Below are 230,686 nucleotides of genomic sequence, written 5' to 3'. Positions count from 1 at the left end.
CACTTTCGTCTTGACAGTTTATCGGGGGCTTGCTAGTGATTGCCCTGCTTGTTCATTCCATCACAAGCGTCGAAAAAGACACTAATCCCCGGTGTTTGATGGGAAAGGCGAATGCCTCCCAGCTCGACAGATGGCAAGCTGCAAACGACCCACCGTAGCGTGTGGGCAGGCTCTCTGAGAACAGACAGCGTCACACAAGGACGCTCCAGTGCGCCGGTCATACCGAAAAAAAGCGGGGAGGCTCGGTGCTTCCCTGTTTTTCATTCTCCTCCGCTTACGGTGGGGATGTTTTAGGAATGGTTGTTGTTTCAACCCTAATTTGTTGGAGGATTCACTATGCCTACTTATGTCGATCCCTCAAAGTGCGATGGATGCAAAGGCGGCGAAAAGACCGCTTGCATGTACATCTGCCCCAACGACCTGATGATCCTCGACCCCGAGGAGATGAGGGCCTACAACCAGGAACCCGACGCTTGCTGGGAGTGCTACTCCTGCGTGAAGATCTGCCCCCAGGGCGCCATCACCGCACGCCCCTACGCCGACTTCGCTCCCATGGGCGGCACCTCCATTCCGCTGCGCTCCTCCGAGGACATCATGTGGACCGTCAAGTTCCGCAATGGTTCCGTGAAGCGCTTCAAGTTCCCCATCCGCACCACCCCTGAAGGCTCCATCAAGCCCTTCGACGGCAAGCCCGTGACCGGCGATCTGGACACCGAGTTCCTCTTCACCGAGACCGCTCTGACCGATCCTAAGGAAGCTCTCGGCAAGAAGTTCGACGTGACCGATGCCGACAAGACCTTCGTCGTCAAGGACGTCCTGTAATCAGGTTCAAGTGCGATACGCGCTGTCCTCACAAAGACAAAAAGCTTAAGGAGCACTACAATGCCTAAGATTCCCGTTAAAGAAGCCCCTCGTGGAATCGCTCTTGCCGAGCCGACCATTGAGGAACGTGACGTTGATATTCTCCTGATCGGTGGTGGCATGGGTAACTGCGGCGCTGCGTTCGAAGCCGTTGCCTGGGCCGACAAGTTCGCCCCCGAAGCCAAGATCCTGCTCCTCGACAAGGCCGCTCTCGAGCGTTCCGGCGCCGTTGCGCAGGGCCTGTCCGCCATCAATACCTACCTCGGTGACAACGATGCTGACGACTACGTCCGCATGGTCCGCACCGACCTCATGGGCCTGGTCCGCGAAGACCTGATCTACGACCTCGGCCGCCACGTCGACGACTCCGTCCATCTCTTTGAAGAGTGGGGCCTTCCCGTGTGGTGCAAGGACGACAACGAGAAGAACATGGACGGCGCCGCTGCCAAGGCCGCTGGCCGCTCCATCCGTTCCGGCTCCAAGCCCGTTCGTTCCGGCCGTTGGCAGATCATGATCAACGGTGAGTCCTACAAGTGCATCGTGGCCGAGGCTGCGAAGAATGCCCTTGGTGAGGAGCGCTACATGGAGCGCATCTTCGTCGTGAAGATGCTCCTCGACGCCAACCAGCCCAACCGCATCGCCGGCGCCGTTGCTCTGAACGCCCGCGAGAACAAGGTCCACATCTTCAAGTGCAACTGCGCCGTGGTTGCCTGCGGCGGCGCCGTTAACGTGTACCGCCCCCGCTCCACTGGTGAGGGCATGGGCCGCGCTTGGTACCCCGTTTGGAACGCCGGTTCCACCTACACCATGTGTGCTCAGGTTGGCGCCGAAATGACCATGATGGAAAACCGCTTCGTCCCCGCCCGCTTCAAGGACGGCTACGGCCCGGTTGGCGCATGGTTCCTGCTCTTCAAGGCCAAGGCTACCAACTACAAGGGTGAAGACTACTGCGCCACCAACCGCGCCATGCTCAAGCCCTACGAGGATCGTGGCTACGCCAAGGGCAACGTCATCCCGACCTGCCTGCGCAACCACATGATGCTCCGCGAAATGCGCGAAGGCCGCGGCCCCATCTTCATGGACACCAAGACCGCCCTTCAGACCTCCTTCGCCACCATGTCCCCCGCCGAGCAGAAGCACCTCGAGGCCGAAGCTTGGGAAGACTTCCTCGACATGTGTGTTGGCCAGGCCAACCTGTGGGCTGCCATGAACTGCGCTCCTGAAGAGCGCGGCTCCGAGATCATGCCCACCGAGCCTTACCTGCTCGGTTCCCACTCCGGCTGCTGCGGCATCTGGGTTTCCGGTCCGGACGAGGCTTGGGTGCCCGAGGACTACAAGGTCCGCGCCGACAACGGCAAGGTCTACAACCGCATGACCACCGTCAACGGCCTGTTCACCTGCGCTGATGGCGTTGGCGCCTCCGGCCACAAGTTCTCCTCCGGCTCCCACGCTGAAGGCCGTATCGTCGGCAAGCAGATGGTGCGCTGGTACGTGGATCACAAGGACTTCAAGCCCTCTCTCAAGGAGACCGCTGAAGACCTGAAGAAGGAGATCTACCGTCCTTACTACAACTACATGGCTGGCAAGGACGCCTCCACCGATCCCGTGGTGAACCCCGAGTACATCACCCCGAAGAACTTCATGATGCGCCTCGTTAAGTGCACCGATGAGTACGGCGGTGGCGTTGGCACCTACTACACCACCTCTCAGGCTCTTCTGGACACCGGCTTCTGGCTGCTCCAGATGATGGAAGAGGACTCCCTCAAGCTGGCCGCACGTGACCTGCACGAACTGCTCCGCTGCTGGGAGAACTACCACCGCCTGTGGACCGTGCGCCTGCACATGCAGCACATCCGGTTCCGCGAGGAGTCCCGCTACCCCGGCTTCTACTACCGCGGCGACTTCCTGGGCCTGGACGACACCAAGTGGAAGTGCTTCGTGAACTCCAAGTACGATCCCGAGAAGAAGGAGACCGTGCTGTTCAAGAAGCCCTACTACCAGATCATCCCCGACTAAACACTACTGAAACGGCGGCCGCGGGCATTGCCCGCGGCCGCTTGCTCAGAAAAATGGTCTAAGCCTGAGCAGCTGCGAATGGTTTCCTTGTTCAGGGTTAGGCCATTTTTCAAACTGGCCCGAACCTGATTTCGTAGGGAGGATTGAAATGCCAAACAACAGCGTGCTCGTTGTCGGTGGCGGGTTCAGCGGCATTACGGCCGCCCTTGAAGCCGCAGAAGTCGGCCACGAGGTTTTTCTTGTCGAGAAAACCCCGTTCCTCGGTGGAAGGGTCTCTCAGCTCAATAAATACTTTCCGAAGCTCTGCCCGCCTTCCTGCGGTCTCGAGATTCAGTTCCAGCGCATCAAGAAAAACCCCCTGGTCAAGATCTTCACCCTGGCGGAAGTGGTTTCCGTTTCCGGCTCCAAGGGCGACTACACGGTTACCGTGAAGATCAAGCCCCGTTACACCGCTCCCAACAGCGTGGACCTCAGCGAAGCCGCAGGCGAACTCACCGCCTCCACTCCCAGCGACTTCGAATTCGGCATTGGCAAGCGCAAGCCGCTGCATATGGATATGCCATTCGCATACCCGAGCCGCTACGTCCTCGAAAAGGGCGAATGTTCCAAGGCCGAGCTCGAAGAGCTGGCCGAAGTCGACGGCATCAACCTCGAGGATGAGGAAAGGACCGTGGATCTCTCCGTCGGTTCCATCGTCGTCGCAACCGGTTGGAAGCCCTACGACATGAGCAAGCTGACCAATCTCGGTGCCGGCCAGTTGGTCAACTGCGTCTCCAACATGCAGATGGAGCGCATGGCCTCCGCCAGTGGTCCCACCGGCGGCCAGATTGTTCGCCCCTCCGACGGCAAGGCACCCAAGCGCGTGGCATTCGTGCAGTGTGCCGGTTCCCGCGACGAGAATCACCTGAACTACTGCTCCTACATCTGCTGCATGGCCTCCCTCAAGCAGGCCACCTATGTCCGCGAGCAGCACCCCGACTGCCAGGTCACCATCTTCTACATCGACCTGCGCACCCCCGACCGCTACCAGAAGTTCCGCAACCGTGTGCTGGAAGACGAGAATATCCACACGGTCAAGGGCAAAGTCGCCGATGCGGTTCAGGGCGAGAACGGAAGCGTGATTCTCACCGTCGAGGATGCCGTGGCGGGTACCAAGTCCCACGAGACCTTCGACATGGTCGTCCTTGCCACCGGCATGCAGCCCACCCTGTCCGAAGAGCAGCTGCCCTTTGATGTTTCCGTGGACGAAGACGGCTTTGCCGCCGGCAACGAAGAGAAAGGCATCTTCGTGGCAGGTTGCGCCAAGAAGCCGCTTGACGTCATGAAATCTGCTCAGTCTGGCACTGGCGCCGCCATGAAGGCCATCCAGACCGTGAGAGGGAGGTAATTCACAATGGCCGAAAAAATTGGTGTCTATTTCGACGAATCAAGCATCGGCCAGTACTTCGACATCGAGGCGCTGGTCGAGTTCGTGAAGACCCGCTGGGCTACCGCATGCCCCGTGGTCACGTCCCACCCCGTACTGCCGGGTGAGGACGGTGTGAAGATGATCAAGGCGGACATCGAAGCCGGCACCATTGATGCCGTGCTCGTCTGCGGATCGTCTCCCCGCATCGACTGGGAGTTCTTCGACTTCGGAAAGAGCGTCCCCTCCGAGCGCGTGAACCTTCGCGAACAGTGTGCCCTGTGCTGCCCCGCCGAAGCTGGCGAGGAGACCAAGGTGCTCATGGCCAAGGACTACATCAACATGGGCGTGATCAAGCTCCAGAAGACGCGTGTCCCCGCGCCGGAGCAGATCGAGACCGTGAAGACCGTCCTCGTGGTCGGCGGCGGCTGGACCGGCCTGCATGCCGCGCTGCACGCGGCGCGCGCTGGCTACAACACCATTCTCATCGAGAAGGAAGCCGAGCTTGGCGGCCACGCCGCGAAGCTGCACAAGACCATCCCGCTCTGCCATCCCTACACCGAAGCGCACGAGACCGGCATCGAGAAGCTCATCGCCGATGTGCAGGCCGAGTCGCGCATCAAGGTGATGACCGGCACCACCATTGCCGCACTGGAAGGCGCTCCGGGTTCCTACACCGCCAAGTTCTCCAACGGCTCCGAGGACAAGATCGGTGCCGTGGTTCTGGCCACCGGCTGGGTGCCGCAGGATGCCTCCATCCTCGAACCCCTCGGATACGGACGCTTCAAGAACGTCGTCACCACTTGGGACGTCGAGGAAATGGCCAAGAACGGCCAGCTGCTGCGCCCCTCCGACGGCAAGCCCGCCAAGCGCGTCGCCTTCCTGCTCAATACTGAGAAGGCCGAGCCGAGCGACCTCTTCAAGCCCAAGGCTCCCGCCGCACCCGTCGAGGATGAGGCCAAGGAAGAAGGCGAGGACAAGAAGGCCCACAAGCACGTTGACCTCGAAAGCGCCCGCCACCTGCCCTACTCCAGCGCGGTCAACTCCGTGATCTCCCTCAAGGAGGCCGGATACGTCACCGAGCAGTACACGGACGGTCAGGCCTACATCATCTACAAGGATATGCTCGTTCAGGGCATCCACGAGAAGTACTACAAGGCCGCGCAGGACAACCCCGGCGTGATGCTGACCAAGGGTACCATCGTCTCCGTCGAGGAAGACACCGATGGCAGCCTGCTGGTCACCGTGGCCAACACCCTTCTCGGACAGGACTTCGAGCTGAAGGTCGACATGGTCGTCGTTCCCACCGGTATCGTGCCCACCACGGCAAAGAATCCGGTGATGAACTTCAAGTACCGTCAGGGCCCGGCCTTCCCGGACCTCGACCTCTTCGACGGCTTCTGCGACTCCAACTACATCTGCTTCCCCTACGAGACCCGCCGCACCGGCGTGTACGCAGCGGGTTGCGTGCGTCAGCCCATGTTCATGGACAACGCCGAGGATGACGCCGCTGGCGCCGCCCTCAAGGCGATCCAGTGCATTGAGTCCGCCAACCGCGGCGTGGCCGTGCATCCCCGCTCGGGCGACCTGACCTACCCGGTCTTCAACTTCGTGCGCTGCACCCAGTGCAAGCGCTGCACCGAGGAATGCCCCTTCGGCGCACTCGACGACGACGAGACCGGAACGCCGAAGCCCAACCCGACCCGTTGCCGTCGCTGCGGCACCTGCATGGGCGCCTGCCCGGAGCGCGTCATCAGCTTCGACAACTACAACGTCGACCAGATCGGCTCCATGATCAAAGCCATCAACGTTCCGGACGACATGGATGCCGGTGGTCCCCGCATCGTGGTTCTCGCCTGCGAGAACGACGCATACCCGGCCCTCGACATGGCCGCCATGCGCGGAAAGACTTGGAGCCCCTACGTCCGTATCCTCCCCGTGCGCTGCCTGGGTTCCGTCAACGCCATCTGGGTCGCCGACGCGATGTCCAAGGGCATTGACGGCGTGATGATGCTCGGCTGCAAGTACGGCGACGACTACCAGTGCCACTTCGTCAAGGGCTCCGAGATCTGCAACCGCCGCAAGGAAAACATCGCCGAAACCCTCGAACGCCTTGGTGTCGAGCCTGACCGCGTCGAACAGTACCAGGTCGCCATCGACGAATACGACAAGCTTCCTGCGATGATCGAAGAGTTCCAGAACATGATTCTGGAAAAGGGCCCCAACCCGTTCAAGGGCTACTAGGAGGAGATACGTCATGTCGAAAGCTGTACGGATTGAACCCGATGTGCAGTTCATCAAGGAGCTGCAGTCGGTGGGTGGCGACACCCTCAAAAAGTGCTATCAGTGCGCAACCTGCTCTGTGGCCTGCCCCCTGTCGCCGGCCGACGCCCCCTATCCTCGCAAGGAAATGATCTGGGCGCAGTGGGGCCTCAAGGACAAGCTGGTCAACGACATCGACATCTGGCTCTGCCACAACTGCGGAACCTGCTCGGACCTGTGTCCCCGTGGCGCCAAGCCCGGTGACCTGCTCTCCGCGCTGCGCAACATGGCATACAAGAACCTCGTCGAACCGAAGATCCTCGGCACGTGGATGAGCTCCTCCAAGTACCTGCCCATCCTCGTGGCCATCCCGGTCGCGCTGTGGCTGTTCGTGTGGTCCCTGACCACGGGCCTGACCATCCCCGAAGGCACCATCGTCTTCGGCAAGGTCTTCCCCGGCGACTACACCATCGACCCGATCATGTGCACGACCTTCTTCTTCATGGTCACCTCGTTCGTTCTCGGTTGCTCGAAGCTCATCAAGTCCTTCCAGTCCATCCCGGGAACCTACTACGTCGGCGCTCACGAAAAGCCCGGCATCATCGACTGCATCAAGGACGTCCTTTTCAACGAAATCGGTCGTCACACCAACTTCACCAGCTGCGGTGAAGAGACCGAGGCCGACAAGGACAAGTTCAAGGGTCACCTCCTGCTGTTCTACAGCTTCGTGGCTCTGGCCGTCGTCACCGGCATCATCGCTACCTGCCACTGGGGCGGCAAGGTCATCGAGTTCATCTCCCCGGCCGGCCACACCCCGCTGCCGCTGTGGGCTCCCCACAAGCTGGTCGCAAACGTTGGCGCCGTGATGATGATCATCGGCCTGACCCTGCTCACCCGCCGTCGCATGAATCAGGACGAGAAGAAGACCAAGTCCTCCTACTACGACTGGTTCCTCCTCGGCCTCATCTGGGCCATCGGCCTCACCGGCATCTTCAGCGAGCTGCTCCGTCTGGCCGACGTCGCCACCCTTGCCTACCCGATGTACTTCCTGCATCTGGTGGTCGTGTGGATGCTCTTCGCCTACCTCCCCTGGTCCAAGCTCGGTCACGTGGTCTACCGCACCGTGGCCCTGATCTACGCCAGGCGCATCGGGCGAGTGCCGCTGAGCTAGGTTCCAGACTTGACTGACTAAACCAAAGAAAGACGACTTTCCTTGACACATAAGGAGGCTATCATGGCTGAGAGCGTTGACCGCAAGGTTTTCCCCATGTCCACGTTCGCCGCGTACCTCACCGGCGAAGAGTATGATGCCAACCGTTCCGGTATCCGCGAGCTTCTGGGCTTCATGACCGGAATGTCCATCGACGCCACGTCCGAGCCCTTCGCCGCCGCAATGGCCAAGGCTTGGATCTACGAACAGAATCCCGAGCTGACCGGAATCAAGGGCCACGCCGACAAGTTCGGCTCCCACGTTTCCGTGCTGCCCCTGCCCGCCGACACCTGCGACATGCTCGCCAAGGTCGTGGCTCAGCTGCAGGACGTGCAGGCCAAGAACAAGGAGCAGGCCTCCAAGATCTCCGATCTTCAGAAGCAGCTCTCCGACACGCAGGCCAAGTTGAAGGAAGCCTCCGCCAAGGTCACCACCTACGAGGCCCAGCTCGGCGCTGGCGAGAAGAAACTCCAGGTCTCCGAAGGCCAGATCGACTCCTACGTCGGTAAGGTCGACAGCCTGCTCGCCAAGATCGAGGAAGTCATCAAGCACGGCGTGGTCACCACCGCCGCAGGTGCCGCAGGTGCCGCCGGTGAGGCCGCTGCCTCCGGCGCTGCCGACGCAGGTGCCGTCGACTCCCCCGGCGAAGTCTCCGCCGACTTCGGTTTCGGTACCGACGGCGGCGACGGCTTCGGCTTCTAATTCGCCACAGCCAATTCCGTTGCTTCAGGCCCGGATCGCTTTGCGATCCGGGCCTTTTTTCGTCTTCCGCCTCGTCGCTGTGCCTAGCTGTATCGTTCACTGCCCCATGCAAGACGTAGGCTCCGCCAGCCAAGGGGCCGCTGGCCCCCTGGACCCCCGATATGCGATATCCGTGGGTGCCCTTGGCAAGCCGGTCGGCTTTGCACGACGAAGCCCTAGTTGGGATTGTTAAGGGCCCACGGCCCTTGACCGGGGCCGGGGCAGAGCCACGGTCGCCGAAGGCCATGCCCCGCGCAGCGGTTTCCGCCTCGTCGCTGTGCCCAGCTGTATCGTTCACTGCCCCATGCAAGACGTAGGCTCCGCCAGCCAAGGGGCCGCTGGCCCCCTGGACCCCCGATATGCGATCTGCGTGGGTGCCCATGGCAAACCGTTCGGCTTTGCACGACAAAGCCCTAGTTGGGATTGTTAAGGGCCCACGGCCCTTGACCGGGTCCGGGGCAGCGCCCCGGTCGCCGAAGGCCATACCCCGCGCAGCACGTATCGCGGTTTCGCCGCGTCGTTTCGTCGCTGTGGCCGAGGCGTATCGTTCACCACCACATGCAAGACGTAGGCTCCGCCAGCCAAGGGGCCGCTGGCCCCCTGGACCCCCAATATGCGATATCCGTGGGTGCCCTTGGCAAGCCGGTCGGCTTTGCACGACAAAGCCCTAGTTGGGATTGTCAAGGGCCCACGGCCCTTGACCGGGTCCGGGGCAGCGCCCCGGTCGCCGAAGGCATCCTTTTGTCCCGCCGGTCGCCGAAGGCCATGCCCCGCGCAGCGGTTTCCGCCTCATCGCCATGTCCTGCCGTTTCACCAGCGACAGCGCACGAAAAAGCCCGCCCCTGCCGATATGGCGGGAGCGGGCCGTGAAGAATCGCTATGCGGTTGGCTAGATGTAGCTGGCCGTCACGATGAGCAGTCCAATCAGCGAGGCGAGGACGAGAGCGGGCGTTCCGCCGAAGACCTGATAGGTCTGCGGCTTTCCGTCGCGCCTGAGCTTCCACGCCATGGCGCAGGGCAGGAAGATGGCGAGGATGGCCAGCGCTGCGCCAGCGTGCGCCAGTGCCTGAATGAAGCGTCCGGGACAGACCAGAGCGGCACCGAGCGGCGGCGCGAAGACCAGCAGCATGGTGAAGAAGCGATGGAGCCGAGAGTTGCCCAATCCGAAGACCTCGGCCAGCAGATCGAACAGGGCGAGAGACACGCCGAGAAACGAGGTCAGAAGGGCCAGCGCGGCGAAGGTGGAAAGCACCGTGCCAAGCCACGCGGACCCACCAGCCAGCGTATTCACGAGCATCTCGACACTGCCGCCCATGCTGCTCAATTCGCCAGCCGATGTCCGCCCGAGGGACGCCATGACCCACAGCAGGTAACAGATGAAAGGCAGCACGCTCCCGAACACCGCCACCTTGCGCAACCGCGCTGCGGGTGCGTCCAGATAGCGGACAATGCTGGGAATGCTGGCGTGGAAGCCAAAAGAGGTGAACAGCACGGGCAGTGCAGCCAGAATCAGGCTCCAGCTGATGCCGCCGGAAACGCTGGCTCCAGCGAGATTGGCGGTCTGCACGCCGGGCACGAGACTCGCCAGCGCCGCGACCATGGCTCCGACCATCACGAAGAACAGGAGCTGGTTCACGCGAACGATCATGCCGGTTCCGAGAACGACGACCAGTCCGCCAAGCACCGCGAAATACAGCGTGCCATTCTGAGCGGCGATATCGAGACCAACGCTGCTGACCACGCGCGTGGCAAGCTCGCCAGCGCCGGTGAGATACGCGACCAGCAGCGCATAATGCAGAAAGACCATGCTGCCCGTGGCCACGATCTGACCGCCGCGCCCAAGGACCTTTCTGGCCATGTTGTTGAAATTTTCTCCTGCGCCGATCCTGAGGTTGACCTCAAGGAGCAAGAGCGCGGAATACACGGCAAGTCCCCAGACCAGCAGAAGCAGAAGCGCTCCCGTCGCAAACCCCATTTCGCCGATGACCATCGGCAGGCCAAGCATGCCCGCGCCGATGGCTGTCCCCGCCACAATGCATGCGGCTCCGATTTCTCTTGATGCTGACGTATTCATTGTTCCGAGTGGGTTGGTAAGGTGAGGCGCGGCTCGATCCTGCGCGTTTCGAGGCAAGCGCGAGGAAGCGGACCGCTCGCGAAGGAACGGCGATGCGGATGGGAAAATTTCGTCCGCACGATAAGACCGCTGGCAACATGGCACACACATTCCCCACGCATGCGCGAGGGGCACAGGTCTCTTGGCACCCCAAACGCACTGCGTCAAGGCCGGAATTCCTTGCCTGGCGGGCATTGTTTGCGCAACTACGGTTCATTGCGTCATAAGGCGACGCAATGCGGCTTCGTCCGATAGGCCGATCACGCATGACGCGTCATCGACATGCCGATTCATACGGTATCGACGCATCATCCGACATGAGAACGATGCGCAAGATGAATCCGTTCCCGCCAGTTGCATGTCATTCAACCACGTTTCGACGATTGCGCGCGGGGCACGCCCCTGCGACCAACGGTGGACCGCCGGAGCAAAACGACGGCCCGTTCCACGCCCTGCGATGCGAATTGCCATCCGAATGCCCCCCCTCGACTCGCCACCCGCCACCGCCGCGCATGTTGCGCCGCAGCGCGTGACAGGGTATGTCCCTGCCATGCGCCGCAACATCTCCGCATCAATGCAACTTCTGCCGTTCATGGCCTTCCTGTTCCACATATTCAGTGCAGGAGCGGGCGGAACGGATTGGCAGCTCGCCTTCGAATGGGGCGGCCTTGCCGCTGTGTCCGTCACCGCGGCATGCCTCGGACTCCGTCTGCCCGTGGACAGGCTACTTCTTGGCGTGAACCTCTATCTCGCCAGCGGAGCGGCCGCCTATGCCGTGCAATGGTTCCCCATGCTCGGGCTGTATGCCCGCCTGCAAGCGGCAGGCATTCTCGCATGGGTCGTTGCCGTGGGCGTGGCGGATTTCCTTCTACTTCTGCGTTCCAAGCATGCCGACACGTGCAGCCAGCGGCGCGCCCTGCGGCTGCTCCTTACCGAATTCGTGGCGCTGAACTGGGCCTTCCTGTTTCGCGACAGCCATATGCTGGCCCTCGTGCTCCCCTTCGCCACGCTGGCGATTATGCGCATGGTCCTGAACCGGCGGTTCGCCCCGGCCATGGCTTCCGGCTCCACAAACGAAACCGAGGCCGAGGCATGAGCGTCACCCACATCTTTCTGCCGCCGTTGCGCAAGCCCACCGGCGGGCTCGCCGTGCTGCATCAGGTGGCCGCACATCTGCACGCCGAAGGCTTCCCGGTCCGTCTCGTCCCGCGCGAGGCCGCGTACTGGGCACCCGCGCTCTCGGCTGCGGTCCCCGTCACGCCATGGGCCGATCTGCACCTTGCGCCGGACGACATCTGGCTCGTACCCGAGGGCTGGGTCAATGGTCTCGCCCCCGGCCTTTCCGCCGGGGCGCGTTGCGTCGTCTATGTGCAGAACTGGGCGTATCTCTTCTCAGCCCTGCCCGAAGGCGTCACGTGGGACCGGCTCCCGGTCTCCTTCATCGCCGTCTCCGATCCCGTGGCGTGGTTCATGCGCGAAACCATCGGCGTGGAAGCCCCGGTCCTGCGCCCCGGCATCGACCTCTCGCTCTTCACGCCACCGACTGAGCGGCCGGACTCGCCCGTGCGCATCGCCTTTATGCCGCGCAAGAACAAGGCGCTGGCCGCGCAGATCAGGGCCGGATTCGAAGCCAGAGCCGCCCGCCGTGCCATGCCGCCCGTGGAATGGGTCGCCATCGACGGCCTTCCGCCCGAAGGCGTGGCCCGCACCCTTCGCGAAAGCCACGTCTTCCTCGTCACCGGCTATCCCGAGGGCTGCCCGCTGCCGCCGCTGGAAGCCATGGCCTGCGGCGCGCTCTGCGTCGGCTTTGCCGGACTTGGCGGATTCGACTACATGCGAAACGCCGCCACGTTCCCCGGCGCGGCTGAGCCATGGTTCCCCCTGCGCCCCACGCCGTGGACTGGAAACGGCCTCTGGGTGGCCGACGCCGACGTCATGGCGGCCGTCAACGCCCTCGAAACCGCCGTTACCGCCGTGGCCTCGCATGATCCCCGCGTTACGAATTGTCTCGCCGCCGCGCTGGACACAGCCCACCACTACGGCATAGAAACCCAACGCCGAAGCGCCGCCGCCCTCTGGCAGCAGCTCTCCAGCTGACCATCTCCCCAAAAGCGACAGTTCACCGTTTTTTTCCGCCAATGCTTTCCGCATCGGCGTATGAACGGTTATATCCATCATAGGACGCGAGGCGGGCCGATCCGCACCGCATGGCCTGAACAGACGACAAGGACACGACAATGCGCTACAGGCTGCCCGAGAGCCACCGCCCCTATACGGACGCCTACTTTCTGCGTTCGCGCCACATTCTCGAACGCGAGGACCTCAATCCCCGCGTCACCATGCAAATTTTCCTCCGGCAGGGTCCGGGCCGCATCCACGGCATCGACGAGGCCGTCGGCATCATCGGCAGCTTCGCCGGAAACGGTGGGCGCAACCTCACCGTGCATGCCCTGCCCGAAGGGGCCGAATACGCCCCTCTCGAAACGCTCATGCTCATCGAAGGCCCAATTCAAGACTTCATCGAGCTTGAGACCCTCTATCTCGGCGTCATCGCCTCGGCTACCTCGGAGCGCAACGGCGATCCGCTCCCGGACCCTTCGGCCGTGGAACGCCGCGCCGCCGCCATCCGCGAGATGCTGCCCGACAAGCAGCTCATGTACTTCGGGTCCCGCCACTGGCACTGGACCTACGACGAGGAGATCACCCGCGCCGCCATTCGCGGCGGCTTCGACTCCTGCGCCACCGACGCTGGCGCGACGGCCTCCGGCCTGTCCGGCGGCGTGGGCACCATTCCGCACGCCCTTGTGCTCACCTTCGCCCACCGCGTGGGCATGGAGCGCGCCACCGCCGAAGCTACGCTGGCCTTCGATCGCCACATGGACCCGTCCATCGCCCGCATCGCGCTGGTGGACACCTTCAACCGCGAAGTGACCGATTCCATCGCCACCGCCGAGGCCCTTGGAAGCCGCCTATGGGGCGTGCGCCTCGACACCGCCGGCGAAAACCTCGGTCAGGGCGGAACGCCCTTCGACGGACGCACCCACTGGACCGGCAACGGCGTCACCGTGGAGCTCGTCCGCAACGTCCGCGAACAGCTCGACGCCGCAGGGCACAATGACGTGAACATCGTCCTGTCCAGCGGCTTCGGCGACCTCGAAAAGATCGCCGCCTTCAAGGAAGGCGAGGCGCGATACGGCCGCCTGTTCGAATCCATCGGCATCGGGAGCCTGTTCCCGGCGCGCTTCGCCACGGCGGATATCGTTCGCATCGAAGGCCGGGACATTGCGAAGGCGGGCCGCGGCCTGCATCCGAATCCCCGGCTCAGGCGCGTGCTCTAGGGCAGAAGGTGCCGTCATGAACAGGGCACTCGTCATCGTCGACATCACGGCGCGCACCCACGCCACAGTCGCCGAATCCGCCTGACCTCATCATGACGGGCCGTTCAGAGTCCGGGATTGTCTTGCGCGCCCCCCGATGGTACGACGCGCGCGGAGGAATGATTTCATGGCCAAGAAGAAGGAACGGGCGCTGCCCGAATCGCTGGGGCTGCCCGCAGGTGGCGTGGAGACGCACGCCCATCTCGACCACGAGGATTTCGCCGAGGACATCGAGACCGTCATCGCCCGCGCCCATGCCTGCGGCGTGAGCCGCATCGGCCACGTGTTTCTCGGCCCCGAGGACTACCGCGACGGACAGCCTCTGTTTGCCGCGCATCCCGAAGTGTTCTTCATCCTCGGTGTTCACCCGCAGGACGCCAAGGATCTCACCCCCGCACGCCTCAACGCCATGCGTGAAGCCATCGCCGCCGATCCGCGCGTCCGTGCCGTCGGCGAAATCGGGCTCGACTACCACTACGAATACTCCCCGCGAGACGTGCAGGACGCAGCGTTTCGCGCGCAGCTGGCCATGGCCCGCGAACTGGACCGCCCGGTGGTCATCCATTCCCGCGACTCCCACGAGGACGCCGTGCGCATCCTTCTCGACGAGGGCTTCCACGACCGCCCGCTCCTGTGGCACTGCTTCGGGAGCGACATCGCCTTTGCCCACGAACTCCTCTCCCACGGCTGGCATCTTTCCATCCCCGGTCCTGTGACCTACGCCCGCAACGAGGCCGTGCAGGACGCCGTGGCACAGATTCCCCTTGATCGTCTCGTGCTGGAGACCGACTGCCCCTATCTCGCCCCCGAACCGTGGCGCGGCAAGCGCAACGAACCCGCCTTCATCGGCTTCACCGCCGTCAAGGTCGCCAAACTGCGTGGCATGGACCCCGCAGAACTGTGGACCGCCTGCGGCGACAACGCCCGCCGCTTCTTCGGACTCGACAACTAGCCCGCCAACATTACGCTTTGCAACGCCACGCCTCGCCTCGCGCACATCCGCTGCGCGGGGCATGGCCTTCGGCGACCGGGGCGCTGCCCCGGACCCGGTCAAGGGAGTGACTCCCTTGACAATCCCCACTAGGGCTTTGTCGCGCAAAGCCGACCGGTTCACAAAGGGCACCCACGCAGATCGCATATAGGGGGTCCAGGGGGCCAGCGGCCCCTTGGCCGGCGGAGCCTACGGCTTGCATATCTCAATGAACGATCCGCCTCGCCACTGCGCCGCATTTGCCGCCAGCCTTTGACACATTTGCAACTTTTTTTCGCTTCAACATCGAAAAAACGCGTCACGCATTTCCGGTACTTGTCAATCCGGACCAAAGCATAGTAGTTGAATTCCTCCGGTTTACAGCAGGGACACAACAGGAAGTCGCGTCGCAACACTCCCGCCCTGCATTGTCCAATCACACGTCACAGGGGAACGCGGTGTCCGCCGCCGCCCCCGCACAATGGAGGTTTCGCATGTTGAAGAGATTCGTCATGGCTCTGTGCGCCGTTGCGCTCATGGCCGGTGCCGCGCAGGCCAGAACCATTCATTTCGCGTCCGACGCGACGTGGCCGCCCATGGAAATGCTGGACGCCGAAAAGAACGTCGTCGGCTTCTGCCCCGAGGTGGTTCGCGCCATGGCCAAGGCTGGCGGCTTCGAGGCCGACATCAAGAGCACCGCGTGGGACGGCATCTTTGCCGGACTGGCTGCGGGCAAGTACGACGTCATCGCCTCTTCGGTGTCCATCACCGAGGAGCGCAAGCGCGCCATGGATTTCTCCGATCCCTATTTTGAGGTGAAGCAGGGCGTGGTGGTCCGCGCCGGTTCCGACATCAAGTCCTTCGCGGACCTGTCCGGCAAGACCGTGGGCGCGCAGATCGGCACCTCCGGCTACTTCACCGCCAAGAAGGCCGAGGGCGCGACGCCCAAGTCCTATGACGAAGTGGGCCTCGCCATTGAGGACCTGTTCAATGGCCGTCTCGATGCCGTCATCTGTGACGACGCCGTGGCCGCCGACTTCGCGCTGACCAATCCCAACTACTCCGGCAAGCTTGCCCTCGCTTTCCTCATCGTTCCGGAAAAGCCCGAGTACCTCGGCTTTGCCGTGAAGAAGGGCAACCGTGAGGTCATCGAGATCCTCAACGCCTCGCTGAAGGCTGTCCGCGAAAGCGGGGAATACGACCGCATCTTCAAGAAGTGGTTCCCCACCAACTAGCAGGCCGCCCCATATCATGACAGAAGGCCGGAATCGCCCACGCGGTTCCGGCCGGCTTCAACATTTCGCAAGGCACCATCATGTCTCATCGCAAGCATGTCACCATTGACATTGGCGACGGCGCGGCCATACCCCGCAAGCGCGACATCGGGCTTTTCAGTGCCTGGTGGCTCGCCTTCATCGGCGCCATCGCCATTATCGTTTATCTCTGCTCCGTCAGCCCCGAGCCCTACCTGCGCATTCTGAAGTTCATCCCGGACGGCGTGCTCGTGACCTTCGAGGTCACCGTGCTGTCGATCCTGCTGTCGCTGGTGCTCGGACTCATCACCGGACTGGGCCGCCTCTCCAAGAACAGGGCTTTCAACCTCATCGCCTCGACCTACGTCGAGGTGGTGCGCGGCATCCCACTTCTGGTGCAGCTGTTCTACATCTACTACGCCCTCGGCAGGCTGGAGATATTCAGCAACCTGCCGCCGCTGGCCGCCGCGGTCATCGCCATGGGCATCTGCTACGGCGCATACATGGGCGAAGTGTTCCGCGCAGGCATCGAAGCCATCGACAAGGGGCAGACCGAAGCGGCCCGCTCGCTCGGTTTCGACAGCCGCCAGACCATGTTCCTCGTCATCCTGCCGCAGGCATGGCGCACCATCCTGCCTCCGGTGGGCAACGAATTCATCGCTCTGCTCAAGGACTCCTCGCTTGTGTCCATCCTCGCCGTGGCGGACCTGCTGCGCCGAGGCCGCGAATTCGCCAGCGAATCGTTCTACTACTTCGAGGCCTACACGATGGTCGCGCTGGTCTATCTGGTCATCACGCTTGTCCTGTCCAAGGCCGTAAGCCACATGGAAGCGAGGTTGCACTACTATGACCGCGACTGATCCCATCATCCGCATACAGGGCGTTCACAAGAATTATGGCGCACTGCGCGCCCTCGACAACGTCAGCCTCGACGTGGCGCGCGGCGAGAAGGTCGTCATCATCGGCCCCAGTGGATCGGGCAAGTCCACGCTGCTGCGCTCCATGAACCGCCTCGAAACCATTGACGGTGGCAGCATCATCGTTGACGGACTCGACGTGAACGACCGCTCCAACAACATCAACGCCATCCGTCAGGAACTGGGCATGGTCTTCCAGAGCTTCAACCTCTTCCCCCATAAGACCGTGCTCGAAAACCTCACCATGGCCCCCATGCGTCTCAAGCGCGTGCCCAAGCACGAAGCCGAGCAGACCGCCATGGAACTGCTGACCAAGGTCGGCATCCCCAACAAGGCGGGCGTGTATCCGGCCATGCTCTCCGGCGGTCAGCAGCAGCGCGTGGCTATCGCCCGTGCGCTGGCCATGAAGCCGAAGATCATGCTCTTCGACGAGCCGACCTCAGCCCTCGACCCCGAAATGATCGGCGAAGTGCTCGACGTCATGGTCACCCTCGCCCGCGAAGGCATGACCATGGTCGTGGTCACCCACGAAATGGGCTTCGCTCGCGAGGTCGCCGACCGCGTCGTGTTCATGGACGCAGGACGCATCCTCGAAATCGGCACGCCGGAACACTTCTTCCAGTCGCCGACCAACGAACGCGCCCAGCTGTTCATGAAGCAGATTCTGTAGCGCGTCCCCTTCTTGTGCATCAAAAGGGCCGGGCCTCCCCACGCGGGAGGCCCGGCCCTTGCGTTTTTGCCATCACCACGGCTGATGACCGCTACGCGGGGCATGGCCTTCGGCGACCTGGGCGCTGCCCCGGACCCGGTCAAGGGCCGTGGGCCCTTAACAATCCCAACTAGGGCTTCGTCGTGCAAAGCCGAATGGTCCGCCAAGGGCACCCACGTATAGCGCATATCGGGGTTCCAAGGGACCAGCGGCCCCTTGGCCGGCGGAGCCTACGTCTTGCATTGGGCAGTGAACGATACGCCCGGCCACAGCGCCATGCACATGTGCACAAACTTGCGCCTGCGGCGCTGCTGTTGTAGCCAAGCCCCCCTTCCGGCGGGCACGAACTTGAGCCGCCTACCGGACCCAACCGGAAACGGGAGTTTCATCATGGATATACGTCACCTCTCGAAAGCCATCATGCGTCCGTCACGCGTCAGGCTCGCCGTACAGTTCGGATGTGCGGCGCTGTGCCTGTACGCTGGCTGGCGCTTCTACCTTTTCACCAGCTGGGCCGCCGGACACACGACTGAAGCCGTCGCACGCCCGGCCTCAGTGGAAGCCTTCCTACCCCTCAGCGCCTTCATGGCTCTCAAGCGCCTGCTCGTGACGGGGCTTTGGGACGCGGTGCATCCTGCGGGGCTGACCATCCTCATCATGGCCATCGTAATGGCGCTGGTGGTGCGCAAGGGCTTCTGCGGGCACATCTGCCCGGTGGGGCTGGCCTCGCGCATGCTCGCCGCCGCAGGCCGCCGCCTCGGCATCAGCCATGAGCCGCCGCGCTGGATGCACAAGGGCTTGTTCGTCTTCAAATACATGCTGTTCGCGCCCTTCGCGCTAACCGTGCTGCGCATGGGCGTACCAGAGATCGAGAGCTTCCTGTTCTCGTCCTACAACATCTCGGCCGACGCGCACATGCTCGCGTTCTTCCTGTATCCCTCGACGGCGACGCTCATCGTCGTGACCACGCTCGCTCTGCTCGGACTGGTGGTGCCCTATTTCTGGTGCCGCTACATGTGTCCCTACGGCGCAATGCTCGGCCTGTTCTCGCTGGCCTCGCCACTGGCCATCACGCGCGACGCCTCGGCCTGCACGGGCTGCGGCCGCTGCTCGCGCGTGTGTCCCGGCGGCATCCGCGTACAGGAAAAGGTCCGCGTCAACTCGCCCGAATGCGTGGGCTGCATGCAGTGCGTGGAGGCCTGCCCGGCCAAGGGATGCCTCGCCCCGGCGCTGCCCGTAGTCGGTCGACTGAACCCACTCCTGCCCGCGCTGGCGGCGGCGCTTCTGCTGGCTGGCTTCCACGTCTGGGGCGTGAGCACGGGACACTGGGACAGCACCATGCCGCTGACCATGTTGCGCAGGTTCTACGCCATGGCGCTCTCCGGCATGCCAGCTTCGGGCTTTTAATGTCGACGCAGCCGGTGTAACTGTCCCGCCATGCATACCGCGATCAAACAGCCGTTGGTCCGCCTTGTCGACGTCAGTGTCCGCACAGGGCAGACCATGGCCCTCGAACATGTGGACTGGGCCCTCGCCCCGAACGAGCACTGGGCCATCGTAGGCCGCAACGGCGCGGGAAAGACCACCTTCATGCGTGTGGCGCGCGCGGAGCAACACCCCGCGCAGGGCATGGGCCATGTCGAGTGGGTGCTCGACGGCCAAGGGGGCGGGCCAGCCGAGGCGCGCCAGGCCATGCTCATCGTCTCCGCCGACGATCAGGACCAGTACACCCGCCTCGGACGCGAGCTCTGCGGCACGGAGGTGGTCGTCAGCGGGCTACGCGGAACGACGGACCTCTTCAGCCCCGCCACCCCCGAGGAACTCGCCACCGCCCGCGAACTGCTGGCGGAATTCGACGCCGCCCACCTCGCCGACACGAATCTGACCGCCATGTCGCGCGGTCAGGCGCGGCTTGTGCTCATCATCCGCGCCCTTGCCGCCCGCCCGCGCGTGCTACTCCTCGACGAGGCGCTGGACGGGCTGGACCGCCACTCGGCCAAACGCGTGAATGCGGCTGTGGAAACCGCCGCGACGCAGGGGATGCAGATCGTGTTCTGCACCCACCGCAAGGGCGAAATCCCCGACTTCATCACGCACGCGGGCATCATGGAATCCGGACGTCTGGTCCGGCAGGGACCGCGATCCGTGGTGCTCGACGAAGCTCGCCGCGCAGCCGAGGACGAAGAGGTTCCGCAATGGAACGGATGCTCTGCCACGGACCTCGCGCCACACGGCGAAACTCCGGAATTCCTCGTGCGCATGCGAAACGCTACCGTGCTTCGCGCCGGGCGGCATATCCTGTCCGGCGTGGACTGGACCATCCGCCCCGGAGAGCGTTGGGCCGTCCTAGGCCGCAACGGCGCGGGCAAAAGCACCCTCGTGCGGCTCATGACCGCCGAAATGCGCTGCATGGCAAATGGCCGGGTCGACTGGTTCGGGGCGTCCGGCCCTACGGACATCGCGGCCGTGCGCCAGCGGATAGGCCTCGTCTCGCCGGAATTGCAGGCCGCCTACCGCTACGACGTCCCCGCGCTGGAGCTTGTTCAAAGCGGCTTCTTCCACAGCATCGGCCTGTGGTGCGAACCTTCGCCGGAAGAAACCGCCCGCGCACGGAGCCTCATGAACCTCGTGGGCATGGCGGCCTTCGAAAATCGCCACATCCGCAGCCTGTCCTATGGCCAGCTCCGGCGGCTTCTCATTGCCCGCGCACTTGCCCCGCGCCCGGACCTGTTGCTCCTCGACGAACCGTGCACCGGGCTGGACGCCGTCTCCCGCGCGTCCTTCCTGCGCACGACGTCGTTGCTATGCGAAGCGGAAATGTCCATGGTCTTCATCTCCCACGCACCGGAGGAACTGCCAGACGGCATGACCCACGTCCTCGTCCTCGACGAAGGGCGCATCCACTGCTGCGGCCGCATCGACGACCTCGGCTCCCCAGCATCGCTTCTGCCCTGACAGGCTCTTCACGGACGGCGCAGGCTCTGATATACGAACGCAGGCCCCACAACCTGCAACAGGCGTGCGCCAATGCGTCCACTTCTCCTTCTCACGCTGGTCCTGCTTCTCGTTTCCGCCTGCGCCCCGGCCCTGCCGCATGCCGATCCGCAGGACATGACCGGACGTAGCGTCTCCACCGAACGCGCCTACCGCATCGGCCTGCGCTGTCTCGAATCCGGCCGCGACGACGCTGCAGCCGCGCACTTCGAGCGCGTTCTCGCCGACCGCCCAAACCATTTCATGGCGACGGTGTACCTCGGCCTCGCGCAGTGGTTCTCCGGTGCACCCGAAGCAACAAGAAGCCTGTGGCAGACCAGCGCGACGAACTTTCCCCCGCAGTTGGCGCGCGAGCTCGACTCCATGGGCCTCGCCCTCGAACTGCTCGCCCATCGCCTACGCGCGCGGCGCGCCGTGGCGGACGAAGCCCTCGGCACATATCCTCCCATCGAGCCCGACCGCATCCTCGTCGCGCGCTTCGACTGCCGCGCCAGCGCCGAGGACCACCCCAACGCGCCATGCGGCTCTATTGCCCGCGCCCTGCGCGAGCGGTCCATCCAAATCCTCGCCGACGCAGGCTTCGCCGTGATCCCGCGCGATCTGGCCCGCGCCTACGAGATGGAGTGCGGGGCGGACCTCCTGATTCCACAGCGCGAGCACGCCCTGCGCACCGCGCGGCTTCTCGGGGCGCGGTTCCTCGTCTACGGCAACATCTCCCCCGCTCCGGGCAACCCGGACGCCCTGCGCACAGTGGTCAGCGTCATGGACCTCGAACCAGAATCCACCCGCCGCGAGCGGCTGCGCTCCGCGCTCGACATAGCCCGGCGCGAACTTGACTCCACCCGGCTGTCCCTGCACACCGTCCTCTCGCGCCTCGACACCTGCGATCAGGCCCTTGAGCACGCCGCACAGCAGGACGTGCTGGATGTGCTCCTCACCCGCCGCGCCGCCGTGGCCGATGCCATAAGCGCCGCCAACCGCGAGGGACGCCTCGCCGACGCCGTGACGCTGGTGGCGCACCACGAGGTGCTCGGCAACGATATCGCCCGCCAACGCGCCAGAATCCGCGACTTCGAACGCACCACCATTGCCCTCGAACTGAACCTGTTTTTGTTGCGCGAAGACCAGCTGCGCGCCCAAACCAAGGCGTTGCGCCCAGAAGCCACCCGCCTGCGCAGGGCCATCCTCGCACTGGAGAGCCAATGCGCCTTCCTCACGCGCAGGCTCGCAGAACCGACCGTTCCCGTGCGAGACGCGGTCTTCACCGTAGCCAACGCAGGCATGAGCGCATGGCCCGCAAGACTCGCGGGTGCCGTGGCTCCCCTTCTCGGCGCGAATGGCTCCCAGCTTCTGGCGCTCCCTGCCGACTCGACGCCCATCTCGGCCGATCTTGCGCTACTCGATCAGGCCCTTGCCGCATGGGATGACGGCGAGTATACCCGCGCCTGCCGTCTCATGACGCAGGCCGATCCCGCCGCGCCCGCTCCGGTGCATCCCGGCGAGGGCTTCGACGCCATGGGGCTGGCCTCCCTCTCCCGCGAGGAAGTGGCCCACAGCCTGATGCACCGTGTGCGACAGGCCGCACAGGTGGCGGGGATTCGCTCCACCGACCTCTGACCCACGAAACAGGAACGCCCATGCCCCGCACGGACCTCGCCCCCATCTGCCCCCGCATTCAGATTGCGGGAATCATCGACCGCGAGGAGGCCGACCTGCTGGTCCGCCTCGGCGTGGACAGCCTCGGCTTTCCCCTGCGCCTCGCCGTGCATGCCCCGGACATCTCCGACGCCGACGCGGCCCACGTCATCGCCAGCCTGCCGCCCCATGTCGCGGCGGTCGTCATCACCTACCTCACGAATCCGGACGAGATCATCGCCCTGTGCGACGCGCTCGGCACCGCGCGCGTCCAGCTCCACGCCGACGTCCCGCCTGCGGTTCCGGCAGCCTTGCGGGCGCTCCGGCCGGATTTGCGCATCATCAAGAGCCTCGTCATTCCGCACGGCTGCGACGACGCGCTTCCGAATTCCATCGTTGAGCGCATCAACGCCTTCGCCCCGCACGTGGACGCCTTCCTCACCGATTCCACGGACCCTACGACCGGTGCAACGGGCGCCACGGGGCGCATCCACGACTGGCGGCTAGACCGCGCCATCGTCGAGGCCTCGCCCATCCCGGTCATCATCGCTGGCGGTCTCAATCCGACCAACGTCCGCGCCGCCATCCGCGCCGCGCGCCCGGCCGCCGTGGACGCGCACACCGGCGTCGAGGGGCCGGACGGACGCAAACGCGCCGATCTCGTCAAAACCTTCATTCGCGAAGCAGTATCCGGCTTTTCCGACATCGCCTGAACGAAACAGCTACGTATTTCACCACGACACAAGACATACGCAATTCCACTTCGCGCTAAAATGCGCACCAACCAAACGCATTATCAATCCACACCGCTCCATTGCTCTCCATACTGCGGCCACAGCATGCCACTACCCATCGCTTCATTTGGATGTTGCATATTTGTTTTGTTGAATTTATGATTGTCTGCACCCCTCGATAAAACCATTCTCCAGAATGGATCAGGAGCGAACATGTTCGACCGTCCCGACTGTCGGCCCCTCGCCAACACACTGCTCCACGATCTCGTCGATCACAGAAATCCTCGTGCCGTGCTAGGAGAAGTGCTGACCATCTTTTCCCTCATCCACGAGGACGCTGACACGCATTTCCTGCGCACGGCCCATGCGGACACCGTCGCCCTGTTTCACGGCGAATATCCCGGCTACAAATGCTGCAGCACACGCTACCACGATCTCCAGCACACCATGGAGGTCTTCCTGTGCGCTGCGCGTCTTCTGCATGGCCACACTCTTGCCGGACGCACCCTGTCCGTTCGCGACTGCACCCTCACGCTCATCGCCGCTCTGTTCCATGACGCGGGGCTGATCCAGAGCGATAGCGACAACGAGGGCACTGGTGCCAAGTACACGCGAGGACACGAGGAGCGAAGCGGAGCCTTCGTGCACGCCTACTTCGACACCACCGGACAGCCCAGGCGCGACGCCGACTACTGCGCCTCGGTCATCCTGACCACCTGCCTCGGCATCACGCCGGACGTCATCCCATTCACCAGCCCAGAGCACATGCTGGCCGGGCGCATCCTCGGCGCGGCGGACCTGCTGGCCCAGCTATCCGGGCGCGAGTACCTCGAAAAGCTGCTCTATTTGTATGGGGAATTCGCCGAGGCCGGATTCGCCTACGAGTCCATGTTCGATCTGCTCTCGCGGACCCACGGCTTCTACGCCATGGCCCGCGCCCGCATCGAAGGCCCACTTGGCGGCGTGGATGCTTCCATGTTACGCCATTTCAGGAACCGATGGGGACTCGATCGGGACATGTACAGCGAATCGACAAAGCGCAACATGAACTACCTGAACGAAGTCCTGCGCGTAGGTCCCGAGGCCTACCTGACCAAGCTCAATCGCGGGGGCATCGTCAGGTCGCTCACCCCCTCCGCATAGCCGCAGGCATCCATGCCCTCACCCGACAGCTCTCCGCGCGCTCCCATCAAGGGCGTCTTCTCCACCATGGAGGTCAAGAAGACCGGCTCCGGCGCCACCACCCAGAGGACCAAGGTCAAGCAGTACTGGCTGGTCAACGAAATCGAGGGCGGCAAGGCCGAAGTCCAGCCCATCAACGAAAATCTCATCCCCATCGGCAAGAAGCGCGTCGTCTCGCTGGACGACGTGCTGGAACGCTTTCAGCCGGAACCGGACTTCTTCGTCCACAAGTCCTTCGCCCCGCAGCCGCCCGAAGGCGAAATCGCGACGGACGAGGGTGCCGCTCCCGGTGCGCCGCCGCGCCAGCCCGAGACCATAGAGGGCTTCGAAATCTCCGGTTCGCCGGAGGAGATGGAGCGCAGCGCCCGCGCGAGCTTCGGCATCGGCCTCACCTACCTCAAGCGCGGCAACCTGCAACGCGCCGAGGACGTCTTCGAACGCCTCGCCGACATGCAGGCCGACTTTCAGCCCGAGCACAAGCACATGTTCAACGACTTCGGGGTGTCCCTGCGCAGGCAGAACCTCTTCGACACGGCCCTCAAGCACTACATGCGCGCGCTGGAACTGGCCCACGACGACGAAAACCTCCTGCACAACATCGCACGCGCCCACTACGAGAAGCGAGATATCAAAAGCGCCATCAAATATCTGGAAATGTCGCTGGCCATCAATCCGGATCACGAAATGTCCCGCAAATTCCTCGCATGGATCAAACGCAAACACCGTGACGCGGCAGGCCCGGTGGTGCTCGATTTCTGACCGAACGCGCCGCGTCGTCCGCTTCGCGACAGTACACCTGGACGCAATGAACCCGGCATGTTTGAACTCATCATTGCAGCGTGTTATGAAACACGGATACAAGCCAAGGAGCGAACATGGACAAGAAGCTTCAGGATATCGCCGATAGCCTCGTCGTAAACGGAATGGCGCTCTACCATGTCCGCAACCGCAACGAAAAGCGCGTGGCAGAATGCATGGAACGTCTACTCGCCGAGGTGCCCGATTTCGCGCCGACGACCATCGACATCGAGGACATCTACGCGCTGAGCCTCAACAACCTGCCCCCGCGCTATGTCCAGCGCGGCAGCATCGTACTGCGCGAACCCGTCCGCCCCGATCAGGTCGAACAGACCGTCCGGGAAGCCATCGAAACCGTCCGCACCCGTCCGAACTACGAAGCCTGAGTCCATCGCCCCGCAGGAGGCCGCCGATGCTCAAGGACTATACGCAAACCCTGGACAGGCTCCAGATGGGACTTGGCAGGGCCTACATGCGCTCCCCCTCCATTCTCGGCATTCCCGGCATGTCCATCGCCGTGAAGATCGACCCCAACTACTATCTTGCGGTCATGCCAGCGTTCATCCACCGCATGGCCGAATGGGGCGGCATGTTTCCCGACACGGCTGAGGATGCCCTCATGCGCACCGGCAACCTCATCACCAGCGGGCCAGACCGGGACTACCTGCTGGAACTCGGCGTGGTGTGGGGCATACCACCCGTGACCAAACGCATACGCTGCGCCCTCGTCCTCGCGGAATTCGTGGACCGCGCCCTGCGGCTGCATGGCAGACGTGCGGCACCGCTGCCCGTGGCCGATCTGCGCGTCATCGCTGCGGATAGAGAGCGCGTCGACAGCTTCCTCGATGACAAGACACCTCTTGACAAGACGGCCTTTAGCTCGCAAATCTGATCCCTCGCTTCAGTCACACGATGTGGATTCTCCACCAGACGAATCGAGGAACGGATAATGGCACCCATCAGACGACTGCTCCACATGCTCGTGGCGACCCTCATGCTGGCCGCCCTGTGCGCCGCGCCCGCGCTTGCCGCAGAAGGCCCGGCCACGCCCGACGCCCCCGCCGACGCCGCCACCGACAACGCCACAGCCACCGAGATTCCGGACAAGCCCACCCCGGCGGAAGCCCTGCGCGCAACGCCCGTTGCCATCGTCCACACGGACATCGACAACGTCGGCACCCGCCTCGTCTTCCACCTCAAGGAAGTTCTGAACAAGTCGTCGCTGTTTTCCCTTTCCGCCGCCGACGAGAAGAAGATCAAGCTCGTCGTACGCACTCGCGAGGAGTTTCCCGGCAGGCCCGGTCTCGGGTCCGTGTACAGTGTGACGTGGATTTTCTCCGCAAGCGAAAACGTGCTGAACCACTACCTCGCCTCCGAGGTAGGGGTCGTTTCCGCTGCCGACGTGGCAGCAACCGCAGAGGCCCTCGCAGGGCGTACCGATGCCGTGGCGGCACAGTACGCCTATCTGTTCGAGTAGCAGGCCCTGCCGACCATTTCCGGTTCTCCCTGCGACTCGGGCGGGGGAACCGGACCCCCTCCCCCCTCCGCTCCTTCGCAGGTTCGCCGCTTTACAGGGCGCACAAGCTCCCGTAACGTTGCGCGCAGCCCGGAAATGCCGGCGCATCGCGCCCCCTCAAAGGGCGCTGACAGTCATTCATCAAGGAGCATTTGTCGCATGAGCAACCAATTCCCACGCATGCACCGCCTTCCGCCCTATGTGTTCGCGGTGGTCAACCAGCTGAAGATGAAGCTTCGGCGGCAGAACGTGGACATCGTCGACCTTGGCATGGGCAATCCTGACACGCCCACGCCCCAGCACATCGTCGACAAGATGATCGAAGCGGCCCAGAAGCCGGTCAACCACCGCTATTCCGCATCCCGCGGCATCCCGAACCTGCGCGCCGCCATCTGCGACTGGTACGCCCGCCGCTACGGCGTGTATCTCGATCCGGAGCAGGAAACCGTGGCGACCATGGGCGCGAAGGAAGGCCTCTCGCACCTCGCGCTGGCCATGCTTCAGCCCGGCGATGTCGTCTTCACCCAGGACCCCACGTACCCCATCCACCCCTATTCGGCGGTGATCGCGGGTGCGGACGTCAGACGAATTCCCATGGGCGGCGGACGCGACTTCATCGCCGACCTCGAACTCGCCATGCGCCAGACCTGGCCCAAGCCCAAGCTTCTCATCTACTGCTACCCCCACAACCCCACCACGGAAGTCGTGGACCTCTCCTTCCACCAGAAGATCGTCGACTTCGCCAAGGAAAACGGCATCTACGTCATCCACGACCTCGCCTATGCCGACTTCGTGTTCGACGGATACGAGGCTCCGAGCTTCCTGCAGGCCGAGGGTGCGAAGGATGTGGGCGTCGAGTTCTTCTCCATGTCCAAGAGCTACTCCATGGCCGGATGGCGCATGGGCTTCTGCTCTGGCAACCGCGAAATGGTGCAGGCGCTGACCCGCATCAAGAGCTACCTCGACTACGGCATCTTCCAGCCCATCCAGATCGCCGCCACCGTGGCCCTCAACGGCCCGCAGGAGTGCGTGAAGGAAATCGTGAACGTGTACAAGGAACGCCGCGACGTGCTCTGCGAAGGTCTCAACCGCGTGGGTTGGGAGATCGAGCCGCCCAAGGCCACCATGTTCGCATGGGCCAAGATTCCCGAGCCGTTCCGCGAAATGGGTTCCGTGGAATTCTCCAAGATGCTCCTTCAGGAAGGCCATGTGGCCGTGTCTCCGGGTCTGGGCTTCGGCCACTACGGTGACGACCACGTCCGCTTCGCGCTCATAGAAAACAAGCAGCGCACCCAGCAGGCCATCCGAGGCATCAAGAAGGTTCTGGAAGGAGCCAGGAAGTGCTAGAGAACAAGGTCATCAACATCGGACTGGCCGGTTTCGGCACCGTCGGACATGGTCTGGCCGATGTTATCGAGGAAAGCCGCGACGTCATCCGCCGACGCACGGGGAGCGACATCCGCATCAAATCCGTGCTCATCCGCAGCGACCGCCGCAGGGCCGAAGTTGAGGCCATCGGTGCGACCCCGGTTACCGATTACCGGGCACTCATCGACGACCCCGACATCGACATCGTGGTGGAGCTGACCGGCGGCATCGAATTCCCTCGCACACTCATCACCGAGGCGCTCCAGGCCGGCAAGCATGCCGTGACCGCCAACAAGGCGCTCCTCGCCGAGGACGGCATGAGGCTTTTTGCCCTCGCCGCCGAAAAGGGTGTGCATCTGGGCTTCGAAGCCAGCGTCGCGGGGGGCATCCCCGTGGTCCGACCGCTCCGGGAATCCCTTGCGGGCAACAGCATCCGCAAGATTCTGGGCATTCTCAACGGCACGGCCAACTACATCCTCACCGAGATGACCGACAAAGGTCTCGACTTCGAGACCGCTCTCTCCGACGCGCAGGCCAAGGGCTACGCCGAGGCCGATCCCACCCTCGACATCGAGGGTATCGACACCGCGCACAAGCTCACCCTGCTCATTCGTCTGGCCTTCGGGTGCAACTACCCCTTCGCCAAGCTGCCCGTTACCGGCATCACCGTGGTCACCCCCATGGACATCCGGTTCGCGCAGGAATTCGGCTACCGTATCAAGCTGTTGGCACAGGCCCGGCTCGTGGACGGCAAGGTCGAGGCAGGCGTCTATCCGGCCCTCGTGCCCGAAGACAATCTGCTCGCTTCCGTCAACGGCCCCTTCAACGCGATCCGCCTTGAAGGCATTGCGGGCCCGGTGGTCCTCCACGGTCGGGGGGCCGGGGACAGACCTACCGGAAGCGCAGTGCTGGCCGACATCATGGCCATCGCCCGCCACGCCGCGCCCAACAATCTGGGCTTCGTGAATCCCGTGCTACCCGAGGCCGACATCCTCGACCTCGACGACGCGGTGTCCCTGCATTATCTGCGCTTCATCGTTCCGGACCGCGCGGGTGTCCTGCGCGACATCGCCGGAGTGATGGCAGACAGGAACATCAGCATCCAGCAGGTCACGCAGAAACCGGCAGTGGACGGCGGCGGCGTTCCGCTCGTCTTCCTGAGCCACGAGGCAAAGGCCGGAGATATCCACTCCGCGATGCGAGAGATCGAAAACATGGGATTGACGCTGGCCCGCACGATGCACTTCCGCATCCTGTAGTCCGCGCACACGTTCCGAGTACGCTTTGAAAGGCGGCCCGCTCCATCAGGACGGGCCGCCTTTTCGATGCATCATCGCCAATCTGTTGCAGCATCATCATTTGACTTGATTTTCTGCGGACACGACATGAAGATGCGTACCATCCATTCAGTGACGGATGGGCATGACAAAGGATGCACAACCATGGCCGACACGAAGATTCTCTTCCTCGTTGCCGACGGAATGGGCGATTGGCGCGTGGATGGACTAGGCGGCAGAACGCCGCTTGAAGCCGCGCCTACGCCCAACATGGACAGCTTGGCATCGCGCTGCATCGCCGGGACCATCTCCACGGTCCCCTCCGGCATGCCGCCGGGGTCCGACGTGGCGAACATGAGCCTCATCGGCTTCGACCCCGCCGCGCATCACACCGGGCGTGGTCCCATCGAGGCGGCCGCGCAGGGGCTGAAGTTGCGACCGGACGACCTCGTCTGGCGGCTCAATCTCGTCTCCCTCACCGCCCCCGACGCCATGGGAACCATGCTCGACTACTCCGCCGGGCACATCGACACCGCATCCTCGCTCCCGCTCGTGGAGGACCTTGAGCACCACCTCGGGGACGACACCTTCACCTTCGTGCCCGGCATCCAGTATCGGCATCTGCTCGTCCAGCGGGGAGGTGCCAACTCGCCGGAGGCAGCGTTCGCCGTCCGCCCACCCCACGACATCACCGGACAGTCCATCGCGCAGGACATGGCGACCTTGGCCACGAGCCCGCGGCTCCTCGCCCTGTTCCACGCCGCCGCAGAACGTCTGAATACGCCCGCAAACGCCACCCGCGCCACCGGCATCTGGCCGTGGGGACAGGGCCGCCCCCTCGCGCTGCCGGACTTTTCCGACGCCTACGGACTGCGTGGGGCGGTCATCTCCGCCGTGGACCTCGTAAAGGGACTGGGCAGGGCCTCGGGCATGGCGGTCATCGACGTGCCGGGGGCGACAGGACTTCTCGACACGAACTACGCGGGCAAGGTTGCGGCGGCTCTCGATTTCCTGAATACTGGCGGCCAGTTCGCCTTCGTGCATCTGGAGGGACCGGACGAATGCGGCCATAGCGGCATCGTCGCGGACAAGGTGGAAGCCGTGCGGCGCTTCGACGAGCGCATCGTGGGGCCGCTGACACAGGCGCTGGCGGGCACGGACACGGCCATCGTCGTGACCTGCGACCACTTCACCCCTCTCGCCTGCCGCACGCACACCACCGATCCCGTCCCCTTCCTGCTGCACCACGCCTCGGCCACCGCACACGGCCTGCCCGGCTTCAGCGAGGCCCACGCGGCCGCCACGGGATTCACCATCAGCCCCGGCCACGACATCGTACGCCGGATTCTGGAGATCATCCGCCCATGAACGCCATTCCCTCTCCCGAGGCGTGGTACGCGCACCGCGTCTCCTACGGCGAAACCGACGCCATGCAGGTGCTGTACTACGCCGAATACCTGCACCTCTTCGAGCGCGCCCGCAGCCACCTGATCCGCGAATACGGCATGAGCTACAGCACCGTGGAAGAACGCGGCCTGTACCTGCCCGTACGCGAAGCCTCGGCCCGCTACCGCCGCCCCATTCGCTTCGACGACCTCGTCAATGTCCACGTCACCGTGAGCGACTGGGGACGGGCCTCCATCACCTTTTCCTACGAGATACGAAGCGAGGACCGCAGCGTGCTGCATGCCACGGGCATGACCCAGCACGCCTGCGTCAATGCCGAAGGCCGCCCCGTGGGCGTGCCGGACTGGCTGCGCGACCTGTTCGCCCAAAAGGGCTGACGCGAAAGGGGGCCGGAACATCCGGCCCCCTTTTCGTTGTGGCTATGCGGAGACGGGAACTTCGCAGCGGCTCAAGGCATGAGCCACCAGCCGTGGCAGGCTCGACAGGTCAGGACAGATGGCGAACCCGGCCTTGGCCATGGCCATCAGCTTGTCCTCCACCCCGCGCCCGGATTCGAGGATGGCCCCGGCGTGACCGAGGCGCTTTCCGGGCGGGGCGGTCTGCCCGGCCACGAAGGCCACGATGGGCTTGGAAAATCCCGTCCGGCGGACGTGTTCGGCCAGTTCCTCCTCGGCGGTGCCGCCGATCTCTCCGAGGATGACCAGCGCCTTGGTATTTTCGTCCTCTTCGAGCGGACCGAGCATGTCGCTGAAGGACGTGCCGATGAACGGATCGCCGCCGATGCCCACGCACAGCGACTGCCCGATGCCCACGCGCGTGAGCCGAGTGGCGGCCTCGTAGGTCAGGGTTCCGCTGCGCGAAAGGATGGCCACGGGACCGGGCATGAACACGTGATCGGGCATGATGCCGATCTTGGTACGGCCCGGTGCGATGAGTCCGGGGCAGTTCGGCCCCACGAGGCGCGTTCCGCTGCCGCGCAACTGTTCGCGCACGCGCAGCATGTCCTGCTGCTTCAGGCCGTCAGTGATGCAGATCACCCACTCGATGCCGTTCTGCGCGGCTTCGAGGATGGCGTCCGGCGCGAAGGCCGCGGGCACGAAGATGATGCTGGCGCGGATGCTGTTGAGTTCCAGCGCCTCGGTGATGCTGTTGTAGACGGGAATGCCCTGCGCGTACTGCCCGCCCTTGAAGGGCGTGACCCCGGCGACGATGTTCGTGCCGTAGTCCAGCATGAGGCGGGTGTGGAACTGGGCGGTGCGCCCGGTGATGCCCTGCACGAGCACGGGCAGCCCCTTCTCGAAGGGCAAGCTGCGCGGAAACGCAGCGGGAACGGACGGCACGATCTCGTGCTGCACGGCCAGCTCCGGCGTCTCGCCAAGGCGCATGCCCTCGTTGCGCTTGAGCTGGGCGATGGCGTCGTGCATCTCGGAAACGATGAACATGTTGCGACAGCCGAGGGCTTCGAGAATCTCACGCCCGCGAGGCGACTGATTGCCGGACAGCCGCACCACCAGCGGCTTTCGAGGCTCGCGCCCGTCCAACGCCTCGGCCAGCGCCAGCGCGACTTTCTCGCAGGAGAGCACTCCACCGAAGATATTGATAAACACGCTCGTCACGGACTCGTCCTCGAAGAGGAGCGACATGGCCGTGCGCGTGCGGTCGAGGTCGGCCGCACCGCCAAGGTCCATGAAATTCGCCGCGGCAAGCCCCGACAGATTCAGAAGATCCATGGTGGCCATGGCCAGCCCGGCACCGTTGACCATAAGCCCGATGCGCCCGCCGAGGGAATGGTAGGACAGCCCCACCTCCCGCGCGCGGTTCTCCTCGCGCGAGGCATGCTCCGGCGTGTAGAACCGCTCGAAGTCCGAATGCTGGAGCAGGACGTTGTCGTCCATCTCCACCTTGCCATCCAGCGCCGTCCACACGCCGTCGGCATCGAGGACCAGCGGATTGATCTCGGCCAGCAGCAGGCCGTAGTCGATGACGGCGCGATGCATCCTGCGCACGAATTCGGAGAAGGTGGGCCAGTGCTCCTTGTCCACGTCGAGATGGAAGAACGCGGCCCGAATGTGGTAGTTCTCCAGCCCGCTGGTCATGGACACGCGCTGCACGAGGATGTTGTGCAGGTCCTGACTCTGACTCTCCACGTCGATGCCGCCCTTGCGCCCTACGGAAAAGGCGAGGCAGCCCAGTTCCCGCGAAACGGCGAACGAGCAGTAGAACTCGCGCTCGTACGCCTTCGAGCGCTCCAGCCGCAGAAGCGGCACGCTGCGCCCACGGATGGTCATGGCGAAAAGCTTTCGCGCGTAGGGCACCAGATCGTCGGGATCGTCGATGCGCAGAATGCCCCCGGCCTTGCCCCGCCCACCGGCCAGCACCTGCGCCTTGAGGAACCATGGCAGCGGCCACTTGGGCTTCACCGATTCGAGATTCGTAGCAGACACCGGCACGCCCTCGGGAACGGCAACGCCAGCCTCCGCAAACAGTCGCTTGCTTTGATGTTCGTTGAGCAGCATGTTCCAAGCCTTGCTTCTTGAGGGTTGGCACCACCGCCGCACAGCCCGGACCCCGCGCTCCGGGCACGGCGTTCAATCCTTCAAGGAATGCCGACAGTTACCACGAAAAAGGCCGGGAGGAAACAGCCCAAGGCATCAAGTTTCCTCACCGGCCACATTTTTTCCGCTCACGAATCCCGCGATCAGCACAATGACGCATACCATTAGTGCGTACGCATCATGCATACTTGATATGTCAGCACCACATCAATGCATGCGCGCGCCCTAACGCTCCGCTTCAATCCCCATGTCGCGCTCCGTCAGGAACTTGCATGCCGTGGCATCGAGAATGCCCAGCAATTCGCGCACATGTGTCAACCCAGCCGCACGAAGCTCCGCCCTGTATGCGGCGACCACCGCCTCCTGCCGCAGGTAACTGCGCACGGCCTCCACCAGCCCGCCGCGCGCTCCCACGCGCGACATCCAGCCAAGCCCCTCCGCGTACACGATGCGCGACGCCGCATAGGCGGCCACCAGCGCCCGCAGGTGCTCCTCCGGAATGCGCGTGAAGATGCGGTCCTCATAGCGCGCGGACAGAAGCGGCGGGCAGTATTCGAGAACCAACGCCCGCAGCAGCGGATCATTCGCAACAGCCCCGCCCTGCCCCAACTCGGCGGCGATGCCGTCGGCAAGCGCGTTGATCTCGCGCGAAAGCTCCGTGGTGATGGCCGTGAGCGGCCGCGCCGCGCCACAGCGGCGGTATTCGCGCAGCATGAGCCGCGCCTCGCTGCGCGCCCGAATCCGCAGGATGTCCAGCACCTCGGCCACGTATTCGTCCTTCACCGCGAGGAATTCCTCGTCGGAGAGCGTCAGCCCGGCCAGCACCTCGTAGGACGAGCAGATGACGCCCGTCTTGTTGGCGCTCGCCCCCTGCGCGATGAGCACGCCGTGCCGTTCGAGTTCCGTCCGTGCCTGTGGCGAGAAGAAGATGTTCGCCCCTTCCACTACGGCGCGGGCCGAGGGACTGCCGTCCGGCAACAGGAATTGCCGCCAGTTGCCGTCGTTTATGGTCTCCGGCCGCCCTCCCGCGGGAATGAACAGATCCGCCTCGGCCGTATTGTGCAGGGTGTCGCGCAGGCGCACACCCTCTGGAGTTCCAGCCCCGGCAACGGTCCCGCCCGCGCCAAGTCTTTCGGGATTGAACTCGGCGATGCCGCGCTCCTCGCGCACGAGGTGCTCCAGCTCGCCATGGTCGAGCCCCTGCGGGTCGAAGGCCGCACCGTGCCCGTCGGTGACGGCGACGATACGCGCGTTCGTCCCGTACTGGCGCATGAGCAGGAGCATGGCGTTTCCGGCCACGTCGCCGCGCGGTCCGCCGGTGAGCTTCACCCGGAATGCGTCGCGCTTCGGATCGATGCCGAGCATGCCGAGCATTTCCTCGGCGAAGACGATGACCCCGAGCGAGGTCACGCCATAGCGCTTGTGGTTTATGCCCGTGGACGGCTTGGAACTCATGAAGGCCGACGGCCAGCGGAAGCCCCGCCGCCGTGCCCGCTCCACGATCCACTCGATGTGCGACGGCGTGATGTGCTCGTCCGGGCCGAGGTAGATGACTTCCTCCCGTCCCAGATAGTCAACCACCTGCGGCAGACTCGGTCCGTCCTGTCCGGGCACGATGATGTCAAGCAGCGAATCCGCCACGGACTTCACGGCCCGGTCGATGTCGCCCTGCGGTCCCACGAGGATGACGGCCTTTGACCCGCCCTCGGGAATGTCCTTGTTCTTGTGCTGCTGGGTGCGGGCCAGCGCGGTGACCTCGGCAAAGAGCCTGTTCGATTCCATCTCGAAATTCTCGCGGCTCACCGTTGGCACCACGCGCACGCCGCCACGGGCCATCTCGCGATGGCGAACGTGGAATCCCCGGAAATGCGCGCCGTAGAAAAAGAAGAATCCGTAGGGCGGGTCGTCCTTCACCGTTCCCGGCGCAGGGGGAATGTGCGCGAGGATCGCCGGGTCCATCCGGAAGGACAGCCCGAAGCGGTCGGGCAGGAAGTAGTTGGTCCGCAGGGTGTTGGTGATGAAGAGTTCGATGACGCGAAAGGTCTGGCGCTCCACCTCGTCAGAAAGCTCGGCGACCTGCCCCCGGACGCGCCGCAGGACGTCGAGCTGCGCCCGGTCGCGCCCATGGCCGTCAGGGTCGAACCGCGCCTCGAAGGCCTCCACCAGCCCCCGCGAAATGGCGGGATGCGTCAGCATGGACTGCACGATGTTGTGCGCGGTGAAGGCATGCGGGTCCGCCCCGGCGAGGAACTGGTGAGCAAAGGCCGCAGCCGCCTGCATGAACATCACCTGCGACACGCTCATACCCTCGGCGTCCGCGAACCACTCCAGCGGATGCCCACCGGCATACCACTTAAGCCGCGCGAGTTGCGCCTCCAGCTTCTCCCACGATTCCCTGTTCCCAAGCGCCGGACTGTCGCACGCCGAGAGGTAGAAGCTACACACCCCGAAGCTTCCGCCGGGCGTGGCGTACACATCGCCATAGGCCCGGCGCACGGCGCATCCGCTGCGATGTAGCAGCTTGGCCATCTCCAGCATGAGGCCGCGTTCCGGCGGCGCGCTCATGGCGACCATGATCCGCGACTGACCGGGGTAGACCTCGTCCTCGCGCCGCACATGGACCCTGTCGTCATCGAGCACGTCCCGATACATGTGGTAATGCCGCACCGCCCGCTCCACCTCGAAGCGCGCGACACAGTCGCAGGTGCCGCAGGAAAGAAAATCGCCAAAGCCCTCGGTCTCGTCCGCACGCAACAGTCCGCTCAACTCGACACTGCGCACGGCGTCCACGAAAGATTGATCAGCCCGGTCCACTGCGCCCTGTGGCGCGAGGACGAAGGAATCCAGCCGCATGCGACCATCGAGCGTGGCATACAACCGGGCGTTGAGCACCTCATCCCCGGCCAGCGTACCAAGGGCGGCCACGAGTTCCGCCGTGCCGCCCCCCGGGGAAATCAGCGTGACCCGCGTTCCGCAGGGGCTTCGAATGGCCAATACATGCCTATCGCCCACCACCCCGGCGGAAACGATGGCCTGCAGATGCCGGACCTGCTCGTCCCTGTCGTGCGTGCGGAAATAATACTCGGGCATGTTCGCGTAGAACCATGGCACTGTCTCGCGCGTGCCGCGTACCAGCCCGCGGGCGACGATGGTCCCGACCTCCCGCGCATCACCGCCCAGTCCGCCACCGGAAGAAAGCTCGCTCACGTTGCGCCTCCCACTGTTGCCGTGTCGCGACCGCCGGGGTTCGCTGCGCACACCGCCCGTTCTGCGCTGCGCACACATCCCCATTACATAATTGCACAACAAAGCCGCGACCTCAACACCGACAAGGATTGACGCAACAAGTTAGCACCCTTACAATCGACCCACAACATTCGCACGGAGCCGTCTGCCATGTCCGATCACGATCAAGCACCAAAGTTCGACGCCATACAGTCGCTCGTCTCCTTCTTTCCCTCGCTGGACACCACCGCCATTCAGGCGGCCATCGACCTCATGGAGACAGCCTCAGCCATGGCCCGCTGCCTTGAGGAGCGCTTCTTTCGCAGCGTGGTCTCCGAGGGACGCTTCACCGTGCTTGCGCTCCTGTTCGACGCCCCCGAAGGCCGAATGACACCCTCCGAACTCGCCTGCGGAGCCGGAGTCACCCGCGCCACCATCACCGGACTCATCGACGGCCTCGAACGCGAAGGCCACGTGGAGCGGCAGAACTTCGATGGCGATCGGCGAAAGCTCGCCGTGAGCCTCACCGAACGCGGCCGCGAATTCCTCGTCGGCATCCTGCCCTCGTTCTACGAACTGCTGGAGGACATCGGCACGGCGCTGCCCATGTCCCGGCGCGACACACTCGCCTCGCTTTTGACGCGAATGCGCGAGGCGCTGGCGTGATCGCTGGCGTGGACGGAGCGCGGGGCGGATGGGTGGTAGCCCTCGCCGACGACTGGCCCTCCCCCACGCCGCCCACCCTGCACCTCGCCCCGGACTTCGCAGCGGTCGTCGCCCTCACGAAGCAGTGCGCCGCCGTCGCCCTCGACATGCCCATCGGCCTTCCTTGCGGGAGCGACGTCCGCGCATGCGATATGTGCGCACGCAGCGAACTTGCCAGACGAAGCCCACAGGACATCAAGGCGCCATCGCGCCTGTTCATGGTTCCCCCGCGCGAGGCCATATGCGCCAGCCATGGCGACCCGGCGGAATTCCAGAGGCTCCACCGCCTGCACAGGGGCGTCGGCGCGGGGTTGCCGGTCTGGGGCATCGTGCCGAAGATCATCGAGGTCGATGACGCCCTCGGCACTGATCCATCGCTTCAGGAACGCATCGTCGAATTCCATCCGGAGCTGGCCTTCGCCCACCTCGCGGGCGAGGTTCTGCCCTCCAAGCACACCGCCGCAGGAGCCATGCGCAGGCTGGCCACACTTTGCGACCACATCCCGGACGTCGCCCGTCTCGCCGTTCCGCCAAACTTCTCCCCCGTCATGCTCGATGACGTTCTGGACGCCCTCGTCGGCCTGTCCACCGCCGCCCACCTCGCAACGGTCGCCGACCGTTCCCACCCTCAATCGCGCAGGCTCCCGCACGACGCAGTTCCCACGGACTCGCGCGGGCTACGCATGGAGATCTGGTTCTGATGAATTTCCTCGACCTGCTCGCCAAGTTTCCCGTCAGGCGCTCCACCCTCGCCTTCATGCGCGAGGCAGAACGCATCCCCGGTTACTCGTGGCTGGAGAAACTCCACGGCTACGTCTACGGCCGCTGGTGCTACTTCTACATCGGCGTCGGCACGGGCCGCCACCCACTGGCCAGACTGGCCACCCCGCTCGTCTGGATCATGGACAGGCTCTATCCCCTGCACCCGGACAAGCAGGACACCCCGCGCTTCTCGTGGGCCGATTCCTACCACGGCAAGGCCGTGCCCCTCGACGACGCGGTGAAGCTCGTCCAGATCGGCCGGGACATCGAAATCCACGACCTCGAAAAGGTCATCCCCTACGCCAGGGCACGCGACATCGTTCTGCGCAACCCGGACCACATCGTCGCGCTGAACTGCCCCTGTCGCAGCATGGCCGAGAATCCCTGCCTGCCCCTCGACGTATGCCTTATCATCGGCGAGCCGTTCGCGAGTTTCATGCGCGAACACCACCCCGACACCTCGCGCTGGATCACGCCCGACGAGGCCGTGGACATCCTGCGCGCCGAGGACGAGCGCGGACACGTGCACCACGTGTTCTTCAAGGAAGCCATGCTGGAACGCTTCTACGCCATCTGCAACTGCTGCAGTTGCTGCTGCGGCGCGATGCAAGCGCAACGGAACGGCATCCAGATGCTGTGCTCGTCCGGATTCGTCGCCATCATCGACGAGGAACAATGTGTGGGGTGCGGACTGTGCGCCAAGAACTGCCAGTTCGACGCGCTCACGGTCGTCGGCAAGCGCGCACACGTGGACACGCAGGCCTGCATGGGTTGCGGCGTCTGCGAAGGGAAATGCCCGCGTGGGGCCATCAGGCTAGAACGGGCCGAGAACCGGCCCGAACCGCTCGAAATCGAAAAGCTCCTGAACGAGGCGGCCGCGTCTCGAAGCGCGACCACCCCGCCCAGCGAAACACGCTAGGACGCAGGTCCGGCCTGCGCTTCTCCCTGCTCCATGCTCTCCGCCGCGCCAGCAGACGCGACGGCATCCGGTGCCTGCTCTCGTCTGCTGGCCGCCGCCGCGGCCTCCACGGGGGCGGTGGCGTCCGCGATGCGCACGGCCTGAAGCTCTTCCGCCGAAAACACGGTGTCGATTTCGAGCAGCATGATGAACTGCTCGTCCTGCTTGGACATGCCGCTTATGAAGTTGGTGTCAATGGTGGTGCCCATGCGCGGCGGCGGCTTGATCTCGTCCGGGGTCAACTCGATGACCTCTCGCACGGAATCCGCCAATGCGCCGAGAATCAGCTCCTCGCCTTCGAGGTTCACCTCCACGATGATGATGCAGGTGTTGACCGTATACTCCGTGGCCGACATGCCGAACTTGCGGCGCATATCCACCACGGGCACCGCGCTGCCGCGTAGGTTGATGACCCCGCGCAGGAATTCCGGCGTGCGCGGAATGCGCGTGACCTCCTGCACCTCCAGCACTTCCCTCACCTTGGAGATGTCCAGCGCGTAGAGTTCGCCCGCCAGGACGAAGCTCAAATACTGACCGGACACGCCCTGTGTCTGCTGTGCCATGCGTCCCCCCTATCCGGACCGCGCTCCCCGGCCCGGTTCTGCCTCATTTCTTGCGCGCGCCGCTCCCGGTCACCGGCTCGGCCCCCCAGATTTCCCGGGCATACTGCGCGATGGTCCTGTCGCTCGAAAAATACCCCATACCCGCCGTGTTGAGGATAGACACCCGTGTCCATTCCTCGCGGTCCTGATACAGGTGCGCCGCCCGCTCCTGCGCCTCGACATAGGAGCGGTAATCCGCCATGACCATGTACTTGTCCCCGTCGTCCAGCCACGATTGACGAATCGGCTCGAAAAGCCCCGGCTCGCGCGGGGAGAAGTGTCCATTGGCGATCATGTCCACCGCCAGCCGCAACTCCCGGTCCGCGTCGTAGATCCGCCGGGGATCGTAGCCCCGCGCTTTGAGCGCCGCCACCTCCGGCGTATGCAGGCCGAAAATGAAGAAGTGCTCATCGCCAATCTCCTTCGCCATCTCCACGGTCGCCCCGTCCATGGTTCCGATGGTTAGTGCGCCATTCATGGCGAATTTCATGTTGCCGGTTCCGGATGCCTCGGTCCCCGCCGTGGAAATCTGCTCCGAAAGGTCCGTTCCGGGGATGATCTTCTCAGCGTTGGACACGCAATAGTTCGGCACGAAGGCCACGCGCAGATAGTTGCTGACGTGCGGATCGCCATTGACCACGCTGGCCACGGCATGGATGAGCCGGATGGTCAGCTTGGCCATGGCATAGGCAGGGGCGGCCTTGCCACCAAAAATCGCCACACGCGGCACGCAGGGCAACGGGCACTCTCCGGGCGGTGCGCCGCGCAGGCGATTGTAGAGCGTCACAACATGCAAAACGTTCAGCAGTTGGCGCTTGTACTCGTGAATGCGCTTCACATGCACATCGAACATGAATTCCGGCGGAGCCAGCACCCGCGCCCTCGGCAGCATGTAGGCCGACAGCCGCTTCTTGTTCTCGAACTTCACCTCGCGCCAGCGCTGGCGAAATTGCGCATCCTCCGCCAACGGCCGCAGGTCGCGCAGGCGGGCAAGGTCCGTCTCCCAACCGGGACCGATAGCCTCGGTAATGAGGTCCGACAGCAGCGGGTTGGCCTGCAACATCCACCGCCGTGGTGTGACGCCATTGGTCATGTTCACGAAACGGCGCGGATACATGTCGTGGAAATCCTGGAACACGCTCGAACGCAGCAGGTCGGTGTGCAGTGCGCTCACGCCGTTGACCATGTGACTGCCGACCAGCGCCAGATGCGCCATGCGCACCCTGCGTCCGTGGTCCTCGTCGATAATGGACAGCCGCGCGGCAAGGGCGTCGTCACCGGGATGAAGCCTACGCACAAGCTGCAGGAACCGCGCGTTGATCTCGTAGATGATCTCCATGTGCCGGGGCAGCACGCGCTGCATGGTCTCCACGGGCCAATGCTCCAGCGCCTCGGGCAGAATGGTGTGATTGGTGTAGGCGAAAGTACGCACGCAGATGCTCCATGCGTCATCCCAGTTCAATTCTTCCTCGTCGACCAACACGCGCATCAGTTCGGGAATGGCAATGGCCGGATGCGTGTCGTTGAGCTGCACCGCCACCCGGTCCGGCATACCCGCCAGCCCGCCAGACTGCTTGCGCGAACGGCGCACGATATCCTGAATGGTCGCTGCAACGAAGAAATACTGCTGCTTGAGGCGCAGCTCCTGCCCCTGCACCCGCGAGTCGTCCGGGTAGAGGACCTTGGAGATGTTCTCGCTCTTGGCCTTCTCCTCCACCGCGCCCACGTAGTCGCCGCGCTGGAAGTAGTCGAGGGCGAACTCGCGGCTGGCCTTGGCGTTCCACAGCCGCATGTTGATGACCTTGCCATTGCGGTAGCCCGGCACGAGCATGTCGCAGGCCACGGCCAGCACATGTTCGGAGCCGACCCATATGCGCCGCTCGTTGCCCTGCTCGTCGTGCAGGATGCGCACAGAGCCGCCGAACTGGACGGGATACAGGTGTCCCTGCCGTTCAAACTGCCACGGGCAGCCAAAACGCATCCAGTTGTCCGGACGCTCCGTCTGCGCCCCATTCTCAATGACCTGCCAGAATATGCCAAAATCATAGCGAATACCGTAGCCGTAGGCCGCGAAGCCCTGCGTCGCCAGCGAATCCATGAAGCACGAGGCCAGGCGACCAAGGCCGCCGTTGCCGAGACCGGCATCCCACTCCATCTCCTCGATGTCATCGAGTGAATGCCCGTACGACTCCACCACGGCCCGTGCATCGTCCTCCAGCCCAAGGCTCAGGATGTTGCTCATGAGCGAGCGCCCCACGAGGAATTCGAGGGACAGGTAGTAGATACGCTTCGCCCCGCTCTCGTAGTAGGCGCGCTGTGTCTCGATCCACTTCTCGGCCAGATATTCCCGTAGCGCAAAGGCCAACCCGCGATAGACATCGCGCACGCCAGCCCGGTCGGGGTCGCTTCCCGTGTAGCTCAGTATCTGGCGTCGAACGGCTTCCCGTAGCCCTTCCCGGCTCGGCGAATCGGCCATGCGCCCGGCGACGTCGTGGTTCTTCATGCAGCCTCCAGCCCGTGGTGCGGTGTTGTGGAACTCTGCCCCACTATCCTTTGTGCACCGCCGGACGCAGCATTGCAAGCCCAAAGCCCGGCCGAGAGCGTTCCTCGGGCCCGTGTTTTTCGGCCTGCCAGAGACACGCTCGGACTTTCGTCGTACAAACCCGGCAACCATTCTGGACACTTTCGCGATCGCCTCGGGGCGCTTTCGCGTCATAAAAAAGGGCCGCCGGTTTCCCGACGGCCCCAAAAGGAGAACACGTTGCGCCAGTCTATTGCAACCGGGCGCAAACGTCGCGCATGACGTTGGCATAGAGGTCGGACAGTCCGCTTTCGAGCATGGCGGATGCCTTCTCGCCCGTGGGCAGCTGAGTCGCCTCGAAGCTTCCGGTGTAGGTCTTGTCGAGCACGGTGCCCTCGCCCCGGCGCAACACGATGCGCACCTCGAAATCCAGCTTGTGCTCCATGCGGTTCACGGCCATGGACGCACGCAGAATCTCGCCGGACAGAACCGTATCCGCCGCAAAGGGCGAATCCGCTCCACCGTTGGTGACGGTCATGCCACGGGCCGCAAGCTCGGCGCGGAGGGCATCGGTCATCCACTCGGACACCTGCCGGTCCGTGGACTGCTCCACGCCGTCGCGCATGACGAGCCACGACTGGCCGCGTGCGTCGGCGAGGGGAACCACCGAGACCTCCGCAGGGCAGGCGGTCGCCCAGCGGTCCGGATCGTACCAGAGACTGACCATGCCGCGGGACGCGCATCCCGCGACGACAAACAGACAGAACGCGGCCACAGTTGCGGCCAGAAATTTCCATTTCATGTCGAATCTCCCGCAAAGGCGTTTTGGGGCACGCTACCCGAGTGCGCAGCGCTACGCAAGAACCCCGCCGGGGCGCGCCTTGACTTTGCCGCCACCGCGTGGGATTTCCCCATGCAACATTTCAACGGAGTTCGCCATGTCCGATCACGACGCCACACAACAGTTCCTCGAAAGCCTGCCCGAACTCGCCGCAGGCCAGAAATTCCGCTTCGCATGCCATCCCGGCGTTCCCTGCTTCAACGCCTGCTGCAGCGACCTGAACCTCATGCTCACCCCGTACGACGTTCTGCGTCTGCGCCGAGCGCTGGGCTACAGTAGCCGGGAATTCATCCAGAACCACGCCGTCGTCGGCATGGCCCCGGACACCGGCTTCCCGCTCTTCCGCCTGCGCATGTGCGACGACGCCCGCAAGCGCTGTCCCTTCGTGAGCGACAAGGGCTGCACCGTGTACCCCAACCGCCCCGCCGCCTGCCGCACTTACCCCCTCGGCCGCGCCACCCGCAAGGACGAGAACGGCAACGTGGCCGAACGCTTCTTCATCGTGCGCGAACCGCACTGCAAGGGCTTCGAGGAGCACAGCGACTGGGCCTCCGCAGAATGGCTGAACGATCAGGGCCTCGCCGCCTACAACGCCTGCAACGACCGCTACATGGGTCTTCTGGCCCGGCAGAAGGAACGCGGCTGCGCCATCGCCTCCGGGCAGACGAACATGGCCGCCCTCGCCCTGTACCAGTTGGACAACTTCCTCGACTTCATCAAGGGCACCGGCGTGCTGGACCGTCTTGAGATGCCCGAGGAGCGCAAGGCGGCAGTGCTCGCCGACGAGGAGGCACGTCTCGATTTCGCCATCGACTGGCTGGAGCTGGTGCTCTTCGGCTCCACGGACAGCATCACGGTGAAGGGACGATGAGCACCATTCTCGTTCCCGCCCGCGACAAGATGCTGCGCCGAGAGGATGCGGGAGCCCGCATAGCCGCCTGCCGGGGCGACCGGCGCGTGGTGTTCACCAACGGCTGCTTCGACATTCTCCATGCCGGGCATGCGGACCTGCTGGCCCGCGCCCGCGAGCGCGGAGACATGCTGGTGGTGGGAGTGAACTCCGACGCCTCCGTACGCCGTCTCAAGGGCGACACGCGCCCGCTCAACCCCGAGGACGAGCGCATGTTCGTGCTCGCCTCGCTGGCCTGCGTGGACTTCGTGACGCTCTTCGACGAGGACACGCCCTTCGAGCTCATCTCCGAAATCCGGCCCAACGTGCTCATCAAGGGCGGGGACTGGCCCGTCGAGGCCATCGTCGGCCGCGACATCGTGCAGGCCGACGGCGGCGAGGTGCTCTCCCTGCCGCTCAAGCCCGGCTTCTCCACCACGGGGCTTGTCCGAAAGATTCTCGCCACCTGCGGCTGCGAAGCCGAATAGCCGATCATTCACGAAGAGGAGGGTTCGCCCTCCTTTTTTTTTGCCCGGCCGAGCACATCGCGGACAAAAACGCACGTGTAGCCATCTCCGCCCCACCCACCTCGCACGCCCCATCAGCCCGAACGCCCCACCACACACCCGCGCCGAAAACAAGAAAGGCCCACCTGACGGCGGGCCTTTGGGAAGTCGCGTGGGGAGATCGCGGCTAGCTAAAAGCTCTTGATGCGTTCGATGACGTTGTCGAGCTGACGGCCAAGCGGCGTCTGGAGCGAAATCTCGCGTTCAACATTGGTGATGCCCTTGAGCACGGTGGAGTGGCGGCGATTGAACTGGTCGCCAATCTGCTTGAGGCCAAGGTCCGTGTACTTGCGGGCGAGGAAGAACGCCGTGTTGCGGGCCAGCACGATGTTGTGCTTGCGGCTCTTGGAAGACAGCTGCGCGTAGGTCAGCTCGAAGCTGGAACAGATGTACTTGACGATCTTCTGGAGACCGATGGCGCGGGCTTCGCTGCTGATGGTGTAATTCTGGAGAATCTCGGCGGCGAGGTCCATGGTGATGTGCTCACCCAGCAGGCGGGCCTTGAGCACGAGATTCTGGATGCAGCTTTCGATCTGGCGCACGTCGTCACGCAGGTTGTCCGCGAGGTACTCGGACACGTCGCCGGGCAGCACCACCTGATGCATGCGGGCCTTGGAGTCCAGAATGCGGCGGCGGGTGTCGAAGTCCGGCGCGTCGATGGTGGCGAGGAAACCGGCGCACAGGCGCGAAGCCAACTGCGAATCCACGTCCTTCAGCTCGCGCGGAAGGAAGGAGCTGGACATGACGACCTTGCAGCCCCGGTTTTCCAGAGCGTTCAGGGTGGCCAGCATCTCGTCCTGCGCCACCTGCTTGCCCTGCAGGAAGTGCACGTCCTCCAGCAGCAGCACATCGAGGCTGTCGCGGTACTGCGCCTTGAAGCGCTCCACTTCCTTGGCCTTGATGGCGTGGATGAGCTGACGATTGAATTCCTCGGCGGTGGCGTAGCCGACACGCACGCTGGAGCGATTGGAGTGCCCGGCGATCTGCGAGCCAATGGCGTGCAGCAGATGCGTCTTGCCAAGGCCCGGGGAGGAATTCAGGAAAAGCTGATGCGTCGCCAGCTGGTCGCGGCAGATGCCGTTGGCGGCCGCAAAGGCCAACTGGTTGCAGGGGCCGACAACGAAGTCATCGAACCGGAAGCGCCAATTGGTATAGGTAAAGGTCTTGGGCGCGGTCGGCATCAGGTTGGGCAGTCCGAACTGCTCGGCAGCGGCGGCGCGGCCGGTATGCACGGCCGGGGCCACGGGCTGCTGCGCGGGACGTGCCGCATGGGGCGCGCAATTGGCTGCCGCTGCGGCCATAGCGGAGACCACGGCGGCCACGGGCTCGGCGGCCTGCACAGGCTGCGCAGGCTCGCGCCGGGCGGGCGCGGGCGCGGTCATCGCGCCAAGGGACATCTGCTGCGGGCGAACCTTCTGACGCTCGCGCGGGCGCACCTTGATCTCGATGAGGGGACGTCTGCCGAGGACCTGCGTGGCGGCATCGGCGATATCGCTGGACAGCCGATCACTGACCCACGAGGCAACGAAGCTGTTGGGCGCCAGAAGCGTAAGACCGCGCTCGGACATTTCCGCATCAAGGGGCTTGATCCACACCTTGAAGGTACCGGGTCCGGTCGTTTTTGCGAGTATATCAGTTATTTGAGCCCAAGCTTCAGACATGAACATGTGTCCTAGTCAGGTTTCGAGAAAACGGCAACGAGGGATAATATCGCGTTCCCCTTGCGGGTCGTGCGACGTTCTCCCCACGCTAGATTATCTGAAACACACCGTTTTTATTGCACAAATATGGAATCCGCCATGGACTGCCGTTTTCGTGCCCCTGTTTCCGGATGGCGCGGAGCAAGGGACGATGGATGTCATGAAAAAATCATCAACATCTGTGTAAAAAGTTTTCCACAGGTCAAACTTCCATATCGTGCGTTTTCCTGAAGAATTAAATCTTTTTCTGTCACAACCCGGCGAAAATGTCGTCATCTTGGCCACTTGAAGTCTTGACACTGGAAATCCGTCCGTTGGTCAGGGCTTCCGGTCACTTGCCGTCGTGAACAGGCGGGCGAAGATACACACTCGACCGCATCAGCACAACCTGAAATCGCAGGCAAAACGGCGCCTAGGAGGCATTTGCACATGCCTCCTCCACGAACCCTTTGTGGGCAACGCTTCCCGGGCCACCACTCGGCGGCAACCGGCAAACTATGACGTCGGGGTGTCGGCGGGGTCAGGTCCGGACGGATGATCCCCCCGAAGCTCCTCGGGGTAGGGATCGTGGGAATTGCGCGACCAGACATCCTCGCTGGCCCGCAATTCGATGAGGGTGGCCGTGATCTTCTGACCTCCGGCCCACCAGCGGTACTTCTCGTCGCAGTCGCGGGGTATCACCAGCACCCCGGCCTCGTTGACGTAGGGCTTCGCACCCTCGTGTTCAGGCATGCGCCACCTGCTCCAACTCCGACGCCCGCTGCGCGAACGCGGCGATGTCCTCGGCGAAGCGCTCGCGCAGGTCGCCGAAGATGGCAGGAAGCCTGCGGGCGAACTCGTCCAGAAGCGGCAGCATGATCTCGCGGATCTGCGGATGGGCCGGGCCGTCGCAGCGCAGGCGGAACACGTGCCGCCACTCGCGCAGGTTGGCCGTCATGACGATCTCGGTCTTCAGGCTGTTGGGCAGCACGGAGCGCGCCTCCTGCGCCTTGGCACCGGCGTCGACCAGTTGCATGTACAGACGCTCGGCGTGCTCCATGGCCTCGTGCCACAGGCGGTATTCCCCGGTGCCTTCGGCCCAGAACAGCGGCCGGATGACCGTGATCTCGCGGCCGAACTTGTCGCGGGAATAGTTGGCGTAGCGCGTGCTCTCCTGCGAGTATGAGGCGAGGCGGTGGCGCACCAGCTCGTGCGTCACGCCACGGTCGCACACGAAGCGCACGGTGGCCGAGGCGTGCTCGATGACGCTCTCGTGGCCTCCGGCGATGATGCGGCGGATGAAGGCCTCCGCGGAGCCGTCAGTTATCTTGTCCTCGGACTTGTAGCAGACGCGCCCTGCGGCCTCGATGTGGCGCAGGACGTCCGCGCCGTCGGGCATGGCCATGATCTCGTAGGATGCCGGAACAATTCTCATTGCGAAGCTCTATCCCTATCTTTCGAAAAGTTTCATGTGGGCGTAGGCCTTGGCGGAGGCCACGCGGCCGCGCGGGGTCCGCTTCAGGAACCCGCACTGGATGAGGTACGGCTCGTAGATGTCCTCGATGGTCCGCACCTCTTCGGAGCACGCCACGGCCAGCGGCTTCACGCCGACCGGGCCACCGCCATAGTGATTGATGATGGTCGAGAGGATCTTGCGGTCCATGTAGTCCAGCCCCTGCTCGTCCACATCCATGCGCGCGAGCGCCTTCTCGGCCAGTTCCACGGTCACCACGCCCTCTCCGCCGACCATGGCGAAGTCGCGCACGCGGCGCAGCAGACGGTTGGCAATGCGCGGCGTACCGCGCGAGCGGCGGCCGATGATCAACGCGCCCTCCTCGGTGATGGCCACGTCGAGGATGCGGGCCGCGCGAGTGACGATGCGCGCCAACTCCTCCGGGGAGTAGTATTCGAGGCGATTGATAACCCCGAAACGATCGCGCAGCGGCGAAGTCAAAAGGCCGATGCGGGTGGTCGCCCCCACGAGGGTGAACGGTTCAAGGTCGATCTTCACCGTTCGCGCACCGGGCCCCTGTCCGATGACGAGGTCCAGCTTGAAGTCCTCCATGGCGGGATAGAGAATCTCCTCCACGGTGGGCGGCATGCGGTGGATCTCGTCGATGAACAAAATGTCGTAGCGCCCGAGGTTGGTCAGGATGGCGGCGAGATCGCCGCTACGCTCCAGCACCGGGCCGGAGGTCGACACGAGGTTGACCCCGAGCTCCGAGGCGATGATCTGGGCCAGCGTGGTCTTGCCGAGGCCGGGACTGCCGTAGAGCAGCGTGTGGTCCATCGCTTGCCCGCGCTCGCGGGCGGCGGCGACGAACACGCGCAGATTCGCGCGCAGATCATCCTGACCGATGAAGTCGTCGAGCGCGCGTGGGCGGATGCTGTCATCCGGACGGCAGAGTTCCTGATCCATCTAGTTCGCCTTGCCTCGGGAAATCCTCTTGAGCGCCTCGCGCAGCGCCATCGCCACGTCGAGACCGGGTTCATCGGCGAAGACCTTTTCAAGGACTTCGCGCGCTTCGGCATCGTCATACCCCAAATTGACGAGACCTGCCAGCGCATCACGAAAGACGGAAACCGCCCGGCCGTCGAGGTCCGGGAGGGTCTGCGCCATGCCGGACGCGGCTTCGAGCTTGTACTTCAGTTCCACGAAGATGCGCTGGGCGCTCTTCTTGCCGATGCCGGGGACCTGCACCAGCGGGGAATAGTCGTCCGACAGGACGATGCGCCGCAGGTCGTCCGGGGAGTACTGCGACAGAATGGCCAGCGCGAGCTTCGGCCCGACCTTGGTGATGGACAGAAGCGTCTCGAAGGTGGAGCGCTCGTCCCAGGTGGCGAAGCCGTACAGCTCCAGCGCGTCCTCACGCACGATGGTCATGACGAAGAATTCGGCTTCGCTGCCCGTGGGGCCAAGGGCCGCCACGGCGGGAAGCGTAAGTCCCACGAGATAGCCGACACCACCGGGGGTCAGCACCACGCAGGCGGATTCGGTCTTGGCGGCCACGATGCCCTTGACGAATGCGATCATTCTAGACTCCGGCAAGCCGCCGCATGCGGCGCATGTTGAGGTGACAGACCGCTATGCCCAGCGCGTCGCTGGCGTCCACCGCCCAATCCGGCTGTCGCACGCCGAGCACCTGCGCCACCATGAACGCCACCTGCGACTTCTCGGCGCGGCCGTTGCCCACGAGGGTCTGCTTGACCAGCGTGGGTTCGTATTCGCTCACCGGCAGCCCGGCCACGGCGCACGCGGCGATGGCCGCGCCCCGCGCCTGCCCCAGCTTGAGCGCGCTCATGACGTTCTTGGAGACGAACACGTTCTCGATGGCGGCCTCGTTTGGCTGGAAGCGCTCGATGAGTTCGGTCAGCCCGGTGTGGATGCGTCCCAGACGCACCCCAAGGTCCGCGATGGACCCGACGCGCAGCGTGCCAGCCTCCAGAAGCTGCAAGCAACCCGAGGCCTCGCGCACAAGGCCGTAGCCTGTCACGCGAGACCCCGGGTCGATTCCAAGCACGATCGTCTCGTTTGAGGATGCTCCGTGCATGATGCCTCGGGGCTAGCCTTCGTATTCCTCGAAGGCCTCGTCCGGGACATTGCCGTTGTGGTTGACCTTCTGGACGTCGTCGTTGTCGTCGAGCAGGTCGATGAGCTTGAGGAGCTTCAGGCCGGTGGCCTTGTCAACGTCGATGTTGTTCTGGGCGAGCATGCTCATCTCGACGCTCTCGGGGGTAAGGCCAGCAGCTTCGAAGGCCGCCTGCACCGCCGAAAAGTCCTCGGGAGCGGTGCGCACTTCCCAGGCATCGCCGTCGTCATTCACGTCCTCGGCACCGGCTTCGAGGCCTGCTTCCATGATCTGTTCCTCGTCGAACTGATCCTTGGGGAAGTAGATGGTGCCCTTCTTCTCGAACATCCAGGACACGCAGCCAGCCTCGCCCATGCTGCCGTTGTTGCGCGACAGGATGTGGCGGATTTCGGCGACGGTGCGGTTCTTGTTGTCGGTCGCGGCTTCCACGAGCAGGGCCACGCCGCCGGGACCGTAGCCCTCGTACACGACCTCGAACATATCGCCGCCGGCGAGTTCGCCTGTGCCTTTCTTAATGGCGTTGTCGATCTTGTCCTTGGGCAGGTTCACGGCCTTGGCGGCCTGGATGGCTGCACGCAGACGCGTGTTGCAATCGGGATCTCCACCGCTCTTGGCGGCAAGGATGATTTCCTTGGCGGCCTTGGTGAACATCTTGCCGCGCTTGGCGTCCTGGCGGCCCTTTCTGTGCTGAATATTATGCCATTTACTATGACCCGACATACGTGTCCTCCGGCTCTTTTCGATGTGTAGTGAGTCTTCGGGATTATGAATCGCAAAGACCGGCCGTGATGGCCGGTCCTCGTCCTAGGCGTCTTTGGGAATGCCCTTAAACTCCATGCCCACGAAGAAGATTTCCTTCGATTCGGCGCGGGAGCTCTTGGGCTTGAAGGTCTTGACCGACGCGAAATATGTGCGGAGCATATCCGTGTAGGCCTTGTCGTCCGGCCCCTGGAACACCTTGACCACGAAGTGCCCGCCCTTTACCAAGGTTTTGCAGGCGACCGCAAGGGCTTCCTCGGCCAGATTCATGGACCGGGCCTGATCGGTGAACTTGTGGCCCGTGGTCTTGGGTGCCATATCGGAAATGACCATGTCGAACGGTCCCACGGCCTGAATCTGCGCCTCGAACTCGGGAGAGCGCTCGAAAACGTCCTCCTGATGGAACGAAACGTTGGGCGGAAAGCTCGTTTCCGTGGTCTGGATATCCGCGGAGAGCACGAACCCCTTCTCGCCCACGCGCTCTGCGGCGTACAGCGTCCACGAACCCGGCGCAGCGCCAAGGTCCATGACCTTCTGCCCCTCGCGGAACAGATGGAAACGGTTGTTCAGCTCCTTGAGCTTGTAGACCGAACGCGCGGGATAATTCTCGCGCTTGGCCTTGAGGAAATAATGATCGCGGTACTTTTTCATGACTGTATCGCCTGAAGTGTGACATCTATTAACAGGGGAATCGCCCCCGCACAACCCGACGAAAATGGACCACCCACATGCCGCAACGACCACGGCGACTGCGCATAGAAACGGAACTAGGCAAATTGCAGACCCTGCCCGACGGCAAGCGCGAACTGGCGCACATGCCCGGGCCGGGAGACGTCCTCGTCCTCGGGATCGGTCCGGACCCGGCCTCTCTGGCTGGGCTTCTTCCGGCGGGAAAGGCGGTATACGTCATTGAGGCCCCTCTGTTCAAGTCACAGATGAGCGATGCGTGGCATGAATCCGTCCCCTCGCAATGGAATATCATTTCAGAAGACATGCTTGACGATGCCACAATCATGGATGCGGACATCGTGCTCTACCGGCCGGGACTGCGTTTCTTCCCGAGCTTCTGGGGGCCTCTCGTGGCCCGCTGCCGCTGGCTCAAGACGCTGGCCTCCGGCTCCGCAGAACCGCGCCGCTACGCCGTCATCCCCGGCACGGACGCGGACCTCCTCGTGCCCGAGGTCTGCGACGCACTGGAGCGCTGCGGCCTGCGCACCCGGCGCATCCACCCCCGGCAGGCCGTGGCCCTCATGCCGCACCTGCTCGTCAGCGAGCGCCCAGCGCTCTTCTTCAGCGTGAACTTTCAGGGGCTCGACGCCTATGGCGAGCTGTACCACCTGCTGCGCGCCGCCGGGGTGACCGTGGCCACGTGGTGCGTGGACAATCCCTTCCACCTGTTGAGCGGCCTACGCTCCCCCTACTGGCGCGAGATGCCCCTCTTCGTCACCGACGCGAGCTTCATCCCGCAGCTCGCCGAACACGGTGCGACGAACGTGCACCACCTGCCGCTGGCCGCATGGCCACAGCATTTCGCCGCCCGCGCCATGGACGCCACGGACCACGGCCTGTCCTCGCGCATGGTCTTCGTCGGCCGCTCGGGATTCCCGAATCGCGACAGCTTCTTCGCGGGCTGCGCCGTGCCGCCGCTTTTGAGCGCCAATGCAACGGACATGATCGCTCGCGGCGAACGCCCGGACTTCCGCTGGTGGCTCGAAGGGCTTGGCATCCAAAGCCTGTGGCCCGGAAACGAGGTGCGAAACGCCGGATTCGGCGCGGAGACGGCCAGCCTCGAACGGCGCGTGCACTGCCTCATGGAGGCTTCGCGCCTGCCGTTGACCGTCTATGGTGACGAGGACTGGAAAACCCTTCTGCCGCGCGCCGTGGAGGTGCGCCCCGTGGTGGACTACTACACGACGCTGCCGTCCATCTACCGGCAGGCGGCATGGACGCTCAACGTGACGAGCCTGCTCCTCCCGGCGGGCCTCACCCAACGCCATTTCGACGTCTGGGCCAGCGGCGGATTCCTCATCACGGACAACAGCCCCGGCCTGTCCATCTTTCCAAAGGAACTGACGCAGCATATCGCCTTCGACCGCCCGGAGGACATCGCCCGCATCGCAGCCGACATGCGCCCCGGCACCCCGCGCCGGGACGACCTGCGCCGTGCGTGGCAGCATCTGATTCTCACCGAACACACCTACGAGCACAGAATGCGCCACACCCTAGACATCCTCGCGCTGGCGTGAACACGCACCACGCCGGACCCAAAACGTTTTTTCGCCAAAACCAAACTTTTCCCCTTGCAAGTCTCTGGGGACAGGGGTAACTAGTTCTTCCCGTTCGACGGGAACACATGGGGATGTAGCTCAGTTGGGAGAGCGGCGCGTTCGCAACGCGTAGGTCGTGAGTTCAAGTCTCATCATCTCCACCACAGCACGCAAAAGGCGCAAACCGCAAGGTTTGCGCCTTTTTTCGTTGACACAGGCTTCCGCCCTTGTATTGGGTCAGCAGTCTAATAGACACTTTATAAAGAAAAACCACATAACAACCTTCAAATTTCGCACTCGAAATCAAAAAATATATTATACACGTTGATTTCCGAATGACTTCGGCATACTCGATAAAAAAATTGGAGGCCAAAGTGAGTCGCTTAAACAAATTGGAAATCGCTGTTCTAAATATAACCACTCACCCACATTCGCCAGAACGGTATCTAGAATTATTTAAGGATGCGTTCAACCTTAAGTTGCCAATAAAATATCGTGGACCTGAATATCTGCTTCTTGGCCGCCATTGGGATATTGAGAATGAACAACCTTTGACAGGTATCCACGGTGTGCTGTTCAAATACATCGACCTTGATTTGGCTGGCGCATGGCTCGACCTTACACTAATTGAGCCTATCAAATCGGAAGATGGAAGTCCGATCATCCCAATACCAGAAGACCTTAAACCTAATTGTCAAGCAACCCCTTTTGTCTTTTTACCTGATGGTCATAGACTCTTCTTCTTTACCTTTCATGAGCAGAAACGATTCTCACCTGCGTTAATAGCCAAATCGCTCAGCGCTCTTTTCAACAACAAAAGCCTTGTTGAAAAATACGGAGAAGTCTCCGTAACAGCTGAATCTTCGGACGAAACAATCACCCAAATTCTTAACATTCCAAACCTAACGAAACTAAGTATCTCAGTAACACTACCAAACAGTGATGACCTGTCAAAAAAAAAGGAAGCTGCTCTTGCCCGAATTAAAAGGCAAAATGCAAAACGCGCGATTCAAGAATACTCTGGGAATAAACATGATGGCCTAAGGCCTGACGATGAAACAAGGGCCCTAATGGAACTGGCCAAATCAAATGGATATATCAAAGCAGAGGGTTATCGTGAACAAATCAAAGTCACAGAGTCAACATCAAAGCATCCTGTACTCATTCTAGACAGATACGATCCCACACAGAACGCGCCTTTGACACGACTCATTTCAATAGCCAAAGCCCACATCCCTCGTTTTACAGGCAGACAATGAAAATACTTGATTACTTTCGGCAGTTCTTCTCTGGGCCACTAAGATCGCTAGGCATCTACTGGGAAGCGTATGGCGGTTTCCGAGAGCTCTGGAAATCCCCATACCTATTGCTCGCAATGTTGACTGCAATCCCTGCGACATACTTGCAACTAAAGCCTTCCCCTTGGGATTGGGCTGCCGAAGTAATCAACATTTTACCTGATATACTAGGCTTCTCTCTCGGCGGATATGCAATGCTTGTCGGCTTTGGAGACAAAGATTTCTTGGCGGCAATGAGAGGCCGAAACGAAGATGGAACGCCTTCTGTTTATATGGAAGTTAATGGTGCCTTTGTACACTTTATTGTTGTGCAAGCAACCGCACTGATATTCGCCACTGTTTCAACCGCGCTTGGGTTATCTCATTTCATTATAATTGCCTTTTGGGGAATTTTCCTTCTCTTCTATGCACTTGGCACGGTAATTTCGACGACCCTAGCAGTTCTCAACTTCGCCGACTGGTTCGACGAAGCCAAGAATCTTGAGGACGATTAGCCAAGCCACTCTCTCAACATCCCCCCCCCGCTCTATTCTGTCACACACCAACTATATTTCGGCAGCTTTTTATTAATTCTTAATTTTAGAATCATCCCTTCCCCTCTCCCCCTACGCATTCCCCCCAAACGGTCCATCGCGGATGTCATCGAAGGTGGACTCGATGAATTGGGCGTAGTCTTCGAGCCAGTAGCCGACGATGTAGCATTCGAGTCCCTTTCCCCTGATGATGAAGACCCGCCACTCTTCCTTGCGGCCGAAGAGTTTCGCATGGAGCAGCGCGCCCACGCGGTACAGGAAGAAGACGCGCATTTCAGACGGGTTGATTCTTCGGCTGCGGAACCACTGTCGCAGGACCACGCCATCATCGTCGACGCGTGCGCCGATGACGAAGGGCGACATGAGCGCCAGCATGAACACGAGTATTGCGACCATCACTGCGGCCACCCACCACGGGGCCGACAGGAACGCCATGCATGTCCCACCAAGCACCCCCAGCGCCACCACACCCGCCGCGCCGACTCGCAAGCGGCCATACCGGGTCAACCCATATTCCCGCATCGTCCCTCCTGTCCTCGGTTACGACTTCTCGACAGCGCCCATGGCGCACGCATGTCCGCACTCATCGCCCCCACACCATGCGCACACGCTCCACGATAGGCGATTACATCCATTTCATCAATCTACACATATAACAAACTCCAATGTTCTTGGGATGTTCACTCGCTCCCCCACACATCACAACAAAAAAGGGGCGGACCGCATGGCCCGCCCCTTTGATCGTTCGAAAGGAATGCTGGAAACGTCGAGACGCCGCTACATGCGGTCCCGGTATGCCTCGTACTGCTGGCACAAGCCGAGGTCGCAGGCCCGCTCCAGATCGCTCAGGCCGCGCTGGCGGTCGTCCATGGTCATGCGTAGCGCTCCGCGATTGGCGTAGGCCTCGGCGAAGTCCGACATGCGGGCGATGGCGCGGGTGTAGTCGTTGATGGCCAGCTCGAACTTGCAGTCGCGCTCCAGCGCCAGCGCACGGTTGAAGTAGTAGTGCGCGCGCTCGGGGCGCTTGCGGATGGCCTGCGTGAACAGGGCCACCGCCTTGCCGTAGTCCTTCGACTCCATGAACGTCACGCCCCGGTTGTTGAGGACATCCGCGTTGTTGGGGTCGAGCTTCAGGGCGCGGTCGAAGTCGCTTCCGGCTTCGCCGTACAGGCCCATCTGCAACCACTGGCCGCCCCGGTTGGCGTACGCCACCGCGAGGCGCGGGTCGATCTTCAGCGCGTGGGTGAAGTCCTCCACGGCGATGCCCGGCTCGTTCAGCCGCAGCCACGCCATGCCGCGATTGTTGGCCGCCATGCCCATCTTCGGATCAAGGCGCAGGGCTTCGTCGTTCTCGCGGATGCACTCGTCAAAGCGCTCCAGCGCGAAGAGCGCAAGCCCCATGTTGAAATGATGGGCCGCAACGTCCGGGGCTTCGGCGATGGCCGCGGCGAAGTCTTCCTGCGCGGCCTTGAAGTTCCCCGCCGCGAGGTTCGCGACGCCCCGGTTGTTCCTGTCCACCGCCGAGGCCACGCCTGCGGCGACGAGGCCGTCATAGGCGGCCAGCGCATCGGCGGCATTGCCCTTCTTCCAGTCGGCGACGGCCTTGGCGCGCATGGCCGCGACATCGGAATCGACGGGCGCCACATCGGGCGTCTTCCTCGCGGAGCACGCGGCAAGGCACGCCGCCAGCGCGACAAGAACCAGAATCCGCGCAACGCGCGCACTGCGCATCCGATGATCCGTCATGCTCATTCTCCCCTCCATCGGGTTCAATCCTTCAATGCTTGTGTAAGATCATATTCCGTGCGGTGAACCTCCAGCCGGGCATTGAACGGCTTGACCCGTAGCCAGAGGGAGCGCTCGCCGTCCTCGATGCAGACGACCGCAGGCGGCGTCAGTCCCATGGGACGAAACTCCAGCGTGACCAGTCCCTTGTGGAAACGCCCACGGGACTCGGCCTCGATCCACAGGAAACGCAGACCGTCCGGCAGGGCGTACCTGCGCACGTCGCTTCCGCGTTCGCTACCCTGCGCGAGCGGCTGAATCCAGTATCCGCTCTCCTCGATGTCGCAGGTCAGGCCCCATGGCTCGCCGGAGAGCATGGCTCGCGAACGTGCGCTGGACATCGCGCCCGAAAGGCGGCTGGCTGCGGCGTCGAGATCCGTACGGAACGTGTCCGGTGCCAGCCGTGGCGCAACCATGCCCATGCACAGCCCGATGACGGCCACCACGACCATCAATTCGAGCAGCGTGAAGCCCCGGCTACTGGAGCTGCCAGTTGCCCACGTCGGCATCGTTGCCCTGCCCGCCTTCCTCATTGTCGCCACCGTAGGAGATGATGTCGAACTTGCCGTGCTCTCCCGGAGAGAGGTAGATGTAATCGCCGCCCCACGGGTCCTTGGGAATCTTCGAAATGTAACCGCCGGAGGGGTACTCCCTCGGGATGCGGCCGACGGACGGCTTGCTCACCAGCGCCTGAAGCCCCTGCTCCGTGGACGGGTAGAATCCGTTGTCCAGATAGAACTTCTGCAAGGAGGTGGTCAGGCTCTCGATCTGCATCTTGGCCTTCACCACACGCGCCTTCTGCGGCTCGTCCATAAGCTGGGGCACCACCAGTCCGGCGAGCACGCCCAGAATGACGATGACCACCATCAGCTCGATGAGGGTGAAGCCCCGCTGCGCCCTGCGGCGCAGACTTTCCACGCTATTCGCTCTTTCCATAGGATCAAAACTCCTTGTTCCATGCATTCCCGGCCTGCTCCTCGTCCGTGCGCACGTCCAGACGGTAGACGCCGTCGCCATGACGCACCACGAGATGATCACGCCCAATACCTTCAATGCGCATCCCGTCGTCGAGCATGTCGCCCTCCACGAGGATGCGGTCGTCAACCACGGCCATCCTGTTGGACGGCACGGGATCCCAGACCAGCGCGCCGACGCGGTGCGCCGCCACGGCGGGATCGTCGGCAGCCGGGAGAAGGCCATCCCCCGCCTCTGCCTCGTCCGCCCTGCCAGCACCCATGCCGGACACGTCAACTTCCTTGAAATTCGCATCCTGCCCGGAACGCGTGCCGTCTGCCGCGTCCGGTGCGCCTTCGCCTGTCTCGGGTGCGGCCTGCGCGAGCGTCATGTCCGAGGCATCCTGCGTAAGCGAGGCATCCCGCCCAAGCGGGGCATCCTGCCCGTCCGACGAATCCGCCTGTGCGGAGCGCTCGTCGTCGCCATCAGCAGAGGCAGCGTCACCAGCATCGGCAGACGCCTCATCCGCACCCATGGCCCGGTCCTGATCGCCACCGAGAGCGCCCTCTCCTTCATCGAGGTCGTCGTCAGCGTCATCGACACCCACGCCCCCCTCGTCTGCGGATTCCGAAGAGGCATCGACTCCCGCCCAGTCCTGCGGAGCAAAATCCTCCGCTCGCGGGGCGAATGACGATGCGCCGTCCGCCATGGCGTCGTCCACGCTCTCCTGCGCCACGGCTGCGGAGTCCACCGCAGCGGCCACGCCGGAGAGGGCCTTGGTGGGCGAGGCGACGACCTGCGCCGGAACGGACGCCGCATCGCCCCTCATAAGCGCCGCGATGTCGCCCAGTTCGGGCCACGAGGAACCGCCGTCCGAAAACTCCCACGCCGCCGCGCCAAACGCCAGCACGCCGAGAATGGCCGCACAGGCCACGCCGGAACGCACCCTGCGCCGGGTCCGCGACCGGGCACCAAGCACGCCCGCGTACATGGCATCACGCTCCATCTCGCGCACCTGCGCAGGCGTGACGCGCCCCCGTCCGGAGAGCAGCGCGGCGTCCAGCGCATGCGCGCAGACATGATTGATGAGCCGCGGCAAACCGCCCGTCATGCGCCACACCTCGCGCAGCGCTGCGGACTGGAACACGTCGAGGTCGGGATACCCGGCCTCCTCCAGCCGATAGCGTACGTAGGCGGCACAATCGGCGCGGGACAGACCACGCAGGCCCTCGCGTACGCCCATGCGCTGATTGAGAGCCTCCAGCCCCGGCTGGCGCAAAAGATCAAGCATCTCCAACTGGCCGGCAAGGATGAGCTGCACCAAGGGCACGTCGCCCTCGCGCAGGTTCGACAGCACGAGCAACTGCCCAAGTAGCGCGCGGGACAGCAAATGCCCCTCGTCGATGAACAGCACCGGAATGCGCCCCGCGCGGTACAGCTCGCGCAGACGGTCCGTCAGCACATCCATGCACGCGGCGGCAGAGGAACCGACCGCAACGCCGACGCCAAGCCCCTTGCAGATGACGCCCAGTTGCTCCTCGGCCGTCAGAAAAGGGTTGCCGAGTTCGACGAACAGGCACTCCTCGGGAAGATTGCCCTTCACCCGGCGGCAAACCGTGGTCTTGCCGCTGCCGATCTCGCCGGTCAAGAGCATCAGCCCGCAACGGTTGGCGACCCCGCGGCAGATGCGGCGCATCGCTCCCTCGTGCAACGGGGAGTTAAAGAAGAATCCCGTCCCCGGAATGTTTCCGAAGGGATTCGAGAAGGCCGAAGCCTCGGACCGCGCGCCGACGCTCATCCGCTACGCACCCTCCACGGACACGAAGACCACGTCGACATCGAGCCGGTCGCGCACCTTGCGGACGTGCATCCTGCGAACGGCCGCGCGCCCCGTGCTGGTTTCGGCCTCGTAGAGAAAGCGGACGAGGTCGTCCATGAACAATCCGCCCAGACGCATCTCCACGCTCTGCTCCACGGCCCCGTTTTCGAGCTTGCGGGTCGCAGGCTTCATGAGTTCCACCCGCTCGCGCAGCTTCGTACGTGCGGCCACATTTTCGAGGTAGGCGAACAGCGTCTTGCCGCCGGTCTTCATGCCCTTGGTCCTGCGGGCCGCATCCGCGCGCACGGCGGCGAACTCGCCAGCCGCTTCGGCCACGCGCACGCATTCGCGCTCCGTGGCCTGTATCCTGTGGCTCAGATCCTTGCGGTACTCCACAAGGGGCAGCGCCACGAAGCGCACGGCCAGCACGAGGCCAAGCCCGGCACCGACGAGCACCAAAAGTCGTTTCCTCTGTTCCCGAGGCATATTCATGGTCTAGGACTCCCGCCGGATCACAAGTTCGAATCGCACGCCCTTGCCCTTGGCCTCGGCCTGCGCACTGCGGATGCTCACCTCGCGAAACGCACCCGAAGCTTCGAGGCGCTTCTTCACGTCCTCGACCGTGGCGAATCCGCCAGCCGTTCCGCTCAGGCTGATCTGCGTGTCGTCCATGGACAGGGCGGAAAGCGTGAAGGGCATCTTGTCCGGCACCACACGGGTCACGGCCAAGAGCACATCCAGCGCGCCGCCGCGAGCTCCTTCCCTGCCGTGTGATTCCAGCTCCGCCATGCGCGACTTGAGAATGCTGCGGTACTGGGTCACGCTGAAGTTCCCCTGCACGTCCGGCAGCACCTCGTGGAAAATCTGCCTGATGCGTTCGCGTCCGGCCTCCAACTGCGCGAGGTCGCGATGGACGCCCGCGCCCCACGACGCGCCAAGGCCAAGAAGCATCATCAGGATCAGCCCCCCGGCCCAGACGGCCATTTCGCGCCGCCTGCCGCGCGGATCGACATAGGCGAACTCGCCGGTGCGAAAGTCGAATCCGGCCACCTTGCGTGCGCCACGTAGCGCAAGCCCCCACGCGACGAGATAGTCGGGAAGCTCCGCGTTGCCCACGCCCGGAAAGGCCGCGAAGACATCGCTCGGCACCTCGGGCCGCCGCACGGGAAGCCCGAGCAGCTCGCCAAGGTGGGCATCGAGCCCGGCGACACGCACCCCCGGCCCGCACAGCACCACGCACGCAGGCTCAAGGCCGACGCTCTCGGCGGCAAGGGCCAGCGCGGCGCGAACGTCCCGCCCGAGGCGCTCCAGCGCCGCAGGCTCGACAGCCACATGCCCGTCGCCATCGACCATGGCGGACACCTCGGCGGTACCGCCGCGCAGGGCGTCCATGCCCGTCTCGATAGCCCGCAGGAAGACCGGCGTTGCGCCCGAGAGCACCATCACCCGCGAGGAGCGCTCCCCCACGTGGACGACCAGCGCCTCCGCAGGAAGGTCCGCATCCAGCACGGGCAACACGCCGCCAAGGGCGCAGGCGTCGATATCCACGACCTTCGGGGCAAGGCCCTGCGCCGTGAACGCCTCCACATGCGCGGCCAGCACCTCGCGGCGCAGCGCCGCGACCAGCACCCGGCATCCGTCGGCCACGCGGTCGCCCTCGATCCACGAGGGGACAAGCTCCTCCACGGCCACGGGGAAGCGCTGCTCCAATTCGAAGGGCAGGGCCTTGGCGATGCGCGCCGAGCCGGTGAAGGGAAAAGTCACGGTCCGCAGCAGTGCCTGCCCGGCGCCGAGTCCCAGCACGTACGCATCGCTCGCGAGCTTCTCGCGGGCCACGCAATCGGCCACTGCCCGCGCAATGTCCGCAGGCGTGGCCTCGTCGGGCAACTCCACAACGGCCCGCGCGCGGACGCTGCCGCGTCCGGAGCCTGCCAGTTGAACGAGAACGGCTCTGCCGTCCGCTATGTCCATTCCAAGAATGCTGCCAGCCATCGAATCTCCTTGATCTCCAAAACGGATGCCGCGCACTCGCGCTACGAGACCTGTTGCCACAGCACGGCGGGGGCTCCGTCGCGCCCACCGGTGCGGCTCACAAAGGCCGCCAGCCGTCGCACAGCCATGCCGGAATGCGCCTCGACGCGCACGAAATAGACTCTGGCCATCACACCCAGACAATCGGGCAGCATGGGCGCGTAGGCCACGTTGCCCATGTTGTCGCGCTCGCGGTACCATGTCCCGCCGAGGTCGTTGTCCGGATCGGCGCGGTATTCGAGGACCGCGTCGCGAAACGGCTCGCGCATTTTCTCGTCGGATACCAGCGCCATGAGCAGTGCCTTCGGCGCGGTATTGATATTGATCTTCCCGCCCGTGTCCTGCACGGTGAACAGGCGCGAAACAGCATCAAGTTCCAGCACGGATTTCAGTGCCAGACCGATCTTCTTCGGCATGGGGATGAGCAGCAACTCGTCCAGCGTGCGCATGGGCCGATTGGGCGGGGAATACTTCGGTGAAACGCCCGTGTAGTCCGCAGACTCCGGCCCCGTGCCCCCGGTTCCGCCAGCCGAACGTACCGTGTCGGCGTCGATCCAGTCCTTCACGCGCACCAGCACCTCGCGCCGCTCCTTGATGTCGAGCTGCAAGCCGCGCTCGCGCCCCAGCACGTCCAAAAGGCGCAGAAAAACACCGGCCACGCCCTTGCCCTGCTCAATGTCCTTGTCCGTGACCAGAGCCAGCGCGTTGATCGGAAATTTGCCCGTCTCGTCCTCGATGCTGCACTCCACGCTGCCGGTCCGAAAGGCATCGGAAAAGGCCTCGGACAGTTCGGAGAGCTTGTTCCAGTCCTCCCCGAAATGATCGGGAGTCCCCCCGTCGGCGCGGATTCTCGCGCAGGCCCACTCCAGCCCGCCCTCGGCGAGCCACCGGGCGTGGACCATATCGCGAAACCACACGGAACCCGCATGCTCCACCCGTACGCCGTAGGTCATCTCCATGACGAGAAACGCCGCGACGGCCAGAACGAAGAGCACCATGACGGCAACGACGCCACGCTCATCGTGGCGCGGGCACATCATTCCTGCTCCTTCTGCACGCGGGGCATGCGCACGTCCGTCTCGAACACACGCTCCACGTCGCCGAAGCCCGGCAGGCCCAGCCGAATGCGCACCAGCGCGGGGTAGCGCGACGCCTTGGGGTCGGCCTCCTGCCGCTTCACGCTGTCCCACCGCTCAAGCGGGTCGGAGTCGGCCATCTCAAGGAAGGTGATTTCCAGAAAGCGCACGTCGTCGAAAAGTTCTATGGCGTTCCAACCCCATTCGCCCACGACGCCCGCATGCGGGCGGGACGCCCTGAACAGACGCACCACGTCACGGTCGCCGCTATCGCGACGCAGGACATAGCGCACCTGCTGCAACCCGTGCGAGGGAAATCCGGCATCCCAGTCCAGACCGGCCGCCGTAGACAGTTCGAGGACGATGTCCTCGTCCTGAAGCTCTCCGGTGTAGCCGTGCCCGGCAAAGCGGTACATGTCCTTCAACGCGCTTGTCGTGCCGGACTTATAGTCCGTGGCCGAACGCAAATCGTTCACCATGACGCCGAAAATCTGCCGTGCGGCCTGCCGCGAGGCGCTCTCGCTCTCGTACTCGGCGGTGGAGGCCAAAAGCTCACGAAACGCACCGAGGAAGCCGGTGACCACCAGCGCGAGCACCGCCAGCGCGACCATGAGTTCGAGCAGTGTGAAACCAGCCTGCCCGCGCCGCACACCGCGCCTCATTTCGCCTTCCCCATCCGCGCCGTCTCCAGCACGTACTCCTGATCAGGCTCCTCGCCCCAGCTCACCCGAAGCCGCAGGACGCGCACGCCGTCGCTGCGGTCAATGACCTCGCCGTCCCACACGTAGGGCGCGTTCTCCACGCCGAAGTCGCCGCGTGGCGACGCGAGGGCGGGGTCCTCCTCGGCGGTCCATTCGGCCATGCGCCGCTCGGCCAGAAGGACCGCGCGGTCCCTGTGGACCATGGCGGCCGCCTCGGTCTGGTTGCTGATCGTGGCCTGAAAAACGGCGACAAGGCCGACGGCCATGATGCTCATGACCACCAGCAGCTCGAAGAACGTGAATCCGGCCGAAGGGTTCGGGAACGCCTTGCGCATGGTGACCAGCCTAGATGGTCCTCGTGGCGCGCATGATTTCCGTCACCGTCGTCTCTCCGGCGAGGATGTGCTGGCATCCGGCACCGTTCAGAGTCCGCATCCCGGCCTTGAGCGCAGCTTCGCGAATCCGGTTGGAATCAGTGGTCTGGACGATGAGCCGCTTCATGGCATCGTCCACGGTCAGGACTTCCATGATGGCCTTTCGACCGCGATAGCCCGTACCACGGCAGCGCTCGCAGCCCACTGCCCGATGGAAGGTCAGGGACGCGGGGTCGTCGAAGCGGTGATCCAGATCGGCCAGTTCGGCGGCGTCCGGCGTGTAGGGCTCACGGCAGACGGGGCACAACTGGCGCACGAGGCGCTGGGCGATGATGGCGCGCAGCACCGAGGACACGAGGAACGGCTCGATGCCGATGTCGATGAGTCGCGTCACGGCGCTGGCGGCGTCGTTGGTATGCAGGGTCGAAAACACGAGGTGGCCGGTCAGGGCGGCCTGCACGGCAATTTCGGCGGTTTCGCGGTCGCGGATTTCGCCGATGAGGATGACGTCCGGGTCCTGACGCACGATGGAGCGCAGGCCCTTGGCGAAGGTCAGGTCGATCTTCTCCTGCACCTGCATCTGGCCGATGCCGTCCAACTGATATTCCACCGGGTCCTCGATGGTGAGGATGTTCTTGTCCGGGGAATTGATGTGATTGAGGATGCCGTAGAGCGTGGTCGTCTTGCCGCTGCCCGTGGGACCGGTGATGAGGATGATGCCGTGGGAGATCGTGACCAGCCGCTTGAGCAGGGTCAGATCGTCGGGCAGCATTCCCAGCTCCTCCAGCCCAAGCACGCGGGAACTTTTCTCCAGAAGACGCATGACCACGCGCTCGCCGTAGGCGGTGGGCAGGCAGGACACGCGCAAGTCCACCTTGCGCCCACCAAGCGCCAGCGAAATGCGGCCGTCCTGCGGCAGACGGCGCTCCGCGATGTCGAGCCGCGCAAGAATCTTGATGCGCGAGACCACGGCGGCATGCATCCGGCGCGAGAACGTGTAGCGATCATACAGCACGCCATCAAGGCGGAAGCGGACCTTGAGCTCCTCCTGATACGGCTCAATGTGGATATCGCTCGCCCGCTCCTTGATGGCGCGGGCAAGGATGCCGTTCACCAGCCGGATGAAGGGGGCGTCGCTCGTCTCCTCCAGCAGGTCGCCGACGGATTCCTCGATGTCCTGCAAGCCCTCGGCGTCGTCGAGGCTCAGGCCCTCGAACTCCTCACCGTCCCCGGCCTCGCCATAGGCGCGGTTGAGGGCGGAAAGTATCTGCAAACGCGGCGCGAGCACCGGGTCCACGGGACCGCCCACCAGCGCGCGCAGATCGCCCACCACGTCCAGCGCGGACGGATCGCCCAGCGCGAGATGCAGGCGTCCCTCGGCGTCGCGGTAGGGGAAGGCCCGGTTCTGCTTCAGGTACTGAAACGGCAGGGCGCGGATGACGTCCTCGGCGGCGGTGGCAGGGTCCACGCTGGACACCAGCGGCAGCCCGTACTGCTCCGCGCGCACGTCGAGGAGTTCGTCCTCGGACAGCCGCTTGCGCCTGCACAGGTACTCGCCAAGCGCCTCGCCAGCCTCGTCGGCCGCAGCCACCAGCGAAGTGACCTCCTCGGCCTCGATGAGGCCACGCCGGAGCAGTATGTCCCTCAATCCAAGCGCGCTCATTTCTCGAACACCGGCGCACCGAGGGTTGCGGGGGCGATCCACGGCAGGCCGAGGCCCTCGTCGCTCACGCCCACCTTCTCCATGAAGCTACGCTTCTCGCGATACATCCGCCGCGCGTTGTCCACCGTGTCGATGATGCGCGGGGTAAGGAACAAGAGCAGGTTCGTGTCGCTAGTGGACGTGTTGCGCTGCTTGAAGAGCCAACCGAGGCCGGGCATGTCGCCGAGGCCGGGAATCTGGTTGCGGTCGCGGCTCTCGTCGCGGGCGAGCAGACCGGCGATGACGATGGTCTGGCCGTTTTCGACCTGCACGGTGGTCTCCACCTCACGCTTCTTGGTGGTGGGAGCAAGCAGCAGCGGTTCGGATTCGCTGACCTTGACGGTCTTGTTGACCACGCGGCTCACTTCCTGATGCAGCTTGAGGCGCAGGGAATTCTGCTTGCCGATCTGCGGGGTGACCGTGAGCTTCACGCCCACGTCCTTGTACTTGATGGTCTGGGACTCGTCGGTGTTCTCGGACTTGGTGGTCACCTTCTCCACGTAAGGGATGGTATCCACCACATCCACCTTGGCCTCCTCGTTGTCGAGGGTCAGAAGCTGCGGTGTGGCCAGAATTCGAAAGCCCGTGTCCACTTTGGACGCAGAGATGACGGATTCGACGGAGCCGAACAGCTTGTCACCGATCTTGAACGGGAACAGCACCAGTCCGGCGCTGAAGCCCGAAGGCATGTTGAACGCGTTGTTCTTCGTGTCGGCCACGCCCGGTGCACCGCCGGGGTTGGAGCCGCCGAACACGAAGCCGTCCGTGCCGCGAATGTGGGTCGATCCGCCAATGCCCCAGTTCACGCCGAAGGACAGGCCCTTGTCAGCGGAAACCTCCATGATGAGGGCCTCCACATAGACCTGACGGCGGGGGATATCCAGCTTGCGGATGGTCTCCTCCAGCAGGGAGAAATCGTCCGGGCGCGCAGAAATGGCCAGCGAGTTGGTCGCCTTGTCGGCTACGACCTTCACGTCCTTGGAAATGACCTTACGCTCCTTGGTATCGGCGACGGTGGTGGTGTCCTCCACCAGCGACTGGAGCACCTTGGCGGCGGATTCGGCGTCCGCGTTTTCGAGGTACACGAGGTGGATGTCGCCCTTGCCGCGCGGCGTCGGCTCGTCCATGGACTTCACGAGGTTCTTCACGATGCGCAGGTCGTCCGCGCCGCCGATGAAGATCACCGTGTTGATGCGCTCCGCGCCGACCACCGAGTGGGGCACGGAGTCGCCGCGCTTGGCGCGAATCTTGGAGCGGCTATCCAGCAGCTTGGTCACCATTTCGGCCGCGTCCTTGGCATTGCCGTTGACCATGGGGAACACGCCGATGCTGGCGTCCATGGACTTGCGGTCCGCCTCGCGGATGATGGTCAGGATGCGACGGATGTTGGAATGGTAGTCGTTGATGATGAGGATGTTGCCCGGTCCGTAGGACGTCAGCAGGCCCTCCTTGGACACCAGCGGCCCGAGGGTCTTGGCGAGGTCGGCGGAGCTGGCGAAATCAAGCGGGACGATCTGGGTGACGACCTTGTCGTCCGGGCCCTCGCCACCGGAAGGCGCGCTCAAGGTCGGCACGCTCATGTTGCGGGCGGCGACCATGGGCACGATCTTCGTCACCGCGCCCTGCGGCACGATGGTGAAGCCATGCACCTCAAGGACGGACTTGAAGACCTCGTAGGCCTCGTCGGTGGAGATGCGGCTCGGCGAGTAGACGGTCACCTTGCCCTTGACCCGACGGTCCACGATGAAATTGGTGCCCGTGAGCTGGCTTATGAACTTAATGAGCAGCTGGATGTCCGTATCCTGGAAATCCATACTGACCGTACGCTCCGCAGCGGCCCACGCGGGACCGGGTGCGGGGACGGCGACGGCCGAAAACACTATCGAGACAACGACTGCGGCAACTGCCGCAACTCTTCGCAGAGATGAAATGGCGTGTATCACTGTTCCGTCTTTCTCAGTTGATGTTCAGCACAAGCTGCTGCGGCTTACCGTTGCGCACCAGATCCACGACCAGACGTTCCTTGTCCAGCTGCCCCATGAGGCCCAGCGCGTCGGCTGGGCCAGTCACCGAGAGCCCGTTGACTCCGGTGATGAAATCCCCCTTGCGCAGGCCGAGCTTGGTGAACAGGCTTCCGTTCTTGACCCACGCGACGTCGATGCCCTTGTGACCATCCCGTGTGCCGGGGACCATGCGGGCCTGCGTCAGGAGCGTGTCCATCCGGGCGACGTTGTCCTGCACCTGCTGGCGGGTCATGCTATAGGCCATCCGCTCCGGCGCTGACTTTCCGGCGTCCTTGCGGTCCACGTCGTCGATGAACAGCGCCTCGTCCTTTCCGTTGCTGCGCAGAACCACGGCCCGCCGCCGTACCTCCACCAGTTCCGATCCGAAGACCTTCTGGCCGAGGCGGAAAAGCTGTTCGTTGCCACCCTTGGCGATCATGGCGAAGCACGACTTCGGCTCGTTGGAAACAACCGTTCCCAGAAGCCGCAGATTGCCCCGCGCCACAGGTAACTTGTCGATGGCGGCCACCTTGGTCTTGGGTGCCGGAGCCTTCTTCTTGGCGACGACGGGCGGCTTCACGCCGAACAGATCGCGCCCGACCACGGGCATGAACGTCTTCAATGCCGGGGGGCCGGAGGGCTTTGCCGCATGCGCGGCACCGATCTCGACCGCTGGCGGTTTCGGCGCATCGCCCGTCAGCACGAAGGCCGCGTCGGCGAAGAAGTACGCCGCGACGGTTATCGCTCCAAATGTTGCCATCCTGCGGATATTCATTCCCATTCCCGTTTCGTATCCTGCGCTGAATTCATACCGTGGACGACGCGCCCCGCTGGCGGAGCGCCCTAGAATCCCTTGACCAGCGGCCGCGAAACCGTTCCGCTCACCGTCAGGGGCACCTTCCGATGCCGGGCGAGATCGTTCATGACCTTCTTGCCGACGACATTCGCATTGACCGCCTTCGCGTCCGCCGTCCACGCGCCTTTGAGACGCACCGGGCTGACCTCGGGGCGCTTCGCATCAAGCCGCACGTCGCCGCCAAGCTCCGCGCTCAGGCCATTGAGGGCGAGCCGAATGTCGGCCAACGTGACGGTTTCGTCGCCGACCTTCCACGCGCCGGACAGGTTGCCGTCGCGAATGGTGCCGTCCTTCAGCACCGGCATGGGAAGAATGGCGCCGATCCCGGCCACGCGCAGGTCTCCGGCACCCGAAAGCCCGGAACCGTCGCGACGGCCGGACAGCGTGCCCTCGGAGGCGACGCTACCTGTCAGCTTCAAAAACGACGGCACGCCCGGAAACGCCGCGATATCGAGTCCATTCGCCTCATAGTTGAGCCGGAAGGCGTCGCAATCGAACCACGCGCCGGATGCGATGGTCGCGCCGACCTGCCCGCCGCACACGTCGCCGGAACAGGCAACGCCCAGTCGCCCGGAGAGAAGGCTCGTCGGGGCAAGCGAAACGCTGACATCCTCGATCCGCAGCCCCCCACCGGGGAACGCGACATCGGCGGCCTGTGCGTCCACGCCCGGCGGAAGGAGCCGGACCGAGGGCGACACAAGCGTGACCCGCACGCCGTTCGCCTCGAATCCCTCCGCAGCCACGCGCGCAAGCATCCGCCCGGAGGACTTCCAGCCGAAAACCAGCGCAAAAACTATGGCACCCCACAGGGTGCCCATGACAATCCCGCGAATCCGTTCCCGTTTCATTCAGTCCATCGTCCCGTCGGTCTGCAATCCCTGTTGTTTCCGCCCACGCCATGCGGCGCCGTGGCCGTTCACGCCCCTGTGTGCCGCGCCGCCCGCGCAAGTGCGCCAAGGGTGGCGTCGGCCGTCGCCTTCCATGAAAATTTCGCCGCGCGGGCAAGGCCCTTGCCGGAAAGCTCCTCCCGCAGTCGGGCGTCCGTCGCCACCTGACGCATCATCGCCGCGAGGCCTTCGGCATCGAGCGGATCGGCCATGACGAGGGCTGCGTCCCCCGCCACTTCGGGCAGGCTGGCGCAGGGAGAGACGAGCACCGGACAGCCGCAGGCCATGGCTTCGAGCACCGGCAACCCGAACCCCTCGTAGAGGCTCGGATACACCAGCGCACGCGCACCGGCATATAGGAGCGCAAGGTCGTCGTCGTCCACATAGCCAAGCGGCACTACGCCCGGCGTGGACGCTCCCCAGCCGGACCACCCGGCGCACACGAGCGGGACATCAAGCCCCATCACCCCGGCCGCGCGAGCCGCAGTCCGCACGTTCTTGCGTGGATCTCCGGTGCCCACGAAGAGGAAATACGCCTCCGGTAGGCCCAGACGTTCCCGCATCGCCGCGACCTCGTCCTGCGTCCGTTGCCGGAACAGACTCGGATCATGAGCGAGATGAGTCACGGTCACCCGCTCGGGCGCAACGCCATGCACCTCGGCCAATTCGGATCGAGTGAAACGCGAAACGCTCAGGTATTCGTCCACGTGGCGGCAGGAGCGTTCGAAATGACGCCGGAAATAGAGCACCCTCTCGCGCGGATGCCATTCCGGATGGCGATCGAGGGAGAGATCGTGCACCGTGAATACCGTACGCACCCCGGCCGGTGCGTCGAAAGGAAAGAACGCTGTCTCGTGGTAGACGTCGAAGCCTTGCGCGGCCGTCCGAAACGCCAGTTGACGCCGCATGTGCACGGCCAGACGCACCATGAGGGCCACGCGCGCGGGTAGCTTCCAGAACAGGTCGGCGACGAGCGACTTTCGCGCCACGTCGTCCGGGGGGGAAGGCATACGCTCCAGAACCCGCCGCCCGTTGAAATAGCCAACCTCAACGCCGGAACGCGTCTCTATCTCGGCATAGAGCTGACGGATATAGCGCCCGATGCCGGTATTGACGTTCATCAGCGGTATCGCGTTGACGATGATGCGCATGATCCCTCCGAGAGGTCCCTGTCCCGTTATTCACGGCCGCTGCCGTAGCCGTCGCGAGCTTGTCCGGACCCTGCCCGCGTCTTGCCCGCTGCGACGTCTCGCGCGTGCATGCGACGGGATGCAACCATCTTCCACACCCCTGTCACGAAACGACATTTGCCTATCGTTTCCTCGCTCGTCTACACGATTGACAGCACGGGCGCAACGTGGGCGTAGGCCCATTAGCGATGCAGAGATGCCGCAATACTCGTCGCTACAGGTCTGATTCGGACTGTAGTGTGACTTCTCAAGCAACACACCGCCCACCATCCATGCATCAGTCGTGACAAATCGCTCTCCATCCTCGCCGCATCAGCGGGCAGGCACGCCATTTGCGTCACGAATTCATGACGCACAAGAACGGATTGGGCGCTCACCACATTTCGGAGCCCAGCTCCATACACGCGTATGTGAAAATAAATATCACTATGCACGATGGGGAATCTTTCATCCAATTCCCCAAGGTCATTATGCACCGACTTGCGCACCTGCGGCCCCCGTATACCGCGAGGACCTCGCGCGAGGCGATGCGCATGCCCCGCTCCACACATCAGCGCCGCGCACCAGCGCCACGCACAACACTGGCGTACACGTTCGCGACGCCCCCGGCAGAGGCGTCGATACGAAACATCTGCGCGAACCGTCGCCGCCCAGCCTCGCCCATGCGCTCACGCAGGGCCGCGTCGTCGACAAGGCGCTGCAACGCGCCCCGTAGCGCCGCCGCATCACCCGGCACCACGCCAAGCCCGGTCTGCCCGTCCGCATTCACGAACCCCACGCCGGAGCCGGGAATATCGGAACAGACCAGCGGCCGTCCGTACTGCATGGCCTCAAGAAGCACGACCCCGAAGGCCTCGGTCCGCAGCAGCGAGGGCAGGCAGAACACGTCGCACGCCGCGAACAGGGCATGCAGATCCGCATCCGGCAACGCACCGGGCAGGAGCACCCGCCCGGTCAGCCCCAACTCGGCAACCCGTCGGGCAACGCCGTCCCGGTCCGGACCATCGCCGACGATGACGACCACGCAGTCGCGCAGCCCGGTAGCGGCCTCGACCAGCACATGAAATCCCTTGTAGTGGGCGAAACGGCCCACCGCGGCCACAAGGCACTGCCCCTCGCCCACGCCGTAGCGCTCGCGCACGGCGACTACGGTTTCGGCATCGACCCGCCGCATGCGGCCCTCGTCGAGCCCCAGCGGCACCACGTGGACCTTGTCCATGACCGGCGCAAGGGGACGGCTGGCCTCGGCGTATGCCGCCGACGTGGCGATGACCGCGTCCGCCCGCCGCAGGAGCGCGGCCTCGAAATGCCTGTACAGCGCGTAGGCCGGACGCAGGAGCCTGTCCGATGCGGCCGCGAGCACGTCCGAATGCCAGTGGACGACCATCGGCACCCGGCAGGGCCACAGCGCCCAGAAGGCCGAGGTGTCCGGCATGTGCAGGTGCAGCACGTCCGGCCGGAATTCGCGTATCGCCCGCCACATCTCGAATCCGAAACCCGGCGCGACAGGGGCATAGAGCAATTGGCCGAAGGTCCGCACCCGGCGCAGGCGCACCCCGCCGTCGACCACCTCGCTTCGCCCAGCACATCCGAAGCCCTCGACATGCGCAAGGACGAAAACCTCGTCGCCCCGCCGCCGCTGCGCCACGGCAAGATCGCGCAGATAGCTCTCCATCCCGCCTCGCGCGGGGGGATAATACTTGCCGACGTGCAGAATCCGCACGCCCTACCCCACGAGGTGGCTCATCTCGAAGATGGGCAGGATGATGGCCATGACGATGAACCCGACAACGCCGCCCATGAGCAAAATCATCACCGGCTCCATGAGCGATGTGGCGACGGCGAGCCGCGCGTCCACCTCGCTCTCGCACGAGCGGGCCACGGTCAGCAACATATCCACCAGCCGCCCGCTCTTCTCGCCCGCGTCCACCATCTGGAGGTCCGTGGGGTCGAATATTCCGCAGAACTCCATGGGCCCGACCATGTCGCGCCCTTCGAGCACCTGTGCCCGAATGCTGTCGATGGCCTGCTCCAGCACCACGTTGCCCGCGATGCTGCGCACGATGTCCAGCGACTGGATCATGGGCACGCCGTTCTTGAGCAGCATACCGAGCGTCCGGCAGAAGCGCCCGACGGCCATGCGCCGCACGACACTGCCCGCCAGTGGCACGCGCAGCACGAAGGCATGGACGCGTCGCCGCCCCTTGGACGTCGACGAATACCAGCGCAACCACCATGCGAAGGCGGGCACCAGTACCACCAGCGCGGGCCACCAGTTGCGTACCGCGTCGCTCACGGCGATGAGAATGGTGGTGGGCAGCGGCAGCGCGTGCCCGAGGTCGAAGAAAATCTGCGTCACCTTGGGAATGACGAAGGCCATCAGGAAAGCGATGACGCCCGTTCCCACGATGAGCATCAAGAGCGGATAGGCCAGTGTGCTCTGTACCTTGCGGCGCATCTCCAGTTGCCGCGCGGCGTGGTCGGCAAGGCGCGCCATGACCAGCGCGAGCGTCCCGGACGACTCACCGGCGCGGGTCATGCTCACGAACATCGAGGAGAACACACGCGGATGTTCCTCCAGCGCGGCGGCAAAACTGATGCCGCTACGCACGCGCTCGCGGATTTGCGCAAAGACGCGGTTCAGCTCCGTGCCCTTGCCGTGGCCGATCATCGCGGTGAGCGCGCTATCCAGCGGCAGCCCGGCATCGAGCAGCGTAGCCAACTGCTGCACCGCGCCAACGAACTCCGTACGCCGCACGCGCCGGAACATGCCCCGCAGACGGGCGAGCGACATGCGCCGCGCGCCATCCTTCGTCCGGGCCGTCCCGCGCTCGCTCCCCACGTCCTCAAGCCCGACGAGGAACAGCCCCTGCGTCTTGAGCTTGCGCCCGGCATCGCTGCGGCTTGCCGCGTCAATGATGTCCTTGCGGGTTCTTCCGTCCGCTCCCACGGCCTCATATCGATAAACGGGCATGCCAGTCCTCTTTCGTCACATAGCGCCATTGCGGCGCAATCACAGCACTTCCCACAGCCCGCCCAGGGACGGGTGGTAGACGATGCCCCGGAATCCGGGCACCGTGCCCGGCTTGTTGAACAGAAGCTGCGCAGCGAGCGAATCGTTCACTTCGCGCTCGATGACGTATAGCGGTCTATCGCCGTAATCGAGTGCCACATAGGGCGCACCGGGGCGCTTCTCCTTGACGTGCACACCAGCGCGGTCGAACCGCACAAGCCGCGTCAGCGCGAAAACCTTGTCCGAGACGACCACGGCGTCCCCGGTGGCGTTCAGTCCACCCGCGTTGCGATGGACGATGACCGTGGGCGGCGGCGTCGCCGGAGCGCCGGGTGCCCCCATGCTACCCAAGAGATACCACCACGAGCGAAAGATCATGTCCTGCGAGAGGTAGAGGTATGTCTTGCGCGGCTTCGCCGGGAACAGCCATTCCCGCCAGAAGGCCACATCACGAAACCCGTTCTCGCGCAGAATCTCGTCCGCACGGGTCGGCGCGGAAAAGACACGGCGCAGGAAGGCCACGCGATGATTCATATCCGGAATGCGCTTGCCGAGGCGGTTCATGCCCGCCCAGCCGCGCGTGGCAAAATAGTTGATCCAGTGACGGGCCAGCACGGGGTCCGGCGTGGCGAACGGCACGCACGACACGAGGTTTCGCCAATGGCCCTGACTGCCGCCGTCGATGAAGGTCGGCCTATCGGTCATGTACTGGATGAAGTAGCCCTGATCCCAGAAGCACCACACGACCTCGCCGCGATACGGCCGGGAACCGAGAACTGCGGCCAGCCGCACATCGCCCTGCGTGAACCTTGGCCGAGGAGACTTCTCGACGCACGCCCACGCCCCCGGGGCAACGAGCGCCACGACCAGAACCACGGCCCCGGCGGCACGCGCACAGCGCCCATCCGGGAGCCGTCGCGGCATGGGGGCATGAAGCGCACGATCAACCAGCCACGCCACGCCAAGGGCAAAGCCGGGCGTAAGGAACATGGCGAAGCGATTTGCGGCAAGGCCCATACCGCCAAGCGCGAGGGACGGCAGTACGAGAAACCACGCCACGACGGGCCGCCGCACGGCGAGCCACACCGCGCCGATGAGTCCCACCGCGAGGCAGACCCAGTGACCGGCGGCGGCACGTCCCAGTTCCCAAACGGTCAGAGGCTTGAGTTCGGAAATCTCGTTGCCGAGAACCTCGAACTGCGAAACGGTCCGGTTCAAGACGAGATCGACATGCCGGAGCACGGTTTGCCCGAAGGCCGCCGCCGCATGCGGGAGATACCGATGCAGGCCGAAGAGCAACCCTACCAGTCCCACAACGCCAAGCACACAGACCGCGACCTTGAGGGCCCGCTCCATCCGCGATGTCCGCAGGAACACGCTTGCGGCCCATGTAGCGACGGAAAGCGCCACAAAGGCCAGTGCGCCACGCTCCCACCACATCCACGACAGCGCGCAGAGGGTCGCCCACCCCGCCAACCACGCCAGACGCCGCCGACCGAAATCGGTGGAGAACCCGTGGCAGCACAGACAGCAGGCACAAAAGAAGAACAGGTTCAGACAGTCCGTGTCGAATCGGCCAAAGGCCGAGCGCGTCATGAAGGACACCCCGGCGCACAGGGCCAGCGCGGCGGCAAGCGCGGCACCCCGCGAGGCGAATGTCCGCGCCATGAAGGCAAAGGGAATGAGGGTCAGAATGGCAAGCGCGGGAGGAAGATAGAAGGCCACGGTTTCGAGCGGCAGGCCAAGCGCCTTGCGCAGTGTCGAGGCGAGGAGCGAAACGGGCGGCACACTCTGCGGCTGGTAGGCACCGCTGAATTCGAAGCGGTCCTGCCTGTCGAAGGTTCCCCTGCCATGGGCGAACGAATGGCGCAGATAGAAATAGCCGTCCGCAGTCGTCAGAAGCGGCACACCCTTCACATAGAAATCCGGCCTCTCCTTCCAGTCGTGCAGCGCGCCGAACTGGATGCCCAAGCACACGACAGCCACGCCCAGAAGCCCCAGCGCGAACAGAATTCGCGGTCGCAACAGCGACGACGCATTCGCGAGAAAAGGAATACGGATCATTCCTCTTCATCCTCCATGCAAGACGCGTCAAATCCGCACATACGCTCCAGCATTGCCACACGCTGTGTCAGCCGACGCAGGCGAATCTCCTGATTCGAGCGCTCGATGTCCATGGCAAGCATCTTGATAAATATGAACACGCAGGCAAGCAGCAGGATAAGTGCCGGCGGATAGGCGATGCCGAGCATTTTCGCCATCCAGTCCGACAGCCTCGGATACAGGCCCAGCACTGCGGAGCAGATGATGATAAACGTCCACCACAGCGTATATCGCGTGTACAGGAGGTTCTTTCGCACCAGCCGGAACACCACGGCGATGAGCGCGAAGCTCACGATTGTCGTCGTCACCTTCAGCGGTATCACGTTTTGCACCTATCGATTCTGGAAATATGTCGGTTCTTCCATACAGCGTGGAGGAAGCTGTAAACCATGTAATCCGCGACGGCAAACCAATTGTTGAAAATGCGGGAGTGGCCGGTCTTTCGCGGCCGCATCGGCACATGCATCTCCTGCATGCGCATGCCGTTCTCGGCCAGCAGAAACAGCACGCCGAGGTCCTGATAGTCCACCAGCGTGGCCTGCCGCGAGGCGAGACATTTCACCGCGCGCGGACCATAGGCGCGAAACCCGGAGGTCAGATCGCGCACCTTCAGATGCGACAGGGCGCGAAACAGCGTCCACGCCACGTGACGCAACGTGCTGCCGCGTTCGGTGCATGCGCCGATGACCACATCCGCCGAGCCGTCGCGCAGTGGCGCGAGCAGTTCTGGGATGGCGTCCACGGGGTGCTGGCCGTCGGCGTCGATACTCAGCACGCAGCCATACCCGGCCCGCCGCGCGAAGCGCAGTCCGGTCTGCGTGCCGCCCCACGCGCCAAGGCGCACAGCGTGGCGGATGACCATGGCCCCGGCCTCGGACGCCGCACGCGCGGTGTCGTCCTCGCTGGCGTCATCGACCACCAGCACATCCACGCCCTGCGCCAACACATCGCGCACCACACTCGCCACGGACGCGGCCTCGTTGAAGGCGGGCATCACGGCAAGCACGGCGCAGGTTTCCATTTCGCCGACGGAACCAGCCGCACTGTCGGGCATGGGCACACCATCGGGGGCGCAGGCCAAAGCTGTTTCACATTCTTGATTCATGTGCATCCATCGAAAGATAATTTTCTCTTACGGGAGCATGAAAAGGGGCCGGGCGGTGCCCGGCCCCCGTTCATCACGGTTCTTGGTCTGTCAGTGGCTGAGGAAGCAGGTTATTCTGTCTAGTCCTCGGACGAGGGCATCACCAGATCGAGGACGATGGACGTCTTCACCCGCGACGTGAATTCTCCGAACTCAACTGCCACGGTATCGGACTCGTTATCCTCGACAGATTTCCATGCGTCATCATTGGTCGGTGCCTTGTAGTCGAAGCGCAACAGGAACTTACCACCATCTTCGATGACGTCCCTGTACGTCGCCTCGCTACCCCTATCCTTGTGCTGAGTCTCCAGCTCTATACTCCCAAGTGCGGCCTCCACATCAGCGAGGAGGACTGGGTAGCCATCGTAGCGTGCCGCATTCACGGGCGCGCTAACGGTCTGGGACGTAGCGCCAACCACGTAGGTATCCGTCACTCTGCCGAACGTGATGGGCCTCAGCGCATCGCGATCCTTCCAGAGCTTGAAGGTTTTGGCGTGCTTCACACCGGGATTCGTTTCGTCGGCCAGGGTCATAGTAACGATCGTGTCATTCGCCCAGTTGCCGACAAAGCGGTACTCGAAGGACAGTTTCTTAGGCGCCGAATCAGGCCCCTCATACGCGACAACGTGAGAGGCGGCCCAGTTGTCCTCACCCACGCCCTCGCACCAGAACTGTCCCTTATCGACAGTCAACACGAGGTTGCGGGGCGGGGCGAAAATGATACCGGAGTCAGAGACGGTCGTAGCGCTGAGGGTCACGCTGGATTCCTCGAACACGGTGACACCGTCGGTCTCAAGAGCAGGCTCGATGCCGCCACTGAACCGGGACGAATACCACAAATCACCGACAAGAGAGACTCTCTTCAGCGCGGAGCCGTCGGACACGAGGACAATGCGGGAACTGGTCGTAAAGTCACGTCCATCCAGCTTGTAGCCCAAGGTTACCACGACTTCACCAGCCTGGAATCCCCCCTCGGGGGGGGTGATGACAAGCTCATAAATGCTAAATCGATCATCATAGCCGAGACTGAACGCAGCTTTCTGTACCCCGTCGAACGTGCAGGTTAGGGCACCTTCCTGGTCCACCGACTCATGCGTGCCATCGGCGTGCATCCGTTCAACAAAGAACGGATAACGTTGGACACCCGACGTCATACTATTGACGTCGATAACCAGCGGGAAGGCCTTGAGAGTGCAATCAATGCCGACAACAGGATTCAGATCAATCTCGGGTGCTTCGGCCGCGGCGGAGTCAGCAATGCTGTTCTTCTCTGCCTCGTCCAGCGTACGTCCGGACTCCTCCTCAAGCTCATCAAGGGCGTCCTTCACGATGCTCTTGAACGCTGCGGTACCGAGTTCGTCCATCTTGGTGCGGAAGGCAGTGCCCGTGGCGGCCTTGTCGGTCTCAGCCTTTCCAAGCTCGGTCGCGTCAAGCGCACCGGCGTCCTCAAGGGCCTTGCCATAGTCGCCGCCGATTGAGCCGTCCACATTGCCATCCGCAGCGTCAAAGCCGAGAACGGCTACGCGCTGGGTGAAGGCGGGTGACGCGGGGGCATAGCCCACGGCTGCCTCGAACTGCTTGATGGCAGCGCGGGTCTTGGCAACCTTGGTCAGATTGGCACTCGACGAATCGTCGCCAACGACGGGGCTGTCGTTCAGCACGTCGACGCCGGTTGCGCCCTTCACGTAGGCGAGAGCGTAGTTGACATCCTCGAGGTCGATGGCGTCCGCGCCCGCACGACCACGCGCAACCCAGTATGCGAACTGGGACAGCGGAGTGATCTGGCAAGGCGTGGTCGTGTTCACCTCGGGAACGATGGCGAAGATGGGCGTGGTGACGCGAGTACCAACACCGCTAACCACTTCTTCACCATCAGTCAGCTTCACGATGTACGGGCCGCCGAACGGCACACCAGACACGCTGAAGACACCCTTGTCAGACGTGGTGCCCGTTCCGATCGGCTTGTTGCTCTGAGCCGGATCGAGCACCGTCACTGTGGAGCCAGCGAAAATCGAACCGCCAGCACCACCGGAGATGGTGCCGCCAGACGAATCGCTGTCTCCGCTGCTTCCGCAGCCTGTCAACGCCATGGCGATGACAAGGCACAGAGTCAAAAGCAGAGTTTTCTTCATAATGATCATTTCCCTCTTTTTTTCCTCGTTTGTTGCCACAGACCAAGTATACCAGCTCAAAGATCGCAACTAACCATTTTGTCCAATCTCACCACTGGTATAAATTTCCATCGCAGACAATCAGCGCAAGTGCAACAAACGATCACACGCCACAATTGGGGAAATATCTCGAAATTCCTATCACGCCACAGAATTACGCCCGTTACACAAAAACACACGTGTTCCCATGCGCACAATAGTGTCACGAATTCGATACCACACCAGCCCGGCGCAGGCTCACTTTCCCGATTCATGAACATCAATAAAAATGAAATTCCCCCCCCGCGGGGGGCATGAAAAGGGGCCGGGCGGTGCCCGGCCCCCGTTCATCACGGTTCCTGGTCTGTCAGTGGCTGAGGAAGCAGGTTATTCTGTCTAGTCCTCGGACTACTTCACGTCGTCGACAAGATCGAGAATGATGTCCTTCGTTCTGAAGTTGCTCGCGGTGCCGTACTGGACGGTCACAGCATCAGCCTCGTTGTCGGTGACAGCAGCCCAATCAGTCTCGCTGGGAGCGGTGTAGTCGAAGGTGAGCAGCAGCTTGCCGTCAGCCTCGCCGAAGGCAGCATTCGCAGCAGTGCCATGCTTGGCATTCGCGGCAAGGAAGGGGCTCCAGCTCGCGGCCTGAGCCATGTCGAGCACGGTGCCGTCGCACAGCTTCGCCACAACCGAGACACTGAGGTGCTTCACTTCAGGATCGCCGACCTCGAAGGTCATGGAGTCCGTCTCTTTGCCAAACGTGACGGACTTCAGATCGGAGCGCCTCTCCCAGAGCTTGAAGGTTCTGACGTCCTTCACATCGGGATCCTTCGAGTCAGCCAAGGTCATGGTGACCGTGGTGTCCACAGCCCAGTTGCCTGCAATGCGGTACTCGAAACCCTTGTCACGGAAGGAAACACCATCGTACTCGACAATGTGAGACGTTGCCCAGTTGCCCTCGCCCTCGCCAGCGAAACGGAGCTCGCCCTTGTCAATGGTCAGCACGAGATTACGTTTTGCATCAGGGGAAATGCCCGTTCCAGAGACGGTCTGAGCCATGAAGTCCATGGTGAAGGGGTCAAACAGGTTGAAATCCCCCACCTTGGAACCGAACTCAAGGCCGCCCTTGAAGCTATCGCGCCACAGTTCGCCACCAAGCGCGATCTCCCGCAGCGCAGAGCCGTCGGACACGAAGGCAAAACGGAAGCTGGTCGTAAGGTCGCGTCCATCCACCGTGTAGCTCAGGGTCGCCATCACTTCGCCGACCTGGAAGCCTCCCTCGGGGGGGGTAATGGCGATCTCGTGCGCGAGCGCAGGCACAGCATAGCCGAAACTGAACGCGGCTTTCTGTGCGCCATCGAACGTGCAGGTAACGGCGGCATCCTGGGTCAGCGCCTCCAGCGTGCCGTCGGCGCGCTTCAAATAAACCAGGAACGTAAAGCTCCCAGTACCCGGCCACGTGTCATTGACGTCGAAAGTCAGCTTGGAGACAAAGTTGCTGGTGAGGCCGACGACGGGATTCTGGTCGATCACGGGGATCTCCTTGCCCGCATCATCGGCAATGGCCTGCTTCTCGTCGGCATTCAGCGCTCGTCCGGATTCGTTCACAACCTCATCAAGAACGTTCTTCACAATGTCCTTGAACGCGGGAGAACCGAGTTCGTCCATCTTGGTGCGGAAGGCAGTGCCCGTGGCGGCCATGTCGGTCTCAGCCTTTCCAAGCTCGGTCGCGTCAAGCGCACCGGCCTCCTCAAGCGCCTGGCCATAGTCGCCGCTGAAGGAACCATCAACGCTGCCATCCGCAGCGTCAAAGCCGAGAACGGCTACGCGCTGGGTGAAGGCGGGTGACGCGGGGGCATAGCCCACGGCTGCCTCGAACTGCTTGATGGCAGCGCGGGTCTTGGCAACCTTGGTCAGATTGGCGTTCGACGAATCGTCGCCAACGACGGGGCTGTCGTTCAGCACGTCGACGCCGGTTGCGCCCTTCACGTAGGCGAGAGCGTAGTTAACATCCTCGAGGTCGATGGCGTCCGCACCCGCATGACCACGTGCAACCCAGTATGCGAACTGGGACAGCGGAGTGATCTGGCAGGCCTCCTTGCCATTGACGTCAGGAACAATGGCAAAGATGGGTGTGGTGACGAGAGTACCAACACCGCTAACCACTTCTTCACCATCAGTCAGCTTCACGATGTACGGGCCGCCGAACGGCACGCCAGACACGCTGAAGACACCCTTGTCAGACGTAATGCCCGTTCCGATCGGCTTGTTGCTTTGAGCCGGATCGAGCACCGTCACTGTGGAGCCAGCGAAAATCGAACCGCCAGCACCACCGGAGATGGTGCCGCCAGACGAATCGCTGTCTCCGCTGCTTCCGCAGCCTGTCAACGCCATGGCGATGACAAGGCACAGAGTCAAAAGCAGAGTTTTCCTCATAATGATCATTTCCCTCTATCCTTCCTCGTTTGTTGCCACAGACCAAGCATACCAGCTTAAAGATCACGATCAACCTATCGTGCCAAATCTCACCACTGGTATAGCTACTCATCGCAGACAATCTCTGCAAGCGCAACAAACGATCACACGCCATAACTTGGGAAATATCTCGAAATATACATCTCGCAGCTGAATTGCGCCCATTGCGCGAAAACGCACTCATGTTGTGCCGACGCACAATGCGGTCATGACTTCGATACCACACCAGTCTGACGCAGACGCACATTTCCTATTCATGTGCATCCATCGAAAAAATTTTCTCTTTGCGGGGGCATGAAAAGGGGCCGGGCGGTGCCCGGCCCCCGTTCATCACGGTTCCTGGTCAGTCAGTGGCTGAGGAAGCAGGTTATTCTGTCTATTTCTTAGACGGCTTCACGTCGTCGACGAGATCGAGAACGATGTTCCTCGATTCGCAGTCGTTCACGGAATCACCGTACGTGACGGTCACGACATCGGTCTCGTTGTCGGTGACGTCAGCCCAACCAATCTCGCTGGGCGCCGTGTAGTTGAAGGTCAGCATGACCTTGCCATCCTCGGTGCCAAGATTACCCCTGGCATCAGCGAGGCTACCGTATCTGGCCTGCAGATTGATGTAGGGGCAGCTCGCCTCGATCTCATCCTTGTTGAGCACGGTACCGTCATGCAGCTTCGCAACGACCGAAACACTCAGGTCCTTCGGTGCAGTATCGCCGACCTCGAAGGTACCTGCCACCTTGCCAAACGTGACCGACTTCAGCGCGTCGCGATCCTCCCAAAGCTTGAAGGTCTTGGCAGTCTTCAGATCGGGATTCTTCGAATCGGACAGGGTCAAGGTGATGGTGGTGTCATTGGCCCAGTTGCCGACGAAGCGGTACTCGAACTCACGATCATCGATCTTCCTTCCAGCATACTCCACCGTGTGCAACGCGGCCCAATTGTCCTCGTCCTCGCCGGCGAAACGGAGTTCACCCTTGTCGACGGTCAGCACAAGATTGTAGGGCTCATCGGGAGTGGGCATACTTCCGGGAGAGAAGAACGCCATGATGTCCATCTTGAAAGACTCAAAGAACGAGCGATCCGTCGCGTCTTCACGCCGATCAAACTCGATACCGCCCTTCAAATCGCTCCAAAGTCCGCCGTCGAGCTCAATCCCCCTCAGAGCGGGCACCTCGGCAGCGAAGACGATACGCAAGTTCGTCGAGAAGGTGCGACCATTCGCCAACTTGTAGCTCATAGTCAGCACCACTTCGCCAGCCTGGAATCCTTCAGTGGGATAGGTGATGGTGACCCCGTGGCTGGATTCATCCCCGGCCTCGATCCACCCGAAACTGAATGCGGCTTTCTGGGCACCGGTAAACGTAGCGGTGACGACATCGTCCCTGTCCAACTCCTCCAGCGAGCCGTCGGCACGCTTCAGATCAAGGGGCACCCTACCGGTCAAGGGGTTCGGCATCAGACCAAGCTCAACCGGCAGAACCACCGCGTTCGGGGAGTTCTCCACCACAAGACCAACGACGGGGTTCAGGTCGATCTCGGGAGTCTCGGCGGCCGCGTCATCGACAAGGGCCTTCTGCTCCTCCTCGGTCAACGTACGACCAGACTCATCCGCGACCTCATCAAGGGCGTCCTTCACGATGCCCTTGAACGCCGGAGAACCGAGTTCGTCCATCTTGGCGTTGAAGGCAGTGCCCGTGGCGGCCTTGTCGGTCTCAGCCTTTCCAAGCTCGGTCGCGTCAAGCGCACCGGCGTCCTCAAGGGCCTTGCCATAGTCGCCGCCGATTGAGCCGTCCACATTGCCATCCGCGGCGTCAAAGCCGAGAAGGGCAACACGCTGGGTAAAGGCCGGATCGGAAGGGGCGATATAGGCGGGGTCAGTGGGCTTACCGCCAACCGCCTCTTCGAACTGCTTGATGGCAGCGCGAGTCCTGGCGACCTTGGTCAGCTTCTCGTCCGTCGGCTCGTCGTTGCCAACGACGGGGCTGTCCTTCAGCACGTCGACGCCGGTTGCGCCCTGCACGTAGCTGATGGCGTAGTTGACGTCCTCGAGGTCGATGGCGTCCGCACCAGCATGACCACGCGCAACCCAGTATGCGAACTGGGACAGCGGAGTGATCTGGCAGGCTTCATCGCCCTTGACCTCTGGAACGATGGCAAAGATGGGCGTGGTGACGTCCGTACGAGTGACACCAGCCACCTCTTCACCACCGGTCAGCTTCACGATATACGGACCGCCGAACGGCACTCCAGTGACGCTGAAGACACCCTTGACAGACGTAGTGCCCTTTCCGATCGCATCTGTTCCCTTTTGCGGATCAAACACTTCAACCGTGGAGTTCACGAAAATCGAACCGCCAGCGCCACCGGAGATGGTGCCGCCAGACGAATCGCTGTCTCCGCTGCTTCCGCAGCCTGTCAACGCCATGGCAATGACAAGGCACAGAGTCAAAAGCAGACTTTTCCTCATGATAATCATTTCCTCTATCCTTCCTCGTTTGTTGCCACAGACCAAGATGCAGGCCCATATATCGCAATTTGACTATCTTGACAAACCCTTCAATAGCTACAAACCACAACAATAACAATTATTCCAAGCACAACCAACACTGACAATCTATAATTTAAAAACACTATCGATATACCATCACACTTTCAAGGCATACCCTTGACGCAAAAAGCACACAACTCACCACTTCAATACTCCACCATATCGAATTCAACACGACGTGTATTCGCGAACCATCACATGCATGATTCACAACCACCAGCCGCAAAAAAAATTTCCTTGCGTGGAGCATAAAAAAGGGGCCGGACATAAGCCCGGCCCCACGTTCATCACGATTTCTGATCTGTCAGTGGCTGAGGAAACAGGTTATTCTGTCTAGTCCTCGGACGAGGGCATCACCAGATCGAGGACGATGGACTTCTTCTCCCGCGCCGTGGCTTCGCCGAATGTAACCGCCACGGTATCGGACTCGTTGTCCTCGACAGCTTCCCATGCGGCATCATTGGTCGGTGCCTTGTAGTTGAAGGTCAGCAGGAACTTGTAATCTTCCTTAATGACATCTACTCCGCTAGCCTCACTGCCGTACTCCGCGAGCCGAGTCTTCAGATCTATGGTAGCGGGATCAAGCTTTGCCCTCACGTCCTCGATGGAAGCCCACTGTCCATTGTAGCGTATCACATTCACAGGCACCTTCACGGTCGTAGCCGGAGCACCGACCTCGAAGGCCCTCGTCACCTTGCCAAACGTGATGGGCCTCAGCGCTTCGCCATCCTCAAAAATCTTGAATCTTTTGACGGTCTTGAGATCGGGATACTTCGTGTCGGACAGGGTCATGGAGACGGTGGTGTCCGTCGCCCAGTTGCCAGCGATGCGGTACTCGAAGCCCCACTCTTTGCTGGAATCACCATCATACTCGACAACGTGAGAGGAAGCCCAGTTGTCCTCGTCCTCACCTTTGAAACGGAGCTCGCCCTTGTCGATGGTCAGTGCAAGCCTGTAGGGAGCATCAGAGGAAGGCTCCGTTCCTGGGGCGAACTCTCCTTTGATACGAATTTCGAAGGGCGTGAAGTAGGCATACCCATTCTCTTCACGCTCGAACTCGATGCCGTCGTACGGCAATGTATTGAACAACCGCAGGCCGAACAGCGCTCTATTCTCGGCAGCGATGACGATACGTTCGCTGGTTGTGAATTCTCGTCCATCAGCCAGCTTGTGGCTCATGGTCACCATCACCTCGCCAGCCTGGAATCCACCATCGGGATAGGTAATGGTGAGGCCGTAGGAAGAGTCATCCTCGCGTTCGATCCACACAAAAGCAAACGCGTCCTTCTGGGCACCGATGATTGTGGTGGTAACGAGATCGTCTTCGTACAGATATTCCAACGAGCCATCCGCGTGCTTCAGTGCCAAGAAAAGCCAATCTGTATATGTCCCCTCGCCCCTCATATCCTGAGCCGGCAGAATCATTATGCCGTCACGGTTGCTGCACACAAGGGCGACGACCGGGTTCTGATCGATCTCGGGCGCAGTCCTGACAGCTTTCTTGACGATGTCGTCCTTCTGGTCGTCAGCAATGAGTTCGGGCGCTTCCTTGGCAAGATCGTCCAGAGCGGACTTCACGATAGCGCCGAATGCAGCGGACCCAAGATCACTCACGACATTCTGGAATCCGACACTCATCGAGGCACTGACCGCATCGAGCTTGCCCTCAAGCTCACCTTTCTTGGCGTCGTCAAACTTCAGTTCTTCTCGCAGGGCACCAACGACGTTGCCGCCAAGATTGCCGTTGACGGTACCGTCAGCGGCATCGAAGCCGAGCATCGCGACGTTCTCGATGAACGCAGCGTCAGAAGGCTTACCAACCGCGGCTTCAAAGCGCTTGATGGCAGCGCGGGTCTTGGCAACGGCAACGACAGCGTCCGTCGTCATGCCTGCCTCGACAATCGGCTTGTCATTGAGCACGTCGACGCCGGTTGCGCCCTTCACGTAGTTGATGGCGTAATTGACGTCCTCGAGCTCGATGGCGTCCGCACCAGCATGACCACGGGCAATCCAGTATGCGAACTGGGACAACGGAGTGATCTGGCAAGCCTTTTTGCCGCTGACCTCGTCAACGATGGCGAAGACGGGATTATCAATGGCGTTACGACTTCCATCGCCTTCGACCTCTTCACCACCGGTCAGCTTCACGATGTACGGGCCGCCAAACGGCACGTCAGTAACGCTGAAGACACCCTTGGCAGACGTGGTACCCGTTCCGATTGCATCCGATCCTTTTTGCGGATCGAAGACCTTTACCGTGGAGCCCACGAAGATCGATCCTCCAGCACCACCAGCAATAATGCCAGAGCTCGACGAATCGCTATCTCCGCTACTTCCGCATCCTGTCAGCGCCATAGCAATGACAAGGCACAGAGTAACAAGCAGATTTTTCTTCATAATGATCTTTTCCTCTATCATCCCTCATTTTATGCCACGAACAAAGCTTGCGCATCCGAGTATCGCAGTTCAATTATTATGTCCATTTTAACGTTAGATATACATAACTATGCATGCAACATACACAATCACAACAGGCTATCACTATTATTAATAAAAAGCATGCTCTGAACACCAATCGTGACACACGATCGTACTGCTAATAGCAAAGCACACTACCAAGTACACACACATACACAATTCCCAATCCAACGCTGTTCCTCTTTGACCCCATTGGGGGACAGCAAAGCATACAATTCCCCATACCGACCACCCCCACTCCCTTCCGCAAGCCAACACAACGCAGAACCCCACTCCCCCAAAAATCCCCACGTTGCCGGAAAATATCGACAGATTCTTCCTGTTCAAACGTAAGATTACTCAAAATGACAGCTTCACAGAATGGAGAACCCATTACATGCCCGCCAATCTCGCCACTTTCCACTGCTTCCGCCCCAAAACGTTTCCCCAACCATGCCGTTCCTCCTCCCGCGCCTTGCCAGCCGGGCATGCGGGGAGTACACCGCGCCTCATGCGGTGTTGCCCCCTCGCCACCGCAAACACGAACGTTCCGAAACCCGGAGGATTACAATGCACGGCACAGGATGCGCGGCTCGCGCACGCCACGCCACCATTCCCGACGACGCCCGAGTCGTCGTTTTCGACTGCGACGGAGTGCTCATCGATTCATGGGACTCCATCATCAGCATCTACAACTGCATTCTCGCGGACCTCGGCTTTGCGCCGCTCAAGCAGGAGATCCAGCGCACGTGCTTCATCGGTAGCTGGCGGGACGGCTTCGCGCTGGCCATGGACGGGGCCAACGTGGAGCGCGCCATGGAGCGCCTGCGCAGCTTCGACTACTCCCGCGTAAGCGGCCTGATCCACGTCATGCCCGGCATTGACGACCTACTCGCACGCCTTGCCGCCAGCGGCCGCAAACTCGCCGTGAACACCAACGGCGCGTCGGAGCAGCGGCAAATCCTCGCCCGCGTCGATCTGCTCAAGCACTTCGACATCGTCGTCACCGCCGACGACGTCACCCACCCGAAGCCCAACCCCTCCGGGGCGCTTTCCATCCTCGCCGCCTTCGAGGCCGAACCCGACGACGCCCTGTTCATCGGCGATTCGTCCAACGACCAGAAAGCCGCCGACAACGCGGGCATCCCGTTCTGGGCCTACAACAATCCCCGACTCTGCGCCGACGAGCACATCACGGACTTCGCGCTGGTCGAGGTCCCACCACTGGTCTAACCCCCACTTCGCGTCCGCCAGAAAAGCGGCAGGGCCTGCGACTCGCGTCGCAGGCCCTGCCATTTGCCTCATCTTCTAGCCGTGCGCCTTGCCGCAGCACGACCCGGGAACGCAGCCCTTCTCTGACGGACGACTGCCGCAGCAGCCGTGCCCGCCAGCATCAGGCATCCGCGCCCCCTGCCGTCCCGAAGCCGTCGAGCTGGGAGACAACACCCGCTCGGCCCCGGTGGCTCCGCAGAACTCGCAGGGCGGGACCGGTGCGTCCCCGATGATGATGGCCTCGAACACCTTTCCGCAGGACGTACACTTGTATTCAAGAATGGGCATGCGATTATCCTCCTTCATGCCTGTCGATATTGAAGAAATCTAGCGGGAGCGCATCCACTGAGCGAACTCCCGTCCCAAAACCAGCGGCAGCGGCACGAGGCCCGGCGCGTCCGGCTCCTCGGGCCGTGCCGCGTAGCGCTCCACGAAGACGACACGCCCCGGCGTCGCCAGCCGCGCCGCCTGCCGCGCCACACTCCGCCAATGGCGACGGGCATCCGCGCCGGACACCAACCACAACGACGAAACACGCAGCCCGGACGGCCCTGCCAGTTCAGCCAGCAGAGCAGACGGAACAGCGTCGCCCTCGCGTAGCGAACAGACGACGAACCCGGCCCCTCCGCCCCACGCCGCACGCAAAGCACACTCCACCCCCGCGCCGTCGCCCCACAGGCCAACGCGGTCATCGGGAAACCCGGTCACCTCACACGCATGGCGCAACGCGGCGCGGGCGTCGTCCACCCTCTCCCGCATGCCAAGCGGACCGGAAACAATGCCGGACTCGCCGCACCCACGTCCGTCATAAACCAGCACCACAACGCCGCGAAGCGAAAGCACCCGCGCCATGGACAGGGTCACCTCCCGCGCGACGCAGTCCCGGCAGGTCAATAGCACCACAGCCGAATGCGCCTCCACATCGGGGCGCCGCACCACAACGCCCGCCAGCCGCACCCCGTCGGACTCGAAGGTCACCGGACGCTCGTCGAAGTCGATGCGCGTGCCGTACTCCATAGGCGGATGTTCCGGCATCCACATAAGTTGCGCCGGTTTACGGATATACTCGTTGTGGTAGCGATCCTTCTTCGGAAGGATGGTGACGACGCCCTCCACAGGCTCCTCGGCCGCGAAGTGCGGCCCGTAGGCGAAGACCATTTCCGCATCCCGGCGCAGGGCGCGGAACAGGCCGGTCTTCGAATCGTAGAGCAGAAATTTGCCGAACCCCGCACGGCCGTCGATGATGCTGACGAAGCGTTCGCCGCCCATGCGGTAATGCCCGAAATAGTCCTCGGGCACGAAGGTATCCGCACCGCAACGTTCCAGCGCGAAGGTATCGGCAAAGCCTGCGAAGCCGCGAAGCCCACCGACATGCACGGTCCCTTCCTCGTCGCGAAACACACCCGGAAGCGGCTTGGCCTCCGCCTCGACTGCTGGTGGCGCGGCTGGCGGGGCTGGCGCGGCCACAGGCACGGCCGATTTCGGCACGGACGCGGGCGGCGGTGCGGAGACGTTCGGCTCCGGTCGCGATGCGGAAACAGACGGCGGGGAAGGAACCGGCTCGCGTGGGGCGGGTGACGGCGGTGTGGCGGGAGGAATGACGGGCGGTGCGGGCGGAGGCGTCGCGGCAACGACACGGCGCGGGGCGGGACGCGGCTCGCTCGGCGGCTCGGAGACGGCATCCACGTCCGCATCCATGTCTGGAGCAGGCCGTACAGGCGCAACGGTCACAAGATCCACCTCGTAGACCACCCCACGCAGAAGCGGCGGAGTCCATTCGTTGCCGATCACCCACAACGTGGCCGCAACGACCGCCACATGCAGCGCGAGCGACGAAAAGAGGCAGAAGAACGCCTTGACCATACGCATCCGAAAGCCCTCCGCGCGGCGGCCATGGCATCGCCTCCGCAGTCCGACTCTACACACTTTACCGCACGCGATAAAGGTTCGACACGCAACATCCCGGCACGGCAGGACAAGCGCCTTGACGTTTGCGCCCAAAAACGTCGATCATGACAGACACCCACAAAGAAGGAGAAGACCATGACCTCGGACAAACAGCGCACCGTCACCGAATTCTACGATTCCTTCGCGGAGCAGTTCTTCCGCGAAACCGCACACCTGGACATTTCCGCAGCATGGGAGCCTTTCCTCGCCGCCATGCCCGAGCACGCGAACATCCTCGACGCCGGATGTGGCTCCGGCCGCGACAGCCTGTACTTCGCGAAACTCGGGCACAAGGTCACGGCCTTCGACGCCTCGCAGGCCATGGTCGAGCGCGCCCGCGAGCACACCGGGCTGTGTGTGCATCAACTGCGCTTCGACGAAATGACATGGGATGGCGAATTCGACGGCGTATGGGCCAACGCCTCGCTGCTGCACCTCTCGGAGGACGAGCTGCTGACAGCACTTTCGCGCATCGCCACGGCCCTGCGCCCCGGCGGCACGGCCTACGCGTCCTTCAAGTACGGTCAGGGAACGCACGAGACCCGAGGCGGAGCGCTCTTCCACAACGCCTGCGACGAGGAGCGCCTTGCACGCCTCGTTGCGAACGTTCCGTCCCTGCGCACGGTTCAGACATGGGTCACGGGAGACAGACGCCCGGACCACGTGACGCAAAAATGGCTCAACGCCCTCATCTGCCGTCAGCAATGACGTTCCGGCACCGTACATCATGAATGCCACGCCACCCGCTACGCATAACATGACAAACGCTTTGACTCTTTTCAGCCAAACGGAGTAGAGTGGCCCCAAACTCATCCAACCATCCATCACGACTGGATTCTCAACGCAGCACAGGCGGTGCGCCATGAATGAGACCGACATGTCGGGCATCACGCGCAATGCGGACGAATTCGCGTCCTTCGACGCAGAGCCGAAGATGATCCTCACCATCGACGACGAAGCCGTCATCCGCGACAGCATCGAGGCCTACCTCGAAGATTGCGGATACGGCGTCCTGCAGGCGGAAAACGGACGTCGCGGGCTGGAGGTCTTCCGTTCGGAATCGCCAGACCTCGTTCTCGTGGACCTGCGCATGCCCGAAATCGACGGGCTGGACGTGCTGGCCAGCGTGACGCGGGAATCGCCGCTGACGCCGGTCATCGTCGTCAGCGGAACAGGCGTGCTGCACGACGCCATCGAGGCCTTGCGCCTTGGCGCGTGGGACTTCGTGACCAAGCCCATACAGGACATGGACGTGCTGCACCGCGCGGTGGGCAAGGCCCTCGAACGCGCGCAGCAACTGCACCGACGCGTCCGCTATCGCGAGGAACTGGAACGGGACGTGGAGCGCCGCACGCACGAGCTGCTCGAAGCCAACCACAGGCTCAACGAACAGATGCGCGAACGCGAACGCGCCGAGGCCCGCCTCGTGGAATCCCTGCGCGAAAAGGAAGTCCTGCTCAAGGAGATCCATCATCGCGTCAAGAACAACCTCCAGATCATCTCAAGCCTGCTCTATCTCCAGTCGCAACACATCCGCGACGAAGACGCGCTGGCCATCTTCACGGAAAGCCGAAGCCGGGTGAAATCCATGGCGCTGGTGCACGAAAAGCTCTACCAGTCGCAGGACCTCGCCCGCATCGACTACCGCGAGTACCTCGAAAACTTCGTCGGCTACCTCATGCAGACCTACCACGCGTCCACGCGCACCATCGCCCTGAACCTCGAAGTGGACGACGTGTACCTGCCCGTGGACTGCGCCATTCCCACCAGCCTCATCATCAACGAACTGGTCACCAACGCCCTCAAGTACGCGTGGGGCAACGCCGCCAGCGGCACGCTCTCCGTGGGCCTTGTCTCCAACGGTAGCAAGGTGGAACTGTGGGTTCGCGATGACGGTCAAGGGCTTCCGAAAGACTTCGACTGGGAGCAGAGCGAGACGCTCGGCATGCAGCTCGTGGTCAACCTCGTGCAGCAGTTGCGGGGCGATATGAACGTCTCATGCGACGGCGGGACGTCGTTCACCATCCGCTTCGGGTGCTAGCCCGCCCAAAACGATAGCCAATGGCACGAAAAGGGCCGGGGATTACTCCCCGGCCCTTTTTCGCGCGCCAATCGCCAACATCCCGGCACGGCACAATCAGCCGCGCGTACGTCCAATATGCGTCCGCACGCGAGAAACGGCACCGCAAGCCACGTAGGCGACCACGGCCACGGCGATGATGGCCGCACCGGTGGTGAGATCGAAATGATACGCAAGCATGAGCCCCGCCACGCAAAACGCCGTGGACAGTAGCGCGGAGCGCCACATCATCGACAGGAGCGACGGGGCGCGTCCCATGACCATGCCCGGCGGAATGGACAGAAGCGCGATGACGAGAATCAGGCCGACCACGCGGATGACCATGACCACCGACGCGCCGATCATGCCAAGCAGCACGAAATGCAGCACGCGGACCGGCACGCCGCGCACGGCGGCGAACTCCGCATCGTAGGACATGACCTCGAAGTCCTTGTAAAAATACAGGGCAGTCCCCACGATGAGCACATCAAGCCCGGCCATGAGCCACAAATCCGGCGTCGGCACGGCGAGGATACTGCCGAACAGGAAGCTCATGAGGTCCACATTGTAGCCGGGTGTGAAGTCGAGAAGGATGATGCCGAGCGCCATGCCGCCCGCCCACATCACGCCGATGACGGTATCCGCGCGGCGCATGTCGCGCGCGGTGACTGCGGCCATGGCCCCGCTGGCGGCAAGGGAGAAGCCCACCGTGCAGGGCAGCACGGGCCAGCCCATGAACGAGGCGAGCCCCAGCCCGCCGTAGGCCGCATGGGCCACCGCGCCGGACAGGAACACGATGCGGTTCACCACCACGAGGGAGCCAATGACGCCGCAGGCGATGCTGGCCAGCAGACCCGCCCACAGCGCGTTGCGCATGAATTCGAACTGGAGCGCGTCGATCATCGTTCCGCGCCCTCCTCAGCCTCGTCATGCACGTGGCAATGCTCGCAATGGGCGACCACCCGGTGCGGCACGTCGCCATGGGCGAAGACCTCGACGGGGCACGGCCCCTCGGGTTCGCCGCCATACATCATCATCAGCATGTCGCGGGTAATCTCCGGTCGATCATGGAAATGCAGGGTGCGGTTGACGCAGGCCACGCTGTGCGCGCCCGCAGCGACCACGCTCAAGTCGTGGCTGACGTGAACGATGGTCATCTCGCGGTTCAGCTCCGCCAACAGATCGAGCAGCGCGGTACGGCCGCCCGCGTCCACGCTGGCCGTCGGCTCGTCGAGCAGCAGCAGGTCCGGCCCGGAGACCAGCGCACGGGCAATGTACACCCGCTGACGCTGCCCGCCGGAAAGCCGGTCGATGCGGCGGTCGCGGTATTCGAGCATGCCCACGCGATCGAGCGCGGCCTCGGCGCGCTCCTTTTCCTCCCGCGAAAAAAGGAAGCCCCGGCTGGTAGCACCAATGAGTCCCATGAGCGTCACGCCCAACACGGAAACAGGAAACAGACGGGACGCGTCGTTGAGCTGCGGCATATATCCCACGCGCGACGCAACATGCGCGGCGTTGCGCCCGAAGACCTCGACACGTCCGGCCACGGGCTGGACCACGCCGAGAATCAGCTTGAGCAGCGTGCTCTTTCCGCCGCCGTTCGGCCCGAGCACGGCAAGATAGTCGCCCCGTTCCACAACGAGGTTCACATTATTCAGGATGCGCCCGCCGCCATCATAGGCAAAGGCCACGTCGCGCATTTCGATGACCGGTTCGCTCACGCTCTCCTCCAGTGGGTGGCGCGCCGCGCGATGACCGCGCGGACACGTCCGACGTACTGGCTTGTAATCCCTCGGGCAACCCTGTCAAGGTGCATGTTCACCGCCGGAAGGCTGCTGTAACACGGTCCGCAGCGACGCCGATCACGTCACCATGCCCATCCCGCGCCACCCCGGAACCGACGCGCCAGGCCCCATGTTGACCATGCTGCGCAAATCGGGCACTTATTCTATCAGGGGATTCTCATTGTCCGCGCATCCTCGCGGACGACATGTTCGCACCCGCCAAAGCGCGAGCGGACACACCGCAGGACGCACACGACATGGCCATCGACAGAAACCTGCACATCATCGTCGCCGACAGGTCGGAAACCATGCAAAAGCATATCCGGCACATCCTCCGCGCCCACGGCTACACGAACGTGACTCTCGCTTCGAACGGCATCGAGGTCGCTCGCCTCGTACATTCATCGACCGTCGAGTTCATCGTCAGTGCGTGGAATCTTCCGAAGATCAAGGGTATAGACATCCTGCGGCGCATCCGGTCCATGGAGGCCACGCGCGACATCCCCTTCCTCATGGTCACCTCGCGCGGAGACACCAGCTACGTCGATGCGGCCCGCCGCCACGGGGTGTCCGCCTATCTCGTCAAGCCCTTCACGCCCGACGCCTTCATGCGCGCCTTCACCGCCGCCCTCACCCGGCACGGCCTCATCGCGCAGGCTTGAGCACTACAGCCCCTACCCGCTCCATATCCAAATCGATGTAATCCGCCACCCCGCAACACGGGTTGGTGATGGCCTGCAAGCGCCAGAACCAGCGACCGTTGCGCACCGTGAACGCCATACGCCCCGTGCGCTCGCAGGGCAGACCGCCGTTGATGTGGGCCACGCGGGTGCGCACCGTCCCCTCGAAGGCGAAGCCGTCAGCCCGCACTTCCACGATGTGCCCTTCGATCTCTACGAAATTCCCGGCATGCTCCTGCCGCCCGGTCAACGAAAGCGCCCCGTCACGTTCCTCCACCACCGCCTCGCCGGGATCTCCCGCCGCGAGCCACTGCATGCGTAGCGTATGCCTGCCGGGTAGCGCAGCCCGCGTCGCCTCCACACCCTGCACCGTCTGCACGGATTCACGCCCATGCATGGCCGCGCCCTCGGGTGCCCTCCCACCGGAGACACGTTCCACAGGCACTGCCGCCACAGCCACGGACGCGCCACGCATCCTTCCGGCACGTTCGCGCCCCACCGCCAACAGTTCGGCGAGTTCCTCCGCACGCCTGCCGGTCAGTTCCCGCTGAACGGCCACCGCCGCACACAGGCCCTCGCGCCCGCCCTCCGCCCGCAAGCTCGACCACAGCGCGAAGCTCAAATCGCGCATGCGCATCCACGAGCGCTGGGCGTCGCGCAGCATCCTGCGTTCCTCATCGCCAAGCATGCCCATGAGTTCGCGGTAGACGCGGTTCAATTCGTCATCCGCGGCTTCAAGTCGGAGATTTTCGCAATGCAGACAATCGGATGCGGACGCGGACGGCTCGCACTCCGTCATAGACCGATAAGCGGCCTCCCCAGCGGCCCACGCCGCCGCATGTGGCAGAGCAAGCAAAACGACACAGGCCAGCGCGAGACAAAGCGCCCACCGCGCCATCCCATGCCATCCCCCGCCGTTCGCGCGAAGGCTTTCAGACCGGCACATCTGCGCCGTCATGACCGGAAACCGCCTCATCCATCACCGGCCCGTCTCCGCGAAGGGGGCCGAAAATCGTCCGCAACACTCCAGCAAGCTCGCTATCCTCGGCGGGCTTGGACAGAAAGGCGACTCCTCCGGCCCTGCGCGCACGGAGTTCCGTATCCCCGTCGGTGAACGCGGACATGAAGATCACCGGCACCTCGCGCACGCCGCGAATGGCCTCGGCAGCCTCTATGCCGTCGCGCCGTCCAGAAAGCATTACATCCATAAACACAAGCTCCACGCAGTGACGACGCATGCACTCCAGCGCATCCCGCGCGCAGGCGGCCACGGCCACGGTGTCAAGACCAAGCGCCCGCAGCTGATGCCTCAATCCCATCGCGATGATCGACTCGTCCTCGACGATCAACACCCTGTGCATTGCGTCCTCCATTCATCCGTCCGTACGTTGCGCGTGCCCGGCCGCTCCATCTATTTCGTGGTCATAACCCACACGCCATGCCAGTCCTCCGGCGGCGGCTCGGCCATGAAGTGCTTGCAGCGCACGGTGTACACCGCCGCAAGCCCGTCATTGGGATTCAGGATGAGGATGCTCTCGAACAGCCCGAGGCCGCGCTCGAACTCGCGCGCGCGGTAGGCGTCGAGCGCCTGCGCGTAAATGTCCAGCGCACGCGCCATGTCCGGATAGGTTTCGGACGTATGGTAGTCGAGGACCTCGAATACGGCCACCGGGCGGGTCTTGCCCTTGACCGTAATGAGGTCCACTTCGCGGATCATGTACTCGCCCCTGAGCCGCTCGCGCGTGAACTCCGAAACGAGCAGATTGGTCCGGTAGGTCTTGCAGGCGGATTCGAGACGCGCGGCGAGGTTCACGCCATCGCCGATGCAGGTGTAGTCCATGCGCCGCAGCGAGCCGATGTTGCCCACGACCACGGGGTTGGTGTTGATGCCGATGCCGATGTTGATGGGCGGTTTGCTCGATTCCGAGCGGCCGACATTGAAGGCGTGTAGCGCGCGCATCATGCCTATACCCGCGCGCACGGCGTTGTCCTCGTCCTCGCCGGTGGAGAACGGCGTGCCGAACACGGCCATGATCGCATCGCCGATGTACTTGTCGAGGATGCCGCCGTGCCCGAATATCTCGTCCACCATCAGTGTGAAATACTCGTTGAGCATGGACACGGTCTCCTCCGCGCCCAGTTGCTCGGACAGCGTGGTGAAGCTCCTGATGTCCGAAAAGAGGATGGTGGCCATCTGCATCTTGCCGCCGAGCACGTCCTCGCCGGCTTCGAGAAGCCTGTCGGCCACCTCCTTGGTCATGTAGCGCGCAAGCGTCCCCTTGAGGCGCTTCTCGCCGCTTATGTCCTCGAACACGAGCATGGTGCCGATGTGCACTCCCTTCGCGCTCTTGAGGGGGACCACCTGAAAGTTCACGGACAGCGTCGCGCCGTCGGCACGCGTCAGCGAGGCATCCACGGCAATGTCCGGCTCTGCGGTCTCGGCCACGCGTGCCACGGCCTCGGCCACCCACAGGTTGGCATCGACGAAGATGTCCCCGGCCACCCGCCCGACAAGCGCCTCCTCCTCGAAACCCAGAATGCGCTGCGCCGCGCGGTTGACTTTCTGCACCAGCCCCGCCGCGTCGAGGGTCAACACGCCATTGGACATGCTCTGGAGCATGCTTTCGGAGTAGTTGCGCATGTTGAGCACGTCCTCGAAAAGCGTGGCGTTCTCAATTGCGATGGCGGCCTGCGCGGAAAAGGACTTGAGGCGGCGTTCGTCGTAGGGGGTGAACGGCCCGGCCTTCTTGTTCAGGACCTGCGTCACGCCGATGATGTGGCCTTCCTTGTTGAGTACGGGAGCGCAAAGGATGGTGCGGGTGCGGTAGCCCGTCTTCTTGTCTACTGCGGGGTTGAAGCGGGGGTCGGCGTAGGCGTCGGGGATGTTGATGGTCGTCCCGCAGGTGAAGGCCTCGCCCGCTATGCCGAGGTGGCTGGGGAAGCGGATTTCGAGATTGTCCATGCCCTGCGCCACCTGCGACCACAACTCCCCGCTCTTCTCGTCGAAGAGGAACAGCGTGCTGCGGTCGGCCTCCAGAATCTTGGTGGTGGTCTCCATGATCTTCTGGAGCAGCGGCAGGAGATGCAGTTCCGAGGACAGGGCCTGCGTCAGCTCCTGAATGTAGGTTTCCTCCTCGCGGGCGCGCTCCACGGCCTCGAAAAGCTGGGCGTTCTGCAACGCGGCAGACGCCTGCGAGGCCAGCGCCTCCAGAAGCGAGAGGTCGGAATCCGAGAACTCCCCGTCCTGCTTGTTGAGCAGTTGGAGCACGCCAACCATCTCGCCGCGCTTGTTGCGGATGGGCGCGGTGATGATGTTGCGCGTACGGTAGCCGGTCTTCTTGTCCACCTCGGGATTGAAACGCGGATCGGCATAGGCATCGTGGATGACGATGGCCTCGCCGGTGGTGTAGACGCTGCCCGCTATGCCCAGATGATTCGGGAAGCGTATCTCGCGCATGGCCTCGCCGCCCATGGCCACACGGGCGAACAGCTCGCTCGTCTCAGGATCATTCAGAAAGATGGTGCCGCGATCGGCGTTGACAGCGGTGGTCGTGATTTCCACCAGCCGCTGGAAGAGCGTGTCGAGGGACAGGGAATCGGCAAGGCGGTTCGAGACGTCGAGCAACGCGTTCATCTTGCCCAGCACGTCCGCGAGCTTGGAGAGGAACATCTCGCGGTCCTCGGCGGACAGCACGCCGAGCAGACGCTTGATGTCGTCCTGTTCGAGACGATGCTCAAGAATCTGATTGAGGAGCGTCACATCCGTCTTCACTGCCATGGATAGCTCTCAACGCGCATGGGAGTTCAACGTAGCGGGACCACTCTTGCCGCCGCATTCTAGCAATTCAACGATGATAGACGTTTTTGTCTCGGCGTGACAAGGATTATTCAAAGAACAAGACACAGCGATAGCCCAGCATCACTCGCGGATTCCTTGCCACGGCCTTTCTGCCGGAATACAATGCGATACGTGTCTCCGGTCCAATCTAAAAAATGCAACACGGAGTTTGCGCAATGCACGCTGTGCCGTCCCTCAAGGAACGCGCTGCCGCAGCCTGCTGGGCCGCCTTCGCCGCAGATTCGCTGGCCCTGTCCGCCCACTGGGTCTACGACACCCGTGCCATCCGCCAGACGCTCGGCCGCCCGGACGCGCTGGCCGCACCCATGGACCCGCGCTACCACAAAAACCGCAGCGCGGGCGATCTCACCCACTACGGCGACCAGATGTTCGTGCTCCTCGAATCCGTCGCCGCCACCGGCGGCTTCGACCTCGACGACTTCTTCGGACGCTGGCGCAAGCTGTTCGACGGATACGACGGCTACATCGACAGCGCTACGCGCACCACGCTTGAGCGCATCGAGTTCGGCGAAGGCCCGCAGAGTTGCGGCTCCAACTCCAACGATCTCTCCGGCGCCTCCCGGCTGGCGGCCCTCGTGCCCGCCCTGCACGACGATCTCGACGCACTGGTCGCAGCCGCACGCGCACAGGCCAAAATGACGCACAACAATCCACTGGTTCTCGACGCCGCAGAATTCTTCGCGAGGGCCATCCACGCCGGGCTTGGCGGAGCGTCCGTCTCCGATGCCCTCGATACGGCCTCGCGCGAGCGCTACATCGCCGCGCCCATCGAGTCGTGGCTGGCGCAGGGTCGGGAATTCTCGGCAGGGGACACCGTGTCCGCCGTGGCGACCTTCGGTCAGAGCTGCCACATCGAGGGCGCGTTCCGTTCCACGGTGCAGATCGTCCTGCGCCACGCCGACGACCTGCGCGAGGCCCTCGTGGACAACGTCATGGCCGGCGGAGACTCGGCGGCGCGAGGCATGCTCGTCGGCGCGCTACTTGGCGCGGTGCACGGCCCCAAGGCGCTTCCGCCAGAATGGACCGGCGGCCTGACCCGGCGCGAGGCCATCGTCACCCTGCTGAACAGCCTACGCTGACGCTCTTCACGCAAGCGCGCGCACGGCACCTTTACCTGCGCGGCTTTCTGGTCTACGTCTCATGCAACGCCCCGCACGCGCTCACGCCCGCGACGGGGCGTTGCATGTCCACGAACCGCCAACCCCGTCGGAGACCATGATCAAGACCGCCCTCAACGCCGCAGGAACCATTTTCCGCGATGCCACGCATGCCAGTCTGGACCTCTTCAAGGTGATGATTCCCATCACCATTCTGGTCAAAATTCTTCAGGAACTGGACCTCATCCGCCATGTCGCCGTTCCGCTGGCCCCGATCATGGAGCTTGTGGGTCTGCCCGCGAGCATGGGCCTCGTGTGGGCCACGGGCCTGGTGGTCAACATCTACTCCGCGCTCATCGTCTACGTCTCCCTCGCGGCGGAAGCGCAATTGACCGTCGCGCAGGTCACCGTGCTGTCCACGATGCTGCTCATCGCGCACAGCCTGCCCGTGGAATGCAAGGTCGCCCAGAAATGCGGCCCATCCCTCACCGGCCAGATCGTCATCCGGCTGGTAGCGGCCTTCGCCTGCGGCATACTCCTGCACGCGGGATACGCGGCGACGGGCACCCTTCAGGACGCCGCGCGCATCTTCTGGTCCCCGGGCGAGCCGCCCGCGACCATCGCCGCATGGGCACTCGGACAGGGCCAGAACCTGCTGTCCATCTTCTGCATCATCCTCGTGCTCATGGCCGCCATGAAGCTGCTGCACAAGCTGCGCGTCATCGAAGGCATCAACCACCTGCTGCGGCCGGTCCTCACCCGCATCGGCATCGGCCCCGAGGCCTCCACGCTGACCGTGGTCGGTCTGACCCTCGGCCTGTCCTACGGCAGCGGGCTCATCATCCACGAGATCCGGGCCGGACGAATTCCCCGGCGCGACATATTCTCCTCGCTGACACTCATGGGCCTCTCCCACGCTCTCATTGAGGACACACTGCTCATGGCCATGATCGGCGCGCACTTCTCGGGCATCCTCTGGGGCAGGCTCCTCTTCTCCCTCGCATTCATGGCCCTGCTGGTCCGCGTCATCTCGCGCATGTCCGACGCGACCTTCGGCCGCACCTTCATGCGCAAGACCGCCGAAGCCCAAAACTAACGCACCAACTCCGCCACACGAAAAGCCCCCCGCCGACACCGTCGTCAGGGGGCTTTTCGTGTGGCGCGAATGCCAAGGCTCACCCGTGATTGCGCACAGGCACCAGTCCGGCACGTCGCACCCGGCGCACGAGGGACGGCACGAGGAGCGCCCCCGCAAGGCCGAAGGCCCCGCCCGCAAGCGACTTCACCAGCACATGTGGCAGGGCGACGTCCATCTCCATGCCCACCAGCCAATCCACCATCAGCACAGCCGGAAAACGGCAAAACGCCGCCACCCCGCCAACCAGACCGCACAGGGCGAGATTGCGCGTCGGGTCGCCGCACACGATGGCCGCGAAATCGATCAGCAGCCCCGGCAGCATGAAATTGATGATCACCAACGGCCCGCCCTTACCTGCGGCCAACGCCACAGCCAGAAGGCCCGCCAGAAGCGCCGTCACCGTCGCCGCGAAGCGACGGTCGATAAGCCCACGCGCCACGAGCAGAAAGAACATGACGAAGAACATGGAGTGACCCGGCACCTTGAGATGCATGCGGAACACCAGCTTGGAGACCACGATGAGCAGTGCGCACAGCCCGGCGAGAAGTCCCTCGCGCAGATCCAGTCCACCCCAAAAGCGGCCCTGCCGATATTCGTTCATGTGTCGTTCCCTGTCAGATGTCGTTGGTTGTGCGGACTTTCGTCATGGAGATGACTTTTGCACGCAATACGTTTACATTCCACATGTTTCCAGAAACGGCAAGCCCGGCACCCCCTCGCAAGGGTGGTCCAGAGGAGCGAGCGAATGCGCGTCTACGTGAGTTTCGACGATACGGACATCGCCGGTGCCCCCATCGGCACGGGGCGACTGGCCCGCATGTTCACGGAAAAAATGCCCGAAGAGTGCACGCTGTGGGGCGTATTGCGCCACCAGCAGCTCGTGGCGGAGGGTATCCCCTACACGTCCCAGAACAGTTCCGCCTGCGTGATCGTGGACGTGCCGGACGCCGACGTCACCGACATCCGTGCCCGACTCACCGAGCTCGCCGTGGCCCACGTGCTCGAATACATGAGCGACGGCAGCGATCCCGGCGTATGCGTGGCCGACGAGCGTGACGACCTTGCGGCCCTCATTCCCTTCGGCAAGCGCTGCACCGCAGAGCGCGTGACGCAGCAGGACGCCATGAAGGCCGCATCCGGCCTGTTCCTCGAAGGTCTTGGCGGCACCAACGACGGCATCATCGGCGCGACGGCCGCCATCGGCCTCACCGTCCACGGCTGGTGCGGACGCTTCATCGAATTCGGCAACCTGCGCGGCTTCCCGGACCCGGCCCCGGTGGGGCTTCTCGAAGCCTCCGGCATCCGCGTGCTGTCCACGGACCGCAACGCCACGGTCCCGGCAGCGAACGACACCGTCAGTCACAACGGCTGGGTCCGCCCACACCTGTGGGGTCACGGCCCGGTGCTGCCAGTCAAATCAATCGCTCCCGGCCAGTGGGCCACCGTTCACACAAAGAACAAGCACTAGTCGTGCGCGGGCCGTTCGTCGGACGGCCCGCCTTCGTCATCGCCCGCGTCCCGCGCCCCCATCCCACGCGACGCCGCCGCCACGGCCGCGTCCCGCGCCATGGCCAATACGCGGATGATGAGCGGCAGAATGAGACAATGCACGAGGTCCGGCCAATTGCGCGGATCGACGAGCTGTCGCGGGGCAATACGCGCGCCGCGCAGAATCTGGTGCAGATAGATGGACTTCGCCTCGCGCATGACCAGCGGGAGAAACCGCAGCGACGTGAAAAGCACAAAGGCCAGCCGCTGGGGAATCACCAGTCGTAGCCCGCGCATGAGTTGATCCGGGCGCGTGGTCCGCTGGAGCACCAGCGTCGGCAACAGCGCCAGCGCGATTTGCAGGCTGACGATGCCCGCGCGGTCCAACGCCGCCACCGGGTCGCTGCGCAGCAGATAAAGCGCCAGCACCAGCGGAAACTGGAGTAGCAGCGCCCGCACGTCGCGCCACAGGCACGCCACGCCAAGCCCCGCCAGCAGATACAGCCCCACATGGACACCCACGAGCGCCCCCACGCTCCACCAATCCCTCGCGAACAGCGCACCCATGGACAGCGAGAGCGCAGCCACGAACTTCACCCCCGCCGGGCAGCGGTGGACCATCGAAATTCCGGGCTGATGCTGCCCCGGATAGCCATCGGCGAGATCGAACATCCTCATCGTCCGCCCCCGACTTCATCAACGGCGCAGTCCGAAGCGAGGCACCCGTCCCGCAAAACCAGATCGACATCCGCCCAGCCGGGACAACGCGGATCGTGCGAAACCATAAGCACTCCGGCGCCCGTGGCCCGCGCATAGCCGTCCAGAATGGCCAGCACCGCATCGCGCACGCTGGCCGCAAGTCCGGTGAACGGCTCGTCCAGCAGCACCAGCCCCGGTCCCGGCGCAAGCATGGCCGCAAGCGCAACCAGATGCTTTTGACCGAAGCTCAAGGCCAGCGGCGGACGGTCCGCCAATTCCGCAAGCCCGAAGGCTTCGAGAATCGCACACGCCCGACGCACGGCGTCGCCCCGCGACAGCCCGCACCGGCACAGCGAAAAGGCAATCTCGTCCCGCACCGTATCCTCGAAGACCTGCGCCTCGGGATTCTGCCCCAGAAAGCCCACCTTCCCGAAAAGCGCCGCAGGATGCGTCACACGGGCACCGCACACGCGCACCTCGCCGTCCGACGGCGTCAGTGCCCCCACAACGGCCTTGAGCAGGGTAGACTTGCCCCCGCCGTTCGCGCCGCGCACTAGCACCTTCGCGCCGGAAGGCACACCAAGGTCCACGCCGCGCAAAATCGGCGGCATACCGCGATAGCCGCACGTCAGCCCACGCACGTCGAGTGGCGTCTCATAAGCGGGCCGCAGCCCGGCGAAGACATCCATGGCCGCATCCGGCGGCGAAAAGGCGTCGAGATGCGTCATGTCCACTCGTCGGGCATCAAGTCCATCCATAAATTCGGGAACGTGCTCGCTCACCACCACGGCTCCACCCCGCTCGCACACGCCACGCACCACGTCCGCCAGCATCGCGCGGCCCTGCGGGTCCAGCTGGGTGAATGGCTCGTCGAGGAGCAGCAAACGCGGCTCCATGGCCAGCGTCGCCGCCAGCGCGAGGCGGTGTTTCTGCCCCATGGACAGCGCCTCCACTGGCCGCTCGGCCACCGCCGCAAGGCCCATGACGCCAAGCGCCCGCTCGACGCGTTCGGCCACGGCCGTTTCGTCGAGGCCCATATTGCGCGGACCGAAGGCGGCTTCCTCGCGCACGGTGGCGCACAGCAGCTGCGTTTCCGGATTCTGGAGAACGATTCCCGTGCGGCCCGGAGCATCGCGCCGCCCCTCCGGAACGTGCGGAAAGCGCTCCACCCTGCCCGCAACGCGGCCGGGCTCCAGAAGCCCGGCCGCAGCGAGTAGGAAGGTCGTCTTTCCCGATCCCGACGGCCCGCACAGCAGCACGCACTCGCCGGGGAGCAGGTCCAGATCGGGCATGCTCCCGGCGAATCCGTCGCCATGCGGATGACGCAGCGCACAGCCGCGCACTAAGAGAATCGGATCGGACGACCGTTCCATGAATCCGCCTAGAAGTTCCAGGTTACGCCGCTGTAGAGGGAGCGGCCGGGGCGAGGCAGGGCGTAGCCTTCCTCGTAGTCGGCATCGAAGAGGTTGTCCGCGCCAGCGAAGATTTCCAGCGCGTCGTCCATGAAGCCCTTGGACACCCGCACGTTGACCACGCTGTAGCCGCCCTCGGGCGTCTTGTCGGTGCCTGCGGTGTTGAACGCCCAGTTGCGGCCGACATACATCCACGAGGCATGCGCCTTCACGGCGTAGGGCAGGCTGTACCAGCCCTCCAGCGTGAACTTGTGCTCGGGGCGGAACTGGAGTTCGTCCATGACCGCATCGTCCGAACGGTTCTCGGAATCGAGCCGCGTGTAGGCGGCGCGCAGGCGCAGATTCTCCACGCTGGTGTTCACCGCCGCGATCTCGAAGCCGGTGAAGCGATAGGTGTCGTTGTTGGTCGAAACGTTGTTGATCTTCTCGATGAAGTCGTCGGCGTCGATGCGGAACACGCTCAAGGACAGGTCCGTGTCGATGGCGGCGATGCCCTGATCCACGCCAAGCTCGTAATGCACGGTGCGCTCGGCGGTCAGCGTGCTGTCACCGCCATCGGCGTAGAGTTCCTTGAGCGAGGGGAAGCGTACCTTGCGTGCCAGCGAAGCGCGCAGGCGGGTCTGATCGAAGAGGTCGTAATGCACGCCCGCGATGCCGCTCCAATCCGTCTCGTCCTCGGCATCGTTGCGGTTGTGACCATGCCATCCAGCGCCAAGCACAATACCGAAGCGGTCGAAGGGCATGACCTCGTATTCGAGCCCGGCATTCCAGAAGCCCACGGCGTGGTCGTCGCTCGTCTCCACAGCCTTGCTCGACAGCGGAACGGTCGTGGTGGTGTTGTCCCACGCGGCCCGCTCGGCGGAAAGCGCCGCGGTCAGCACGCCGGGAGCGCCGAAATCGTAGGCCGCCTGCAACGCACCGCCCACCCGGGTGGTGGCGGTATCGGAGTCGTAGCTGCCCTTCTTGCTCTGTTCCTCATAGCCCGCGTTGTCGTAGGCCTTTTCAAGCTCGTCGAGCGTGTTGGCGTAGACCCAGCCGCGCACGGTCAGCGGGATGTCGAACCTGTGGCTCGCGCCAAGCTGCGCGGACAGGCCCTGCGAATCATCCATGCGCTCGAACTTGGCCTTCTTGACGTAGTCATCGCCGGTCCATGCGACGTTGGGCTTGCCGAAGGAACCCTGATGCACGCTCAGAGCAAGGCCGATGCTGGTGCCGTCCTCGGGTTCGAGCATGGCGTTCAGGAACATGTTGCGCCGGTCACGGTCGGAATTCGTCCGCGCTCCGCCATCCTCCAGCGCGTCGTCGCGGCTGTCGAAATCGTCGGAGGTGCGGTAGTTGTCCCGATCATACACGCTGCCCGAGGCGAACAGGCTCAAGCCGTCGCGACCGCCGCCGAAGGTGGCCTGTCCGCAGCGCTCGTTGCCGTCGCCAAGGCGCGCGGTCACGCTGCCATGCGCGCCCTCGCCGCCCTTCTTCGTGATGATGTTGATGACGCCAGCATTACCGCCGGAGCCGTAAAGCACGGAGCTTGCGCCCTGCGTCACCTTGATGCGTGCGATGTTCTCCACGGGGATGAATCCGGGATCGAACTGATCGTCGAAGGTGGAATTCATGGGCACACCGTTGAGCAGCAGGATGACGTTGCGCGTGCGCATACCGCGCATGTCGATGCGCGCGGTGCCGTCGGAACTGGTGCGGATGTGCACGCCGGGCACGAGGACAAGCGCCTCGTCCAGCGTTTTCGCGCCTGCCGCACGAATCTCGGCGGCGGTGACCTCGGTCACGTTGGAGACGCGCTCAACGCCACTCACACGCTCGCCGCCAACCACCACCTCGCCCAGTTCGAACACGGGTTCCTCGGTGGCAAAGGCCGCTGTGGAAAAGGCCAGCCACGCGCACACGCCTGCGCAGGCGACAGCAAATCTCGATCGCATTGTCCTTCTCTCCCTCTTCACATGTCCGGCCGACGAGTGGGGGCGGACAACGACGGCCCGACACACGTTCGCAACACCCGCTGCCCCCGAACAGGACCATGCATCATCCTGTCATTACAGGAAATCTGCTAACCAACCTTTGGTGTTTACGTCAATGTATTCCGTCTTGATGACCTATTTGCACCATTCTCGACCATTTCCAACCAATACCAACACCATGCGTCATGCGCCCTCGGCTCGCCTCCAGCGCTACCGCCGCCTGTTGAAATCACTGCCGATTGCGGTACAAGAGACGCACGACATCCACCACGCAACAAGCGAGACCATCATGAAGGGAACCGTACTTGTCACCGGCGCTACCGCCGGATTCGGCGCTGCCTGCGCGCGGCGCTTTGCCGCCGAGGGCTGGCGCGTCGTCATCACCGGACGCAGGCAGGAGCGGCTGGACGCGCTGGCCGCCGAACTTGCCCCGGCCCCGGTCCACGCCCTGCGCTTCGACGTGCGCGAGCGTGAAGCCATAGACGCCGCGCTGGCCACACTGCCCGAGGACTTCCGCGCCATCGACCTGCTCATCAACAACGCGGGCCTCGCCCTCGGTCTCGAATCCGCGCAGGAATGCGACCTGTGCGACTGGGAGACCATGGTCGACACCAACATCAAGGGCCTGCTGTACATGACCCGCGCCATCGTGCCGGGCATGATCGAGCGCGGCCGGGGCCACATCGTCAACCTCGGTTCCATCGCGGGCACCTACCCCTACCCCGGCGGCAACGTGTACGGAGCCACCAAGGCCTTCGTGAAGCAGTTCTCCCGCAACCTGCGCGCGGACCTGCTGGGCACGCCGGTGCGCGTCACCAACATCGAGCCGGGATTGGCCGAAAGCGAATTCTCCGTGGTCCGCTTCAAGGGCGACGCCGACAAGGCCGCCAAGGTCTACGAGAACGTCTCCCCGCTGACCCCCGAGGACATCGCGGACACCATCTTCTGGGCAGCCAGCCGCCCCGCCCACGTCAACATCAACGCCATAGAGCTAATGCCCGTGCAGCAGGCCTTCTCGCCGCTGGCTGTGCATCGCGGCAGCTAAATTCTCCACCGCACAAAAGTGAGACGGCCCGCAACGCCGATGCGTTGCGGGCCGTCTTGCATGATGGCCGAAAAATCTTCTACTCGTTCGCGCCAGTCCCACGGAAGGTCAGGCTACGGATGTCGCGTGCGGCAAGGCGCATGAGGCCCCACTTGACGCGCCCGTAAAACTGCGTGTCCGGATTCACGGTCACTTCGCGCTCATCACCGTCGCGAAAGCTCACGCTGGCCACGAGCTTCTTTCCGGAATGGATAAAGGCCACGCTACTGACGTTGGCGAAGTCGATGCTCGCCTCGGCCCGGCCGATGAACACGGGGACCATGGTCATGCCGTCCACCGAGAAATCCTCCACGACGTAGCTCACGTCCTCCACATCCACGACATAGACCGTAAACGACCTGTCCGGCTGCGGAATCCTCTTCACCATGTCCGTGCTCGTGGTGCCGCCCATGCCCATGCACAGCATGGCTACCAGCCCAGCCAGCACGACGAACAGACGCCTGCGTGCGATGATCGTCATTCTTCCCCTTCCTTGCGCAAGTCCGCAGGATCGATGATCGTGAATTCCACCTCTGCCCGCATGGACTCCAGAAATTCGCGGGCCTCGCGCTCCTGTCCAGGAGCATACACGAACTGCGCCACTGCGGAATAACGGTCCACAGTGCTCAAATAAGCCAAATTATCGTAGCCTTCAAGAATGAACTTGAGGTACGCCATGTCCTGCGGGGCAATGCGCAGATACAGCCGCCGCGAATGCGCCGGACGCACCGCCGCCTCCGCGTAGGCCCTACTGCGGGCCTTGCCTATTCTCTTCTTGCGTATCACAGGACCTCGCAGCCGTCATCGGTGACAAGCACCATGTGTTCCCAGCGGATGCCGCCCCATTCCGGATAATACAGGCCCGGCTCCACCGTGACCACCATCCCCGGACGGAACACGCCCTCGCTGCGCGAGGACACGCCGGGAAGCTCGTGGGTCTCAAGCCCCACGCCGTGGCCGAGGGAATGGGTGAAATGCGCCTCCTGCCCGTACTTGGCGAACACCGCCACAGCGGCGCCGTAGGCCGAGCGCAGCGGACGCCCCGGCGCGATGGCGGCGATGCCCGCGGCCTGCGCCTCGCGCGTGCGGTCCAACGCGCGGCGAAAGTGATCCGGCGGCGTGTCGCCCACCCAGAAGGTCCGCGTCTGGTCCGAGCAGTAGTCGTCCACGCGGCAGCCCTTGTCCACCAGCACGGGGCTATTGGCCGTGATGATCGCCTCGCCGGGCACGGCATGCGGCAGCGCGCCATTGGGACCGACGGCGGCGATGGTGGCGAAGGCCAGCTCGCTCGCGCCTTGCTCGCGGTAGAGCTTCTCGATCTCCCACGCCAGTTCCCGTTCGCTCACGCCGGGGACGAGGCAGGCCTCAAGCTGCGCAAAGACCTTGTGGTTCAACGCGCAGGAGCGACGCATGGCGGCAATCTCGTCCGCGTCCTTGATGACGCGCAGCGACTCCACCACGCCGCTCACCGGCAGCAGTTCCACCCCGGCCGACATATCCTTCCAGAAGCGATAGCTGAAGCTCTGCTCCTCGAAGGCCACAGGCCCGACGCCGAGGTCCTTCAGAAAGGCCGCGATGCTCTGATGGCGCGGAGCGCCGTAGATGAACACCCGATCCTCGTCCCAGATGCGGCGCACCGCGTCGCGATAGCGGGAATCCGTGAGCAGCCAGTCGCCACAGGAACGGGTGACCAGCACCATGCCCGAAGACTCGTTGCATTGCGGATCGTGCAGCTCGAAGCCGCTCAAGTAGAACCTGTTGGCCGGGGAGGACACCAGCATGGCATCCAGCCCACGCTCGGCGAGCTTTTCCCGCACGCGCTCTCGGCGTGCCGCGTATGTCTCTGCGTTCATGATTCCTGTCCGTTTGTTCCGTTATCGGCCTTCGGAGGAAGACGCCCAGGTGGTGCGCACCCGCGCCACTTCCGCGCCGTCGTCCTCGCGCACGAGGGCGTGCAGCATTGAGCCGTCATCCTGCCTTGCGCAGCGGGCAAGGATGACCTGCCCGGCAACGGCCTCGGCCCGGAATGAAATATCCAGCGTCGCGGGACGGCAGGCGGTATCGCCGGGAAGGCACTCCAGCGCCCATTCGAAGAAATGCACGTTGTTCACGTGACCGTTCACGTCGATGTCGCCCCGGCGGGCGAGGATTCGCGCCTCGGCCTCGACATCGCGCAGGCGGGAAACGGCACGTCCCGGCAGCTCCACGCTATGGCACGGGGTCTCGGGGAAGTCGGCGGACATGCCCTCGGGAATGGTGCCCAGCCGACGCGTGGCGAGGTCCATGGGCGCCCACACGCTGGTGGCCACGCCGAGTTCCGCGCCATCCGCGTCCAGAATGCGAAAGTCGCGCCGGGCGCGGCTGCGCTCCAGCGAGGCGGGCCACGTCTCCACACGCACGCTTTCGCCGTAGACGGGGTAACGGCGCATCTCGACATACTCGCGGGCCAGCACCCACGTCACGCCGGACTCGTTGAGCCGCGCGGTACCGAAACCAAGCAGCCGGGCGTGATGCGCGGCAATCTCCTGAAGAAATCCCGCGACGCCGACGATGCTTCCCCGCTCGTCCGCGCCAGCGTCCGTAACGCGCACGCGAAAGTCCATGGCGCAGACCTTCGGGGCAGAAATATCCATCTTCACCGTCCACTCCTGCTTTCAAAATCCCTGCCGCCCGTGGCGACGGAAACGGGCACGATGCCGCGATGCGTCGAAAAGCGCAAGCGCGCTCCGTTAGACCCGCGCGGTCCCTTCCCGACGCGCCGAGGCAATGAGCTTGGCCGCGAAGGCCGCCGCGCCGAACCCGTTGTCGATGTTCATCACCGAGACGCCGGGGGAGCACGAATTGAGCATGGCCATAAGCGAGGCCACCCCACCCATGGGATTGCCGCCGCCAGAGGTGCTCGGCACGCCGATGATCGGCGCGGGCACCAGCCCGGCCAACACGCTCGGCAGCGCGCCATCCATTCCGGCCACCACGATGAGCGCCACGGCCTCGGCCAGTGCCTCCAGATGCGGGGCAAGGCGGTGCACGCCAGCCACACCCACGTCGGATATCAACCCGCAATCCAGCCCGAAGAAGCGGGCGGTGCCGTAGGCCTCCAGCGCGACACCCATGTCCGACGAACCGGCCGTGACCACCAGCACCGATGCCCGGCGGGGATAGGGACCGTCCAGCCCGAGGTCCGCCCCGAGGACAAACAACCCGGACTGCTCGTGAAACGTGCCCTGCGGGAACAGCTCCGCCAGCGCGCGGCCCTTGTCGGCGGACAAGCGGGTGGCCAGCACGGGCTGCCCGGCGTCCAGAAAGCCGCGCACGCAGGTCTCAAGCTGCGCCAGCGTCTTGCCGGGTCCGAAAATCACCTCGCCCTGTCCGGTGCGGGCAAGGCGGTGAATGTCGAGCGTGACACCGGCGCACAGCTCGGCCACGGGCATGCCGCGAAAGGATTCGAGGGCCTCCTCGGGCGAAAGTGCGCCGTGGGCGATCTGCCCAAAGAGTTCAAGAATGTCGGCCGCGTTCATTTCTCCTCCACAATTCATTCAATCGTGCTAAGGTATTCCGTACGGATGCATGCGTCAACGCGCTCCCGGCGGACCCGAGCGCGGCGCTTCGGCCGAACCATGGGCGCAAACGATTGATAATACTCGGCGGAAAGGCTATTGACTTGTGTCATGTCGGGCAAGACCATCCTCTTCCTCTCCAAACCCCAGTCCGTAACCGGGCTGTTCCCGTCGCTGCGCGAGGCTGACATCACCGCTGGGCTGGCCGAGAATCTCGGCGGCGCCATCGATTTTGTCGCCAAAAACTCGCCGTGCCTCGTCTTTTCCGTGGACCAGCTTCCCGGCTACAAGGCGGAGGATCTGCTCGCCCACGCCACGCGGGACAACGGCTTCCCGCCGGTCATCATCTTCACCGAACGCGGCTGCGCGACCGACGCGAAGCGCTTCCTCGAACTGGGCGCGCGCGACTACTGGCTGGAACCGCTCATGTGGGACAAGGTGCGCGCGGCGCTTCCCCGCACCAACGGCCCCGAGCCGTCCAAACCAACCCCCCAGCCGACCGCGTCCGACGGCGTGACCATCATCGGCCAGCATCCTGTTGTGCGGCGCGTTCTGGCCCTCGCGGCACAGGTGGCCCCGTCCAAGGCCTCGGTGCTCATCTCCGGCGAATCCGGCACCGGCAAGGAAATGTTCGCCCGCTACCTGCACCAGAAGAGCAGACGCGCGAACGGTCCCTTCGTGGCCATCAACTGCGCGGCCCTGCCCGAACACCTGCTGGAAAGCGAACTCTTCGGCCACGAGAAGGGCGCATTCACCGGCGCGATCAGCCGCAAGCCCGGCCGCTTCGAGTTGGCCGACGGCGGCACCATCCTCCTCGACGAAATTTCCGAGATGGACCTCGGCCTTCAGGCCAAGCTCCTGCGCGTGCTTCAGGAAGGCGAGATCGACCGCGTGGGCGGCACCGAAACGATCAAGGTGGACGTGCGCGTCCTCGCCACCACCAACCGCGACATCGAGGAAAGCGTCCGCAACAAAGAATTCCGGCAGGACCTCTATTTCCGGCTCAACGTCATTCCGCTGCGGCTGCCGCCACTGCGCAGCCGCGGGGACGACATCGTGCGCCTCGCCCGCTTCTTCGTGGACCACTACACCACGGAGTACGCCCTGCCGCACCTCGAATTCTCGGACTCGGCGCGTCAGTGGCTGCTCGACTACGACTGGCCCGGCAACGTGCGCGAACTTCAGAACCTCATGGAGCGCGCCGTACTGCTCGCGGGCAACGGCCCCATCGAGGAACGCCATTTTCTGCTCGATCTCGACGCATGGCCGCTGCCCGAGGACGACGCGGCACCCATGCAGACAGCCGACGCCGCCGCCCCCACAGAGACGGCCATGCCCCTCGAAAGCGCCCTGTCCGGCAACGAGATGCGCCTTGAGGACATCGAGCGCATCGCCATTCTCAAGCGGCTGGAGCAGACCTCCGGAAACCGCACGCAGGCGGCGGAACTGCTCGGCATATCCGTACGCACCCTGCGCAACAAAATTTCGGAATACAAGAAGCTGGGGCTGGACGTTCCCTGACCCGCCGCCCCATCCGGCGCGTCGGAACGATCGTGAATCCCCGGTGTACGCAACCGTCAAACACGCAACAAGGACCTCGCCATGCAGATTCTGGCCTCTCAGATCAAGGGTTACCTCAGCAACTCTTCCATGATCCGCAAGATGTTCGAGGCAGGGCTGGAGCTCAAGGCCAAGTACGGCGAAGACGCCGTGTGCGACTTCAGCCTCGGCAATCCGGACCTTCCCGCTCCCGCCGCCGTGGGGCAGGCGCTGGCCGACATCGCCGCCAACGCTGACAAGCCCTTCGCCTTCGGCTACATGCCGAACTCCGGCTACGGCTACGCCCGCGAGGCGCTGGCCGAGCACCTCTCCCGCGAGCAGGGCATCACCATCGCCCCGAGCGGACTCATCATCACCTGCGGCGCGGCTGGCGGACTCAACGCCCTGTTCCGCGCCATCCTCGAAGCCGGTGACGAGGTCGTGTGCCCCGCCCCGTACTTCGTCGAATACGGCTTCTACGTCTCCAACTACGGCGGCAGCCTGAAGCCGGTGCCCGCCCGTCCGCTGACCTTCGAGCTGGACCTCGAAGCCATGGACGCCGCCATCGGCAAGAACACCCGCGCGGTGCTGGTCAACTCGCCCAACAACCCCACCGGCGCGGTGTACACCGAAGAGGAACTGCGCGGACTGGCCGCCATCCTTGAACGCAAGTCGCGCGAGTTCGGACGGCCCATCTTCCTCATCTCCGACGAGCCGTACCGCTTTTTGACCTACGACGGCGTGGAGGTTCCCTCCATCCTGCCGCTGTATCCCTACGCCATCGCCGTCAGCTCCTTCTCCAAGAATCTCTCGCTGGCTGGCGAACGCGTGGGCTACGTGGTGCCCTCGCCCAACATGCCCGAGCTTGACGAACTCATCGCTGCCCTGACGCTCACCAACCGCATCCTCGGCTTCGTGAACGCCCCGGCCATCGGGCAGGCGCTCATGGCGCGGGCCATCGGTTCGCAGGTCAACGTCACCGTCTACGCCGAACGCCGCAAGGCCATGACCCGCGTGCTCGACGACGCTGGCTTCAACTTCACCATGCCCAAGGGCGCGTTCTACTTCTTCCCCGAGGCTCCCGGCGGCGACGACAAGGCCCTCGCCCGTGCCCTTCAGGAAGAGCGTATCCTCGCGGTGCCCGGCTCCGGCTTCGGCTGCCCTGGCTACTTCCGCCTCGCCTTCTGCGTTGGCGAGGAGGTCATCCGCCGCTCCGCCGACGGCTTCCGCAAGGTCTACGAAAAGCTCTCCAAGTAGCACCCCACGCTCTAAACGCAAGAAAGGCCCCCCGGCATGCCGGGGGGCCTTTCATATTCCCGTATGGACAGGCGCTTAGGCCACGCCCTTCTTCTTCAGGAACTCGACGAGCCTGCGGTCGGTATCGCCAATGTGCGTCACCCACCAGTCGGTCAGGAACTCAAGCACGTCTCCGGCCAGTCCCTCGCGGTTGTCGCCAGCATCGACAAGGTGCTCCGACGAACGCAGGATGTAGTCGTCATGCTCATCGGTGTGCTCATCAATCTCGGGGTACTCGTAGCGCTCCATGAGATCCTGCTCCGTGGAGAAGTGGTACCCGATATAATCATGGGCCTCGTCGACGATCTCGTCTATGACGTCTGCGTCGCTGCCGTCCATGATGGCCTCGTACAATTCATTGATGAGGTCGATGAGCTTCTCGTGCTGCTCGTCGATGTCATCGATGCCGAGTCTCATGTCGTCGGTAAATTCTATCCTTGACATCCAATCCTCTCCTTTTCCCTCTCGGATGCAGACTTGCGTTCTGCCGTCGTTTCCGTGCGCCGCGGTGCATGAAAAATCGCATCCGCAGCCCGACCGCGTCTGCATACATTCGCCTGCATCTGCACGTCAAGCCATGCGTGCACGTTGAAGACGAAACTCCGAAATTCCGCCGTTCACCGGCTTGGCGAAGCATACTATCAATCGAGGGCAAAGGTCTCGCGCCAGTCGGCGGATTCGCGCCACGGCGGCTGCTCCTCCTTGCGGAACAGAAAATCGCCGAGCACCAGCACATCCATCTCCGTACGCATGAAGCAGGTGTAGGCGTCGTGCGGGGTGCACACGATGGGCTCGCCGCGCACATTGAAGCTCGTGTTGACCACCAGAGCGCACCCCGTCAGACGCCGGAAGGCGTCGATGAGGGACCAGTAGCGCGGATTGGTGTCGCGGTTCACGCTCTGGATGCGCGCCGAATAGTCCACGTGCGTCACGGCCGGAATGGTCGAACGCAGCACGTAGAGCCGCCGGTGCAGGTCCATGTCGTCGTAGCCCTCGGGCAGCGGATTGCGGATGTCCTCCGCCACGGGCGCGACGAGAAGCATGTACGGCGAGGGTCGATCCAGCCCGAAGTAGCTGGCCGATTCCTCCTCCATGACCGAGGGGGCGAAGGGCCGGAAGCCCTCGCGGTACTTGATCTTGAGGTTCAGCTTGCGCTGCATCTCGGGGTCGCGCGGGTCGCCGACGATGCTCCGGTTGCCAAGGGCGCGCGGCCCAAATTCCATGCGCCCCTGAAACCAGCCCACCACCTTGCCCTGCGCGATCAGCCCGGCCACATCGTCGCAGAGCGTCGCAAAATCGTCATAACGCACGAAGGGCGCGTCGAAACGCCGCGCCGTGCGCATAATGCTGCCCTCGCCGAAGGACGGACCGAGGTAGGCGCCATGCATGGCGTCCCCGCTCTGCACCTCGCGCTCGTTCCCCTGCCAGATGTGATGCGCCACCAGCGCCGCGCCAAGTGCACCCCCGGCGTCGCCCGCCGCAGGCTGCACCCACACGTCGCGAAAGATGCCGCTGCGCACAAGCTTACCGTTGGCCACGCAGTTAAGGGCCACGCCCCCGGCCATGACGAGGTTCTCAAGCCCCGTCAGTTCTCGGGCGGTGCGCGCCAGCCGGAACACGGCATCTTCGGTGACCTGCTGCACGGCCAACGCCATGTCCATGTACTCCTGCGAGATGGCGCTTTCCGGCTCGCGCGGGGGGATGCCGAACGTTTCGCGCCAGCGGTCCGCTGTGAACATGGTCAGCCCGGTGGCGTAATTGAAATAGTCCATGTTGAGGAGTAGCGAGCCGTCCGGACGCAGGTCCACGACCTCGTCGAGGATGCGGGCCTTCCACTCGCGAACGCGCTCGCCGTCGGCCCGGCCATAGGGAGCGAGTCCCATCAGTTTGTACTCGCCGCTATTAACGCGAAAGCCGCAGTACGCCGTGAACGCCGAATACAAAAGCCCCAGCGAATGCGGAAAGCGCAGCTCGCGCAGGATGGTGATATCACGCCCGCTGCCCCGGCAGATGCTCATGGTGGCCCATTCGCCCACGCCGTCCAGCGTGAGGATGGCCGCCTCGGGAAAGGGCGAGGGATAGAAGGCCGACGCCGCGTGCGAGAGGTGATGCTCCGGGAAGAGCAGCGGCACCTCGGCGTCCAGCGCGGGGCCGAGTTCGTCGCGCATAAGCCGCCGCATGAAGAGCTTTTCGCGAATCCACACCGGAATGGCGGAGAGAAAGCTCGTCAGGCCGCGCGGCGCGAAACCGTGGTAGGTTTCCAAGAGCCGCTCGAACTTGAGGTAGGGCTTGTCGTAGAAGGCGACGGCGTCCAGATCCTCCAGCCGCAGCCCACCCTCGTCGAGGACGTAGCGCACGGCGTTGCGTGGAAAGGCGGGATCGTGCTTGCGCCGGGTAAAGCGCTCCTCCTGCGCAGCGGCGACAATGCGCCCGCCGCGCAGCAGCACCGCCGCGCTGTCGTGATAGAAGGCCGATATGCCGAGAATGGCTCCGCCCATCGCTCCTCCCCTTTCAGAAGACCGTATAGATGAACGGCGCAATGGCCGTGCCGCTGGTCAGCACGATGAGCGCTCCGAACAGGAGCAGTGTCAGGATGATGGGCAACAGCCAGAACTTCTTCCTGACAACCAGAAATCCCCACAGATCGCTCAAGAATTCCACGGCGTCCTCCTTGTCAGTATGGCCGCTCCACATCGCCTGCCGAATAGGTGGTGTCGCGAACGTCGAACACCGACGCATCGCCACGCTTCCACTGCCGCAGCTTCAGGACGTCGCAGCCGAGCATCCGCCGCGCGATGCCCATCGGCGTGACCAGTCCGTAGAAGACCAGCGTCAGAATCACCTTGGACGCCACGGTTCCAAGCGCCGTGGACAGCCCCAGCCACACCCGCGCCACAGGACCGAACGGCGCGGGCCACGTCATGGTCAGCACGAGGGCGAAGGTCGCGGCGGCAACGAATCCGCGCCCCGCACCAAACAGAAAGGCGATGAGACACGCCAACGTCACGGCCATGCCCGTATCCACGGCCTCGCGCCGTCCCACGCCCCCCGGCGCGGACGACGGATGGGCATTCACTGTGTCGATCATGTAGCACCCCACGCAACATTGCGAAATTACAGACTCACGAACGACCGCGTTGACGCGCCGCCAACGGGCACTTCGGATTGTATGAAAAATATCCGCATCATGGACAGGTCGCAAGCACTATCTCGACATCATTACCCATTGCGAGCCATGCGCGAAGCACGCACTGCGTCGTCCGTCACGGCCAAACGCTGTCTTTCACCACATGATGCATGGAATATGTACTCGCGGAGCATTTTCAGAACGTCACAAAAAAACGCCCGTAGCGCGTCATGCGCTACGGGCGTCGTCTGTCGATCTTTGGCGATGCGTGGCCGAAGGCTACTTGCCTGCCACCACCGGTTCGCCGACACCGCCGGGCCACTCGTCGGCGGGTACGGCCTCCTCCACCAGCATGATGGGAATGTCGTCACGGATGGGATAGACCAGCTTGCACGCGTCGCAGTAGAGGCCGTCCCCGCGAGGGGTCAGGCGCACGGGGTCCTTGCTCTTGGGGCAGGCCAGGATATCGAGAAGTTCCTTGTTCAGAGCCATTGCAATCCTCCTTGCTGACGATTGCCCCGCTATACCCGCATTCGGGCCGGGACACAAGGCCGGACGTTGACACCATCGACGCCCACGACTAGCCATGGTCTTTCAGCCGCCACTCGCAATCGCGGCACCGAGGCCTCCAACCAAGGACGAAACATGCCCATCATCGACCTGCATACGCATTCAACCGCATCGGACGGGACACTCAGTCCCACGGAACTCGTCCGCCACGCTTCGGAAAACGATGTCTGCGCTCTCGCCCTCACGGACCACGACACCGTCAGCGGCCTCGCCGAGGCCTGCGACGCCGGACGCCAGTACGGCGTGGAAGTCATTCCGGGCTGCGAGCTGAGCGTCACCTGTTCCACGGGCTTCATGCACATCGTCGGCCTGTTCCTGCCGCAGCGGCCAGAGCGGCTCATCCGCGCCATCACCACCCTCACCGAAAACCGCGAGCACCGAAACCGCCACGTCGTGGAGAAACTCCAGGCCCTCGGGCTGGACATCACCTACGAGGAACTGCTCGCCAAGGCTGGCGACGGTAGCGTCGGACGTCCACACATGGCGCAGATCATCTTCGAGAAGGGCTACGTGCGCTCCATTCAGGAGGCCTTCGACAAATACCTCGGCGACAAGGGGCAGGCCTACATCTCCAAGGAAAAGATGACCCCGGAGATCGCCTTCGGCCTGCTGCGCGACGAGGGCGCGACCATCATCCTCGCCCATCCCTTCACCCTGCGCCTCGACCACGAGGCCATGTACCACCGCCTCAAGGAACTGAAGGCAATGGGCCTCGACGGCCTCGAATGCCACTACACGGAGCACACCCCGAGCATGACCAAACTCTTCGAGGGCCTCGCCTACCGGCTGGACCTCGCGGTCAGCGGCGGGTCCGACTTTCACGGCTCGGTCAAGCCCGACGTGCGCATCGGCGTCGGCAAGGGCAACCTCGCCATCCCGCCTAGCGTGCTCGACGCCATCAAGGAACGCAGAATCAGACAGGGACTTCCGATCTAGACCATGACGCCCCGCATCCCCGAACTTCTGGCCCCGGCCGGAAACCTCGAAAAACTCGAAACGGCCATCCTCTACGGAGCGCGCGCCGTGTACCTCGGCGGCCCGGCCATGAACCTGCGTGCGCAGAGCGCCGGGTTCGGCTGGCAGGAACTGGCCGAGGCCATCACCCTCGCCCATGCATCGGGCGTGGCCGCCTACCTGTGCCTCAACGCCCTGCCCCGCCAGCAGGACCTGCCCCAACTGGCCGAGGCCATGGACCGCGTGGCCGACATGGCCGACGCCGCGCGCCCCGATGCGCTCATCATCGCCGACCCCGGCGTGCTGATGATGGCCCGCAGACGCCTGCCCCACATCCCGGTGCACCTGTCCACGCAGGCCAACACAGCCAACAGCGAGTCCGCGGCCTTCTGGCGCGAATTTGGCGTGACCCGCGTGAATCTCGCCCGCGAGCTGGGCCTTCGCGGCATCCGCGACATCGCCCACGCCCTGCCCGGCCTCGAACTGGAAGTCTTCGCCCACGGAGCCATGTGCATGGCCGTGTCCGGGCGCTGTGTGCTCTCGGCGCACATGAACGCCCGCTCGGCCAACCTCGGCCAGTGCACGCACCCCTGCCGCTTCAACTACGCGGTGCGCGCCGTGGCCGTCGAGGAACGCACCCGCCCCGGCGAACTGGCGTGGGAGATTCACGAGGAGGACGGCTGGTCCTCCATCCTCGCGGCGGAGGACCTCTGTCTGGTCAAGTTCGCCCCGTGGTTCGCACGCACGGGCGTCTCGGCCCTCAAGATCGAAGGACGTATGAAATCCGGCGGCTACCTCGCGCAGGTGCTGGACGCCTACGCCACGGCGCTGACCGACTTCGCGGCAGGCACATTCCGCCCGGCGGCCTACCTCGCGGAGCTGACCAACACGGCCTCGCGCCCGCTGACCACCGGCTTCTTCCTGCCCGGGGACCGGCGCATCAGCTACCCCCGGCCCGAGGAACCGCGCCCCGTGCTCGCCCGCGTCACCGAGCGCATCGACGACGACGCATGGACCGTGGCCATCCGCTCCAAGTGGGACGCCACCGCCCCGGTGCGCGTCATCGCGCCGGGCCTTAAGCGCCCCATGCTCTCCGCAGAAGACTACGCGCTGGAAAACGAGCTTGGCGAGCGCGTGGTGACCGGGCACTCCGGCACCACGCTCACCCTGCGCGCGGCGCATCCCGCCCTGCGCAAGGGCCTGTTCCTGCGCTCCTGACCGCGATTCTGACATTTCCAAACGGAAACGGCCCGATACCGAATGGTACCGGGCCGTTTCCATGTGGTCACATGGCGTGAAAATCAGTTGGGAAGGAACAGAAATCCCTTGTCCACCACGGACAGCCACGCGTCGACAACACGAGCGTCCCACTGGCGTCCGGCGTTCTCGCGCAGGATGGCGCTCGCCTGCTCCACGGTGCGCGCCTTCTGGTAGGCGCGGTCCGAGGTCATGGCCTCGAAGCCGTCCACCACGCTCATCACGCGAGCCAGCAGGGGAATGGACTCCCCGACGAGGCCATCGGGATAGCCGGTCCCGTCCACGCGCTCATGATGGTGGTAGATGATGGGCACCAGCTCGACCAGCGAGGAGACCTTGGACACGATGTCGCGCCCCATGGCCGGGTGCCTGCGCATGAGGGCGAATTCCTCCTCGGTGAGCCGCCCCGGCTTCTTGAGGATGCCGTCTGGAACGCCGATCTTGCCCACGTCGTGCAGGATGCCCGCCAGACGCAACAGTTCCACATCGTGATCGCACAGTCCAAGTTCGCGCCCGACAAGCGCGGCATACTGGCCCACGCGCTCGGAATGGCCACGGGTATAGACGTCCTTGGCCTCCACCGAAGCCACGTGGGAGGTGACGATCTCCAGATTCATCTCCTGCATGCGTCGAGAGATGGAAAGCGCCTCGAAGGCGGCCGAGGCATGGGTGGCGAAAAAGGCGAGCAGGTTGAGATTCTGCGGTGTATAGCCGCGCGCCGCGCCGCGCCGCAGCACGATCACGCGCCCGCGCCCCTGCCCCACGGCGAGCCCGGCGCACATGGCCGAAATATCTTCCGGGCAGCCCGGGGCGTCGCTGTCCCCGGAACGCAGCAGGCGGGGTTCGTCTCCGGCGCACAGGACGGGCGTAGCCGCCTCGAACCAGCCGTTCTCCTCGCGCAGGAGGTTCCCCCACACCACGCGCGGCTCGGCACCGAGTCCGTCGCCCTCGGGCATGAACAGGGCCATGCCGTCCGGCGCGAAGGTGTCACGCACGTGCTGGAGGAACGCGCCGATGATGTCGCGATAGCGCTGCTGTCCGGCAAGTGCCTCGCGCAGGCGGCGCACCCGCTCCAGCGCGAGGGGACCATCGGTCCCGGCCCGGCGCAGGGTTCGCGCGTCGAGCGCGGAGACGATCTTGTCGCGCAGGCGGAAGATGTCGAAGGGCTTTTCGAGATAGTCGCACGCGCCGTGATGCAGGCACTCCACGGCGTTGGCGATGGTGCCGTAGCCGGTGAGGAAGATCACGTCCGAGTCGATGCCACGCTCGCGCATGCCGTCGAGCATACCGTAGCCGTCGAGCAGCGGCATACGCACGTCGGAGACCACGAGGTCCACGGCGTCCGCGCAGAGGATGTCCAGCGCCTCACGGCCGTTCTTCGCCGTTATCACCCGATAGTCGTCGCCTTCGAGTACTTCGCGGTGGACATCGATGATGCCCGTCTCGTCATCGACGAGGAGAATGGTCTGTCTATTCATGCGCTCACCGCCGTTTCCCGCCCGCCGCAGGCGCGCGGACGAAAGCCCTTCACCAATCTTTCCGGCGCGTTGTGCGCGCCCGTCCTCCACACATCGGCACAGGAATACATGACGGCGCAAGTGATGTCCACAATGGCACGCGATCCAGACGTGGCGCGCATCCGTACGAGAACTTTTGCCTTTTGCACCCAATTCCAGTATGCGGATTGCAGACGACCGCGAAGCGGTCCCCCAGTTCGCGACACACCCGACCAAGGCACTGCCCATGCATTCCGACGACCGCTCACGATTCTCCGAGTCCACGGACGTGAAGTCCGTCATCCGGCACATCGACCAGCTCCCCGCGCCACCGGCAGTGGCCACGAAAATCCTGACCGAAGTCATGGAGGGTGATGCCGACTTCCGAGAAATCTCCCGCATCATCGCTTCCGACCCGGCCCTGACGCTCAAGGTGCTGAAGATCGCCAACTCCATGGCCTACGGCTATCGGGGGAAGATCGCCAGCGTGGAATCGGCCATCGCGACCATCGGCTTCGCCACGCTCAAGAACGCCCTGCTCTCGGTCATCATCCGCGACGCATTCTTCAAGGAACCCCACACGCGCGACCCGGAACTGCTTCTCATCTGGAAGCATACCCTCGCCTGCGCCGTGGCGGCGGAGCTTGTGGCCGCCCGCGTGCGTCCGGAACTGCGCAACACGGCCTTCGCCGCAGGCATCGTCCACGACTGCGGCAAGCTGGTGCTGCTGACCGCCCTGCCGCAGACCTACGAACCGCTGCTCGCCACCGCGCGGCGCACGGGCGCGGCGCTTCTGGACCTCGAAGCCGAAACCCTCGGCGTGGAGCACACGCAGGCCGGAAAGTGGCTCATGCAGAAATGGGGACTGCCCGACGCGCTGGTCGATGCCGCATGGCTGCACCACCAGTCTCCCGAAGCGCTTTGCGACCTCGGCCCGGAAGGCCTGTGCATCGCCATCACCGCTTTAGCCGACTTCCTCGCCCACGAGGTCATGGCCGACGAGACCGCCCGCCCGGCGGACGCCACGCGTGACGCGCTGGCCCTGCGTTTCGGCCTGTCCGAAACCGACCTCGACGACATCAAGAAGCGCATCGGCGAAGGCTACGCCGAGCGCGCCGACATGTTCGAGCTGGAGCAGGACGCGGCGCTCTTCTACTTCGAAGCGCTCCAGCGGGCCAATGCCGCCCTTTCCGGCATGAACGCCGAGCTTTTCGACACGGGCGACCGCCTGCGCCGGGCCAACCGCATTCTCGAAGCCATCGCCGTGGCCGGTCCTGCCCTGCCCGAACTGCGCGATGCGCTCGACATCTTCATCTTCATCGCCGGGACGCTGCGCACCCGCCTGTCGGCCCGCGAGGGCTTCGTGTACCGCATGGATGCGCAGGAGCACGCCCTCGAAGGCCTGTACTGGAAGGACGCCACCACCCGCGAAGTGCGCCTGCCACTGACGGACGACCTCGCCCCGGTTCTCGACGCGGCCGACCTCCCGGACGAGCTTCGCGCGGCGCTGTCCGGGCTTCGCGCCCGTGCAAACGCGTGCTGCGGCGACGGCCTGCCCACCGCGCTCTCCTGCATCAAGCCCTATTGCATTGCCCCGCTCGTCACCGCCGACGGCTTCGCCGGAGAGCTGCTTTTCACCCCGGACATCGAAGCCGGGCGGCTTCTGCCGCAGGAGCATGCGGGCTATCTGCAACTGGCCGCGCTGGTTTCCGCGTCCGTGGAACGCATGTCCCTGCTCGCGCGGCTCGAAAACCGCGCCGAGCGGCTGGCCACGGCGCTACGCAACTTGAAGCGCCTAAACGCCAAGCTGGTGCAGGCCGAGCGGCTGGCCGCCGTCGGTCAGCTCGCCGCGGGAGCCGCGCACGAGATCAACAATCCGCTGGCCATCATCTACGCCCGCACCCAACTGCTGGAGCACAAGGAAACCGACGAAAAGAAAAAGCGCGACTTCCAGCAGATGCTCGCACAGATCGAGCGCATCACGTCCATCCTCAACAACCTCATGGACTTCGCGCGCCCCGCTCCGCCGCGCATAGAGAAAACCTCGCTCAACGACGTGGTCACCCGGGCGACGGCACTTGTGCAGGGCGGGCTTGGCAAGCAGGGCATCCGCCTCGAAACGGCCCTCGACCCCAACCTTTCGCCCATCCTCGGCGACGCGAACCAGCTCGAACAGGTGCTGCTCAATCTGCTCATCAACGCGGAGCATGCCGTGGCAGAACGCATCGCCTCGCAGGGCAGCGCAGCCACGGCGGGAATCATCCGCGTCGCCACCCGCCTCGGCTCCGCCGGGCGCGGGGCGGTGCTCACCGTCACAGACAACGGCGTCGGTATCTCCAAGGACAATCTTTCCAAAATATTCGACCCGTTCTTCACCACCAAGGAAGAGGGCAAGGGCACGGGCCTCGGCCTGTCCACGTCCTACGGCATCGTCACCGGCCACAACGGCGACCTGCGCTACGACAGCACGCCCGGACGCGGAACCACGGCCACGGTGCTGCTACCGCTGGCCGTACCGACCGGCACCCCGCGCAGCACCCCGGCTGGCGAAGCCGACCCGCAGGCCATCCTCGTGGTGGACGACGAACAGCACATCCGCGATATCCTGCGCGAGGCGCTGGAGGCACGCGGCTACGCCGTGGACACCGCAGAGGACGGCGACAAGGGCCTCGCCAAGCTGGAACGCCGCCGCTATCGGCTCATGCTCCTCGACATCCGCATGCCCGCGCGCGACGGCCTGTCGCTTCTGGCCCACGCCCAGCACGCCGCGAAGGAGATGCCCGTCATCATCCTGACCGGCATGGCGGGCCCGGAGGAAATCGCGCAGGCCGAAAAGCTCGGGGCCAAGCGCTGCATCCGCAAGCCGTTCCAGATCGAGGCCCTCGTGAAGGACATTGAAACCGTGCTCGCCGAGGTCAAGACATGAAAATCACGCCGGTGACGCCCGACGCTCCGGGAACGCGCATCGTGTCCATCGCCAGCGGCAAGGGTGGCGTGGGCAAGACGAGCGTCACCGTCAATCTCGCTTTCGCCCTCGGGGCTTTTGGACACTCCGTGTGCATCCTCGACGCGGACCTCGGGCTGTCCAACGTGGACATCCTACTCGGCGTCTCGCCCACGAAGACACTTGAGGACGTGCTGTTCTCCGGCGTTCCCATCCGCGAAGCCATCGTGCCCGTCGGCCCCGGCGTGGACCTCGTGTCCGGCGCGTCCGGCGTGCCCCGGCTGGCTGAACTGGACAGAGCCACTCGCGCCCGCCTCGTCCGCGAGTTCAAGACGCTTGAGACCTACGATTTCATCCTCGTGGACAACTCGCCGGGCATCACCGCGCAGGTCACCTCCATCTGCCTCTCATCACGCGACATCGTGGTGGTGGTCAATCCAGACGCAACGTCCATCACCGACGCCTACGCCCTCATCAAGGTGCTCTCGCAAAACGGCCTGTGGTGGAGTCCGCTGCTGCTCGTCAACCGGGCGCGCAGCGACGCCCACGCCCGCCTTGTCTTCGAAAAGCTCCGGGCCACGGCGGCGCGACGGCTGCACATCGACTGTTCGAGCCTCGGGCACATCCCGGAGGACCCCCGCGTGTCCTCGGCCACGGCGTTGCAACGCCCACTCATGGAAGTGGCACCCAATTCCCCGGCGGCACTCGCCATTGCCCGCGCCGCCCAGCGCCTCGCATCCATCGGCGGCGCTCGCGGACGGGACATAAGCCCCCACCGGTTCCTCGACGCCTCCGTGATGCGTCTCAAGCAGCACACGCCACCAGCGAAGCACGCCGCCCCGTCGGCCTGTGCGTCTACCAACCCATCGGGCGGCACGGCGCAACCGACCCCGCAACTCCCCGCAGCGGCGGTCGTTCTCGAGCGCGTGGACGCCCTCGTCGAAAGCCTCGAAACCGACACCAGCCCCGCTCAACGCGCCGCCACGGTGCATGCGGTGCGCCGCGAACTTTCGTCCCTACGCACGATGCTTCACGCGCCCGCGACGACCGTCGCCAACCGGCAGGACGCCACCGCGCCCTCCCCGCCGCCCGCAGCCCCGTCGGCGAAAAAAAGCAGTGCGACACCCGCCGCCAAGGCTCCAGCCTCTCATGCGCCAACGTCGCCCACACCACGCAGGCCTTCGCCCGCCACGGCCCTGCTGGTCTGTCCAGACGACGCCCTGCGCGACGTCGTCGTCGAGCTTCTGCGCGACGCGGGTTTCGCAACGACCCTCGCGCCCCATCCCACGCGCGAAGCGGCTCCCGACTTCGCGAGCTTCGGACTCGGCGTGGTCTGCTGGGACGGTCCGGCCCGCCGCATTGAGCACCTCATGACCCAATCCGGCGCCACGCCCATGATCTGGCTGCGCGGCTACCGCAGAACGCCGGACAAGGAACCCCGTCTGCCACAGGCCGGGGTGACGGTCATCGAAAAGCCCTTCTCCGTCGCCACGCTACGTGACACCTTCCGCCTCGCCGCCTCGCGCAACTGATCCTTTCCGCGCACTCGTTCCACACACGCAAAAAGGCCCGCACACCTTACGGCATGCGGGCCTTCGAACAGTCGTCGAACGCGGTTGCTAGAAGTCGTAGCCCACGGTCACACCCACGAGGTGGGTGAACGTATCGTGCGCCTCGCCGGAGTAGATGCCCTCGGCGGGCCGATTGTCGAAGCTGCGATTCTCGGCGATGAGATAGGTATAGGACAGGTCGAGGGTCCAGTTCTCGTTGAACCGGTAGCCGGAACCGACGGAGAACAGGTGCCTGTCGCCGGTGGGCAGCATGTATTCGGCGTGGTCGGCACTGATGGGCGACTGGTCGAACACGTAGCCGCAGCGCAGGGCCAGCGCGTCGCTGTAGGCGTATTCGGCACCCAGCTGCACACGGAAGGCATCGTTCCAGTCCTTGGTGGAGCTGGTGGTGGGCAGCGCGGGATTCTCGTACTCGATGTTCAGCTCGTTGTAGAGGCTCCAGTTGGTCCACACGATGTCGGCTTCGACGGACAGACGGTCGGTCACGTTGTAGCTGACGCCGGCGAAGATCTCGTCGGGCAGGATGATGACGGCCTCGGCGTCGGTCTCCTTGTAGAGCTGCGCGAGAGCGGGATTGAGCAGCGTGGTGTAGGAGAAGGTGGTCTTGCCCTTCACTTCCTGCTTCATCTGGCTGCGGTAGGTCAGGCCGAAGGCGAGATCGTCGTTGTACTTATAGTGCATGGCAGCGGTGAGGCCGAGGCCCACGCTGTCGCCTTCGAGCGCGGCGTCCACATCACCGGCGGTGGTGGCGGGGTTGTTGACCATGTCGGGGGTGACACCGGGAGCACCCGCCTTGTACAGCGCGCCGTACTGGTCGGTGACCTTCTCCTGACGGAACTTGAAGCGCATGATCTCGGGGCCGACGGCCAAAGACAGCTTGTCCGTCGCCTTCCACGCGAAGGTGGGGTTGAAGGACACGGCCTCGATGCCAGCGTAGTTCACATTGTAGCGGCCCGCCCAGTCCTCCTCGAACTCGGTGCCGAGGCCGAAACGGGACATGACGGCCACGTTGACCCACGTGGTGTCGCTCATCTGATGGGTCAGGTAAAAATGCGGCGGCACCCAGACGTTGGACTTGCCGGTGCCATCGCCATAGGCGGCGTTGTCGAAAGTCACCTGCGAATAGGGATTGATGGCGGTGAAGCCAACCTGAACGTGCGTACCGGGCAGGTTGGTCACGTTGGCCGGGTTGAAGGCGGCGGCGGCCGCATCGGGCGTACGGGCGACAAGAGATCCGCCAAGGGCGTTGCCGCGGGCGCTGAATTCATACAGGCCATAGCCTGCGGCATGCGCCGACACGGCGCCCAGTACGACGATGCACGCCGTCAGAAGAAGACTTTTCACGACAGACTTCATACTTCCCCTCTCTCTGCATGCCTGTCCGCGTGCGCCGAGTATGGCGGCAGCGCATGCGGATGCAACAATCCGGAGCCTGAAAACGGCGTACGCCATCTTTTTGCGCCTGATAAATGATTGAGACACGCAATTAATGTTCAATACAACCAATTGATACCGCAACTATCGCGAGCCTTACGACCTAGCGACAAAGTCCGACTTCGATACATCAATTCCACCCGCTTGACCACCCCTTGCGCCCACCGAAATTCACATCCAAGCGGCATAGTTTATAGGATTTACACCATTGCTGCGCACGCAACCTTGCAGACATTCCGCCAGTCTCCCACGCCTTCCCTTCCATTCGCGATGAGGGCAACTCCACGCGCGCATGGCGTAGCGCCCTCGGCCCGGCGCAAAAAAAAGGCCCGAAGCTGTGCGCTTCGGGCCTTATGCATCGAATCTACGCCGTCTACTTGTAGAACAGCTTGATGGTGTTGGTCTTGGTTTCGGTCTGTCCCGGCGGGTGGGCCTGGCCGGAGGTGATGACGACGGACTGCCCGGAGGCGATGCTCGCCTCGCCACGCACGAAGGCAATGGCCCGCTCCAGATGGCTCGACAGCGCCCGGTCCGCCAGACGCGGCTCCACGCCCCAGAAGAAGTTCAACATCCGAAGCGCACCCTCGTCCGGAGACAAAGCGTAGATAGGCAGCGACGGCCTGCGGCTAGAGAGCACACGCGCCGTGGAACCACTGGTGGAATGCGAGACGAGGGCCGCACTCTCCGCATGCTCGGCGACGAGACAGGCCGAATACGCGAGGTACTTGACGATGTTCTTCTCTGCGCTCGGGCGGTACGGCCCGCCCAGCCGTTCGAGGTAGTACGGCTCGCAGTTCTGGGCGATGCCCTGAATGTATGCGCAGGTCTCCACGGGGTAGCTACCGATGGCCGTCTCCTCGGAGAGCATCACGCAGTCCGCGCCGTCCATGACGGCGTTGCCAACGTCCGTGGCTTCGGCGCGGGTGGGGCCGGGGTTGTTGACCATGGACAGCATCATCTGCGTGGCCACGATAACGGCCTTCTGCTTGTGGCGACAGGCGCGGATGATGCGCTTCTGGATGACCGGCAGCGTCGTCAGAGAGCACTCCACGCCGAGGTCGCCACGGGCGACCATCACGGCGTCAGCCGCTTCGACGATGCTGTCCAGATTCTCCACAGCGCGCTTGCGCTCCAGCTTGGCCACCACGGGGATGGAGGAGCCATGCTCGCGAATGAGGGACTTGATCTCGTACACGTCGTCCGCCGTCTGCACAAAGGACAACGCCACGGCGTCGATGCCGAGCTGGATGCCCTCGCGCAGATCCTTGCGATCCTTGTCCGTGAGCGCGGGGAGCGGATGAATCTTGTCCGGAAAGGCGATGCCCTTGTGCGAGGTGAGAAGCCCCTCCGTGGTGGCGCGCATCTCGAAGAGCGCGTCAGGATGGATAACCTCCGTCACCGTGAAGCGCAGCATCCCATCGGCCAGAAAGACCGCGTCGCCCTCGCCAAGGCCCTCAAGCAGTTCGGGCACGTCGAGGCTGACGAAGGTCCGCCCGGCGGCCTCGGCATCGTACTTGGGCAGCCCAAGGAGCACCCGCTGGCCCTTGTTGATCTGCAACGGAGAGTTCTCGACCTCGCCGATGCGAATCTTCGGACCGCACAAGTCGCCCATAATCGTCAAACGGATGCCCGTCTCGACTTCGAGACGACGTATGTCCGCGACGACGGGCATGAATGCCTGCGCGTCGGAATGCGAGAAGTTCAGCCGGAAGACCCGAACCCCGTGCTCCACCATGCCCTTCATGATGTCGTACTTCATGGAGGCAGGCCCGAGGGTCGCAATTATCTTCGTCCGCATGATGTCCTTCCAGGGTTAGACGTTTCGTCCGTCACCCTCTGCTCTACCACAACCCGCACGGGAATTCAGCCTCGAACTCGCGACGGGAATCCGACATTTGCCCGTCAGTTGAGGCGCAAAACGGAAATGTCATCCATTTCAGCAAGAAGCCCGTCGAAATAGTCGATGGTCTTGCGCAGGCCCTCGCGCAGTTGCACACGCGGCTCCCAGCCCATCTGCTCGCGGGCGAAGGTAATGTCCGGCTTGCGCTGGGTGGGGTCGTCTCCCGGCAGCGGCTTGAACTGGATTTCGGACTTGCCGCCCACCATCTCGCGCACGATCTCGGCCAGTTCCAGAATCGTGAACTCACCGGGGTTGCCGAGGTTCATCGGGCCGGTCACCTCGTCCGGGGTGTCCATAAGCCGCACGAAGCCCTCGATGAGGTCGTCCACGTAGCAGAAGGAGCGCGTCTGCGAACCGTCGCCGTAGACGGTCATGGGCTTGCCGCGAAGCGCCTGCACGATGAAGTTGGAAACGACGCGCCCGTCGTTGGGATGCATGCGCGGACCGTAGGTGTTGAAGATGCGGGCCACCTTGATCCGCAGCTTGTGCTGGCGGTGATAGTCGAAAAAGAGCGTCTCCGCGCAGCGCTTGCCCTCGTCGTAGCAGGCGCGCTCGCCGATGGGATTCACGCGGCCCCAGTACGACTCGCGCTGGGGATGCACCTCGGGATCGCCATAAACCTCGGACGTGGAGGCCTGGAATATCTTGGCCCGTACGCGCTTGGCCAGCCCGAGCATGTTGATGGCCCCATGGATGGACGTCTTGGTGGTCTGCACAGGGTCGAACTGGTAATGGATGGGCGATGCCGGGCATGCGAGGTTGTAGATCTCGTCGCATTCCACATAGAGGGGGAAGGTCACGTCGTGCCGCATGAACTCGAAATAGGGGTTTTCGAGCAGATGAGCGATGTTCTGCCGCGCGCCGGTGAAGAAATTGTCGACGCACAGGACGTCGCAGCCCTCGCGGATCAGCCGCTCGCACAGGAACGAACCGAGGAAGCCTGCTCCGCCCGTGATGAGAACGCGTTTTCTGATGTGCATAGTCAGTCCTTGTTTTCTGATTTCTCGCCGGAAGTTAGTTTTCCCAGCATCTCATATCGTTGGCGTACCCCTCCGACTATCACCCCACCGAAGCTTCGCGTCAACATATGAGCGATGACGGCGACTATTCGCCCTTCGGCCATGGGCCCCCGCCTACGCCCACCGCACAGAAAAAAGCGGGGGAAGCCGTGGCCTCCCCCGCGATGCAAACAGTATTCGCGCCCATGAACGGCTAGCGGAAGTTGCTCCAGCAACGCGCCACGTGCGCCTCGTCCAGCGGCTTCGTCATGAGACTGACGCCCACGGCGAGGGCAAAGCTCACCGGCAGTGCCACGACGTTGGGGTCCACCCATTGCAGAAGCCACGGCCACGAACCCTTGGCCGCGGCGGCAGCGATGGACGGCAGGCCCGTCAACGCTTCGCACACGCCGATGGACGCGGATTCCTTGAGGTGCACGAAAAGCAGCCAGAACATGGACGCCGCAAAGCCGCCGAGCATGGACACGATGGCCCCTGCGCGGGTCATGCCCTTCCAGTACAGGCCAAGCATGTAGGCAGGCAGAAACGCCGCCGCGCACAGGCCGAAGAAGAAGGCCGTGGCGCGGGCGATGATGCCGCCGGGCAGCACCCACGCCCAGACGAGGGTCATGAAGATGGTCACAGCCACACCAAGCTGGGTGACCTTGAAGGTGTCGCCATTGGAGATGCGCGCGGCCTTGTGGAAGAAGTCCCGCCCGAGGGACGTGCCGCCCACGTGGTACTGGGACGAAAGCGTGCTCATGGCCGCGGCGAACATGGCCATGAGGAACAGCCCGGAGAACCACTCCGGCATGATCTGGTCGATGTAGATGGGGATGATGCGGTCGAAGTTCCCACCCGCCATGTCGATGGATATCTTGCCGAATGTCTGGAGGAACACCGCGTTGGACAGCGCGCCCACCACATAGGGCACACCGGGCAACAGCAGGATGAACAGACCACCGTAGAGCACAGCGCGGTTCAGTTCCCGGTCGCTCTCCACGGTCATGAAGCGCACCACCAGTTGCGGCTGGGCCAGCACGCCGATGCCCACGCCGTAGACGATGGTGGTGTACACCGTAAGCCAGATGGGCGTGCCGAAGCGGATGCCCTGCGTCCAGCCGAGCATGCCCCCGGCCCGGAGCTTCTCGGGCATGAGGTCCGCCATGGCCGTAAGGCTCTGATGCGCGGGAATCACGCCGCCGAGCTTCGAGTAGGTCACCACGACGAGGATGACCATCATGACGATCATGATCGTGCCCTGAAAGGCGTCGGTGTACATGACGGCCTTAAGGCCGCCGGTGATGACGTACAGCGCGAGGATGAGCGTGAAGCCCACGAGGGCGGTGTTGAAGTCGAAGCCCAGCGCGACCACGATCATGTGCGAGATGCCAATGAGCACCGCCGCCGCGTAGATGGGCACGAACAAAAAGATGACCAGCCCGGCAAAGCCCTGAATGAAGCGCGATGCGTAGCGCTCGCCCAGAAGCTCGGGAAAGGTCATGCAGTCCAGCGCAAGGCCCATGCGCCGCGTGCGCTTGCCCAAAACAGTCATCGCGAACCACACGCCCACGACGATGTTGAGGAACGTCAGCCACATAAGCGGAAAGCCGAACATCCCCGCCACGCCACCGAAACCGATGATGGCCGAGGTGGAGACGAACGTCGCCCCATAGGACATGGCCATGACGAAGGGATGCATGCGCCGCCCGGCGAGCATGTAGTCCGTGGCGACCTTGGTGTCCTTCCAGCCCCGATAGCCGAGATAGAAGACCACGAACATGTATAGGACCGTCGAAAGAACCTTGATCGTCATTTCTCCGGTCCCCCGTCGGAACGTCCGCCGACCCCTTCGGCGTCGTTCCCTCCCCTGTTCCAATTGACGATCCCGTACACGACGCACGCGACCGCCGAGGCCAGCGTCAGCCACATGGCCAACGCCACCTCTGGATTGTCGAATCCCAGCATGAAAACCTCCCTATGCGAATGAATCCGCCATGGTAGCCGATCCATCATGAATTGACTACGCAATGGTCGCCTGCGCTGTCAAGAAAGGGGAACCTCGTGCCGCGCGTTGACTTCCGCGCATGTTTCGTTCAAATTAGACTGCGAGGAGAACCGGTTACTGGAATCGAACAATGGATACAGAGGAAAACATCATGACGTCTCTCACGCGATCCGCCGCCTGGAGCGAACTTTGCGCCCACTACGCCCAAGTCTGCGACCTGCACATGCGTGACATGTTCGACTCGGACCCCGGACGCTTCGACAGGTTCTCGCTGCGCCTTGGCGACATCGTCTTCGACTACTCGAAGAATCGCATCACCGAGCGCACCATGGACCTGCTCATGGACCTCGCGCGGGAGACGGACGTCGAAGGCAGGCGAAACGCCATGTTCGCCGGAGAGGCCATCAATTTCACCGAAGGCCGCGCTGTGCTGCACGTGGCCTTGCGCAACCGTGGCTCGCGCCCCATCCTCGTGAACGGCGAGGACGTCATGCCGCACGTCAACGCCGTGCTGGCTAAGATGCGCGCCTTCACCGAGGCCGTGCGCACCGGCGCGTGGAAAGGCTGGACCGGCCGCCCCATCGCGGACGTGGTCAACATCGGCATCGGCGGATCGGACCTCGGGCCGAAGATGGTCACCCGCGCACTGGCCCACTACGCCGACGGCCCGCGCGCGCACTTCGTGTCCAACGTGGACGGCACCCACCTTGCCGAGACGCTCAAGCATCTTGATCCCGAAACCACGCTGTTCATCATCGCCTCCAAGACGTTCACCACGCAGGAAACCATGCTGAACGCCGCCTCCGCCCGCCGCTGGCTCCTCGACGCAGCCGGGGACGAGCGCCACGTGGCGCGGCACTTCGTGGCGCTGTCCACCAACGCCAAGGGCGTGGCGGACTTCGGCATCGACACCGCCAACATGTTCGAATTCTGGGACTGGGTCGGCGGGCGCTATTCGCTGTGGAGCGCCATCGGCATGTCCATAGCGCTCAGCGTAGGCATGACGCGCTTCGAGGAACTGCTCGACGGCGCGCACATGGTGGACGAGCACTTCCGCACCGCCCCGCTGGCCGAGAACATCCCCGTGGTCATGGCCATGCTCGGCGTCTGGTACAACAACTTCTTCGCCTGCGGCACGCACGCCATCCTGCCCTACGATCAGTACCTCGACCGCTTCCCGGCCTACTTCCAGCAGGGCGACATGGAGTCCAACGGAAAGTCCGTGAACCGCGACGGCGAGCCCGTGGACTACGGCACCGGCCCCATCATCTGGGGCGAACCGGGCACCAACGGCCAGCACGCCTTCTTCCAGCTTCTGCATCAGGGCACTAAGCTGGTCCCGTGCGACTTCCTCGCCCCGGCGCAGTCGCTGAACCCGCTCGACGGACACCACGACGTGCTCATCTCCAATTTCCTCGCGCAGACCGAGGCCCTTATGCGCGGGCGCACCATCGCCGAGGCCCGCGCCGAACTCACCGCCAAGGGCATGGCCCCCGAACGCATGGACGCGCTGGCCCCGCACCTGACCTTTACCGGCAACCGCCCCACGAACACCATCCTCTTCCGCCGGCTCACCCCGGCCACCCTCGGGGCGCTCATCGCCCTCTACGAGCACAAGATCTTCGTGCAGGGCACGGTGTGGGGCATCAATTCCTTCGATCAGATGGGCGTGGAACTCGGCAAGAAACTCGCCGGGGCCATCCTGCCCGAATTGACCAACGACGCGCCCGTCACCGCGCACGACGCATCGACCAACGGCCTCATCAACGCCTTCAAGGCCCTTCGCAGGGGCTGAATCCCACCGACCTCGCCAGAACGCGCAGGGCCACCGCACCATTCATGCGGTGGCCCTGCGCGTTCTGATCGCCAGCTTGGCTTGCGAAAAAACGGAACCGGCCGAATCCCCACAATGCGGGGGATTCGGCCGGTTCCCGAAAAATGAGGCCGATGCGGAGCCGTCCGGACTATGCCTTCACGACGGACGCCGAAAGCAGTACGGCAAGCACATACAGCACCACGCCCAATGCAATGCGCAGCGCGAGTTTCGGTTTCCTCTTCATGGCTGGATATTCACTCCTTTGAGAATCGTGACGCCCCTTGGTCCGCGTCACGAGTGGGATTCTTACCACTCCCCGAAAGGAAAGAAAAGAGCCAACATGCGTCTCCAGCACTCCAGCTTCATTTTTTTCGTCTTGAAAACCGGGAGCTTGTCAACTTTCGATTTAGAAAATTCCGTCACTAAGTTTCTTCCGAAAGAAGACTTTTTGCACCCCGCGCAACATATGCGCATGGCGCTTCCAGACTCCATTTGCGCTCCATGCCCGCCACCCCGCCACGGCATGCGAGCGCGGGGGCGCGCCCCAGCATTCCTCGCCATGGGCAAGGACAAAAGCCGCACCAGTCGAGGATTACCACACATTTTCGCCCAAAGTTCTCCCGAGGTTGCGCGACGCACGCGTCGAGCGCGTCCGGAGCGTACCGCCACTCCTCGGCCCCGCCCGGCACGCGCCACGCATGGTGCCTGCGTCTTCATCGCCTCCTCTTCCCGTCTTGCGAAAAGGAAAGGCCCCGCCCGCACACGCGCCGTCCGCCTCCTCACACAAAAATCGCATCGCGCTGCATTGCCGCGCCTGACGGGGAACCTGCAGAATGCGATGTGCGCCGTTAAGACAATCTGCGAAAATTCCTGCACAAGTCTTGAGCCGCGCCCCGGCTCGCTGTATGAATGATGACGCAGGCACGAGCATGCACATTCCGCAACGAACGTCCCGCAGGGGCGCAAGCACCAGCAAGAGGAACTCATGGAGAACGGACGCACTGTCTATGAAGGTTGGGTCTTCGGCATCGGCGAATGGGCATTCAGCAAGATTCACAAGCTCCTCGAAAACGCTTTCGAGACCGTCTCCTACACGTATCAGGACAAGACGGGGGCCGTCTTCGTGAGCGGCCCGTCCGCCATGTTCGAGGATGACATGGAAAACATGACCTCGGTCTTCGACCTGCTCGCGGACGTCATCGAGGAAAACGGACACGGCACGGTGCTCGGCCGCCGCTGGACGTCCGACGGCGCTCTTGAACTCGCGGCCTACGACTTCGGCTCGAAAAACTGGAACAGGCGCGAACTCGCGGCCTAGACCCCCGACGGGCACCGCCCGCATCGCGCATATCAGGGCCGGACGCGCCGCACTGTCGGTGTTCCGGCCTTTTTTACACATCACACGGAGGATTCCATGCGAACGCTTTCGACACTTGTTCTGTCGATCGGCATTCTGCTTTGCGCGGCCACCGCTCATGCCGCGCCCCTACACATCGTCCTGTACCCGGATTCGGCACAGGTCACCGACACGGTACGCGTCCCCCTCGAAGCGGCACCGGGCGGAGTAGCGGGCGCGTTCACCCTGCCGCTCGCCGTCGATCCGTCGAGCATCGGGCTGGCCGTCGATTCGCCTGCCAAGCTCACCCTGACGGACGTCTCCATCGACCGCCGCCCCATGCGCGACGAGGCGGCCATCGCCGAACTGCGCAAACGCCTGAACACCGAGCGCGACGCGCGGCAGAACCTCATCGACACGCGCTCCGCCTTCGAGGCGGCCGCCAACTTCTGGCGCTCGCAGGAGCTCACACGCTCCGTCACGCCGTCCAACGTCCACGCCATGGCCGCCGCGGTGCGCGACGGCGTGGCCTCCTCGCTGACGGCCGTGTCGAACCTCGTGCCCCGCATCGCGGACAAGGACCGCCTCATCGCCGAGATGGAGGCGGAGCTCGAACGCCTGACCGGCGGCGCGGCCGACACATGGCGCGTCACGGCACACTTCGCCGACGCCACCGCGCGGGAAGCCACGCTCACGGTTTCCTACCGCCTGACGCAGTGCGGATGGACCTCGCGCTATACACTGAACGCCCTGCCCTCGGAAGGCCGCGTCGATGTGGCGTGGGACGCAGAAATCCACCAGAACACCGGCATGAACTGGACGGACGCACAGGTCGTGCTGTCCACGGGGCGCTCCGCAGGGCGCACCGAACCGCCCGCGGTGCGTCCGTGGGTCGTCGGCCCTATCAAGCCCGTTCTGCTGCGCAAGGCCGCCATGGACAACGCCCCGACCGAGATGGCCATGATGGCCGCCGCACCCGCTCCGGAGCAGATTCACATGCGTGAAGGCATCTTCTTCGACGAGTACGACGCCGGACGCGTCAGCCTCGAATCCGGAGCAAACCGCCGCGTGGCCCTGCGTCGCCTCACCTGGAACGCCACCTTCGATTACCTCGTGCGCCCGCAGGAGTCGGACAGCGCCTTCGTGCACGCCACGGTCAACCTCGACGCCACGCCGCGCCTGCCCCGTGGCGAAGCCACGTTCCTGCTAGACTCCGCGTTTATCCGCAAGAGCGTTTTCGCACTCTCCGGGCGCGAGGCGGACCTCCACTTCGGGGCCGATCCGCAACTGCGCGTGAAGCTCGAAACGCTGGACAAGAAGTCCGGCAGCGGCGGCATCATCAGCAAGAAGAACACCTACGACTGGGATTGGCGACTGACCGTCACCAACGGCAAAAAGGTTCCCGCCGCCCTGCGCGTGGAGGACGCCCTGCCCAGCCTGCGCGACGAGCGCATCAAGATGGAGAAGCGTCTACCCGGAGCGACCGAGGCAGAGGGCGTCGCCACGTGGACGGACACCATCGCCCCCGGCGCGGAAAAGACCATCGAGTACGGCTATTCGCTGTCGTGGCCTTCCGACATGCACCTCGACCTCGGCGGGCGCTAGAGCGCACCCTCGCCACATGACGAAGGGGTGACCTCCACACGGAGGCCGCCCCTTTTTCCTGCCGGATGGCACCCGTCACCGCGCCGAAGCGCGTCGGCGCATCCTGCGCCACAAGGCTCCAACGGCCAGAACGATAAGACATGCCGCAAGCGTCCCAAGGCTGATGGCGGCCCCGGCCTGCAAGTACTGCTGCGGCTGAAATTCCACCACGATCTCGAAATCCGTTCCGCCCTGCGCCCCCTCGCGCCAGTAGGACGCCGCGCTGTCCGGTCCGGGCAGCATGCGCACCAGCGCGGGGTCGATCCACCAACTGTTGGCGAAACCGTTAGCCACCCAATGAAGCGCCTCGGGCCATGCCACGGAGCTTCCGCCACCCGGCTCCAACCGCCAATTCTCAGCCGCGAACGGGGCGGCGCTTCCGGCCACGTCCTCCACGGTGGGAACGATGCGCCCGGCGGAGTGGTTCTCGTTCCACGCGCCGTCCGGCAGATTCTCGTTCTGCACGCTGCGGTCATAGTCGCGCGAGACGAAGCCGACCGAATAGGTCTCGACATGGTCCACGTAGTCCCGCCCGTTTTCGTCGAATCCGTAATGCTTGCGGGCGCGCTGCCCGCCGTCGCCAAGGGTGGAGACGATGCCCCGCGCCACGAAATCCCGCAGTGCCTCGGCATCGGCCTGCCCGTGCTCGTTGCCTTCAAGAATGCGATACTCGCGAAAGCGTGCGGTCAGTTCATCCGGCGATGGCAGCGCAGCCAACGGACGCAGGTAGACCTTCCACCCCACGTGGTAGGTCTCGTTGACCAGCAACGGAAATCCGCCGCGCGCGTCGTGGACCCGCAGCCGATAGCGCACGGGGCTGATCTTGCGAAACTCCACGTATGGGCGCTCGAAGGGCCGTTCGGTGCGCTCCAGCCGCGCCGGGGCGTCCATGCCTTCCTTCAGAAGCAGCCGCTCCGAAAGGCCGCGCTCTTCGAGAATCCTGCGTAGCAGCGCATCATGGGCGGCATTCTGATCGGCATAGAACACGCCCGTGTCCAGCGAGAATCCCGGTGCCTGCATGATGTCGATCATCAACTCACGGGGATCGACCTCTCGCTCCTGCGCCGCGCGGCACGGCACCGCCGCGACGACAAGACACACCGCCAACATCACGCGAATCATCACGCTCCACTGCATCGCAACGCGAATCATGCCTTCCTCCGGCTGGGAAACACGTACTTGAGGGCGCAGCACCGGTAACAGGGCGGCGCGTTGGGATGCCGCCCGGCATAGGCCCTAAACGCCTGCGCCGGTTCGCTCATCCACGCCTCGCGCACGCTGCCCTGCGCGATGTTGCCGATGACATGACCATGGCACATCTCGATGTCGCCATTGGCCCGGATGCTCGCCTCGGACCACGGCAAGGAGCAGAAAGACTCGCGCGAGGGAAAGCCCGGCTCGTAGTAGGCGCGCACGTCGTTGGTCGTGGGGCCGAAGCCCACGCGCACGCCGTGCCTGCGCCCCAGTTCCGGCGCGCGCTCCATGAACGCCACGATCTTCTCGACCTGCTCCGGGCTAAAGCAGCGCTCGCCCACGTCCATGCCCTGAAAGAGCTTGCCGAATGGCATGCGCTGCGCATAGCGCGCCTGCGCCTCGCGGCATGCATCATCCACGAAGCTGAAATGCTGGAAGGTCAGTTCATCCACGCGCAACTCGCCCGCCAGTTCCACGAGGAAATCGAGATCGTCGAGATTTTGCGGCAGGAAAGTCGAATTCAGCTTGATGACCGGAAACGGCGAGTTGCGCTCGCGCATGCATTCGCGCACCCGCGCGATGCCGGAAAGCACCCCGGCGTAGGCTCCCTTCAGCCCCCGGTTGGCGTCATGGGCCTCCTCGCGGGCATCGACGGAGACCGACAAAAACGTCAGCCCCGCATCCACGAGTTCCCCTGCTCGACGCTCCAGCAGCAGGCCGTTGGTGGTCATGCCGGTCACCAGCCGCCGCGACGCCGCGTGGGCGATGACCTGCGGCAGTTCGCGATTCATGAGCGGCTCGCCGCCGGTGAAGTAGAACCCCGTGCCCCAGCGCGCGGCCTCGTCGATGACCGCCCGCATGGACGCGAGGCCTATGGTCTCGTCCGCCTCGCCGAAGTGCTCGCGCGACTGCCACACCAGACACATGGGGCAGCGCATGTTGCAGCGCTCCGTGGCGAACACTGTGATGATGCGCGGAAAACCCAGCAGCACGCGGCGGTTGAAGCGCTCCACATACAGCTTGGGCAGCATGCGCACCATGGTGGGCCAATAGCGCCGCGCCAGCGCCGCCGTCTTTTTCAGTCCCAACCGCTTTTCTTCCATGCCGCCTCCTCACACCCGCTCGTACGCGTTGCCGCCGCCGAGGAACCGCCCGAAGAGCTTCACGGCGCAATACAGCCCCAGCACGCGGTAGGTCATGGCCAGGTGGAACAGCCCGAGGCCGGGGTCCTCGCGCCGCACGCGCAGCGCGTCGAGCCACACGGGCACCACGAGAAACGCGCGCCCGAACAGGCGCAGCCAGTCGCGCGGGCCGAAGTGGTAGGAATAGAACGCCTCCACCTCCCGGTCCACACGGCGCATCACGCGCCGGCGCTTCTTGCGCACGAAGGCCTCGGCGTCTCCGGCGTGGACGTGCACCACCCCCACCCGGACCTTGGCCATGGCGTTGCGCCCGGCCTTGACCAGTCGGTGCGCCACGTCCACGTGCAGGAAGGGATCGTGCGGCACGGACATCAGGTCGTCACGCCGCACGATGAAGCCGTTGGCCCCAAGGGGCGGAATGCGCCCGGAGTCGGTAAACACGGCCTTGATGTAGCCGCCACGGTCTTCCTCGACACGCGGAGCGCCGGTCCAGTCGCCGGTGACGGCGGAAAAGCGGTCGTAGTAGCCGAGATACACGGCCACCGGGTCGTCCCCGCCTATGGCCGCGCAGTAGCGGGTAGGCACGCTGTCCTCGCTGCGCGCCCGGTACCACAGCGGTTCCGCCGCGCAGATGTCCGGGTCGTCGAAGGGCGCGAGCATCCGCCGCAGCCAGTCCGTGCCGTCGAGGATGTTGTCGCTGTCCAGACAGCACAGCAGTTCCCCCCGCGCGGCCCGAAAACCGATGGGCCGTCCGAGCGGATGGATGACGTGCGGATTGTCGAGCACGCGGCAGCCAAAGCGCTCGGCCACGGCGCGGGTGGCGTCTGTGGAGCCGCCGTCGAGAATGAGGATTTCCACGGCCTCGGCGGGATAGTCCTGTGCCCGGATGGACGCGAGGCACTGCTCCAGCACACCGGCGCAGTTGTAGGCGGGGATGACGAACGAGACGAGAGGCGATGCGCTCACAAAAATTCCCTCCTCCATGCCATGTACACCACGAGTGCCCACAGGAGCTTGCGGTTGTCGCGCCGTCCGTCGATGTGCTCGCGGATGCGCGCGTCCACGAAATCCGGATTGAAATGCCCGCAGGCTCGCAGATTGTCCGCACACAGCGCCTCGCGCAGGTGCCCGGAAAGCTCCCGGCGCAGCCAACGGCCAAGCGGGAAGCCGAAGCCCTGCTTGGCGCGGTGGACGATCTCGTGCGGCAGGTGGCGCTCGGCCACGGCGCGCAGGATGGTCTTGGTCCGGCGCGGTCCCCACTTGTAGCCGACTGGCAGCGAATGCACGTACTGGGCGAGGCGATGATCGAGGTACGGGGCGCGTACCTCCAGCGAATTGGCCATGCTCGCGATGTCCACCTTGTGCATGATGTCGCCGGACAGGTACCAGCCGAGGTCGGCCATTTCCACGCGGCGCGGCAACTCCTCGTCCGGGGCGATGCCACGCTCGAAGCCGTCGAGGAATGAGGCGTCGACCAATTCGGCGTCGCGAAACAGCCCGCCGCGCTCCTCGCGGGTGACGTGGGCCTGCCACTCGAAATGCCGCACGATGGGCGACAGTTCCGCCGAGGACACGAAGCGCCGCAAGCGGAAATCAAGGCTGAAATCCCGATACGACACGGGCAGCATGTCCACCCCGCGCCGCACCGCCCGCCGGATGCACGCGGGCAGGCGCACATAGCCCCCCACCAGATAATGCGCGAGATGCATGGGATAGCCGAAAAACAGCTCGTCCGCCCCGTCGCCGCCAAGGGCCACTGTGACGTGCTCCCGCGTCAGGCGCGAAAGCAGGAATGTCGGCACCAGCGACATGTCGCCGAAAGGCTCGTCCAGAAGCGTTCCGATACGCCCGGCCGTCTCCAGCGCGTGGCCCTCCTCCATACGCAGGAAGGTATGCCGCGTGCCGAGATGCTTCGCCGCCATGTCGGAATAGCGGCTCTCGTCGAAGGACGGGTCGTCGTGGACCACGGAAAATGTTCGGATGTTCGGATGATGGCGCACGGCCATGGCCGCGACGAGGCTTGAATCGATGCCGCCGGAAAGAAACACGCCAAGCGGCACGTCAGCTTCGAGGCGCATGGACACCGCCCGCTCCAGCTCCGCCTCCACGCGGTCCACGGCATCGTCGTATCCGTCCCCGCAGCGCTCCCCGTTGAGCCGCCAGAACATGGAACGTCGCACCGCGCCGCCATCGGCCTCGAAAGTCAGCATCTCGCCGGGGCACAGCTTGTTCCACCCGCGTAGCACGCACATGGGCGCGGGCACGTAGCCGAACACGAAGAAAGCCCGAAGCGCCTCCATATCCTCGGCAGGGGGCACCACGTCGCGCACGGCCTTGAGTTCCGAGGCGAAGACGAAGCTCGTCCCCTCGGCGCGCCAGTAGAGCGGCTTTTCGCCGAAGCGGTCCCGCGCGAGGACGAGCCTGCGCCGCGCCCGGTCGTAGAGGGCGAAGGCGAACATCCCGTTCAGCCGTTCCACGAAGCCGTCGCCCCACTCCAGATACGCCGCCGGAAGGATCATGGTGTCCGAGGTCCCCCGGAACCTGTGCCCCCGGCTGATCAACTCATCGCGCAACTCGTGATGGTTGTAGATTTCGCCGTTGAAGACCACGGCCACGCGCTCATCTGCATCGAGCATGGGCTGGCGACCGGTCTCGGACAGATCGATGATGGACAGCCGCCGATGCCCGAGCATGACGCCCCCGTCCTCCCACACGCCGGACTGGTCCGGCCCGCGATGGGCCATGCGGTCGAGATGCGCCTCGAACCCCGCCCGGTCCACGCCAAGGGCGGCGGGATTGATCATGCCGAGAATGCCGCACATGCCTAGGCTCCCCCGCCTCCGCCGCCATCGGCGTTTCGGGTGGTCGCGGGGCGAAGCACATGCTCCACCAGCCCGTTCTCGCGCATGGTCTCATAGAGGGCCTGCGCGATGATCCGATCCCCCGACGGATTGAGGTGGATGCCGTCCTTGCGGAAGTGCGCGGTGCGCACCTCCTCTCGCGGCAAAGCGTCGAACACGCGTTCGAGGTCGCACAGGGGCGTTCCTGTCTGGGCTGCCACCTGGCGCACAATGTCGTTGTAACGGCGATGCATGGGCACCAGATCGTCGAGGCTGTGCAGCCAGCGCCGCTTCAGGTATTCCGGCTCCTGCCCGCGCTCGTGGGAACTGGGGGCCGTCAGCAGCACGGGGCGGATGCCATGCTCGCGGCACAGCGTCACCATGCGCTCCAGATTGGCGCGGTAGTCCTCCTCCGGCACGCGGTTGCGGGCGAGGGTGATCTTGCCCGGCTCCACCAGCCCCACGGCGCGGACCTTGATGAACAACTGCACCACCCGCAGGTGACTCAGGCCAAAGGGCAACAGCACCGACGCCACGTCCTTGTCCTCAATGCCGAAGCTCGCCCAGTGATCGTTCCAGCCGAAATAGATGGTCACCACATCGGGGTCGAGGCCCAGCACGTCCCGCTCCAGTTGCCGCAGCCCCTGATACGACGACCACCCGGCCACGCCCGCATTGAGAAATGGCACGGCCATTCCGGGACGTTCGGACTCGACAAGCTGCGCAAACTGACGATCATAGCTGCCGATCTGCGTGCAGGAATCGCCAACGAACACGATCCGGGGCGGATTGCGCCGGGCCTCGTCGAACTGTCCGCGATACTTCTTGGTGATCCAGAACAGGTCGTCATCGATGACATAGGCCTCGCGGATGGCTTTGGGATGCGGCCACCCGAACTGCACCTGCGAGAGATACGGCTCGCAGGAAAATCCCGTTACCCGCAGATAGACCTCCACGCCCGCCACGGCCACGAATACCGAAGCCAGCACCAAGAGTGCCGCGCCAAGGGCCTTGCGCGCCTTGCCTTCGCTCATCGCGTGTCCTCCTTGCCGCCCATGACCACCGGGGACACGGCGACGTTTCCCTGCGCACGTCCACCCCGCCCGCCGACAATCTCCCGCGCGAGAAAACGCAGGAGCTTCCAGCCGGTGGGCAAGGCGCTGAAATGCGTGCTCCCCGCGATGCGCGCATGCTCGCGCACGGGGAACTCCGCACACACCACGCCCATGCGATAGGCGCGGATGACCATTTCCAGATCAATGCACAGCCCTGTCGGCTCAAGGTCCATGCGCCGGAACGCATCCACAGTGCAGCCCCGCACGCCGTGCAGCACATCATCCACGTGCACGCCCCCACGAGTCCACAGGCCCGCGCAGATGGCCGAAAGTGCCTGCACGAACCACTTGCGCGGCCGCAGCAGCCGGTCGTCCTCCTCGTTGCGCGCACCGGGAGCGTTGCGGCTGGCGATGACCAGTTCCGCCCCCCGCTCGAAGCGCTCGCGAAATTCCAGAACGCAGGCAGGGTCCAGCGTGCCCTTGGGATGATAGAGGACCACGGCGTCCGTGGTGCAGTGCGAAAACGCCTCGAAATACGCGGCGCTGTAGCCCCGCACACGCTGCGTACGCACGTCGATGCCCGCGTCCCGCAGGAATTCGGCGGTGCCGTCGGTGCTCCCGCCATCCAGCGCGTAGACCTCCTCGAAGGCATCAAGCGGCAGACGCGGCACGTCGTTCCGACATCCGGCCAATTCGTTCCAGCACAGCACGCACAGAGTCATCCGCATGTCGCATCCGCCTCGTTTGGGCACAGCTCCCGCGCAAGGGCCATCCCCCGCGCCACGGCCACGTCCGAGTTCATGTGTTCCCACAGCCCCCAGCGCCCAAGCCCATGGATGGCGCGCGACGCGGCCCACTCCAGAATGCGGCGCATGTGCGCGGGCTTGTCCACCGTATTGAGCGGATAGGCGTACTCGTTCACGTGGCTGAATACGCCGACGTCGCCGCCGCGCGCGGCATTGGTCTCCGTCCACCCGCCGCGCGAACCGGGCAGGAAATTGCAGCGGTTCAACTCGCGATGGTGGGGCACGTCGCGATCCGGCACGTAGACCCAGTGCGCATCGCTCTTCGGCTGTGCCGGGCTGTAGTCCACGCGGATGCCCACATGCCCGAGGGCACGCATGGACGCCCGCACCTCGCCGGGAATGCCAGTGAAAGCCGTCCACTGCGGCCACGGAATGCTGCTCACGATGCACCCGGCCTCGATCACCCCGTTGATCACCCTGCGCTGCGCGTCCACGCTCTCCACCGGCGTCGAAAGCAGAAGCCTGTCGCCGAGGGCGCGCCCCATGCGCCGCCACAGCTCCCCATAGCCGCCCACGCGCGGATAGTAGAACTCCCCATGCGCAGGGATGCGCCCGGCAGGCCGCCGCTCCAGACAGCTCTGAAGCGTGTCACGCAGGGAGACGTCTGGCAGTTTGTCCATCCAGTAGGTGCCGAGGCGATCGAGGTCGTCGCCCCACAGCTTGGCGTTGTAGGCCAGCATGTACTCGTCGGCGATCCTGCGCCCGAGCTTCCACACGATCCACTCCACGAAGCCCTCGGGCCGCGGCAGTCCGCGATTACACCCGGCCTCGGCCACGGAAACGAGAAACTCCAACTGCTCGTCCACGGGTAGCCGCCACAGGTTGGCCTCGAAGGGATACCCCATCTCGCGCCCATGGTAGCGGATGGTGGAGCGCCGCACATGGCGCGTCCACTCGTCCTCGGGCATGAAGGCAAACAGGAAGTCCAGCACCTCGCGGTCGCGCACGTCGAGAAAGTGCCCACCGCCGATGTCGAGCGGCGCGCCGTCCACCTCGTGGCTACGGCACAGTCCGCCCGGCTCCGCCTCCCTTTCGAGGACCACGAAGGACTCCTCCCCCGCGAGGCGTAGTGCGTTGGCGAATGCAAGTCCGGACGGCCCTGCACCGAGAATGGCGTATGCGACGCGCATTGTTCCCCCATTTCGTCTTTCATTCGAAGATGATGCGATGCGTCATCGTCTAAACCTGACACTGCCGCCACAATACACGCCACGACATGTCCTGCCAAGACGGTCAGTTGCATTTCATCGACAATCGACACTCGTGCGCTGAAAGAGTGCGGCATCTGCGAAGCGCACCATCGCACCGACAGGCACCCCGTGCAGACGGAATTCCAGCGACGGACAGCGCCCGGCGAGAAGCCAACGCGGCGAGGCGTCCAGCGGCACGATGTAGCACTCGCCCCGCGCTTCGAATTCGAAGCCCTCGGCCTGCGCATCGCCCCACGCCACTTCGAGGCGCGCCTTCGGGCCAAAGGCCGCACTGGAGACGGACAGCGTCAACAGTCCTGCTTCCGCTCCCGAAAGTGGAGCATCCCGCGGCAGGTCCAGACGCACGCGGGGGGCGGGGCCACTCACACGCCAGCCATCGCCCTCCCGCACGAGGTCCGCGACGCCGGTCTCCGGCATGTCGAGTGCGCACACACGCCGCATCAGGCGATCGAGACTGGCGGAGGATGCTCCCCACGAGGCAGGCAACGCCGCCAGATTGCGCTGATGAAACACGCCATCCAGAAGGACGAGGCCGCGTTCTGCGTTCATGGGACCATGGGCGGCGTCGACCTCGGCTGCGTCCATACCCGGCAGCCCGCGCACACGGTCCAGCACGTCAGGGCGCACCATGAACACCAGCCCGTTCCACACGAAGGGCACATAGCCGCGTAGCACATGGCGATACGTGAGATGTGCGCGCAGGGCGGCCGTTCCGGCATTGTGCAGTTCGTTGTCGGCCTCGGCGAGCACCAACGGCGGCGGGTCCGCCGCGAGGGCGGCCACGGCGCGGCGCTGCTGCTGCGGATGCGGCATGTTGTAGACGGCGGGAATGGCCGTGGGCACACGGCGTTCGAAAAGGAAATAGTGCGCGTTATGGTTGGTCATGTCGAAATAGGTCTCGCCGGGGCGCAGCATGTGTCCAAGCAGTTCCCCCACAAGGCGAAGGCGCTCCATGTGCCGCGCTGCCCGGTCTTCCCGACCCTTCAGGTGGAACAGCCCAAGCCGCTCGACGCCGATCTCCGCGCCGGAATGCAGCGGGGCCGTCATTTCACGCACCATGAAGTGCACGGCGGGCATGCTCGCCTCGGACACCTTGCCGTTCAGATAGTACATGCCAATGATTCCGGCGAAGAAGGCGTAGGCCACCAAGAGCGCTGCGGCCGGTCTGCCCCGCCGTCCGGCGAAGAGCACAAGCGGCAGAAGAAGCGCCATGGCCCACACGCTCACCGCGCCGGGCCGCGACATTCCGGCACCGATGCGTCCGGCGGCGCGAATGACGAAAAGCAGCATCAGAAGCCCCACGGGGCCAGCCACGAGGGCCACGCGCTCCCACCGCTCGCTGCCCCAAAAGCGCCACAGCGCGACAAAAGCGACCAACGGAACGAAGATAAACGAGCAGCGGATAAGCTCCCACAATCCCGGCGCGACGCGCAGTTCCGTGCCGCCGAAGGTGTATTCCCACGGCAGGGAGTTGGCCACGTCGTTGACCTGCGCGTTCTCGAAGCCATAGCGCACCGCGCCGAAAACCATCCTGCCAAGGGGCGTGGCGAAGGCGAGAATGGCGGCCACGGCCAGCCCGACGCACAGCGCAACACCCAGCGCGCGCCGCTCCTCGCGCACGGCCCGCCACAGGGCCACGGCCCCAAGCGGCATGGACGCCAGCACGAGCAGTCCGCCCTGCCCCGGCGCAACGAGCACCAGCGCCGTGCCCACGGCCACCCACCCGACGAGCCACATCGCCATGCGCCCCCGGCGGAAGGTCAGCACCAGCACGCACAGGCCGAGCGTCAGCAGCAGGTGGATGCGCGCCAGCCCGTTCAGCGGAAGGAGCGTCAGCGCCACAGCAGCCGGAACGCCACCCATCGCGGCGCACAGTAGCGGGTAGGACATCATGAGGAACAGCGCGGCCTGAATGTTGCGCGCCAGAAAGAAGGTATGCGTGGTGCCATCGCCGAACAGATCGGCCAGCATCATGTTCAGATAAGTCACCAGCCCGCGCACGGGGGCATGATCGACGTAGGGCAATGCTCCGAAATTCCGGAACATCCACCACGGAAGGAGCTGTTCGCCACTGTGGTAGTCGCTGCGTTCGAGAAAGGGGATGACCGATCCCGTGGCCTTGATCAGAAACAGCGCCGCGCACACGCATAGCGGAGATACGGCAGACATCGCACCCCCGCCCTCGCGCCGCAGACGCCGCGCCGCCCGCACGAGGTCAGCATAGGTCGCCACAACGAGCACGCCGATGAAGACATGCAGGGACCAGTCGACGGGGTAAGCATGCAGAACGCCCCCGGCCCGCCACGGGAGGGGGATAATGATCAGATACATGAGCGGCAGCGGAATCTGGACCGCAACGAGAAGAGCGCCAATGCGCCCGGCCGCCGTTCTGGTGCCCCGCGCGGGAATGCACAGCGTAGCGCCTGCGGCCAGCGCCGCCGCCGCACCGCCGAAGCGCATCAGGTGCCCGGCAAGCGGCCCAGCCAGCCCCGGAACATCCGCAAGCAACCGATCATACCCCGCCGCAAGGGCCACACCGGAAGCCATGCCCAGCGCGACGCACGTAAGCGCCCCGCCGCCAAGGTCCACCAAAACGTCCGCGTCGACCACAGGATGACGCATCATCGCCAACGCGCAAGCTCCCGCAACGCCCAGCACGGCAAGGCCCGATGACGTCAGCAGCCATGGGGCCACGTTGGGCCACAGCACCTGCCCGCCCAGCCAGAACAGCGCGGGAACAACCGCCACGGCCAGCAGATATTCCAAACCGCCGCCCGCCCCGGCCCGCTCCAGACGCCGCCCAAGGGACGAAAGCGCGGCAAAGGCCGCACAAAACGCCGCGACCCCACCGAAAAACACCGCGTAGTCGCCAGCCTTGGACCAGCCCTGCAAAGCGAGACTGCCGGAAACGAAATACGTGAAGCGCTGCACACCGCCAAAGCCCACACGCGCGAGGAGCGCCGCGCTCCCCGCCACGGCCAGCGCGCCCAGCACGCATTCCCACGGCACACGCCCTTCAGTGGTTCGCACCGAGACGCATCCCGCACGCTGCCTGCCGATGCCATCCATGACCTACGGCCCCTCCACCCGCAATCCGCCCGACAGGGAGCGCACCTGCGGAGTGAATTCACGCGGCTTGAACAGATCGCACCAACGCCCGCCCACCGTACGCGTCAAGTCGTTCTCCTCCATGAGTGCGGGGCGAAACAGCGTTCGGTTCTCCAGCCAATCGGGACGGTCCAGACCGATGTCCTCCACGTCCTGCCGCAGCACCACTCCTTTCACGGAATACGCGCCGCACATCTCGGCCACGGCCCGTGCGTCGGCCTGCGCATAGAATCTCCCGGCAAGCGCGCGCATGGGCGGATAGGCAGGGGTAAACGGAAAGGCGAAGGCGATGGGGTCGGGATTGCTCTGGGCCAGCGGACAACCGCCCTCGCCCGTGATCTGGTGCGCGGCATGGATGAAGCGGGGCGCGATGGACAACGGCAACAGAAGCGTCCGCCCGAGGCGCATGTCGGCCTGCATGTCCTGCATGGCCAGCCCGTACTCCTGCGGAACACGGTAGTTGTCCATGGCCCCCACACGCTGCGGTTCAAGGGCATCGGCCCCGAAATTTCCGCTGTAGAAGGACATCCCACGCAGGAGCAGCAGAAACGTCACGATGACCGCCATCCGCCCCCGGCCGTTCCAACGGGCCAGCGCCAGCGCGAGGACGATGGGCATGAACAGCGTGGGCAGCAGCATGAGCCGCTGGGTGGAGCGGAACAGATGCGTCAACGGCACATGCTCGTACCCCCACATCATGAACGGCGCGAGAATGCCCTTTCCCGCCGCGGCCATCCCAACGCCAAGCGCCCACAGCCCGAACAGGAGCATGAACACGCGTGTGCCGCGTAGCTCGCGATCCACCGCCAGCGCACGCAGGATGATCAGCACAAGCGGTATCGACGCGAGGAGAAACACCATCTGCGACGGATGGGCGCGCAGGAAGAAGTCCCGATTGTTGTAGCCCGCGCCGAACAGCGCCAGATGCATGAAGGGCGACGTGCGCGGAATGCCCTCGGCCTGCGCGGCGAAATCCTGCACGGCCATCCCGCCGCCGAAACCGCCGGGCGTCAGAACCAACGGAACGAAGGCATACGCGCACAGCAGCACGCACAGCGTTCCCACGCCGAACCCTCCGGCCATCCCCCGCAGGGAGAACCACCACAGCAGGCACACGCCGAAGAACGCCCACATGATGACGAAATTCTGCGCGGAGGGCAGGATGAGCGCGAAGAGCACGGCCAGAACGACCACGTCCCGCGCACCGAATCCCCGCGCGGCGAAGCGTACGCACCGCCACAGCAGCATGGGCAGAAGCGGCAGGGTTCCGTACTGGGTCATCGCCCCGCCGGTGATCACGTTGAACATGAAGGGCGACAGGCCATAGGCCAGCCCGCCAATCCACGCCGCCACATCCACGCGCCCACGCGCATCGCCATCCCCGCCTATTTCCAGCATATCCGCCAGCCGCAGGATGCACGAGCGCATGGAGAACATGGAGAGCGTAAGCACGACGAAGAGGATCGTCTTGGTCACCACGTGGCCATCCAGCCCGGCAAGGCCCGGCGCGCTATACGCCCCCACGGTGAAAAGCGTGGTCAGCTTCATGCCCATGACCCCACCGAGGTAGTGCTTCTCCCACGTGTAGGGCAGGCTGGCGAACACGTCCGCAAGGTGGAAGGACAACGCCGGAATGGCCGCGTCCCAGTTGTGGCCGATGGTGCCCGGCTCCAGAATCAGCCGCCACATGCACGCGATGGCCACAGCCGGATACAGGAGCAGTAGCGCGAACCGCCGAACCATGGGCCGCTACCTCTCTCCGAACTTGAGCCAACTCAGCGCATAGTCCAGCGCCACCCACTCCACCGGGAAGGAGAACTGCTTTCGCTGCCAGCGCCACTGGGCGATGCGGCAGAGGACGTAGTGGATGAGCTTGAGCACCTTGCGCCGCTCCAGAATCCCCGCGCCCCGGTAGCCGCGATACGCGAAGTCGAACTTGGTCAACAGCGTGATGGTGCGAATGAGCCGGAAGAGCGACTTCTCGAAGTGGGCGAGGTTCTTGGGATCGTTATAGTAGTACTCGCCCCACTCCTCCAGCGACTGCGGCGGCCTGAACCCGTGGCGCACGCACTCGCTCATGAGCGCCGTCCCCGGCAGCGGCGTGAAGGCCGAAATCTGGCCGATCCACACCTTGTCGTACATGGACGAGCAGCGGTCGATAAGCTCGAAGGTCTGGCGCATCTCGTCGAGCGTTTCACCCGGGAAACCGATCATGAACGACAGCCCGGCGTTGATGTCGTTGTCGCGCAGAATCTCCACGGACCGGATGACCTGATCGATGGTGATCTGCTTGTTGATGAGGTCGAGAATGCGCGGCGAACCGGACTCCACGCCGAAGTTGATCCAGTCGCATCCGGAGCGGCGGATGAGATCCAGAAACTCGCGGTCGTAGTCCACCACGTAGTTGGCGCGGGAGAAGATGGGCCACTTCACCTTGACGTTGCGGCGAATCATCAACTCGGCGATGGCCGCCACGCGCTTCTTCGAGACGGCGAACTCGTCGTCCGTGAACCACACCTGCTGCACGCCATACTTGCGCGCCACGAATTCCAGCTCGTCCACCACCCGCTCGGGCGACTTGGAGCGCCACTTGCGCTTGTGGAAGACGGGGTCGTAGCAAAAGCCGCACTTGTGCGGGCACCCCCGGCTCGTCTCAAGGTAGATGATCGACGGCTTGCGCTGGAATTCCACATAGCGCTCCGTCTTCAGGAAATCGTAGTTGAGAAACGGCGTGTCATCGAGATTGAGAAACGGCCTGTCCGGCGTGGAGACGACCTCCCCGTCCCGGCGATAGGTCAACCCGCGCACGGCGGAGAGGTCTCCGCCCGAGACCAGTGTCTCGACCAACTCGCAGGTGGTTTCCTCGCCTTCCTGCCGCGTCACGATGTCCACCAGCGGGTGTTCCGCCGTCTGCTCGGGCAGAAGCGTGGCATGCACACCGCCGAAGACGATGGGCGTGTCCGGAGCGCGTTCGCGCACGATGGCCGCCATGTCGAGAGCGCTTCGAATCTGCGGGCCGGACAGGATGGAAAAGCCCACCATGTCGTAGCCCTCGGGCGAGAAGTCGCGCATGTCCTCGACCTGCGCGTCGAAAATGACGGCCTCGTGCCCGTGCGCCTTCAGGTAGTTGGCGATGGGGATGAGCGAATAGGGAAAGCGGTAGCCCAGAAGCCGCAGACTCGGATAAACCAGAAGCACCTTGGCCATGTGTCCCGTCCTTGTTTTCGCGAATCGTTCCTGTCAGGTTAGGAATCGGCAACGGAAAGCGACGCGCTGGCCGATTCCGCCCGAGTCCTGTCCGCCCACGCTGCGTCGGCGGCGCGTTCCACTGCGGGGAACACGGCCATGCCCAGCGCGGCGGCCACAAGGTAATAGATGAGGCATCCCCCGCCCACCACGAACAGCCGTCCGTGCAGCACGGGGTCGAGAAGCACAGATAGCGGTAGCGCTACGGAGAACGCCGCGCCGCAGCACAGGAAGAAGCGCATCGGCGTGTCCAGGGCTGCCCAGCCCCCACCTCGTCGCTCCCCGCGCATCCGGTTCAGGAAGCGCCCGATGTGCCACAGGGCAATAGCCGCCGCCACGCCCCCCCAATTGAAGGCGTCATAGAACGGCCGCAGAAAGGTCAGGTCGCTCCAGGGATCATCCCACCATGGAATGTTCGTTTGCGCGCATATGATCGCGGGGACGAACGTCAGTCCCCCAAGGCCGAGCCACGCCAGCGCCAGAACCGGATCCGGAACGTAGCGGTAGACCGCGCGGACCACACGAACCGCGACGCCCACCGCACCGCTACGCGCCAGCAAAGCGGATATGCCGATAGCCGCAAGCAGAAAGCCCACGGAGCTGGGGCCGGAAGGCGCACCAGAAGCGGCCGCCTGCACGGCCGGGGGCACCGGAGCTGGCTCCACGCGCATTCCTGCGGCGAACGAGCGCACCATGGGCATGTAGTCCGCCACGTCGTAGCGCTCGCTGTAGCGACCGGCGGAGAGGCGCTCAAAGGACGCCATCTCCGGCAGTTCCGCGAACAAACGTTCGTCATTTTCGAGCCAGACGCCCTTGCGCCCCGAATGGTCCTCGAGGTCACGGCGAACGATCACGGACGCTGCCGAAAACTGCCCCGCCAGCATGGCGGCGCTTCGTGGGTCGCACTCGTAGAACCCGCGCATCAGCGGCGCGAGCCACGGATAGGCTGGATGGAAGGGAAAGGCGTACGCGGCCGGACGCGGACTACTCTGGAAGGTCGGGTCCCCGCCCTGCGAGCGTATCTGGTATTCGGTCTCAAGATACAGCGGCGAATGCGACACTGGCACGAAGAGCACCCGTCCGGCACGCTCGTCGGCAATGCTCGCGGCGAGGTCGCACCCGTACTCCGGCGGCACGCGGTAGTTGGCCACAGCGGAATGGTCCTGCGCCTCGGCAAGCCGCCACGTCCCGAGGTCGCCGCTGTAGAAGGCAATGCCCCGCAGCACGGCGAAACCGATCAGCGCCGAGGCCCACAACGCCTGACGCGGCACACGGGCGACGAAACGCACCCCCACAGCGGCAAAAACGATACAGAATCCCAGAGTGGGCAGCAGCATGAGCCGCTGGGGGGAGCGGTAGATGTGCGTAGCCCCAATATGCTCGTAGCCCCACAGCATGAGCGCGGCAAACGGTCCCTTACCCGCAGCGGCCACACCCACGGACAGCACCCAGAGCACGACGAACAGACGCTCGTAACGCGACAGTTCACCCCGCCAGCGCACCAGTCCCGCAACGACGCCCACCAGTGGAACCAACGCGGCAATAACGAAGGGAATGCCTTCAAAGGGCACAGCGCGCATGTACAGGTCGCGATGCTTCCACCCCGCACCGAGCATGGTCAGGTACAAATCCTGCGAATGCCGCACGATGCCTGCGGCCTGTGCCGCATAGTCCATGCCGGAGATGCTCCCACCGAGACCTCCGGGCGTCAGCAGCAATGGCAGGAAGCTGTAGGAGTTGAGCAGACAGGTCAACGCCGCCGTCGCCGCGCAGGCGACAAGCATGCGCCAACTGAACCGCACCAGCGCCACGACCGCCGCAAATCCCCACATAATGAAATAGTTCTGCACCGAGGCCACGACCAGCGAGAAGCACAGCGCCAGCAGAATCACGCGCGACGTGGCGGGCCTGCCGTCCGCCAATTCGAGCAGCATGCGCAGCATCGGCGGCAGCACGGGAAAGGTCGCGTACTGCACGAAGGACCCGGTGACCACGGAACTGAACATGAAGGGTGACACGCCGTAGATAATGCCCGAAGCAAGCGCCACGGCCTCGATGGCAAGCGGCCCGGCTCCGCGCGAGTCCACGTGCTCGCGCACGAACCAGCGGCAGAAGGACGCCATGGCCCAGATGGATGTCCAGATGACGACCACCAGCGGAATCTTTGTTGCCCAGTGCCCGTCCAGCCCCGCCAGCCCGAAGACCGTATAGAACGACACGGGAACGATGGTCGTAAGCTTCATGGCCATCAGCCCGCCCAGATAGTGCTTTTCCCACGCGTAGACGCAGCTTCGCAGCACATCGGCCAGCATGAACGAATGCGGCGGCACGAGCCCGTCGTTCAGATGTCCGATGGTCCCCGGCTCGATCAGAAGCCGCCACGTGCAGGCAAGGGCCAGGAGCAGCGGGGCAACGCGCATGGCGATGATGGCGAGACGTTGCGGGTGTGTCATGGCTGATTCGCGTCCTCCCGATTCACAGGTATCCGAGATCCTTGAGCCGCTGGAGTAGCGCGGGATCGCGCTCCATGGCGGGGGTGGCCGTTGCTGCCGAGGCGAAGCGCTCCCGGAAGGCTTCGATTCTGCCGCGCGCACCGGAAAGCCCGGCGAACAGGGTACGCCCCGCCTCGCCAGACGATGCGGCGATATCATGCCTCTCTCGGGGATCGCCTTGCAGGTCGTAGCATTCCACACGGCCACTGCCCCAGCCTCGCACCAGCTTGCGTCCGCCATGGATGATGGCGTCGAGAGGTTCGATGGCCTTGCCGTGGTTGATTTCCTCCACGTACACGGGTGCGGCCTCGGCCTCGCCACGAATCAGCGGCACAAGCCCCGGCTCCCAGAAAAATTCCGGCCGATGAGGGATTCCGGCGAGTTCGAGAATCGTCGGCGCAAGGGCCATCTGCCCGACGGCGTCCGGCACGACGCGAGCATCGGGCAGGCGACCCGGCATGCGCATCCACAGGGGAACCCGCACGTGCTCGTCGTAGAGCTTGAAGCCATGCCCCCAGCCGCCATGATCGCCAAGCTCCTCGCCATGGTCCGAGGTAACAACGACGAGGGAGTCGTCATACAGTCCGGCGCGGCGCAATTCGCCGATGATGCGCCCGAGCTGCCAATCCGTGAACGCGATTTCGGCGTCGTAGAGCGCCACAATGTTCTCGGGACGCATGTCGAAGGTGCACTCGTAGCAGCCCGCGCCGATGGAGAAGCCCTCCAGCGTGTCATAGGCCGGGTCGGTGGGGTCCAGAAACGCCTTGCGCACGCTCGCTGGCGGATTGTACGGCGTATGCGGGTCGAGGATGTTCACGAAGACGAAAAGCGGCACATCGCGGTAGGCGCGAACGGCGCGGATGAGCGCTTCCGCCGACTCGCCCGCAAGCCCCACCCGGTGGACGCGGCCGCCCTCGGCGCGGGTTTCCATCTCGGCGACGTATTCATAGCGGTCGAAGCCAGCGGCAAAGCCGAACGCCGGAGCCAAATTCCCCACGGAATGGATGCCGACGGTCATATACCCGGCCGCACGAAATCGCTCCGCCAGAGAAACGAACTGCGCCCCCAGTGCCTCTTCGCCGGACACGAGCCCCGGCACGCCGGGCTTGCGCGGCACCGTCCGGTGCACGGAGGGCGGAAGCCCCGTGAACAGCGAGGCATAACTCGGACGCGTCCACGGCGCGGCGGAGTAGGCCCGCTCGAAAAGCACCCCTTCGCGGGCATGGGCGTCGAAGACCGGCGAAGTCTGGCGATGATAGCCATAGGCCGAGAGATGATCGGCCCGTAGCGTGTCCACTGTGATCAGAAACACGCAGGGTGCACCGCGCCGCCGCCCCGGCGTGACGAACACGGGATTGCCGATGAACACATCCCCGCCGCCAAGCCCCTCCACGGCCAGCGTGAACCGCCCACCGCGTCCCGCGCCGCCGACGTCCATCGTCACTGGCGAAAACGTGCCCGGCGCAAGGCGGACCGTACGCGTCACGGAACCGCCCGGCCCGTTCAGCGTTACCCGCACATCGCGGTCCTGCGCATCCTTGCCCAGACCGAAATGCACTTCGAACCGCGTGGTCGGCGCAATGCGCACGTCATCCATACCCCACACCCGGCCAAGCTCCGTTCGCACGGCGGGCATGGTCAGCGCGCCGAGGGTCACGGTCTGCGCCTTCGCGGCCGCATCGGCCCCCTCCGCCACCAGCGCGTCCGCCAGGTGCCGCACCGGCGGAGCATCCCCCTCCACGGACATAAACGAGCACCCCGGAGCGAACATCGATGCCGCTGCCGCCGCGCCACAGAGCTTGAGGAAACGTCTTCTCTTCATGGGTACTTCCGATTCATCTGTGCGCCTATCCGACGCAGTTGCGCCCCACATAACGGCGCGGCGTATCAAGGCCGAGCGCCGCCAGCACGGTTGGCGCGATGTCGTAGACCGACAGGCTGTCTCCCGCGAGTGGACGATTCGAACAGACCATCCCCGGCACGAACCCCGGCGCGATGCAATGATCGCCGCTCCAGCGTCCCGTGTTGGCGGAGACGATCTCCTCCGGGCAGCCGCCGACGGCCGTCTGCCAACTGGCCCGGTATCCGGGACGGAATCCGACCACGATGTCCGGCGCGTTCGCCGCGCCGCCATAGGCCGACGCCGCAGGAAACGCCGCTTCCACCACGCGCGCGCCACTTTGCGGATCCCTGAAATCCTCCAGCTCGGACGCTATGCGCGCCACCAGCGCGGACCGGGCGGACTCGGACACCACCCCCTCGCCCTCGCGCCCTTCGAGATTCACGTAGATGCTGTTGAGCCCCATGGCGTAGGCCGCCGTATGCTTCCAATCCACGTTGGCGAACAGTGCGCCCGCGTCGGGGTCGCCTGGGTCCGGCTTCCCGGTGAGGGCCAGATGCCCGCGCTCCGCCAGCCAGCGGTTCAGGTGCACGGAGTGGCGGTAGGGGCCGAATCCATGGTCCGAAAACGCCAGAAACAGCGTGTCGTCCCCTATCTCGGCGAGGATGCGCCCAAGCTGGCGATCCATGCGCCGGTAGAGGTCTGGCAACACGGAGCCGTAGCGGCGCGCATAGTCCGGCGTATGGAGCGGATGCTGCGGATCGCGAGCAGCCCAGAACATGTGCTGCACGCGGTCCGTGGTGAACAGCACCCCGGCCAGCAGGCCGGTTTCGAACCGCCCGAACTCGTACTCGAACAGCCGCTCTTGCTCCGTGAGCAGTCCGTCGCAAAAATCGAGGAAGGTTTCCTCGGTGAGCCGTCCCTCGGTCAGGGCCTTGGTGTCCGCCGGAATGCCCAGCGTGGCGTATCGGCCGACGGCGCGCGACATCTCCGCCGCGTAGTCCGGGGGCGAACTGATGGGAAAGGCAGGGTCGACGGGGTCGAGATTGAGGGGCGTCAGATACAGCCGCACGTGCGGCGCGGCCTCCACGAGGCAGAAGCGCCCAATGGCGCTCATGGAACGCCCGAAGCCCATGTCGAAGCGCATGGGCATCCAGTCCGAGAAGCGCCCCTGCACGAGGTCCGCCGTGCGCCCATCCACGGACACGCGCACGCCCTTCTCCGTTCGGGTGACCACCAGCTCCAGCGTGGCGGGACTCGTTCCGGCAATGCCCGCCACCAACGGCCCACGCACTTCCGAATGCGCCATGCCATCGACGAATTCCAGACGTGCCAGCTTGTGCCCGGCCGGGCCGCCGTCGTCCGGCGCGTCGGTATAGAAGGTATAGCGCCCTATGTTGCCCTGCACGTCCGGCACGCCCATGCCGGAAAGCAGCCGCACGCGGCTCTTGTCCGGTGCGGGAAAGGTCACGGGCCACTTGATGACCGTCGCCGGGATTTCCGTGTCGGCCAGTTCGTCCCAGAATGGCCTCGCCTGCACGGGATTCACGTAGCGCGGATCTCCGAACAGCCCCCCGCCCTCAAGCCGGGTGATGGCAAGCCGGGGCAAATAGCGCTTCGGATCACGTTCGAGAAAATCAAACATGCCATGCGCGCCGGGGCCGACGCCCGTGCCGATGCACGTCCACGAAACGGGCGACTGCGGCGGCGTGCTCGTCGCCAGCGGAGCCAAGGTCCCGGACTCCAGAAGTCTCTGAAAGGACGGAAGATGCCCCGCCTTGCAGAACTCTCGGACCAGCCCGAAATCAATGCCGTCCATGCCGAGCAGCAGCACGCGCCGATAGGCCCCACGCCGGGCGCGCAGGATGGCCGGAAAGCCAAGCGCGCCGCCAAGAGCACCAATCGCGCAGGCACCAAGGAATCGCCGCCTGTTCATCCGCGCTCCTCGGCCTTTTCTGTCTCCGGGGTCTGCTTGCGAAACAGCTTGCGATACAGCCGAATCACCGGCCTAAACAGGAAGGCCGCCCCCGCGCCCACAAAGGCCAGAATGTACGCCAGACCGCCGAACACCGCGCTGGTGGTGCCGGGATCGACATAGGCCACGGCCGTTGCCGGAATGCTCACCAAAGCCACCGTCCACGCCACCATCGCGCATCTCTCGCTGCCGTTCATCGCTCTCTCCTTGCGCGCGCCACTTAGCCGCGCGGGTCGGATCACTCGACCACGCCCACGGCGACCGCTTCGCCGCCACGTTCCAGAACCAGCCGCCCCAACTCCGGGCACTGCGCAAAGGGCAGAAAAGCCACGGGATTACGGGCCATCATGTTCCCTACCACAATATCGCCAAAGAAAACAGCACGTCCCGGATTTTCATCCACAACCATAATCTCGCCGCCGAAAACGACACGCCGCGTCAATTCGCCAAGCGTGCATTCCATCTCCTGATGCCCGATGCGCATGGTAAACGTCTCGCCAATGCGAAGCGGCTTCTCGCACAGCGAAGCCATGCGCACGCGCACCGAGGACTCCACGCGCAGGGGGGCATCCGCCAGCACGTCGCCACGCCGGATGGACGCATCCCCGGCAAGCACCAGCCCCACACTCTCGCCCGGCTCTGCGCGCTCCACCACGCCCTCGGGGAAACGCACCACATGGGCAACCTCCACCTCGCCGCCGCCCGGTTCAACGCGAAGGCGCGTCCCCGCCGTCACGCTGCCGCTTAACATACGGCCAACCCGCACCGGGGTTCCGTCCATGTCGTAGCTGTCCTGCACGGGCATGCAGGCCGTGCCCCGGCGCTCCCCGGGCACGGACTCGGCGTCGAGGGCGGCAAGCAGCGACGGACCGCGATACCAGTTCACGTCCGACGAGGGGTGAACGACATTGTCGCCCCGCACGGCGGACACGGGAATGAGCGCCGCCACCTCGCTCCCCAAGCGCTTCGCAAGGGCACGCACGGAAGCGGCCACGGTCTCGAATGTTTTTTCACCCTGTCCAGGCAGGTCCATCTTGTTGACGACCACCACCCAGCGCTGCACGCCGATCATGTTGAGAATGGCGAGATGGCGCATGGTCTGGTCGCCCATGCCACGCTCCACATCCACGATGGCCACGGCCAAATCGGCCTTGGTGGCCCCGGTGACCATGTTGCGAATGAACTCCCGGTGACCGGGCACGTCGATGAGCACATAGTCGCGCACGGCGCTGGAAAAGAAGGTCTGTGCGGTATCCACGGTAATACGGTCGCGCCGCTCCTCGGCCAGCGCGTCCATAACGCGGGCAAAATCCGGCCCCCCCGCGCCGATGGAGCTTTCGAGATCGCTCATGCGCTCGGAATCAAGGCTACCCGTGTCGTAGAGGAGCCTGCCGATGAGCGTACTCTTGCCATGGTCCACATCGCCGACGACGACGGCCGCCAGCGGACGGCTCTGCGCATTCCTGTTTGCGGCGCTCATCACAGGTACCCCAGCGAACGAAGCTTCTGCATGGTGAAGGCATCCTCCTTGTCCTGCGCCCGGCCGGAGCGTTCGCCAACCGTGGACTGCGAAAGCTCCGCGATGATCTCGTCCACGGTGGCCGCGTCGGACTCGACCGGACTACAGCACGGCATGCAGCCGAGGCTGCGGTAGCGGCGTCCGTTGCGGGCGAAATACAGCTCGTTGAGTTCGAGATTCTCGCGGCGCACGTACTCCCACACGTCAAGCTCCGTGAAGCCGAGTAACGGATGCACGCGCAGGTGATGCGCATCGTCACGGCTCTGATAGAGGTCCCACATCTCGGCGGGCTGATTCATGTAGTCCCAGCGGAAGTCCTCGCCGCGCGGGGAGAACACGCGCTCCTTGGCGCGGATGCCGTGCTCGTCGCGCCGGATGCCCACCAGCACGGATTCGAGGCCAAGGGAACCAAGGGCATCGCGCAGGACGTTGGTCTTGCGGCGGGTGCAGCATTCGAGCTTGGACTCGTGGTCCGGCCCCACGGCCGTTCCCTCCGGGCAGGCGAACACGCGCACGTCCAGCCCCCACTCGGCGGCCCAGCGGTCGCGGTAGGCATACATCTGCGGAAACTTGTAGCCGGTGTCGATGTGGATGACGGGAATGGGCACGCGCCCCAGAAAGGCCTTCATGCACAGCCACAGGAGCACCGTCGAATCCTTGCCCATGGACCACAGCACGGCGGTCGCACGCGTGCGGGCGTAGGCCTCGCGGATGATGTAGACCGCGTCGTTCTCCAGTCGCGTCAATCTGTCCATGCCTGCTCCGTTCACATGCTCAGCAGGGGCACGCCCTGCATGGTTTCGGGCCGGGAAAGGCCCAGCAGTTCGAGCACCGTGGGGCCGATGTTCTCCAGCCCCGGATCGCCCATGTCGAGCGGCACGCTGCACAGCAGGATGCCCGGAACATTGCCCGGTGCCTGACAGTGGTCCCCGCTCCAGTGATTCATATTGTCCGTGAAGACATCCGCCCCTGGCCCGCCAAGCGCACTCTCCCACGAGACGCGAAAGCCCGGAGCCATGCCGAGGACAAGGTCCGGCGCGCCATCCGCGAAGGCACCATGGAAGACGTCCTGTCCGAGGTGCACGGCCGTGAGCGCATGCTCGCCCGTGCCCGGATGGCGCAGGTCCGTCAGCCGCCGCACCAGATCGGCCTGCACGGCCCCGCGCTCATCCGCCGTCACGCCGCCGCGCCCCTCGCGCCCGCGAAGGTTGAGGTAAAGCGCATTCAGCCCCGCCGAGTAGGCGCGGGTGGACTCCCAGTCCACGTTTCTGAACAGCGGCCCGCCCTCACCTCCCGCATGGGACAGAAAGCCCTCGCGCTCCAGCCACGTGTTGACGTTGAAGGCGTAACGGAAGCTCTCGAATCCGTGGTCCGAGCAGACGACGACGGCCGTGTCGTCCCCCACGCGCTCCATGACCCGCGCGAGGATGGCATCCGCCCGTTCGTAGTACGCGTCCACCACTCCGCCGTAACGCGCGGCGGCCTCGGCGTCGTGGAAGGGATGCGCGGGGTCGATATGCCGCCAGAACAGATGCTGCACGCGGTCCGTGGTGTCGAAGACGAAGGCCAGAAGCCCGCGCTCGAAGCCGTCCAGCAGCCGAAAGAACATCCCGGTCCACTGCTCCATGAGTTCATCGCACAGGGTCAGGAAATGGTCCTCGCCGATGCGCCCCTCGCTGACGGCCTTGGTGTCCTCAGGCATGCCGAGGGTGAAGAAGCTCTGCCCGCCGCCAAGCTCCTCGGCAAAGGCTTCCGGCACCGAAAGCGGCAGATACTGCGCGCGCGGGTCGATCTGGATCGGACTGACGTAGAGCCTGAATTCCGGGTCGGCCTGCACCAGCAGCATGCGGCAGATGCCGAAGGCCTTGGAAAACGGCGGTAAGGGAAACTTCACGCGTAGCCACTGGCTCCACGCGCCCGGCTCCAGATGGAAGGCCGCGTCAGGCAGTTCGATGTCCGCCCCGCTGCCGGAACGGCGGATGCGCATGGGCACGGCGCTGGGCTTCGGCTTGCCGAGGGCCTGATACAGCGGCCCGTCCAGAGCGGTCTTGGCCTCGCGTCCGGAAAAGGTGAGCCTGCGGACCTTGTCCGCCCCCTCGCCCACGAAGTCGGCTTCGGCTGTGGAATAGAACGCATAGCGGCCAAGGTTGCCCTGAATGTCCGGCATGCCGAGGCCCGCCAGCATGCGCGCGCCGTTGTCCGGCGGGGGAAAGGTCACGGGCCAGCGCACCACCGTGGCCGGAAGCCCGACCCGCGACACCTGCTCCCAGAATGCCGTGCCGCCACGCGGCGGAACGTACTGCCGTCCCGGTGGCGCAAAGGGATTGCGCCCGGTCTTGCGGATGATGGACAGGTCGATGCGGTAGGCCTCCGGCTCGCGGTGCAGGAAGTCGTAGATGCCGTGCCCGCCCGGATTGCAGCCCGTGGCGATGGTGGACCACGCCACGGGACTCTGCGGGGGCACGGTGGTGCGCACAGGGGCGAACGCTCCCCGCCGCGCCAGCGCCGCAAAGGCGGGCAGCCGCCCCGCGTCCATGAGCCGCTGCACGATGCGCGGGTCAAGCCCGTCGAAACCGAGAACCACCACCTTCGCGAATGCCTGCATGCCTACTCCACGTATCCGAGGTCCTTGAGTGCCTTGAGATTCTGGTCCAACGTCTGGTCGAGGCGCGTCGTCTCGGCCTGTCCTTCAGCTCTCGCGCCAGCGGCACCAAGCGCGCCGTACCAGCGACCGACCCACCGCGCCCGCTCGAAAAGCCCTGCGGGCACGACGTCCAACGGTCCATCGTGGTCATCGTTGGTCGTGGCCTGCATGCGCTCGCCGTCGAGATCGACGATGGCCTTGCCGTGCGGCGTGATCACGGCAATCTGCCGCGCCGTCTGCCGGGTATCAATCTGCGACACGGCCACGCGTTCCGGCCCATCCCCGTCGAGAGCCGAGCGCAAAAGGCTCTCGCCCCGCAGGGGCCCTGCCGACACGCCACCGAACAGATGCACCATGGTGGCGTACACCGAGAGCGTCTCCACCGGCGAATCGACGCGCAATCTCCGTCCATCCAGCCCACCGGGAACATGCACCACCAGCGGCACGCGAATCTGCTGATTGCCGAGGGACGAGCCGTGGCCATACTTGCCGTTCTCGCCAAGGGACTGCCCGTGATCGGCGAAGAAAAGCATCACCGGGCCGTCGCCGTCATGGATGCCATCCAGAGCATCGAGGAAGGCGTCGAACTTGGCGTCGAAGGCCATCCACTTGGTCACATACCCCTTCCGTGCGGCCAGAAGCGCTCCCTTCGAGAGCGGGCGGTTCGCACAGCTCACCCCTTCTGCGTCCGGCCCCGGTTCATCCACGACGACGCGGTCGAGCACACCATCCATGAAGGCCATGAAATCCCGGGATTCGGAAACCGCTCGCACACCCGAGATGGTGGCCCTGCCGCTCACAGATTCTGAGAAATGCAGTTGCACCACCAACGCTCCGGTATACTCCTCGACAGGAAATGGAGCCTCATCCGGCCCACCGACGACAAGCCCCTTCACCCGCCTGCTGAGGCGCACCTCACCCGGCTCCAGCGGCTCGGCCGCCATCACGCCGTACAACTGATTGCGTCCATTGCGATGGAAAAGATTCATCTCACAACGCTCTAGGCGAGCGGCGAGGTCCGGCGGGTCGAAACGCAGGGAGAGCGACAGTCCACTCGGCTCGGACCCGTCCGGCGCAGCGAGCATCTGCACAGCGTCCCCTTCGAGCAGCAGCCGCTTCGCCCCGGAGAACACCACACTGGCGCTGGCGGCATCCCAACCGAAATCGTCCGACAGGTTGGCGCAGGGGCGCAGATCAAGCTCCGAGGAATCCACGGCCAGCGTGGTTTCGGGCGTATCCCGAGGTTCGCGCACGCCGAGGTATTGCGCGAAGCGGCGCATCACCTCGGGCTTGTCCATGCAGTCCGAGCGCACGCGCCCGAAGGCGTCCGGCGAATGGGTCTCCATGGCCTGCAGGAACACGAAGGCCGGGCGACCATCCGCGTCGCGGCGGGACAGAATTTCCGCCGCACGCGCAAAGAGTCGGTCTCCATCCATGATGTCGCGGTAATAGACGTACTCGTCCGTGAAGAACTCCAGCCTCGGGATGAGGTAAGGGTTCGTCGTCACGCAGTAGGTCCGGTAGCCCTGCGAACGGAAATAGGCGAAGAGGTTCGTCTCCTGCGCGGGGTGGTAGAAGATTGGGAATTCGGCCAGATACCGGCCATGCAGGAGCGCATTGGTCGACGGAGTGGTGGTGTTGGAGGGCGAGTGTGCCCGCGTGAACACGGCCGTGTCCGGCATGGCCATCAGCCGCGCCAGTCCGCGTCCCGGCCGCTGGAGCCGCTCGTCGTAGGCGGTCTGAGCGCGCAGGGAATCGGCAATCACCATCACCACATCCCGGCCCTTCGGCTCGCGCTCTTCGGCAGAGCCACCGCGCATGCGAATGCCAGAGAACAAGCCAATGGCTCCGGGCGTGCCCGGTGCGCCACCGGCGGCCTCCACGGTGAACTCCAGCCGCACGCGCTCGCCCACCTCACCGGAAATCGGAGCGGCCACACGCAGCGCATTCCACGCCGCGCCGCCGGAAAGCGCCGACAAATCCCGCTCCTCACGCACCAGCCGCTTGGCCGTGCCGTCCGCGCGGACAAGACGCACCTCGGCCACCACGCGGTCCATGGCCGCAAAGGGCACCGCGTCGAACCACAATTCCAGTTCGCCGCCGCCATCCAGAACAAACTCCGTGGCGACGGATGATCCGCCCGCCACAAGGAGCGTTGGGCGAATCGTGTTTTCCTCCCCGTCCACCCACGACTGGAAGAACGAGGAGTTCACCCCGTGCGTTCCAAGCGGCAACACGCCGCCCGGCAGCGAAAACGAGGCCGCGTAGGGATGAAATATCCGGTCGAGGAAAAGCGCCATGGAGCACAACTCCGCGTGTGCCCGATCGTGCACGCTCACCAGCGCAAGCTCCGAAATCCGCACCTCGCTGACCAGCAGTTCCGGCGTCGCATGCCAGCCGAGGTCCGGGGACACGCCCACCTTCTCCATGGGCACGTACACCGTGTGCAACTGCCGGGATGCGGGAAGGAACATGTGCCGCTCGCGCCCGAAGAGCTGGTAGCTCAACGTGGTTGGATAGGCGGCGGAATAGGTCAGCGCGAGGACGTGCGGTCCGACGTCGGCCTTGCCCGTGGCCATGAGCCGACCGATGGCCTCCGTGATGCGCGTCCCGAACTCCGTCCACACCTCGTTGCGCATGCGCTCCACCCGGCGAGCCTGCGTGGCCACCGGCCCGTCCATGGCCACGCGCCGGGGCGTTCCATCGGCGATCACCTGTGCCATGAGCCGATGCACGTCGCGCACATCCACGGTCTTCGGCGTGGTGCCAACACTCCATCCGGCGGGCCAGTCGGCCCGCAGCAGGTCGCGCACCGGCACGCCCCCCGCAGCGGACGACGCCGGAAGGACAAGCCATGCGAACGCGATGACGGCGGAGAGGAGTCTCCTCATTTCGACTCCTCGGCAGTTGTCGTGACTGTGGAGCACTCGTCGCGCGGTTCCTCGTCCCACCAGCCAAAGAGGATGCCGCGCATCATGCGAAGCCCCAGCCTGAAGGCCACGAAGCTGTTGATGTTCCCCCCCTTGCTCACACCGACGCGCTGATGGAAGGTGATGGGGCATTCCACGATGGCCAGCCCCGCCTCCAGCGCGCGGTCCATGAAATAGGCGTTGAATTCCAGATTGATGTTGCGGAAGTCGAGCCGGTTCAGCAGGCGCAGCAGCGCGTCGTTGCGGCACATCTTGTAGGTGGTGCCCACGTCGGACAGCGTGCAGCGGCCGATGTGCTTCATTTCGAGGAGCTTGCCCACGAAGGTGTTGCCGTAGTGGATGAACGGCGTCACCTGCGTGCGTTCGTCCTGCAACTGGTCCACGGTGCGCGTGCCGATGACGATGTCCGCATGCGGGATGTAGGCGAAGAACTTGTCGAGGTCCGCCGCGCGGAAGGTCATGTCCCCCTCGCAGAGCACGGTGAGTTCCGTGTCCGGACGCGAGGCCCCTTCGCGAAGCGCACGGTGCACGCACGCGCCGTAGCCCTGCACGCACTCGTTCAGGACCTCGGCCCCGGCCTCGGCCGCGCGTTCGAGGGTGGCATCCGTGGAATTGTTGCTGACGACGATGACGCGGCGCACATCAGGATGGCCAAGGAAGTCGCGTACGGACTCGCCGATGGAGTCCTCGTCGTTGTAGGCGGTGAGCACCACCGTGCAGTCGCGGCTACCCGGCGGATCGAAGCGCACCGTCCCGCCGTTGCGAAAGCGCGGGCGGAACACGTAGATGTCCACCACGATGAGCGCCACGCCGAGGATGACCGGGATGCCGCTATAGAGCACGATGGCCCGGTTGATCCACGTCAGCGTCTCGTTGCCGGGGAAGAAAATGTTGCGTGGAAAGCCGAGGAACACGCCCACCACGTACATCACAAGCGCCACGCCGAACAGCACCACGCCATACAGCGCGAATGGTATCCGTTTCGTCTCCCTGCGTTCGTCCATGAATGCTCTCCCGGATTCCGGTTTGGAAAACGTTTGCGATCAGGACTCCTCTGCGAAGCGCCCGGCAAGGCCGTGCGCCACGCCACGAAGGGTGGCCATGGCGATGTCCGGCCGCCCGAAGCGCAGGGATTGCAGCACGTAGTATCCCGTCAGAAGCGGCATAAACAGGACGAGAAACGCCGCATAGCCCGCGCGCGTCGCATTCTTGCGCATGAACAGCAGCCGGTTTCGCGAGACGAGGTACCCGCGCTGTGCGTTGCGCAGGCCGATGGCCTTCTGGATGCGCTGGTCGGCGTCCGAGAAATCGGCGAAGGACAGCTTGTGCCACGCCAGTGCCCCCGGCACCACGCGCACCTCGTAGCCCGCGCGGGTCACCGCCTCCGCAAAGTCCGATTCCTCGAAGATGATGAAGTAGCGGGTGTCGAAGCCGCCTGTGGACTCGAACACGCCACGGCGCACCATGAACGCCGTGGGCACGTGGCCCGTCAGGTACGACGCGTCCTGCGAGGCGGGGCTGGCCAGATAGGTGGTGCGCCCGGTCACGAGATCGATGTCCGCCCCGGCGAACCACACCACATCCGGCTCGTCGTAAAAATTGATGACCGGTCCGGCCAGTCCGCAGAGGTCGTTGGCGACGAATTCGTCCACCAGGCGGCGGATGGCGTCCGGCGCGACGGTGGCGTCGCTGTCGAGGAAGAAGATGAGGTCGCCGCGCGAGGCCCGCGCCCCCGTGTTGCGCGCCAGTGACGCCCCGCCGTTTCGCGGCGTGCGGGCGATGACGGCATCGGGAAAGCGCTCGCGGACCACCGTCTGCGTGTCGTCCGTGGAGCAGTCGTCCGCCACCACGACCTCGATGGCCGGATAGTCGGACCGCAGCACGGATTCGATGCATTCCACCAGATCACCGGCCCTGTTGTGCGTGGGGATGACCACGCTGACGAGGGGTTCAGCCATTGTCGTCACCCTCCCCGTCCGCACCGGCGGACATCCGCTTGGCGGCCACGCCGTCCGCGGTCCGAAGATCGTAGACCCATGCCGTCGGCACACCCAGCACGGAGAACGTCCGCACCGGCTTGTACCGCGCCTCGATTTCGCGAAGCAGTTCACTCTGCCCCCGCCCCGGAAACATTCCCGGATAGGTGAACAGCCTGTGGACCACCACGTGCGTCGCCCCACTTTCGGCCAGAAGCGAAAAATCCATCTCCTGCGAGGTTTCGTCGAAATACGGGAACCGGAAGGTCAGGTCGCCGTTGCCGAAGCCCTCCAGCGGATAGATGCTCTCGTTCTGGGCCATACCCTCCTTGTTGCGCGCGGTGAACACCACGCCGTCGGCGAGGGAGCGACGCACGTTGACCCGGCGCGAATACATGAAGGCGTTCGGCTTGGTGCCCCACACCCACACCGTGGCCCCTTCGGGCGCGACGGAATCCACGTACTCGATGGCCTCGCGCTGCCCCACTCCGCTGTCGGCCACGATGAAATCCTCCATGGCTCCGGCGGGGCCGCCCACGAACTCGTTGAAATAGTCCTTCTGATGCGGGAATACCGAGACGTTGGCGTAGACGATCCACGCCGCGCCCACGGTCACCGCGAAGACGGACAGCGCCTGCGCCACGGGCCGAGCCGTATCGCGCGCCCACGTCAACAGCCTGTCCACGCCATAGCCGCCCATCACCGCCAGCGGCACGAAGGCAGGCATGATGTGGCGATAGCCGCCGTGCTTGCCCTTGCTCAAAGTGATGATGCCGAAGGTGAACAGTATCCACAGTGCGAAGAACCAGAACTCGCGCGGGCGCTCGCGATGCGTGGCCAGCGCGCCCCACCCCGCCGCGGCGAGGAAGGCTATGGGCGCACACACCGCCAGATACACGAAGTAGTAGTCCGGCCCGAGTTCCGCCGTGCCGAGGTAGAAGCCATGCCCCACGATGGTGAACTGCACGGCGAGGTTCTTGAGAAACAGGGTGGGATCGGTCCACAGCCACGGCCACACCGCGTAGAGCACCAGCGGCGAGATGGGGAACCACGCCAGCGCAAGCGGATGCCCGCGCAGCCACAAAAGCGCCGCGTTGCGCCCGTTGTCGCGCACATACCACCACGCCAGAAACGCCATGTAGAAGGCGATGACGAAGCCGATGCTCCCGGAAAAGAGCTTGGTGCCCGCGGAAAAGCCGACGAAGACCGCCGAAAGGAAATACCGCCGCCACGATCCGTCGATAAGCGCGGTCATGAACAGGTAGGCGGCCACGGCCTGCGTGGCGACCATGCCGATTTCGAGATAGGCCACCGCGCCCATCCCGGCGAACGGCGGCAGGAGGACGAGCAGCAGCGCGGCGCACAGCCCGGCGCGGCGGCTCCCGAGCACGCGCTCGCCGAAGCGCCACGTCACGAACAGCGTGACCAGCGCGGCGGCGATACTCGGCAGGCGAAAGGCGAAGACGGCGGCGTCACTCTTGAGAAGCTGCGCGGCACTGACCGCCAAATCAGCCATGGAGCCGACCGCGCCGCCACCGGCCAGCACATTCGCCAGCACATAAGTCGCGAATGCCCCGCCATAGAAATACATCATGAACGGCGGATGGAACTCGAAGCTCCAGAACTGGGGATCGAAGGTCAGCGTGGCGAAATTGCGAAGCGCCGTGGCTCCGCCGACCACGTAGGTCAACTCGTCGTAGAGCAGTTCCACGTGGGCCGCCATCACCGCAAGGACGTAGCCCGCGCAAATCAGGAACAGCGCCAGCCCGCGCCCGCCGGGAAATCCTCCACGTCCAGTTCCGCTCATGCCGTCACCTCCCCGGCATCCGCGCTGCGCACACGCACCCAGCGTCCGCTTCCCGCGTCGTGCCGCAGGATGGGCCGGGCGGGATTTCCCGCCACGACCGTGCGCGGGGGAACGCTGTCGATGACCACGGAATTTGCCGCCACCACGCTGTTCTCGCCAATCTCCAAGGTGCCCGACGAGGCATGCACCACCACGTTGGCCGCCAGCCACGCATTCCTGCGCACCACGACCCGCCCGCCGGTCTTGATGCCCTGCCGCGCCACGGGCCGCGTGACATCCTCGTAGGCATGGGCATGGTCGAGCACCGTCACGTTGGGGCCCAAAAGGACGTTGTCCTCGATAACCACGCGGCTCGCGGCGGCCAGCGTGCAGTTCGGGCCGATGCGGGTGAAGCTGCCCACGGACAGATAGGCGCGGTCCTCCGGGCGTTCCATCTCCACCAGCGGCACGCACAGCCAAGTGCCGCGCTGCACCCACACGTTGTCGGCGAGTTCGATGAACCGCCCGCCATCCACGATGCACGAGGGATCGACGATGACCCCCCGCCCGCACGAGCGGAAGCTGTAGCGCAGCATACGGTGGATTCTCGCCCACACGTACAGCCGCAAACCCTTGAGCACCGTCTCGCGCAGGGTATAGCCCCGCCCGAGGAAATGCCGCAGCCGCGCCGCGAGGGAGCCGCCGTCGCCGGGATGCGAGATGTCCGAATGCGCATTCGTCACGACCACGCCTCCATTCATGCCCCCTCCACAGGTTTGGCCGCGCACACGAAGAATTGCCCGGCCAGCGGCCGCAGCGGCAGGCGCAGGTACAGACGCACCATCCAGCGCGCCTTGGGCAGCCTGCTCTTCATGGAAAAGGGCATGAAACGAGGTTCCACGCGCTCCACCCGCAGGCCGAGGCTCTCCAGCCAGTCGCACATGCCATTGTCCGTAAAGATGAGACGATGGGTGTAGTCGTCGAAATAGTTCGCCGCGCAGAGCCGGAAATTCGGGCCGATGACGAGTAGCCGCCCGCCGGGCCGCAGCACCCGGCGCACCTCGCCGATGCAGCGCTCGAAGCCCTCGCGATCGAGATGCTCGAAGAAGTTGCTGGCCAGCGCCACGTCCACGCTCTCATCTTCGATGAATGACAGCGAGGTGGCGTCACCCACGTGGGCCGTCACCCCCGGTGCCGCATGCCGGGGCAGCGCCTCGAAGAGGTCCACCACCTGCCGCGTCGCGCCGGGGACGGCGTTAATGAATTCGCAGTAGCCGCCGCCAAGTTCCAGCACGCTGGCCTCGGGCGGAAAGTAGGGCCGCAGGTAGTCCGCTATCTCCGCCCACACCCCCCGCCGCGCGGGGTCGTGGGTGAAGCGGGTCTCGTGGTAATCGCCGATGCCGGGCATGTCGGTCACGTCCTGCTGAAGTCCGCCAGATGCGCGAAGAGCTTGCGTCCGGCGCGGATGAAGAAGCGGATGTCGTCCACGCTGCGCACGGAGACGACCTTGCGAGCCAAAAACGCCGGGGACAGCGCAGCGCGGTACAGCTCCTGCGTGAAGCGCATCACGTCGCGCTCATCCACCGGGCTTTTCCAGACCGAGCGCTTCATGTCGTAGTCGTCCCAGTTCTCGGTGGTCAGCCAGCCGTTCTCGCGGGCCTCCGCGAAGAGCGGCGTGCCGGGATAGGGCACCACGATGGTCGCCTGAAGGGTGTCGATGTAGCCCTTGGAGAACATGCGCTTGGCCGCGGCGATGGTCTGCTCCGCCTGCGCACGCGTCTCCCACGGATAGCCGACCATGGTCGTGATGTGCGGCTCCAGACCGGCCTTCTTGGCCATGCGGATGCTTTCCTCAATCTGCTCCACGCGAAGGCCCTTGTTGAGCCTGTCCAACGTGGACTGATTCATGCTTTCAAGGCCGATGAGCACGAAGCGGAACCCCGCGCGCTTCATGAGCTTCCACTGCTCCGCCGAAAGTGCCCCGCAGCGCATGTTGCAGCCGAGGACCACCTTGCGCTGGTAGCCGCGGTCGATGACGCCACGGCAGAATTCCTCCAGCCAGTCGCCCTTGGGGAAGCAGCCGCTGTCGTCGAAGATTTCGCGTACGCCGAGGTCCGTCACCAGCCGCCCCACCTCGTCGAGGTGGCGCTCCACGCTCACGGTGCGGTAGGTGCGTCCGGGATAGAGGGTGGTCCAGCTGCAAAAGGAGCAGCGCCCCCACCAGCAGTCGCGTCCGGCCATGGTGTAGGTGCCGGGCGTGTACTTGAAATTTCCGTTGCGGTAGGCGTAGCGCCGCCACTGCGTCAGGTCGCGGTCAATGGGCGGCAGCTCGTCCAGATCGTGATGCATGTCCGGCGCGCCGGTGGCCGCCACGGTTCCGTCGTCCAGCCGGTGCCACACCCCGCGCGGCATGGGGCCGCCGCCCGCGTAGGCATCGCACAGTTCGGCCAGCACGAAGTCGTAATCGCCGCCGGTGATCACCGCATCCACCGGGCAGGCTTCCATGGTCTCCGCCGGAAGCGCCGTGACATGGTCACCGAAGAGCACCACTTTCGGCTCGAAATCGCACTCGCGCTTGAGCCGGGCGACGATCTCCCAATGTCGCCGGATGACGGGTGTCTTGCTCTCCATGGCGATGACGTCCGGCTTGTCGCGCATGATTCCGGCCAGCCACTGGTCGAAGCCGCGTTCCTGCGCGATGGCGTCATCCCACAGAACCTCGTGGCCGCGGCTGGCCAGCAGGGTGGCCGCCGAGGCGGGAACCATGGGATAGATGTAGGTCGGATTGCAGAACCACTGGAACTGCCGGTTCTGCGAAAGCAGCGGTACCCCTCTGGAGGACTCCAGAGGCGGATAGGATATTGAAACCTTCATGACTCGCGGCCCCGTGTGCGGTTGTTCGGTTCAGCGCGAATTCGCGGATGTCCCTGCCGTCGGGTGAATGTTCAGGCACAAGCCTCGGTGGCGAGTTCTCTAGCGCCCAAGCGTGCTTCTCAACTCCTTTACGAAGAGGAACCCCTTGAGGAATCGCCATCCGTACCAGAAATGGGTTCCCACCTGATACGGAATGGTCGCCACTGCAATGCGGGCATCGCGCAGCCGCGCAAAGACGCCCAGCGTGGAAAGGAGAATCGCCGCGGCGTAGACGGTCCAGCCCAGCGCATACAGCGCGGCTGCGGTGCTCCCCGCGAAAAGCGAGAACCACCCGAAGACCGCAAACAGAAAGAACGCCATCGGCATGAAATACGCGAGCCGCCGCGAGGTCTGCGGGTAGCGCTTGGCGAAAAAGCCGCGATGCAGCCCGTAGTTCCCCACCTGCCGCATATGCCGCACGAAGCCCGAGCGCCGGTGGTGATAAACCACGGCCCCCGGCTCGTAGCGGATGCGCCTGCCCAGCCTGCGCACGAGGTCGAGGCACAGCTTGGTGTCCTCTCCGGGCCAGTAAGCGCTGTCGAACCCGCCCACGGCGCGGAAGTCCTCCGCGCGCACGATGAGGTTCACGGACGGCCAGTCGTCCACGTCCGCCCCGGCCTTTCCCGGCCAGTAGCGAAGTGCGGCGGAACCGTTGAGCGGCGACACGAAGATCGCCCCGGACACCTTCTGCCAGAATCCGTCCTCCGGCGGCGTAACCTGAGGCCCGGCCACCGCGCCGATGTCAGGATCGGCAAAATGTGCGATGGCCCGCTCCAGCCAATCCGGCGCTGGGTAGGCATCGTCGTCAATAAAGGCCAGATATGCGCCGCGCGCCCGCTCCGCCCCCCTGTCGCGCTTGATGGCGGGGCTGACTGCTCCGGTCGCGATGACCACCACGTCGGCATCCCCGCAACGGGCATCGAAATCGCCCATCTCGCCATCCGGCAGCAGGATGACCTCGAAGTCCGGCCCGCGCATCAGCGCGAGATTGTCGAGGGTCTGGCGCAGATAGTCGCCCGGCGTCTGAAAGGGAATGATCACGGAGACATCAGGCATGGGCACTGCGCCTCGCGTCGTCGATGCTGTCGCAGATTCCCACCCTGCGCCCGGAGTGCTCCCCTTCATCGCCCGCGAGCCGCCCGCAGGCCTCGCGCACGATGAACAGCGGACGTCCCACCACCTCCGTGTGGATGTGCCCGATATACAGTGCGATCATGCCGAGCGCCGCCAGAATCACGCCCACGAGGAAGGTGTTGAGCACCAGCACGTAGGCGATGGGAGTGTAGAGCACATCGAAAAAGACATCCGTCAGCACCATGTAAGACAACAGCGCCGCCGCGATGAAGATAATGAACACCCCAAGATACCCGGTGAAACGCAGCGGAGCCAGCGAGAACGACGTCAGGCTGTTCACGGCCAGCCGCACCAGCTTGCGCAGCGAATAGGTGGGCCTGCCACTGCAACGGTCCGGCGCCTCGAACTCGACGAGGCTCTTACGGAAGCCCATCCAGTCGATGATGCCCCGGAACATGCGCGTACGTTCGGTAAAGGTGCACAGCGTCTCCACCACGCCACGGTCGATCAGCCGGAAATCCGTGCCGTTGGGCGGAATCTCCACGTCCGACAGACGCGACATGAGGAAGTAGAACCCCCGCGAACCGAGGCGCTTGATGAGCGAATAATCACGGCAGGCCTTGCGGATGCCCACCACGATGTCCGCGCCATTTTCCCACTCGTGCACAAAGCGCGGGATGAGATCCGGCGGATGCTGAAGGTCGGCATCCATAAACAGCACGGCCTCGCTGCCGTTCATGGCCGAAACCCCTGCGGTGAGCGCCATTTCCTTCCCGAAGTTGCGCGAGAGGTTCAGGCCGCTGACACGCGTGTCGCGCCGGGAAAGCGTCTCGATGACCTCCCACGAACGGTCAGCGCTGCCATCGTTCACGAACAGCAATTCCCAGTCATAGCCGGGCATGGTCTCGAAGACCTCCCGCACCTTCGCATGCAGAAGTTCGAGACTTTCGGCCTCGTTGAAAACTGGTACAACTATGGCGAGCTTCGTCTTCATGGCAGCGGTTTCCCACATGTTTTTATATATAACCGGGAATTTTGGGATTCTTAAATCATATACGTAAACGCCTGAAACAAGTCAAATCTAAAGTTGTAAAAGGGCCTCAAGTCGTCTAGTCTACCGGATAATCGGAATAATGCTCACCAACTGCATCACATAAGCACGGAGTCTGAACCACACTGCGCCGCCAATGAACGATATTCCACGAAAAGCGGTACCCGCCACCCTCGCGGCATTCCTGATCATGGGGTCCATGGCCGTCCTCAAGCACGAATCGCTGCACGCGAGCATCGCGGACCTCGGCCTCGCCGTGGCCCACCTGCGCGATCTCGAACTGCGCGCATGGTGGCCGGTGGTCTTCTGGGGGCACTGCCAGCCGCTCAAGCCCATCTGGGCATGGTTCTACGGACTCATGCCGGACGGAGCGGGAGCGGCGGCGCTTCTCGTGACGCAGGCGGCGCTGTTGTGCATGCCTGCGGCGGAGCTGGCCCGCCGCCACGGCTGGACGGCCCTCGCCGCCTTCATTCTGTACTTCCCCCTCTGGTTCAACGGACTCTTCGACTTCCACCCAGACCACCTCGCGGTGCCGCTGCTGTTCGGCTTCCTCTTCGCGGCGGAGGATCGCCGCTTCGCCACGGCCTGCGCCATGGCCATGCTCCTCGCGCTGGTCAAGGAACCGTTCGCCCTACAAACCGCCGCCTGCGGCGCATATCTGCTCGTGAAGGAAGGGCGCGGGGCGCTCCCCGCCGCGCTACTACTCATCGTCTTCGGCTGCGGATACTTCCTTGCGGCCACGGGGTGGCTCATCCCGGCACTCGGCCCGGCGTCCGGCGGTCCACTCGGTTCAGGGGCCTTCGGCTGGATGGGGAGCACTCCCAGCGAGGCGCTGCTGTTCATGGTCACCCATCCGTTCGCCACCCTCGGCGCGATGGTCGATACTCCGGGGAAGCTGCTCTACCTCGGCACGCTGTTCGGGGCGCTCCTCTTCATACCGCTCCTCGCCCCGGCCGAGCTGCTCCCGGCGCTACCGCCCCTCGCGCTGGCCCTGCTCTCACAGGAACCGAACCATTACGGCATCGGCCACCACTACACGGCAGGGGTCATCGCCCCGCTGGTCATGGGCTTCATGCACGGACTTCCCCGCGCGAGGAAACTCCTCGGCACGACGCGCGCCGGACGGCATACGGCAGCCATCGTCCTCGCCGCGCTACTGCTCGGGCATGTGGCGCTGTCGCCTTCGCCCATCTCGCGCCTGTTCTGGACGGATAAGATATGGTCCTACGGCTGGCGGGCCTACGTTCCCACAGAAAGGGACGTGATGATCAGGACCGCGCTGCGCCGCCACCTCGACGGCGCGCAGGTGCTGTCCATGCAGAACACGCTGATGTGGGACGGCGCGCTTGGCGAACGCACGCTGCTGGTGTTTCCCGCTGGCGTTGCGCAGCCGTTGCGCTGGCCGGATTTCGATGCGCTGAGCCGCCGCGACCCCATCGCGGCGCTGGCCGGACGCGACACGCATCCGCCGGACCTGTTCCTCTCTGCGGATTGTGTGGTACTGGACCTGAAGCGTCCGTGGCATGTGGGCGACAGGGGATGCGCATGGCTGCGCGGACGCTGCACGGATGACCGCGCCGCAATGGAATTCATGGACATGGTCGACGTGGCGCGCAGGGACTTTGCCACGGTCTTCGAAAACGACGGGTTTCTCATCCTTCGGCGAGACCCCGCACAGGCACACCCGGCACGCCCCGCAGGCCGGACAGGCGGCGCGACATCATGAAACGCTTTCTCCAGCACAATTTCTTGATTCTGGTGCTCCTGAACTCCGGGAACCTCTTCAACTACCTGTTCCAGTTCCTCGTGGGCAGAAGCCTCACCCCGGACGACTTCGGCACCTTCAACGCGCTGAACTCGCTGTCGGTTCTCGCCTCGGCCCCGATGGTGGTCATTCCCCTCGTGCTGTCGCGCTTCACCATTTCCCTCGGCGTACAGAATCCCGCCGCACTGCGCAGCCTGCTCACCACGTCCCTGCGCTGGCTGGGGCTCGCGGCGCTATGCGTCTTCGTGCTCGGCACCTTCCTGCTGCCCGGCATCCGCTCGTATCTGCATGTGGAAGACTCCACGCCCGTATTGCTCATGCTGGCGCTGACAAGCCTGAGCTTCATCATGCCCGTCCCGCTCGGCATGCTCATGGGCCTGCAACGCTTCACCGGGTTCGGCCTCGGCTCGTGCATGTCGTCGGTCGGGCGCTTCTTGGCCGCGCTTGCGCTGGTGGCGCTACTGGGGCACGGCGTGGGCGGCGCGCTGGTTTCGGGCATCGTCGGCGTCGGGGCCTCGCTGGCGCTGGCGCTGTTCTTCCTGCGCGACGTGGCGAGCGGCCCATCCGAACCGCTGCCCAAGGGCATGCTGCGCGAGGTGGGGTGGTACACGCTGCCCGTGCTCGTCAACGCGGCGCTGCTCATGGCGCTTGGCAATCTCGACCTCGTGCTGGCCCGGCACTACTGCCCGGCCGACGCATCAGGGCACTACGCCATGGCCGCCGTGCTCGGCCGCATCGCCTACTACCTGCCGAGCGCGCTGCTCATGGTGCTGTTCCCGGAGGTCACCAAATCCCACGAATCCGGCGAGGACAGCGTGCGCACGCTGTGGCTCAGCATGGGAATGACGCTGGCGCTCGGCGGCGGATTCGCACTGGTGTGCGGCCTGTGGCCCGAGCCGGTCATCAGCCTGCTCTTCGGCGCCAACTATCTCGACTCCGCCCCCGCGCTGCGAATGGTGGTGGCGGCGATGGCGCTCATGGCCGCCGCCAACGTGTTCTTCACCTACTGTCTTGCCTGCTCGCTCTACGGATACCTGTGGATTCTCGGCACCGGGCTTGCCGGCATGATCTCGCTCATTTCCTTCTTCCACGCCAGCCCGGAGGAAATCGCCGGATGCCTGCTGGCGTCATCGGCGGCCATTCTCGCGGCCACGGCATGCTGGTTCCTCGTCGTGGGCATGAAGGCCGAAAGCCGCAGACGCATCGTGCTCAAGAGCAGAACCATCGAACAGGCACCCTGACGGAGGCGCGCCATGGTCGGCTTCCCTGCCCTACTCCGCACCCTGCGCGCCGCAGCGCAACCGGCATGCCGCGCGCTGCGCTGCGTTCTTTGCGCCACGCTGCTCGCCACGTGCGGACAGTCCGTGAGCGCCACGCCCGCCGACGCGCCCGAGGGGTGGACCATCACCCTCGCGACAGAGGCCACGCTACGCCTGAACGCCCGCGTCATGCCGGTCATGGGCGCGGCCACCGTCGTCAGGGCACAGCGGCGGCTCTTCGATGCGCATGAGAATATCGCCTGCCTCGACGGGAACTGCCCGCAACGTTCGTGGACCTTCGACCTAACCGACGCCCCCGCGGACATCGAAAGCCTGCCGCTGATCGCTGTGACATGGACGCAGGGGCAGGGCTTCCAGACCCCGGAAATTTCCGTATCCGCCACCATCGTCCGTGATGAGGGCGACAGTCCGCTTGAGGCGGCCTACGCGCCGTTTTCCAAGAACGACACGCTCGCGGCGCAACACGTTGACCTCGCGTCGACCCCCATCGTCGCCAAGGATTCCTTCTATCTCGCCAAACGCGAAACGGGCCTGCCGGACTCCGGCGCATGGCGGCAGGTTCTCGACGGCGGACGCATCGTGCTTCAGGGACGGGTGGACATGCCGCTCGCCGATGCGCAGATCGTTCGCATCACCTCCGTGCGGGGACGCGAACCGGATACGATCCAGTTCTCCCTGAATACCAACGCATTTCCCGGCCGCGACACCTTCCTGTACTCCGGAGAAATTCCCCGGCGCGACGAAAGAAATGGCGACACGACCATCACCACCCTCGACCTGCGCCCCGCCCTGCGCAACAGGGGCATCGACATCGATTCCGCCACGCTCATGGAGCCGATCATGTTCCTGTCGCCGCAGGACGCGGACTCGCCTGGTCCTGCCGTGCTCGACATCGACTTCCACCGCCCGCGCATCACCCACGGCCTGCGCCCCATCGGCGGCACGGAACACGTCCACGGGGACGGGCGAACCCTCGTCGTGGACCTGCGCGACGCGCTGGACGGACTCGACGGCGAACGCGGCAGACTGGAACGGCTGAACGTGACCATCCACCCACGGCAAGGCCAGGCCGTCACACTCGATGGCATCCGCCTCGTCAAGATCGCCACGCGCGAGGTGCCCGCCATCGACGATCTCGTCGGCACCGCCCTGTCCGACTGGGACAACCCCGTCCCTACGGAATCCCCATTCAGCCGCCCGGTCTCCTTCCGCATGCTCCGCGCCCTCGAATCGGACAATCCGACGAGCGACGACTGGCGGCCACTCTTCGCGGACGAACGCCCCGTGTCCGGCCATCTGTGGCGCGGCATCGTCGGACCGCAGACCTTTCCCATCATCTCCGGAACCATCGGGTACGCCTCGGGCGGCGGATATCCCCACGCCAAATACTGGTTCGACTCCGCCCTGCGCCCCCTCGACCCGCCCATTCCCCTCGGAGCGACCATCCGGGGCATCGACATCACCGCCCTCGCCCAACCGCGCACGACATCCGACGCCACTCCCGGAAAGGACACTACGACGCCCGACGGTCCATGGCGGCTGGTGCTCATGGACGTTCTCACCACGGAGGGCGAAACTCCGGCGCTACCACTGGCGCAACGCGAATGGTGGACCAGACAGAACCACGTTCTGCTGCGCACCGCCAAGGGCACCGTGACAAACGCGGCAGACGACGGCCGGATGACGCTCCTCGCGCCGCGCGAAAGAGACGGATACCGGGAATGGATATTCGAACTGCCGCACATGGCGGAAACACTACGCTGGACAAACCTCGCCATTCCCGAGGCCCCGCCGTTCCCGAGCACGCTCACCCTGCGCCTCGACGGCGTCGATCACCTAATCACCGATGCGCCATGCGACATAACGCTCGACGATTCCCCCGCGCGCTCGCTCCAGCTCGTGCTGCGCCACTACGGCGGCGAACCGTTCATCCGCTGGCAAACTCCCATGATTTCCGGAATCGGCATCCACAACGTCGTCCCGCGCGACCTGTGCGCAAAGCTTCTCGCCGTGGACGGGGTCCGCATCGCGCAACCGCTTCCCCTCGTCGACGACTGGAATGGCGGCTGGACTCCCGTCGCCGACCTCCGCCTTCCGGCGGGCACGCACACGATACGCCCCGTCGCACATCCGCTGTTTCGCATCGACGCCATCGCCTTCGACGGCGGCCCAGTCGTCCTTGTCGCCGAGGCGAAAAGACTCCCGACCAATGCCGCCAACGGCACGGCGGCAACGCTCCCCATGCTGCCGCTTCTGCTCGGCACGGTGGCAGTCGTCCTCTATCCGCTGTGGCGCAGGCGCACGCTCTCTCTGTCCTCGCTCCGAGCCATCATCGACAGATACCGCATCCGTTCGGCGGCCATGCGCACGGCGCTTCCTGCGACTGCGGGAGCGCTCCTCTTCTGCGCCGGGCTGTTCCGGCCCGACGCGCGCCCGGCACTCTTCCTCTGCGGCAGCCTCGGCACGGCGCTGGCCGCCGTGATGGTGCTGGACCGCACGGCACCGCCCCTTGGCCGCTGGATTCCATCGCTTCGCACGGCACTGGACACCCGCACCGAATCGACGCCGCTTTTCGGTGCGGGTCTCGCCACCGTGCTCATCGGCCTTTTCGCGGGGCTCGGCATGCCCGCGTATGCCGAATTCGCCGCATTCAACCTGTTCGTGCTACTCATCGCCGGATGCGCACGGTTCTCCGCCAAGTCGCGCGCCGCCACAACCGGAGCCGACGATGCGTAGCCGCCTCCGGGAGCTCCTGCCCCAGTGGCTGGCCGCCGCGTTCGTCGGCGCGGTGTCCATGCTCATCAGCTTTGCGCTCGGCCGCGTCCTCGGTCCCGTCGCCTTCGGCGACTACGCCACGGTCCTCACCGCGGCGGCGCTGTTCGGCATCGCGCAGGATGGCGGCTTCCGCACCCTCATCTACCGCGAAGGCATACGCGTCAGCCCGTCCATGGCGCGCCACGCGCAGACCCTGTCCCAACGCGCCGTAAGCCACGCCCTGTACCTCAGCGCCATCGGGATGCTCGCGGCGGCATTCACGCCGCCACCCTACGGCCCGAACGCCGCAGCCGCCGTCTTCTGCTTCGGCCTGCAAACGCTGACCGGCTTCGTCTCCTCCGGCCTGCGCGCGGACGGACGCTTCGGACTCGACGCCGCATGGCAAGGCGTCTGCCGTACGACCGGCGCACTGGGCATCGTCGCAGCGCTCGTCGCCGCACCATCGCCAGCCGCCGTGTTCATCGGCTGGGGCGCAGGGCTCACACTGCCCATCGCCATCGCCGCCGTCCTGCGTCCGCAGGCCCTGAAACCATGGCGCACTCCCGGCTGGCTTGCGGCTGCGGAACTCCGCTCGGCGTGTCTTTCGTTTCTTCTCGTGGACGCGGCCACCACGGTGTACTACAAGTGCGACATCATCCTTCTCCGGCACATGGGACCGGGCGCCGCGGACACCGGCCACTATGCGGCGGCATACAGATTCCTCGACGGCATCGTGCTCCTCGCCGCGCCGGTCGGCGTGGTCTGGTTCAGAAGACTCCGACAGCTCATGAACGATCACGGAGAATTCATGAAGGAACTGCGCAGCACCTGCGCCGCGCTGACTTTGGCCGGTGCGGCCATCCTCGCAGCGGGCACGCTGGCCGCCGACTGGCTGGTCGGCCTGACCTTCGGCCCCGGCTACGAGGCATCCGCCCGCCTGCTCCCGCTACTGCTCGCGTCCCTCGTCTTCCTCCTGCCCGCAGGCATCCTCACGCAGGCCGCCATCGCCATGAACATGGAGCGGTTCTACGCCGTCACGGCGTGCCTCGCCGCAGCCCTGAACATCGCCCTCAACGTCGCGCTCATCCCGCGTTTCGCCGGAAGCGGCGCGGCCATGGCGACCATCGCCACAGAATGCTTCCTGTGCGTCACGCTCGCCGCACGACTTCGCCGCACGCTCGCCCATACGTCATCAGCCACACACGCCCACGCAGAAGAAGGTCCGTCATGCACGCCAAACGTGAGATAGCGTCCAACGCCATAGGGAGCGCACAATGAGTGCGCCGCTGGTCATCCACGACGCCTTCCGCTTCCCCGGCGGCGGCGAGCGTGTGGCCACCCACGTAGCCAAACGCTTCGGCGCGCGCATCGTGACCAGCCACATGGAGCACTCCGCGTTCCCCGCCGGATACTTCGATGGCCTCGACATCACGGATCTCGATGCCCTGCGCCGCTCGCCCATCAAGGCCCGGCTCTCACGCACGCTGACCCTCGGCAACGCCTTCGCGCACATGCCGCAAACCAGCGCCCCATGGACGCTCTTCAGCGGAACGATCTGCCCCTTGGCGCATGCGCGCGTGGATGGACGCAGGATTCTCTACTGCCACACGCCACCGCGCATGCTCTACGACCTGCACGAGGCCACGCTGGCCGCACTGCCGCCATGGCAACGCCCGTGGCTGCGGCTGGTAACGCGAATCTTCCGTTCTGCCTACGAACGGGCCATGGCAGAGATGGACGTGGTCATTGCCAATTCGGCCACGGTACAGGAGAGGCTCCGGCGCTACCTCGGCATCGAGTCGGAAATCATCCATCCCCCCTGCCCCACGCAGAGCTTCCGCTTCATCGCGCAGGACGGCTTCTACCTCTCCTGCGCGCGGCTGGACCCGCTCAAGCGGGTGGACGTCATCGTCCGCGCTTTCGCCTCCATGCCGGAGAGACGGCTCGTGGTGACATCCGGCGGACCGCAGTTGCCCGCGCTGAAGGCCCTCGCACAGGGGGCACCGAACATCGAATTCACGGGATTCGTGGGTGAGCGCCGCCTGCAAGAGCTGGTCGGCTCCTGCATCGCCGCCATCTACATCCCGCGCGATGAAGACTTCGGCATGTCCCCCGTGGAATGCATGGCCGCCGGGAAACCCGTCATCGGCGTGAACGAGGGCGGCCTGCGCGAGACCGTGGTCCACGGCAAGACGGGCCTCCTGCTCCCGCCCTCTCCCGCTCCGGATGATGTCGTCCGGGCCGTCGACGCTCTCGCTCCGGCGCAGGCACTGGCGATGCGCGACTCGTGTGAACGCAGGGCCAGCCGCTTCTCGACCGCAGCCTTCGACGAACGGCTGCACGTACTCACCGCCGCTCACGCGCGCTGACCAGCGCCTTACGTCATCCCCCTTTTCTTGCAGGTCATTTCCCCGCACCTCTCGCAATCTCCCACGCCAAACAACAACAGGGGCCGCCCGGCTTTCGCCGGACGGCCCTGGTTGAGGTTCATGTTTTGCGTTGTGGCTTGTGCTTATCTCTTTCTGCGGACGAGATAGGCGATGGGCACGAGAAGCATGAGCACCAGTTCGATGCTCCATGCGGCAGCCGGGTTGAACACGCAGCCGCCGTCACCGTCACCGCCACCGGAGGTGGACGACACGCCGCTCACGAAGCCGCTCGGATCGGTGATCTGATCGGCCGTGGTGTCGGCATCGTACGCACCATTGTCGGCGATGGTGAAGTACAGGTTGTAGTCGAAGGCCTGGTTGAGCTGGAAGTTGCTCGGGATGAAGTAGCCAGGCGCCGTGCTAAACGACAGCCAGTACTGGCCTTCGGCCAGGGTGCTGGTGCCCGGGTTGTAGGTGAAGGACGACGTGCTGTTGGCGGTCTGGGCGGACGAGACGCCGCTCACGGCCGCACGGGCAGCGGTGTAGAACTTCGTGTAGGTACCGATCTCGGACGGAACCTTGCCATGGACCTGCGAGCCGTCGATCGCGCGCTGGAAGATGCACAGATCGCCGGGGTTGGTCGCCGCAGGCAGGGTCGCCACGAAGGAGGTCAGGTTCGTGACCACGGCGCTGCTGGACAGGCCGAACTGCGTCACGAGGTCATCGGAGGACTTGTTCAGCACCGCGCTGGCGTCGGAAGGAATGTTGCTCGTGTCGATGGCCGTTGCGGCACGCACGGTCACGCCGGAGGCCAGAGTGCCGAAGGCGCTCAGGATCGTGGTGATGTCCGCCGAAGTGGTAGCCGTGGCAGCGGGAACAACGAAGGCCACATCGGTCATGACGACCATGCCAAGGGTCTTGTCGCCTGCCGCGCCGTAGGCCGTGGTGGAGTTCGACGTACCAGCCGCAACCCAGATGCCGACGACCACGTCGTCAACCTTGCGGCCAAGGAAGTGCGCAAAGTAACCGTCGCTCGCGTCGAGCAGGGTTGCGTTGCCGTGGGTTACGCCAGCGAGGCTCGAAGACGTGGCCACGCTGAAGGTCATCTCGTCCATGTCGGCCAGCGAGAGGGTGGTCCCGTTGGCGTCATCGGAGGTGGCGTTCCAGCACACGTAGGTCGCGTTACCGTCGGTCACCTCATTGTCGGACAGCAGGAACTTGCCGATGCGGCCCTGTGCGGTCGCGTTGCTCTCGCTGGAAACCGCGCTGGCGAAGCCCTTGCCAATGCCAACGAACGTCTTGGAGTCGTTATCGAAGTCGGTCTGCGCAAGGAGTTCGGCGTCCTTCAGGGCGATGGCGTGCAGCAGACGCGCGTTGGCGTCCACGCCGTAACCCGCGAGGATGTTGCCGTTCTTGCTCAGATTGGCCTTGGAGAACAGCTTGATGGGCGCCGTGCCGGTGGTGGTCACTTCCACGTAGCCGGTGGTCACGGTGCTGTTAAAGGTGGTTTCGGTGCTGACAGCGGCGCCGGTGCTCGAACCGGTGTCGAACTTGTACAGCTTGCACGCGCCGTCGTTGAAGGTCAGGGTGCCGAGGTAGGCAGCGCCATCGTCGTCACCATCGCCTTCGGCGGCGTAGGCATAGTAGTACCACGTGGACGACCCGAAGGTCGTGTTGTTGGAGATGGACTGGTTCTGGAACATCACGCCGAAGCTCGGACCATCGGCAAACGGCATTGCCGTGCTGTCGATGGGCGTGCGACCGATGCCCGCGAACAGACTGAAGTCCTGATTGCTGATGAAGTTGTAGTCGAAGTAGTCCGTGGTGTTGTCGACGCTCTGGGCGTAGTTGTCCAGGCGGACGAGACCGTCGAGACCGTAGGAATTGGTGGTTCCATCCCAGTCGTCGTCAGTCAGGTTGCCGGGATCGCCCTCGAAGGCCCACGAGCCACCGTACCACTTCGTGGCGTTGTTGGCGAAGTCCACAGCGCCAGCGGCAATGTCCGTGGTGGAGGTGCCGGCGAAGTTGAACACCGTCACGTCCGCGGTCGACGCGGTACCGAAGCCGTTGTTCTGGGTCGTCGTGGTCGGGTCATCGTTCGGCGCATAGGATTGGATATCCCCTCCCCAGAAGACGGACGGAGTGGAGGTCGTGTTCGATTCACCCGTGAACTGGATACCGGTGAATGTCCATTTGGTGCCATTCAGGATCGACGGGGGCGTTCCCGCGAGCGCGGCACTCGCCATCACAACGAAGCTCACAGTGAGCAGCCAAACCAACCGTTTCTTCCTCATCGCCACCTCTCCTTTGTATGTTGAAAATTATTGCCTTGCGAACAGAGCCTACCCCTCGATTTGATTGGAAAAACTTCCCACAAACGCCACAACTCCAACAAACACCATGCATAAGCCAATGAATGCAGCGCATTAGCCTACACATAGCGACCACTTTACCTTACTTTTCATGTCGATTCAATACGCACCTCAAAAAATATGCGTCACTCAACACTTTTTGGATAAACATGCCTACACATCTTACCTCGTAACTTACTATCACTACATATGTTTTGAAGTATATTGCATTCAACAACCCATTTTTACTGAAAAAATACATCGTCATCCAAATCGCAAAACATTCCAAGCCCATGTCAATACACGCAAAAAGGGGGTGGTCCAAACTGGCCACCCCCTTTACATGCGAATCGCGCGGACGCGTCAGTCCGAATCGGAACGCTCCCTGCGCCCGCCTTCAAGGAGCGCCACCTTCTGGATGAGGCGACGCAGGTCCCGCTCCTGCCTTGAGCGGTCAATATCCATGACCAGGCACTTCACGCCGAGCAGCACGAGGGCCAGAAGCAGGATGAGCGTTGGCGGATACGCCACGCCGAGATGCTGGGCCACCCAGTCGGACAGACGGGGAACGAAGGCCAGCGGGATGACGATCCCCGCGACGACGAGCCACTGGAGCGAATAGCGCGTATGCAGCAGGTCCTTGCCGACGAGAAACAGGACGCACACCGCAAAGGCGATGCCTATGGACGCCGTGGTGAGCTGATAGGAAATCATGATTGCCCCCTTCCGCCACGGGACCGCACAAGTCCCCGGACTCGGCTGCCGTACGTCGTTCGCGTTGCCGACAGCACAAGGCTCAGCGCCATGTACGAGGCCACGGCGCGCCATGTATGAAACACGCGGGAATGACCACTGGCACGCGGGCACATCTGCACCCGGCGCTCCACGATGGTCAGTCCCGCATTCTGAAGCAGGAGCAGAACGCCCATGTCCTGATAATCCAACAGGGTCGCCGCGCTGGAGGCCAGCAGTTCCACGCAGCGTGGCCCGTAGGCCCTGAAGCCCGACGTCAGATCGCGAATGCGCAACCCGCTGACCCTGCGAAACAGCCACCACGCGAAACGCCGCAGCAGGCTACCGCGCTCCACGCAGGCCCCGATGACCACATCGGCCTCGCCAGCCTGCACCGGGGCAAGGAGCATGGGGATGTCCGCCGGATCATGCTGGCCGTCGCCGTCCATGCTCACGACCACGCCGTAGCCATTCTCCTGCGCGTAGCGCATCCCGGTCTGCAAGGCCCCCCACGCCCCAAGGCGTAGCGTCAGGCTCAAAACTCCCGCCCCCGCGCCACGGGCTCGGGCCGCCGTCTCGTCATCGCTGGCGTCATCAACGACCATGACCTCCACGCCGGGAACGGCAAGAATGCCCCGCACCACCTCCGCGATGCAGGCTTCCTCGTTTCTGGCGGGAACCACTACGATCACCGGACATCTCGCGTTGTCGCTCACGATGCCTCCCCGATCACGCGCCACGCGCCGCCGTGCCCCGGCCGCACGCTCACGGCCCTGAAATGCCCACGCGTGCTCTCCGGCCGAAACAGCAGACGCAGCGCAACGCTATCGAACAGTCTCCTGCTCACGAAATACCCGAATTTCTCGTCATGGACGGCTATGAACACCGGTCCCGGCTGCCCCGTCTCCGTCACGGCAACCTGCCCGTCCCGCACATCCACCATGCCGCCGACCTCCACATCCCCCCGCCCCGCGTAGCGCACGCGCCCGGCCGCCCGGTCCGGGACAAGCTCGGCGAGGGGCTGCCTGTCGATGACGAACCCGCGCCCCGTGGGATCAATGCCCCTTGGCGCCCTGCGTCCGAAATAGTCCCACCAGTAGGCCATATCGAGGGTCCGCCCATTGAGAAACACCCCCACGGCGATATCCGGAAACAGAAACTCGCGCAGGTCGTCGCCCCACGGTATTCCCCGCCGCGCAAAGGCCTGCGGCGCACCCTGCGGATCGGCGAACACCTCGTCCACCAGCGCGAGAACGCCAGAGCGCCCCCCGAGTACCTCCGCGAGGATGTCCATACCACCCTCGCCATGGCGCGCGATGAAGCGCATCCAGCGCGCCGCGGTTCCCGGATCGTCCTGCGCCAGCGGATAGGCCGTGGCGAAGAGCAGCCCCGGTCCGGTGCGCCCGCCGTCGCACACGGTGGGCAACCCCGCGTAGTTCTGGATCATGTAGCCGTAGTCCCACCAGCTCCAGACCCATCCGCCAGCGGGCATCTCCGAGGCGAGCGCCCGGATGCCTTGCACGTCCCCCGCGTTCACGGCGGGGCCGACCCAGCGCGTGGCGCAGCGAACCATGCCGGGGGCCAGTAGCGCGACAAAGGCGAGAGCGAGCATGGCATCGCGCAGGCCGGGCACGGCGGCCAACTGCGGCATGCGGAACAGCCGCGCCGCGGAGACGGCCAGATGCCCGTATCCAAGCGCAAGCACCGGCGTGGCGAAGATGTAGAACCGCGACGAGAACACACTCACCGCGCCAAGCGCCATGCACGGCAGCAGACAGAGCACGAACAGCGGTCGGCGGACCGAAAGGTGGATCAGCCCGACCAAAGCAAGGCACACCGCCCCCCAGCCGCCAAGGATGGCCGCCCCGGCGTCCTGCATGTCCGCCGTCCCGAGTTCCTGCACCGAACGCCCGACGTCCGGCATGGACGAAGCATCCATCCCCGCCACCAGCCGCAGATGGTCTGCGGCGGAAAGCAGCATGCGCGGCCCGGTATCGACCACCCCGCCGAGGTACAGTGCCAGAAAGCCCACACAGGCCACGGCCGCGGCGGCGATGATGAGCTTCACCCCGCGCTCGAAGCGATGGACCGGAAGGTGCCCGGTCAGCGCATAGGCTACGGCCGCAACCGCTGCCGGAGCCACCCACGCATGCCACCACGCCGCCAGCACGGTCCACGTGAGGGCCATGAATCCGAAATGCCACCAGCGGGCGCGTCCCCGCTCGCTCACGAATCCGTACAGAAACAGCCCGGCGGCGAGCACCAGCGACGGATTCAGGCAATCCGTGTCGAAGAATCCCGGTCCGGCGCGAATCATCCAGTGCTCCGCGCAAAAGGCCGCGAACGCCGCCACCAGTCCCGTCCACGCATTCCCGAGCATTCGCCCCGCCAGCATGAGCAGCAGCGCAAGGCTCATGGCGAGCATGGGGGGGAGTTCGTAGGCCGCGGCCTCGTAGCTCCCGCCAACGCCGTTATGGACCCACGCCGTCAGCGCAGCGAGAAGGGGCGGCGGATACGGCCTTGGCGCGCCGCGAAGTTCGTCCACGGGCGCGTACACACCCTCGTTCATCTCCCGCGCGAGGCGCAGGTAGTAGTACCCATCGAGATTGCGCAGGAGCGGACGTCCCTCCTCCGCGAAGTTCGCGGCGTTGTCGGCGGTGTTCCAATGCTGGACATAGAGAACGGCGCACAGGTACGCGAGAAAGAGCACCCAGCCGAGGACCAGCAGGGGCCTGCTCTCGTCGAGTCCCACCGTCTCGCAGCGCCGCAGTATGCCTAGATCACCCGCCATACGCCTCCAAACCTCGAATCGTAGACCACGGGACGGAAATGCCGCGTTCCGTTGGGCTGGATGAACAGCAGCCTAAACAACGTGGTGTCGAGATACGCGCCATCGACGAGGAACAGGTGCGGCAACGCGGCGATGTCCACCACAGCCGCCTCGCCCCCGGCGTCGAAACGCCGCACGCCGACCCCGTCCGGTCCCACATGGATGACGCAGGACAGCGCGCGGTCCGTGCCGCCGCCCACCAGCCGGCCGCTACGCAGGCGCAGGCGGTACTCGGAGCGCGGCAACGTCTCGAAGACCGGCTTCACGCCCTGTCCGCCGCCCACGTCCCAGCGCCCGAAATAATAGATCCACGGGGCCTTATCCATGGAACTCATGGGCAGGTACACATACACGTCCGCCTCGGGGAACAGAAATTCGGCAAGCTCCGGCTGCTGCAATCCATACCCGGCAAGGATGCCCGGCACGTCCGCCCCCTCGGCGAAGACCGTCTTCAGGAATTCCACTGTGCGCTCCGGCGTGCCGAGCATCATCTGGATGTAGCCCAGCGCCCCCGGCCCACGCGCGGCGAAGAAGCGCATCAGGTTGCGCGCCTGCGCCTCGTCCGGAGCGGCCAGCGCCCATGCGGCGGTGAAGGTGTTGACGGGGTCCTGACTGCCACCGTCGAAATAGGGCCTACGCCCCGAAAAATACTTGAGCATGTAGCCGTAGTCCCACCACGCCCAGACCACCGTGTCCCCGGCCGGAGCCTCGCGCAGGACCGACGCGAGAAGCGCCTCGGGCTTAGCGAATACGGGCGGTGTCGCGCTGTGGAAGGCCCCCATGACCGGCACCGACACAACGCCCAGAGCGACCAGCGCCACCGCCCCCTGCGCGACGCGTCGCCACCTGCGCACCTGCGCCGCAAGGACCCACGCCTCATGAACCGCCACGCCAACGCCAATCCCTACCACGGGCACCAGAAACAGCATGAAGCGCGCGGAAAGGAAGGCCATGGTGCCAAGCACAGCAAGCGGCAGCAAATACAGACACTGTCTCGGTCTGCGCCACACCGCCAGCCCGGCACCGATCATTCCCACGAGAAACGCGGGAAGCCAGCCGCCCACGTATCCAGATATCTCCGAAAAGTCCGGCGGCTTGAGTTCGCCAATGGAGACGGCGACCGACGGATAGACCAGTTCCTCCCCATGCATCACGAGATGCAAATGGTTCAGCGCGGCCTCCATGGGCACCACGGCCCACACGGGAAAAACCGCCAACCCGCCCACGAGATACGCCGCCAACCCACAGGCCATGAGTGCGGCAAGGGCGATGCGCGAGGCACGCTGTGCGCGAGTGGTCGCAAACGGCAGCGACAGCACGTGGCAGCAGGCCACCAGCCCGGCGAAGACCGCCGCCCCGGCCCGCCACCACCACACGAAGACGCCAAGCACCGCACACATGAGGCCCAGCCACACGAAGCGCCGCTGCCCGGTGTCGGTCTCGAAGCGCATGAACAGCCAGCATCCCAGCCCGACCAGCAGAATGTTCAGGCAATCCGTGTCGAGGTAGCCGACGTTGGCCCGCACGTGCCAGTAGGGAACGGACAGCCCGATGACCGCCGCGATGAGCGTCGCACCGGGATTCCCGGTCAGCGTCCGCCCCCAGAGCACATAGACGCACGCCGTCAGCGAGGCCACCACCGGCGGCACGAGGCAGGCCACGGTTTCAAGCCCCACGCCGGAAAGCATCGCCACCCACGCCGTCAAGGCGGAAAGAAGCGGCACCGCCGTGGGCGCGGCGCGGCCCTCGAACACACCACGGGCCAGATCGAGAAAATGATAGCCGTCCGTGGCGCGGAGCATGGGCGCACCGTTGTAGAGGAACAGCGGCTGACTGCCGAGGAAGAGCCAATCGTCCACGAAACTCGCCAGCCCGTAGGCAAAGGCGAGAACGAAGAGGGCCGTCCATCCCCATGTCGCATGCCGCATCGCCGTCATCGCGCCTCCGCCGTTTGCCGCAGGGGCATCGCGACATGCCCGAGCAGCTCGCCGTACACGTCCGAAACGCTCTCGCGCACCGGACCTATGTGGAAGAATTCGTCGAAGCGCTTGCGGGCCGCACGCCCCATTGCCTCGCGACCGGCAGCATCATCAAGCAGTGTGCCGATGGCGTCCGCAAGCGCGGAAGCGTCTCCCGGCGGGACCACCAGTCCCGTCACGCCATGGTGGTTGACGAACCCGACGCCGGAACCGGGGATGTCCGTCGATACAACCGGCAGCCCGTAGGCCATGGCCTCGACCATGGCCACCCCAAAAGCCTCGGTCCGCTCGATGGACGGCAGGCAGAACACCGTCGCCTCCGACCAGTGCCGCCGCAATTCCTCATCACTCACCCGACCGGGCAGCGACACGCGGCAGCCAAGCTCCAGCGCGTCCACCAACGCCTCGACACGCCCACGCATGGGTCCGTCCCCGGCGATGACCAGCCGGGCGTCCTCCAGCCCACGCATGGCATGGACCAGATGTTCGAAGCCCTTGTAGTAGGCGAACCGCCCCACCGCGAGCACCATGGGCACCCGGCCGCGCCCCGCGCCATCTCGCTCCCGAAGGGAAAACTCCACGCGCTCAGGAGCGACGCCAAGCGGCACCACTCGACACTTGCCACGCACCCGCCGCAGGGCGGCGCTGGTTTGCATGTACGGTGCGGACGTGGCGATCACCGCGTCCGCCCGCTCAAGCAGCATGCGCTCGAATACGGCATAGGGAGCGTAGAGGCGGCGCAGCCCCGCATCGTGCGCCGAGGGCACCACGTCGGAGTGCCAGTGCAGCACCAGCGGAATGGACTTGCGAGCCAACAGCATCCAGAACGCCGAGACGTTCGGCACATGGGCATGGACCACATCGGGTCGAAACGAACGCAGCGCACGCGCCAGCTCCCAGCCGAAGCCCGGCGAAAGCGGCGTGTGCACAAGGGTTCCGAAAGTCCGCACCCGGCGCACGAGTACCCCGTGGATGACCTCCGTGAGGGGCGGCGCGAACGGCCGATCCCCGTGAGCGAGGACCATGACCTCGTCGCCGCCGCGAACCTGCTCACGAGCGAGGTCCGCCACGAAGTTCTCGATGCCCCCCGCATGCGGGGCGTAGTACTTGCCGAGATGCAGAATCCGCATGGCGCTACAGTCCCTCGTAGATGCGCACGAACGGAAAACCCTCGTGTACCAGCCGGAAGGAGCCTTCCAGCCCCTTCTCTCCCGGCGGAGTGATGAGCAGTTGCACCAGCATGCTGTGATACGCCGCATCATCCATCACGAACGCCTGCGAGGCCGGTTCGTTGATGACCAGATGCAGCCGCCCGCCGCCATAGGAGTGGTAGTCCCGCCCCTCCCCCGTCAGTTCGTCCACAGTGGCGAGCCGCACGGACGAGCCGTCCATAGTCAGGATGCCGGTCTCGAAATCCACACTGAAGTCGCCGCGCAGCATGCGGCACAGGGCATGCCGCCCGGTTCCTGCCACGGGGTCCCATGATCCGAAGTAGGTGATCCACGAGGCCAACGCCAAATTCTCCCACGCCACCACGAGATAGCGCGGAACGGGAATCGGCGGAACAATCTCCTGCGTGGCGAGGGAATCCACGAAATCCCGCACGTCCTCGGCGCTCATGCGGTCCCACTTGTCCCACGGCTCGCCACGGAAGATGGCGCTGTAACGCATAATCTGCGCCGCCTGCATCGGGCTTGGCGTGGCGAGAACGCGCGCCAGCGGATACAGAAAACGCCCCGTATGACGCGCGCCGTCGGCGAAGGTCCACCGTCCGCCATAGAACATCGTCGCATAGCCGTAATCCCACCACGTCCAGATCACGGAGTGGCGAGGAGTCTCTTCGAGCCGTTCAAGTGCCTGCGCGTGCTGGGGGCGCAGCACGGAGGCCACGGGAATGTCCGCATAGCCCGAGACGGCCGGGATGAGCGCCGCGAGGCCGATGCCCGTGGTCACCACACCCGCAAGCACGCGTCGGCGCACGCCGCCGCCATGGGCCAGCCACAGCGCCAGCGGCACGGCCAGCCCGATGGCCACCACCGGGCCGCCGAACATCGAGAACCGGGACCCGAACTTCATGGCAAAAAACGACAGGATAGCCAGAGGCAGCAGGAACAGCGCCGATGGCCGCACGATCACCAGCACGGCGAAGCCCGCCAGTCCGGCCACGGCCGCCCATGTCGAAACGCCCATGCGCTCAATGGTTTCCGAAGGGGTGACGTTTCCGGCCTCAATGATGCTCTGGACCACGTCGGGATACACCGGCGCGGACGCGTTCTGCGCCCCGTCGGCCTCGCGCTGGGAGGCGTCCCAAAGGTCCACGGCCGAGGCCTTGGCATAGAGCTGCACCTTGCTCGCCACGGAACCGCCTAGGCCAAGGACCGGCGGAGCCAGCACCAGCACCGCGAGCAGGAATCCCGCCACCAGCGCGCTACGGCGCGTGGCCAAAAGCTCCCACTGCGGACGCATGAGCAGCGCGACAGACAGCCCCGCCGCGAGGGCAAGCCCGATCATGCCGTGCAAGGCGGCCAGCCCGTAGATGCACAGCCCCAGCATCAGGCGCGTACGGTAGCGCGGATACCCGAGCAGGACCACGAGGCCCGCCGAAATGATGAACGACACCGCATAGGCATTGGGAATGTCGTGATGCCACTGCCCGCCCAGCAGCACGGCCGTCGCGCCGATGCCGAAGGGCCAGCCCGGTCCGGGCGGCTCGCTGTCCGGATCGGAGTCCGGCCTGCGGGTGAGGATTGTCAGCGGCGAACGCAGCCACGGCGAAAGCCACACCGCCAGAAGCAGGCAGTGCGCCAGCGGAAACAGGAGCGTCGCCATGTCCGTGTCATAGTAGCCGAGGCGGCTACGCAGGAAATATCCCGAAGCGAGGGACGAAAGCATTCCGGCGCACAGCGCGGCCTCCGGAGCGCCAAGAGCCAGCGCCCACAGGGCCGCGACGACGGAGACCAGCCCCCCGGCCACGGCCGGTGCCCAAAAGCCGACCGATTCCGGCTCCGCCCCCGTCACACCGGAGACGACCTCGACAACGCGCGCCAGCGGCGCTCCGGTGCCAAGGCCGACGCCTCGCGCTCCGGCCAGCCACGCATAGGCATCATGCGTGGCCATGACCCGCCGCCCGTCGACGAACAGGTCCGGCCTGTCCCACTTGGGCGCATCCAGCGCCCTAACGCCAAATCCGGCACAGAAGGAAATGCACACCCAGAGGGCCACGAGCACCATCTCACCGCGAAAACGCACCTGGAACCTCCCGCGTAACGTGAAGCCTGGCTTGCCTTTTTCCGCAAAAAGCATGTACCGTGTCGTGTGACCGCCCTCCCGCACATGTTCGGGCAGGACGAAAAGCGGAACAATCGACGCATGCCGTCAGAGTGTCAGGGACAAATCCGATTCTCACATATTAAGAAGATATTCGGTCAATCTGTCAACAAAACTTCCTGAAATACGAAAGGTTCACACACGAGCATGCCCACATTCCACTACGTTGCATTCGACGCCGACAACCGGAAGACGAAGGGATACGTGGAGGCGGACAGCCCCGCACGCGCCATGACGATGCTTCGCGACAAGGGGCTGACGCCGCTCAAGTTCTCGCCGGTGGCCGAGGGCGGCTCCGCCAGGCCGGGGGCCATGCTGTCCCGCCTCATCGGCAAGGGCGGCATCCGCATCTCGGAATCGTTCTACTACCTCGGCATCCTCATCCAGAGCGGGCATTCCCTCGCCAAGGGCCTCGACCTCATCGGCAGAATGACCACGGGGCGCGGCTCGCGCATCTGGCTCGACATCCGCGACAAGGTGGAACAGGGCACGCCCTTCTCCCGCGCGCTGGAGGACTATCCGCGCCAGTTTCCGGCCGTGTACGTGGGCATGATCCGCGTCGCGGAAAGCACCGGACGCCTCGGCGCAGTGCTCGAACAGGTGGCCCGCAACGAAGAGCGCCGCAGCGAGGTGCAGGGGCGTCTGGCCACCGCCATGGCCTATCCGGGGGTGATCCTGTGTGTGGGGCTTGGCGCGGTGTGGTTCCTGCTGGCCAACGTGCTCCCCAAGATCGCCACGATCTTTCAGGCATCGGGCAGCGAGCTCCCCGCCACCACCAGCATGCTTCTCGCCGTGAGCGGGGTCATGGAATCCCTCGGCGCGGGCGTGCTCCTCGTTCCGCTCGCCCTCGCGCTCGGCGCTGTGGCGGCGGTGCGGCGCATCCCTGCGGCCGGGCTTCTGCTCTCGCGCATGACGTGGCGGATTCCCGTGGTCCAAAAGTTCCTGCTCGCCCGCTTCTCGGGCCTGCTCGGCTTCCAGATCGAGGCGGGCATCCCGCTGGTGCAGGCCATGGAAAGCTCGGCGCGGGCGGTGCCGTCGCCCTTCCTGCGGGCAAAGATTCTCGAAGCGCGACAGGAGGTCGCCGCCGGGCGTCCGCTGGACAAGGTTCTCGAAGCGCAGGGCATCTTTCCCGAAGTCTACATCCTCACCCTCGCCTCGGGCCAGCGCACCGGCCAACTCGGCCCGTTCCTCACCCGCGTGACGGGCATCATGGAGCGCGACGTGGACAACGTGCTCAAACGCATCGTCGCCCTTGCCGAGCCGCTGCTCATCCTCGGGGTGGGCCTCGTCATCGCCTTCATCGTGGTGGCCATCCTCGAACCCATCTTCAACCTGACCACGCTGGTCAAATAACCACGGTGCCCTAGCCGAGATCGCCAGGCGGGCCGCCCGCCGGAAGATCCAACGGCAGAACTACGGACACGCCGCCCCCCGGCGCGATGTCCACCGTGCGGATGCGAACGTAGGGCTGCCCCTGCGCATCCCGCCGCACCAGCGTCAGCAGGTAGCGCCCGGCGGGCAGGCTGAACACCGTGGCCCCACGCGCGACGTCATAACGCATGTCCGGATCGTCCAGCGGCTCAAGGCCGCCATCGAGCAGCGGACGCGCCAGCAGCATATCCCGCCCGTAGACGGCCGCAGCCCCGGCCACACGGCCCTCCTCGTCCTCAAGACGCAGCTCCAGCTCGCCACGCTCGCCGTACCATGCGGCCACACGGGCATCGTCCATCGCGTCCGCACGGCCCGGATACAGCGGCCACCAACGCCCGCCGTCCAAATATTCCGCCCAATCCGCATCACGTAGCATCCGCGCCGGATGCCCGAGGCTGCGCAGGATCGCCACGGCAAAGGCCGCGCGCTCACGCCTGCCCGCCGCCAGACCGGTTTCCAGATTCTGGAGTAGCGTCAGCGGTGGTCCGAGAGGACCGGACTCCACCACCCGTAGCTCTCCCGCAGCCAGCACTGCAGCCGTGGCCACGACTGGCGCTTTGCGCCCCGCAAGCGACGCGAAACGCTCGGCAAAGGCCCGTCGCCAATGCGAATGCGGCTCGTCGTCCACCCGTCCGGGCATGACGAAGGCGGCGAAGGCGGCGTCCCCCTCACCGGACACGCCGCGAAGCCCGGCGATGAGCCGCGCCTCGTCGGCCGCCGCGTCCACGTCCATAGCCACGAGATCCTTGGCGCTCATGCCAAGCAGGCAGTCCAGAAGCGTTTCACCGTCCGCAGCATCGGAGCGCGTCAGGAGGCGCAGCACCTCGTATCCGCGCCGCCCGGCGGCGCGGACCTGCACCATGGCCTCGTCGCGTCGCGCAAGACCACCGCGCTCCATGACCGCCGAAGTGATGCCCGCGATGGCCGCGAACTCGTGCAAGCGCCGCGCCTCGACCACGTTCATGTATTCGCTGCGGGCGGCGCGGATGGCCTCGTACGCCGAGCCGAGCGCCTGCGCGATGTCCGGATACCGTGCGAAACGCACCCAGCGGTCGCCCTCCGGCAGGCGTTCACGCGCGAGGTCGAGGGACGCGCCGCCAAAGCCGCCCGCCTCCACGCGCACCCACGCATAATCCGTACGCCCGTCACGCCCCGTACCCAGCAGGTAGTCGCCGCCGCCCACGTCCATGGCCCCCCGGCCCCGTCCGTCGCAGACGATGCGCCCCAGCCGCCGAAATCCCCCGCCTTCGGGCACGAAGACAATGGCTTCGGCTGCGGGCACGGGCCGCCCCTCGTCGAAAATCTCCACGGCGATGGTTCCGTTTGGCGTGTAGTGCTCCGTGCGGTTGTAGACGGTGCATCCCCTGCGCGTCGCAAAGACGGGCTCATCCGAAGGGCCGTTCCCGTAGGCGGGCGCGATGGCCACCGCCGCGCTAAGGGCAGGCGGAATGAACCAGCCCACGCCGAAATCGGAATCCATCTCGCCTGCGCCGATGGGCCACCAGCCGCCCTCGGCCCATATCTCCACCCACAGATGATTGCCGTCACTATGTCGCCACGCGGGCACGAGGCATGGCCGGGCCGGAATGCACACCGCCCTGCACGCCGCGATGAACGCGATGGCCAGTTCCTCGCAGCGCCCGGACCCGCGAAGCAGGGTATCCATCACGCCCTGATCGCGCCGAGAGCTTGGAGCGTAGCCCGCCCGCGAGAACAGCCAACGGTTCACGGCCAGCGTGGCCCTGCGAATATCGCCACTGGCCACGGCCATGGGCGAAAGCTGTTCGAAGAAACGGCGGCGATGGGGCTGGGCCGGTTCCTGCGCGCTGCGGTGAGGCACCACGTAGCGCAGGAAGATGCTCCACGGGATGGACGGGCCCCATGGCGTGGCGCCACGGGCGATGAAGGCGTAATCCACGTACTCGGCCAACTCGTCGGCGCTCATGGACACAGCGTCGGCCACGGGCAGGTTCGCGACGAGAAACCACGCGGCGCGGTGACGCGGCGTGCCCGGTTCGTAGAGATTGAGAAACTGGAGAAGTTCCGGCGCGTTGTCCCCGGCATCGGCAAGAACACGCTCCACGCGCAGGGCGGCTTCCTTGGCTCCGGCCGCCTCATCCGGTACGATGAGATCGTGTCCCGCCTTCGGTCCATGCGCCGCGCAACCGACGCACAGCACGCACAGAACCACGGCAAGGAGCCTCCACCCATGACCAGTCCGCCGTGCACCGAGCTTCGTCACCATCCCCTCCCGTGGATCGCCGCGGCACTCGCCTACTGGGCGGCGTCCGCAGCCGGTCATGACATCGTGAGCCAAGCCTACGGCGTCCTCTTCGAAACCTTCGGCCGGCAGACCATGGAACACGCGCTAAACGCCATGAGCATCGCGAGCGTCGCGGCGCTTGCTGCCGTCCCGCTCCTCGGCCCCCGCGCGGACCTGCGCCGCAACGCCACGCTCTGGGCGGCGCTGCTCGTTCTGGCCTTCGCGCTGGACGCCACGCTCATCGTCACCAACGTGGAGCGCATCCACTTTCCCCAGTACGCGATACTCGGCGCGCTCCTGTTCGCGGGGCTTGGCGACGCGGCCGCAGTCCTCGTCGCATGCGCCCTGCTCGGCCTCGGCGACGAATTCGCCCAGTTCGCGCTCAATGCGCACTATACGAAATATCTCGATTTCAACGACTGCCTGCTGAATCTCGCAGGCGCGGCGATGGGGATGGTGGCGGCGCGGATTCTCGGATTCGGGCTGAACGTGTCGCGGCGCACACGGCAGGCGGGCCGAGCCGTGGCGCTCGCGCTGGCGGGGCTGACAGCATTCGCCTGCGCGGCGGCCCTTGCCGATGGCAGGTTCCTGTTCCACCACGCGCCGGACGGCGGTTTCGATCCCTTCCCGGTCGTCGACGGCGCACGACGCATGGTGCTGTCCTTCGTGCAGAGTGACGGATTCTGGACCGTGTCCGAGCACGGCAGGCGCTACCACATCCTGTCACCACAGGCCGGAGCGGCGCTGCTGGCGGGGCTGACGGCACTGCTCATCCGCCTGTGCGAAGCGCCCGGAGCATCCCGCGTGCGCCACGCCCTCACAGACGCGTGACGCGCAGTACTTCCTCCACTGTGGTTCGTCCGGCGGCCACGAGCTTCAACCCGTGTTCGAGCATGGTCACAAAGCCCTTACCACGCGCGTAGTCCTGAAGCCTGTCCACGCTGGACTTGGCGAGGATAAGGCTGCGCAGCCCCTCGTCCACGGGCAGAAGTTCGAAGATACCCTGCCGCCCCCGGAAGCCCGTGCGCATGCAGTGCTCGCACCCCTCGGAAACGACCTGCTCCATGACTGCGGCCCCGGCCTCGCCCAGAAGCCGCCGCGTCTGTTCGTCCACGGGACGCCGCGTGGCGCACTGCGGACAGTTGAGCCGCACAAGGCGCTGGCCCATGGCCAGAGACAGGGACGACGCCACGAGAAACGGCTCTATGCCCATTTCCAGAAGGCGCGTTACGGCGGTGGGCGCATCGTTGGTATGCAGCGTCGCCAGCACGAGGTGGCCCGTGAGCGAGGCCTGAATGGCCGTGCTGGCCGTCTCCTCGTCGCGGATTTCGCCGACGAGGATGATGTCCGGGTCCTGCCGCAGGAAGGCGCGGATGGCCCCGGCAAAGGTCACGCCCGCAGCGCGGTTGACCTGCACCTGATTCACGCCGTCGAGATGATATTCCACCGGGTCCTCGACGGTCATGATGTTGCTCGTCTCGTTCACCAGTTCCGACAGCGCCGCATAGAGGGACGTCGTCTTGCCGCTGCCGGTGGGACCGGTGACGAGGAGGATGCCGTGCGGCGCGGACGCGGCCTGCCGAAACAGCGCGAGATTGTCGCCTTCCAGCCCGAGGTCCGGCAGCGAAAGCACGGTCTTGGAGCGGTCGAGAATTCGCAGCACGGCCTTCTCGCCCTTGAGAGTCGGCACCGTGGACACGCGAATGTCCACGTCCTTGTGCCCCACGCGCACGCGGATGCGTCCGTCCTGCGGGGCGCGCGTTTCGGCCACGTCCATCTCGGCCATGACCTTAATCCGCGCGAGGACCGTGGGTTGCAGCCGCCGATCTAGCTGCCGCACGGTGTGCAGCACGCCGTCCAGCCGGAAGCGCGTCATGAAACGCCCTTCGCTGGCCTCGAAATGCACGTCCGACGCGCCCTGACTCACGGCCTGCTGGATGGTCTTGTTGACGAGGCGGACGATGGGCGCGTCGTCGTGCCCCCAGCCCAGCAGTTCCTGACTGTCGTCGCCGATGTCGATGTCGTCGTGGTCCGCGCCGTCCTGCTCGCCCTCCTCCTCCCACAGGGCCAGTGCCTCTTCGAGGGCGGGGTAGAAGCTCTCCTCGGGCACCAGCTCCGTACGCAGGCCGCACCCGAGCATCCAGCCCAGATAGTCGGCCTGCGCCAGCGCTCGTTCCTTGAGCACCCACACCGTCAGTTGCTCGTCATCCATGCCCACGGGCAGGAACTCGTTGCGCTGCGGGAAGGACAGGTAGGCCTTCACCGCCGCGTCCGGCAGGCTCTCCAGCCTGATTTCGCCAACGGGCATGCTCAGTTCCCTTCCTGAATGGGTGTTTCATCCACCTCGCCCCGTGCGGCGGGTGCCAAGGCACCGGCATCCGCAGGCGGCTTCGGAAGCTCGCCCTCGGTACCGAACGTGCGGATGCTCTCGTCCACGGGATTCGGAGGAATCTCGTCCTCATCGAGGTCGAACTCCTGATTGATGGCGTCCTGTACCTCGCGCGTCTGGCGGCGCGCCTCGTCGATCTTGCGACGGCTCAGACGTTCGGCATCGTCCTTGGTATGCACGATGCGCGCGGACACAAAGAGCATGAGCGTACGCTTGGTGGCCGACGTACCGCGCGTCTTGAATAACCACCCCAGAAGCGGCACGTCCGACACGCCGGGCACACCCTTCTGCCTGCGGTTCAAGTCGTCCTGAATCAGACCGCCGATGACCATAGTCGCCCCGTTGAGCAGTTGCACGGAGGTCTTGGTGTTGCGCTTGGTTGTCACCGGCAGGCTCACCTCCTTCGTCAGGGACTGAACGACGTTGGACACCTCCTGATAGACGTCCATATGGATGAGTCCATCCTCGGCGTTGATATGCGGAGTCACGCGGAGCTTCACGCCGATTTCCTTCTCGCGATACTGGGTCTGGAAGTTACCGCCGTCGGTGACGGTCTTGCCCTCGGTCACGAAACGCTCCTCACCAACGAAGATTTCGGCCTCAGAGTTATCCACGGTGAGAATCTGCGGTGTGGACAGGATGTTCACGCCCGTAGCGGACTTGAGGTATGTAATGAGCGCCCCGAGAGACGGATAGCGCACGCCGTCGTAGGTCACCACGTCGCCCAACACGCCAAGGGTGAATCCGCCGGGCAATTCGGAGAAGGCCGGGCTTTCAGGATCCTCCTTGAGCGTCGGAGCCTGGAAGTTGAGCAGGGAGCCGTCCTTGTCGACGAAGCCGATGCTGCCGCCGATGTTGCTGCCTCCGCCACCGGCCAACCATTCCACGCCGAAGCTGCGGGCGTTTTCGAGGCTCGTTTCAAGGATGAGCGCCTCCACGAAGACCTGATCCAGCGGACGGTCCAGTTCAGCCACGATGGCGTCCACCCGCGCAAGGAAATCCGGGTCGCCAAGGGCGACGAGGGTGTTGGTGTCCACATCGGCGGAGACGAGGAAACTCTCCTCCTCGCGCTCCTTCTTGTGCGACGAGCGCGAGGACGTACCCTTTGCGCCGTCACCTTCCGCCCCCAACGATTCGCCAGACGAATTCAGGGACGACTCCTCAAGCTTCGCGCCAAGCGCGGAAAGAACTTCAGCCACGGCGCTGGCCTTGGAATTCTTGAGCCGATAAATCTTGTAGTTCGAGGTCACTTCCTCGCCGGTGTCGATGCGGTGCAACAGCTTCTTCACCTCGGTCACCTGCGCGGGCAGACCGGCCACCAGAACCGTGTTGGACCAGCCGAGCACATAGCTCAGGGGCGGCTCGCCGCTGAAGCCCTTGGCTTCGAGGTCACCATAGAACTTCGCCAGCAGGCGCTGGGCGTCCATGGCCTTCACCTTTTCGAGGGAAATGAGTTCCAGCACCCAGTTGGGCCGGGTGATGGGCACGGAGTCGAGCACCTCGACCATGCGCTGCACCATGAGCCGCTTGTCGCTGATGAGCAGTGCCCGCGCCTGCGGCACCGGCAGCGCCGCGCCATAGTCGGGGCTGACCATGGTCTTGACCAGATCGGCCGCCGTCTTGGGGTCGAGCCCGCCCTCCAGCCTGTAGAACACGGTGATGCGCTCGTCGTCTCCGCCGGGGCCGAGCTGCGGATAGAGCGTGTCGCCGATCTCCTTCACCTGCCCCCGGCGCACCACGTAGTGCACGTCGTCCTTCACCACCACGTCGTACCCGGAGAGTAGCAACATGTGGCGGAGAATGGTCATCAGCTCGGCCTCGCTGACCGGCTCCTTGGAGTAGATGCTGACCCGCTGCTCGGGGATGCGCTCGTCGTAGACGAAGTTCTTCCCGGTGTAGTTGGCCACGAACTTGACCAGATCGCCAATGAGGATGTTATCGAGGTTGGCCTGTACGTTCTTTCCCTCCTGGCACAGCGCCGCGCCGGAAAGGAGTGTGAGGAGCAGGCAACTCAGAAAGGCGGTCCCGAACGCGTGTCTCATCTCGTGCTTCCCCCTGCGCTTCAGCTTGTACCGGCAACGTACCGGCCTCACGATCAGTCGATATTGAGCAGGAACGTCTTCACCTCGCCCCCGCGCCGCACGTCCACGGTCACGGTGGTTCCGGGCTTCATCTCTCCATAGGCCATGAGCAACTTATGCGGGCCGTCCATGCGGCGGCCGTTGATACGGATGAGGATGTCATCGTCCTGCAATCCGATGGTGCGCAGGATGGACTTCTTCTTGATGTTGTTGACGAGGAAGCCGATGACCTCCCCATTCTCGCGATAAGGCTTGAAATTCGCGTGGTTGAGCATTTGGGTGGGGTCGCGCAGGTAGGGCGCGACCTTCTCGCCGTCGAGGCTCACCTCCACGGAGCGGCGGACCTCCATGGCCAGCGGGGTCGCAGCCTGATCGCGCAGATCGACGGATTTCTCGACCGCGCCCTGTCGCCACAGCACACCCGTGGCGTTCACGGCGGCAAGGGTCCAGCCCTGCTCGTCGTGCCCCAGCGCAAGAGCCTTGAACTCACCACCGACGAGAAACAACCCCACCGACGGCTCGCCGAGCACCGTCCCCATAAGCCGCCACGAGGCGGGATCGACGCCCACCGGCGCGGCAACCGCCACCGCAGCGACGGCCGGGGCGGGGATGGCCAGCCCCAGCAGATTGCGCTCGCGAATGTCGGCCACCAGCCGATTCCGCTCCGCCGCCACGGCAGGGGCATCCCCACCGCGTTCGGGGCGGGGCGGAACATCCACCGGCACGGCGAAGGCTCCGGCCGCATAAGCGGCCGACAATCCCACAAGTATGGGCCACACCCATTTCAACGTATTGAACTTCATCGTTTTTGTGCTATACCTCCGTAATGAGAGGCTTCTCCATCAAACCACCATATAAGCGATTTGAGAGATTACCACAATAGCGTTCCAGATTTCCTGCACAAACTCGCAACGCGTTCCAGCGGCGAAAACGCCAACATCGCGGAGCCGGAATACGATTTTGCCAATGCATCGAAAAATGACACACGAAGACAACACGCACCCCGTACTCGATCAGGCACTCCGCTTCGGGCGCGGCCTACGCGATCCGCTGTTCCTGGCCCTTGTCGCGTTGGGCGCAGTGGCCTTCGCCCTGCCCCGCCCCCATGCGGGCATCACGGTGGGTGCGTTGCTCTTCAAGGCCGCCGTCGAGGAAACGGTCTTCCGGCTCGGCGTGCAGGATACACTGGCCCACGTGCTTCCCGCCGGAAAGCACCTTCCGCTCAGCTCGGCCAACGTGGCGGCCGCCGTGCTCTTCGCCGCCCTGCACCTCATCGCGCACCCGCCGCTCTGGGCCGCGCTGACCTTCGCGCCATCCATCGCCTTCGGCCTGACGTGGGATCGCCACCGCAGCCTGCCGCTGTGCATCCTGCTCCACTTCATCTACAACATTCTGTACTTCCACCGGCCGTTTAGCGTCCCGACCTGAACCGCACAGCCCGAGGACTCGCCATGACACGCCGCACCGCCTCCGCCCGACACCTCCACACGGCCTGCGCCGCCGCAATCGTGCTGCTGGCCCTGAGCCTCGCCCTCGGCGCGTGCGCACGGCGCACGCCGCCCCACCCCACCGCCGAAACCGAAGCGCCAAGCGACGCGGTGCCCATCGTGCATACCGCTCCGCCCACGAATTCGCCGCTTGGCGTCTTCCTTGCCGAGCGCCACGCCAGCCAGCATTCGCAGGTCGAAACGGTCTTCACCCCGCCGACCGAGGGGATGACGGCCCGGCACGCCATGATTCTCTCCCGCGAGCGTCCGCGCACGGAACTATTGCGCAACGTCGAGACCGCCGTCACCGAAGCCGACGGCATCGCCGCCGGACTTACCGACGGCACGGTGCTCGTCATCGACGCCTCGGGCTCCGTAAATGCCGCACTGCCCGAGAACGGCCCGGTGGGACTACTGACGTGGACGCCAGGAAGCCCTGCACTGGCCGCCACGGTGCGCGCAGGGCGCACGCTACACGTCCTGTCCCTGCCGCGATGCATGTGGGTTGGCGAGCATCGCCTGGCCGGCCCCATCACCATGGCCGCCGTTTCGCGCCACGGGTCATGGGCGGCGGCCGTGGACGAAACCCACAGACTCTGGCTCGGCCCCTCGGCAGGCACGCTCACGCACGCGGGCACGCTACGCTACCGGGCGCTGGCACTGGCCTTCACCCCCGGCGAACGCATGCTCATGGCGGCGGACAGCGCGGGTTGGGTGACGCTCTGGTCCACGGAGTCGGCATCCGAGGCGGGGCATTTCCTCGTCCCCGGCGGACCCTTCGCCTCTGCGCACTTCAATGGCCGGGTGCTGACGCTCACCCCGCCGGAAGGTCCACCAACCGGGTTCGACATCGCCACGCGCCAGCCCGCTCCGCCAACCGAAATCGAAACGCCGTTCCGGCTCGAAAACGGCACGCTGTGCCACCTCGCCCCCCGCAGAAGCTGGGTGAAGCGCGTGATCTTCGGCACGCCCCGGCTCTCGGCGGCCCTGAGCGCAGAGCGCGCCACCATCCGCACAAGGGACATCGACGGACTCACCCGCCACTACTCCGTACGCACTGGCGAGCAGGAAACCATGCCGCGCAACGCCGAATGGACGGACCTCCCACTCACTTCTGACGGACGCGCCAGCATCGATGACCGCACCTACGCGCTTGCCGACCCAGTCATGCGTTCCGGGAACAACCTATTGCTTTGCAGGTACATACCGGGTATAGGATTCTATTTATGGTGGGAGGACTGCGAACCCACTCCGGACGTGCCCACCACTGCCCCCGCCTCGCTGCCCATGCGCACGAGGATCGGCCCGGACGTCACGCCGGGAGGCGTTCCCCTCGCCGAGGACGACACCCCCGACACGCCAGACGGCAACACACATCCCAAGGAGCCTGCTCCATGACGCATCTGCGCGGATCACGCCGCAAGAACGCGGGTTTCAGCCTCATCGAACTGATGGTCGTCATCGTCATCCTCGGCATTCTGGCAACACTCCTAGTCCCGAAGATCATGGACAGGCCGGACGAGGCGCGCATCACCAAGGCCCGCCTTGACATCCAGTCCATCGAGACCGCCCTCAAACTCTACCGCCTCGACAAGGGGCGCTACCCCACCACGGAACAGGGGCTTGGCGCGCTGGCGGGCGACTACCTCGAAAACACCGGCTTGCCGAAAGACCCGTGGGGCAACGAGTACATCTACCAGTCCCCCGGCCCGAACGGCTCGGATTACGACATCGTCAGCCTCGGCGCGGACGGCAAGGAAGGCGGAACGGGCAAGGACAGCGACCTGAGCGTCCTCGACGAGAAGGGATGATGCGCCAAGGCAGCTCCACACGACGCGGCCTGACGCTCATTGAGATTTTGGTGGTCATGGCCGTGGTGGCCATGGGGTGGTTCATGCTGCTGCCCCGGCTGGACGTCGCCCGCTCCGGAGATGCGTTCACCCGCACGCTGGACGCGGTCAACGTGCAACTCGACGCCGTGCGCGAGGCCGCCCTGCGCGACGGCCTGCCCCAGACGGTCGAGGTGGCGCTCGGCGAGGACACCCTGCGCTGGCGGGATACGGAAATGACACTGCCCGAGACCGTCAGCAGGATGCTCGTCAACGGCGAGAACCCCGGCGGACTGCGCATGGTCTTCCACATCCACCCCTGCGGAATCACGGACGAGGTACGCGTCGTGCTCGGGAACGGTGCCGCGCTCAAGATCACCCCGCTTTCCGGACACTTCGCCGTGGACTGACACGAGGACACATGCCACGCCATCGCAACGGATTCTCCCTGCTCGAAGTGCTCGTCGCGCTCATGGTGGCGGCCACGCTCTCGCTCGGCCTCATGAGCGCGCAAAGCAGCATCATCCACCTCGCGGACCGTAGCGCGGGCATCTGGGCAAACCTCAATTTCGCAACGACCATGCTGGCCGAGGACTATCCGGCCCGCCTGCGCATGGCCACGTCGGGCTTCGCGGACCGCGACGGAAACCGGGATACGCAATGGAAGCTCGACCGTGTGGGCGAGCTCGACGGCCTTGGGCACTACATGCTCACCACGAAGGTGCCCGCGTCCTCCATCGAATGGGAATGGCTGCGCGACGAAACTCGCGTGGGAGCCACGCGATGACAACGCGCCGCGGCGAAGCGCACCCCTCGGCAGGGTTCACGCTCATCGAGCTGCTCGTCGCGCTGGTGGTGGGGACCATGATCATGGCGCTGGTCCTGACCTCGGTGGACCGCACCATCCGCCACGAAGGCATGCTGCGCAAACGCGGCGAGACCATGGCCGAAATGTCGCGCCTGCGCCGCCTCATGCACAGGGATTTCACGGCGGCGGCCGCACGCACGCTGACCTTCGAATCCAACGCGCTACGGCTGCCCACCACCCATGCGCTGCTCTCGCCGCATCCACTGCTGGTGGACGTGGAATGGGATTTCTCGGGCGGCACCATCCGACGCATCGAAAGCGTGGAGGACATGAACTACGAAAACGAACTGCTCATCGCCGAACACGTGACCAGCATACGTGCCGAACTCTACGACGCCATCAACCGCCGCTGGCTTCCAGCCGCAACGGTCTTCTCGTCCGCCGCTCCCCGCTTCACGGCTGTGCGGTTCGAGCTGGGCGTCGGGGACGGCGAACCCGTCACCATCGTGGAACGCCTCCCGGTTCTGGCGGGCACGGAAGAACAGCAATGACCGGCTGCCCGACGAAACACCCCGCCCCCTGCGGCCAACGCGGCGCCGTGCTCGTGCTCGTGCTGATCTGCATGCTGGCGCTGGCGGCCTTCGTGCTCGGCGCGCTGGACAACGCCTTCCGGCAGGCACGCGAGCCCGCCCTGCTGACCAAGGAATACCGTACGGACATGCTGGCCGCGGCGGGACTCACCGCCGCCATCGAATGGCTTGGGCACGACGACGTCTCCGGCGCGGACACCCCACTCGACGACTGGGCCAGCACGTGGACCGGACCAGGGCTGACCGTACGCATCACGCCCTGCAACGCCCGCCTGAATCTCAACTGGGCGCTCATGGGCGAAAACGCCACCATCGCGGGCGAGGAGGCTCTGGCGGCCTCGGCACGGGTGAAGAGGGCCATTGAAACCCTCACGAACGACGCAAAACTGCCGGACTTCGCCATGGACAATCTTCTCGACTGGATGGATGCGGACACGACGGCGGAAAGGTTGCACGGTGGCGAAAAATCGGCATATAGTTCGACTGGAAAACCGTACACGCCCCGCAACGCCCTGCTGCCGCGCCCCGAGGAAATGCTTCTGGTTCGCGGTTTCGAGAACGCGGACGTGCGCTGGCTGCGCGACAACTTCACCGTGTGGGGCGAGAAGGACCCGGCCATAAACATCAACTTCGCCCCGGCCTCGGTCATGAAGGCCTTTCTGCCGGAGCTCGAATCGGTGATCCCAAACCTCGTGGCCTATCGGCAGCGTACGGGGATTCTCAGCCCATCGGATCTCATGAATGACGACATCGGCCTCTCGCGTGAGGAATTCCTCGCCATAGACCAGTACGTGACCGTCGGTTCCGGCACGTTCCAGGTCGACATCGAGGCCGAACTCGAAGGATGGTATCAGCACATGCGCTGCATCGTGGGCCGCACCAACACGCGCGTCACGCTCATCAGCGCCGATCTGCTCGAAAACAGACTCCGGGACTGAACAGGACACAGGTGTGAACATGGCCCCAAAACGCTTCTACGCCCTGCACTTCGACGGCGACCGCGAAATCTGGGAGCGCGTGGACGCCTCCGGCGTCGCCTCGTGCGAGGCACCCACGGACAAGCCGATGCCCCCGGTCATGGCAATCATCCCGGACGAGCATCTCTTCTTCTTCCGGCCGGACGACATCACTCTGCGCAAGCGGCGGGCCATGGATGCCGCCTGCATGCTGCGCATGGAACATCTCTTCCCCCAGCCCGAGGGCACCCAACAACGCGGCATCCTGCGCACGGGGCAGCTCGGGGCGGTGGGCTTCGTGACCGGACCGGGTCTCCCGGACTTCTGGAAACAGCACGCGGCGGTGCTCGACGCCGCCACCGTGGTCACCTCCAAGTTCATGCTCGGATGCGCCTTCGCAGCCCAAAACGGCCTTGAGTCATGGGCCATTGTCAACGGTTCCTCGCCCATGCTCCTCGCCCACGAAGGTCGGCTGCATCGCGCCAGCGACCGCGAGGAAATCGAACGCCGCAGCCCGGTGCAGCCCCCGAAACGCATTGACTGGCGCGAGGCGCTGGCCGCCATCGGTCCACAGCGCGAACTGTGGACGGAATTGCGCCTGCCTCTGCGACAGAACGCGGGGAGCACGAACCGCCTGCGGCAGGCCGTCATCGGCTTCGCTGCGGTGACCGTGGCCGCAGCGCTGGTCATCGGCGTGGCCGCGCGGGACTACATGACGCTCTCCACCGAGGCCAACGCCCGCGAGGCGGCCCTCGCCAAACTCTACACGGACGCCCTCGGCCCCTCGCCCGGCCCCACGCCCCAGCGTAGCCTCGTTTCGCTACACGCCTCCCTCAAGGGAAGCGAAGTGGCGGGCTTCGACGTTCTGGACCTGCTCGGCGCACTCAGCCGACACGCGCCAAGCGGCATGCTCATCGACTCCTTCAGCCTCGCGCCGGGCAAGGGCACACTCCGGGGCACGGCGGCGAACTACGACGCCGTGGAAGGCTTCCTCAACGCACTCAAGGCGGAAACCGCCTACGCCTTCACGCTCGAACAGGCGACCAACGCACCAAACGGCGTGACCTTCTCCATGAAGGTCGCCCCGCAACAACCATGAGGTGGCGATGAAACTTCCCGATCTGCCCCTTCTGCGCGAATTCGTCAGCGAGCATCCGGACCGCGCCGCCATGGCCGCCCTCGGTCTATGGGCGGTGCTGCTGGCGTGCGTGTGGCTGGTGCTGACGCAGGCGTCCGGCTCCGCGCGCGAACGCATCGCGGATGTCGACAAACGCTACGCCCGTGCGGCCCCGCTGGTGCGCGAGGTCGCCTACATGAAGGCCCAGCGGGCCGAATTCGAATCCATGGAGCCGCTGGCCGCCGCACGCAAGGTCACCCGCGACCTGACGCTCGACGCTCATCTGGCGGCCATCCGCCCCACCCCTGCGGCCAACGGCAGCGACGGCATCCAGATGGTCTTCGAAAGCCTGAACCTGCCCCAGACCCTCGACCTGCTGAAGAACCTGCGGGACAGGGTGGGCCTGCAGGTCGTCTCCTGCTCGCTCAACAAGCGGATGGACAACCCGGCCCTTGCCGACATGCAACTCATACTTGTCCGTTGACGGGGAAAACACATGGCACAGACGATATTGCTCTCACAGCGAAAGAAACGCGGCGGCCTGCTGCGCGGCACCGGCATGACCCTGCTGTTCGCTGCGGCCCTCACGGCCGGACTCATCCTCTTCACCCCATGGCCCACCGTCTGGAACATGGCGCTCGGCTCCGCGCTGGAACGCATGCCCAACGTGCGGGCATCGTGGAAAGAACTTGACGAAGCGGGAGCGTTCCGGTTCAGGTTGGCGCAGGTGCAGGGCTTCACGCACACCGCCCGCTTCTCTGCGGACGAAGTGCGCTTCGCCATCGGCTTCACGCCCCTGACGATCCGAGGACTGGACATCGACTTCGGGCGCACCAAAACCAGTATGGACGAGGCACGCCTCGAACTGGGCCTTGCGCCCCTTGCGCGGCTGGTGCTGGTGACAGGACCGGAGCTTCGCGCGGACCTCTTCCGGGGCCGCACGCTCGTGGTAAATGGCGGGGCCGAACTCTCGCGGCTGTTCGAAGGCAGGGGACTATCCGGAGTGCTGAACGTCTCGGCGGACTGCCGCTGGAACACGGGCTTCGAGGGCTACCCTAACGCGGGCAACATCGAACTGACGGCGGAAAGCCTCACCCTGCCGGACGGCACCGAAGCGCGCGGATTGAACATCGGTGCGGACCTGAACGGCAAGAACGTGCTCATCCGCAAGGTGGCCGCCGAGGAACCGCTGCGACTACGCGCGCGGGGAACGGCGGAACTGCGCAAGAATTTTTTCTACACACGCGTGCTGCTCGACGGCGACCTCCAGACCGGCGACCAGCGCATTCCCTTCCGGCGCGAGGACAGACTCGAACGACTACTCAACTGACATCCAACTGGACTCGAAACCGATGACATCCGCACACGTTCTCTTCCCGGCGGCGGCATTGCTGCTGGGGCTGGCCCTCGGCGTCCCCTGCGCGGCCATGGTCCGACGCTACCTGCGCACCCTGCCCGACGACGAATACGACACCCCCGGCCCGGCCCTCGTGCCCTGCGTGGCCACGGCCACGGGCGTGCTGGCCCTTGCGCTGGCGGTGCGCTACGGCGCGGGACCGCACTTCGCGGTGTACCTCGCCTTCGGCATCATCCTCGCCACGGCGAGCTTTATCGACCTCTACAGCTTCATCCTACCCGACTCGCTGACCCTACCGCTGGCCGTGCTGGCTCCAGCGGCGTCCATCCTTGTGCTCGACATGCCGCCCCTGGAATCCCTCGGCGGCGCGGCGACCGGAGCGGGCCTATTCTGGCTGTTGCAGGTGGCCTACAGGAAAGTGCGCGGCATCGAAGGTCTCGGCACCGGCGACATCAAGCTCATGCTCTGCCTCGGGGCGCTGACGGGCCTGTCATTGCTGCCGCTCACGATCCTGCTCTCGTGCTTCGCCGCGCTGGCCGCCGCCCTCGGCATCCGCCTACGTGGCGCGGAGGTGGGCATGCAGACGGCCCTACCCTTCGGCCCGTTCCTGTGTATCGGCACCGCGCTGACCATCACCGCCGGGCACGCGATCATGAACTGGTATCTGGGGCTGGTCCTCTAGGACCGCTCCTCGCCCGTCCAGTCATCCAGCAGCACCAACCGCAGGCCGCGATTGTCCGGCCCGAGGTCGTGCGTACCGAAGCCCGTGGCCGTGGAGCGCACAACGCCCCGCGGCCCGGCCACAAACCCATCCACCACCTGATCGATGATGAGCGCCCCCGTTGGCGTGACGATCTCCTGCCCGAAATCCGTCGGCTGCACGGGCTTGCCGCGCATGAGCTCCAGCGTGGCGGGCGCGGGCAGCGGCAGCACGCCATGGGCGCACTCCACCCGTCCATTGAACCATGGCAGTGGCGAACAGACCGTCCGCTCCACCCCAAGCTCCGCCAGCGCGTAAAACGCCCCAACCACGTCAACGAGGGTATCCACGGCCCCCACCTCGTGAAAATGCACATGGTCCACGGGCACGCCATGCACCCCGGCCTCCACTTCCGCCAGCCGCACGAAGGCCCGCTGCGCGCACTCACGTACCTCGGCATTGAGCCTGAGCCGCCGGATAACCCCCGCGATGTCCGGCAGATGCCGCAGTGGCTGGGACGCTTCGCAGTCGATGGCGAGCCTTCGCCCCGCAAAGCCGTTGACGCGCGAAACCGGCGCGGACACCCGCACGTCGATGCCCGCGCCACGCAATGCCTCCGCGACGGGAGCGGGATCAACGCCGAGACCGGCCGCCGCGGCAAGGAACATGTCCCCCGCGATGCCGAATCCGCAATCGATGTACAACATGGTCATGACATTTCCCCAACAGGCCGCAGAGCATCGCAAGCTCCCGAAATTGGTCTTGAAAACACGGGCGACCTGTGCAACTTTACAGTGTAGGACATTCACATGGTTCAGCAACGCACCAGCAGACGCAACGATCCGCCAGTGCATCGCCAAGACCGCACGCGGCAATGCGCAACGGCCGGACGAAAAGGAGGCCATACATGCTCGTAGGCAACTGGATGAGCCGGGATCTCGTCACCGTCACCCCCGACACCTCGATGATGCGCGCATCCAAGATCATGAAGGACGCCAATGTGCGCGGCCTTTCGGTGATCGACGAAAACGGCCGTCTGATGGGCGTGGTGACGGACCGCGACCTCAAGGAGGCCTCGCCGTCCAAGGCGACGACGCTGGACGTTCACGAGCTGTACTACCTGCTCTCCGAGATAAAGGTCAAAGACATCATGAGCACCAAGCTGGTGACCGTGACCCCGCAGGATTCCGTGGAAAAGGCAGCCGTGCTGCTCCAGCGCCACAAGATCGGCGGGCTGCCCGTGGTCGAGGGCGACAACGTCCTCGTGGGCGTCATCACCCAGTCCGACGTGTTCGACGTGCTCATCTCCATCACCGGCGTGCTCCACGGCGGATTCCAGTTCGGCATCGAACTGCCCGACGAACGCGGAACCATGGCCGCCCTCGTGGAATTTCTCAACTCGCACGAAGCCCGCATCATGAGCATCCTCACGTCCTACGAACCGGAAGGCGCACCCACGCGCCGGGTGTTCGTGCGCGTGCAGGACATGGACAAGGCCCTGCAGAAGGTCATGCTGGAAGACCTCGGCAATCGCTACAAGGTCCTCTACATCCTTCGCGAGGACGTCCACCACATCGCCGCGGAACAGTAAAAAAAACGGCCGCGTCGGGTTCCCGGCGCGGCCTCCCTTTTCCACCAATCCGCGCCCTGCGGCACCGAAATTTCCTCGGCCTGCGGTCTTTCAGCACCGCCAGATATTTATTGCGCAGGCGATTTCTGCTACTCTCCATGAACAACTCTGCGGCGTGCGCACCAGCGCGCCGCAACGGCGCACGGGCGCGCTCATGCCCCCGGTCCACGGTTTCTTTCCGCCGGGATTCAGACATGCCCCTGTCCCGTAGCCGAACCTCAACCCCTGCGGGCAGTCCATGAACCCACGCCGCCAGTTCGCCATCCTCTGCCTTGCGCTGCTCTCGCTGTGGGCCGTGGCGCTCCCCGCGTCCGCCCATGAGCAGCCCATCGTACGCATCGGCGTGCTTGCGCTACGCGGACCAGCCGAGGCGCTTCGCAGATGGGATCTCACGGCGGCCTATCTCTCGTCGTCCATCCCCGGACACGTCTTCCGCATCGTGCCCCTCACCTTCCACGAAATCCACGGGGCCGTCACCTCGGAGCAGGTGGACTTCATCCTGTGCAATCCGTCCATGTACGTCGAACTCGAAATGAGCAACGGCGCAAGCGCCATGCTCACCATCACCGAGACGTACCGCGACGTCCCAATCTCCCACTTCGGCGGAGTCGTCGTCACACGCGCATTTCGCGACGACATCAAGACACTCTCCGACCTCAAGGACAAAACAATCGCAGCCGTCGATCCGGACTCCCTCGGCGGATGGCGGGCGCTTGCGCGGGAACTCGCGGTGATCGGCATCACGCCCGAGCGTCACCTGAAACGCATCGACTTCGCCGGAACGCACGACGCGGCGGTCATGGCCGTCCTGCGCGGAGAGGTCGACGCCGCCACCGTACGCACCGGCACGCTGGAGCGCATGTCGCATGAACAGAAGATATCCCTGCGCGACTTCAGGATTCTGCCTCCACTCACACCCGCGGACCCAACCTTTCCACTCCCCGTCAGTACGCGGCTGTACCCCGAATGGCCCTTGGCGCGTCTGGCCCACACGCCGCAGGACCTGGCAATCAGCGTGGACGCGGCGCTGCTCTCCCTCTCGGCCCACCACCCAGCGGCGCGCGCAGCAGGACTGTCCGGCTGGTCCCCACCGCAGAACTACGCCCCCGTCCACGACCTGCTCGACGCACTGCACCTTGGCCCCTACAAAACAGCCCAACACGTCGACCCGATTGCCGTCATCCAACAGTACTGGCACATCATCGGCCTCACTTTGCTCATCCTCGGCATTTTCGCCGCGGGTGGGCTTCATGTCCTGCGCCTGTACGCGAAGCTCAAGCGCTCGCAGGCCGCACTGCTCGAGAGCGAACGGAAATTCCGCACCATGTTCGAGTGCCATCCGGCAGTGATGGTCCTCGCGGACGCCAACACGCGCACCATCATCGAGGCGAATCCTGCCGCTTCGAACTTCTACGGCTACTCTCCGGAGGAGCTACGCGGCATGTCCGTGACGAATCTGGACACCGCGCCCCCGGAGGTTCTCGGCGAGTACATGCGGGATGCGGTCTCTTCGTCCCGCAACGTCTTCCACGTCCAGAACAGGCTGGCTTCCGGAGAAGTGCGCGACGTGGAGGTGCAGGCCGTACCCTTCCATATGGGCGAACGCAACGTGCTCTACTCCATCATCAACGACGTCACGGACCGCGTGCGCGCCGAACGCGAACTGCGTGACGCCTTGAGCGAGCTGCAAACCATTCTCGAAAGCAGTCAGGTCGGCATCATGTATCTGCGCGGATACAGGTTCATCGCCGGGGGCAACGCGAAGCTCGCCGAAATTTTCGGCTACGACTCCATCGACGACATGATCGGGCTAAGCGTCTTCCATGTGCACACCTCGGAGGAAAGCTTCGCCCAATTCGGGACGCTTCATTACGAAAAGCTCGTCTCCGGCGCACAGCTCCAGGTGGAGTACCAGCTACGCCGCAAGGACGGTACGCCCATCTGGTGCACACTCTCCGGCGCGGCGGTGGACCGCACCACCCCGCCAAGCCTCGGGCGCGGCGTCATCTGGATCATCGACGACATCACCGACCGCAAGCGCATGGAGCAGGAACTCCACGACGCCTTCGCCTTCCAGAAGCTCATCATCGAGAACCGCATGGTCGGCATTTGCTTCGTGAAGCACCGCCAACTCCAGTGGGCCAATCAACGCGTCTTCGCCCTCTCGGGATATTCGCAGGACGAACTCGTCGGCCATTCCACGCGCATCATCTTCCCGAACGACGACGTACACGAGGCATTCGGGCAATACGCCTACACGGCGCTTGGCAGAGGCGACATGTACGACGCCATCCACCAGCTCATCCGCCCCGACGGTCAACTGTATTGGGCCCACCTCATGGGCACGGCGCTGGACCCCGCCAAGCCGGACGAGGGCTCGCTGTGGCTCTTCGACGACGTCACCCAGCGCAAGGAGCTGGAAGACGAACTCCTGCGCACCAACCGCATGCAGCAGGTTCTGCTGGAAAACGGCATCATGGGCATTGCGCTGGTCAAGCACCGACGCTTCCAGTGGGTCAACAGCCGCATGATGGAGATGACCGGCCTTACCGAAGCGGAGATTCTAAATGCGCCAACACGCATCATTCACATGGACGACGCCACCTACGAGGCATTCGGGATCTCGGCCTACGAGGCCATCGCGCGCGGCGAGTTGTACGACACCACTCTCCCGCTGCGCAGGGGAGACAATCAGTCCTTCTGGTGCCGCTTCACGGGGCGCGCACTCGATCCGTCACACCCCAACGAGGGGTCGGTCTGGATGTTCGAGGACATCACCGAACGTCGGCGCATGGAGGAAGACCTGCGACGCATGGCCACGCGCGACTCGCTGACCGGAGCCTACAACCGCAGGCGCTTCATGGAGAAAGCTGAGGAGGAGCTTGTCCGCGCGCGGCGTTACAGTCGCCCTCTGGCCGTGCTCATGATCGACCTCGACCACTTCAAGGGCATCAACGACTCCTATGGCCACCACGCCGGGGACGACGTGCTACGCGCCATGGTGCAGGCCTGTCTTGATACCATTCGTGAGACGGACGTGTTCGGAAGGATGGGTGGAGAGGAATTCGCCGCCGTGCTGACGGAAACCCCGGCCGACGCGGCCCGCGACGTGGCGGAGCGCATCCGCTCCCGGCTGGAGAACACGCCGGTCGCAAGCGGTGGCAAAAGCATCCACTTCACGGCAAGCATAGGCCTCACGGCCCTATCGGACACGGACAACTCGCTGCAGGACGCCCTGCGCCGCGCGGACCGCAACCTCTACGTTGCCAAGCAGAAGGGACGAAACAGGGTGGTGTGGGACTGACGGCCGAAATGGCCCACCCGCGAGAGGGACGAGAAACGCGTTGCGTTCCGGGTCGAAGAAGAAAATCCTAGCCGCGCCGCCCGGCGTTGCAGGCCATGAAGGGGCAAAAGGCCAGCGCGTCCGCGCACAGGCACGACTCGTTGCCTGTGCCCTCATAGAGCACAAGGGGCGGCTCGACGATCAGTCCGGCACTAGCGCCAAGCATCCCCTCCACAAGCGCCAGCCGCGCCGGTTCGCCAATTCGCGAATGCACCATGCGCAGGCGCTTTGGCGCAAGGCGCGCCGCGCGGAAATCGGCGAACAGTTCGGGCAGCCGCTCCGGTAGCCCAATGAAGCACACCCGCCCCCGGTTGCGCACCAAACGCGCAGCCGCAGCCACGAAATCCCCCACCTGCGCACGCACCTCGAAGCGTGCGGCGTCGCGCCCGGCATCCGCCGGCCGCCGCCCGGTCCCGGTCTCGCGATAGGGGGGATTGCAGACCACGAGATCAAAGGACTGCGCCGCAAGCCCCGACGCGCCGATGGCGGACACGTCGGCCTCCACGGCCTCGAACCGCTCGCCGAAGCCCAGCAGCTTCACATTGTCCCGCTGCGCGGCGAGCATGTCCGGGTTGATGTCCACGGCGGTCACCGTGGCAGTGGCGGCCTCGTCACGCAGAAGCAGACCAAACCCCACCACCCCGCAGCCCGCGCCGAGGTCGGCGATGCGCCGCGCCGCTCCCGGTCCCGCAAAGCAGGCCAGAAGCAGCGCGTCCGCCGAGAAGCGGAATCCGCCTTCGGGCTGGACAAGCCCACGCGGGAAATGCGCGCGGGCGTCCTCCGCAGTGCGGAATTCCGGCATGGCTAGTCCAGCGCCTCGCGGTCGCGCAGGCCCAGAAGATACAGAATGCCGTCCAGCCCGAGGGTGGAGATGGCCTGCCGCGCCCCGCGACGCACAATGGGCTTGGCGTGGAAGGCGATGCCGAGCCCGGCCAGATTGAGCATGGGCAGATCGTTGGCACCGTCGCCCACGGCCACCACCTGTTGCAGGTCGATGTTCTCCCTGCGGGCGATGTCCTGAAGCAGTTGCGCCTTGCGCGCCCCGTCCACGATCTCGCCGACCACGCGCCCAGTCAGCCTGCCGTCCACGATCTCCAGCTCGTTGGCGTACACGTAGTCCACACCCAGCTCTCGTTGCAGGCGCTCGCCAAAGTAGGTGAACCCGCCGGACAGGATGGCGATCTTGTACCCCAGATTCTTCAGCGTGCCGATGAGCCGCCGCGCCCCCTCGGTGAGAGGAATGCTTTCGGCCACCTCGGAGAGCACCGAGGCGTCCAGACCTTCGAGCAGGCTTACGCGCTCGCGCAGGCTCTGGCGGAAATCCAACTCCCCGCGCATGGCGGACTCGGTAATGGCGGACACGCGGTCCACGACACCAGCCCGACGCGCCAGTTCGTCGATGACCTCGCCCTGAATGAGGGTGGAGTCCATGTCGAAGCAGATCAGGCGACGGTTGCGGCGGTAGACGTTGTCCTCCTGAAGGCCGATGTCCACGCCCAGTTCACGAGAAATGTCCATGAACTCCGCGCGCATGGCGGCGATGTCCGCCGGTTCGCCACGCACGGACAACTCCACGCAGGCGCGGGGATGCGCGTCGGGGCGTTCGAGGGAGATGCGACCGGACAGGCGCGAGATAAAGTCGATATTCAGACCGTGACGGGTCAGCACACCGGACACGCGCTCCATCTGGCGCGAGGTGATCTCGCGGGAGATGAGGGTCACGATATGCCGCCTGCGTCCCTGCGCGCCCACCCACTGCTCGTGGCGCTCGGGGGCCACGGCCTCGAAGGTCAGCCCCACACCCATCTCGTGCGCCTTGAACAGCAGATCCTTGAGGATGGGGGCAGAGCCCTGCTCGCGGGGAATCTCGATGATGAGGCCAAGCGAGAGCGTGTTGTGGATGACGGCCTGTCCGATGTCCAGAATCCGCACCCCGTACGAGGCAAGGATGCCGGTAAGCGAATTCATTATGCCGGGCTTGTCATCCCCGGAAATCCTGATCAGGACGATCTCGTGCATTGCGTTCTCCGCCGGTGTCCGCATGCGCGCCGACGCGGCACGCGCTAGAGGTGGAAAGGAAATACGGGCCTATCGGGCGATTCTGCGCCGTAGCGCATCGGCCATCATGGTGGCCTCGGGCACGCGAAACGCCAGCGCGCCAAGGGCGTAGGCCACGGCCCACACGGGGATGAACGCCACGGCCCACACTCCCATGCCCGTGGTCGCCCATGCGCCAAGGCCGATGGCTACGCCAAGCAGCGTGAAGGCGACGCACGCGCGGTGCCAGTCCGCCCACTGCCCCAGCCTGCGCCGCAGTGCCCACATCAGGAAAAAGGTGTTGAACCACGAGGAGACGGTGGTGGCCAACGCGAGGCCCACGTGCCCCATCCCCTGCATCATGGCCACGCCGCAGGCCACATACACGGCCACGCTGAGCGTGGCGGCGATGACGGGCATACGCGTGTCCTCAAGGGCGTAGAAGGCCGAAACCAGCGGCCGAACCAGCGCAAAGGCGGGAAGCCCCAGTCCGTAGGCTACTAAGGCCAGCGCCGTGGCCCGCACGGCCTCGGCCTCGAAGGCTCCGCGCTGAAAGAGGAGCTGGACCACGGGTTCGGAAAGGGCCACGAGTCCCGCAGCCGCAGGCAATGCGATGAACAGCGTCAGACGCAGGCTGGCGTTGAGCGCCTCGCGAAAGCCCTCCATGTCCGAACGCGCGGCCAACCGCGACAGGCTCGGCAACGCGGCGGTGCTCACGGCCACGCCGAACACGCCAAGCGGGAACTGCACCAGCCGGTCCGCGTAGTACAGATACGAAATGCTGCCCGCCGGAAGAAGCGAGGCCAACAGCGTACCGATGAGAATATTGATCTGGTACACGGCCGCGCCGAACACCGTGGGCAGCATGAGCCGCCCGGTGCGCTTCACGCCGGGGTCGTTGAAGCTCCACGTCCCGGTCCAGCGGAAGCCGCGCGACAGCATGGACGGCTGCTGCAACACCCATTGCAGAACGCCGGCGGCCAAAACGCCCCACGCCAGCACATGCGGCACGGAAAGGTCCAGCCACACGGCGGACAGCGCCGCCGCGATGAGCACGATGTTCAGCACGCAGGGCGACAGCGCGGGCGTGAGGAAATGCCCCTCCGCGTTAAGGATGCCCATGCACAGCGCGACGCCGCAGATGAACACCGTATACGGGAAGCAGATGCGCACGAGGTCCGTGGTCAGCGCGAGTTGCGCCGGGTCCGACGCGAAGCCCGGAGCGATGGCGATGGTCAACGGCCGCGCGAAAACGAGCGCCAAGGCAGTGACGACGCCGAGGATGATGGCCAGCCACACATGGACCGAACGCGCCATGGCGAAGGCCGCCGCAGGCCCCTGCTCCTCGCGGATGCGGGAGTACACGGGCACGAAGGCCATGGTCAGCGAGCCTTCGCCGAACAGCCGTCGCATGAGGTTCGGCAGGCGGAAGGCCACGAAGAAGGCGTCGGCGATGGGGCCTGCGCCGAGGGCGTAGGCGATGATGAGATCGCGCGCGAAGCCGAGGATGCGGGAGATGAGGGTTGCTCCTCCCACGACGGCCGCGTTGCGGGCGATTCCACGAGTGTGGCTGTTCATGCGAATTCCGTTCGTGTCAGTGCTGACACGTGGGACAGTAGGTGGACGTGCGGCCCGCCACTGTACGCCGCTCAAGCGTGGTTTGGCAAATGCGGCACGGCTCGCCGTAGCGGCCGTAAACCCTGAAATCGTTTTGGAAGGCTCCGGAATCGCCGTGGGCGTCGCGGTAGTCGCTGATGGAACTGCCGTTGGCGGCGATGGCCTCGGTCAGCACGTCGTGAATGGCGCTGTGCAGGGCACGCAGCCGCTGCGGCTCCACGGAGTCCGCCTGCGCATGAGGCAGGATGCCAGCCCGGAACAGGGACTCGTCCGCATAGATGTTGCCGATTCCCGCGATGAAGTGCTGGTCGAGCAGCAGGGACTTCACCTGACTGCGCCGTCCCTCGAACAGCCGCAGAAAGGCGTCCTCACCAATCTCCAGCGGCTCGGGGCCAAGCGTCGCGTAAAAGGGCCAGCGGTCGAGATCGTCCGGGGCCATGACGCGGCAGTAGCCGAACTTGCGGGCGTCCGCGAAATGCAGGGCGCGGCCGTCATTGAGCCGAAAGACGATGCGCGTGTGCCTGTCCGGTTCGCTCCCGGCGGGCACAACGACCAGCCTTCCGGTCATCTTGAGGTGGAAGCACATGTGCAACAGCGGCTCGCGCTTGGTGATCAGGTCGATGCACAGCATCTTCCCCCTGCGCCACACGCGACGGATGAGCGCGCCGGGCAGGTATCGGGACATCTGGGCCGGGGACATCGCACCACGCCCCTTCTCCACCGCTCCCGAGGAGAGCAGTTCGAAGGACATGATGCGCCGCCCGCGAAGCTCGGTCATGAGGCCGCGGGCAATGGTCTGGACTTCTGGAAGTTCGGGCATGCTATTTCGGTCCGTCCGCCTCCGGGGCCGAGCCCCCTCCCGGACGGGATCTGGTGAGTTGAATGATGATTTCGCGGGACGCGCCGTCGCGGCGCACATCGAGGCGCAGACGTCCGTCGTCCTCGCGCGAGGCGCGGATGGCAGCCTTGTGCAGCACCCACAGTTCGACGACCGTCATCCCCTGCGCGGCGGTGATGACGTCGCCCACGGCCAGCCCGGCCTTTGCGGCGCGGGAATCCGGCTCCACCGCAGTGATGGCGGCTCCGCCGGCTTGCAGCTCCACGCTGAAGCCGAGGCGGCTGGCATGGGTCAATGCGCAATAAAAGAAGACATCGGCCTGCGCAAGGTCCACAGGCTCCACCCCGCGCCACGGCACGACGGACAGCGCCTTCGCGCCGGGATCGAGGACCGACAGCCGGTAGCCGAGGCCCCAGCCGTATTCCACGTGCCCGGACCCGACGACGACCACCACCGGACGCGACCACGCGCGGTACGCCTCCACGGCGGCACCGGCCATGGCCGAATCCCACAGGGACTGCGAGGTCATGAAGCGTTCGAGGGCATCGTCCGTCGCGCCCTTGCGATTCATGATCATGCGATGGCGCTCGAACTCCTCGCGCAGGGATTCGCGCTGGTCCTCGCGCGGGGGGATGATGACGTCCGGCAGCAACGCGCGGTCCCCGGCGTCCAGCCCGGAAAGGCCCGACGTCGAAACGGCCCGGACAAGCCGCAGCGGCACGTTCAGCGCCACCAGCGGCAGCCCGCGCTCTCGCGCGGCGCGGATAACCGGCTCGTACAGCGCGTAGGGATGCCCCCACACGTTCGGCCAATCGAGCGCCGTGGGCAGCTCCTCGACGGACAGTTCCCCGGCGTTGAAACGGTCGAGCACATCCTGCCGCTCGCGCGGGACCATCTCCAGCCCCACGACGGGACGCGGACGTCCGGCGGCGACGGCGGCGGAATCGATGGCCGCGATGGCCTCGGCCTGCACCGCGTGGTCGCAGGCCGACGAATGCCCCTCACCAAGAAGGACGTAGCGGACGTCGAGGGCGCGCCGCACGAAGTCCCGCATACTCAGCGGGCCGCCCGTCGCGTCGAACATCTCGCCGGGCATGGCGGGAGCGACAACGGCGGGGCGCACCACGCCGCCGACGGGATCGGCGGGCGTGCGTGCACATGCGCAAAGGGCCACCGCCACGACGGCGGCGGCCCCTGCGCGAATGAGTGCTTTAGCGAGGCGTGACGGGACTAGTCCCATTTCCTCTTGTCCTCGATGGGACGGATCTGCGCGGGCAGGGTGCCCGGCGCGACGACGTTGAGCGAGGGGCGCAGCTTGATCTGCTGGCGGAAGCTGTGCAGCAGCTCCTCCGAGCGGGTGAAGTTGCTGGCCTCCACGTGCAGGGTCATCTCGTCGATGCCACCGGGGTTGGTGACCTCGATCTGCCAACGCTTGATCTCGTCGAACTGGGCCATCACCTGCTCCACCTGATGCGGGTACACAAACATGCCCTTGATGCGGGTGGTGGTGTCCACGCGGCCGACGATGCTGCCGAGGCGCGGGGAGGTGCGGCCGCAGGCGCAGGGCGCGCGGTCGATGTACGACAGGTCGCCCGTGGCCAGCCTGATGAGCGGATAGGTCCGGTTGAAGGCCGTGACCACGATCTCGCCCACTTCGCCGTCCTTGAGCGGAATGCCGGTGTCAGGATGGCAAATCTCGACGAAGGCGCGGTTGGCGAGGTGCAGGCCGTTGCAGTGGTAGCATTCGTAGCCGATGCAGCCCACGTCGGCGGTGCCGTAGCCCTGGCGCATGATGAGGTCGAACTTCTTCTCGATGGTGGCGCGCATCTTCTCGGAGAATTTCTCACCGGTGACAAACGCGACTTCGAGGAAGAGGTCCTTGCGCAGGTTGATGCCCGCCTCTTCGGCCTTCTGGGCCAGATGCATGAGGTAGCTGGGCGTGCCGACATAGCCGGTGCTGCGCAGCTTCTGCATGATTTCAAGCTGGGTGCTCGTGTTGCCCGGACCGGAGGGGACCACGGCGCAGCCGAGGTTGCGCAGCGGCTCCTCGAACATGAGACCGGCGGGGGTGAGGTGGTAGTTGAAGGTCACCTGCGCGAGGTCACCGGAGCGGAAACCGGCCGCGTAGAAGCCTTCGGTCCATCCCCAGTAGTCTTCTCCGCGATCCTCGGGATCGAAGATGGGACCGGGAGACAGGAACACGCGGCGAAGCTCGCCGAGGTCCTTGGTCAGAAGCCCGCCAAGACGAGGCCCCATGGACTGAAGAAAGATGAGTTCCTTCTTCTTGATGATCGGGATGTGCTTCAGGTCCGAGAGCGACTTGAACTTGTCCACGTTGAACTGTGCACGGTCGAAGCGCTTCTTGACGTCTTCCGAATACCGGTACGCGTAAGACAACAGCTCCTTGAGCTGAATCTGGTAGTACTGGCGTCGTTCAGACTCGTCCAGCACCTCGCGTCGGCTGTAGATGCCTTCGGTACGGTCCTTGCGGGTCATGTTCTTACCTCGTCTTATATTGATTGAACAATGCGTGAAAAATGCATGCTGTACGAGTGCGGAAATATCATGTTTCCGCAGCTCAGTTCAACCCATGACGCAGAAAAACGGCAAAACGCTTCGACTTCTCCGGCATCACCGGGGAAGTCGAAGCGAATCGTCCGTCACGGGAAAAAATCGGCGTTTTCAGTCGCCAAACGCCTCAAACCGGCCCTATTCGTCCTCCGACTCCGGAGCTTCAGCGGCTTCGCCGCCCTCGCCAAGGCGCTCCAGACGGGCGGCCTCCTGCTTGCGCTCGCGGGTACCGAGAGTGCGATGGGCCTCGAACTCGTCCATACGCTCCTGATGGCGCGCAAAAACGAGGAAGCCGGTATGGGCGACCATGCGGTCCTCGGGGCGGAGCCTGTCGGGCACAGTCTTCCAACGGCGCACCAGCACCTCCAGCACCTCCACGTCCGCGAACGGCGCGACTTCGAGGGCCTTGAGCAGATCGCTCACCTGGCTGATGGTGGGCAGCAGGAAAGCCACGGGAGAACCGGGCTTGATGGCGCTCGCAATGTGGTGCACGTACTCCCACGGAGTGCGCACGTCGAGGAACAGCGCATCGGCGAGGGTGCCCGCCTCGGCGGTGTTCTTCACGAAGCCGTCGGCAATGTCATGGCCCACGACCTGTTCCACGTGCCCGGCGAGGCCGTAGCGCTCCAAATTCTTCCGACACAGTTCGGCGAACTCGGGACGTCGCTCGTAGGTGTAGACGCGGCCAGTGCTGCCCACGGTGTGCGAAAGCGCAACCGTGAAGCTGCCGGAGCCGCTGCCTGCCTCGATGACCGTCTTGCCGGCACCGATGCCCAGCTTGACCAGCAGATAGCCGATCTCCTTGGGGTAGAGCACCTGCGTCTGCCGCCGCACGCCCTTGACCATGTCGGCCAGCGAGGGACGGACCAGCCGAAACGGCTTGCCGAGGTGCGTGTAGACCACGGAACCGAACTCCGCAGCGGCCACATCGGCCATGGAGAGGATTCCCTCCTGCACGTGCAGGTCCTGTTCGAGGTCCAACACCTTCATGTAACGCTTGCCCTTCGGGCTGATGAGCAGTACCAGTTGACCGGGTTCGAGCATAATGTCCTCCAAAAGGACTTGTGAGGTATGGTTACCGGGTAGGAAAGTCAAGCCTCTTTCCCACCGCGTACAAATCGAGTATAAGGGGAAACGCGACGTTGGGGTACACATACGTTTTCGGGCCGGTCACATCCGGCAGGCTTGGGCTGTCCCTCGGGCTGGATCTTCTGGGCGAGGCCATCTGCTCGCTCGATTGCATCTACTGCGAGGTGGGCAGAACCACACGCCTCACCATGCGGCGCAAACCCTACGTTCCCGCCAACGACGTGCTGGACGAGCTGGCACGCTGGAAGGACGAGGACGGCCGCACGCCCGATTTCGTCACCCTCGGAGGGCGGGGTGAACCGAGCCTGAACAGCGACATGGGCAGCATCATCGAAGGTGCGAAGAAAATTTTTCCAGACACGCCCGTCGCCGTGCTCACCAACTCCACCCTGCTCCATGATGCGCAGGTCCGCAGCGAGATGGCCCGAGCCGACGTGGTACTCCCGTCCATTGATACCCTCGTCCCCGAGGAGATGCGCCGCCTGAACAGGCCGCACTCCGACATTGACATCGCATCCCTCACGCGCGGACTGCTCGACTTCCGCGCCGAATTCGCAGGACGCATCTTCCTTGAGGTGCTTCTTGTAAAGGATGTGAACGACAGCGACGAAAACCGCTCGCTGCTCCGGGAGTTCATCGCCCAGCTCCGACCCGACCGGGTGGATGTGGTGACCATGACCCGCCCCGGAACGCTGCGCGCGGCATCGCCCGTGTCCCCCGAGGTTCTCGCCCTGTGGCGAAAGGACCTCGCAGAGGCGGCATCACACGGGCAGGCAGCAAGGCTTACAGAATCCCACCGTGGGATTCATGATATTTCAACGGATGCTGCGGAGGAAGCCCCCCGGAAGGGGCGCGACCTTCCCATCCGGACCGTGCAGGAACTCGTGCTGGGTTCCGTGTCCCGCAGGCCGCAGACGGCGCGTCAACTGGCCACAGCGCTCGACCTGTCACTCGACAGCGTCACGCAGGCTCTGGACGCGCTCAAGCAGGAAGGGCGCATCTTCGTCGAAACGGACGGGGACGATCCCTTCTACAAGGCCTAAAAGGACTAGCCCGGCCACAAAGCCCCCGCGCACGGCCGCATCCGGCAAAAATTCTACGCAGAGGCAAACTACATGGCGAAAAGCAAACGGCAGCGGATGTTCATCAGCGTCCTGCCGGGCGAACAGGTCGAAATGGCCATCACGGAAGACGGCAAACTCGACGAATACTACGTCGAGATGCTCCACCAGGCCAAGACCAAGGGAAACATCTACAAGGGCGTCATCAACAACATCGACCCCAGCCTTCAGGCGGCCTTCGTCAACTACGGAGCGGAGCGCAACGGCTTCCTCCAGATCGACGAGGTCCACCCCGAATATTACCACACCGACCTGAAGCCCCAGAAGGGCTTCAAGTATCCGCCCATCCAGAAAGTCCTGCGCCCCGGCGACGAAGTGCTGGTGCAAGTCGTCAAGGAGCCCACCGGCAAGAAGGGCGCCTTCGTCACCACCTATCTCTCCCTTCCCGGCCGCTACTTCGTGCTGACCATCGGCCGCGAGCAAATCGGCATCTCCCGCAAGATCGAGGATGAAACCGAACGCACCATGCTGCGCAGCGTGGTGGAGGAGCAGAACCTCGGCCCGGCCATCGGTGTCATCGTGCGCACCGCCGCAGCGGGTGTAAGCAAGACTCGCCTGACCAAGGACCTCAAGATCCTCAAGCGCCTGTGGAAGGAAATCGTCAACAAGGTTCCCACGCAGGAGTCGCCGTCCCTCGTCTATCAGGAGATGGACCTCGCCTCCCGCGCCGTGCGCGATTACCTCAACAGCGAGATCGGCGAAATCTGGGTGGACCACGAGGAAACGGCCAAAAATGTGGCCGAGATGGTGTCGCTGGTCTTCCCGCGCCGCCTCAACCTCGTGAAGCAGCACACCGACCACGACCGGGGCCTCTTCGATCGCTTCAACGTCGAAAAGCAGATCCAGTCGCTCTACGACCGCGAGGTGGTTCTTCCCTCGGGCGGACGGCTGGTCATCGACACCACCGAGGCCCTCACCGCCGTGGACATCAACTCCGGCAAGATCGGCGGCAAGAAGAATTTCCGCGAAATGGCGCTCAAGACCAACATGGAGGCCGCCGAGGAAATCGCGCACCAGTTGCGCCTGCGCGACATCGGCGGTCAGATCGTCATCGACTTCATCGAGATGAAGGACAAGAACCACTGCCGCGACGTGGAAAAGACCATGCGCGCAGCGGTGAAGATCGACCGCGCCCGCACGGACGTGGGGCGTCTGTCCCGCTTCGGCCTCATGGAGATGGTGCGCCAGCGCCTCGGCTCGTCCGCGCTGGCCGTGAGCACCGAGCCCTGCCCCTGCTGCAACGGCACCGGCACCCGGCGCAATCTCGAATGGCAGGCCCTGCAGGCCCTCAAGGAAATCTACCGGAAGCTTCGTGCCAACGGTACCGGCGGCAGCGTGGAGTACCGCTGCCCCGCCGAACTGGCCGCCTACCTCTCCAACACCAAGCGCTCCAAGCTGCTTGAGCTGGAGACGGAATTCGCCGTCGCCCTCTCCGTGCTCCCCGAATAGCATTACCGCGCGGTGCCGGTCCCGACCGGCACCGCGCTTTCAACAGGACTCGACATGCCCAGAATCCTCCTGCACATGTGCTGCGGCCCGTGTTCCATCACGCCGGTCAAAAGCCTTCAGGACGCGGGGTTCGAGGTGACGGGGTTCTACCACAACCCCAACATCCACCCGCTCAGCGAATACCTGCGCCGCAGGGACGGTGCCATCGAAGTCGCCGAACGCCTCGGCATCCGCATCATCGTCAAGGACTCGGAGTACGACCCGCAGGCCTACTTCCGCGCAGTGACCTTCCGCGAGGCCAACCGCTGCTTCCACTGCTACTCCCTGCGCCTCGAACGCACGGCGCAGATCGCCGGGCGCGGACGCTTCGACTTCTTCAGCACCACCCTGCTCTATAGCAAGTTCCAGAAGCACGACATGATCGCCGCCCTCTGCCGGGATTTGCAGACGGGATGTCCGGCCAAGTTCCACTATCAGGACTTCCGCGAGGGCTGGAAGGAAGGCATCGCCATCTCCAAGGAATGGGGCATCTACCGCCAACAGTACTGCGGCTGTCTCTACAGTGAGAACGAACGCTACAGGGACGGCCTGCGCCCGGATTGATCCGGCCCGCCCCCGAAACGACATCATCCGGACGTGGACGAAACGCTCTACATCGCAACGCTCTTCCTCGGCCCCACGGCGTGGCCCCGCTATGCCGCCATCGCCGCCGCAGGATTTCCCGCGCTCATCCTCGGCTGGGCCACGGCCAGACGCTACGGAGCACTCCGTGGCACCGTGTGGGGTCTCGTCCACTGCGCCATCTTCTACGGCCTGCTCAAGCTGACCTCCGGCGCGTACGCCTACAGCTTGTACACATGGGTTTCGCCCCACGTGGACGCCGGAACGACTGGCATCCTGTCCACGGACTTCGGCGACCGGATGCTCGTCTTCGTGCTGCCTGCGCTGGCCCATGGCGCAGTGGCCGCAGTCCTCGGCATCATGGCGATGGGTTTCCTCTCCCCCGGCCCGCCCCCGCGCTCGGCCACTTCTCGCGCCCCACGCAGGAAGACGCGCCCCCGCCGAGGCTGACCGACGCAAAACGCCCCTCGGTTTTCCCCTTGCAGGACCAGCCGCTCCGGCCTATGCAGAGTCCCAACGGGATGCCCCGCGAACACACCAACCACAGCCCAAAGACGCCATGCTCCTCTACGTGCACGTCCCCTTCTGTCGGCGCAAGTGCCGCTACTGCGCCTTCCACTCCACGGTTCCCGCCAAGGGCGATCTGGCCGCGTACGCCACGCTCGCCGAGCGCGAGATCCGCCACTGGGGGCGCACCCTTGGGCATCCTGAAATCCGCACCATCTTCTTCGGCGGCGGCACGCCGAGCCTTTTGCCGCTACCGCAGTGGGGACGCCTCGTCACCGCCATCCGCGAATCCTTCACCCTGCTCCCCAACCTCGAATTCACCACCGAAGCCAACCCGGAATCGCTGACCGACTGGGCCTATCTGCAGGGACTCATGGGATTCGGCGTGAACCGCCTGAGCATGGGCGTGCAGAGCACCGACGACGCCATGCTCACCCTCCTCGGCCGCCCGCACACCGCAGCCGACGCCCACCGCGCCTTCGACCTCGCCCGCAACGTGGGATTCGCCAACATCAGCGTGGACCTCATCTGGGGCCTGCCGGGTCAGCGGCTGGCCACGTGGCTCCACCAGCTCCGTGAAATCGTGCGCTGGCGACCGGAGCACATGTCCTGCTACGGCCTGTCCTTCGAGCCGGGAACGCCCTTCGAGCACATGCTCGACACCGGCGACATCACGCCCGTGGACGAGCAGGAACAGGCCAAGATGTTCATCCACGGCGCGGAGTATCTGGAATCCGAAGGCTACCTCCAGTACGAAATCTCCAACTTCGCGCGCATGGGCTTCACCAGCCGTCACAACCTCGGCTACTGGGAAGGCGAGGACTACCTCGGCATCGGCCCCTCCGCCGTGTCTACGCTCAACGCGCGACGCTGGCAGAACCCCACCGAACCCAAGGCCTACGCCCGTGCCATCGAATCCGGCACCCTCGGCGGCGACTTCGAAGCCCTCGACGCCGCCACCCACGCGAGGGAAATGGTCATGCTGCGTCTGCGCACCGCGCGCGGTCTGCACCTCGCCGACTACCACAGCGCCACGGGCCGCGACTTCCTCAAGGACTTCGGCCCCATGGTGCAGGCCCTGCGTCAGAACGGCCTTGTCCGCCTCAGTCAGGGCCACCTGCGTCTGTCCAAGACCGGCATGATCGTCTCGGACACCATCCTCGGCAATCTCTTCGACAGCCCAGTCTGGGACGCCCCCGCCCCCGACGAGCGCCACCCCGGAGACTGACCCCGCCCCCCGGCAACCACTCAAGACATTCGGCCCACTTTCGGGCCCTTTTCAGGAAAATCCCCCCTTTTTCCCTCTCGGACGCGGAAATTTTCGCCCCATGCTCCCTGCCTTCCTCCGAGCGCCCTCCTTTCTCCCGCATTTCATCGCGACAACCCCATCGCTTCCGGCCAGATACGCTAAAATCGGCCCACTCCAGACACTTTCCAGACTTTTACGCCCGTTTCTGTCACTCCAACCAGCCTTACCAACACAACAATTGCGCAAACAACAAACGCCCAGGGCATAAAAAAACTTTATCCCGGGAACATAGGCACTGTGCGGGTTTTCTAGAAAAGATCAAAAAATTCTTCCGGAGGGCCTAATCATTTCGCGCTTACCAGCCGAAATGACTCGCAAGTGATTCGGGCATGCGCCCAATACAGCAAGGATGCTGAACATTTCTAAGGAGGGAATTCTATGTCTCTGGTTATCAATCACAATATGATGGCTGCTAATGCGTCCCGGAACCTGAGCCAGTCTTACGGTGCTCTCGGAACCTCTGTCCGCCGCCTGTCTTCCGGTCTGCGTGTCGGCACCGCCGCTGACGACGCCGCCGGCCTCGCAGTCCGCGAACTCATGCGCTCCGACGTGACCGCTCTGCATCAGGGCACCCGCAACGCCAATGACGCCGTCTCGATGATCCAGACCGCCGACGGCGCCCTCGGCGTCATCGACGAAAAGCTCATCCGTATGAAGGAACTGGCCGAACAGGCTTCCACCGGTACCTACAACTCCGACCAGCGCCTCGTCATCGACTCCGAGTACCAGGCCATGGCTTCGGAAATCACCCGTATCGCGGATGCCACGGACTTCAACGGAATCCACCTGCTGAACGGCAACCTCTCCGGTACCCACTCCGGCACGGGCCTCACCAGCACCGGCTCCATGCGCGTCCACTTCGGCACGCAGAACGATTCCAAGGAAGACTACTACGACATCCAGATCAACTCGGCGACGGCCTCTGCCCTCGGTCTCGGCAACCAGACCTCCGGCAACGGCGCTTCCATCTCCACCCAGGATGCGGCTCGCAACGCATTGGAAGCCATCGACAAGGCCATCATCTCCAAGGACAACATCCGCGCCCAGCTCGGTGCCAACCAGAACCGCCTGAACGCGACCGTGTCCAACCTGCAGGTGCAGGCCGAAAACCTTCAGGCTTCCGAGTCCCGCATCTCCGACGTGGACGTGGCCACCGAGATGACCGAGTTCGTCCGCCAGCAGATCAAGACCCAGTCCGCAGTGTCCATGCTCGCGCAGGCCAACTCCCTGCCCCGTATGGCCATGCAGCTCCTCGGCGGTTGATCGCGCCGGTTCCGCACTTGGCTCCAGACTGACCGAAGCCCCCTCCACCGGAGGGGGCTTCTTTTTGCGCCACGGACAGCGCGATACCCGCGCAATCTAGCCCGCTGCGCGGGGCATGGCATTCGGCGACCGGCGGGACGAAAGGATGCCTCCGGCGGCCGGGCTCTGCCCGGACCCGGTCAAGGGAATGATTCCCTTAACAATCCTCATTAGGGCTTCGTCACGCAAAGCCACACGACACGCCATAGACACACGGCCTATCGCATGTCGGGGGTCCAGGGGGCCAGCGGCCAGCGGCCAGCGGAGCCTACGGCTTGCATGCGGCAGTGAACGACACGGCCCTACCACTGCGACAGGCGCCAGCCGCTGCGCGGGGCATGGCATTCGGCGACCGGCGGGACGAAAGGATGCCTCCGGCGGCCGGGCTCTGCCCGGATTCGGTCAAGGGAATGATTCCCTTAACAATCCTCATTAGGGCTTCGTCACGCAAAGCCGCACGACACGCCATAGACACACGGCCTATCGCATGTCGGGGGTCCAGGGGGCCAGCGGCCCCTTGGCCGGCGGAGCCTACGGCTTGCATGCGGCAGTGAACGACACGGCCCTACCACTGCGACAGGCGCCAGCCGCTATGCGGGGCATGGCCTTTGGCGACCGGCGGGACGAAAGGATGCCTCCGGCGGCCGGGCTCTGCCCGGATCCGGTCAAGGGAATGATTCCCTTAACAATCCTCATTAGGGCTTCGTCACGCAAAGCCGCACGACTCGCCATAGGCACACGGCCAATCGCATGTCGGGGGTCCAGGGGGCCAGCGGCCCCTTGGCTGGCGGAGCCTACGGCTTGCATGCGGCAGTGAACGACACGGCCCAGCCACTACGCCGGACGACAGCCACGGGCGCTACGGGCAATCGGCGCTAGTCGCGCATCGCTCCGGGTTTTGGGCGGGTCATAGTGAGAGGGTCGAGGACTTTCTGGGCCTCGTCGCGGCTCATGTGTCCCTGTTCGACGACGAGGTCGATGAGGGCGCGCCCGGTGCATTCGGACTCCTTGGCCAACGCGGCGGCGGCCTCGTAGCCGATGTAGGGCGCGAGGGCGGTGACGGCGCCGACGGACATCCGCACCAGAGCGGCACAGCGCTCGCGGTTGGCGGTGATGCCGTCGATGCAGCGCTTGCGGAGCATGAACGCCGCGCGGGCGAGCATGTCCACGGACTGGAAGAGGTTGAAGGCGATGATGGGTTCGAATACGTTGAGTTCAAGCTGCCCGGCCTCGGCGGCCATGGTCACGGTAACGTCGTTGCCGATGACCTGATAGCAGACCTGATTGACGGCCTCGGGGATGACGGGATTGACCTTGCCGGGCATGATGCTCGATCCGGGCTGCATGGGCGGCAGATTTATCTCGTGGAAGCCGGTGAATGGGCCGGACGAAAGCAAGCGCAGGTCGTTACAGATCTTGGAGAGCTTGACGGAGATACGCTTGAGGATGCCCGAGACGTGGACAAAGACGCCGGTGTCGCTGGTGGCCTCCACAAGGTTCTCGGCGGGCACGATGTCGAGCCCGGTAACGTCGGCGAGATAGCGACAGACGGCCTCGGCGTAGCCCTCGACGGTATTGATGCCGGTACCGATGGCCGTGGCACCCATGTTGGATTCGCGAAGCAGGGTGATGGCCTCGCGCAGGCGCGAAATGTCCTCACCCACGGTGACGGAGTAGGCAGCGAATTCCTGACCGAGGGTCATGGGCACGGCGTCCTGAAGCTGGGTGCGGCCCATCTTGATAACGTCTGCGAACTCCTCGCCCTTGGCACGCAGCGAGGCGACAAGGGCCTCCATCTCCTTGAGGAGATCCTGACAGTACCAGATGAGGGCGATCTTGAGGGCCGTGGGATAAACGTCGTTGGTGGACTGGGAAAGGTTGACGTGATTGTTGGGATGAATGCGCGAGTAGTCACCACGCTCGGCCCCGATAATCTCCAGCGCCCGATTGCAGATGACCTCATTGGCGTTCATGTTGACCGAGGTCCCCGCGCCACCCTGAATGACGTCCACGGGGAAGTGCTCGTCAAGCCGCCCCTCGCGCACGTCGCGCGCGGCCTGCACGATGGCGTCGCAGATGTCGTCGGGCAACAGGCCCAGCTCCATGTTGGCGAGCGCGGCGGCCTTCTTGACGCAGGCCAGCGCCTGAATAAGGCGGGTGAAATGGGAGACGGGAATGCCGGTGATCTGGAAATTCTCGAGTGCGCGCACGGTCTGCACGCCATAATACGCATCGGCCGGAACCTTGCGCGGTCCGAGGCTGTCCTTTTCGGTGCGGAAATTCATGTCCATTCCCCTTTCATTATGGAAACCGGAGCGGCTAGGCGCAGCGAACCTCGGCCGCGGTGAGCGGCACG

The 230,686-nt window shown here is 64.5% G+C and carries 189 protein-coding genes and 1 tRNA gene (1 of these 190 running past the window's edge); 78 read left to right on the top strand and 112 right to left on the bottom strand.

The genetic code is table 11. From position 1 onward, the window contains the following. The first annotated feature begins 336 nt into the window (after positions 1 to 336). The 6 genes from aprB (at position 337) to GGQ74_RS12370 (ending at position 8,456) form a co-directional block, all read left to right on the top strand. Positions 337 to 822: an adenylyl-sulfate reductase subunit beta gene (gene aprB / locus GGQ74_RS12395; RefSeq protein WP_167941854.1), complete on the top strand. Its 486-nt coding sequence runs from the start codon at positions 337 to 339 to the stop codon at positions 820 to 822. A 60-nt stretch (positions 823 to 882) separates the two neighbouring features. Continuing rightward, complete coding sequence (gene aprA, locus GGQ74_RS12390; RefSeq protein WP_167941853.1) at positions 883 to 2,877, top strand: adenylyl-sulfate reductase subunit alpha; 1,995 nt, start codon at positions 883 to 885, stop codon at positions 2,875 to 2,877. A gap of 148 nt (positions 2,878 to 3,025) precedes the next feature. After that, entirely contained in the window at positions 3,026 to 4,264 is a 1,239-nt protein-coding gene (locus tag GGQ74_RS12385) for a CoB--CoM heterodisulfide reductase iron-sulfur subunit A family protein (RefSeq protein WP_167941852.1), read from the top strand. Positions 4,265 to 4,270: 6 nt separating this feature from the next. Beyond that, complete coding sequence (locus GGQ74_RS12380) at positions 4,271 to 6,526, top strand: FAD-dependent oxidoreductase (protein WP_167941851.1); 2,256 nt, start codon at positions 4,271 to 4,273, stop codon at positions 6,524 to 6,526. 13 nt (positions 6,527 to 6,539) lie between these two features. Next, complete coding sequence (gene qmoC, locus GGQ74_RS12375; RefSeq protein WP_167941850.1) at positions 6,540 to 7,715, top strand: quinone-interacting membrane-bound oxidoreductase complex subunit QmoC; 1,176 nt, start codon at positions 6,540 to 6,542, stop codon at positions 7,713 to 7,715. A 63-nt stretch (positions 7,716 to 7,778) separates the two neighbouring features. Beyond that, a complete protein-coding gene (locus GGQ74_RS12370; RefSeq protein WP_167941849.1) occupies positions 7,779 to 8,456 on the top strand; it encodes a coiled-coil domain-containing protein in 678 nt (225 codons plus the stop codon). A 928-nt stretch (positions 8,457 to 9,384) separates the two neighbouring features. Here the strand turns inward: GGQ74_RS12370 and GGQ74_RS12365 are convergent. Then, positions 9,385 to 10,569: an amino acid permease gene (locus tag GGQ74_RS12365; RefSeq protein ID WP_167941848.1), complete on the bottom strand. Its 1,185-nt coding sequence runs from the start codon at positions 10,567 to 10,569 to the stop codon at positions 9,385 to 9,387. A 514-nt stretch (positions 10,570 to 11,083) separates the two neighbouring features. On the opposite strand from GGQ74_RS12365, the gene GGQ74_RS12360 reads away from it, so the two are divergent. The 20 genes from GGQ74_RS12360 (at position 11,084) to GGQ74_RS12265 (ending at position 31,122) form a co-directional block, all read left to right on the top strand. Continuing rightward, positions 11,084 to 11,704, top strand: coding sequence for a hypothetical protein (locus GGQ74_RS12360; protein WP_167941847.1), 621 nt, complete (start codon positions 11,084 to 11,086; stop codon positions 11,702 to 11,704). Next, a complete protein-coding gene (locus tag GGQ74_RS12355; RefSeq protein ID WP_167941846.1) occupies positions 11,701 to 12,705 on the top strand; it encodes a glycosyltransferase family 4 protein in 1,005 nt (334 codons plus the stop codon). Before GGQ74_RS12360 ends, GGQ74_RS12355 begins: the two co-directional genes overlap by 4 nt. A 140-nt stretch (positions 12,706 to 12,845) precedes the next feature. After that, positions 12,846 to 13,946: a nicotinate phosphoribosyltransferase gene (locus tag GGQ74_RS12350; protein ID WP_167941845.1), complete on the top strand. Its 1,101-nt coding sequence runs from the start codon at positions 12,846 to 12,848 to the stop codon at positions 13,944 to 13,946. A 166-nt stretch (positions 13,947 to 14,112) separates the two neighbouring features. Then, positions 14,113 to 14,937, top strand: coding sequence for a TatD family hydrolase (locus tag GGQ74_RS12345; protein WP_167941844.1), 825 nt, complete (start codon positions 14,113 to 14,115; stop codon positions 14,935 to 14,937). Between the two features lie 512 nt (positions 14,938 to 15,449). Beyond that, positions 15,450 to 16,190, top strand: coding sequence for a basic amino acid ABC transporter substrate-binding protein (locus GGQ74_RS12340; RefSeq protein WP_167941843.1), 741 nt, complete (start codon positions 15,450 to 15,452; stop codon positions 16,188 to 16,190). Between the two features lie 80 nt (positions 16,191 to 16,270). Beyond that, positions 16,271 to 17,068, top strand: a complete 798-nt coding sequence (locus GGQ74_RS12335) for an amino acid ABC transporter permease (RefSeq protein WP_167941842.1) — start codon at positions 16,271 to 16,273, stop codon at positions 17,066 to 17,068. Continuing rightward, on the top strand, positions 17,055 to 17,795 hold the full coding sequence (locus GGQ74_RS12330; protein WP_167941841.1) for an amino acid ABC transporter ATP-binding protein: 741 nt from the start codon (positions 17,055 to 17,057) through the stop codon (positions 17,793 to 17,795). The genes GGQ74_RS12335 and GGQ74_RS12330 overlap by 14 nt, the downstream gene beginning before the upstream one ends. 429 nt (positions 17,796 to 18,224) lie before the next feature. Beyond that, positions 18,225 to 19,241: a 4Fe-4S binding protein gene (locus GGQ74_RS12325; protein WP_167941840.1), complete on the top strand. Its 1,017-nt coding sequence runs from the start codon at positions 18,225 to 18,227 to the stop codon at positions 19,239 to 19,241. Positions 19,242 to 19,271: 30 nt separating this feature from the next. Then, positions 19,272 to 20,789, top strand: coding sequence for an ATP-binding cassette domain-containing protein (locus tag GGQ74_RS12320; protein ID WP_167941839.1), 1,518 nt, complete (start codon positions 19,272 to 19,274; stop codon positions 20,787 to 20,789). Between the two features lie 72 nt (positions 20,790 to 20,861). After that, positions 20,862 to 22,445: a hypothetical protein gene (locus tag GGQ74_RS12315; RefSeq protein WP_167941838.1), complete on the top strand. Its 1,584-nt coding sequence runs from the start codon at positions 20,862 to 20,864 to the stop codon at positions 22,443 to 22,445. A 20-nt stretch (positions 22,446 to 22,465) separates the two neighbouring features. Beyond that, a complete protein-coding gene (locus GGQ74_RS12310; RefSeq protein ID WP_167941837.1) occupies positions 22,466 to 23,176 on the top strand; it encodes a phosphoribosylanthranilate isomerase in 711 nt (236 codons plus the stop codon). 234 nt (positions 23,177 to 23,410) lie between these two features. Then, positions 23,411 to 24,340 carry a hypothetical protein gene (locus tag GGQ74_RS12305; RefSeq protein ID WP_167941836.1) on the top strand — a complete coding sequence of 310 codons (930 nt, stop codon included), beginning with the start codon at positions 23,411 to 23,413 and terminating at the stop codon, positions 24,338 to 24,340. A gap of 12 nt (positions 24,341 to 24,352) precedes the next feature. Continuing rightward, positions 24,353 to 25,138: a tetratricopeptide repeat protein gene (locus tag GGQ74_RS12300; RefSeq protein ID WP_167941835.1), complete on the top strand. Its 786-nt coding sequence runs from the start codon at positions 24,353 to 24,355 to the stop codon at positions 25,136 to 25,138. Positions 25,139 to 25,254: 116 nt separating this feature from the next. Beyond that, positions 25,255 to 25,563: a late competence development ComFB family protein gene (locus tag GGQ74_RS12295; RefSeq protein WP_167941834.1), complete on the top strand. Its 309-nt coding sequence runs from the start codon at positions 25,255 to 25,257 to the stop codon at positions 25,561 to 25,563. Positions 25,564 to 25,589: 26 nt separating this feature from the next. Continuing rightward, positions 25,590 to 26,069: a hypothetical protein gene (locus GGQ74_RS12290; RefSeq protein WP_167941833.1), complete on the top strand. Its 480-nt coding sequence runs from the start codon at positions 25,590 to 25,592 to the stop codon at positions 26,067 to 26,069. 57 nt (positions 26,070 to 26,126) lie between these two features. Then, entirely contained in the window at positions 26,127 to 26,654 is a 528-nt protein-coding gene (locus GGQ74_RS12285) for a hypothetical protein (protein WP_245168242.1), read from the top strand. Between the two features lie 198 nt (positions 26,655 to 26,852). Further along, positions 26,853 to 28,040, top strand: coding sequence for an aminotransferase class I/II-fold pyridoxal phosphate-dependent enzyme (locus tag GGQ74_RS12280; protein WP_167941832.1), 1,188 nt, complete (start codon positions 26,853 to 26,855; stop codon positions 28,038 to 28,040). Then, positions 28,034 to 29,320 (top strand): homoserine dehydrogenase, encoded by a 1,287-nt coding sequence (locus GGQ74_RS12275; RefSeq protein WP_167941831.1) that lies wholly within the window; start codon positions 28,034 to 28,036, stop codon positions 29,318 to 29,320. Before GGQ74_RS12280 ends, GGQ74_RS12275 begins: the two co-directional genes overlap by 7 nt. 183 nt (positions 29,321 to 29,503) lie before the next feature. After that, a complete protein-coding gene (locus tag GGQ74_RS12270) occupies positions 29,504 to 30,706 on the top strand; it encodes a cofactor-independent phosphoglycerate mutase (RefSeq protein ID WP_167941830.1) in 1,203 nt (400 codons plus the stop codon). After that, on the top strand, positions 30,703 to 31,122 hold the full coding sequence (locus tag GGQ74_RS12265; RefSeq protein WP_167941829.1) for an acyl-CoA thioesterase: 420 nt from the start codon (positions 30,703 to 30,705) through the stop codon (positions 31,120 to 31,122). The genes GGQ74_RS12270 and GGQ74_RS12265 overlap by 4 nt, the downstream gene beginning before the upstream one ends. A gap of 42 nt (positions 31,123 to 31,164) precedes the next feature. Here the strand turns inward: GGQ74_RS12265 and sucD are convergent, their stop codons facing one another. Both sucD and GGQ74_RS12255 read right to left on the bottom strand, forming a co-directional pair. Next, positions 31,165 to 33,261 carry a succinate--CoA ligase subunit alpha gene (gene sucD, locus GGQ74_RS12260; RefSeq protein WP_167941828.1) on the bottom strand — a complete coding sequence of 699 codons (2,097 nt, stop codon included), beginning with the start codon at positions 33,259 to 33,261 and terminating at the stop codon, positions 31,165 to 31,167. Between the two features lie 264 nt (positions 33,262 to 33,525). Further along, positions 33,526 to 36,507, bottom strand: a complete 2,982-nt coding sequence (locus GGQ74_RS12255) for an NAD-glutamate dehydrogenase domain-containing protein (protein WP_167941827.1) — start codon at positions 36,505 to 36,507, stop codon at positions 33,526 to 33,528. A 189-nt stretch (positions 36,508 to 36,696) separates the two neighbouring features. Here GGQ74_RS12255 and GGQ74_RS12250 point away from each other — a divergent pair, with 189 nt between their 5' ends. The 3 genes from GGQ74_RS12250 to GGQ74_RS12240 are packed head-to-tail and all read left to right on the top strand — an operon-like array spanning position 36,697 to position 38,911. Beyond that, positions 36,697 to 37,191: a MarR family winged helix-turn-helix transcriptional regulator gene (locus GGQ74_RS12250; RefSeq protein WP_167941826.1), complete on the top strand. Its 495-nt coding sequence runs from the start codon at positions 36,697 to 36,699 to the stop codon at positions 37,189 to 37,191. After that, entirely contained in the window at positions 37,188 to 37,931 is a 744-nt protein-coding gene (locus GGQ74_RS12245) for a DUF429 domain-containing protein (RefSeq protein WP_167941825.1), read from the top strand. Before GGQ74_RS12250 ends, GGQ74_RS12245 begins: the two co-directional genes overlap by 4 nt. Beyond that, positions 37,931 to 38,911, top strand: a complete 981-nt coding sequence (locus GGQ74_RS12240; protein WP_167941824.1) for an ATP-binding protein — start codon at positions 37,931 to 37,933, stop codon at positions 38,909 to 38,911. Before GGQ74_RS12245 ends, GGQ74_RS12240 begins: the two co-directional genes overlap by 1 nt. Here GGQ74_RS12240 and GGQ74_RS12235 read toward each other — a convergent pair. The 3 genes from GGQ74_RS12235 to lptE all read right to left on the bottom strand — a co-directional run bounded on the left by GGQ74_RS12235 (position 38,908) and on the right by lptE (position 42,875). Continuing rightward, on the bottom strand, positions 38,908 to 39,513 hold the full coding sequence (locus tag GGQ74_RS12235) for a chemotaxis protein CheW (RefSeq protein WP_167941823.1): 606 nt from the start codon (positions 39,511 to 39,513) through the stop codon (positions 38,908 to 38,910). The genes GGQ74_RS12240 and GGQ74_RS12235 overlap by 4 nt on opposite strands. A 43-nt stretch (positions 39,514 to 39,556) precedes the next feature. Beyond that, entirely contained in the window at positions 39,557 to 42,055 is a 2,499-nt protein-coding gene (locus GGQ74_RS12230) for a glycogen/starch/alpha-glucan phosphorylase (RefSeq protein WP_245168241.1), read from the bottom strand. Positions 42,056 to 42,323: 268 nt separating this feature from the next. After that, positions 42,324 to 42,875, bottom strand: coding sequence for an LPS assembly lipoprotein LptE (lptE, locus tag GGQ74_RS12225; RefSeq protein WP_167941822.1), 552 nt, complete (start codon positions 42,873 to 42,875; stop codon positions 42,324 to 42,326). Between the two features lie 136 nt (positions 42,876 to 43,011). Between lptE and GGQ74_RS12220 the strand changes: the two genes are divergently transcribed. Both GGQ74_RS12220 and rfaE2 read left to right on the top strand, forming a co-directional pair. Next, positions 43,012 to 43,785, top strand: a complete 774-nt coding sequence (locus GGQ74_RS12220; RefSeq protein ID WP_167941821.1) for a YkgJ family cysteine cluster protein — start codon at positions 43,012 to 43,014, stop codon at positions 43,783 to 43,785. A gap of 29 nt (positions 43,786 to 43,814) precedes the next feature. Then, complete coding sequence (gene rfaE2 / locus GGQ74_RS12215) at positions 43,815 to 44,291, top strand: D-glycero-beta-D-manno-heptose 1-phosphate adenylyltransferase (RefSeq protein ID WP_245168290.1); 477 nt, start codon at positions 43,815 to 43,817, stop codon at positions 44,289 to 44,291. Positions 44,292 to 44,500: 209 nt separating this feature from the next. On the opposite strand, the gene dnaA is transcribed toward rfaE2, so the two are convergent. From dnaA to GGQ74_RS12175, 8 genes are all read right to left on the bottom strand, one after another. Then, positions 44,501 to 46,030, bottom strand: a complete 1,530-nt coding sequence (dnaA, locus tag GGQ74_RS12210) for a chromosomal replication initiator protein DnaA (protein ID WP_167941819.1) — start codon at positions 46,028 to 46,030, stop codon at positions 44,501 to 44,503. 534 nt (positions 46,031 to 46,564) lie between these two features. Next, complete coding sequence (locus GGQ74_RS12205) at positions 46,565 to 46,801, bottom strand: hypothetical protein (RefSeq protein ID WP_167941818.1); 237 nt, start codon at positions 46,799 to 46,801, stop codon at positions 46,565 to 46,567. Beyond that, the gene (thyX, locus tag GGQ74_RS12200) at positions 46,794 to 47,483 is read right to left on the bottom strand and encodes an FAD-dependent thymidylate synthase (RefSeq protein ID WP_167941817.1); all 690 of its coding nucleotides are present in this window, start codon (positions 47,481 to 47,483) and stop codon (positions 46,794 to 46,796) included. Before thyX ends, GGQ74_RS12205 begins: the two co-directional genes overlap by 8 nt. Before the next feature lie 15 nt (positions 47,484 to 47,498). Continuing rightward, positions 47,499 to 48,467, bottom strand: coding sequence for a Holliday junction branch migration DNA helicase RuvB (ruvB, locus tag GGQ74_RS12195; protein WP_167941816.1), 969 nt, complete (start codon positions 48,465 to 48,467; stop codon positions 47,499 to 47,501). After that, positions 48,468 to 49,082 (bottom strand): Holliday junction branch migration protein RuvA, encoded by a 615-nt coding sequence (gene ruvA, locus GGQ74_RS12190; protein WP_167941815.1) that lies wholly within the window; start codon positions 49,080 to 49,082, stop codon positions 48,468 to 48,470. A gap of 1 nt (position 49,083) precedes the next feature. Then, positions 49,084 to 49,599: a crossover junction endodeoxyribonuclease RuvC gene (ruvC, locus tag GGQ74_RS12185; RefSeq protein WP_167941814.1), complete on the bottom strand. Its 516-nt coding sequence runs from the start codon at positions 49,597 to 49,599 to the stop codon at positions 49,084 to 49,086. Between the two features lie 12 nt (positions 49,600 to 49,611). Further along, positions 49,612 to 50,358 carry a YebC/PmpR family DNA-binding transcriptional regulator gene (locus GGQ74_RS12180; RefSeq protein ID WP_167941813.1) on the bottom strand — a complete coding sequence of 249 codons (747 nt, stop codon included), beginning with the start codon at positions 50,356 to 50,358 and terminating at the stop codon, positions 49,612 to 49,614. 84 nt (positions 50,359 to 50,442) lie between these two features. Continuing rightward, complete coding sequence (locus GGQ74_RS12175) at positions 50,443 to 51,048, bottom strand: RlmE family RNA methyltransferase (RefSeq protein ID WP_167941812.1); 606 nt, start codon at positions 51,046 to 51,048, stop codon at positions 50,443 to 50,445. 77 nt (positions 51,049 to 51,125) lie between these two features. On the opposite strand from GGQ74_RS12175, the gene GGQ74_RS12170 reads away from it, so the two are divergent. The 4 genes from GGQ74_RS12170 to GGQ74_RS12155 all read left to right on the top strand — a co-directional run bounded on the left by GGQ74_RS12170 (position 51,126) and on the right by GGQ74_RS12155 (position 54,456). Next, positions 51,126 to 52,643 (top strand): glycosyltransferase family protein, encoded by a 1,518-nt coding sequence (locus tag GGQ74_RS12170; RefSeq protein WP_167941811.1) that lies wholly within the window; start codon positions 51,126 to 51,128, stop codon positions 52,641 to 52,643. Between the two features lie 109 nt (positions 52,644 to 52,752). Beyond that, positions 52,753 to 52,828 (top strand) — tRNA-Ala (locus GGQ74_RS12165). Positions 52,829 to 53,038: 210 nt separating this feature from the next. Beyond that, the gene (locus tag GGQ74_RS12160; protein ID WP_167941810.1) at positions 53,039 to 53,923 is read left to right on the top strand and encodes a DUF4747 family protein; all 885 of its coding nucleotides are present in this window, start codon (positions 53,039 to 53,041) and stop codon (positions 53,921 to 53,923) included. Continuing rightward, a complete protein-coding gene (locus GGQ74_RS12155) occupies positions 53,920 to 54,456 on the top strand; it encodes a hypothetical protein (RefSeq protein WP_167941809.1) in 537 nt (178 codons plus the stop codon). Before GGQ74_RS12160 ends, GGQ74_RS12155 begins: the two co-directional genes overlap by 4 nt. A gap of 111 nt (positions 54,457 to 54,567) precedes the next feature. On the opposite strand, the gene GGQ74_RS12150 is transcribed toward GGQ74_RS12155, so the two are convergent. The 24 genes from GGQ74_RS12150 to GGQ74_RS12035 form a co-directional block, all read right to left on the bottom strand. Beyond that, the gene (locus tag GGQ74_RS12150) at positions 54,568 to 55,017 is read right to left on the bottom strand and encodes a hypothetical protein (protein WP_167941808.1); all 450 of its coding nucleotides are present in this window, start codon (positions 55,015 to 55,017) and stop codon (positions 54,568 to 54,570) included. A gap of 255 nt (positions 55,018 to 55,272) precedes the next feature. Beyond that, positions 55,273 to 56,247: a tetratricopeptide repeat protein gene (locus tag GGQ74_RS12145; protein ID WP_167941807.1), complete on the bottom strand. Its 975-nt coding sequence runs from the start codon at positions 56,245 to 56,247 to the stop codon at positions 55,273 to 55,275. A 17-nt stretch (positions 56,248 to 56,264) separates the two neighbouring features. Next, on the bottom strand, positions 56,265 to 56,789 hold the full coding sequence (locus GGQ74_RS12140) for a prepilin-type N-terminal cleavage/methylation domain-containing protein (protein WP_167941806.1): 525 nt from the start codon (positions 56,787 to 56,789) through the stop codon (positions 56,265 to 56,267). Continuing rightward, positions 56,758 to 57,216 carry a type II secretion system major pseudopilin GspG gene (gene gspG / locus GGQ74_RS12135; RefSeq protein WP_167941805.1) on the bottom strand — a complete coding sequence of 153 codons (459 nt, stop codon included), beginning with the start codon at positions 57,214 to 57,216 and terminating at the stop codon, positions 56,758 to 56,760. Before gspG (GGQ74_RS12135) ends, GGQ74_RS12140 begins: the two co-directional genes overlap by 32 nt. 4 nt (positions 57,217 to 57,220) lie before the next feature. Then, complete coding sequence (locus GGQ74_RS12130; RefSeq protein ID WP_167941804.1) at positions 57,221 to 59,032, bottom strand: AAA family ATPase; 1,812 nt, start codon at positions 59,030 to 59,032, stop codon at positions 57,221 to 57,223. 3 nt (positions 59,033 to 59,035) lie between these two features. After that, the gene (locus GGQ74_RS12125) at positions 59,036 to 59,545 is read right to left on the bottom strand and encodes a hypothetical protein (protein ID WP_167941803.1); all 510 of its coding nucleotides are present in this window, start codon (positions 59,543 to 59,545) and stop codon (positions 59,036 to 59,038) included. Between the two features lie 3 nt (positions 59,546 to 59,548). Beyond that, positions 59,549 to 61,045, bottom strand: a complete 1,497-nt coding sequence (gene pilM, locus GGQ74_RS12120; RefSeq protein WP_167941802.1) for a pilus assembly protein PilM — start codon at positions 61,043 to 61,045, stop codon at positions 59,549 to 59,551. A gap of 41 nt (positions 61,046 to 61,086) precedes the next feature. After that, positions 61,087 to 62,124: a type II secretion system minor pseudopilin gene (locus GGQ74_RS12115; protein ID WP_167941801.1), complete on the bottom strand. Its 1,038-nt coding sequence runs from the start codon at positions 62,122 to 62,124 to the stop codon at positions 61,087 to 61,089. After that, positions 62,121 to 62,822 (bottom strand): prepilin-type N-terminal cleavage/methylation domain-containing protein, encoded by a 702-nt coding sequence (locus GGQ74_RS12110; protein WP_167941996.1) that lies wholly within the window; start codon positions 62,820 to 62,822, stop codon positions 62,121 to 62,123. The genes GGQ74_RS12115 and GGQ74_RS12110 overlap by 4 nt, the downstream gene beginning before the upstream one ends. Then, positions 62,819 to 63,196, bottom strand: coding sequence for a type IV pilus modification PilV family protein (locus GGQ74_RS12105; RefSeq protein ID WP_167941800.1), 378 nt, complete (start codon positions 63,194 to 63,196; stop codon positions 62,819 to 62,821). The genes GGQ74_RS12110 and GGQ74_RS12105 overlap by 4 nt, the downstream gene beginning before the upstream one ends. Positions 63,197 to 63,206: 10 nt before the next feature. Next, entirely contained in the window at positions 63,207 to 64,898 is a 1,692-nt protein-coding gene (gspE, locus tag GGQ74_RS12100; RefSeq protein WP_167941799.1) for a type II secretion system ATPase GspE, read from the bottom strand. Continuing rightward, complete coding sequence (gspD, locus tag GGQ74_RS12095) at positions 64,895 to 66,751, bottom strand: type II secretion system secretin GspD (RefSeq protein WP_167941798.1); 1,857 nt, start codon at positions 66,749 to 66,751, stop codon at positions 64,895 to 64,897. The genes gspE and gspD (GGQ74_RS12095) overlap by 4 nt, the downstream gene beginning before the upstream one ends. Before the next feature lie 142 nt (positions 66,752 to 66,893). After that, on the bottom strand, positions 66,894 to 67,715 hold the full coding sequence (locus tag GGQ74_RS12090) for a type II secretion system protein N (protein WP_167941797.1): 822 nt from the start codon (positions 67,713 to 67,715) through the stop codon (positions 66,894 to 66,896). Positions 67,716 to 67,783: 68 nt separating this feature from the next. After that, on the bottom strand, positions 67,784 to 68,644 hold the full coding sequence (gspN, locus tag GGQ74_RS12085; protein WP_167941796.1) for a type II secretion system protein GspN: 861 nt from the start codon (positions 68,642 to 68,644) through the stop codon (positions 67,784 to 67,786). Positions 68,645 to 68,712: 68 nt separating this feature from the next. Then, entirely contained in the window at positions 68,713 to 69,834 is a 1,122-nt protein-coding gene (locus GGQ74_RS12080; protein ID WP_167941795.1) for a glycosyltransferase family 4 protein, read from the bottom strand. 589 nt (positions 69,835 to 70,423) lie between these two features. Further along, positions 70,424 to 71,596, bottom strand: a complete 1,173-nt coding sequence (locus tag GGQ74_RS12075) for a glycosyltransferase (RefSeq protein WP_167941794.1) — start codon at positions 71,594 to 71,596, stop codon at positions 70,424 to 70,426. 3 nt (positions 71,597 to 71,599) lie between these two features. Continuing rightward, positions 71,600 to 72,847, bottom strand: coding sequence for a type II secretion system F family protein (locus tag GGQ74_RS12070; RefSeq protein ID WP_167941793.1), 1,248 nt, complete (start codon positions 72,845 to 72,847; stop codon positions 71,600 to 71,602). 39 nt (positions 72,848 to 72,886) lie between these two features. Beyond that, the gene (locus GGQ74_RS12065) at positions 72,887 to 74,950 is read right to left on the bottom strand and encodes an STT3 domain-containing protein (RefSeq protein WP_167941792.1); all 2,064 of its coding nucleotides are present in this window, start codon (positions 74,948 to 74,950) and stop codon (positions 72,887 to 72,889) included. After that, positions 74,947 to 75,312, bottom strand: coding sequence for a DUF2304 family protein (locus GGQ74_RS12060; RefSeq protein WP_167941791.1), 366 nt, complete (start codon positions 75,310 to 75,312; stop codon positions 74,947 to 74,949). The genes GGQ74_RS12065 and GGQ74_RS12060 overlap by 4 nt, the downstream gene beginning before the upstream one ends. Further along, entirely contained in the window at positions 75,309 to 76,094 is a 786-nt protein-coding gene (locus GGQ74_RS12055; RefSeq protein WP_245168239.1) for a glycosyltransferase family 2 protein, read from the bottom strand. The genes GGQ74_RS12060 and GGQ74_RS12055 overlap by 4 nt, the downstream gene beginning before the upstream one ends. A 119-nt stretch (positions 76,095 to 76,213) precedes the next feature. Next, the gene (locus GGQ74_RS12050) at positions 76,214 to 78,274 is read right to left on the bottom strand and encodes a hypothetical protein (RefSeq protein WP_167941790.1); all 2,061 of its coding nucleotides are present in this window, start codon (positions 78,272 to 78,274) and stop codon (positions 76,214 to 76,216) included. A gap of 417 nt (positions 78,275 to 78,691) precedes the next feature. Further along, positions 78,692 to 80,728, bottom strand: coding sequence for a hypothetical protein (locus GGQ74_RS12045; protein ID WP_167941789.1), 2,037 nt, complete (start codon positions 80,726 to 80,728; stop codon positions 78,692 to 78,694). Between the two features lie 406 nt (positions 80,729 to 81,134). Beyond that, positions 81,135 to 83,222: a hypothetical protein gene (locus tag GGQ74_RS12040; protein WP_167941788.1), complete on the bottom strand. Its 2,088-nt coding sequence runs from the start codon at positions 83,220 to 83,222 to the stop codon at positions 81,135 to 81,137. A 414-nt stretch (positions 83,223 to 83,636) separates the two neighbouring features. Continuing rightward, positions 83,637 to 85,700: a hypothetical protein gene (locus tag GGQ74_RS12035; protein WP_167941787.1), complete on the bottom strand. Its 2,064-nt coding sequence runs from the start codon at positions 85,698 to 85,700 to the stop codon at positions 83,637 to 83,639. A 630-nt stretch (positions 85,701 to 86,330) separates the two neighbouring features. Between GGQ74_RS12035 and GGQ74_RS12030 the strand changes: the two genes are divergently transcribed. Further along, on the top strand, positions 86,331 to 86,993 hold the full coding sequence (locus GGQ74_RS12030; protein ID WP_167941786.1) for an HAD family hydrolase: 663 nt from the start codon (positions 86,331 to 86,333) through the stop codon (positions 86,991 to 86,993). 75 nt (positions 86,994 to 87,068) lie between these two features. On the opposite strand, the gene GGQ74_RS12025 is transcribed toward GGQ74_RS12030, so the two are convergent. Further along, complete coding sequence (locus tag GGQ74_RS12025; RefSeq protein ID WP_167941785.1) at positions 87,069 to 87,320, bottom strand: FmdB family zinc ribbon protein; 252 nt, start codon at positions 87,318 to 87,320, stop codon at positions 87,069 to 87,071. A gap of 39 nt (positions 87,321 to 87,359) precedes the next feature. Continuing rightward, entirely contained in the window at positions 87,360 to 88,901 is a 1,542-nt protein-coding gene (locus tag GGQ74_RS12020; RefSeq protein WP_167941784.1) for an alpha/beta hydrolase family protein, read from the bottom strand. Positions 88,902 to 89,075: 174 nt separating this feature from the next. Here GGQ74_RS12020 and GGQ74_RS12015 point away from each other — a divergent pair, with 174 nt between their 5' ends. Together GGQ74_RS12015 and GGQ74_RS12010 are read left to right on the top strand one after the other, a co-directional pair. Next, a complete protein-coding gene (locus GGQ74_RS12015) occupies positions 89,076 to 89,687 on the top strand; it encodes a class I SAM-dependent methyltransferase (RefSeq protein ID WP_167941783.1) in 612 nt (203 codons plus the stop codon). A gap of 154 nt (positions 89,688 to 89,841) precedes the next feature. Next, positions 89,842 to 91,020 (top strand): histidine kinase dimerization/phosphoacceptor domain -containing protein, encoded by a 1,179-nt coding sequence (locus GGQ74_RS12010; protein WP_167941782.1) that lies wholly within the window; start codon positions 89,842 to 89,844, stop codon positions 91,018 to 91,020. Between the two features lie 96 nt (positions 91,021 to 91,116). Here the strand turns inward: GGQ74_RS12010 and GGQ74_RS12005 are convergent, their stop codons facing one another. Together GGQ74_RS12005 and GGQ74_RS12000 are read right to left on the bottom strand one after the other, a co-directional pair. After that, positions 91,117 to 91,941 (bottom strand): metal ABC transporter permease, encoded by an 825-nt coding sequence (locus GGQ74_RS12005; RefSeq protein WP_167941781.1) that lies wholly within the window; start codon positions 91,939 to 91,941, stop codon positions 91,117 to 91,119. Further along, the gene (locus GGQ74_RS12000) at positions 91,938 to 92,759 is read right to left on the bottom strand and encodes a metal ABC transporter ATP-binding protein (RefSeq protein ID WP_342448622.1); all 822 of its coding nucleotides are present in this window, start codon (positions 92,757 to 92,759) and stop codon (positions 91,938 to 91,940) included. Before GGQ74_RS12000 ends, GGQ74_RS12005 begins: the two co-directional genes overlap by 4 nt. A 320-nt stretch (positions 92,760 to 93,079) precedes the next feature. On the opposite strand from GGQ74_RS12000, the gene GGQ74_RS11995 reads away from it, so the two are divergent. Continuing rightward, positions 93,080 to 93,484, top strand: a complete 405-nt coding sequence (locus GGQ74_RS11995) for a response regulator (RefSeq protein ID WP_167941780.1) — start codon at positions 93,080 to 93,082, stop codon at positions 93,482 to 93,484. On the opposite strand, the gene GGQ74_RS11990 is transcribed toward GGQ74_RS11995, so the two are convergent. The 3 genes from GGQ74_RS11990 to GGQ74_RS11980 form a co-directional block, all read right to left on the bottom strand. Further along, the gene (locus tag GGQ74_RS11990) at positions 93,468 to 94,301 is read right to left on the bottom strand and encodes a lysozyme inhibitor LprI family protein (RefSeq protein ID WP_167941779.1); all 834 of its coding nucleotides are present in this window, start codon (positions 94,299 to 94,301) and stop codon (positions 93,468 to 93,470) included. The genes GGQ74_RS11995 and GGQ74_RS11990 overlap by 17 nt on opposite strands. A gap of 133 nt (positions 94,302 to 94,434) precedes the next feature. Next, positions 94,435 to 94,863: a response regulator gene (locus GGQ74_RS11985; protein WP_167941778.1), complete on the bottom strand. Its 429-nt coding sequence runs from the start codon at positions 94,861 to 94,863 to the stop codon at positions 94,435 to 94,437. Between the two features lie 50 nt (positions 94,864 to 94,913). Continuing rightward, positions 94,914 to 97,280 (bottom strand): GAF domain-containing protein, encoded by a 2,367-nt coding sequence (locus GGQ74_RS11980; RefSeq protein ID WP_167941777.1) that lies wholly within the window; start codon positions 97,278 to 97,280, stop codon positions 94,914 to 94,916. A 236-nt stretch (positions 97,281 to 97,516) separates the two neighbouring features. Between GGQ74_RS11980 and GGQ74_RS11975 the strand changes: the two genes are divergently transcribed. Together GGQ74_RS11975 and GGQ74_RS11970 are read left to right on the top strand one after the other, a co-directional pair. Further along, positions 97,517 to 98,440, top strand: a complete 924-nt coding sequence (locus tag GGQ74_RS11975; protein ID WP_167941776.1) for an ADP-ribosylglycohydrolase family protein — start codon at positions 97,517 to 97,519, stop codon at positions 98,438 to 98,440. A gap of 136 nt (positions 98,441 to 98,576) precedes the next feature. After that, positions 98,577 to 99,554 (top strand): hypothetical protein, encoded by a 978-nt coding sequence (locus GGQ74_RS11970; RefSeq protein ID WP_167941775.1) that lies wholly within the window; start codon positions 98,577 to 98,579, stop codon positions 99,552 to 99,554. Positions 99,555 to 99,633: 79 nt separating this feature from the next. On the opposite strand, the gene GGQ74_RS11965 is transcribed toward GGQ74_RS11970, so the two are convergent. Continuing rightward, positions 99,634 to 100,197, bottom strand: coding sequence for a hypothetical protein (locus tag GGQ74_RS11965; RefSeq protein ID WP_167941774.1), 564 nt, complete (start codon positions 100,195 to 100,197; stop codon positions 99,634 to 99,636). Between the two features lie 144 nt (positions 100,198 to 100,341). Here GGQ74_RS11965 and GGQ74_RS11960 point away from each other — a divergent pair, with 144 nt between their 5' ends. Beyond that, a complete protein-coding gene (locus GGQ74_RS11960) occupies positions 100,342 to 101,064 on the top strand; it encodes a hypothetical protein (protein WP_167941773.1) in 723 nt (240 codons plus the stop codon). Here GGQ74_RS11960 and GGQ74_RS11955 read toward each other — a convergent pair. Genes GGQ74_RS11955 through GGQ74_RS11945 form a run of 3 tightly spaced genes read right to left on the bottom strand, consistent with a single transcriptional unit; the run spans position 101,061 to position 105,129 of the window. Continuing rightward, complete coding sequence (locus GGQ74_RS11955; protein ID WP_167941772.1) at positions 101,061 to 101,762, bottom strand: energy-coupling factor transporter transmembrane component T family protein; 702 nt, start codon at positions 101,760 to 101,762, stop codon at positions 101,061 to 101,063. The two genes, GGQ74_RS11960 and GGQ74_RS11955, sit on opposite strands and share 4 nt — an antisense overlap. Next, entirely contained in the window at positions 101,759 to 103,156 is a 1,398-nt protein-coding gene (locus GGQ74_RS11950) for an ABC transporter ATP-binding protein (protein WP_167941771.1), read from the bottom strand. Before GGQ74_RS11950 ends, GGQ74_RS11955 begins: the two co-directional genes overlap by 4 nt. Positions 103,157 to 103,164: 8 nt before the next feature. After that, the gene (locus tag GGQ74_RS11945) at positions 103,165 to 105,129 is read right to left on the bottom strand and encodes a TonB-dependent receptor plug domain-containing protein (protein ID WP_167941770.1); all 1,965 of its coding nucleotides are present in this window, start codon (positions 105,127 to 105,129) and stop codon (positions 103,165 to 103,167) included. A gap of 328 nt (positions 105,130 to 105,457) precedes the next feature. Here GGQ74_RS11945 and GGQ74_RS11940 point away from each other — a divergent pair, with 328 nt between their 5' ends. Then, positions 105,458 to 106,213: an SDR family oxidoreductase gene (locus GGQ74_RS11940; protein ID WP_167941769.1), complete on the top strand. Its 756-nt coding sequence runs from the start codon at positions 105,458 to 105,460 to the stop codon at positions 106,211 to 106,213. Between the two features lie 79 nt (positions 106,214 to 106,292). Here the strand turns inward: GGQ74_RS11940 and GGQ74_RS11935 are convergent, their stop codons facing one another. From GGQ74_RS11935 to larB, 5 genes are all read right to left on the bottom strand, one after another. Continuing rightward, the gene (locus GGQ74_RS11935; protein ID WP_167941768.1) at positions 106,293 to 106,733 is read right to left on the bottom strand and encodes a hypothetical protein; all 441 of its coding nucleotides are present in this window, start codon (positions 106,731 to 106,733) and stop codon (positions 106,293 to 106,295) included. Continuing rightward, the gene (locus tag GGQ74_RS11930) at positions 106,730 to 107,038 is read right to left on the bottom strand and encodes a DUF4911 domain-containing protein (protein ID WP_342448621.1); all 309 of its coding nucleotides are present in this window, start codon (positions 107,036 to 107,038) and stop codon (positions 106,730 to 106,732) included. Before GGQ74_RS11930 ends, GGQ74_RS11935 begins: the two co-directional genes overlap by 4 nt. Continuing rightward, positions 107,035 to 108,105, bottom strand: coding sequence for a M24 family metallopeptidase (locus tag GGQ74_RS11925; RefSeq protein ID WP_167941767.1), 1,071 nt, complete (start codon positions 108,103 to 108,105; stop codon positions 107,035 to 107,037). Before GGQ74_RS11925 ends, GGQ74_RS11930 begins: the two co-directional genes overlap by 4 nt. 21 nt (positions 108,106 to 108,126) lie before the next feature. Continuing rightward, positions 108,127 to 108,885: an acyl-[acyl-carrier-protein] thioesterase gene (locus GGQ74_RS11920; RefSeq protein ID WP_245168288.1), complete on the bottom strand. Its 759-nt coding sequence runs from the start codon at positions 108,883 to 108,885 to the stop codon at positions 108,127 to 108,129. Between the two features lie 96 nt (positions 108,886 to 108,981). Next, positions 108,982 to 109,770 (bottom strand): nickel pincer cofactor biosynthesis protein LarB, encoded by a 789-nt coding sequence (larB, locus tag GGQ74_RS11915; RefSeq protein WP_167941765.1) that lies wholly within the window; start codon positions 109,768 to 109,770, stop codon positions 108,982 to 108,984. Positions 109,771 to 109,920: 150 nt separating this feature from the next. Between larB and GGQ74_RS11910 the strand changes: the two genes are divergently transcribed. Together GGQ74_RS11910 and GGQ74_RS11905 are read left to right on the top strand one after the other, a co-directional pair. Then, positions 109,921 to 111,330, top strand: a complete 1,410-nt coding sequence (locus tag GGQ74_RS11910; RefSeq protein ID WP_167941992.1) for a sigma-54-dependent transcriptional regulator — start codon at positions 109,921 to 109,923, stop codon at positions 111,328 to 111,330. An 81-nt stretch (positions 111,331 to 111,411) separates the two neighbouring features. Then, entirely contained in the window at positions 111,412 to 112,605 is a 1,194-nt protein-coding gene (locus GGQ74_RS11905) for a pyridoxal phosphate-dependent aminotransferase (protein ID WP_167941764.1), read from the top strand. Between the two features lie 75 nt (positions 112,606 to 112,680). Here the strand turns inward: GGQ74_RS11905 and GGQ74_RS11900 are convergent, their stop codons facing one another. From GGQ74_RS11900 to GGQ74_RS11880, 5 genes are all read right to left on the bottom strand, one after another. Then, positions 112,681 to 113,088: a bacteriohemerythrin gene (locus GGQ74_RS11900; protein WP_167941763.1), complete on the bottom strand. Its 408-nt coding sequence runs from the start codon at positions 113,086 to 113,088 to the stop codon at positions 112,681 to 112,683. Positions 113,089 to 113,285: 197 nt separating this feature from the next. Beyond that, a complete protein-coding gene (locus GGQ74_RS11895) occupies positions 113,286 to 115,142 on the bottom strand; it encodes a carbamoyltransferase family protein (RefSeq protein WP_167941762.1) in 1,857 nt (618 codons plus the stop codon). 13 nt (positions 115,143 to 115,155) lie between these two features. Then, positions 115,156 to 115,305: a DUF5989 family protein gene (locus tag GGQ74_RS11890; RefSeq protein ID WP_342448620.1), complete on the bottom strand. Its 150-nt coding sequence runs from the start codon at positions 115,303 to 115,305 to the stop codon at positions 115,156 to 115,158. A 13-nt stretch (positions 115,306 to 115,318) separates the two neighbouring features. Further along, the gene (locus tag GGQ74_RS11885; RefSeq protein WP_167941760.1) at positions 115,319 to 115,732 is read right to left on the bottom strand and encodes a hypothetical protein; all 414 of its coding nucleotides are present in this window, start codon (positions 115,730 to 115,732) and stop codon (positions 115,319 to 115,321) included. Between the two features lie 318 nt (positions 115,733 to 116,050). Continuing rightward, positions 116,051 to 116,263 (bottom strand): Trm112 family protein, encoded by a 213-nt coding sequence (locus GGQ74_RS11880; protein ID WP_167941759.1) that lies wholly within the window; start codon positions 116,261 to 116,263, stop codon positions 116,051 to 116,053. A gap of 153 nt (positions 116,264 to 116,416) precedes the next feature. On the opposite strand from GGQ74_RS11880, the gene GGQ74_RS11875 reads away from it, so the two are divergent. Both GGQ74_RS11875 and GGQ74_RS11870 read left to right on the top strand, forming a co-directional pair. Then, on the top strand, positions 116,417 to 117,277 hold the full coding sequence (locus GGQ74_RS11875) for a PHP domain-containing protein (protein WP_167941758.1): 861 nt from the start codon (positions 116,417 to 116,419) through the stop codon (positions 117,275 to 117,277). 3 nt (positions 117,278 to 117,280) lie between these two features. Next, positions 117,281 to 118,513 carry a peptidase U32 family protein gene (locus GGQ74_RS11870; protein ID WP_167941757.1) on the top strand — a complete coding sequence of 411 codons (1,233 nt, stop codon included), beginning with the start codon at positions 117,281 to 117,283 and terminating at the stop codon, positions 118,511 to 118,513. An 83-nt stretch (positions 118,514 to 118,596) separates the two neighbouring features. Here the strand turns inward: GGQ74_RS11870 and GGQ74_RS11865 are convergent, their stop codons facing one another. Further along, positions 118,597 to 120,030, bottom strand: coding sequence for an HD domain-containing phosphohydrolase (locus GGQ74_RS11865; protein WP_167941756.1), 1,434 nt, complete (start codon positions 120,028 to 120,030; stop codon positions 118,597 to 118,599). A 265-nt stretch (positions 120,031 to 120,295) separates the two neighbouring features. Between GGQ74_RS11865 and GGQ74_RS11860 the strand changes: the two genes are divergently transcribed. Beyond that, positions 120,296 to 122,974 carry an HDOD domain-containing protein gene (locus tag GGQ74_RS11860; RefSeq protein WP_167941755.1) on the top strand — a complete coding sequence of 893 codons (2,679 nt, stop codon included), beginning with the start codon at positions 120,296 to 120,298 and terminating at the stop codon, positions 122,972 to 122,974. After that, positions 122,971 to 124,524, top strand: coding sequence for a MinD/ParA family protein (locus GGQ74_RS11855; protein ID WP_167941754.1), 1,554 nt, complete (start codon positions 122,971 to 122,973; stop codon positions 124,522 to 124,524). The genes GGQ74_RS11860 and GGQ74_RS11855 overlap by 4 nt, the downstream gene beginning before the upstream one ends. An 87-nt stretch (positions 124,525 to 124,611) precedes the next feature. On the opposite strand, the gene GGQ74_RS11850 is transcribed toward GGQ74_RS11855, so the two are convergent. The 5 genes from GGQ74_RS11850 to GGQ74_RS11830 form a co-directional block, all read right to left on the bottom strand. Then, positions 124,612 to 125,907: an outer membrane protein transport protein gene (locus tag GGQ74_RS11850; protein WP_167941753.1), complete on the bottom strand. Its 1,296-nt coding sequence runs from the start codon at positions 125,905 to 125,907 to the stop codon at positions 124,612 to 124,614. Positions 125,908 to 126,370: 463 nt separating this feature from the next. Further along, entirely contained in the window at positions 126,371 to 127,795 is a 1,425-nt protein-coding gene (gene pyk, locus GGQ74_RS11845; RefSeq protein WP_167941752.1) for a pyruvate kinase, read from the bottom strand. A gap of 104 nt (positions 127,796 to 127,899) precedes the next feature. Beyond that, positions 127,900 to 128,877: a UDP-glucuronic acid decarboxylase family protein gene (locus GGQ74_RS11840; protein ID WP_167941751.1), complete on the bottom strand. Its 978-nt coding sequence runs from the start codon at positions 128,875 to 128,877 to the stop codon at positions 127,900 to 127,902. A 232-nt stretch (positions 128,878 to 129,109) separates the two neighbouring features. After that, positions 129,110 to 130,711 (bottom strand): sodium:solute symporter family protein, encoded by a 1,602-nt coding sequence (locus GGQ74_RS11835; RefSeq protein WP_167941750.1) that lies wholly within the window; start codon positions 130,709 to 130,711, stop codon positions 129,110 to 129,112. After that, positions 130,708 to 130,863, bottom strand: coding sequence for a symporter small accessory protein (locus GGQ74_RS11830; RefSeq protein WP_167941749.1), 156 nt, complete (start codon positions 130,861 to 130,863; stop codon positions 130,708 to 130,710). Before GGQ74_RS11830 ends, GGQ74_RS11835 begins: the two co-directional genes overlap by 4 nt. A gap of 191 nt (positions 130,864 to 131,054) precedes the next feature. On the opposite strand from GGQ74_RS11830, the gene pgi reads away from it, so the two are divergent. The 3 genes from pgi to GGQ74_RS11815 all read left to right on the top strand — a co-directional run bounded on the left by pgi (position 131,055) and on the right by GGQ74_RS11815 (position 135,660). Then, positions 131,055 to 132,698, top strand: a complete 1,644-nt coding sequence (gene pgi / locus GGQ74_RS11825; protein WP_167941748.1) for a glucose-6-phosphate isomerase — start codon at positions 131,055 to 131,057, stop codon at positions 132,696 to 132,698. A 1,006-nt stretch (positions 132,699 to 133,704) separates the two neighbouring features. Next, the gene (locus GGQ74_RS11820; RefSeq protein ID WP_167941747.1) at positions 133,705 to 134,037 is read left to right on the top strand and encodes a hypothetical protein; all 333 of its coding nucleotides are present in this window, start codon (positions 133,705 to 133,707) and stop codon (positions 134,035 to 134,037) included. Positions 134,038 to 134,133: 96 nt separating this feature from the next. Beyond that, on the top strand, positions 134,134 to 135,660 hold the full coding sequence (locus GGQ74_RS11815) for a DUF4139 domain-containing protein (RefSeq protein WP_167941746.1): 1,527 nt from the start codon (positions 134,134 to 134,136) through the stop codon (positions 135,658 to 135,660). A gap of 75 nt (positions 135,661 to 135,735) precedes the next feature. On the opposite strand, the gene GGQ74_RS11810 is transcribed toward GGQ74_RS11815, so the two are convergent. From GGQ74_RS11810 to GGQ74_RS11685, 26 genes are all read right to left on the bottom strand, one after another. Next, complete coding sequence (locus GGQ74_RS11810) at positions 135,736 to 136,851, bottom strand: hypothetical protein (RefSeq protein WP_167941745.1); 1,116 nt, start codon at positions 136,849 to 136,851, stop codon at positions 135,736 to 135,738. Continuing rightward, a complete protein-coding gene (locus GGQ74_RS11805) occupies positions 136,848 to 137,996 on the bottom strand; it encodes a radical SAM protein (protein WP_167941744.1) in 1,149 nt (382 codons plus the stop codon). Before GGQ74_RS11805 ends, GGQ74_RS11810 begins: the two co-directional genes overlap by 4 nt. Before the next feature lie 9 nt (positions 137,997 to 138,005). Further along, positions 138,006 to 139,001, bottom strand: coding sequence for a glycosyltransferase (locus tag GGQ74_RS11800; protein ID WP_167941743.1), 996 nt, complete (start codon positions 138,999 to 139,001; stop codon positions 138,006 to 138,008). Beyond that, entirely contained in the window at positions 138,998 to 140,857 is a 1,860-nt protein-coding gene (gene asnB, locus GGQ74_RS11795) for an asparagine synthase (glutamine-hydrolyzing) (protein WP_167941742.1), read from the bottom strand. The genes GGQ74_RS11800 and asnB overlap by 4 nt, the downstream gene beginning before the upstream one ends. Positions 140,858 to 140,859: 2 nt before the next feature. Next, on the bottom strand, positions 140,860 to 141,909 hold the full coding sequence (locus GGQ74_RS11790; protein ID WP_167941741.1) for an SGNH/GDSL hydrolase family protein: 1,050 nt from the start codon (positions 141,907 to 141,909) through the stop codon (positions 140,860 to 140,862). Next, on the bottom strand, positions 141,906 to 142,658 hold the full coding sequence (locus GGQ74_RS11785; protein ID WP_167941740.1) for a glycosyltransferase: 753 nt from the start codon (positions 142,656 to 142,658) through the stop codon (positions 141,906 to 141,908). Before GGQ74_RS11785 ends, GGQ74_RS11790 begins: the two co-directional genes overlap by 4 nt. Continuing rightward, on the bottom strand, positions 142,649 to 143,866 hold the full coding sequence (locus tag GGQ74_RS11780) for a protoporphyrinogen/coproporphyrinogen oxidase (RefSeq protein WP_167941739.1): 1,218 nt from the start codon (positions 143,864 to 143,866) through the stop codon (positions 142,649 to 142,651). The genes GGQ74_RS11785 and GGQ74_RS11780 overlap by 10 nt, the downstream gene beginning before the upstream one ends. Before the next feature lie 114 nt (positions 143,867 to 143,980). Next, a complete protein-coding gene (locus GGQ74_RS11775; RefSeq protein WP_167941738.1) occupies positions 143,981 to 146,977 on the bottom strand; it encodes a hypothetical protein in 2,997 nt (998 codons plus the stop codon). 42 nt (positions 146,978 to 147,019) lie between these two features. Continuing rightward, positions 147,020 to 148,798, bottom strand: a complete 1,779-nt coding sequence (locus GGQ74_RS11770; RefSeq protein ID WP_167941737.1) for a hypothetical protein — start codon at positions 148,796 to 148,798, stop codon at positions 147,020 to 147,022. Between the two features lie 6 nt (positions 148,799 to 148,804). Further along, complete coding sequence (locus tag GGQ74_RS11765; protein ID WP_167941736.1) at positions 148,805 to 150,262, bottom strand: B12-binding domain-containing radical SAM protein; 1,458 nt, start codon at positions 150,260 to 150,262, stop codon at positions 148,805 to 148,807. Between the two features lie 38 nt (positions 150,263 to 150,300). Next, positions 150,301 to 152,754: a hypothetical protein gene (locus GGQ74_RS11760; protein WP_167941735.1), complete on the bottom strand. Its 2,454-nt coding sequence runs from the start codon at positions 152,752 to 152,754 to the stop codon at positions 150,301 to 150,303. A gap of 22 nt (positions 152,755 to 152,776) precedes the next feature. After that, positions 152,777 to 154,615 (bottom strand): sulfatase, encoded by a 1,839-nt coding sequence (locus tag GGQ74_RS11755; RefSeq protein WP_167941734.1) that lies wholly within the window; start codon positions 154,613 to 154,615, stop codon positions 152,777 to 152,779. Positions 154,616 to 154,640: 25 nt separating this feature from the next. Further along, positions 154,641 to 156,569: an alkaline phosphatase family protein gene (locus GGQ74_RS11750; protein WP_167941733.1), complete on the bottom strand. Its 1,929-nt coding sequence runs from the start codon at positions 156,567 to 156,569 to the stop codon at positions 154,641 to 154,643. Beyond that, positions 156,566 to 156,805 (bottom strand): hypothetical protein, encoded by a 240-nt coding sequence (locus GGQ74_RS11745; protein ID WP_167941732.1) that lies wholly within the window; start codon positions 156,803 to 156,805, stop codon positions 156,566 to 156,568. Before GGQ74_RS11745 ends, GGQ74_RS11750 begins: the two co-directional genes overlap by 4 nt. Before the next feature lie 41 nt (positions 156,806 to 156,846). Beyond that, positions 156,847 to 158,088 (bottom strand): GTP-binding protein, encoded by a 1,242-nt coding sequence (locus GGQ74_RS11740; RefSeq protein ID WP_167941731.1) that lies wholly within the window; start codon positions 158,086 to 158,088, stop codon positions 156,847 to 156,849. After that, a complete protein-coding gene (cysD, locus tag GGQ74_RS11735; RefSeq protein WP_167941730.1) occupies positions 158,088 to 158,882 on the bottom strand; it encodes a sulfate adenylyltransferase subunit CysD in 795 nt (264 codons plus the stop codon). The genes GGQ74_RS11740 and cysD overlap by 1 nt, the downstream gene beginning before the upstream one ends. Positions 158,883 to 158,893: 11 nt before the next feature. After that, positions 158,894 to 160,732 (bottom strand): alkaline phosphatase family protein, encoded by a 1,839-nt coding sequence (locus GGQ74_RS11730; protein ID WP_167941729.1) that lies wholly within the window; start codon positions 160,730 to 160,732, stop codon positions 158,894 to 158,896. A gap of 2 nt (positions 160,733 to 160,734) precedes the next feature. Further along, the gene (locus tag GGQ74_RS11725; RefSeq protein ID WP_167941728.1) at positions 160,735 to 163,662 is read right to left on the bottom strand and encodes a sulfatase-like hydrolase/transferase; all 2,928 of its coding nucleotides are present in this window, start codon (positions 163,660 to 163,662) and stop codon (positions 160,735 to 160,737) included. Then, positions 163,659 to 164,705, bottom strand: coding sequence for a glycosyltransferase (locus tag GGQ74_RS11720; RefSeq protein WP_167941727.1), 1,047 nt, complete (start codon positions 164,703 to 164,705; stop codon positions 163,659 to 163,661). The genes GGQ74_RS11725 and GGQ74_RS11720 overlap by 4 nt, the downstream gene beginning before the upstream one ends. A gap of 39 nt (positions 164,706 to 164,744) precedes the next feature. Continuing rightward, positions 164,745 to 165,659 carry a glycosyltransferase family 2 protein gene (locus GGQ74_RS11715; protein ID WP_167941726.1) on the bottom strand — a complete coding sequence of 305 codons (915 nt, stop codon included), beginning with the start codon at positions 165,657 to 165,659 and terminating at the stop codon, positions 164,745 to 164,747. Then, positions 165,652 to 167,484 (bottom strand): ArnT family glycosyltransferase, encoded by a 1,833-nt coding sequence (locus GGQ74_RS11710; RefSeq protein WP_167941725.1) that lies wholly within the window; start codon positions 167,482 to 167,484, stop codon positions 165,652 to 165,654. The genes GGQ74_RS11715 and GGQ74_RS11710 overlap by 8 nt, the downstream gene beginning before the upstream one ends. Then, positions 167,481 to 168,206 (bottom strand): acyltransferase, encoded by a 726-nt coding sequence (locus GGQ74_RS11705; RefSeq protein WP_167941724.1) that lies wholly within the window; start codon positions 168,204 to 168,206, stop codon positions 167,481 to 167,483. The genes GGQ74_RS11710 and GGQ74_RS11705 overlap by 4 nt, the downstream gene beginning before the upstream one ends. 14 nt (positions 168,207 to 168,220) lie before the next feature. Continuing rightward, positions 168,221 to 168,871 carry a class I SAM-dependent methyltransferase gene (locus tag GGQ74_RS11700; RefSeq protein ID WP_167941723.1) on the bottom strand — a complete coding sequence of 217 codons (651 nt, stop codon included), beginning with the start codon at positions 168,869 to 168,871 and terminating at the stop codon, positions 168,221 to 168,223. Positions 168,872 to 168,876: 5 nt separating this feature from the next. Further along, complete coding sequence (locus tag GGQ74_RS11695) at positions 168,877 to 170,337, bottom strand: B12-binding domain-containing radical SAM protein (protein ID WP_167941722.1); 1,461 nt, start codon at positions 170,335 to 170,337, stop codon at positions 168,877 to 168,879. Positions 170,338 to 170,436: 99 nt separating this feature from the next. Further along, a complete protein-coding gene (locus GGQ74_RS11690; protein ID WP_245168236.1) occupies positions 170,437 to 171,432 on the bottom strand; it encodes a glycosyltransferase in 996 nt (331 codons plus the stop codon). Continuing rightward, the gene (locus GGQ74_RS11685; RefSeq protein ID WP_245168235.1) at positions 171,425 to 172,444 is read right to left on the bottom strand and encodes a glycosyltransferase family 2 protein; all 1,020 of its coding nucleotides are present in this window, start codon (positions 172,442 to 172,444) and stop codon (positions 171,425 to 171,427) included. Before GGQ74_RS11685 ends, GGQ74_RS11690 begins: the two co-directional genes overlap by 8 nt. Before the next feature lie 193 nt (positions 172,445 to 172,637). Between GGQ74_RS11685 and GGQ74_RS11680 the strand changes: the two genes are divergently transcribed. The 5 genes from GGQ74_RS11680 to GGQ74_RS11660 are packed head-to-tail and all read left to right on the top strand — an operon-like array spanning position 172,638 to position 180,669. Beyond that, positions 172,638 to 174,227, top strand: coding sequence for a DUF2079 domain-containing protein (locus tag GGQ74_RS11680; protein WP_167941719.1), 1,590 nt, complete (start codon positions 172,638 to 172,640; stop codon positions 174,225 to 174,227). After that, on the top strand, positions 174,224 to 175,507 hold the full coding sequence (locus GGQ74_RS11675; RefSeq protein WP_167941718.1) for an oligosaccharide flippase family protein: 1,284 nt from the start codon (positions 174,224 to 174,226) through the stop codon (positions 175,505 to 175,507). Before GGQ74_RS11680 ends, GGQ74_RS11675 begins: the two co-directional genes overlap by 4 nt. A 12-nt stretch (positions 175,508 to 175,519) precedes the next feature. After that, positions 175,520 to 178,282, top strand: coding sequence for a hypothetical protein (locus tag GGQ74_RS11670; RefSeq protein ID WP_167941717.1), 2,763 nt, complete (start codon positions 175,520 to 175,522; stop codon positions 178,280 to 178,282). After that, the gene (locus GGQ74_RS11665; protein ID WP_167941716.1) at positions 178,275 to 179,549 is read left to right on the top strand and encodes an oligosaccharide flippase family protein; all 1,275 of its coding nucleotides are present in this window, start codon (positions 178,275 to 178,277) and stop codon (positions 179,547 to 179,549) included. Before GGQ74_RS11670 ends, GGQ74_RS11665 begins: the two co-directional genes overlap by 8 nt. Before the next feature lie 25 nt (positions 179,550 to 179,574). Continuing rightward, positions 179,575 to 180,669, top strand: coding sequence for a glycosyltransferase (locus GGQ74_RS11660; RefSeq protein WP_167941715.1), 1,095 nt, complete (start codon positions 179,575 to 179,577; stop codon positions 180,667 to 180,669). Positions 180,670 to 180,812: 143 nt separating this feature from the next. Here the strand turns inward: GGQ74_RS11660 and GGQ74_RS11655 are convergent, their stop codons facing one another. From GGQ74_RS11655 to GGQ74_RS11625, 7 genes are all read right to left on the bottom strand, one after another. After that, entirely contained in the window at positions 180,813 to 182,963 is a 2,151-nt protein-coding gene (locus GGQ74_RS11655) for a hypothetical protein (RefSeq protein ID WP_167941714.1), read from the bottom strand. Between the two features lie 420 nt (positions 182,964 to 183,383). Then, positions 183,384 to 183,734, bottom strand: coding sequence for a DUF2304 domain-containing protein (locus tag GGQ74_RS11650; RefSeq protein WP_167941713.1), 351 nt, complete (start codon positions 183,732 to 183,734; stop codon positions 183,384 to 183,386). Next, positions 183,731 to 184,468: a glycosyltransferase gene (locus tag GGQ74_RS11645; RefSeq protein ID WP_167941712.1), complete on the bottom strand. Its 738-nt coding sequence runs from the start codon at positions 184,466 to 184,468 to the stop codon at positions 183,731 to 183,733. Before GGQ74_RS11645 ends, GGQ74_RS11650 begins: the two co-directional genes overlap by 4 nt. Then, positions 184,465 to 186,543 (bottom strand): STT3 domain-containing protein, encoded by a 2,079-nt coding sequence (locus GGQ74_RS11640; protein ID WP_167941711.1) that lies wholly within the window; start codon positions 186,541 to 186,543, stop codon positions 184,465 to 184,467. The genes GGQ74_RS11645 and GGQ74_RS11640 overlap by 4 nt, the downstream gene beginning before the upstream one ends. Then, on the bottom strand, positions 186,528 to 188,519 hold the full coding sequence (locus GGQ74_RS11635; protein WP_167941710.1) for an STT3 domain-containing protein: 1,992 nt from the start codon (positions 188,517 to 188,519) through the stop codon (positions 186,528 to 186,530). The genes GGQ74_RS11640 and GGQ74_RS11635 overlap by 16 nt, the downstream gene beginning before the upstream one ends. Beyond that, on the bottom strand, positions 188,516 to 189,691 hold the full coding sequence (locus GGQ74_RS11630; protein WP_167941709.1) for a glycosyltransferase: 1,176 nt from the start codon (positions 189,689 to 189,691) through the stop codon (positions 188,516 to 188,518). The genes GGQ74_RS11635 and GGQ74_RS11630 overlap by 4 nt, the downstream gene beginning before the upstream one ends. A 4-nt stretch (positions 189,692 to 189,695) precedes the next feature. Next, complete coding sequence (locus GGQ74_RS11625) at positions 189,696 to 191,810, bottom strand: STT3 domain-containing protein (protein WP_167941708.1); 2,115 nt, start codon at positions 191,808 to 191,810, stop codon at positions 189,696 to 189,698. Positions 191,811 to 192,035: 225 nt separating this feature from the next. Between GGQ74_RS11625 and GGQ74_RS11620 the strand changes: the two genes are divergently transcribed. Further along, positions 192,036 to 193,241, top strand: coding sequence for a type II secretion system F family protein (locus tag GGQ74_RS11620; protein WP_167941707.1), 1,206 nt, complete (start codon positions 192,036 to 192,038; stop codon positions 193,239 to 193,241). A 10-nt stretch (positions 193,242 to 193,251) separates the two neighbouring features. Here GGQ74_RS11620 and GGQ74_RS11615 read toward each other — a convergent pair whose 3' ends face one another. Further along, positions 193,252 to 195,510, bottom strand: coding sequence for a transglutaminase domain-containing protein (locus GGQ74_RS11615; protein ID WP_167941706.1), 2,259 nt, complete (start codon positions 195,508 to 195,510; stop codon positions 193,252 to 193,254). A gap of 18 nt (positions 195,511 to 195,528) precedes the next feature. On the opposite strand from GGQ74_RS11615, the gene GGQ74_RS11610 reads away from it, so the two are divergent. Then, positions 195,529 to 196,413 (top strand): VanZ family protein, encoded by an 885-nt coding sequence (locus GGQ74_RS11610; protein WP_167941705.1) that lies wholly within the window; start codon positions 195,529 to 195,531, stop codon positions 196,411 to 196,413. Here the strand turns inward: GGQ74_RS11610 and GGQ74_RS11605 are convergent. Genes GGQ74_RS11605 through GGQ74_RS11595 form a run of 3 tightly spaced genes read right to left on the bottom strand, consistent with a single transcriptional unit; the run spans position 196,400 to position 200,855 of the window. After that, a complete protein-coding gene (locus tag GGQ74_RS11605; RefSeq protein WP_209280163.1) occupies positions 196,400 to 197,890 on the bottom strand; it encodes a GspE/PulE family protein in 1,491 nt (496 codons plus the stop codon). The genes GGQ74_RS11610 and GGQ74_RS11605 overlap by 14 nt on opposite strands. Before the next feature lie 2 nt (positions 197,891 to 197,892). After that, complete coding sequence (gene gspD / locus GGQ74_RS11600) at positions 197,893 to 200,013, bottom strand: type II secretion system secretin GspD (RefSeq protein WP_167941704.1); 2,121 nt, start codon at positions 200,011 to 200,013, stop codon at positions 197,893 to 197,895. Positions 200,014 to 200,066: 53 nt separating this feature from the next. Further along, positions 200,067 to 200,855: a PDZ domain-containing protein gene (locus tag GGQ74_RS11595; protein ID WP_167941703.1), complete on the bottom strand. Its 789-nt coding sequence runs from the start codon at positions 200,853 to 200,855 to the stop codon at positions 200,067 to 200,069. Positions 200,856 to 201,030: 175 nt separating this feature from the next. Between GGQ74_RS11595 and mrtJ the strand changes: the two genes are divergently transcribed. The 11 genes from mrtJ to GGQ74_RS11540 are packed head-to-tail and all read left to right on the top strand — an operon-like array spanning position 201,031 to position 208,878. Then, positions 201,031 to 201,480 (top strand): JDVT-CTERM system glutamic-type intramembrane protease MrtJ, encoded by a 450-nt coding sequence (gene mrtJ, locus GGQ74_RS11590; RefSeq protein WP_167941702.1) that lies wholly within the window; start codon positions 201,031 to 201,033, stop codon positions 201,478 to 201,480. A 23-nt stretch (positions 201,481 to 201,503) separates the two neighbouring features. Further along, positions 201,504 to 202,937 (top strand): WD40 repeat domain-containing protein, encoded by a 1,434-nt coding sequence (locus GGQ74_RS11585; protein WP_167941701.1) that lies wholly within the window; start codon positions 201,504 to 201,506, stop codon positions 202,935 to 202,937. Beyond that, the gene (gene gspG / locus GGQ74_RS11580; RefSeq protein ID WP_167941700.1) at positions 202,934 to 203,350 is read left to right on the top strand and encodes a type II secretion system major pseudopilin GspG; all 417 of its coding nucleotides are present in this window, start codon (positions 202,934 to 202,936) and stop codon (positions 203,348 to 203,350) included. The genes GGQ74_RS11585 and gspG (GGQ74_RS11580) overlap by 4 nt, the downstream gene beginning before the upstream one ends. Further along, complete coding sequence (locus GGQ74_RS11575; protein WP_167941699.1) at positions 203,347 to 203,778, top strand: pilus assembly FimT family protein; 432 nt, start codon at positions 203,347 to 203,349, stop codon at positions 203,776 to 203,778. Before gspG (GGQ74_RS11580) ends, GGQ74_RS11575 begins: the two co-directional genes overlap by 4 nt. Positions 203,779 to 203,789: 11 nt before the next feature. Further along, on the top strand, positions 203,790 to 204,155 hold the full coding sequence (locus GGQ74_RS11570; protein ID WP_167941698.1) for a type IV pilus modification PilV family protein: 366 nt from the start codon (positions 203,790 to 203,792) through the stop codon (positions 204,153 to 204,155). After that, a complete protein-coding gene (locus GGQ74_RS11565; RefSeq protein WP_167941697.1) occupies positions 204,152 to 204,727 on the top strand; it encodes a PulJ/GspJ family protein in 576 nt (191 codons plus the stop codon). Before GGQ74_RS11570 ends, GGQ74_RS11565 begins: the two co-directional genes overlap by 4 nt. Continuing rightward, on the top strand, positions 204,724 to 205,704 hold the full coding sequence (locus GGQ74_RS11560; protein WP_167941696.1) for a type II secretion system minor pseudopilin: 981 nt from the start codon (positions 204,724 to 204,726) through the stop codon (positions 205,702 to 205,704). Before GGQ74_RS11565 ends, GGQ74_RS11560 begins: the two co-directional genes overlap by 4 nt. A 19-nt stretch (positions 205,705 to 205,723) precedes the next feature. Further along, a complete protein-coding gene (locus tag GGQ74_RS11555) occupies positions 205,724 to 206,821 on the top strand; it encodes a PilN domain-containing protein (protein ID WP_167941695.1) in 1,098 nt (365 codons plus the stop codon). Between the two features lie 7 nt (positions 206,822 to 206,828). Next, positions 206,829 to 207,323, top strand: a complete 495-nt coding sequence (locus tag GGQ74_RS11550; RefSeq protein ID WP_167941694.1) for a type II secretion system protein M — start codon at positions 206,829 to 206,831, stop codon at positions 207,321 to 207,323. 12 nt (positions 207,324 to 207,335) lie between these two features. Further along, entirely contained in the window at positions 207,336 to 208,169 is an 834-nt protein-coding gene (locus GGQ74_RS11545) for a hypothetical protein (protein ID WP_167941693.1), read from the top strand. Positions 208,170 to 208,191: 22 nt separating this feature from the next. After that, positions 208,192 to 208,878, top strand: coding sequence for a prepilin peptidase (locus GGQ74_RS11540; protein WP_167941692.1), 687 nt, complete (start codon positions 208,192 to 208,194; stop codon positions 208,876 to 208,878). Here the strand turns inward: GGQ74_RS11540 and larC are convergent. Continuing rightward, positions 208,875 to 209,609 carry a nickel pincer cofactor biosynthesis protein LarC gene (larC, locus tag GGQ74_RS11535; RefSeq protein WP_167941691.1) on the bottom strand — a complete coding sequence of 245 codons (735 nt, stop codon included), beginning with the start codon at positions 209,607 to 209,609 and terminating at the stop codon, positions 208,875 to 208,877. The two genes, GGQ74_RS11540 and larC, sit on opposite strands and share 4 nt — an antisense overlap. 194 nt (positions 209,610 to 209,803) lie before the next feature. Here larC and GGQ74_RS11530 point away from each other — a divergent pair, with 194 nt between their 5' ends. Both GGQ74_RS11530 and GGQ74_RS11525 read left to right on the top strand, forming a co-directional pair. After that, positions 209,804 to 210,487 (top strand): CBS and ACT domain-containing protein, encoded by a 684-nt coding sequence (locus tag GGQ74_RS11530; protein WP_167941690.1) that lies wholly within the window; start codon positions 209,804 to 209,806, stop codon positions 210,485 to 210,487. Between the two features lie 277 nt (positions 210,488 to 210,764). After that, the gene (locus GGQ74_RS11525) at positions 210,765 to 213,830 is read left to right on the top strand and encodes a PAS domain S-box protein (RefSeq protein ID WP_167941689.1); all 3,066 of its coding nucleotides are present in this window, start codon (positions 210,765 to 210,767) and stop codon (positions 213,828 to 213,830) included. A 67-nt stretch (positions 213,831 to 213,897) separates the two neighbouring features. On the opposite strand, the gene GGQ74_RS11520 is transcribed toward GGQ74_RS11525, so the two are convergent. From GGQ74_RS11520 to GGQ74_RS11490, 7 genes are all read right to left on the bottom strand, one after another. Next, positions 213,898 to 214,671: a tRNA1(Val) (adenine(37)-N6)-methyltransferase gene (locus GGQ74_RS11520; RefSeq protein WP_167941688.1), complete on the bottom strand. Its 774-nt coding sequence runs from the start codon at positions 214,669 to 214,671 to the stop codon at positions 213,898 to 213,900. Between the two features lie 2 nt (positions 214,672 to 214,673). Continuing rightward, a complete protein-coding gene (serB, locus tag GGQ74_RS11515; RefSeq protein ID WP_167941687.1) occupies positions 214,674 to 215,888 on the bottom strand; it encodes a phosphoserine phosphatase SerB in 1,215 nt (404 codons plus the stop codon). Between the two features lie 69 nt (positions 215,889 to 215,957). Then, on the bottom strand, positions 215,958 to 217,484 hold the full coding sequence (murJ, locus tag GGQ74_RS11510) for a murein biosynthesis integral membrane protein MurJ (RefSeq protein WP_167941686.1): 1,527 nt from the start codon (positions 217,482 to 217,484) through the stop codon (positions 215,958 to 215,960). 16 nt (positions 217,485 to 217,500) lie between these two features. Continuing rightward, positions 217,501 to 218,343 (bottom strand): bifunctional DNA-formamidopyrimidine glycosylase/DNA-(apurinic or apyrimidinic site) lyase, encoded by an 843-nt coding sequence (gene mutM / locus GGQ74_RS11505; RefSeq protein ID WP_167941685.1) that lies wholly within the window; start codon positions 218,341 to 218,343, stop codon positions 217,501 to 217,503. A gap of 1 nt (position 218,344) precedes the next feature. After that, positions 218,345 to 219,601: a ChaN family lipoprotein gene (locus GGQ74_RS11500; RefSeq protein WP_167941684.1), complete on the bottom strand. Its 1,257-nt coding sequence runs from the start codon at positions 219,599 to 219,601 to the stop codon at positions 218,345 to 218,347. Continuing rightward, positions 219,592 to 220,857 carry a phenylacetate--CoA ligase family protein gene (locus tag GGQ74_RS11495; RefSeq protein ID WP_167941683.1) on the bottom strand — a complete coding sequence of 422 codons (1,266 nt, stop codon included), beginning with the start codon at positions 220,855 to 220,857 and terminating at the stop codon, positions 219,592 to 219,594. Before GGQ74_RS11495 ends, GGQ74_RS11500 begins: the two co-directional genes overlap by 10 nt. Before the next feature lie 213 nt (positions 220,858 to 221,070). After that, positions 221,071 to 221,976, bottom strand: coding sequence for a tRNA (adenine-N1)-methyltransferase (locus tag GGQ74_RS11490; RefSeq protein WP_167941682.1), 906 nt, complete (start codon positions 221,974 to 221,976; stop codon positions 221,071 to 221,073). A gap of 98 nt (positions 221,977 to 222,074) precedes the next feature. Between GGQ74_RS11490 and GGQ74_RS11485 the strand changes: the two genes are divergently transcribed. The 6 genes from GGQ74_RS11485 (at position 222,075) to GGQ74_RS11460 (ending at position 228,291) form a co-directional block, all read left to right on the top strand. Then, on the top strand, positions 222,075 to 223,064 hold the full coding sequence (locus GGQ74_RS11485) for a radical SAM protein (RefSeq protein WP_167941681.1): 990 nt from the start codon (positions 222,075 to 222,077) through the stop codon (positions 223,062 to 223,064). A 72-nt stretch (positions 223,065 to 223,136) separates the two neighbouring features. After that, positions 223,137 to 224,591 (top strand): Rne/Rng family ribonuclease, encoded by a 1,455-nt coding sequence (locus GGQ74_RS11480; protein ID WP_167941680.1) that lies wholly within the window; start codon positions 223,137 to 223,139, stop codon positions 224,589 to 224,591. Between the two features lie 54 nt (positions 224,592 to 224,645). After that, a complete protein-coding gene (locus GGQ74_RS11475; protein ID WP_167941679.1) occupies positions 224,646 to 225,194 on the top strand; it encodes an epoxyqueuosine reductase QueH in 549 nt (182 codons plus the stop codon). A 33-nt stretch (positions 225,195 to 225,227) separates the two neighbouring features. Further along, positions 225,228 to 225,662: a hypothetical protein gene (locus GGQ74_RS11470; RefSeq protein ID WP_167941678.1), complete on the top strand. Its 435-nt coding sequence runs from the start codon at positions 225,228 to 225,230 to the stop codon at positions 225,660 to 225,662. A 109-nt stretch (positions 225,663 to 225,771) separates the two neighbouring features. Next, positions 225,772 to 226,947, top strand: a complete 1,176-nt coding sequence (hemW, locus tag GGQ74_RS11465; RefSeq protein ID WP_167941677.1) for a radical SAM family heme chaperone HemW — start codon at positions 225,772 to 225,774, stop codon at positions 226,945 to 226,947. Positions 226,948 to 227,406: 459 nt separating this feature from the next. Continuing rightward, positions 227,407 to 228,291, top strand: a complete 885-nt coding sequence (locus GGQ74_RS11460) for a flagellin N-terminal helical domain-containing protein (RefSeq protein WP_167941676.1) — start codon at positions 227,407 to 227,409, stop codon at positions 228,289 to 228,291. A gap of 914 nt (positions 228,292 to 229,205) precedes the next feature. Here the strand turns inward: GGQ74_RS11460 and GGQ74_RS11455 are convergent. Both GGQ74_RS11455 and GGQ74_RS11450 read right to left on the bottom strand, forming a co-directional pair. Further along, complete coding sequence (locus GGQ74_RS11455) at positions 229,206 to 230,615, bottom strand: aspartate ammonia-lyase (RefSeq protein WP_167941675.1); 1,410 nt, start codon at positions 230,613 to 230,615, stop codon at positions 229,206 to 229,208. A gap of 34 nt (positions 230,616 to 230,649) precedes the next feature. Then, positions 230,650 to 230,686, bottom strand: partial view of a metallophosphoesterase family protein gene (locus GGQ74_RS11450; protein ID WP_167941674.1) — the 3' end only. Its footprint extends 482 nt past the window's final position; the window shows 37 of its 519 coding nt (coding positions 483-519); its start codon lies beyond the right edge, outside the window; it ends in the stop codon at positions 230,650 to 230,652.

The sequence above is a fragment of the Desulfobaculum xiamenense genome, from assembly GCF_011927665.1.
Taxonomy (GTDB): domain Bacteria; phylum Desulfobacterota; class Desulfovibrionia; order Desulfovibrionales; family Desulfovibrionaceae; genus Desulfobaculum; species Desulfobaculum xiamenense.
This window is presented reverse-complemented; position numbering and strand designations above follow the sequence as displayed.

Bases quoted from the DNA above. Each gene is read 5' to 3' on its own strand.
- GGQ74_RS12025 (WP_167941785.1), bottom strand. From the start codon at position 87,320: ATGCCCATTCTTGAATACAAGTGTACGTCCTGCGGAAAGGTGTTCGAG.
- GGQ74_RS11900 (WP_167941763.1), bottom strand. From the start codon at position 113,088: ATGTCAAGGATAGAATTTACCGACGACATGAGACTCGGCATCGATGAC.
- gspE (WP_167941799.1), bottom strand. From the start codon at position 64,898: ATGAGCGCGCTTGGATTGAGGGACATACTGCTCCGGCGTGGCCTCATC.
- GGQ74_RS11790 (WP_167941741.1), bottom strand. From the start codon at position 141,909: ATGAGCGAAGGCAAGGCGCGCAAGGCCCTTGGCGCGGCACTCTTGGTG.
- GGQ74_RS11750 (WP_167941733.1), bottom strand. From the start codon at position 156,569: ATGAACAGGCGGCGATTCCTTGGTGCCTGCGCGATTGGTGCTCTTGGC.
- GGQ74_RS12220 (WP_167941821.1), top strand. From the start codon at position 43,012: ATGTCCGATCACGACGCCACACAACAGTTCCTCGAAAGCCTGCCCGAA.
- GGQ74_RS11925 (WP_167941767.1), bottom strand. From the start codon at position 108,105: ATGAACGCAGAGACATACGCGGCACGCCGAGAGCGCGTGCGGGAAAAG.
- GGQ74_RS11905 (WP_167941764.1), top strand. From the start codon at position 111,412: ATGCAGATTCTGGCCTCTCAGATCAAGGGTTACCTCAGCAACTCTTCC.
- GGQ74_RS12265 (WP_167941829.1), top strand. From the start codon at position 30,703: ATGAACGCCATTCCCTCTCCCGAGGCGTGGTACGCGCACCGCGTCTCC.
- GGQ74_RS11830 (WP_167941749.1), bottom strand. From the start codon at position 130,863: ATGCTGGGATTCGACAATCCAGAGGTGGCGTTGGCCATGTGGCTGACG.
- GGQ74_RS11980 (WP_167941777.1), bottom strand. From the start codon at position 97,280: ATGGCAGTGAAGACGGATGTGACGCTCCTCAATCAGATTCTTGAGCAT.
- GGQ74_RS11755 (WP_167941734.1), bottom strand. From the start codon at position 154,615: ATGAAGAGAAGACGTTTCCTCAAGCTCTGTGGCGCGGCGGCAGCGGCA.
- GGQ74_RS11965 (WP_167941774.1), bottom strand. From the start codon at position 100,197: ATGAACGAATATCGGCAGGGCCGCTTTTGGGGTGGACTGGATCTGCGC.
- GGQ74_RS12105 (WP_167941800.1), bottom strand. From the start codon at position 63,196: ATGCGCAAGGCGTTCCCGAACCCTTCGGCCGGATTCACGTTCTTCGAG.
- GGQ74_RS11540 (WP_167941692.1), top strand. From the start codon at position 208,192: ATGACATCCGCACACGTTCTCTTCCCGGCGGCGGCATTGCTGCTGGGG.
- GGQ74_RS11480 (WP_167941680.1), top strand. From the start codon at position 223,137: ATGGCGAAAAGCAAACGGCAGCGGATGTTCATCAGCGTCCTGCCGGGC.
- GGQ74_RS11990 (WP_167941779.1), bottom strand. From the start codon at position 94,301: ATGACGGAGTGCGAGCCGTCCGCGTCCGCATCCGATTGTCTGCATTGC.
- GGQ74_RS11585 (WP_167941701.1), top strand. From the start codon at position 201,504: ATGACACGCCGCACCGCCTCCGCCCGACACCTCCACACGGCCTGCGCC.
- GGQ74_RS12370 (WP_167941849.1), top strand. From the start codon at position 7,779: ATGGCTGAGAGCGTTGACCGCAAGGTTTTCCCCATGTCCACGTTCGCC.
- thyX (WP_167941817.1), bottom strand. From the start codon at position 47,483: ATGAGAATTGTTCCGGCATCCTACGAGATCATGGCCATGCCCGACGGC.
- GGQ74_RS11565 (WP_167941697.1), top strand. From the start codon at position 204,152: ATGACAACGCGCCGCGGCGAAGCGCACCCCTCGGCAGGGTTCACGCTC.
- GGQ74_RS11740 (WP_167941731.1), bottom strand. From the start codon at position 158,088: ATGAGCGCCGCAAACAGGAATGCGCAGAGCCGTCCGCTGGCGGCCGTC.
- GGQ74_RS12040 (WP_167941788.1), bottom strand. From the start codon at position 83,222: ATGAGGAAAAGTCTGCTTTTGACTCTGTGCCTTGTCATTGCCATGGCG.
- GGQ74_RS12345 (WP_167941844.1), top strand. From the start codon at position 14,113: ATGGCCAAGAAGAAGGAACGGGCGCTGCCCGAATCGCTGGGGCTGCCC.
- GGQ74_RS11780 (WP_167941739.1), bottom strand. From the start codon at position 143,866: ATGCGCGTCGCATACGCCATTCTCGGTGCAGGGCCGTCCGGACTTGCA.
- GGQ74_RS11525 (WP_167941689.1), top strand. From the start codon at position 210,765: ATGAACCCACGCCGCCAGTTCGCCATCCTCTGCCTTGCGCTGCTCTCG.
- GGQ74_RS12315 (WP_167941838.1), top strand. From the start codon at position 20,862: ATGCGTCCACTTCTCCTTCTCACGCTGGTCCTGCTTCTCGTTTCCGCC.
- gspG (WP_167941700.1), top strand. From the start codon at position 202,934: ATGACGCATCTGCGCGGATCACGCCGCAAGAACGCGGGTTTCAGCCTC.
- GGQ74_RS11985 (WP_167941778.1), bottom strand. From the start codon at position 94,863: ATGCACAGGGTGTTGATCGTCGAGGACGAGTCGATCATCGCGATGGGA.
- GGQ74_RS12365 (WP_167941848.1), bottom strand. From the start codon at position 10,569: ATGAATACGTCAGCATCAAGAGAAATCGGAGCCGCATGCATTGTGGCG.
- GGQ74_RS11620 (WP_167941707.1), top strand. From the start codon at position 192,036: ATGCCCACATTCCACTACGTTGCATTCGACGCCGACAACCGGAAGACG.
- qmoC (WP_167941850.1), top strand. From the start codon at position 6,540: ATGTCGAAAGCTGTACGGATTGAACCCGATGTGCAGTTCATCAAGGAG.
- lptE (WP_167941822.1), bottom strand. From the start codon at position 42,875: ATGAAATGGAAATTTCTGGCCGCAACTGTGGCCGCGTTCTGTCTGTTT.
- GGQ74_RS12055 (WP_245168239.1), bottom strand. From the start codon at position 76,094: ATGAATCAAGAATGTGAAACAGCTTTGGCCTGCGCCCCCGATGGTGTG.
- GGQ74_RS11855 (WP_167941754.1), top strand. From the start codon at position 122,971: ATGAAAATCACGCCGGTGACGCCCGACGCTCCGGGAACGCGCATCGTG.
- mrtJ (WP_167941702.1), top strand. From the start codon at position 201,031: ATGACACACGAAGACAACACGCACCCCGTACTCGATCAGGCACTCCGC.
- ruvC (WP_167941814.1), bottom strand. From the start codon at position 49,599: ATGCACGGAGCATCCTCAAACGAGACGATCGTGCTTGGAATCGACCCG.
- GGQ74_RS12205 (WP_167941818.1), bottom strand. From the start codon at position 46,801: ATGCCTGAACACGAGGGTGCGAAGCCCTACGTCAACGAGGCCGGGGTG.
- GGQ74_RS11685 (WP_245168235.1), bottom strand. From the start codon at position 172,444: ATGAAGACGAAGCTCGCCATAGTTGTACCAGTTTTCAACGAGGCCGAA.
- GGQ74_RS11960 (WP_167941773.1), top strand. From the start codon at position 100,342: ATGCGCGTCTACGTGAGTTTCGACGATACGGACATCGCCGGTGCCCCC.
- GGQ74_RS11490 (WP_167941682.1), bottom strand. From the start codon at position 221,976: ATGCTCGAACCCGGTCAACTGGTACTGCTCATCAGCCCGAAGGGCAAG.
- GGQ74_RS11835 (WP_167941750.1), bottom strand. From the start codon at position 130,711: ATGACGATCAAGGTTCTTTCGACGGTCCTATACATGTTCGTGGTCTTC.
- GGQ74_RS11650 (WP_167941713.1), bottom strand. From the start codon at position 183,734: ATGATTTCCTATCAGCTCACCACGGCGTCCATAGGCATCGCCTTTGCG.
- GGQ74_RS11880 (WP_167941759.1), bottom strand. From the start codon at position 116,263: ATGGCTCTGAACAAGGAACTTCTCGATATCCTGGCCTGCCCCAAGAGC.
- GGQ74_RS12385 (WP_167941852.1), top strand. From the start codon at position 3,026: ATGCCAAACAACAGCGTGCTCGTTGTCGGTGGCGGGTTCAGCGGCATT.
- GGQ74_RS11665 (WP_167941716.1), top strand. From the start codon at position 178,275: ATGCGTAGCCGCCTCCGGGAGCTCCTGCCCCAGTGGCTGGCCGCCGCG.
- GGQ74_RS11475 (WP_167941679.1), top strand. From the start codon at position 224,646: ATGCCCAGAATCCTCCTGCACATGTGCTGCGGCCCGTGTTCCATCACG.
- GGQ74_RS12240 (WP_167941824.1), top strand. From the start codon at position 37,931: ATGAATTTCCTCGACCTGCTCGCCAAGTTTCCCGTCAGGCGCTCCACC.
- GGQ74_RS11610 (WP_167941705.1), top strand. From the start codon at position 195,529: ATGACCAGTCCGCCGTGCACCGAGCTTCGTCACCATCCCCTCCCGTGG.
- pyk (WP_167941752.1), bottom strand. From the start codon at position 127,795: ATGCGGACGAAGATAATTGCGACCCTCGGGCCTGCCTCCATGAAGTAC.
- GGQ74_RS12290 (WP_167941833.1), top strand. From the start codon at position 25,590: ATGCTCAAGGACTATACGCAAACCCTGGACAGGCTCCAGATGGGACTT.
- GGQ74_RS11815 (WP_167941746.1), top strand. From the start codon at position 134,134: ATGCGAACGCTTTCGACACTTGTTCTGTCGATCGGCATTCTGCTTTGC.
- GGQ74_RS11995 (WP_167941780.1), top strand. From the start codon at position 93,080: ATGGCCATCGACAGAAACCTGCACATCATCGTCGCCGACAGGTCGGAA.
- serB (WP_167941687.1), bottom strand. From the start codon at position 215,888: ATGCACGAGATCGTCCTGATCAGGATTTCCGGGGATGACAAGCCCGGC.
- larB (WP_167941765.1), bottom strand. From the start codon at position 109,770: ATGAACGCGGCCGACATTCTTGAACTCTTTGGGCAGATCGCCCACGGC.
- GGQ74_RS12170 (WP_167941811.1), top strand. From the start codon at position 51,126: ATGCCGCAACGACCACGGCGACTGCGCATAGAAACGGAACTAGGCAAA.
- GGQ74_RS12320 (WP_167941839.1), top strand. From the start codon at position 19,272: ATGCATACCGCGATCAAACAGCCGTTGGTCCGCCTTGTCGACGTCAGT.
- sucD (WP_167941828.1), bottom strand. From the start codon at position 33,261: ATGCTGCTCAACGAACATCAAAGCAAGCGACTGTTTGCGGAGGCTGGC.
- GGQ74_RS11545 (WP_167941693.1), top strand. From the start codon at position 207,336: ATGGCACAGACGATATTGCTCTCACAGCGAAAGAAACGCGGCGGCCTG.
- GGQ74_RS11675 (WP_167941718.1), top strand. From the start codon at position 174,224: ATGAAACGCTTTCTCCAGCACAATTTCTTGATTCTGGTGCTCCTGAAC.
- GGQ74_RS11640 (WP_167941711.1), bottom strand. From the start codon at position 186,543: ATGGCGGGTGATCTAGGCATACTGCGGCGCTGCGAGACGGTGGGACTC.
- GGQ74_RS11460 (WP_167941676.1), top strand. From the start codon at position 227,407: ATGTCTCTGGTTATCAATCACAATATGATGGCTGCTAATGCGTCCCGG.
- GGQ74_RS11575 (WP_167941699.1), top strand. From the start codon at position 203,347: ATGATGCGCCAAGGCAGCTCCACACGACGCGGCCTGACGCTCATTGAG.
- hemW (WP_167941677.1), top strand. From the start codon at position 225,772: ATGCTCCTCTACGTGCACGTCCCCTTCTGTCGGCGCAAGTGCCGCTAC.
- pilM (WP_167941802.1), bottom strand. From the start codon at position 61,045: ATGGCTGGCAGCATTCTTGGAATGGACATAGCGGACGGCAGAGCCGTT.
- gspD (WP_167941704.1), bottom strand. From the start codon at position 200,013: ATGAGACACGCGTTCGGGACCGCCTTTCTGAGTTGCCTGCTCCTCACA.
- GGQ74_RS11975 (WP_167941776.1), top strand. From the start codon at position 97,517: ATGCACGCTGTGCCGTCCCTCAAGGAACGCGCTGCCGCAGCCTGCTGG.
- GGQ74_RS12065 (WP_167941792.1), bottom strand. From the start codon at position 74,950: ATGATCCGTATTCCTTTTCTCGCGAATGCGTCGTCGCTGTTGCGACCG.
- GGQ74_RS11690 (WP_245168236.1), bottom strand. From the start codon at position 171,432: ATGCCTGATGTCTCCGTGATCATTCCCTTTCAGACGCCGGGCGACTAT.
- GGQ74_RS11955 (WP_167941772.1), bottom strand. From the start codon at position 101,762: ATGAGGATGTTCGATCTCGCCGATGGCTATCCGGGGCAGCATCAGCCC.
- GGQ74_RS11970 (WP_167941775.1), top strand. From the start codon at position 98,577: ATGATCAAGACCGCCCTCAACGCCGCAGGAACCATTTTCCGCGATGCC.
- murJ (WP_167941686.1), bottom strand. From the start codon at position 217,484: ATGAACAGCCACACTCGTGGAATCGCCCGCAACGCGGCCGTCGTGGGA.
- GGQ74_RS12305 (WP_167941836.1), top strand. From the start codon at position 23,411: ATGTTCGACCGTCCCGACTGTCGGCCCCTCGCCAACACACTGCTCCAC.
- aprA (WP_167941853.1), top strand. From the start codon at position 883: ATGCCTAAGATTCCCGTTAAAGAAGCCCCTCGTGGAATCGCTCTTGCC.
- GGQ74_RS12030 (WP_167941786.1), top strand. From the start codon at position 86,331: ATGCACGGCACAGGATGCGCGGCTCGCGCACGCCACGCCACCATTCCC.
- GGQ74_RS11670 (WP_167941717.1), top strand. From the start codon at position 175,520: ATGGTCGGCTTCCCTGCCCTACTCCGCACCCTGCGCGCCGCAGCGCAA.
- GGQ74_RS11555 (WP_167941695.1), top strand. From the start codon at position 205,724: ATGGCCCCAAAACGCTTCTACGCCCTGCACTTCGACGGCGACCGCGAA.
- GGQ74_RS12090 (WP_167941797.1), bottom strand. From the start codon at position 67,715: ATGAATATCCGCAGGATGGCAACATTTGGAGCGATAACCGTCGCGGCG.
- aprB (WP_167941854.1), top strand. From the start codon at position 337: ATGCCTACTTATGTCGATCCCTCAAAGTGCGATGGATGCAAAGGCGGC.
- GGQ74_RS12330 (WP_167941841.1), top strand. From the start codon at position 17,055: ATGACCGCGACTGATCCCATCATCCGCATACAGGGCGTTCACAAGAAT.
- GGQ74_RS12360 (WP_167941847.1), top strand. From the start codon at position 11,084: ATGCCCCCCCTCGACTCGCCACCCGCCACCGCCGCGCATGTTGCGCCG.
- dnaA (WP_167941819.1), bottom strand. From the start codon at position 46,030: ATGTCTGAAGCTTGGGCTCAAATAACTGATATACTCGCAAAAACGACC.
- GGQ74_RS12080 (WP_167941795.1), bottom strand. From the start codon at position 69,834: ATGCGCATCATCGTCAACGCGATACCGCTGATGAACGTCAATACCGGC.
- GGQ74_RS12145 (WP_167941807.1), bottom strand. From the start codon at position 56,247: ATGAGCATGACGGATCATCGGATGCGCAGTGCGCGCGTTGCGCGGATT.
- GGQ74_RS12110 (WP_167941996.1), bottom strand. From the start codon at position 62,822: ATGAGGCGCGGTGTGCGGCGCGGGCAGGCTGGTTTCACACTGCTCGAA.
- GGQ74_RS12010 (WP_167941782.1), top strand. From the start codon at position 89,842: ATGAATGAGACCGACATGTCGGGCATCACGCGCAATGCGGACGAATTC.
- GGQ74_RS11700 (WP_167941723.1), bottom strand. From the start codon at position 168,871: ATGCCCGGCATCGGCGATTACCACGAGACCCGCTTCACCCACGACCCC.
- GGQ74_RS11605 (WP_209280163.1), bottom strand. From the start codon at position 197,890: ATGCCCGTTGGCGAAATCAGGCTGGAGAGCCTGCCGGACGCGGCGGTG.
- rfaE2 (WP_245168290.1), top strand. From the start codon at position 43,815: ATGCTGCGCCGAGAGGATGCGGGAGCCCGCATAGCCGCCTGCCGGGGC.
- pgi (WP_167941748.1), top strand. From the start codon at position 131,055: ATGACGTCTCTCACGCGATCCGCCGCCTGGAGCGAACTTTGCGCCCAC.
- GGQ74_RS11885 (WP_167941760.1), bottom strand. From the start codon at position 115,732: ATGATCGACACAGTGAATGCCCATCCGTCGTCCGCGCCGGGGGGCGTG.
- ruvB (WP_167941816.1), bottom strand. From the start codon at position 48,467: ATGGATCAGGAACTCTGCCGTCCGGATGACAGCATCCGCCCACGCGCG.
- GGQ74_RS11570 (WP_167941698.1), top strand. From the start codon at position 203,790: ATGCCACGCCATCGCAACGGATTCTCCCTGCTCGAAGTGCTCGTCGCG.
- asnB (WP_167941742.1), bottom strand. From the start codon at position 140,857: ATGTGCGGCATTCTCGGCATGATCAATCCCGCCGCCCTTGGCGTGGAC.
- GGQ74_RS12310 (WP_167941837.1), top strand. From the start codon at position 22,466: ATGCCCCGCACGGACCTCGCCCCCATCTGCCCCCGCATTCAGATTGCG.
- GGQ74_RS12335 (WP_167941842.1), top strand. From the start codon at position 16,271: ATGTCTCATCGCAAGCATGTCACCATTGACATTGGCGACGGCGCGGCC.
- GGQ74_RS11805 (WP_167941744.1), bottom strand. From the start codon at position 137,996: ATGGAAGAAAAGCGGTTGGGACTGAAAAAGACGGCGGCGCTGGCGCGG.
- GGQ74_RS11940 (WP_167941769.1), top strand. From the start codon at position 105,458: ATGAAGGGAACCGTACTTGTCACCGGCGCTACCGCCGGATTCGGCGCT.
- GGQ74_RS11725 (WP_167941728.1), bottom strand. From the start codon at position 163,662: ATGAGGAGACTCCTCTCCGCCGTCATCGCGTTCGCATGGCTTGTCCTT.
- GGQ74_RS11840 (WP_167941751.1), bottom strand. From the start codon at position 128,877: ATGCACATCAGAAAACGCGTTCTCATCACGGGCGGAGCAGGCTTCCTC.
- GGQ74_RS12270 (WP_167941830.1), top strand. From the start codon at position 29,504: ATGGCCGACACGAAGATTCTCTTCCTCGTTGCCGACGGAATGGGCGAT.
- GGQ74_RS11895 (WP_167941762.1), bottom strand. From the start codon at position 115,142: ATGGGCGGAGCCATTCTCGGCATATCGGCCTTCTATCACGACAGCGCG.
- GGQ74_RS11695 (WP_167941722.1), bottom strand. From the start codon at position 170,337: ATGAAGGTTTCAATATCCTATCCGCCTCTGGAGTCCTCCAGAGGGGTA.
- GGQ74_RS12325 (WP_167941840.1), top strand. From the start codon at position 18,225: ATGGATATACGTCACCTCTCGAAAGCCATCATGCGTCCGTCACGCGTC.
- GGQ74_RS12230 (WP_245168241.1), bottom strand. From the start codon at position 42,055: ATGAAGAACCACGACGTCGCCGGGCGCATGGCCGATTCGCCGAGCCGG.
- GGQ74_RS11820 (WP_167941747.1), top strand. From the start codon at position 133,705: ATGGAGAACGGACGCACTGTCTATGAAGGTTGGGTCTTCGGCATCGGC.
- GGQ74_RS12150 (WP_167941808.1), bottom strand. From the start codon at position 55,017: ATGCGGGAATATGGGTTGACCCGGTATGGCCGCTTGCGAGTCGGCGCG.
- GGQ74_RS12340 (WP_167941843.1), top strand. From the start codon at position 15,450: ATGTTGAAGAGATTCGTCATGGCTCTGTGCGCCGTTGCGCTCATGGCC.
- GGQ74_RS11720 (WP_167941727.1), bottom strand. From the start codon at position 164,705: ATGGACGAACGCAGGGAGACGAAACGGATACCATTCGCGCTGTATGGC.
- GGQ74_RS11550 (WP_167941694.1), top strand. From the start codon at position 206,829: ATGAAACTTCCCGATCTGCCCCTTCTGCGCGAATTCGTCAGCGAGCAT.
- cysD (WP_167941730.1), bottom strand. From the start codon at position 158,882: ATGGACAGATTGACGCGACTGGAGAACGACGCGGTCTACATCATCCGC.
- GGQ74_RS12280 (WP_167941832.1), top strand. From the start codon at position 26,853: ATGAGCAACCAATTCCCACGCATGCACCGCCTTCCGCCCTATGTGTTC.
- GGQ74_RS12130 (WP_167941804.1), bottom strand. From the start codon at position 59,032: ATGAGCGTCGGCGCGCGGTCCGAGGCTTCGGCCTTCTCGAATCCCTTC.
- GGQ74_RS12140 (WP_167941806.1), bottom strand. From the start codon at position 56,789: ATGCCGACGTGGGCAACTGGCAGCTCCAGTAGCCGGGGCTTCACGCTG.
- ruvA (WP_167941815.1), bottom strand. From the start codon at position 49,082: ATGATCGCATTCGTCAAGGGCATCGTGGCCGCCAAGACCGAATCCGCC.
- GGQ74_RS12175 (WP_167941812.1), bottom strand. From the start codon at position 51,048: ATGAAAAAGTACCGCGATCATTATTTCCTCAAGGCCAAGCGCGAGAAT.
- GGQ74_RS12115 (WP_167941801.1), bottom strand. From the start codon at position 62,124: ATGATGTGCCCGCGCCACGATGAGCGTGGCGTCGTTGCCGTCATGGTG.
- mutM (WP_167941685.1), bottom strand. From the start codon at position 218,343: ATGCCCGAACTTCCAGAAGTCCAGACCATTGCCCGCGGCCTCATGACC.
- GGQ74_RS11765 (WP_167941736.1), bottom strand. From the start codon at position 150,262: ATGGCCAAGGTGCTTCTGGTTTATCCGAGTCTGCGGCTTCTGGGCTAC.
- GGQ74_RS11745 (WP_167941732.1), bottom strand. From the start codon at position 156,805: ATGAACGGCAGCGAGAGATGCGCGATGGTGGCGTGGACGGTGGCTTTG.
- GGQ74_RS12005 (WP_167941781.1), bottom strand. From the start codon at position 91,941: ATGATCGACGCGCTCCAGTTCGAATTCATGCGCAACGCGCTGTGGGCG.
- GGQ74_RS12180 (WP_167941813.1), bottom strand. From the start codon at position 50,358: ATGTCGGGTCATAGTAAATGGCATAATATTCAGCACAGAAAGGGCCGC.
- GGQ74_RS11950 (WP_167941771.1), bottom strand. From the start codon at position 103,156: ATGGAACGGTCGTCCGATCCGATTCTCTTAGTGCGCGGCTGTGCGCTG.
- GGQ74_RS11935 (WP_167941768.1), bottom strand. From the start codon at position 106,733: ATGACGATCATCGCACGCAGGCGTCTGTTCGTCGTGCTGGCTGGGCTG.
- GGQ74_RS11870 (WP_167941757.1), top strand. From the start codon at position 117,281: ATGACGCCCCGCATCCCCGAACTTCTGGCCCCGGCCGGAAACCTCGAA.
- GGQ74_RS11530 (WP_167941690.1), top strand. From the start codon at position 209,804: ATGCTCGTAGGCAACTGGATGAGCCGGGATCTCGTCACCGTCACCCCC.
- GGQ74_RS11560 (WP_167941696.1), top strand. From the start codon at position 204,724: ATGACCGGCTGCCCGACGAAACACCCCGCCCCCTGCGGCCAACGCGGC.
- GGQ74_RS11785 (WP_167941740.1), bottom strand. From the start codon at position 142,658: ATGCGGATGACTCTGTGCGTGCTGTGCTGGAACGAATTGGCCGGATGT.
- GGQ74_RS11860 (WP_167941755.1), top strand. From the start codon at position 120,296: ATGCATTCCGACGACCGCTCACGATTCTCCGAGTCCACGGACGTGAAG.
- GGQ74_RS11945 (WP_167941770.1), bottom strand. From the start codon at position 105,129: ATGCGATCGAGATTTGCTGTCGCCTGCGCAGGCGTGTGCGCGTGGCTG.
- GGQ74_RS11760 (WP_167941735.1), bottom strand. From the start codon at position 152,754: ATGACACACCCGCAACGTCTCGCCATCATCGCCATGCGCGTTGCCCCG.
- GGQ74_RS12050 (WP_167941790.1), bottom strand. From the start codon at position 78,274: ATGATCATTATGAAGAAAACTCTGCTTTTGACTCTGTGCCTTGTCATC.
- GGQ74_RS11865 (WP_167941756.1), bottom strand. From the start codon at position 120,030: ATGAATAGACAGACCATTCTCCTCGTCGATGACGAGACGGGCATCATC.
- GGQ74_RS12250 (WP_167941826.1), top strand. From the start codon at position 36,697: ATGTCCGATCACGATCAAGCACCAAAGTTCGACGCCATACAGTCGCTC.
- GGQ74_RS12125 (WP_167941803.1), bottom strand. From the start codon at position 59,545: ATGAATATGCCTCGGGAACAGAGGAAACGACTTTTGGTGCTCGTCGGT.
- GGQ74_RS11770 (WP_167941737.1), bottom strand. From the start codon at position 148,798: ATGGTTCGGCGGTTCGCGCTACTGCTCCTGTATCCGGCTGTGGCCATC.
- gspG (WP_167941805.1), bottom strand. From the start codon at position 57,216: ATGGAAAGAGCGAATAGCGTGGAAAGTCTGCGCCGCAGGGCGCAGCGG.
- GGQ74_RS12355 (WP_167941846.1), top strand. From the start codon at position 11,701: ATGAGCGTCACCCACATCTTTCTGCCGCCGTTGCGCAAGCCCACCGGC.
- GGQ74_RS12015 (WP_167941783.1), top strand. From the start codon at position 89,076: ATGACCTCGGACAAACAGCGCACCGTCACCGAATTCTACGATTCCTTC.
- GGQ74_RS11630 (WP_167941709.1), bottom strand. From the start codon at position 189,691: ATGCGGATTCTGCATCTCGGCAAGTACTACGCCCCGCATGCGGGGGGC.
- GGQ74_RS11910 (WP_167941992.1), top strand. From the start codon at position 109,921: ATGTCGGGCAAGACCATCCTCTTCCTCTCCAAACCCCAGTCCGTAACC.
- GGQ74_RS11660 (WP_167941715.1), top strand. From the start codon at position 179,575: ATGAGTGCGCCGCTGGTCATCCACGACGCCTTCCGCTTCCCCGGCGGC.
- gspN (WP_167941796.1), bottom strand. From the start codon at position 68,644: ATGAAACGGGAACGGATTCGCGGGATTGTCATGGGCACCCTGTGGGGT.
- GGQ74_RS12350 (WP_167941845.1), top strand. From the start codon at position 12,846: ATGCGCTACAGGCTGCCCGAGAGCCACCGCCCCTATACGGACGCCTAC.
- GGQ74_RS11715 (WP_167941726.1), bottom strand. From the start codon at position 165,659: ATGGCTGAACCCCTCGTCAGCGTGGTCATCCCCACGCACAACAGGGCC.
- GGQ74_RS11875 (WP_167941758.1), top strand. From the start codon at position 116,417: ATGCCCATCATCGACCTGCATACGCATTCAACCGCATCGGACGGGACA.
- larC (WP_167941691.1), bottom strand. From the start codon at position 209,609: ATGACCATGTTGTACATCGATTGCGGATTCGGCATCGCGGGGGACATG.
- gspD (WP_167941798.1), bottom strand. From the start codon at position 66,751: ATGGATTTCCAGGATACGGACATCCAGCTGCTCATTAAGTTCATAAGC.
- GGQ74_RS12235 (WP_167941823.1), bottom strand. From the start codon at position 39,513: ATGGCACAGCAGACACAGGGCGTGTCCGGTCAGTATTTGAGCTTCGTC.
- GGQ74_RS11500 (WP_167941684.1), bottom strand. From the start codon at position 219,601: ATGGGACTAGTCCCGTCACGCCTCGCTAAAGCACTCATTCGCGCAGGG.
- GGQ74_RS12380 (WP_167941851.1), top strand. From the start codon at position 4,271: ATGGCCGAAAAAATTGGTGTCTATTTCGACGAATCAAGCATCGGCCAG.
- GGQ74_RS11520 (WP_167941688.1), bottom strand. From the start codon at position 214,671: ATGCCGGAATTCCGCACTGCGGAGGACGCCCGCGCGCATTTCCCGCGT.
- GGQ74_RS11495 (WP_167941683.1), bottom strand. From the start codon at position 220,857: ATGACCCGCAAGGACCGTACCGAAGGCATCTACAGCCGACGCGAGGTG.
- GGQ74_RS11920 (WP_245168288.1), bottom strand. From the start codon at position 108,885: ATGGATATTTCTGCCCCGAAGGTCTGCGCCATGGACTTTCGCGTGCGC.
- GGQ74_RS11455 (WP_167941675.1), bottom strand. From the start codon at position 230,615: ATGAATTTCCGCACCGAAAAGGACAGCCTCGGACCGCGCAAGGTTCCG.
- GGQ74_RS12020 (WP_167941784.1), bottom strand. From the start codon at position 88,901: ATGCGTATGGTCAAGGCGTTCTTCTGCCTCTTTTCGTCGCTCGCGCTG.
- GGQ74_RS12035 (WP_167941787.1), bottom strand. From the start codon at position 85,700: ATGAAGAAAAATCTGCTTGTTACTCTGTGCCTTGTCATTGCTATGGCG.
- GGQ74_RS11710 (WP_167941725.1), bottom strand. From the start codon at position 167,484: ATGAGCGGAACTGGACGTGGAGGATTTCCCGGCGGGCGCGGGCTGGCG.
- GGQ74_RS12155 (WP_167941809.1), top strand. From the start codon at position 53,920: ATGAAAATACTTGATTACTTTCGGCAGTTCTTCTCTGGGCCACTAAGA.
- GGQ74_RS11635 (WP_167941710.1), bottom strand. From the start codon at position 188,519: ATGACGGCGATGCGGCATGCGACATGGGGATGGACGGCCCTCTTCGTT.
- GGQ74_RS11655 (WP_167941714.1), bottom strand. From the start codon at position 182,963: ATGAGGAAGAAACGGTTGGTTTGGCTGCTCACTGTGAGCTTCGTTGTG.
- GGQ74_RS12295 (WP_167941834.1), top strand. From the start codon at position 25,255: ATGGACAAGAAGCTTCAGGATATCGCCGATAGCCTCGTCGTAAACGGA.
- GGQ74_RS12285 (WP_245168242.1), top strand. From the start codon at position 26,127: ATGGCACCCATCAGACGACTGCTCCACATGCTCGTGGCGACCCTCATG.
- GGQ74_RS12300 (WP_167941835.1), top strand. From the start codon at position 24,353: ATGCCCTCACCCGACAGCTCTCCGCGCGCTCCCATCAAGGGCGTCTTC.
- GGQ74_RS12045 (WP_167941789.1), bottom strand. From the start codon at position 80,728: ATGATCATTATGAGGAAAACTCTGCTTTTGACTCTGTGCCTTGTCATC.
- GGQ74_RS11680 (WP_167941719.1), top strand. From the start codon at position 172,638: ATGAACGATATTCCACGAAAAGCGGTACCCGCCACCCTCGCGGCATTC.
- GGQ74_RS11810 (WP_167941745.1), bottom strand. From the start codon at position 136,851: ATGATTCGCGTTGCGATGCAGTGGAGCGTGATGATTCGCGTGATGTTG.
- GGQ74_RS11595 (WP_167941703.1), bottom strand. From the start codon at position 200,855: ATGAAGTTCAATACGTTGAAATGGGTGTGGCCCATACTTGTGGGATTG.
- GGQ74_RS12070 (WP_167941793.1), bottom strand. From the start codon at position 72,847: ATGCCCGTTTATCGATATGAGGCCGTGGGAGCGGACGGAAGAACCCGC.
- GGQ74_RS11730 (WP_167941729.1), bottom strand. From the start codon at position 160,732: ATGCAGGCATTCGCGAAGGTGGTGGTTCTCGGTTTCGACGGGCTTGAC.